The following is a 212,693-nucleotide window of genomic DNA, read 5'->3' as shown; positions in this document are numbered from 1 at the left end:
CCGCGCACCCCCCGCCCGAAGCAGCCGCCCGCCCCGCCCTCGTCCGCGTGGATCGCAGGCGTCCGCGGCTCGGGCTTCACGCTGCTGGTGATGGGGATCATGATCCTGGCGGTGGTCGTGCTCGCCCCGAGCATCAAGAACTTCGTCGAGCAGCGCGCCGAGATCGCCGAGCTGCAGCGCTCGGTCGACGCGGCCAAGACCCAGGCGCAGAACCTCGACGAGCAGCGCACCCGCTGGTCCGACCCGGCGTTCATCCGTGCGCAGGCCCGCGAGCGGCTGTACTTCGTGATGCCCGGCGAGGTGAGCTACCTCGTGCTCGACGACGTGACGCTCGCCCAGCAGGCGCAGCAGCCCGCGAGCGACACGGTGCAGGAGACCCCGAGCGACTGGGCCGGCTCCCTGCTGTCCTCGATCGCGGTCTCGGGCCTCGGCGAGCCGACCGCCGACGAGCTGACACCGACTCCGTAGCTCCCGCCCGACCCCGTCGCTCCCGCCCGGCCCCGCGTACACTGGAGCGTCCTCCCGGCCGTCCGTCCTCTGGAGCCCCCGTGACCACGCCCCCCTTCGATCCGCCGTCCGAGCGCGACATCGCGGTCGTCTCCGCCCAGCTGGGCCGTCCCGCCCGGGACGTCGTCGGGATCAGCGCACGCTGCGTCTGCGGCGACCCGACGGTGGTCTCCACGAGCCCCCGCCTGTCCGACGGCACGCCGTTCCCCACCTTCTACTACCTGACCCACCCCGCCGCGACGGCCGCGATCTCGCAGCTCGAGGCCACCCAGGTCATGGTCGAGTACAACGCGATGCTCGCCGAGGACGAGGAGCTGCGCGAGGCGTACGCCGCTGCGCACCGGGCGTTCCTGGCCGACCGCGAGAGCGTCGGCTCCGTCCCCGAGATCGCGGGCATCTCCTCCGGGGGCATGCCCTCGCGGGTGAAGTGCCTCCACGCCCTCGCCGCGCACGCCCTCGCGGCGGGCCCCGGCGTCAATCCGATCGGCGATCTGGCCCTGGCCCGCGCCGACTGGTCTCCCGAGCGCTGCGCCTGCAGGCCGCTCGACGCGTAGCCGCTCCTACCGGAGCCACGGAGGCGCCACCACCGGCGCGCTCTTCGCTAAGCTGATTCCCAGTCGGGGTCAGTGCTGCCCACCGCATCGAGAGCGGGCACTTCGCATTGCGTGAGGGTGTTCGCATTGTCCATCCCTCTTGGAGAGTCAACCGTGCCCAGAATCCTGATCGTCGGAGGCGGCTACGCCGGCTTCTACACCGCGTGGAAGCTCGAGAAGCAGCTCCGCCCGCACGAGGCAGAGGTCACGATCGTCGACCCGCTGCCCTACATGGCGTACCTGCCCTTCCTCCCCGAGGTCGCCGCGGGGTCGATCGAGCCGCGCCACGCGATCGTCTCGCTCCGCCGCCACCTCAAGAAGACCGCGATCCTCGCCGCCAAGGTGACGAAGATCGACCACGCGAACCGCACCGCGACGATCACCCCGACCGTGGGCGAGCCCTACGAGTTCGAGTACGACCAGATCGTCGTCACCGCCGGCTCCGTCTCGCGCACCTTCCCGATCCCGGGCGTCGCCGACAACGCGATCGGCCTGAAGACGATCGAGGAGGCGACCGCGATCCGCGACCGCATGCTCACGAACTTCGACAAGGCCGCGTCGCTCCCCGCCGGCCCCGAGCGCTCGCGCCTGCTGACCGTCACGGTCGTCGGCGGCGGGTTCGCGGGCATCGAGGTCTTCGCCGAGCTGCGCTCCTTCGCGAGCGCGCTGCTCAAGCGCTACCCCGAGATCGACTTCGAGGAGACGCAGTTCCACCTCATCGAGGCGATGGGCCGGATCATGCCCGAGGTCGCCCTCGAGACGAGCCACTGGGTGCTGAAGAACCTCGACCAGCGCGGCGCCACCGTGCACCTCGACACGCAGCTCAAGTCGGCCGAGAACGGCGTCATCCAGCTGTCGACGGGCGAGAGCTTCGAGTCGGACCTCATCATCTGGACCGCGGGCGTCATGGCGAACCCGTCGATCAAGAACTCCGACCTGCCCATCGAGGAGCGCGGCCGCCTGCGCGTGCGCGCCGACCTCCGCGTCGGCCACGACGACGTGCTCGTCGAGGGCGCCTGGGGGGCCGGCGACGCGACGGCCGTCCCCGACCTCACCGGCGGCGGCGTCGGCGGCTTCTGCGTGCCGAACGCCCAGCACGCCGTCCGCCAGGGCAAGCTCATGGCCAAGAACATCACCGCGGTGCTCCGCGGCGAGGAGCCGGTCGACTACGTGCACAAGAACCTCGGCGCGGTCGCGGGCCTGGGCATCGGCATCGGCGTGTTCCAGTCCGGCAAGATCGCCGTGAAGGGCTTCCCCGCCTGGGTGATGCACCGCGGCTACCACGGTCTCGCCATGCCCTCGTGGGAGCGCAAGTTCCGCGTGGTCTGGGGCTGGTGGAACAACCTCTGGCTCGGCCGCGACATCGCCTCGATCGAGGCCCGCGAGTACCCCCGCGGCTCCTTCGAGACCTACGCGTCGCGTCCGCGTCCGGCGGCCCCGGCCGCCGAGGCTCCGGCCGCGCAGGCCCCGGCGCAGATCCCCGGCCAGGCCGGTGCTCCGGTCCCGGTCGGCGGCGAGCCCGCCAAGTCCTGACACCGCCGCCGGGAGGGTCGCTCCTCCCGGTGGTCGCCCCCATAGCCCAATCGGCAGAGGCAGACGACTTAAAATCGTCTCAGTCTGGGTTCGAGTCCCAGTGGGGGCACTCCGTCCGACGTGCCGCTCTCTAGGCGGCGCGGGCGTGCGCGCTGCGTCGAGCGGGCTCGAGCAGCCCGGCCTCGAGGGCCTGGGTGATCTCGCCCGGGGTGCAGTCGGCGCAGAGCACGACGAGCTCCTCCTCGGTGTCGCGGCCGCCGGAGCGGTCGAGGACGACGGCGTCGGTTCCGCAGAGTGCGCATTCGATCATGCGGGTACCGTACGTCCGACCTCCGACATGCGCGCGGCAGCGCCCCGGCGCGTCCCGCCCGGATCCGGCAGGGCGCCGGGCGCGCCTCCGGACCGGTCGTCCGTGCGGCCGGAGGAGCCCGGTGTTCGGGAATCGGACGAGGATCCCGCGCGCCCGCGCCGCCTCGCCTAGAGTCGTCACCGGGCGGTTCCGCGCCCGGGCGCCCGCGTCCGGATGCGAGCCGCCCGGTCCACGGCGGGCGCCGGAACGGTCCCGCTTCTCGTGCCCGCGGGCACCGTCATGCACCGCCCGGCGACGGGCGGCCGGGAGGCCCCCATGGGGAAGCTGCTCTACGGAGCCTCGGGAGTCGAGATCGAGTTCGACGACCGCACGCTCACGCACGTCCAGATCGTCATCGCCAACAAGCTGCGCCGCCGCGAGAGCTTCTTCTTCTCCTGGCGGGACGACCCCGCGGTCGGCGACGGCCGCTCGAGCATCTGGCTCGACCCCTCCGTGCCCCTCTACTTCAAGTACTTCGGCGGTCGGGTCCCCTCGATCAACCGCACCTGGATCGACCTGCTGACCGTCTCTGCGAACTCGTCCGGCGGGCTGCAGCTCGTGCAGGAGCCGGACGCCGCCCCCACCCCGCCGCCGAAGGGCGAGCAGGGCGCCTGACCCCCACCCGCCACGCCCCGGAGAAGAGCCCCATGCAGCGCGACGTCTCGGCCCACCTGACCCTCGACGTCGCGGCTCCGGCCGCCCTCGTCCTCTCGATCGCGGTGGCCGACGCGTACGGGGCGGAGGAGTCGCTGACGCTCACCGTCGACGGCCGCCCGCTCCCCGCTCGCGAGGTGATCGACCAGCACGGCACCCGGCTGCACGTGCTCGACGCGCCGGTCGGCCACCTCGTCGTGGACTACTCCGCGCGCGTCCTGGGACGCCTCGCTCCGCTCGAGGGCGACGAGGTGGACCGGCTGCGGTACCTGCGGCCGAGCCGCTACGCCGAGTCGGACGTGCTGTGGGCGACGGCCCGGGCCGAGTTCGCCGGCCTGGCCGGGGCGGACCTCCTGCACGCGGTGAGCTCCTGGGTCGGCACGCGGCTGGCGTACGTCCCCGGCTCGAGCCTTCCGACGGACGGGGCCGAGCGGACGCTGCTCGCCCGCCGCGGCGTCTGCCGCGACTTCGCGCACCTCGTCGTCGCCCTCCTCCGGGCGCTGGACGTGCCCGCCCGACTGGCGGCCGTGTACGCGCCGGGACTGCAGCCGATGGACTTCCACGCGGTTGCCGAGGCCTGGATCGAGGGGGAGTGGCGGGCGGTCGACGCGACGACGCTCGCGCCGCGGTCGAGCCTCGTGCGGATCGCGACGGGACGCGATGCGGCCGACACCGCGTTCCTCGGCGTCTACGGCGGCATCGCGACGCTGCGCGAGCTGACCGTCGGCGCCGTGGCCGACGTGCTGCCGGGCGACGACCTCGACCGGCCCGTCTCGATCGGCTGAGCGGGCGGCCGAGGCCGGCTACTCCGACTCGACGAAGCGCCGCCAGGCCCAGATCGACGTGCACACCGCGCTGAAGGCGACGACGGCGAAGAGCACCGGACCCGCTCCGCCGTCGGTCGACCAGGACGCGATGGTCGGGGTGAGCAGCACGAACAGCACGGTCGTCGCGAGGAGCGTGAGCCCGAGCCAGAGCAGCGGGGACCAGCGCAGGATGCTGCGGCCGGCGGGGCGCCCGACCGGGAACAGCAGCACCACGCTCGAGCCGACCGAGATCAGCGTGGTCGCGCTGAGCACCTCCGCGGCGAGCACGGAGCCGAACGAGCCGTCGGGCGGGACCACGGCGGAGGCGCCCCAGGCGAGTCCGGCGAGACCCAGCAGCGAGACGACGCGGACGGTGGAGAGCTTCGCGCGGTCGACGGCGGACGCGCCCTCGGGGAGGACGAGGCCGATCACCACGCCGAAGAGGAGCGCCGGGTCCAGTCCCGCGAAGCGCGAGACGAGAGCGGCCGCCGCGACCAGGAGCAGCGCGCGCGGAGCGGCGACGACGCCGATCCCGCTGACGCCGATCCGCCGGCCGACCAGCGCGGGGACGGCGGCGGCGACCGCGTTGACCACGGCGACGGCCACGATGACGGCGATCAGCAGGCGCAGGTAGGCGGGCTGGCCGTCGACGCGTCCCGAGAGCAGGACGAGGCCGGCTGCGCAGCCGATCATCCCGACGACCATCAGGCGCGGCGAGGCGGGACCGGTGTCCGGCTTGTCGTCGTACTCGACGGCGGCGCGGTTCCGGCCCGTGAGGTGCCAGCTGCGCTCGGCGCGGGGCGCGCGCCCGGCCGCGGCGAGGCGGGCCGGCACGACGACCAGGGCGAGCGAGAGCAGAGCGAGGGCGAGGGAGCGCATCCAGTCGGCCATCGAGACGACGGGCGATCCGGCGGACAGCGCGGTGGTCATCCCGGTCGCCGCGCTCCAGCCGCCCGGCTCGGATCCGGCGTCGGGGGCGGGCTGCGGCGGCACGTCACCGCCGTCCAGGTCGGGAGCCGGGACCGGCGCTGCGGTGGGCTCGGCGGTCGGCTCGTCCTCGGGCGCGGGCGCGGTCTCCCCGGGGCGGACGGGCGACGGGGACGCAGTCGGCGCCGCACTGCTCGGAGCGGGAGACGCGGCGGCCCCGGGCGCGGTGGGCGCGGCTCCGGGGGCGGCCGGCGTCGTCGCGCTGGGCGTGCCGGTGGGAGCGGTCGTCGCCGCCGCGAAGGTCACGTCGATCCAGGGGCTCGGCGGACTGTAGTTGCCGGCGCTGTCCCCGGCGATGGCGGAGACCCTGTGCGCGCCCGCCGTGATCGTGCCGCCGGTGCAGCTCCAGGCGCCTCCGCTGACCGCCGCGTCGCAGGTGTTGACCCGGTCGACGTACACGTAGGCGCGGGTGCCGTCCACGCCCGTCCCGGAGTAGGACGCGCCGCTGAGCGGCAGGGCGGTCCCGTCCGACGGCGAGGTGAGGGCGGGGGCGGCAGGAGCAGCGGTGTCGACCACGAGGGTCACCGGCGCGCTGGCCGGCGAGGCGGCGCTGCCGGCGAAGGAGGCGGTCTGCGTCGCGGTGACGCGGTAGCTGCCCGGCGCCGGAGTGGGGGCGAGCTGGCAGAACCACGCGCCGCCGGAGTCGGCGGTGGCCAGGCACGCGGCGCCGCCGTTCGAGACCGCGGCGACGCTCGCGCCGGGGTAGGCCGTGCCGCGGACCGAGCCCGCGGAGGTCGCCGAGCCGTCGACCGACTCGATGACGGGGGCGCTGAGGACGGCGATCGGGACGGCGGCCGAGGTGGTCCCGCCGCCGGCGAGGAGCTCCACCGCGACCAGGGTCGCCGGCCCGTCGTCGAGGGAGACGGCGCAGCTCCAGCCGCCGTCGGGGCCCGCGGTGGTGATGCAGAGGGGGTCGCCGCCGCCGCGGAGCCCGATCTGCACCTGGTCCCCGGCCGTCGCCGTGCCGGTGACCGTCGTCGCTCCCGTGCTGAGGACCGCGCCGGAGGCGGGAGCGGTGATCGCGAGAGCGGCGGCCTGCGCGGCCGGCGCGGCCAGGCCGGAGACGGAGGCGACGGCCGCGAGGAGCACCAGCAGCAGGGCGGCCGTGCGCCGCGGGGATCGGCGGAGTCGGGGCACCGGCACGACCGGTGAACCCCCCGGTACTGCCACGTCGACGCCCGATTTCACGATGCGTCCATTGCACGGGGGCAGGGGGGAGCTGTCAAGCGCGCCGCACCACTGTTCCCGGATGTACACCATCCGGAGGAGGCGTCTCAGCCGGTCGGGGGAGTCGGGGAGATCCGGGAGAGCGCTTCCGCGAGAATATACCCGTCGATCAGATCCGGAGGACAGTGGAATGCGCGAAGACGAGGCCCGCGGGCGCGATCGGCGGGAGGTGCGCGTCGAGGCCGCGCGCTTCGACGATCCGCGCGAGCTGGGCGCACTCCTGCCGCCGGGGCTGCGCATCGGACTGGCGCAGAGCGCCTTCCAGACGGAGGGCTCCCTCGAGACGGGCGGCCGGGGCCGGTCGGTGTGGGACGACTTCGCGCTGCGACGGGGGACGATCGCCGAGGAGGCCACTCCCGAGATCGCGACGGACTTCCTCCTGCGCTGGCGCGAGGACCTCGCGCTGCTGGTCGATCTCGGCGTCGACGAGCTCCGGCTATCGGTCTCCTGGCCCCGGCTGCAGCCCGACGGACGCGGGCCGATCGACCGCGGAGGGCTCGGCTTCTACGATCGCCTGCTCGACGGGCTCGCCGAGACGGGGATCCGGGTCGCGCTGACCCTGCACCACCGCGACACCCCGTCGGCGCTCAGCGGCGGCTGGATGAACCGCGACACCGCGTTCCGCTTCGGCGATCTCGCCTTCGAGCTCGGCGGGCGGTTCGGCGACCGGGTCGCCGACTGGATCACCCTCGACCAGCCGTCGACGGTGATGCTCGAGGGCTACGCGCTCGCGCGGCAGGCGCCGGGCGCCGGCCGGCTGTTCAGCGCCCTGCCGGCGCTGCACCACCAGCTCCTCGGGCACGGCGTGGCGCTGGAGGCGCTGCGAGCGGCGGAGGTGACCGGGAGGATCGGCCTCGTCGACGCGCTCGCGCCGGTCGAGCCCGCCTCCGACGACGACCGGGACCGCGCCTTCGCCTCCCTGGCGGACATCCTGCGGAACCGCCTGGTGGCCGACGCCGTGCTGACCGGGTCCTACCCGGTCGGACCGGAGGAGCTGCCGCCGTTCCTCGGCGCCCTCGCGCAGGCGGATCCGGTCGACCTCGCGCGCATCTCGGCTCCGCTCGACTTCTACGCGGTCGCGCCGCTGCCGCCGCTGCGGATCGTGTCGGGCCGCGACCCGGCGCTGCCGACCGGGGTGGGCGCTCCTCCCGCGCTCCCCTTCCACACGGCGCCCTGGCCGGAGCTGGACCGCACGGGCGACGGGTCGCCGGTCGCACCCTGGGCGGTGGTCTCGGTGCTGCGGTCCCTCATGGAGCGCTACGGCGACGCCCTGCCGCCGCTGGTGGTGACCGCGCTCGGCGCGAGCTACCCCGACGAGCCCGATCGCGAGGGTGCGGTCGTCGACACGGAGCGGATCCGCTGGCTCGGGGCGCACCTGGCCGCTCTCGCCGAGGCCGTCCACGACGGACTGCCGGTGGAGGCCGTGCAGCTCTGGACCCTGGTCGACGCGTTCGAGTGGCAGCACGGCTACAGCCGCCCGCACGGGCTCGTGGCCGTCGACACGCGCAGCCGGGACCGCGTGCCCAAGGCGTCGTTCGACTGGCTCCGGCGCGTCCTCGACGCCCGCTCCTGACGCGGGGGCGTGCGAGACTGCCGCCGTGCGCAGCATCCTCGCCCTCGCCTCCGTCCTCCACGCCGACCCCGCCCCGGTGCTCGCCGCCCTCGCGGACGTCCTCGCCGCCGACGGCGCGTACGAGCGGCGGGGGAGCGGGCTCGAGCGCCGGCTCCCCGTGCTCGGCGTCGAGCAGTGGCGGGTCCTGGCGGACGAGGAGGGGGCCCGGGTCGAGTGCGAGCTGGTCGCCGCACCCGCCTCGTCGGCGCTCGCCGGGGTCCTCCTCCGGCGACGGATCCGCGAGGCGCCGGACCGGTTCCGTGTGGTCGTGACCGCGGTCGCCGACGCGGTGGAGTGACGCTCCGGGGACGCCCGCGCGGGTCCGCTCCGCCGCCCGCTCTCCGCTCCGCCCGCCGCCCCGCCCACCGGACAGCTCGGAGGAGCCAGAGGCAGATGGCAGGAACAGGGATGAACAAGGGTCGAGGGGCGCGCGGCAGTGACGACGAGATCGTCTACCGCCGCCACGCGAACGGACGCGGCATGGTCGCTCCCGGATCGCGCGTCTCGGCGACCGCGTACGTGGAGACCGGCGCCTACGTGGAGCCCGGCGCGACCGTGGGCGAGCGCGCCTGGATCGGCGCGGGCAGCTGGGTCGACCGCGACGCCATGATCGGGCACAGCGCCTTCATCGGCGCGAACGTGCACGTCGGGCCCGAGGCGATCATCGGACCGGGGGCGCGGATCGGGAGCTACTCCCGCATCGGACGCTCGGCCGTGATCGCGACCGGCGCCCGCATCGACCGCGACACCGTGGTGCCCGACGGCGCCCGGAAGGGCATCGACGAGGCGAGCGAGAGCGGCCGCCGCGCGGCCTGACCCCCACGACCCTGTTCCGCCGGCTCCCCGGAGCGGCGGAATAGGGTCGTTCCATGTTCGAACTCCACCACCTCAGCGCCCAGGAGCAGTGGGACTGGCTGCAGCGCGGAGAGGTCACGCCTCTCGAGCTCGCCGATCACTACCTCGCCCGGATCGAGCGCTGGAACGGGGAGCTGGGCGCCTTCGCCACGGTGACCGCCGATCGGGCGCGGGAGCGGGCATCAGCGCTCGGCACCGGGCCCGGAACCGCTCCGCTCTGGGGCCTGCCGAGCGGCGACAAGGACCTCTGGCGGCGCGCGGGCGTGCGGACCGCATTCGGATCCCGGCTGCGCGAGCACCACGTGCCCACCGCCTCCGACGAGATCGTCGAGGTGCTCGACGCGGCGGGAGCGGTCAGCCTCGGCAAGACCGCGGCGCCCGAGTTCGGGATGCCCTCCTACACCGAGACGCGCATCGGCCCGCCCGCCGTCACGCCCTGGGACACCCGCCTCGGGGCCGGCGGATCCAGCGGAGGAGCGGCGGTCGCCGTCGCCGCGGGACTGCTGCCGTTCGCCCCCGCCTCGGACGGCGGCGGGTCCATCCGCATCCCCGCCGCGGCCTGCGGCCTGGTGGGACTGAAGCCCTCCCGCGGACGCGTCGCCGCGCTCTCCGGCATCGGCGGGGTCGGCGGCCTGACGGTCGCCGGGCCGATCACCCGCTCGGTCGCCGACGCGGGCCTCCTGCTCGAGGGCATGCTGGAGCGGACGAACGGCCGCCTTCCGCAGCGCTGGTCGCTCGGCGCGCCCGGTGACGGCGACGGCTCGTTCCTCGGCGCCGCGGTGCGCGGAGAGGGGCGCTTCCAGATCGGCGTGCTGACGGACTCGCCCTGGGACGAGGAGTACGAGATCGCTCTCGCTCCGGAGGCGCGCGCCGCGCTGGACGAGGGGATCGCCGCGCTGGCCGCCCTCGGCCACGGGCTCGAGGAGGCGTCGCTGCCCCCGAGCGCCCCGTACCCCGCCGCGTTCCGGACGCTGTGGCAGAGCGGCGCCGCGACCCTGCCCGTCGAGGGCGCGGACCTCGATCTGCTGGAGCCGCTGACCCGCTGGCTGGTGGAGGAGGGACGCCGGCGCTCCGCCCGCGAGATCGTCGAGGCGGCGTCCTGGCTCTCGGGCTACGAGCGCGCGGTGATCGCGGCGTTCTCCGGCGTCGACGCGGTCCTGACGCCGTCGCTGGCGATGACGCCGCGTCCCGTCGGCTGGTACGACCTCGAGGATCCCGAGCGCAATTTCGAGCAGCAGTGCCTCTACACGCCGTACACGTCCTTCGTGAACGTGAGCGGCCTCCCCGCGATCACCCTTCCGCTGAGCACCACGGAGGAGGGCCTGCCGATGGGAGTCCAGCTGATCGGGCGACCCGGCGGCGAGGCGACGCTGCTGGCGATCGGCGCGCAGCTCGAGCGGCGGGCGCGCTGGCAGAGGCGGCACCCGCCGCAGTGGTGACGGGGGAGGCTGCAGTGGTGACGGGTCCGGGCGCGGCCGCACGGCGGATGGTCAGGGTCCGGCTCTGGTCACTGAGGTAAGCCTTGCCTATACTCGAACACGATGTGCATGTTCGAGGACCGCGACGGCTCCGCGCCGGTCGACGTGAAGCAGTTCCTGATCGCGGGCGACGAGACCGTCGTGCCGTGGATCCAGAGCATCCTCGACGCCCTCCCCGCGAACGCCCGCGGCCAGGTCTTCGTCGAGGTCGACGACGCGCGCGGACTGCCGCCGCTCGCCGCCCCCGGACGGGTCTGCGTCACCTGGCTCGGCCGCTCCGAGCGCTCGGGCGCCCCCGGCACCGGTGAGCGATGCTCCCGCGGAGTCGCACTCGACCGCGCGGTCCGGGCCTGGGTCGGCGAGATGTCGGTCGTCGACGGCGACTACCCGTGGGCCGACGACCGCCACGACTTCTGCGCCTGGATCGGCGGGGCCGGCCCCGTCGTCGCCGAGCTCGCCGCCGACGTCGAGGCGCGCCTGCGCACCTCCGCCGAGCACGCCGCGCGCTGACCGTCCGCCGGGCGTCCCGGCTGAGTGTTAGGCAAGGCTTACCTTCTGTGCGAGACTGAGGCGATGCCTCCGACGACCGCCGCCCCCGCCCGACCGGCCTACCGGCCGTACCTCGCGACCGTCGCCGCAGCGACCCGGATCGCCCCGCACTTCATCCGCGTGACCCTCACCGGCACCGGCCTCGACCACGTCGGCTGCACCGGCCCCGACCAGCGCATCAAGCTCGTCGTCCCCACCGCCGCCTCCGACGCCCCCGCCTTCCTCGCCTCCGTCTCGGACCCCGACGGACCCGACGGACTCGACCCCGACTGGTACGGCCGCTGGCGACAGCTCCCCGACGAGCTCCGGAACCCGCTCCGCACCTACACCATCCGCGCCGTCCGCCCCGAGGACGCCGAGGTCGACATCGACTTCGCCGCCCACGGCGACACCGGACCGGCCTCCGCCTGGGTTGAGAGCGCCCGCGCCGGTGACCAGATCGTCATCATCGCGCCCGACACGCGCTCCGACCTCCCCGGCGGCGGAGTCGAGTTCCACCCCGGCGCCGCCACCTCCCTCCTCCTCGCCGGCGACGAGACGGCCGTCCCCGCCATCGCCGCGATCCTCGAGAGCCTCCACGACGACGCCACCGGAGCCGCGTTCCTCGAGGTCCCCACCGCCCACGACCGCCTCCCGCTCCGCCACCCCGCCGGCGTCCACGTCACCTGGATCGTCCGCGCCGACGCGGCAGCCCCCGGAGCGGCCCTCGGCGACGCGGTCCGCGCCTGGGCCACCCGCTTCCTCACCGCCCACCACCGCGGCGTCGACGTCAGCGACATCGACGTCGACCACGAGATGCTCTGGGAGGTCCCCGACGAGAGCACCGACCCCGGCCTCTACGCCTGGATCGCCGGAGAAGCCGGCGCCGTGAAGCTGATCCGCCGCTGCCTCGTCACCGAGCTCGGACTCGACCGGAAGCGCGTGGCGTTCATGGGGTACTGGCGCCTCGGCCGCCAAGAGTCCAACTGACCCGGAGCGCCGCAGGGCGACGTTCTGCGGCGTTGTCGTCGGGCGCGATACCGCCGGTATCGCTTCCTCCTCCGCCTTGCAGAACGACGCCCTGCGACGCTCCGGGCGCTGCTCGTAGGGGTGCGGCGCGCCGGGGGCGCGGCCGCGGGGGACGGCGCGCCAGGGGTGCGACCGCGGAGGACGATGCTGATCGAGTGGACCTCTCAGAGGGCGTCTCGAGATCCACTCCCGACGGACTTCGCGCGTGATCGAGCGGTCCTCGGGTGCCTGGCGAGTCGGGCGACCGCGCCCGGACATGCTGATCGGGCAGCCCTCGGAGAGGGAGTTTCGAGATCCACGCCCGACCGATTTCGCGGCTGATCGAGCAGCTCGCGGGCACAGACCGAGTCGGGCGACCGCGCACAGACCTGCTGATCGGGCAGCCCTCGGAGAGGGCGTGTCGAGATCCTCCCGACGAGCGCGCCGGGTGCTCCGCGCCGCCCCCGCGTCGAGTCGGCGGCGGCGGCGGCGGGGAGCGGCAGCGGGCTACAGGGTGGGGGAGACGCCCACGAGGCGGCTGGAGAGGGTCCAGAGGTCGTGGGCGAGAGCGCGGTCTCGGGCCTGGGGGTTCAGGGAGCCGTGCGGTGTCAGCTGGTCGAAGTAGGTGCCGCTGGCGGCACCGACGTCGGGCTCGGAGGCGAGGGTGATCAGCGGTACCGCACCCGCCTCGGCGGAGATGCCGAAGGAGCCGACCGAGAGGCTCGTCATCAGCTTCATCATCGTGCTGTCGGCACCGAAGCTCGTCGAGACGACGCCCGGGTGGAACGAGTACGCGTCGACCGACGTCGTCAGCAGACGCTCCGCCAGCTCGCGGATGAAGAGGATCGTCACCAGCTTCGACGTGCCGTACGCCCGCCAGCCGCCGAGCCACGGACCCCGGCGGTTGTCGAGGTCGTCGAGCCTCAGGCGACCGAAGCGGTTCGCGAGGCTCGCCGTGGAGACGACGCGGACGCCGGCCCGCTCCGTCGAGGTCTCGATCATCCGCGGGAGCAGGAGCCGCGTGAGCAGGAACGGCGCGAGGTGGTTGCTCTGGATCGTCCGCTCGTGGCCGTCGACCGTCTCGGCGCGGTGGGAGACGAGCCCGCCCGCGTTGTTCGCCAGCACGTCGATCCGCTCGTAGCGCTCGAGGAGGCCGTCGGCCAGGGCGCGGACGTCGTCGAGCCGGTCGAAGTCGGCCAGGAACGCGTCCCCTCCCACGTCGGCGGCGACCGCGCGGGTGCGCTCGGGGTTCCGCCCGACCACGGCCACGCGGGCACCGGCGGACGCTAGCGCTCCCGCCGCGACCCGGCCGATGCCGGAACTGGCTCCGGTGAGGACGACGACGCGCCCTGTCATGTCAGTGACCACGGAGATATCCGCCCTTCTCGAGACCGGCTTCGATCTCGAATCGATTGCGCAGCGGATCGCGACCCGCCACCGTGTACGCGAACGGGAACCACATCCCGTAGAGCCGCCACTGCTCCTTGTGCACGGCCTCGTGCTCGAGGACGCTGTCGGAGACGTTGGTGCCCGTGAGGTAGCTCGTGCCGACGCAGGACCCTCCGCGGCCGAACGCCCAGGAGGGCAGACCGGTGAAGACGACGAGGCCGTGGCTGCGCCGGATCGGGCCCGTGCTCCACAGCGCGCCCCAGGCGAGTCCGACCGCGCACGCGAAGAGGTAGCCGGGCCGGGTGATCGCCGGATCCAGGGCCACCGTCGCGACGGCTCGACGGAGCGCGCTCACGCGCTGTCGCGTCCGTAGGTCTCGAGCAGCCGCAGCCAGACCTCGCTGATCGTCGGATAGGAGGGGACCGCGTGCCAGAGGCGCGAGAGCGGCACCTCGCCGACGACGGCGATCGTCGCGGAGTGGATCAGCTCGCCGACCTCCTTGCCGACGAAGGTGACGCCGAGGACGACCTTCCGGTCCTCGTCCACGACCATCCTCGCGGTGCCCGTGTAGCCGTCGGCGGCGAGGGCGGCGCCGGCGACCGAGCCGATCTCGTAGTCGACGACGCGGGTGCGGTAGCCGGCCTTCTCGGCGGCCGCGGCGGTGAGGCCGACCGACGCGACCTCGGGGTCGGTGAAGACGACCTGCGGTACGGCCTCGTGGTCCGCGGTCGCGACGTGCGCTCCCCAGGGGGCGTCGTGGACCTCGGCACCGGTGGCGCGCGCGACGATCACGTCGCCGGCCGCACGGGCCTGGTACTTGCCCTGGTGCGTGAGCAGTGCGCGGTGGTTCACGTCGCCGACCCCGTAGAGCCACGGACGCCCGCCGCCGAGGGGAGCACCGTCGCCGCCCAGCACGAGCATCGTGTCGTCGACCGTCAGCGAGGAGCCGGGCTCGAGGCCCACCGTCTCGAGGCCGACGTCGCGGGTGTGCGGGGCGCGGCCGGTCGCGGCGAGCACCTGGTCGGCCTCGATGACGTCGCCGCCCTCGAGCGTCACCGCCACGGTGCCGTCGGACCGGCGCTCGACCGAGACGGGCGAGTCGCCGAGGCGCAGGTCGACGCCGAGCTCCTGGAGCGCCGAGCCGACGAGCTCGCCGGCGAAGGGCTCGAACGGCGCGAGGAGTCCGCTGCGGGCGACGAGCGTGACGGAGGAGCCCATGCCGGCGTAGGCGGTCGCCATCTCGGTCGCGACGACTCCGCCGCCGATGACGACGAGGCGCGGCGGCACCTCCTCGGCCGAGGTGGCCTCGCGGCTCGTCCAGGGGGATGCCGCGCGCAGGCCAGGGATGTCGGGGACGACGGCGGTGGTGCCGGTCGCGACGGCGACGGCGGAGCGGGCGCGGAGCACGCGCACCTCGCCGTCGGGTCCGGTCACGGTCACCTCGCGCTCGCCGCTCAGGCGGCCGTGCCCGCGGACGAGCTCGATGCCGGCGCCCTCGAGCCACTGCACCTGGCCGTGGTCGTCGAAGTGGCTGGTGAAGGAGTCGCGGCGGGCCAGGAGCGCGGGCACGTCGACTCCTCCGCTCACCGCCTGCGCCGCGCCGGGGAGATCACGGGCGGCGCGGAGCGCCATCGGCGGCCGCAGCAGCGCCTTCGAGGGCATGCACGCCCAGTAGGAGCACTCGCCCCCGACGAGCTCGCTCTCGACGACGGCCGCGGTGAGGCCGCCCTGGACCGCGCGGTCCGCGAGGTTCTCGCCCACCGGCCCTGCTCCGATGACGATGACGTCGAACTCGTCCGTCGTGCTGCTCATGCTGTCTCCCTGGGGTTCTCGGAGGCGTCGAGCCCCGTCGTCGGTGGGTGCCCGGCGCTCAATGCGCCGGCACGATCTCGGCCCGCCAGCCGTCGTAGCGGCCGCCGTGGCTCTCGACCGCCTCGATCACCTGGCGGAGGAACGCGGTGGTCGACTCCTCGTCGACCGCGGCGTGGTGGCTCGCGACGAGGACCTGCCTCAGCCTCAGCCGCGAGATCGCGATCTGGAAGCCGGAGGCCACGAGGACGCGCCCGGCCCGTCGTGCGGTGCTGCGGCGGGAGAAGACGGCGAAGTGGTCGACCTCGCGCAGCTCCCACACCTGGTCGCCGTAGCGGAGCCGGATCTCGAGCTGCTGCGCGGCGCGCTCCTGCTGCGCCTCGAGGGAGGAGCCGCCGGGCGCCGTGACGGTGGTGCTCTCGTCGCTCATCGTCCGGTGAACTCCGCCGTCGTGCGCTGGAGGAAGGCCTCGGTGCCGATGCGCGCATCCTCGGACGCCGCGAGACGCGCGAGCGCCCCGGGGAGCGCGGCCGCGGCCTCGGCGTCGGACGCGGCGACCGCGAGCCGGGCACTGGCCAGGGCGGCCTGCACGGCGAGCGGCGCCTGCGCGGCGATCCGGGCGGCCAGAGCCCAGGCCGCCTCGGCGACCGTCCCGTCGGGGACGACCTGCTGCACGAGGCCGATGCGGTGGGCCTCCTCGGCGTCGAAGAGGTCGCCGGTGAGGATCCAGCGCATCGCGTCGCCCCAGCCGACGGCGCGGGGGAAGCGCAGCGTCGCTCCGCCGAAGGGCAGGATGCCGCGGGCGACCTCGATCTGGCCGAAGCGGGTGGACCGCTCGGCGAGGACGACGTCGCTCGCGAGCGCGAGCTCGATGCCGAGCGTGAGGCAGGTGCCCTGGAGGCCGATGACCACCGGCTTGCTCACGGGGCGGGTGCGCAGGCCCCAGGGGTCGAGACCGCCCTCGGGCACGAAGTCGAGGCCGTCGGAGCCCAGGCGGGGCCCGATGTCGGCGAGGTCGAGCCCGGCCGTGAAGTGCCCGCCCTCGGCGAGGACGACGCCGGCGCGCAGCTCCGGGTCGCGGTCGAGCTCGCCGTACGCGGACGCCAGCTCCGCGAGCAGCCGCAGATCGGCGGCGTTGCGCTTCTCGGGCCGGTCCAGCACGATCGCGAGCACGGTCCCGCGCCGCTCGGTGCGCACGCGCGGTCTCTCGTCGCTCATCGTTCCTCCGCTCGGTCGCGTCCGACCATCTTGCCGGGTGCCGCCGACACGCGCTCGGGCTTGCGCGCCGATGGCAGGGCTCTCTCAGGCCCCGCGGGACAGAGCGCCGAGGAGGCGGAGGATCGTGGGCAGGTCGTCCTCGGCCGCGGTCGGCGACGACGGGGCGAACGAGGTGACGCCGGCGCCCGCGAGCGGGAAGCGGGACCGGAGGGCGTCGAGGCTCGCGACGAGGCGCGAGGCGGGAACGCCGAAGGGCACCGGGTCGAACAGCCCGGCGAGATCGGCGGGGTCGAGCACGTCCAGATCGAGGTGCACGTAGACGGAGGCGGCACCGGTCGCCTCGACCGCCGCGACGAGCGACTCCGGGTCGAGGGCGTCCGCGGGCAGCACCGCGGCGCCCCGCTCGACCAGCCGCTCGAGCTCGCCGTCGTCGGCGGAGCGGACACCTCCGAGGACGACGCGCTCGTCGGCCACCCGCTCCTCGGCGCCCGCGCTCAGGAGGCCGACGCCGCGTCCCAGCGCGGCCGAGAGGACCATGCCGCAGAAGGCGCCGCTGGGGGAGGACTCGGGAGTGTGCGCGTCCGGGTGGGCGTCGAGCCAGACCAGCGCGACCGGGCCCGGTGCCGAGCGCACGGCGTGCCCGATCGCCGCGAACTCGACGCCGCAGTCGCCGCCGATCGTGATCACGGGACCGGTGCGGCCCGAGAGGGCCTCGCGCACCCGCTCGGCGACGGTGGCGACCGAGGCGTAGCGGCGGATGCCGGTGTCCTGGGCGTCGCCCGCCTCGGCGGGGATGTCGAGGGTCGTGGTGGCGGAGGAGGGCAGATCGCCCCGGATCGCCTCGGCTCCGTCGACGAGGCGCATCGCGCGCGTCGACGCCGAGCCCTGCCACTGGGGGACGACGAGGAAGGAGGCCATGTCCCTCACTATGGCACGCGCGCCGGCGCCGGGTGCCTGCGTGCTCAGGCCGCGGGCAGGCCTCCGGGGACGGCTGCTGGGCGGAGCGACGGGGGTGCGCCGTCGAGGTCGACCAGGGCCTCGTCGAGCGCGGAGCGGGCGCGGTCGGCGGCGGCGCGGGCCTCGTCCAGAGCGCCGGCCGGATCGCCTGCCGCACGGCGCACCGCGGTGTCCAGCTGCCCGAGCGTCTCCTCCGCGAGGATCCGGGGTGCCGCGGTGATGCGCTCGCCGTGCACGGCGGCCAGGAGCAGCACCGACTCGGCGCCGAGCCGGGCCGCGGTGCGCGCCGCCTCGAACAGCAGGAGCTGGCGCTCGGCCTGGGCGCGCGGCTCGCGGTACCCGGAGACGACGGCGTCCAGAGCGGAGTCGGCGTCGAGCAGCAGGACCAGCAGCGCGGCCGGATCGTGGCGGGCGCCGGCCGACCGGGCGTCGTCGGCGTCGAGGAGGAGCGACCGTGCCGCGGCGCACGCGACGGCCACGTCGGCGGCGGAGGCGAGCTGCCCCGAGGTGCGCAGGTCGGAGAGGGTGGCGGCCCGCTCCAGGTCGTCCCGCACGGAGCGCTCGACGCCGCTCAGCTGCACCTCGGCGCGGGTCACGAGCCCGACCAGCGAGTCGACCGCGTCGAGCAGGGCGTCGGGATCGGGGGAGCCGCCGGCGGCGACGTGCTCGACGGCCTCGCGCAGCGGTCGGACCCGGCGCTCGGGAGTGGTCCCGGCGAGGACGGAGACCTCGGAGCGCGCCTGCTGCACGCGCTCCGGGAGGGACGGGCTCGGCGAGGTCACTCCGTGATCGTACGGCCGGAGTGTGACACCGCGTGACACGGCGGTTCGACCGGCGGCGGCGGCGTGCCCAGGATGGAGTCATGACCCGCTCGCTCGCCATCGTCGAGGTCGCCCGCGTGCGACCGGGCCGCGAGGAGTACCACGCCTACGTGCAGATCCTGAACGGCCGCATCCTCGCCCTCGCGCACGAGCGCGGCTGGCGGGCGGAGCGCTTCGCCGCCGAGGAGCTGGGCACGGAGGAGCTGCTGGCGCGCACGGCGGGGGCGGACGCCCTCGTCCTCGCGGGCGGCGAGGACATCGCTCCCGAGCAGTACGGCGCCGACCGCGGCTACCCAGCCGAGGGCCCCCACGCGGAGCGCGCGGATGCCGCCCAGATCGCGCTGGTGCACCGGGCACTGGCCCGCCGGACCCCGCTGCTGGGCATCTGCCGCGGCCTGCAGATCGTCAACGTCGCGCTCGGCGGCACGCTGGTGCAGGACCTGGGTCCGGAGGCGGAGCACGTCAACGCGGCGGCCCCCGCTCACCAGCGCATGCACCGGCACGAGGTCGGGCTCGCTGCGGGCTCCGTGCTCGGCGGGCTCTTCGGGTCCGAGGCGCTCGCGGTGCAGAGCGCGCACCACCAGGCGGTCGACCTGCTCGCTCCGGGGCTGCGGGTCGTCGCCCGGGCGGAGGACGGCGTGATCGAGGCCGTCGAGCACGTCGCGGCCCCCCTCGTGGGCGTGCAGTGGCACCCCGAGGACCCGGACGCTCCCGCCGGTCAGCTGGCGACGCTGCTCGACGGGCTGGCGCTCGCCGCCGCCCGCGGGGAGTTCGCGCTGCCCCTCGCCGCCTGAGCGGCCGGGGCTCCCCGTGGGCGACCGGGCTCAGCGGGCCAGTCGGGCCATCCACGCCTCGATGTCGTCGGCCGAGCGCGGGATGCCGGCCGAGAGGTTCTCGGCGCCGTCGGCGGTGACGAGCACGTCGTCCTCGATCCGGACGCCGATGCCGCGTAGCTCCTCCGGGACCGTGAGGTCGTCGGGCTGGAAGTAGAGGCCGGGCTCGATCGTGAAGACCATGCCCTCCTCGACCAGTCCGTCGAGGTACATCTCGCGCCGTGCCCGGGCGCAGTCGTGCACGTCGAGCCCGAGGTGGTGGCTGGTGCCGTGGACCATGTAGCGGCGGTGCTGCTGGTTGTCGGCCTCGAGCGCCTCCTCGGCGCTGACCGGCAGCAGGCCCCACTCGGCGGTGCGTCGCGCGATGACGGCCATCGCCGCGGCGTGAACCTCGCGGAAGCGGATGCCGGGTCGGACGATCGCGAACGCGGCGTCGGCCGCCTCCCGCACCGTCTCGTGAACCTGGCGCTGGGCGTCCGTGTAGCGGCCGTCCACCGGGAAGGTGCGCGTGATGTCGGCGGTGTAGTAGCTGTCCTGCTCGACGCCGGCGTCCAGCAGCACCAGCTGGCCGGGGCGCACCGGCCCGTCGTTGCGCGTCCAGTGCAGGATGCAGGCGTGGGGGCCCGCCGCGGCGATGGTGTCGTAGCCGACCGCGTTGCCGTCGGCGCGCGCGCGTCCGTTGAAGACGCCCTCGATCAGGCGCTCGCCCTTCTCGTGGGCGATGATGCGCGGCAGGTCGGAGAGGACGTCCTCGAAGCCGCGGCCCGTCGCGTCGACGGCGGCGCGCAGCTCGCGGATCTCGTAGGCGTCCTTGACCAGGCGGAGCTCGGCGATGTCGCGCTCGAGCGCCGCGTCGCGGTCCGCCCGCTCGTCGGCCTCGACCGCGTCGAGACGGCCGGTCACCGCCGGGTCCGCCTCGCGCAGCACGGCGAGGGGGACGCCGTCGTGCGCGTCGAGGACCGCGTCGAGCTCGGCGATCCCGCGGGTGGCGAGGCCGAGATCGCTCGCGACCTGCGCGAGCGACGGGCGCGGCCCGATCCAGAACTCGCCGATCTCGGGGTTGGCGTAGAACTCGTCGGAGTCGCGGCCCGCGCGCTCGCGGAAGTAGAGCGTCGCGCTGTGGCCGGACGCGGCGGGCTCGAGGACGAGGACCGCGCCGGGCTCGGAGTCGGAGCCCCAGCCGGTGAGCCAGGTGAAGGCCGAGTGCGCACGGAAGGGGTAGTCGGTGTCGTTCGCGCGCTGCTTGAGGCGGCCCGCCGGGACGACGATGCGCACGCCGGTGTGCAGCGCGGAGAGGCGCTCGCGGCGGGAGGCGGCGAAGGACGCCTGCTCGCGCGGAGCAGGCAGCGGCTCCTCCCGCTCGGCCCAGCCGGACGCGATGAAGTCGCGGAAGCGGTCGGAGGCGGGGGTCGTCGAGCGGTTCGCGGTGGCGCGGGGGCGCGGGGCGGCGGCGGGGTCGGGCGTCTGAGCGGCGGTCCGCTCCTCCGTGTTCGTCATGACTCCCATTGTCCTCCTCCGCACGGCCGCGGGGGCCGCCACGGGCCGGGCGGGGGAGGAGGACGGGGAGTCGGCGCCGGGGAGGAGCGTCAGGACGCGTCCTTCACCATCCCGCGGACCGAGAGCTGGACGACCAGCGGCCGGTGGTCGCTCCCGGCGTCGTCGCGGTCGTCGACGACCTGGTAGCCCGAGACCTCCCAGCGTCCGGAGAAGAGGACGTGGTCGATCGGGGCGCCGAGCGCGGGCGGGACCGAGGACGGCCAGGTGCCCAGGGCGGCGCCGCCCGCGACGGTCCCCGCGTCGCGGCAGCCGCCCAGCGCGGCCGAGCCCGGCAGCCCGGTCCAGTGGTCGACCGTGGAGTTCAGATCGCCGAGGACCACGACGTCCTCCTCCGCGGAGCAGAGCGCGGAGACCGAGAGCAGATCGCTCCGCCACTCCGCGAGGCGCGAGGGGATCGGCGCCATGGTGTGCACCGCGGCGAGGACGGGGCGCTCGGGAGTGTCGGGGCGTGCGACGAGGGACGGTGTCGATCCGGTGACGACCGCGGCGGTGTCGACGCTGTAGCCGCCGAGCGAGGGGGAGAGCAGCAGGGCCGCCCCGTCGTCGGCGCCCGACCCGGCGTAGTGGAGGGTCATCGACATCCCCTGGGCGCTGAGCGCGTTCACGACGTCCTGCGCGTGCGTCTGCGAGACCTCGAGGAGGGCGATGCCGTCGACCGCGCTCTCCCGGGCGAGCGAGGCGATCGTGTCGACGGGCACGCCGTCGTGCAGCACGTTCCAGGTCGCGAGGCGCACGTCGGCGAGGCGGTGGGCGCGCGGAGCGGCGGAGTCGTAGCCCCGCGCTCCCTGCACTCCCGCGAGCACGAGCGCGAAGACGACGCCGAGCGCCGCGAGGGCCAGCGCGAGGCGCCTGACCGGAGCGACGAGGACCGCGATCACGACCAGGACAGCGGCGAGCCCGACGGCCGCCGCGCCCGTCGCGAGCCGGAACGGCACCAGCTGGGCGAAGGGGGCCTCCCGGGCGATCCCGAAGAAGCCGGGCGCCGCGACCACCAGCAGAGCGATCGCCACGATCACCGCCACCGCGGTCTTCACCAGTCTCGTCCCCATCGCCGCCCAGGCTACTAGGGCATCGGAGGGCTCGCAGGCGGCGCGTCTACGATGAGCGCATGCATGTCGACGGGGGCCGTTACGACCTCCACACCCACTCCGTCGTCTCCGACGGCACCGAGGCTCCGGCCGTCCTGGTGCGGGCCGCGGCCGCGGCCGGGCTCGCCGGAGTGGCGCTCACCGACCACGACACGACCGGCGGCTGGGCCGAGGCGCTCGCCGCGGCCGAGGAGGCGGGCATCGACCTGCTGCCCGGCATGGAGCTCTCCTCCCGCGTCGGCTGGGCCAGCGTCCACGTCCTCGCGTACCTCGTCGATCCGGCGGATCCGGGGCTCGTGGCCGAGACCGCGCGCATCCGCTCGGCCCGCACGCACCGCGCGGAGGCGATCGTCACCGCGATCGCGGCCGACTACGACCTCACCTGGGACGACGTCCTCGCCCAGACCAGCCCGGGCACGACCATCGGGCGTCCGCACATCGCCGACGCGCTCGTCGCCCGCGGCCTGGCCACCGACCGCTCCGCGGCCTTCGCGGGGATCCTCGACTGGCGCGGCGGCTACTACCGCCCGCACTACGCGCCCGACCCGGTCGACGCCGTGCGCCTGGTCCGCGCGGCGGGCGGGGTCCCGGTCATCGCGCACCCGGCCGCGAGCGCCCGCGGGATCGCGGTCGAGTCGATCCTCCCGCAGCTCGTCGACGCCGGCCTGTTCGGCCTCGAGGTCGAGCACCGCGAGAACACGGCCGACGGCAAGCGCCGCCTGCGCGAGCTCGCCGAGCAGTACTCGCTCGTCACCACGGGCTCGAGCGACTACCACGGCACGGGCAAGCCCAACCGCCTGGGCGAGAACACGACCGCGCGCGCGACCGTCGACGCGATCCGCTCCTCCGCCCGCTGAGTCGCGGAGAGCCGCTGACAGGCGGAGAGCCGCCGGATCACCGTGACCGCTGAGGGGCGGAGAGCCGCTGAGTCGCGTGGGGACACCGCTGAGTCGCGGGAGAGCCGCTGAGACGCCGGGAGCCCGCCCTCCCGCGACGGATCGCGGGGGGACGGGCTCGGGGCGCGGAGGCTCAGGCCTGCGCGTCGGGGCGCGGCGAGCGGCGGCGCGACCGGGTGCGGCGGCGCGGCTCGCTGTTGCCGTCGTGGTGCTCCTTGCTCTCGCTCGAGGGAGCGGGGCCGGTCTGCTGCGGAGCGGTCGAGTCGGCGGAGTCGGAGCGGGTGCGGCGACGCGGCGGCCGGTCGCCCCGCTCGGAGCGCTCGCCGCGGTCGGAGCGCTCGCCCCGGTCCGGGCGCGCGTCGGCCTTGGCCTCGGCGGGGATCGGGGTCGGCTTCAGCCGTCCCTTGGTCCCCGCGGGGATGTCGAGGTCGGTGTAGAGGTGCGGCGACGACGAGTAGGTCTCGACCGGGTCGGGCTGGCCGAACTCCAGCGCCCGGTTGATGAGGGCCCACTTGTGCAGGTCCTCCCAGTCGACGAAGGTCACCGCGATGCCGGTCTTGCCCGCGCGCCCGGTGCGGCCGACGCGGTGCAGGTAGGTCTGGTCGTCGTCCGGGATCGTGTGGTTGATCACGTGGGTGACGTCGTTCACGTCGATGCCGCGCGCGGCGACGTCGGTGGCGATCAGGATGTCCTTCTTGCCGGCCTTGAACGCCGCCATCGCGCGCTCGCGCTGCTCCTGGTTGAGGTCTCCGTGCACGGCCGCCGCGTTGAAGCCGCGGTCGTTGAGCTCCTCGACGATGCGGGCCGCGGCGCGCTTCGTGCGGGTGAAGATGACGGTCTTGCCGCGGCCCTCGGACTGCAGGATGCGCGCGATGACCTCGTCCTTGTCGAGCGAGTGCGCCCGGTAGACGATGTGCTTGATGTTCGCCTGCGTGATGCCCTCGTCGGGGTCGGTCGCGCGGATGTGGATGGGCTTGTTCATGAAGCGGCGGGCGAGCGCGACGATCGCGCCCGGCATCGTCGCCGAGAAGAGCATGGTGTGGCGGGTGGGCGGCGTCTGCGCGAACAGCTTCTCGATGTCCGAGAGGAAGCCCAGGTCGAGCATCTTGTCGGCCTCGTCGAGGACCATCACCTGCACGTTGGCGAGCGAGAGCAGGCGCTGCCCGGCGAGGTCCAGGAGGCGGCCGGGGGTGCCGACGACGATCTGCGCGCCGGCCTTCAGCTGCTCGATCTGGCCCTCGTAGGCCTTGCCGCCGTAGATCGAGACGATCTTGGTCGGCCGGTTGGAGGCGGCCAGCTCGATGTCCTCGGTGACCTGCACGGCGAGCTCGCGGGTCGGGACGACGATGAGCGCCTTGACGCCCGGCTCCGGGTCGGTGCCGAGGGCCTGGATGAGGGGGAGGCCGAAGCCGAAGGTCTTGCCGGTGCCGGTCTTGGCCTGGCCGATGATGTCCTGCTTCTGCAGGGCCAGGGGGATCGTCTGCTCCTGGATGGGGAACGGCTCGAGGATGCCCTTGGCGGCGAGTGCGGCGACGATGTCGTCGTCGATGTTCAGATCGGAGAAAGTCACGGAGTGAAGCGCCTGTCGTGTCGAACGGTCTACGCCCCTGTACGACTCCGGGCGCAGGGTCACCGATCCAGCGCCGGTGACATCCCGGCGAGTCTACTGCTCCCGGCCCCGCCGGCCCCGGAACCCCGCTCCTCCGGCGCCCTATGCTGAGGAAATGGCTGCCTGGTTCCGACGTCGACGTCCCCTGCTCGAGGTGCCCCGCCTGACGCCCCGCGGGGAGTCGAGCCAGAAGCGCGACCGCGTCGACCTCGCCGACCTCACCCCCGAGGTGCTGCCCTACCTCGGCCAGGTCGCCTACCTCCAGCTCGCGGTGTTCGAGGTGCTGGCGCGCGCCGTCGCCGAGACCGACGACCTCGCGGACAAGGAGGCCATCTCCTCCGCCGCCGGCACGGCGCTCGCGAAGCACCACGCGGTCGTCGCCGAGCTGCGCCGCCGCGACGTGGAGCCCGGCGAGGCCATGACTCCGTTCCGCCCCGCGATCGACACCTTCGAGCGGCTCACCCGCGGTGCGGACCTCCACGAGACGCTGCTCTCGGCGTACATCACGGCGGGCCTGCTCGACGACTTCTTCATCCGCCTCACCGGCGGGCTGCCCACCGACGTGGGGCCGCGCATCGCGCAGACACTCGGCGCGGACACGGGCGTCGACGGCGTGATCGCGATCCTCCGCCGCGAGATCGCCGCGGACGAGCGCCTGGGCTCGCGCCTGGCCGTCTGGGGCCGCCGCCTGGTGGGCGACACCCTCCTCGTGGCGCGCTCCGCGCTGATGGGGTCGGGCAACCACGACTCCGACGAGTCGCGGATCGAGCCGGTGTTCACCGAGCTCATCGCCTCGCACACGCGCCGGATGGACGCGCTGGGGCTCACGGCCTGACGGTTCCCGGCGTCGCACTGCGCCGGAATCCGGAACGACGGAGGCGCGGAAGTCCGAGGACTCCCGCGCCTCCGGCTCGGATCAGGGGGCGACGCGTCCCGAGAGCATCGCCTGCAGGGAGGCCTCGTCGCGGCGGGCGCGGCTGCGCCCGAGCGAGAGGCCGACCGGGACGACGACCACGGCGGTCGCGACGAGGGACAGGACCCAGATCAGGCCGCCGTCCCACCGCAGGCCCGCCCAGGTCAGTGCGACCCAGACGACTGCGGCGACGAGGCCGCCGATCGCCGGGACCAGCACGGAGCCGTGCAGGTGCCGGTGCGGCAGCCCGTAGCGCGCGGCGAGACCGATCAGGACCCCGAACAGGGTGATGAAGAGGAGCTCCACGACGTGTCCGCCCGGGACGCTCTAGGCGACGAAGCCGACGCGGCGCGACTCCTCGGAGCCGACCTCGACGAAGGCGATGGTGGCGGTCGGGACGATGTAGATCTTGCCCTTCTCGTCGCGGAGGCGGAGGACGGCGGTGCCGGCCTCGAGAGCGGTGGTCACCGTCTTCTCGACCTCGGTCACGGACATCGACGACTCGAAGTTGAGCTCGCGCGGGGTGTTGACCATTCCAATACGGATTTCCACCAGCAGTGCCTTTCGGGAGGGGACGAGGGTGTCAGGATACGGGACCGCGCTCGGACGACCGCGCCGGTTTCGCGGTGAGCGGAGCGGGCGGCCGGGGCTCCCGGCGGGGACGGGCGGGAGTGTCGGACCCGGTGGCTACCGTGGTCGTGTGACCGCTCCCGCGACCCCCGCTCCCTCCACCGCAGCCTCCGTCGGCGAGGCGCTCCCGGGCGAGCCCGCGGTCGTGCTGGACGACTCCCAGCGCGCGGTGCTCGCGCTGCCCGAGGGCCGCAGCGCCGCCGTGCTCGGGGCGCCGGGGACGGGCAAGACCACGACGGTCGTCGAGCTGGTCGCCGAGCGCGTCCTCGAGCGGGGGTACCCGCCCGAGTCGGTCGTGGTGCTCGCGGCCAGCCGCACCGCCGCCACCGCCCTGCGCGACGTGCTCGCCCTGCGGCTGGGAGTGCCGACCCGGGGCCCGCTCGCCCGGACCGCGACCTCGCTCGCGTTCGAGGCGGTCACCTCCTCCGCCAAGGAGCGCGGCCTCGAGCGGCCGACCCTCCTGACCGGCGGCGAGCAGGACGCCCTCCTCTCGGAGCTCGTCGAGGGCCACCTCGAGGAGGGGACCGGCCCGCGGTGGCCGGAGGAGTTCAGCCCCGAGGTGCTGCGGCTGCGGACCTTCCGGACCGAGCTCCGCGAGTTCGGGATGCGGGCGACCGAGCACGGGCTCGACTCGGACGCGATCCGCGCCCTCGGGGTCGACGCCGAGCGAGGGGAGTGGAGCGCGGCGGCCGACGTGCTCGACGAGCTGCGCGAGGTGGTCGAGTGGATGGCGCCCCAGGCGGGCACCCGTCTGGACGCGGCGGAGTTCGCGGCCTACGCGGCCGAGGCGATCCGCGCCGGCGAGGGCGGCGAGCGGATCGACGCGCTGCGCCTCGTCGTCGTCGACGACCTCCAGGAGGCGAGCGAGTCGACGCTCGTGCTGCTGCGGGCGCTGACGGAGCGCGGGGTGACCGTGATCGCGCTGGGCGATCCGGACGTGGCGACCAGCGCCTACCGCGGCGCGGCCTCCGACACGCTCGGCCGGTTCGCCGCGAGCATCGGCGCGTCCGACGTCGAGACGCTGGTGCTCGCGCGCGTGCACCGCCACTCGGCCGCGCTGCGGGCGGTCGTGTCGGCGGCCACCGAGCGGATCGGCACCGCGGCGGCCGGCCGGCAGCGGGCGGCGGTCGCGGCTCCGGCCCCCGACGCGGGCCCGGCACCCGTCCTGGTGCTGCACGCCCCGACGGCGGCGCGCGAGGCGGCGACGGTGGCGCGGCTGCTGCGCGAGCGGCGGCTGCGCGACGGAGTGCCGTGGCGGCGGATGGCGGTCGTCGTCCGCTCCGGAGCCGCGGTCCAGCCGCTGGTGAAGGCGCTCGCGGTGGCGGAGGTGCCGACCCGCTCCGTGCTCGCCGGACGGGCGCTGCGCGACGATCACGCGGCCCGGGCGCTGCTCGTGCTGGTCGGCGTCGCGATCGGCGAGCGGCCCCTCGATGCGGAGCTCGCGGCGGAGCTGCTGCTCGGCCCTTTCGGCGGGGTCGACCGGCTGGGGCTGCGCAGGCTCCGGCTCGCGCTCCGGGCGGAGGAGCTGGCCGGCGGCGGCATCCGCGCGAGCGACCCGCTGCTGGTCGAGGCCCTCGCCGCGCCCGGCCGATTCGCGACCATCGACTCCGCTCCCGCCCGGCAGGCCGAGCGGCTGGCCGTGACGATCGACCGGGTCCGCCGCCTGCACGAGGAGGGGGGCTCGATCGAGGAGCTCCTGTGGTCGGCGTGGGAGTCCAGCCGCGTCGCGTCCTCCTGGCGCGAGCTCGCCCTCGGCACCGGCCTGACCGCCGCCGAGGCCAACCGCAACCTCGACGGCGTGGTCGCCCTCTTCAGCGCCGCGCGCCGGTTCGTGGAGCGGGCGACCGGGCACTCCGCGATCGGCTTCGTCACCGAGATCCTCGAGGCGGAGGTGCCCGAGGACACTCTCGCTCCGCGCTCCGTCGAGGACGCGGTCCTCATCGGCACGCCCTCCTCCGTCGTCGGCCTCGAGTTCGACGTCGTGGTGGTGGCGCGGCTGCAGGACGGCGTCTGGCCCAACCTCCGCCAGCGCGGCTCGCTGCTCGATCCGGACGGCCTGCTGCGGCACGCCCGCGGCGAGGGCGGACTGCCGCTCGACGCCCGCAAGGCCACTCTCGACGACGAGCTCCGGATGTTCGCCCTGGCCGCCTCCCGCGCCCGGCGGCAGCTGGTGCTCAGCGCCGTCGCGGGCGAGGACGAGACGCCCTCCCTCTTCTTCCGGCTCACTCCGCCGGACGCGCCGCGGCTCGATCCGGCCTCCGCGGTGCCGCTCACGCTGCGCGGGGCGGTGGCGGCGCTGCGCCGGACCGCCACCACACCGGACTCGACCGAGGCTCCCGCCGCCATCCGAGGGCTCAGCGCCCTGGCGCTCGCGGAGGTCCCCGGCGCCGACCCCTCCTCCTGGTCCGGGGTGCTCGAGCCCTCGACCACGGAGCCGCTCTTCGACGTCGGCGACCCCGAGCGTCCCGTCTCCGTCTCGCCGAGCCGCCTCGAGGCCTTCGAGCGGTCCCCTCTGGACTGGTTCGTCGACGCCGTCTCCGGCTCCACGACGAGCACGGCGATGGGCGTCGGCACCCTCGTGCACTGGGTCCTCGAGAACGCCGAGCGGCCCGATCCGCAGGAGCTGTGGGCGGCTCTCGAGTCGCGGTGGCCCGAGCTGGTCTTCGAGTCGCCCTGGCTGGGGGAGCGGCAGAAGCGCGTCACACGGCGGCTGATCGACGGCCTCGCGGGCTATCTCGCCGACTTCGAGCGCGGGGGAGGCGTGGTGCTCGGCCGCGAGCAGCAGTTCGAGCTCGACGTCCCGCCCGCCCGGGTGCGCGGCTCGATCGACCGCGTCGAGCGCGCGGCCGACGGCTCCGTCACGATCGTCGATCTCAAGACGGGCCGCAGCACTCCCCGCAAGGACGACATCGCCGAGCACGCGCAGCTGGGCAGCTACCAGCTCGCCGTCGCCGAAGGCGCGATCGAGGCGGCCGACCCGGCCGACGGGGGAGGCGCGAAGCTGCTCTTCGTGGCGACGGGCGTGCGCGGGAAGCCGTACCGAGAGGTGGTCCAGGAGCGCTTCGGCGAGGAGGAGCTGGAGCGGCTGCGCGAGCGCGTCCGCGCCGCGGCCCTGGGCATGGCGGCGGCGGGCTTCTCGGGCCTGCTCGACGCGACCCCGTTCTCGCCCGGCGACGCCCTGCGGTACCGCATCCACGCGGTGCCCGAGGTCCCGGGGGACGGACTCCTGGCGATCGACGAGGTCGACGAGACAGAGGACCTGGAGGACTCCGAGGAGCCGGGTCCCGATGCGCCGGCCGATCCTTCCGGCCCCGCCGACCCCGACTCCTCCGCCGTCCTCGAGGAGGAGCTGCCGTGATCGACGCCCTGACCATCGCCGAGCGCCTCGACCTGCGCCCGCCCACCGCCGAGCAGCGCGCCGTCATCGAGGCGCCGCTCGAGCCTGCCCTGGTGGTCGCCGGTGCCGGCAGCGGCAAGACCGAGACGATGGCGAACCGCGTCCTCTGGCTCCTCGCGAACGGCCACGCGGCGCCGTCGGAGGTGCTCGGCCTCACCTTCACCCGCAAGGCGGCGGCCGAGCTCGGCGAGCGCATCGGGCGGAGGATCGACCAGCTCGGCGCGGCGGGCCTGCTCCCGCTCGCGCCCGGGCAGTCGGCGCCCGACCCGTTCGAGGCCGCCACCGTCTCGACCTACAACGCCTTCGCGAACACGATCTTCCGCGACAACGCGGCCCTGATCGGCCGCGAGGGGGATGCGACCGTGCTCTCCGAGGCCTCCGCCTGGCATCTCGCGCGGGGAGTCGTGGCCGACACGGCCGATCCGCGCATCCTCGAGGTGGAGGCGGGCATCGACCGGCTGACCGACCTCGTCGTCTCGCTCGCGCACGACCTCGCCGACAACCTCGCCGATCCGGCCGCGGTCGCCGCGTTCGCCGAGGACTTCCTCCGCCTGGGCGAGCTGCCGCGCGGAGGCAGCGGCTCGGGGCTCTACCGCGAGCTCGAGAAGGCGCTGCAGGCCGTGGGCGCGCTGCCGGTGCTGACGGCGCTCGCCGAGCGCTTCCAGGAGGCGAAGGCCGAGCGCGGCTTCGTCGAGTTCTCGGACCAGGTGGCCCTCGCGCTGCGGATCGTCGACCGGGTGCCGCGGATCGTGGACGAGCACCGCGCGAGGTACCGGGTGGTGCTCCTCGACGAGTACCAGGACACCTCCGTGCTGCAGACCCGCCTCCTCTCGCGGCTCTTCGCCGGGCAGGGAGTGATGGCCGTGGGCGACCCGCACCAGTCGATCTACGGCTGGCGCGGTGCGAGCGCCGAGGGGCTCGGCCGCTTCGGCACCGATTTCGGGGGAGCGGGCCGCTTCTCCCTCAGCACGAGCTGGCGCAACGGCCGCCGCGTGCTGACCGCCGCGAACGCGATCGTGGAGCCGCTGTCGGCGGGGAGCGCGGTCGCGGTCGACACGCTGAGCGCGGGTCCTCAGGCCTCCGAGCACCCGGTCGAGCTCACCTTCCCCGAGACGATCGAGGAGGAGGCGGACGACGTCGCCGCCTGGTTCGCCGGGCGGCTGCGCGAGAACGCCGAGCCGCCGTCGGCCGCGGTGCTCTTCCGGGTGCGCGCGCACATGGACCGCTTCGCCGCCGCGCTGGCGAAGCACGGCGTCCGGTACCACATCCTCGGCATCGGGGGCCTGCTGCGGCAGCCCGAGATCGCCGACCTCGTCGCCGCGCTCACCGTCGTCGAGGATCCGGCCGCCGGCAGCGAGCTCGTCCGCCTCCTGGCCGGCGCCCGCTGGCGTCTGGGCGTCCGCGACCTCAAGGCGCTGCGCGACCTCGCCTCGTGGCTCGCGGCGCGCGACCACGCGCACCGGCTGCTCCCGGAGGAGGTGCGCGAGCGGATGCGCGCGTCCGTCACCGAGGGCGAGGGCGGCTCGATCGTCGAGGCCCTCGACTTCATCGCGGCGCGCCGCCCCGGCGACGACGGGCGGATCGACCACTCCGCGCTCGGCGGGTTCAGCGCCGAGGGCCTGCGGCGCCTGCACGAGGCGGGCACCCTGTTCGCCCGGCTGCGCGCCCGGGCCGGGCTCGACCTCCTCGACTTCGTCACCCTGGTCGAGCAGGAGCTGGGCCTGGACATCGAGGTCGAGGCGAACGAGTCGCGCGGGGACGGCCGCGCCAACCTCGAGGCCTTCCGGGAGGCGGTGGCCGGGTACCTGCAGACGGACGACCGCGGCGCCGGCACCGGCTCCTCCCTCCGCGGATTCCTCCGCTGGCTCGTCCTCGCGGACAAGCGCGACGGCCTGGCCCCGCGACCGGAGGACCCGGAGCCGGGGACGGTGCAGCTGCTGACGATCCACGGCTCCAAGGGTCTGGAGTGGGACCTCGTCGCCGTCCCGCGGATGGTCGACGGCGAGCTCCCCGGCACGCCGGTCGAGGGCTTCCGCGGGTGGGTCAGACTGGGCGCGATGCCCTACGCGTTCCGCGGCGACGCCGCCGAGCTCCCCGATCTCGCCTGGCGCGGCTGCAGCACGCAGAAGGAGGTCGTCGACGCGATCGGAGCGTTCGGCGACACCCTCCGCGAGCGCAACGAGGCGGAGGAGCGGCGTCTCGCCTACGTGGCCGTCACGCGGGCGCGTCACCACCTCCTGCTCAGCGGCTCGTGGTGGGCCGGCCAGGCCAAGCCGCGCGGACCGGGCGTCTTCCTCCGCGACCTCGAGGAGGCCGGCACGATCCCGCCGCTGCCGACCGAGCCCGCGAACGAGGAGAACCCGCTCGAGCGGGCCCCGCGCACGTTCCGCTGGCCCCACGATCCGCTCGGCTCCCGCGGCGACCGGGTCCGCGCCGCCGCCGCCCGGGTCCGCAGCGCCGAGCCCGCTCTGCTCGGAGCGCGCGGCGACGACATCCGCCTGCTGCTCGCCGAGCGGGCGGTGCGGCTGGCCGGGGGCGAGCGCACGCCGCTGCCCACCCGCATCCCCGCCTCCCGGTTCAAGGACATCGTCAGCACTCCGGACGAGGTCGCCGCGCAGCTGCGCCGGCCGATGCCGGAGCGCCCCTACCGGCAGACCCGGCTCGGCACGACCTTCCACTCCTGGGTCGAGAACCGCTTCGGCGTCCAGGGCGGGGCGGAGGCGGTCGACACCTTCCCCGACGAGCTCGACGACGCCGGCCCCGCGTCCGTCGAGCAGGAGCGGCTCGACGCCCTGATCGCCACGTTCGAGCGCTCGGAGTGGGCCGACCGGCGCCCGGAGGCGGTCGAGATCGAGATCCACCTCCAGCTCGCCGGCCACGTCGTCGTCTGCAAGCTCGACGCGGTGTACCCGACGGAGGACGGCGTGCAGATCGTCGACTGGAAGACCGGGCGGGCGCCGAAGGACGCCGCCGACCTCGAGCTCAAGCAGTTCCAGCTCGCGCTGTACCGGCTCGCCTACTCGCGCTGGCGGGGAGTGCCGCTCGAGAGCGTCGACGCCGTGTTCTACTTCGTCGCCGATGACCTCGTGCTGCGGCCCGAGCGGTTCTACTCCGAGCGCGAGCTCGCGGAGTCGCTCTCCTCGGCGACGGGAGCGAGCCCGCGGCCGTGAGCGGAGGAGCCCGTGCGGGCTCCCGGCGTGCGGTTGAGCAGCTCCTCGACCTCCGAGACCTCCAGCACCGGGCCGGTGTCGGTCGAGAGGGGCGCGGAGAGGTCGCCCAGCACGCTGTCGACCAGCGTGTCCAGCATGGCGACCGCGTCGTCCACGATGGCGGAGTCGTCGGTCTCGGTGCCGTGCAGCAGCCAGCGGGCGAGCTCGAGCTCGGCGTAGAGCTGAGCGCGCTGGCGGATCGTGCGGTCCACTGCTCCCGCGCGCATCCGGGAGTAGGCGGAGAGCGCCGTCTCGGAGCCCGGGGCGCTCAGCAGCCAGTGCAGGTCGCGGGCCGGGTCGCCGACCCGCAGCGCCGCCCAGCCGAGCACGGCCGCGACGACGTCGCCCGAGCGGAGGAAGGAGTCGGCGGTCATCGAGCCGTTCACCACGGTCGGGTCGAACTGCCAGAGCGCCTCGTCGGAGGAGGCCGACTCCCAGCGCGCGACGAGCGCCGCCGGGACGTGGCCGGTGTCGGCCGCGCGCTCGATCACCGCGACCGTCTCGTTCACGCTGTCGCGCGCGGTCGCGATCGGCAGGCCCGCCTCCTGGACGAAGGACACCGGGAGCGAGTGGATCGCCCCGATGGCCCGGCCGATCGAGTCCGCGAGCCCGCTCTGCGCGGCCACGTCGTCGATGAGGACGCGATCTCCCTCGAGGTACTCGTAGACGACCGCGCGGGTGCCGTCGAACGGCGTCTGACCCACGCTCTCCTGCAGATCGAAGGGCAGGCGGCTGCGGATGCCGGCGGTCAGCGCCCGGAGCGCGACGAGGTCGCCGAGCTGCTCCTGCTCCGCGAGCGCGGACGTGGGCACGCGCACGACGAGGCGGGCGCCCTCGCGCGTCGTCAGCAGGGCGGAGTCGAAGTCGCCGTGCGTCGAGGAGGTGAAGGGGCGCGCGGAGCGGACGTCGAGGCCCTCGACGGCCGAGGTGGCCAGCGCGGCTAGAGTGAGATGGGATCTGGCCATGGTTTCCAGGGTAGGCGGCTCGTGCCCGGCCGGCCCGCCGCCACGCGCTGTCCCGCCGATGCCGTCGAAGGCCCGCGACAGCGGTCCTCGCGGCCCCCGTCACGAAATGAGCCCCGGATGTCACTGCCCTTCGCCGATCGCCTCCCGCTCTCGCGACAGGCGGCCGACCGCGACGGCGTCGGACGCTCGCGGCCCGCGCTCTTCGACGAGCTGCTCGCCGATCCCGCCACCCGCGTGCTCGTCCTGCACCACGACCGGACCCTGGTCGAGGCCGACCGCCTCCTCCTGCGCCGCCCGGAGGACGTGACCGCCGGCACCCTCCGGATCTACCTCGGCCGCACGCTCGCCGAGGCCCCCGGCGAGCCGGTCGGAACCCCCGTCATCGCGACCGTCCTCACCGACGCGGCCGCCGCCGAGCTCGAGCCCGACGAGGAGCGGTGGAGCGGCCTGCGCCCGATCGCCGAGCGCCTGAGCGACCGCGACGCGGGCCTGTTCACCGAGGCTCTCGCCATCGCGAACTGGCACGCCTCGCACGGCTACTCGCCCCGCAACGGCGACCCGACCGTCGTCGAGCAGGGCGGCTGGGTCCGCCGCTCGCCCACCGACGGCAGCCAGGTCTTCCCGCGCACGGATCCGGCGATCATCGTCTGCGTCCTCGACGCGGACGACCGCCTCCTCCTCGGCTCGAACGCGATGTGGGGCACCGGCCGCTTCTCCCTGCTCGCCGGCTTCGTCGAGCCGGGCGAGTCGCTCGAGGCCGCCGTGATCCGCGAGATCGGCGAGGAGTCGGGCATGCGCGTCGTCGACCCGCAGTACCTCGGCTCGCAGCCCTGGCCCTTCCCCGCCTCCCTCATGGTCGGCTTCATCGCCCGCCTCGCCGAGGACCAGTCCCCGGAGGATCTGCTCCCGGACGGCGAGGAGATCGTCGAGCTGCGCTGGTTCACCCGGCAGCAGCTGCACGACTCGCTCGAGTCCGTGCTGCTGCCCGGCCGCTCGTCCATCGCCCGCGCGATGATCGAGGACTGGTACGGAGGCGAGCTGGAGAACGGCCCGATCGCGTGACCCTGCTCGACGGTCTCGACGAGGGGCAGCGCGAGGCGGCGGAGGCGCTGCTGGGGCCGGTCTGCGTGCTCGCGGGAGCGGGCACCGGCAAGACCCGGACGATCACGCACCGCATCGCGCACGGAGTGGCGACCGGCGTCTACACGCCCGGCCGCGTCATGGCCCTGACCTTCACCAGCCGCGCCGCGGCCGAGCTGCGCTCGCGCCTGCGGGTGCTCGGCGCCGGCGGTGTCCAGGCCCGCACCTTCCACGCCGCCGCCCTCTCGCAGCTCGGCTACTTCTGGCCGCAGCTGGTGGGGGGCACGATGCCCCAGCTGCTCGACGGCAAGGCCCGCCTGCTCGGGCACGCGGCCGAGCGGCTCCGCCTGAAGCTCGACACGGCGACGCTCCGCGACCTCTCGGCCGAGATCGAGTGGCGGAAGGTGTCCGCCCTCTCCCTCGAGCAGTACGCCGTCGCCGCCCGCACGCGCCCCCTGCCCGGACGGCTCACCCTGGAGCAGACGGTCGCGCTCGTGGACGAGTACGAGGGGCTGAAGGACCAGCGCCGCCAGATCGACTTCGAGGACGTCCTGCTCGTGACCGCCGGGATGCTCGAGTCCGAGCCCGCGATGGCGATGCAGGTGCGCGAGCAGTACCGCTTCTTCGTCGTCGACGAGTACCAGGACGTCTCGCCGCTGCAGCAGCGGCTCCTGGAGCTCTGGCTCGGCGACCGGAGCGACCTCTGCGTCGTCGGCGACGCCAGCCAGACCATCTACTCCTTCGCGGGTGCGCGGGCCGACTACCTCCTCGACTTCCCGTCCCGCTGGCCGGCCGCCACCGTGGTGCGCCTGGAGGAGAACTACCGCTCGGCCGTGCCGATCGTGCAGACCGCGAACCGCCTCATGCGGGGCAGGCCCGGCGCCCTCTCGCTCCACGCCGTCGCCGCCGCCGAGGCGCCGGAGCCCGCGATCGACGCCTACCCGGACGACATCGCGGAGGCGCGCGGGATCGCGGCGCGGGTCGCGGCCGACATCGAGGCGGGGGTGCGACCCTCCGACATCGCGGTCCTCTTCCGCACCAACAGCCAGTCGGCGGTCATCGAGCACGCCCTGCACGAGCGTGGAGTGAGCGCGCACATGCGCGGCGGCAAGCGCTTCTTCGACCTGCCCGAGGTGAAGCAGGCCGTGATGCAGCTGCGCGCGGCGTCCGTGTCGATCAGCGGCGAGCCGCTGTTCAAGTCGGTGAGCGACGTCCTCCGCTCGCTCGGCTGGAGCGCCGAGCCCCCGTCGGCGCCCGGTGCGGTGCGCGACCGGTGGGAGTCGTTGGACACGCTGGCCCGCCTCGTCGACGAGGCCCCTGCCGGATGGACCTTCCGCCAGTTCACCGACGACCTGATCGCACGCCAGCAGGTGCACCACGAGCCGGACCGCGGCGCGGTCACCCTCGCCACGCTGCACTCGGCGAAGGGCCTCGAGTGGGAGTCGGTGCACCTGATGGGGCTCGCCGAGGGCCTGCTGCCGATCTCGTACGCCGCCGGCCTCGAGGCGATCGACGAGGAGCGGCGCCTCCTCTACGTCGGCATCACCCGGGCCCGCCGGCGCCTGCGCCTCTCGTGGGCGCGCTCGACGGTCGGCCGCGTCACGCGGAGGGAGCCGTCGCGCTTCCTCGAAGAGCTCGGCACGCGCACTCGGGGTGCGGCTCCCGCTCCCGCACGGTGAACGATCCGGAGGCGTCGCTGTAGACCCGCTCGGCCGCGCGCAATCCTCGCCAGCCCGCGAGCAGCCACCGCAGCACGGCGTCGGCGGCCGCCACGGCGATCGCGGCGCTCGCGAGCGGCGTGCGGGTGGGGGCCGTGCGGCCGAGCACCTGGATCACGAGGCGCGCGCGATCCGGGTCGAGGTCCATCCGGTCCCGCTCGGCGCAGTGCAGGCACGGTCCGGAACCCGGCTCGACAAGGGGTCCGAGGCGCACCGATTCGTCGCCGAACACCACCGCCAGGTGCGGCACATCGGCCGCGAGCCAGTGCGCGGCGCGGGCGGGGGCGACCGCGAAGTCGGCGATCAGCACGGCGAGGTCCGGCGTCCCGTCGTCGGCGACCAGCGAGCAGCCCTCGCTCCGGAGCAGCGTGCGCAGTGCGTCCGGTGCCGCGCCCGTCCCCTCGACGACGACCCGCGGTGCCGGGGGAGGGCCGCCGGGCTCGACGCTGCGCAGCAGGACCGGCCGGAGCGCCTCGAGCACCTCGTCGACCCGCGCCTCGCTCGCTCCGGCGCGCGCCGCGATCAGGCGGACGGTGCCGGCGCTGGTGCCCACGCGGAGGGCGTCGAGCAGCAGCTCCTCCGGGTAGCCGACGCCGTCCAGGACCGCGTGCGGCCGGTCGAGGCCGAGCTGCACCGCGGTCGCGGAGCGCCAGAGCAGGGGGAGTCGGGGATCGAGCCGGAGCACCATCCGGCGATCATGGCCGAGACCGGCCCGGCGCCGCGCGAGTTGTCCACAGGCGGGCGCCGGACGGGGGGTCAGACGGGGCGGTCGCCCGTGGGGGAGGAGCCGCGGTCGTCGTCGTCCGGCGAGCCGGCGTCGTCGGTCGTGTCCGGAGCGTCTCCGGAGGCGCCGTCGCCCTCGCGCGGCATCGTGCCGTTCAGCAGGTCCTCCAGCGCGCGATCCATCTCGTCGGGCTCCGGGGTCTCGCCGCGGGCCTCGGCCGTGAGCCGGGCGACGAGCGCGCTCGGGTCGTCCAGGTCCTCCGAGCCGGGGAGCAGGTCGGGGTGCGACCAGAGGGAGTCGCGGGCCTCGGGCCCGACGGCGTCGGTCACGGCCTGCCACATCGCGGCGGCCTCGCGGAGGCGGCGCGGGCGCAGCTCCAGGCCGACGAGGGTCGCGAAGGCGGATTCGGCCGGGCCGCCGGAGGCGCGGCGGCGGCGGACCGTCTCGGCGATCGCCCCGGCGCTGGGCAGGCGGGTGGTCGCCGCCGCGGTGACGACGTCGACCCATCCCTCGATGAGGGCGAGGACGGTCTCGAGGCGGCCGTGCGCGGCGAGCTGCTCCTCCGTCTTCGGCGGGATGAGCGCGCCGGAGGTCATCGCGTCGCGGAGCTCCTCGGGGTTCGACGGGTCGAAGCCCTCGGCCAGCTCCTCGAGGCGGGTGGTGTCGATGCTGATCCCGCGCGCGAAGTCGGTGATCTGCGAGATGAGGGCGAGACGGAGCCACTTGCCGTGCCGGAAGAGGCGGGCGTGCGCGAGCTCGCGGACCGCCAGGTACAGCTGCACCTGGTCCAGCGGGATGTCGAGGCCCTCGCCGAACGCGGCGACGTTCTGCGGCAGGATCGCCGCGTCGTTCTCCTCCAGCAGCGGGATGCCGATGTCGCCGCCCGAGACGACCTCGGCGGCGAGCTGCCCGACGACCTGGCCCAGCTGCAGGGCGAACAGGGTGCCGCCGATCCCGCGCATCATGCCCTCGGCACCGGCGATCATCGCCTGCATCTCCTCCGGGGCCTGCTCGCGGAGCACGCGGGTCAGCGCGTCCGAGATGCTCAGCGCCACCGGCTCGGCGAGCTGGGTCCAGACCGGCATCGTCAGGGAGATCCACTCGAGGCGGCTGATCGAGCGCGGCGTGCGGCTCAGCTCGGAGACGTACGCGACCTCGTCGAGCCAGAGCGCGGCGACGCCGAAGGCCGCGTCGATCGGAGCCCGCACGGAGTCGGACACCGGCGCGGACTCGGCGCGCGCGAGCTGCTTCGCCTGCTCGAGCGAGAGCGTCCAGTTGACGCCGCCGTCGCCGTTCTGCTGCATCGCGCTCTGCAGCTGCGAGAGCAGGTTCTGCAGGGCCACCGGGTCGTTCGGCAGTCCCGCCGCTCCGGCGAGCTGCGAGGGGTCGACCGGGCCGTTCCCCGAGAGGAACTGCCGCAGCATCTCCCGGAACTCGTCCTCGGAGCCGCCGCCCGCTCGGTCCGCACTGTCGCCATCGGCCATCGGGATCAGCCCTCCGTCGCTCACGTGAATCCGGTCGCCGCACCGCCTCCGCGGCCCTGCACAGGGCGCCGGTTCCGGCGCGACTCCCAGTCGTGCAAGCTACGTTAGCCCGAGCGCCCGGGGCCTCGGCGTGCAGAGCACCGCTCGGGCCCAGCCCGCTTCCGCCCGCCGCGAACATCCCGGCGGAGCCGCTCCACCCGTTGCCAGAAAGGCCCCCGTGTCGCTGTTCTCCGACGACCCGCGCCCCTCCTCCTCCCCGCGCCGCCCGTGGGTCGGACCGGTCGTCCTCCTCTCGGGTGTCGCCGTCGTGGTCGGTCTGGGCGTCGCGCCCGCCCCCTACGTGATCGAGCAGCCCGGCCCCGTGTTCGACACCCTGGGCAGCAGCAAGGACGTGCCCCTCATCTCGATCCCGGACCGCACCACCTACCCCACGGCCGGCACGCTCGACATGCTCACCGTGTCGGTCGTCGGCAACCCGCAGAGCCTGCCCACCTGGGTCGAGGTCGCGAGCGCCTGGTTCGACAGGACCAAGGCGGTCGTCCCGGTCGACGCGATCTTCCCTCCCTCCTCCACGGTCGAGGAGCGCGACGAGGCGAACCAGGCCGAGATGACCGACTCCCAGCAGGAGGCGATCGCCGCCGCGCTCACCGAGCTCGGCTACCCCGTCGAGCAGCGCGTCTCGGTCGTGCAGGTGCCCGAGGGCTCCCCGGCCGAGGGCGTCCTGGAGGCGGGGGACGAGATCCTCGCGGTCGCGGGCACCCCGGTCGCCGACGCGACCGCCCTGCGTGCGACCCTGCAGACCCTGGGCACCGGCTCCCCGGTGCAGGTCAGCATCGAGCGCGAGGGCGCCCGTCAGGAGGTGGAGGTCACGCCGCGCGACTCGAACGGCGCCGCCGTCATCGGCGTCCTCCCCGGAGCGGCCTTCGACTTCCCGTTCGAGGTCGACATCCAGCTGGACGACGTGGGCGGGCCGAGCGCGGGCATGATGTTCGCCCTCGGGATCATCGACAAGCTCACCGAGGGCGAGCTCAACGGCGGGCGGAGCGTCGCCGGGACCGGCACGATCGACGCGGCCGGCGAGGTCGGCGCCATCGGCGGGATCCGCCAGAAGCTCTACGGGGCGGAGGGCGCCGGAGCCGAGTACTTCCTCGCCCCCGCGACCAACTGCAACGAGGTCGTCGGCCACGTCCCCGACGGGCTCGACGTGCTCGCGGTCTCGACCCTCGACGACGCCCTCGCCGCACTGAAGGGCATCGCCGCGGGCGACACCTCCGGGCTGCCGGACTGCAGCACCGCCGCTCCCCTCGACTGATCCCGCCCGCCGACCCCGGGTCGACGCCCAGGTGAGCCGGACAGCCGTCGCATAGCATGGGTGGCCTCCCCTCACATCTCGACAGCAAGAGGCCCTCACGTGAGTTCCACAGCAACCGAAACCCCGCCGCGGAAGAGACGGAGCGTCCTCGCCGTCACTGTCGTGGTGGTGGCCGTCCTGGTGGTGGCGTTCTTCGTCTTCGCCGGTCTGTACACCGACATCCTCTGGTACGACCAGCTCGGCTTCCTCTCCGTGCTCACGACGCAGTGGGCGGCGGCGGGCGGTCTCTTCGTCATCGGCTTCGTCGCCATGGCGGTGCCGGTGTTCATCAGCCTGATGCTGGCGTACCGCCTCCGGCCGGTCTACGCGAAGCTCAACTCGCAGATCGACCGCTACCAGCAGGTCGTGGAGCCGCTGCGGCGCCTGGCCACCTTCGGGATCCCCGCGGTGCTCGGCCTCTTCGCCGGCGTCTCCTCCGCCACCCGCTGGCAGACGAGCCTCACCTTCTGGAACCGCACGCCCTCGGGCACCACGGATCCGCAGTTCGGCCTCGACACGTCGTTCTACCTCTTCGAGCTGCCCTTCTACCAGAGCATCGTCGGCTTCGCGTCGGCGGTCCTGCTGATCTCGGCGTTCGCGACCCTCGCCACCGGCTACCTCTACGGAGCGATCCGGGTGAACGGCCGCGAGATCCGCATCTCGAAGGCCTCGCGCATCCAGCTGGCGGTCATCGCCGCCCTCTACCTCGCCGTGCAGGCGGTCAGCCTCTGGCTCGACCAGTACGCGACGCTCGCGCAGCAGGGGCCCCGCATCACCGGCGCCACCTACTCCACCGTCAACGCGACGATCCCGGGCCTGCAGATCCTGGCCGGCATCGCGGCGCTGGTCGCGATCCTCTTCGTCGTCACCGCCTTCATCGGCCGCTGGCGCTTCCCGGTCATCGGCACCGCGCTGCTGATCGTGTCGAGCCTGCTCGTCGGCTCCCTCTACCCGTGGATCGTGCAGAAGTTCCAGGTCGAGCCCAACGAGCGCACGCTCGAGCAGCCCTTCATCCAGAACAACATCGACATGACGCGCCAGGCCTACGGCGTCAGCGACGTCGACGTCATCCCCTACGACGCGACCACCGACGCGGAGCCGGGCGCCCTGCGCTCGGACGCCGAGACCACCGCGAACATCCGCATCCTCGACCCCGCCGTCGTCACCGACGCGTTCTCGCAGCTGCAGCAGTTCCGCCAGTACTACAAGTTCGGCGACACGCAGAACGCGCTCGACGTCGACCGCTACTCCATCGACGGATCGACGCAGGACGCCGTGGTCGGCGTCCGCGAGCTGAACCTCAACGGCCTCGGCACCAACCAGACCTGGTACAACCAGACGCTGGTCTACACCCACGGCTACGGCCTGGTCGCCGCGTACGGCAACCAGCGATCGGCCGACGGCGAGCCGGTGTTCATCGAGTCCGGCGTCCCGACGACGGGCGACCTCGGCGACTACGAGCCGCGGATCTACTTCGGCGAGAACTCCCCGCCGTACTCGATCGTGGGCGGCAACGACTCGCGCGACATCGAGCTCGACTACCCCTCGGGCACCGACGGCGCGCAGCAGACCTACACGACCTTCGACGGCGAGGGCGGCCCCGCTCTCGACAACGTCTTCAAGAAGCTCGTCTACGCGATCAAGTTCCAGTCCGAGCAGATCTTCCTCTCGGACGGTGTGAACGACGACTCGCAGATCCTCTACGACCGCGATCCCGTGCAGCGCGTCCAGAAGGTCGCGCCGTACCTCAAGCTCGACTCCGACGCCTACCCGACCGTCGTCGACGGCCGCGTGAAGTGGGTCGTCGACGGGTACACCACCTCGGCCGACTACCCGTACTCGGAGGTGCAGAGCCTCTCGCAGGCGATCGCCGACACGAACACGCAGCAGCAGTTCCCGACCGACGACGTCAACTACATCCGCAACTCGGTGAAGGCGACCGTCGACGCGTACGACGGCAGCGTCACGCTCTACGCGTGGGACACCGAGGACCCGATCCTGCAGACCTGGCAGAAGATCTTCCCGACCACGGTGAAGCCCGTGAGCGACATGTCGGGCGAGCTGCTCAGCCACGTCCGGTACCCGGAGGACCTCTTCAAGGTCCAGCGCGCGGTCCTCGGCACCTACCACGTGACCGACGCGGGCTCCTTCTACTCCCGCGAGGACGCCTGGGCGACGCCGAACGACCCGACCAGCGGAGCCGCGACCACGGCCGCCGCGACCGGCACCAGCCTGCAGCCGCCGTACTACCTGACGCTGCAGACGCCGGACCAGGACGTGCCGTCGTACTCGCTCTACTCGACGTACATCCCGGCGAGCGTCCAGGGCGCGCAGGCCAGCCGCAACGTGCTGACCGGCTACCTCGTGGCCGACTCCGACGCCGGCTCGACGGCGGGCTCCGTGGCCGACGGCTACGGCACGCTCCGCCTGCTCGAGCTGCCGAAGGACGACACTGTGCCCGGCCCCGGCCAGGTGCAGAACGCGTTCACCACCGACCCGACGGTCGCGAACGAGCTGAACATCCTCTCCCGCGGCGACACCACCGTCACGAGGGGCAACCTGCTCACGCTGCCGGTCGGCGGCGGCCTGCTCTACGTCCAGCCGATCTACGTGCGCTCCAACGGAGACACGAGTTTCCCGCTCCTGCAGAAGGTGCTGGTCGCGTTCGGTGACGACATCGCCTTCGAGGACACCCTCGACGCGGCCCTCGACAGCCTCTTCGGCGGCGACTCGGGAGCCGACGCGGGCGACACCGGCACGCCGACGACTCCGGACGCCGGCACCGGCACCTCGGGCGGCGACACCGGAGGCGACGCGGGCGGCACGACCGGCGGCACCGGCTCCACGCCGGCCACGGGCGACCAGACGGCGCTGCAGCAGGCGCTGAACGACGCGCGGGACGCCCTCACGGCTCGCGAGAACGCCCTCAAGGCGGGCGACCTCACCGCCTTCGCGGCGGCGGACGAGCAGCTGACCGAGGCGCTCTCGCGGGCGCTGCAGGCCGAGGGCGGCCAGTAGCCCGCATGGTGCAGGTCGACCGCGGCGAGCACCTCCGCTCGGGGGAGTGGCTCGAGCTGAACCGCACGTACTGGGAGGAGCGCACCGGCGAGGGTGCGCTCCACCCGGAGCTCGTCACCGCGGCGCTCCTCGACCCCGGTCCGAGGATCCTCCAGCTCGGCTCGGGCGACGGGCTCGACGCGCTCGAGCTCGCCGAGCGCGGCGCCCGCGTGGTGGGCGTCGACTTCTCGATGCCCACCGTGCGCCGAGCACGCGCCGCCGCCGCGGACAGGGACCTCGCCGGCTCCGCCCGCTTCGTCTGCGCGAACCTCTACGAGCTGCGGCACATGCTGCCGGAGCCCGACTCGTTCGACGTCGTGCTCTGCAGCGCCGGCGTCGTCTCGTGGCTCCCCGACCTGGAGGAGTGGGCGCGGCTGGTGGAGTGGTTCGTCGCCCCCGGCGGAGCGGTGCTCGTCGCCCCGTCGTCGTCCGCTCCCGTCGGCGCCGACGTCCGCACCTGGTCGCGCACCTCGTCCGAGCTCGCAGCCGCCCTGACGGCGGTCGGGCTGAGCGTGGACGAGAGCGCCGTGCTGCGCGCCGCCAAGCCCGCCTGAGACCGGAGCCCGCTCCCACCGCCGCGTCGATTTGCATCGGCGCCGGAACGCGTGTAATGTCTCTTCTTGTGCCGCGGGGTGGAGCAGTTCGGTAGCTCGCTGGGCTCATAACCCAGAGGTCGTAGGTTCAAATCCTGCCCCCGCAACAAGAAAGCGAAAGCCGGTCCTGAGAAGGGCCGGCTTTCGTCGTTAACACGGGTCGCGGACGTGCTTCCCGCGGCTGACAGTGCGCGGGCCGAGACCTCAGTCGCCCTCGATCACGCTCAGCACGTTGCCCGCCGGATCGCGGAACCAGCAGATCGTCGGCCCGTGGCCGCGCATCACTCCGTCCGCATCGGTCGGCAGCGACGGGTCGTCGTAGATCGCCGTGGTGACGCCTGCCGCGTGCAGCTCGGCGACCGCCGCGTCGACGTCCTCCACCGAGAAGTTCAGGATCGTGAACGACGCCGGCTCGTGGTCCGGCTTCGGGTACGCGATCGCGCGGCCTCCGCCCGGCAGCCGGATGTCGAGGATCCCCATCGAGTTCAGCTCGACCTCGAGCCCGAGCACTCCGCCGTAGAAGGCCCGCGCCGCCTCCACGTCGTCCACGCTGAAGCCGCTGAAGGCCCTCTCGCTCCGGATCATCGCCGTCCTCCGTCCCGCGGCCGCACCGTCGCGACCGCTCCGCTCCGGACGCTACTCCGGTCGCCCGTCCGCGTGACCGTCGGATCCGCCGGCGGCGCCGCCGACCGCGAGCCGGGCTCGCGCGACCCGCATCCGCGGACCGGCCTCCCGACGCTCCGCGCCGACGCGTGTGCCGGACCGGCCCGCACGTTAGGCTCGACCCCGATGCGAGGGGTGCTGCTGTGAGGGACGAACGCGGAGACGACGGCTCGGACGAGGGGCTCGGCGACCGCCCGACCCGGCGGAGCCCGCGGCAGGCGCCGCACGCGCTGCCCGCGGCACGCGTCGCCACTCCGGTCCTCACGCCCGTCCGCCCCGTGCGGCGCCGCCGGGGCCGTGTCTTCCGTGCGACCGTCAGCACGGTCGCCCTCGCCGCCATCGCGGGCCTCGTGGCGGTCTCCGCGCTCCCCGCCTACTCCTTCGACCCGGCACCCGATTCGCAGGCCGCCGTCGAGGCCGCCGCCCGCGTGCAGGCGCTCGGCAACCAGAAGCTCACCGTCGCGCCGACCGCGGTCCAGGAGCAGGTCATCCGCGACTCCTTCACCGCACCGACCCAGGCCCAGCTCGACGAGGCGGCCGCCCAGGCGCGCGCGCTCGCCGCCGCCGAGCAGGCCGCCCGCGACGCCGAGACCGCCCGCCTCGCCCAGGAGGCGCAGGCCGCGGCAGGCACGACCGGCGCGGACGGCGCCGCCGCGGGCAGCGGCGGCACCAGCACCTCGGTCACGCCCCGCGAGGAGGGCGACGACTACCCCTGGCGCGACCAGCTCACCGACGACCAGGGCGGCGGCCTCTCGCCGCTGCGGTACTACTACCGAGAGTGCGTCGACTTCGTCGCCTGGCGGATCAACCGCGACCAGGGCTCGACGAGCGCACCCTTCAAGTGGACCTGGGGCAACATGACCCCGGGCGGAGGCAGCGCCTACGCGTGGGCCGGCCAGTGGGCCTCCCACGGCTGGGTGACCAGCAGCACGCCCGTCCCCGGCGCGGTCGCCTGGTTCACCGGCAACCACGTCGCGTACGTGCAGGCCGTCAACTCCGACGGCACGGTCTCGCTCGAGGAATACAACTGGGGCAACGACCACGCGTACCACAAGCGCACCATCCCGGCCTCCCAGGTCGCCCTCTTCCTCTACCCGCCGAGCTGATGACCGGCGCCGTCGGCATGGCCGTGGCGCAGTTCGCCCCCTCGACGGACCGGGAGGCGAACATCGCGACGATCGGGCGCCTGGCCCGGATCGCCGCCGAGCGCGGCGCGAGCCTGGTGGTGCTGCCGGAGTACAGCTCCGCCTTCACCGATCCGCTCGGGCCCGAGCTGGTCGCGGCGGGCGAGGCGCTCGACGGCCCGTTCGTCACGGCTCTCGCGGCGCTCGCGCGCGAGCTCCGGATCCACCTCGTGGCGGGCATGGTCGAGGCGGTGGACGGGCGCCGCATCGCGAACACGCTCGTCGCGCTCGACCCCGAGGGCGCGCTCGTGGCCCGCTACCGCAAGCTGCACCTGTACGACGCCTTCGGCCAGACCGAGTCGGAGTGGGTCGCCGCGGGGGAGATCGCCGCACCCGAGACGTTCGAGGTCGGCGGCCTCGTCGTCGGGCTGCAGACCTGCTACGACCTGCGCTTCCCGGAGGTCAGCCGCTGGCTGGTCGACGCCGGGGTCGACGTCATCGCGGCACCGGCCGAGTGGGTGCGCGGCCCGCTCAAGGAGGCGCACTGGCGGACGCTGGTCACCGCCCGCGCGCTCGAGAACACGGTGTACCTCGTCGCAGCCGACCAGACCCCGCCGATCGGGGTCGGCACGAGCATGATCGTCGATCCGATGGGCGTCGAGACCGTCACCCTCGGCGAGGTCGAGGATGTCGCCGTCGCCTGGGTCTCGCGCGAGCGGATCGACGCGGCGCGCGCGAAGAACCCCGCTCTGGCGCTGCGGCGCTTCCGGGTGCTGCCGCTCTGACCGCCGCCCCCGGCCCGACGGCGCCGGGCATCCGACCGAATCCGCTGAGGCCGGCTCCTCAGCGCGCCATGCGGGCGAGGCCCGCGACCGCGGTCTCCAGCACCTCGAACCGCTTGCAGAAGGCGAAGCGGACGAGCGAGCGGTAGGGAGCGGCGTCCTCGGGGCGGCAGAACGCCGACACGGGCACCGCCACCACTCCCGCGAGATCCGGGAGCGCCCGGCAGAGCGCGACCCCGTCGTCGTAGCCGAGCGGTGCCGCGTCCGCGACGACGAAGTAGCCGCCCGAGGAGGGCGCGACGCCGAAGCCCGCAGCAGCCAGGCCCGCCGACAGCAGGTCCTTCTTGGCCGCAAGAGTCTGCGCCGCGCCGGTGAAGAAGGCGTCCGGGAGCCCGAGCCCGAGGGCGACGGCCCCCTGGAACGGCGAGCCGCTGACGTAGGTGAGGAACTGCTTCACGGCGAGGACGGCCGTGATCAGCTCGCGCGGGCCCGTCACCCAGCCGATCTTCCAGCCCGTGGTGCTGAAGGTCTTGCCCGCCGAGGAGACGGACAGCGTCCGCTCGAAGGCTCCGGGAAGGGAGGCCAGCGGGACGTGCGGGGTGTCGAAGCGCAGGTGCTCGTAGACCTCGTCCGTCAGGATCACGGCGTCGTGCCGCTCGGCGAGCCGCACGATCAGCTCGCGGGTCTCGGCCGGGAGGACGGCACCGGTCGGGTTGTGCGGGTCGTTCACCAGGATGACGCGCGTGCGGTCGCTCACCGCGGCCGTCAGCTCGTCGTGGTCGACCGCGAAGGAGGGGCCGCGCAGGAGCACGGTGCGATGCACCCCTCCGGCGAGGGCGATCAGGGCTCCGTAGGCGTCGTAGTGGGGAGTGAAGGCGACGACCTCGTCGCCCGGCTCGAGCAGGGCCAGCAGAGCCGCGGCCAGGGCCTCGGTGGCGCCCGTGGTGACGAGGACCTCGCCGTCGGGGTCGAGGGAGATCCCGGAGAAGCGCAGCCGGTGCGCGGCGATCGCCTCGCGCAGGACGGGGAAGCCGGGACCCGGCGGATACTGGTTGAGCCCGGACGCGATGGCGTCGCGCGCGGCGTCGAGGATCTCGCGCGGGCCGTCCTCGTCCGGGAAGCCCTGGCCGAGGTTCACCGCTCCGGTGCGCAGGGCGAGCGCGCTCATCTCGCTGAAGACGGTGGCGGCGACTTCGCCACCTGGGCCGAGGAGGCCGGCGCCCGCCGCGGCGCGGGACCAGGATCCGGGAATGCTCACGTGCCCAGTGTGCCCGCTCGAGCAGTCCGGCCGGTTTCATTTCCCGCTCGCAGGCTCGTCATAAGAAACCCCCAGGTACGATCGCCAAGCTATCCCCGCTTGGAAGGAGCAGCACCCATGACCGAGAGTCACGAGGGTCCTCGTCAGCCGGAGGAACCCACCACGCCGACGGAGTCCGGCGCCCGAGAGGCGACCGAGCGCACCCCCGGCGAGAGCTCCGGAGCGTCGTCCTCGACCACCGGGCCCACCGAGCCGATCCACCGGGGCGGAGCGCACCGCGAGAGCGAGAACCCGACCGTCCCCTACCCCTCCTCCTCGGCCACCCAGCCGCCGTACACACCGAACGCGACGGCCGGCAACGAGGCGCAGCCCGTCTCCCAGCCGGCCCGCTACGGGCAGTACGCGCCGCCCGCGGCGAACACCCTGCACGGCTCCGAGGAGCCGCCCTCCTCGAGCCCCTTCGGCCCGGGCGCCGAGTACACCCCCGCCCCCACCGCCACGAAGCGCCGAGCCGGAGTGGGCGTCGTCGCGGCGCTCGCCATCGGCGCGGTCGTGGGCGGAGTCGCGGGAGCCGGCGTGTTCGGCCTCTGGTCCGCCTCCAACGGCGGCGGGACCCGCGTGGTCTCCGCCGGCGGCTCGCAGACGATCACGGTCAACAACGCCGAGGACGCGACGACCGCCACCGCGGTCGCCGCCAAGGCCACTCCGAGCGTCGTCACCATCGCGGTGAGCGGCAGCTCGTCCGCCGGCACCGGCTCCGGCATCGTGCTCTCGAAGGACGGCTACGTCCTGACCAACACCCACGTGGTCACCCTCGACGGCGAGATCGCGAACGGCACCGTCTCGGTCACGACCAGCGACGGCCGGATCTTCGACGCGACCGTCGTCGGCACCGACCCGACCCTCGACCTCGCCGTCATCAAGCTGACCGGCGCGACCGACCTCAGCCCGATGACGTTCGCGGACTCCACCAAGATCAACGTCGGCGACACGGCGGTCGCCATCGGCGCCCCGCTCGGCCTCTCCGGAACCGTGACCGACGGCATCGTCAGCGCGCTCAACCGCAGCATCCAGGTCGCCTCCTCGGCGGCTCCGGACGACTCGGGCGACAGCTCGAGCGGCGGCACCGAGAGCCCGTTCAACTTCGACATCCCGGGCCAGCAGGCGCCGACCCAGGCGAAGAGCACCATCTCGCTGCCCGTCATCCAGACCGACGCGGCGATCAACCCGGGCAACTCCGGCGGCGCGCTGCTCGACAGCGACGGCGAGCTGATCGGCGTGAACGTCGCGATCGCGAGCGCCGGCCAGTCCTCCTCGAGCGGCCAGTCCGGCAACATCGGAGTCGGCTTCGCGATCCCCAGCGCGATCGCCGAGCGCATCGCGAAGGAGATCATCGCGAACGGCTCCGCCTCGCACGGCCTGCTCGGCGCGAGCGTCTCCGACTCGACCGCGGACGTCCTCGGCGCCCGCATCGAGGAGGTCTCCGGAGGCGGTGCCGCGCAGGCGGCCGGTCTCGCCAAGGGCGACATCATCACCGCGATCGACAGCACTCCGATCACGAGCGCGTCCGACCTCACCGCGCAGGTCCGCGCGCAGGCCGCGAACGCCGCGGTCGAGCTGACCTACGTCCGCAACGGCCAGAGCTACCAGGCGAAGGCGACGCTCGGCCAGATGGCCGCCGGCTGACCCTCCGCCGCCGCGCACAGCCCCTCGAGGATCCGTCCCCGGGGGGCTGTGCTCCGCCACCGCGCACAGCCCCTCGAGGATCCGTCCCCGGGGGGCTGTGCTCCGCCGCCGCGCACAGCCCCTCGAGGATCCGTCCCCGGGGGGCTGTTCCGCGTCCGGGCCGGTCCCGGGGCGGGGCGGTCCCCGCTGGTAGGATGGTGGATCCCTGCGCCCGCGCTCCTCCCGCACGAACTGGACCCATGCAGCACGAGATCCCGGAAGACGACCTCTCCGACCTGCCCGGCGTCTCCTACGTCATGCCCGTCCTCAACGAGGTCGCCCACGTGCGCGCCGCGGTCGACTCGCTGCTGCACCAGGACTACACCGGCCCCTTCGACGTCGTCCTCGCCGTCGCCCCGAGCATCGACGGCACGGAGCAGCTCGTCGCCGAGCTGAGCGCGGCCGACCCGCGGATCCGCGTCGTGCCGAACGAGGTCGGCTCCACTCCTGCGGGCCTCAACGCCGCGATCCGCGCCTCGCGCCACCCGGTCGTCGTCCGGGTCGACGCGCACTCCGTCCTGCCGCCCGAGTACGCGCGCACGGCGGTCGAGGCGCTGCAGCGCTCCGGAGCGGCGAACGTCGGCGGAGTGATGGCGGCGGAGGGCCTCACCCCGTTCCAGCGCGCGGTCGCCCGGGCCTACGGCTCCCGCATCGGGCTGGGCGGCACGCCCCACCACGTGGGAGGCGAGGAGGGCCCGGCCGACACGGTGTACCTCGGCGTCTTCCGCCGCTCCGCCCTCGAGCGCGCCGGCCTGTTCGACGAGCGCTTCAAGCGCGGGCAGGACTGGGAGCTGAACCGGCGGCTGCGCGAGCGCGGCGAGGTCGTCTGGTTCACTCCGCGCCTCACCGTCACCTACCGGCCGCGGCCCTCGATGCGCGCGCTGCTCCGGCAGTTCCTCTCGACCGGGATGTGGCGGGGCGAGCTCACCCGGATGTTCCCGGCCTCGCGGTCGCTGCGCTACTTCGCTCCGCCCGTGCTCGTCGCCATGCTCGCGATCGGGCTGCTCGTCGGGCTGGCGGGAGTCGTCCAGGCGCTCGCCGGAGCCGCGCCCTGGCTCCTGCTCGGGTTCGCGGTGCCCGCCGCCTACCTCCTCCTGGTGGCGGCGGCCACTCTCGTGGTCGCGCGGCCGGACGGCGCGCGTGCGATGCTGTGGTTCGCCGTGGTCATCCCGGCGGTCCACGTGGCCTGGGGGACCGGCTTCGTGCTCGGCTTCGCCGGGCTGACCAGCAACATCTCCGCCCACCGCCACCAGCCGCGGTCCGACTCGCCGAGGGGCGCATGACCACGACGACGAGACCCCGCTCCATCGCCGAGCTGCGCGCCGTCGCGCAGCCCCCGGAGGTGCGCGGGCGCCGCAACGCCGAGCACTGGACGGCGTCGCTCTACCTGCGCCGCTTCTCGCCCTACCTGACCTGGCTGCTGCTGAAGACCTCGATCTCGGCGAACGGCGTCACCGGGCTGATGATCCTGGTCGGCTGGAGCGCGGCGGCAGCCCTCCTGATCCCGGGGATCGCCGGAGCGGCGCTGGCGCTGCTCCTCGGCCAGCTGCAGATGCTGGTGGACTGCTGCGACGGCGAGGTCGCGCGCTGGCGCCGCACGTCCTCGCCGGCGGGCGTGTTCCTCGACAAGGTCGGGCACTACACGACCGAGGCGCTGATCCCGATCGCGCTCGGGCTGCGGGCGGCGGGCGTCCCGTTCGAGGCGCCGGCTGACTTCCTCTGGACCACGATCGGCTTCGCCCTGGCCCTGGTGATCGTCCTCAACAAGGCGCTCAACGACATGGTGCACGTGGCGCGCGCGAACGCCGGTCTCACGAAGCTGGCGGACACGAAGGGTGAGGCTGTGCCGTCCTCGTCCGGGCTGGCGGGGCTTCGCCGCGCGGCCCGCTTCCTGCCCTTCCACCGCCTCTACCACTCCGTCGAGCTGACGATGCTGGCCTTCGCGACCGCCCTCGTGGGCCTCGTCGTCGGAGCGGGCACGGCCGACCGGGTCCTCGTCGGGGCGCTGCTGCCGCTCGCCCTCCTCGCCCTGGTCGGCCACTTCGTCGCGATCATGGCGTCCAAGCGTGTCCGCTCCTGAGCCGCGGGTCGGCGTCGTCGTCCTGACGCAGGGGACCCGGCCCGACGACCTCGCCGCGGGGCTGGCCGGCGTCTTCGCGCAGGAGGGCGTCGAGCTGGACGTCGTCTGCGTCGGCAACGGCTGGGAGCCGGACGGCCTGCCCGAGGGAGTGCGCGCCCTGGCGCTGCCCGAGAACCTCGGCATCCCGGCGGGCCGGAACGCCGGAGTCGACGCCGTCGCGGGGGAGTACCTCTTCTTCCTCGACGACGACGCCCGGATCCCGTCTCCCCGCTTCCTCGTCGACGCTATCGCGCTGCTCGCCTCGAACCGCCGCATCGGCCTGGTGCAGCCCCGCGTCGACAGCACGGACGGCACGCCGAGCCCGCGGCGCTGGATCCCGCGGATCCTCAAGGGCGACCCCCGCCGCTCCGGCCCCGTCTTCTCGGTCTGGGAGGGAGCGGTCGTGCTGCGGCGCGACGTGTTCGCCCGGACGGGCGGCTGGGCGGCTCCGTTCTTCTACGCCCACGAGGGCATCGAGCTGGCCTGGCGGGTCTGGGACACGGGTCGCACCGCCTGGTACGCGGGAGAGCTCGTCGCCCAGCACCCGGTCATCCAGCCGACCCGTCACGCCGACTACTACCGGCTGAACGCGCGCAACCGCGTCTGGCTCGCCCGCCGCAATCTCGCCGCACCTCTGGCGCTCGTCTACGTGGGGTCCTGGACCGCGATCCAGTGCCTCCGCTGGCGGCGCGACCCGGCCGCCCTGCGCGCCTGGTTCGCCGGCTGGCGGGAGGGATGGCGCTCGGATCCGGGCGGCCGGCGCGTCCTCTCGGCCCGCACGGTGCTCCGGATGGCGTTCGCCGGGCGTCCGCCGATCGTCTAGCATCGGGGAATCCGCCCCCGCCGGGGCCCCCGAAAGGACGACGGTGTTCGATTCGACCCAGCTCTCCCCGCCCGAGCGCGCCGAGGCGGAGGCGACCCCTGCCGGACCGGACCTCCTGACGGCGGTCCGCGAGCGCCTCGGCGCCGTCGACGACGAGTTCTCCGGCCGCCTCGACGAGCACCTCCCGCGCCTGGTCGATCTGCTCGCCACGGTGTACGCCGGCCGCGACGACCTCGAGGACCAGCTGGTCGCGATCGTCGAGCTCGCCGCCGCCTCCTGGGAGGAGCGGCCCGAGGAGCTCCGCGCGCTCGACCGCGCCCGCGAGCAGCACCCGACCTGGTTCCTCTCGAACAAGGCTCTGGGCGGGGTCTGCTACGTCGACCGCTATGCGGGCGACCTCGAGGGGCTGCGCGCCGAGATCCCGTACCTCCGCGAGATCGGCCTGAACTACCTGCACCTGATGCCGCTTTTCGATGCGCCCGAGGGCGAGTCGGACGGGGGCTACGCGGTCTCGAGCTACCGGCGCGTGCGGCCGGACCTCGGCGACATGGAGCAGCTCCGCGGGCTGGCCTCCGAGCTGCGTGAGCAGGGCATCGCACTCGTGGTCGACTTCGTCTTCAACCACACCTCGAACGAGCACGAGTGGGCGCAGCGCGCGCTCGCCGGCGAGCAGCGCTTCGAGGACTACTACTGGATCTACCCGGACCGGGAGCAGCCCGACGCCTTCGAGCGCACGACGCGCGAGATCTTCCCGGACGACCATCCCGGCTCCTTCGTTCAGCTGGAGGACGGGCGCTGGGTCTGGGCCACGTTCCACCGCTACCAGTGGGACCTCAACTACTCCAACCCCGAGGTGTTCCGGGCGATGGCGGGAGAGATGCTCTTCCTCGCCAATCAGGGCGTCGACGCCCTGAGGATGGACGCGGTCGCGTTCATCTGGAAGGAGCTCGGCACCACCTGCGAGTCGCAGCCGCAGGCGCACCTCCTGCTGCGCGCGTTCAACGAGGTCTGCCGCCTGGCCGCTCCGGCGCTGCTGTTCAAGTCCGAGGCGATCGTGCACCCCGACGAGGTGATCGAGTACATCGACGTCGAGGAGTGCCAGCTCTCGTACAACCCGCTGCAGATGGCGCTCACCTGGGAGGCGCTCGCCACCCGCGACGTCCGTCTCCTCTCGCAGGCCCTCGAGCGCCGGCACGCCCTCCCCGAGGGCACGGCCTGGGTCAACTACGTGCGCGGGCACGACGACATCGGCTGGACCTTCGCCGACGAGGACGCCGCCGAGCTCGGGATCGACGCGGCCGGCCACCGCCGCTTCCTCAACGACTTCTACACCGACCGGTTCGACGGCACGTTCGCCCGCGGAGTGCCGTTCCAGGAAAACCCGCGCACCGGCGACCGCCGCGTCTCGGGCACCACCGCGTCCCTCGCCGGAGTGGAGGCGGGTGACCCGTACGGGATCGACCGCGTGCTTCTCGCGCACTCGATCGCCCTGAGCACCGGGGGGCTGCCGCTGCTCTACCTCGGCGACGAGGTCGGCCAGCTCAACGACCACGGCTACCTCGACGACCCGACGACGGCCGGCGACTCGCGCTGGGTGAACCGGCCCCGCCGCCCCGCGGAGCGCTACGACGAGCGCGAGGTCCCGGGGACGGCCGCGAGCGAGGTCTTCGGCGGGCTGCTGCACCTCATCGCCGTGCGCAAGGCCGTGCCGATGTTCGCGGGCACCGAGCTGAGCGTCTTCGACCCGGTCAACGACCACGTGCTCGGCTACCAGCGCCCCGGCGACGGGGAGTCGGTGCTCGTGCTCGCGAACGTGTCGGACGAGGTCCAGGAGGTCGCGGCCGAGCGGTTCGTCGGGTTCGCCGCGGAGGCGGTCGACCTGGTCACCGAGATCGCGGTCGACCTGCGCGAGGGCTTCCGTCTCGCTCCGCTGCAGTTCGTCTGGCTGAGGGTGACCCCGGCCTGATCGGACCGTGCGAGGCCCCCGGCGCGGGGGCCGTCGCCGGTACCCTGGGGCGGATGACTCCCGCTCCCCGTGCCCTGATCGCCCGCCTCCGCACCGACGCGCGACTCGCGCGCAAGGTGGGCGGCGAGCTGCTCGCGGCTCGCCGGGCCCGCCACGCGGTGACCCGGCTGCTCGCGGAGCGCGGGCCGCTGCCCGAGGGCCGGTTCGAGATCGGCGTCTACTTCGCCGACGGCGACATCAACCTGTACCAGCTGCGGCAGTGGTACCGGCCGCTGGCCGAGCTGGCGGAGACGCACCCGGTCGTGCTGCTCAGCCGCAACGCCGGCGCCGCGGAGGTGCTGCTGCGCGAGAGCCCGGTCCCGGTCGCCTACGTCCGCTCCGTCGCCGACCTCGAGAGCACCATCGCGAGCCAGCCGCTGCGGATCGTGCTCTACGTCAACCAGAACGCCCGCAACTTCCAGATGATGCGCTACGGGCGCCGCTGGCACGTCTTCGTCAATCACGGCGAGAGCGACAAGATGTACATGACGACGAACCAGTTCAAGGCGTACGACTACAGCATGATCGCCGGGGACGCCGCCCTCGCCCGGCTGCGCCGCGTGCTCTGGGACTACGACTTCGACAGGCGCGCCCTCGCCATCGGCCGTCCTCAGGCGGACCACTTCGCCGGCGCCGTGCCGTTCACGCCCGACGAGCGCCGCGTGGTGCTCTACGCGCCGACCTGGGAGGGCGACCGCCCCGCCGCGGGCTACGGCTCGATCCGGAGCCACGGCACGGCCCTCGTGCGCGGGCTCCTGGCCGACCCGCGGTTCCGGCTCGTCTACCGCCCGCATCCCCGCAGCGGCGCGGTCGACTCCGACTACGCCGCGGCCGACCGGGCGATCGTCGCGATGATCGCCGCCGCCAACGCGGCCGATCCGCGCGCCGGTCACGTGCACGACACCGGTGCCGAGCTCGGCTGGCAGCTCGCCGCCGCCGACCTCGCGATCCTCGACGTGTCGGCGATGGTCTACGACCGGCTGGCCACGGGGCGCCCGCTGCTGGTCACCCGGCCCGTCAGCGCCGAGGCCGAGGTCGACGAGAGCGGCTACCTCGGCGACGCGGAGTGGCTGCACGCCGAGGACGCCTCCGCGATCATCGCGCGGATCGACAGCGCCGAGCACGATCCGGAGTCGGTCGAGCGGCTGGAGCGCTGGGTGCACCGCTACTTCGGCGACACGTCGCCCGGAGCGGCCACGCGGCGCTTCCACGAGGCGATCGAGCACCTGCTCACCGAGTGGGAGCGGCACGCCGCTCTGCACCGGGGCGACGGCGCGGTCGACGACCACGATCCGGAGGGCTGAGCGGGCGGGAGCACCGCTCGAACGGCCGCGTCAAGGGTGGGCCGGTCGCCGGGCGGCCTCCCGGTGCCCCGCTACGCTCGTCCCATGATGACCCCGCGCGCCTTCGCCCGCTCCCGCCGGCGCCGGTCGGCACCCGCCCAGCCCGCGGTCGAGCCGGACATCGTGGTCTCCGCCGACCCGGAGAAGCCGGTCTTCACGATCCGCTCCTTCCGCATCGGCCTGTTCGGCGCGCTCGGCGTGCTGGTGGCGCTCGTCCTGGGCGGCCTCGTCGTGCAGCTGGGCACGGTGCTGACCTACATCTTCGTGGCGCTGTTCTTCGCGCTCGGCCTCGATCCGCTGGTCTCCTGGCTCGAGAGCAAGCGCCTGCCGAGGCCGCTGGCGATCACGGCGGTCTTCGCCGCGGTGGTGCTGATCTTCGCCGGCCTGCTGGTCTACATCATCCCGATCCTGGTCGAGCAGCTGACGATGTTCGTCACGAGCGCCCCGCAGATCGTCACCGACATCGCCTCGCAGCAGTGGGTGCTCGACCTCGAGCAGCAGCTGCGCGGCGTGATCGACATCGACGAGCTGATCGAGAGCGTCCAGAGCTTCATCGGCAACCCCAACAATCTGCTCTCGCTCGGCGGCGGACTGATCGCGGTCGGGACCGGGATCGCCAGCGGCGTGACCGGCGCCGTCATCGTGCTGATCCTGACGCTGTACTTCCTCGCGTCGCTGCGCTCGATGAAGGCCGTCGCCTACCGCTTCGCCCCCGCCTCGCACCGCGCGAAGGCGCACGAGGTCGGTGACGAGATCACCGGCGCCGTGGGCCGCTACGTGGTCGGCCAGGTCTCGCTCGCCGGCGTGAACGGCGTGCTCACGTTCGTCCTGCTGCTCTCGATCGGCGCCCCGGTGCCGGCGCTGCTGGCCTGCGTCGCGTTCCTCGGCTCCCTGATCCCGCTGGTCGGCACGCTCTCGGGCGCCGTGATCATCTCGCTCGCCTGCCTCCTGGCCTCGCCGCTGACCGCGCTGGTCGCCGCGATCTACTACCTCGTCTACATGCAGGTCGAGGCGTACCTCCTCAGCCCCCGCATCATGAACAAGGCCGTCTCGGTCCCCGGTGCGGTCGTCGTGATCGCGGCGGTCGCGGGCGGCACCATCGCGGGCGTGCTCGGCGCCCTGGTCGCGATCCCGGTGGCGGCCTCGGTGATCATCGTCGTGCAGAAGGTCGTCTTCCCCCGTCAGGACGCCAAGTAGCGGTCCGCACCGCGACGGCCGGTCCGCTCAGCGCCAGAGCGGCACCGCGCCGTCGACCGCGGCGCTGAAGCGGCGGACCGACTGCGGGATCGCGACGCCCTCCTCCGCCGGCACCGGCGCGAGCGTGCGGGTGACCAGCGGCACGACGCCCGCCCAGACCCCGGCCGCCGGCTCGTCGCCCGCTCCGTGCGCGCGCACCTTCAGGCTCGCCTCGGCCAGGGGGAGGCGCAGCACCAGCGTCGCCGCGATCTCGCGGGCGGTGCTCGGCCGCACCTCCTCGTCACGCCCCGGGAGGAGGCGTGCCACCAGCAGGTCGAGGGCTCGCTCCTTCTCCTCTCCCTCCAGCGCCTCGGCCCGGCCGATCACCATCGCCGAGCGGTAGTTCATCGAGCTGTCGAAGGTGGAGCGGGCGACGACCAGTCCGTCGACCAGTGTGACCGAGGCGGTGAGGAGCGAGTGCCGCGCCGCCTCCCGCAGCAGTCCTCCGCCGCTCGACCCGTGCAGCAGGAGGGAGTCGCCGTCGCGGGCGAAGAGGATCGGCAGCACGATCGCGGCGCCGTCCCGCACGACGGCGACGTGGGCGACGAGCGCCTCGTCGAGCAGGGCGTGCAGCTCGGCGGGATCGGTGCGCTGGCGGTCGCGGAGACGGGAGACGCGGGTGCGATCGGTGACGGGGAGACTGTCCATGTCGGAATCGTCCCGCGCCGACTGGATCTGCCAGGATGCCACTGGAGCGCGATCGGAGTGGTCCAGAGCGGAGCGGTCGATGGCGTCGGGCGATCTGGAGATCCCGCTCCTCCTCGGGCCGTCGCCGCGCGGCTCGGTCCGCGCCGGGCTCGCCGAGGCGCTGCGCCAGGCGGTGCTGGACGGGCGCTACCGGGCGGGCGATCCGATCCCGTCGAGCCGCGTGCTCGCCGAGCGGCTCGGCGTCTCGCGGGGCTCCGTCGTCGCCGCGGTGGACCAGCTGGTGGGGGAGGGCTATCTCGTCGCCCACCCGCGCGCGGCGGTGACGGTCGCCTCCGACGGACTGCTGGCGCCGGCGCCGCAGGAGCCGCGGCCGGAGTCCCGGGAGACCGTCGTCCCGCCCGCCGCGGCGGACCTGAGGCCGGGCCGGCCGGACACCCGCGCCCTCGACACCCCGGAGTGGCGGGCCGCCTGGCGCCTGGCGCTCGTCTCGCCGCCCTCGGCGCCTCCTCGGGGTTCCGGGGACCCGGCCCTGCGGGAGCAGATCGCCGAGCAGCTGCGCCGGTCCCGCGGCGTCGACGTGCAGGCGTCGGACGTAGTGGTGACCAGTGGCACCGCGGGCGCCGTCGCGCTCCTGGCCCGCGCAGCCTCGGCCTCGCTCGGACGCGAGGTGCGCGTCGCCGTCGAGGACCCCGGCTACCCGGCCGTCCGGCGCCGCCTGCGCGCCGACGGGCACGAGGTCGTCGGCGTCCCTGTGCGCGGCGACGGCATCGACCTCGACGCTCTCGCGAGCTCCGGCGCGGACGTGGTCGTCGTCACTCCGTCGCACCAGTACCCGACCGGCGGCAGGCTCGCCCTCGCCGAGCGCCTGGAGCTGGTGCGCCGCGCGTCGGCCGGCCCCCTGCTCGTGGTGGAGGACGACTACGACAGCGAGTTCCGCTACGTCGGCGCCCCGCTGCCCGCGCTCGCCTCGCTCGACTCCGGCGGCGGAGTCGCCCATGTCGGGTCGTTCTCGAAGACCGTCTCGCCGTGGCTCCGCATCGCCTACCTGGCCGTTCCGCGGGCGTCCTGGCTCCGCGGGGCGCTGGCCGGCCTCGACGACGAGAAGGACGCCTCCGCCTCGGGTCCGACGCAGGCGGCGCTCGCGCAGTTCATGGCGAGCGGGGCGTTCCGGAGGCATCTCACGCGCTCGAGACGGCGCTACGCCCACCGCCGTGAGCTGGTCCACGCATTCGCGGAGGCGGTGCCCTGGGGGCGCGCGAGCGGACTCGACGGGGGTCTGCACGTCGTCCTCTCCCTGCCCGCGCCTCTGGACGCGCGCGCCGTCGCGGCCGCGCTGCTCCGGGAGGGACTGCTCGTCGCCACTCTGCACGAGTACGCCCTGTCGGGACGGGCCGCGACCGAGGCGCTGGTCCTCGGCTACGGCCATGTCGGCGACCTCGAGCTCGCTGCGGCGCTGGACCTCGTCGACCGGACCGTCCGCGCGCTCGCCGCCGGGGCCGTCCGTGGTATCCCTGGAGGATGACCCGCGACTCCGCCCTGCACATCACCGACGATCCCGACGCCGACGCGCTGCTCAGCCGCGACCCGCTGGCGCTGCTGATCGGGATGCTCCTCGACCAGCAGGTCGCGATGGAGACGGCCTTCTCCGGGCCCCGCAAGATCGAGGAGCGCCTCGAGGCGGAGGGCGCCTCGTTCGACGCCGCGTCGATCGCGGGCTTCGACGAGGACGCGTTCTCGGAGCTCTGCCGGACTCCGCCCGCGATCCACCGCTACCCGGCGAGCATGGCGGGGCGCGTGCAGGTCCTCTGCCGCGCTCTGGTCGACGACTGGGACGGCGACGCCGCGGCCGTCTGGACGCGGGACGAGCCCGACGGCCGCACGGTCCTCGCGCGTCTGAAGGCGCTGCCCGGTTTCGGCGAGCAGAAGGCGCGGATCTTCCTCGCCCTGCTCGGCAAGCAGCGCGGATTCTCGGGGGAGGGCTGGCGCGCGGCCGCGGGCGCCTACGGAGAGGAGGGCGCCTTCCGCTCGGTCGCCGACATCGTCTCGCCGGAGTCGCTGACGAAGGTCCGCGCCACCAAGCAGGCCGCGAAGGCCGCCGCCAAGGCGGAGAAGTAGGGCCGGGGGCGGCGGCCGGATGGATCGAGCGCTCGACGACGGTCCCGGTCGCCGTCTCCGCAGTCGCAGGCCGAGCAACCCGACCCGATGATCCCCGCCGCCACCGCCCGGCTGCGCTTCCGCGAGATGACCGCCGAGGACCTCCCCGACATGGCGGACCTGCTCGGCGACCCGGTCGTGATGCGGTACTACCCCGCGCCGAAGGACCGCGAGCAGGCGGCCGCCTGGATCGAGTGGAACCGGCGCAACTACCGCGAGCACGGCTTCGGGCTGTGGATCGTCGAGACCCTCGACGGCGAGTTCGTCGGCGACTGCGGGTTGACCTGGCAGCGCGTCGACGGCGGGATCGAGCTCGAGGTCGGCTACCACGTGCGGGCCGGTCTGCACGGCCGCGGCTACGCCACCGAGGCGGCTGCGGCCTGCCGCGACCTCGCGCTCGCCCACCGCCTCGCGGGACGACTCGTGGCGCTCGTGCACCCGGACAACGCCGCCTCGAGGCGCGTCGCCGAGAAGACCGGCCTCCGCGTGATCGCCGAGGACCGCGACGGCGGCGGACTCGTCCGCACCGTGCTCGGGATGCCGCTCGTCGGGCCCGGGCGCCGGCCTCGGGAACGCTGACCGAACGCCTCCGACGGCTCCGGACCACCGCGCGCGGAGCAGGCCCTGGGCTGGAGCAGATCCTGAGCTAGAGCCGGTCCTCCAGCGCCGCGATCAGCGCCGCGCGGTCCTCACGGAGGATCGAGGCCCCGCCCCCCGGCACGGTCCGCACCTCGACGCCGCGGCCGGCGAGGACGCCGCCCAGCGAGCCGTGGCCCAGCGGGTCCTCCGGCATCACGGCGAGCGTCGCCACGGGGAACGTCTCGGGGGCCTCGGCCGCACCCCGTGCCGTCAGCCCGACGGCGGAGTCCTGCTCCCAGAGCGCGTGGGCCGACACGTCGAGCTCGATCTGCTCGTCCGTCCAGATCGGGTGGCGGTGGCGGAGGGAGTCGGCGTCGCCCTTCTCGACGTGCGCGACCGAGCCGCCGCGGTGGAGCGCGCCCGCCAGTCCGCGGGCGTCCGAGAACGCGGGGTCGAGCAGGAAGAGCCGGTCGGCGCCGTACTCGGGGGCGAGCCGGGCGGCGACGACGGCGCCGAGGCCGTGGCCGATGACGAGGTCGGGGGTCTGCAGCACCGAGGCGCGGACGTCCGACGCCCAGCGCTCCGGCGAGTACACGGGCGATGCCGGCGAGCCGCCGTGACCGGCGAGATCGGGGGCCACCACGCGGTAGCCGTGCTCGTGCAGCGTCGGGACCAGGGCGTACCAGATCCGTGAGTCGGAGCCGAGGCCGTGGAGGAGGAGCGCGGTGCGCTCGCCCGTTCCGCTGTAGTCGCGGACGAACAGCGCCAGCGGCTCGGCCGGCGCGGCGGCCAGCGCCTTCCGCTCGGCGCGGGTCGGCTCGAGCACGAGGGTGTTGCCGAACGCCTGCGGTGCCGGCCCGAACGCGTCGCGCGCGCTCTGGATCACCTTGCGGCCCAGCATCGCGTTGCCGACGCCGCCCAGTGCCGCTCCGATCCCGAACGGCATCGCCCGGCCGACCAGGCCCGCGCCCTGCTGGGCGAGGAAGTGCTTGGCGAAGGACTTCTTCGCGCGGTCCGCCAGCTCGCCCACGAGGAAGGACGGCAGGCCCTTCGTGACCACGGAGCCCCAGTACTGGTTGAGGCCGCTGCCCCCGCCGACGGCCTGCCCGGCCACCTGGCGCACCATCTCGCTGCCGGAGGAGCCCATCATCAGCGTGAGCACGAGGGCCCGCGCGCGGTCCGGGTCCTCGAGCGGGATCCCGTGCACCTCCGTCACCGACTGCGCGAAGAGCGCGCTCGCCTCCAGGAACCCTGCGGCTCCCGCGCCGGAGAGAGCCACCGAGGCGGCCGTGCCGATGCCGGGGACGACGGCGGTCGCCCCGATCGCCGCGCCTCCCGCGGCCACGCTCGAGAGGTACTGCCGCTCGAGCGACGTGATGATCTGCTCCGGAGTCGCCCCGGGACGCCGGCGCCGCAGCAGGCGGATGTTCGCCAGCACGGCCGGGCGCTGCACCGCGAGGAGCCGGTCGAGCAGCTTCGCCAGCTGCGCGTTCTCGGAGCCGTCGGCCTGCTCCACCTCGCCGGCCCTCTCCACGGCGCGCTCGCGCTTGCGGTCCTTCTGGGCCATGTCGTGCACTCCTGCGTCCTCGGGCGCCGCGTGCGGGAGGGGTCAGTCGTCGGAGACGGTGCCCTGGACGGGCGGGCCCTCGGCCGGCGCCGTGCTGCTCCGCGGTGTCGGCGCGTAGTCCTCAGCGTAACGCGCGAGCACCTCCTCGATCGGCGCGTCCAGCACCAGGCGGCCCTTGTCCAGGTAGAGGCCGCGCGTGCAGAAGCGGCGGAGGTCGCGCTCGTTGTGCGAGACGAAGAAGAGGGTGCGGCCGGAGGCGAGCAGCTCCTCGATCCGCGCGTAGCACTTCTCGCGGAACGCCCTGTCGCCGACCGCGAGCACCTCGTCCACCAGGATGATCGGCTCCTCGAGCCGCGACACGACGGAGAAGGCGATGCGCACCTTCATCCCGCTCGAGAGGTGCTTGTAGGGGGTGTCGAGGAAGTCGCCGATCTCGGCGAATTCGATGATCGAGTCGAAGCGCGCGTCGACCTCGCGCTTGGACATCCCGTGGAGACCCGCGGTCAGGTAGACGTTCTCGCGGACGCTCAGGTCGGCCACGAAGCCGCCGGTGATCTCGATGAGCGGAGCGACGCCCCCGCGCACCTCCACCGCGCCCTCGTCCGGCAGCACCACGCCGGCGACGAGCTTGAGCAGCGTCGACTTGCCCTGACCGTTCCGGCCGACGACACCGATCGCCTCGCCCGCCCGCACCTGCACGTCGAGCCCGCGGAGCGCCCAGAACTCGCCGGGCCGCGAGCGGCGGGAGCGGCCGGCGAAGAGGTCCTTGAAGGAGCGGCGGCCCCGCCGGTTGCGGCGGAAGCGGATCCCGAGGCCGCGGCACTCGATGACCACCGGGGCGTCGGCCATCACAGCTCCTTCAGCACCGCGCGCTCGGAGCGGCGGAAGACGACGAGGCCCAGCGCCAGCACGAGCACCGAGATGCCCGCGGAGGCGAGGATGAGCGGGACGTCGAGCTCGCTCTCGAAGAACGCGGAGCGGTAGAGGGCGAAGATCCCGCTGAGCGGGTTGAGCGCCGCGAGCGGCCGGATCTGCTCCGGCAGGTTGGCCGTGGAGTAGATGATCGGCGACGCGTAGAAGAGGAACCGGAGCACGAGCTTCACGGCCCGCTCCAGATCGCGGAAGAACACCACGAGCGGGGCCACCAGCAGACCCACGCCGAGCGTGAGCACCGCCTGCAGCAGGATCGCCACGGGGAACAGCAGCGCCGCCCAGGTCAGGTGCGCGCCGGCGATCACGGCGAAGAGCACCAGCACCGGCAGGCTCGCCACGAACTCGATGCCCTTCGAGAGCACGATCCGCCCGACCCAGATGGTCCGCGGGATCGACGTCGACCGCACCAGCTTCGCCTCGCGGAGGAACGCGCGGGTCGCGTCGGAGGTCGCCTGGTTGAACCACATCCACGGCAGCAGGCCTGCGAGCAGGAAGACGATGTACGGGTCCTCGCCGACGGTCCGCTGGAAGACGACGGTGAAGACGAAGAAGTAGATGCCCGACATCACGAGCGGGTCGAGAACCGACCAGACGTAGCCGAGCGCGCTCGTGGCGTACCGGACGGTGAGGTCGCGCCTGGTGAGCAGCCAGAGGGAGTGGCGGTAGCGCCAGGCCCGGGAGCGCCGGTGGCGCAGGGCCGTCTCGGTCGCGAGGGTGTCGGCCGTGCTCACTGCGCGACTCCTCCCGTCGGCTCCGCTCGAGCCGGGGGAGGAGCCGGGAGCGTCAGACGAAGAGGTTCGCGCGCTCGAGGTCCTCGGCGAAGTCCACCTCGACGGCGTAGAGGTCGGAGATGTCCATCGGCTCGACGAGCAGGCGGTCCTGCTCGATCGCCAACTCTATGCCACGCTCGAAGTAGTCCTGGGCGTCGACCCGGGCGAGCTGGCGCACCAGCGCGGCCTTGTCGGAGGCGGACACGTAGTTGATCCCGACCGCCTCGCCGAGGCCGCCGCGCACCGTCTTGGAGAGCTCCTGGATGAAGCCCTCGGCGCTCGTCGTGTACTTGACCTCCTCGTCCGACACCTTCGAGGTGTTGACGGTGACGAAGGAGACGTCCTTCGCGATCAGCGCGGCCGCCCGGTCGAGGATGCGCGGGTCGAAGACGACGTCGCCGTTCATCCAGAGCACGCCGCCCTGCCCGCTCGCCTGCAGCGCGCGGAGGAGGCTCTTGGAGGTGTTGGTCTGGTCGTACTGCTCGTTGTAGACGAACGTCGCCGAGGGGAAGGCCTCGATGATGTGCTCGAGCTTGTAGCCGACGACGATGCTCACCGGGATCCTGGTGCCGAAGGCGTGGTGGATGTTGTCGAACTGCTGCTGCATGATCGTGCGCCCGTCGCTGAGCGGCGTGAGCGGCTTGGGGAGGGAGCGGCCGAGCCGGCTGCCCATCCCTGCGGCGAGGATGACGACGGTGGCGGGGCTGCTGCTCGTCGAACCTGTGTGCATCATCGTGTGTTCTCCTCGAATTAACCGCTGCGTCTCGATCTGATCGACTCCTCGGGTAGAGACCTAGTGTACAGTTCACGCCCCCCGGGGCCAGGGTGGTTGACCTCTCGCCGTGTCGCCGGGTGTCGGCGCGGGCGCCGGGGGCCTGCGGGCGAGTTGGTACCGTAGCCGGATGACGTCCGTGACGAACGCCGAGCCCGCTGAGGGTGCCGCGGATCCGGACGGCGCCTCGCCCGTCGTCTTCGAGCTGCACCAGCTGACCCGGACCTTCGGGAGGACGGTGGCGGTCGACCGCATCGACCTGGCCGTCCGCGCGGGGACCTTCTACGGGATCATCGGCCCGAACGGCGCGGGCAAGACCACCACGCTCTCGATGATGACGGGCCTCCTGCGACCCGACACCGGCCGCGTCCTCGTGCACGGCGTCGACGTCTGGAAGGACCCGTCGGCCGCGAAGCCGCTGATCGGGGTCCTGCCCGACCGCCTCCGGCTGTTCGACCGGCTCACCGGCGCCCAGTTCCTCGCCTACTCCGCCGCGCTGCGCGGCATCGACCTCGCCACGGCGAAGCAGCGCACGGTCGAGCTGGCCGAGGCGCTCGGCCTCTCCGACGCGCTGGAGCGCCTGATCTCGGACTACTCCGCGGGGATGGCGAAGAAGGTCGCCCTCGCGGCGGCGATGATCCACGCCCCGCGCGTGCTGGTCCTCGACGAGCCGTTCGAGTCGGTGGACCCGGTCTCCTCGGCCGCCGTGATCACCGTGCTGCGCCGCTTCGTCGAGGGCGGCGGCACCGTCGTCCTCTCCAGCCACGGGCTCGACTTCATCGAGCGCGTCTGCGACGACGTGGCCGTGATCGTCGGCGGGCGCGTGCTCGCCTCCGGGACGGTCGCGGAGGTCGCCGGCACCGCGACGCTGGAGGAGCGCTTCCTCGAGCTCGCGGGCGGCAAGCAGATCGCCGAGGGGCTGCAGTGGCTGCACGACTTCTCCGGCTGAGGGTCGACGTCCTCCTGGGCGCGTTCCGCTCCGGGCCCGCACGCTCGGCCGGCGCCGTCCTGGGCGTGCTCGTGGTCGTCGCGGTGACGGCCCTGCTGATGGCGGCGATCGGCGCTCTGCGCTCCTCGGACGCGGCGGCGGGCGCTCTCGTGACCGCCGGCGGCCTCGTCTCCGTCGGCTTCCTGGTGCTGCCCTTCCTGCTCGGTCCGCTCGACCCGATGGATCCGCGCGCGTTCCGCCTCTTCGGCCTTTCGCCGCTCCGCCTCGCCGGGGCGCTCGCCCTGGCCGGCCTCGTCTCGGTCCCCACGCTCGCCCTGCTGGTGGTCGGGCTCGCGAGCGCGCCGCTCGTCCCGGGCGCAGGCGCCTTCGCCGTGGTCGGCCCGCTCCTCGCGGTGGCGACGGCCTCGCTGTTCGCGCGGATCGGCCTCGCCGCCTCCGCCGCCCTCGTCCCCTCCCGGACCGCCCGCGAGCTGCTGGCCGTCCTCGGCCTGGTGCTGATGCTCGGCGGTCCCGCCGCCCTCGGTGCCGCCGCGCTGGTCGACACGGGGGACACCCCGGTGCTCGAGCGCTGGGGTGCGGCGATGGGGGCCACTCCGTTCGGTGCGGCGTGGATGATCGCCCCGGCCGCCCGGACCGGCGACGCGCTCGGCCCGCTCCTGCTGGCCCTGGCGACGCTCGTCGCAGCGGGCGCGCTCTGGTGGCTCGTCGTCCGCCTGCTGACGGAGCGGCCCGAGCGCACGCACCGGCCGCCGCGCGGCCTCCGGCTGGGCTGGTTCGACGTCCTCGGCTCGACCCGGACCGGCGCGATCGCGGCGCGCAGCATCACCTACTGGCTCCGGGATCCGCGCTACCAGGCGTCGCTCGTCGCCGTGCCGGTGCTGCCGGTCGCGGCCCTGCTGCTGCTCGCGGTCGTCGGCGTCCCCTTCCCGCTGCTCTCGCTGCTCCCGGTCCCGCTGATCGCGCTGTTCCTCGGCTGGTTCCTGCACAACGACGTCGCCTACGACGGATCGGCGTTCTGGCTCCACGTGGCCGCGGGCGTCCGCGGCTGGTCGGACCGGCTCGGCCGCGCCTTCCCGACCCTCCTGCTCGGCGTGCCGGTCGTCGTGCTCGGCTCGCTGATCAGCAGCGCGACCTCGGGGCTCCCCGATGCGCTGCCCGTCGTGCTCGCGGTGAACACCTGCCTTCTGCTCGTCCCCGCCGGCGTCGCCAGCGCCGTCTCGGCACGGCTCGCCTATCCGGCTCCGCGCCCGGGCGACAGCGCGTTCACGCAGCCCCAGGCCCCCGGAGCCAGTGGCGCCGGTTCGCAGTCCCTCGCGTTCGGCCTGGGGCTGCTCCTCTCGGCTCCGGCCGTGGTGCTCGGCGTCCGGGCCCTGTTCGTCGACCCGGAGGCGGCGGGCGACGCCGTGCTCGTCGGCTTCGGCAGCGCCGTGGTCGTCTTCGCCCTCGGCGTGCTCCTCGGCGGCCGGCTGTTCGAGCGCCGCGCGACCGAGCTGGTCGCGTTCACCAGCCGCTACTAGCGCCGCCCGATCCGGAGCGCACGGCCGCGGGCCCGGGCTCCGCGCGTAGGATCGTCGGCATGATTCCGCGCGTCCAGAACAGCAGCACCGACCCCCTCGAGGGAGGCGGAGGAACCGCCACGCTCGACCGCGAGCTCGAGGAGCTCCTCAACCAGGAGTCCATCGAGCCGGGCGACCACGAGCGCTTCTCCCACTACGTGCCGAAGGACAAGATCCTCGAGAGCGCCATCACCGGCAAGCCGGTCCGCGCGCTCTGCGGCAAGAAGTGGCTCCCGGGCCGCGACCCGGAGAAGTTCCCGGTGTGCCCGGCCTGCAAGGAGATCTACGCGAAGATGAAGTGAGCGCCCGCCCGCTCACTCGTAGCGGGTCGGGATGACGGGCTCGCCGCGGCCGAGCCGGAGCGCGTCGATCGGCAGCTCGAGGACCGCGTTGGCGTGGTGCGCGCGGGCTGCCGCCACTCCCTCGATGCCGAGGTGCTCGGGACGGATCGTCCCGTCCTCGATCAGGGGGACGAGCAGCGCCCGCTCGCCCTCGCCGACGGCGCCCTCGGGGCCGGCGCCCACGTGCACGACCTCGGCCTCGGCGATCCCGTCGTCGGAGAGCAGACGGCCGGCGGCCTTTCGCCCGCCGATCGACGCCTTCGAGACCGACTTCTTCGCCACCGCGACCCACTCGCCCGCGTCGTCCTCGTGCGCGACCAGCTTGTAGACCATGCCCGCCGTCGGGTGGCCCGAGCCCGTCGCCACCGAGGTGCCGACGCCGTAGGAGTCGACCGGTGAGGCCGCGAGCGCGGCGATCCCGTACTCGTCGAGGTCGTTGGTGACGGTGATGCGCGTGCCGGTCGCGCCGAGCGCGTCCAGCTGCTGCCGGACGGCGGCCACCTGCTGGGGGAGGTCGCCGGAGTCGATGCGCACAGCGCCGAGGCCGGTGCCGGCGACGCGGACCGCCAGGTCGACGGCGGCTGTCACGTCGTAGGTGTCCACCAGGAGGGTCGTGCCGGGGCCGAGCGCGGCGACCTGCGCGCGGAACGCCTCTTCCTCCGAGTCGTGGAGGAGGGTGAAGGAGTGCGCGGAGGTGCCCATCGTGGGCACGCCGAAGCTGCGGCCCGCCTCCAGGTTCGAGGAGGCGCCGAATCCGGCGATGTAGGCGGCGCGAGCGGCCGCGACGGCGGACCGCTCACCGGCGCGGCGCGAGCCCATCTCGGCGAGCGGTCGCCCGTCGGCGGCCGAGACCATCCGCGCGGCGGCGCTCGCCACGGCGCTGTCGTGGTTGAGGACGCTGAGCACCAGGGTCTCCAGCAGCACGCCGTCGGCGAAGGGCGCCTCGACGATGAGCACGGGGGAGCCCGGGAGGTAGACCTCGCCCTCGCGGTAGCCCCAGACGTCGCCCCGGAAGCGGTAGTCGGCGAGCCAGTCCAGCGTGCGGGAGTCGACCACGCGGTTCTCGCGGAGCCAGGACAGCTCGTCGTCGCCGAAGCGGAACCGCGAGATGAGCTCGAGGAGCCGGCCGGTGCCCGCGAGCACGCCGTAGCGGCGTCCCGGCGGGAGGCTCCGGGCGAACACCTCGAACATGCAGCGGCGGTCGGCGGTGCCGCTGCCGAGGGCGCCCTCGACCATCGTGAGCTCGTACCGGTCGGTGAGGAAGGCCGTGGAGTCCATCCGCTCAGTGTTCCACGGCCGCCCCCGCGCGGCCCAGGCGCGGGTGCCGGGGCTTGCGCACGCCGCCGGGCCCGGGAACGGCGTGCGGCCGGGACCGGGCCGCAGGGCGCGGGTAGGCTGTTCCTCCGTGACGGACGCACCGCTGGGCATCTTCGACTCCGGGGTCGGCGGGCTCACCGTCGCCCGCTCCGTGATCGACCAGCTGCAGAACGAGTCGATCGTCTACCTCGGCGACACCGCGCACTCGCCCTACGGTCCCAAGCCGCTCGCCGACGTCCGCGCCTACGCCCTCGACACCCTCGACACGCTGGTCGACCAGGGCGCCAAGCTGCTCGTCATCGCCTGCAACACCGCCTCGGCCGCGATGATGCGCGACGCCCGCGAGCGCTACACGCTCGGCCGCGGCATCCCGGTGATCGAGGTCATCCAGCCCGCCGTCCGCAGCGCTGTCCGCGACACCCGCAACCGCCGCGTCGGGGTGATCGGCACGGTCGGGACGATCCGCTCCCGCGCCTACGACGACGCCTTCGTCGCCGCGCCCGACCTGCAGCTGTTCACCGCTGCCTGCCCGCGCTTCGTCGAGTTCGTCGAGGCGGGCGTCACCTGGAGCGACGAGCTGCTCGCGGTGGCGGAGGAGTACCTCGCGCCGCTCAAGGCCGCGGGGGTCGACACGCTCGTCCTCGGCTGCACGCACTACCCGCTGCTGCGCGGTGCCATCGCCTACGTGATGGGGCCGGACGTCCGCCTCGTCTCGAGCGCCGAGGAGACCGCGCTCGACGTCTACCGGACCCTCGTGGCGCACGGCCTGCAGCGCACCTCCGCCGCTCCTCCGACCTACCGGTGGGAGGAGACGGGCTCGAGCGACTTCGTCCGCCTCGCCCGCCGCTTCCTCGGTCCGGAGGTCTCGAGCGTCGACCTCGTCGAGACCGGCACCATCAACCTGCGCGAGCTCGACCGGGCCGCGCTCCCGCACGATCGAGGGAGACCCGAGTGACCGACAGCACCGCATCGAAGGCCGCGCGCAAGGACGGGCGGGCGCCCGACGAGCTGCGCACCGTGACGATCGAGCGCGGCTGGAGCACCCAGGCCGAGGGCTCCGCGCTCGTCTCGTTCGGGAACACCAGGGTGCTCTGCACCGCCTCCTTCACGAACGGCGTGCCGCGCTGGCTGCAGGGCAAGGGCAAGGGCTGGGTCACCGCCGAGTACGCGATGCTGCCCCGATCCACCAACTCCCGCATGGACCGCGAGTCGGTCAAGGGGAAGGTCGGCGGGCGCACGCATGAGATCTCGCGGCTGATCGGCCGAAGCCTGCGCGCGGTGGTCGACACGAAGGCGCTCGGCGAGAACACCCTCGTGATCGACTGCGACGTCCTCCAGGCCGACGGCGGCACCCGCACCGCGGCGATCACCGGCGCCTACGTGGCGATGGCCGACGCGATCGAGTGGGCGCGCGGCAAGAAGTACGTGGGGCAGAAGGCGCAGCCGCTGATCGACAGCCTCTCGGCGGTGTCCGTCGGCATCATCGACGGCGTGCCGATGCTCGACCTGGCCTACGTCGAGGACGTGCGCGCCGAGACCGACATGAACGTCGTCGTCACCGGACGCGGCCTGTTCGTCGAGGTGCAGGGCACCGCCGAGGGGGCCCCGTTCGACCGCCGCGAGCTCGACGCCCTGCTCGACCTCGCGGTCGCCGGTGCCTCCGACCTCGCCCGCATCCAGGCCGAAGCGCTCGCCGCGGAGCCCGGAGCGTGAGCCTGGACCTCGTCCTCGCCACGCACAACGCGGGCAAGGTGGAGGAGTTCCGCGCCATGCTGGCCGGCGCGCTCCCCGGAGTCGGCGTCCGCGCCTACGACGGACCCGAGCCCGTCGAGGACGGCGTGAGCTTCGCCGAGAACGCGCTGATCAAAGCGCGCGCGGCGGCGGCGCACACGGGCCTCGTGGCGCTCGCGGACGACTCCGGGATCTGCGTCGACGTCCTCGGCGGCGCGCCGGGCATCTTCTCGGCCCGCTGGTCGGGACGCGCGCACGACGCGACGGCCAACCTCGAGCTCCTCCTGGCGCAGCTGCACGACGTGAAGGCGGAGTACCGCGGTGCGCACTTCAGCTGCACCATCGCCCTCGTGGTACCGGACTCCGTGCTCCCCGGCGGGCAGGAGACCGTGGTCGAGGGCCGTTGGGACGGCGCGATCGCGACGGCGCCGCGGGGTGGGAACGGCCACGGCTACGACCCGGTGTTCGTCCCCGAGGCCGGGGCGCTCACGGCGGCCGAGCTCGCTCCCGAGCAGAAGAACGCCCGGAGCCACCGCGCCCGCGCCTTCACCGCGTTGCGCGCCGAGCTCGCCGCTCTGTCCGCCCGGCTCTGACCCCGGCGGGATGCCGCTCCGGTGCACGCCTGTCGGCGTGCCGCGTGCCGGAGTGGCGTCCCCCGGAGGCGGAAGTCAGGACTTCGGGTGCTTGTCGTCCAGGGTGTCGGCGTCGAGCACGTAGGCGGCCGACTCGGTCGAGTCGGTCTCGGGGTCGGCGGCGAGCTTCGCCTTGCGCTGCTGCTGGAAGAAGTGGAACAGCGTCGGCACCAGCGCGAGCACGACCGCGCCGATCAGGATCACGTCGATGTAGTGCGAGACGAAGTCGGCGACCGGCGGGATGAAGGCGAGCAGCCATCCGATCAGGGTGACCCCGCTGCCCCAGATCAGGGCGCCGATGAGGTTGTAGAGGCTGTACTTGCGGTAGTTCATGTGAGCCACGCCGGCCGCGATCGGCGCGAAGGTGCGGACGATCGGCACGAAGCGGGCGAGGATCACGGCGAGGCCGCCGAAGCGCTCGAAGAACGCGTTGGTCCGCTTCACGTTCTCGATGCTGAAGAAGCCGGACTCCTTGCGCTCGAAGATGCGCGGGCCGGCCTTGTGCCCGATCAGGTAGCCGACCTCGCCGCCGACGAAGGCCGAGAACCCGACGGCCAGGCAGATGAGCCAGATCGGGACGCCGAGGCCGCCGTTCGACGCGTTCTCGTGCGCCAGCAGGCCCGTGATGATCAGCAGAGTGTCGCCCGGGAAGAGGAAGCCGATCAGCAGTCCGGTCTCGGCGAACACGATGAGGCAGACCACGAGCACGCCCCAGGGGCCGAACGAGGTCAGGATCGTCTCCGGATCGAGCCAGGGGACGAGGGCGGCGTGGTTCAACGGATCTCCAGTCGACGGGGGCCGGTGGCCGGTCGGCGGTCACGCGAGCGCGCTCAGCGTACCGGCCGATCCCGTGCGGAAGGAGGGACTCGAACCCTCACGCCTCTCGGCACAGGAACCTAAATCCTGCGTGTCTGCCATTCCACCACTCCCGCGTGCGGGCTCCAGTGTAGAGAGGAGGGCCCCGCGCCTCAGCCGCGGGAGGCCGCCCGGGGGAGGTACCGCGGGATCCAGCGGGCGAGCGCCCCCGCTCCGCCCAGACCGAGCACCCCCATCACGACGGCGGCGAAGGGGAGGGAGACGAGGGCGGTGAGCGCCGACACGACGATCGGGGCGGCGGCGTTGCCCGCGTCACCGGTGAAGCGGAACGCGCCGAGGAACGGGGCCGGATCGGCCGGGGGCGCGAGATCGGCGCCGATGGTCATCAGGATGCCGGAGCCGATGCCGTTCGCGGCCGCGAGCACGCAGGCCACGGCGACGAACCAGGGCACCGGATCGAGGGCGAGCACCGAGGCGGCGAGGGCGAGGTGGCCGAGCCCGAGGCCGATCATCGAGGGGATCGCGGTGGCACCCCGGCCGAAGCGGTCCATCAGCTGGCCGCCGGCGTAGAAGAGGGCGAAGTCGAGCGCGCCGGCGATGCCGATGATGATCGCGGTGTCGGTCTCGGCGAGCCCGATGCTCACCGCCCAGAGGGGGAGGATCAGCGTCCGGCTCGCCCGCAGCGCCCCGATCACGGCGGCGCCGGTCCCCATCCGAGCGAGGACCCCGCGGTGCTCGCGCAGCGTCCCGAGCAGCGACTGCGGCGACTCCGGGACGGTCGCCGACGCCTCCGCGGCGACCACGTCCTCCGGAGCGGCGCGGTCGGCCGCGGCCTGCGCCCGCCGCAGCACCGTCGCGGGGTCGGGCACGAGCAGCAGGACCACGACCGCCGCCACGCAGCAGACGATGTGCACCCAGAAGACGGACTCGACGGAGCCGGTGAGGTGCACCACCCCGGCCGCCAGGAACGGGCCGATCAGCCAGCCGGCGCGGAACGCCCCGGCGAGGGCGCTGAGCGCGCGGGCGCGGTGCGTGATCGGGACGAACGACGTCATGAACGCGTGCCGCGCCAGCGCGAAGACCGCGGTCGCGAGGCCGATCACGAAGACGCCGATCGTCAGCCCGACCCACGACGTCGAGAGCAGGCACACCACGAGCCCGAGGATCGACGCGGCCGAGGCTCCGAGCATCGCGCCGCGCTCGCCGATCCGGGAGACGATCCAGCCGCTGGGGATGTCGCCCGCCAGCTCGCCGATCATGATCATCCCCGCCACGAGGCCCGCCAGGGCCAGCGTCGCGCCGAGGTCGCCGGCCGCGGCCGGCAGGAGGGGGATGATCGCCCCCTCGCCGATGGAGAAGAGGAGGGTGGGGAGGAAGGTCGACAGCAGCAGCGGCCCGACGGGGAAGGGGCGCGGAGCGGTGCTGGTCACCGTCCCCAGGGTACGCCCGGGCCGGAGGGCGGCCCCCGGCCCCCGGTAGTCTGGACGCACCATGCTGGACAACGACTTCACCGAGCAGATCACTGCTCTCCGCTCCACCTTCGCCGACATCCGCGCCGTCATCGACGTGGACGGTCTCCGCTCGAAGATCGCCGAGCTCAGCGAGCAGGCCGGCGCCCCCGACCTGTGGGACGACACGGCCAACGCGCAGAAGGTGACCAGCGCCCTCAGCCACCGCCAGTCCGAGCTCGCGCGGATCACCGCGATCGACCGGCGCCTGGACGACCTCGAGGTGCTCGTCGAGATGGCGAACGAGGCCGAGGACGCCGAGTCCGAGCAGGAGGCGATCGCCGAGCTCTCCTCCCTCCAGAAGGTCATGGGCGAGCTCGAGGTGCAGACCCTGCTCGACGGCGAGTACGACGACCGCCCCGCCGTGGTCACCATCCGCGCGGGAGCGGGCGGCGTCGACGCCTCCGACTTCGCCGAGATGCTCATGCGCATGTACCTCCGCTGGGCCGAGAAGCACAAGTACGCGGCGACCGTCATGGACGCCAGCTACGCGGAGGAGGCGGGCATCAAGTCGGCCACCTTCCAGATCGACGCCCCCTACGCCTTCGGCACGCTCTCGGTCGAGGCCGGAACCCACCGCCTCGTGCGGATGAGCCCCTTCGGCGCCGCGGGCAAGCGCCAGACCTCCTTCGCCGCGGTCGAGGTCATCCCGCTGATGGAGGAGGCCGGGGCGATCGAGATCCCGGACAACGACATCCGCGTGGACGTCTTCCGCTCCTCCGGCCCCGGCGGCCAGTCGGTGAACACCACCGACTCCGCGGTGCGCCTCACCCACCTGCCCACCGGCACCGTCGTGTCGATGCAGAACGAGAAGAGCCAGATCCAGAACCGCGCCGCGGCGATGCGCGTGCTCCAGTCGCGGCTCCTGCTGCTGCAGAAGGAGCAGGAGGCGGCCACCAAGAAGGAGCTCGCCGGCACCATCACCGCGAGCTGGGGCGACCAGATGCGCAGCTACGTCCTCGCTCCGTACCAGATGGTGAAGGACCTGCGCACCGACCACGAGGTCGGCAACCCCTCGCACGTGTTCGACGGCGATCTGGACGGCTTCATCGCCGCCGGGATCCGCTGGCGGAAGTCCTCCTAGCGCGGCTCGGGCGCGTCCCCACCGACGCGCCGCGCGCCCCCTCGGCGGACTCTTCGGGATCGTCGCTTACCCTCGTACCGACATGATTCGCTTCGACAACGTCTCCAAGCAGTATCGGGGCGGCACGAGACCCGCCCTCAACGCCATCGATCTCGAGATCCTCCGGGGCGAGTTCGTCTTCCTCGTCGGCGCCTCCGGCTCCGGCAAGTCGAGCTGCCTCCGCCTGATCCTCAAGGAGGAGCGCCCCTCCTCCGGGTCGATCCACGTGCTCGGGCAGAACCTCGGCAAGATCTCGAGCCGCAAGGTCCCGTACTTCCGCCGCAACATGGGCGTGGTGTTCCAGGACTTCCGGCTGCTGCCGAACAAGTCCGTCTTCGACAACGTCGCGTTCAGCCTCCAGGTGATCGGCAAGTCGAAGGGCTACATCCAGGAGGCCGTCCCGGACACGCTCAAGATGGTGGGCCTCGCGGGCAAGGCGTCGCGCCTGCCCCACGAGCTCTCCGGCGGCGAGCAGCAGCGCGTGGCGATCGCCCGTGCCGTCGTCAACAAGCCGGCCGTCCTGCTGGCCGACGAGCCCACGGGCAACCTCGACCCGACCACGAGCGCCGGCATCATGGCGCTGCTCGAGCGGATCAACGCGGGCGGCACGACCGTGATCATGGCGACCCACGAGGCCGGCATCGTCGACCAGATGAAGCGCCGCGTCATCGAGCTCTCGGCAGGCAGCATCGTCCGCGACGAGAGCCAGGGCGGCTACGGCCAGACCGAGAGCATCACCGTCGTCCACGACGGCGTCGTGGTCGTGGCGGCCGACGACCACGCGGTCGCCGAGCAGCCCGCGCCCCCGGCGATCATCGACAGCGAGCTCGCGCCCGCCGAGGTCCCCGAGATCGACCTGCGCCAGGAGGCCCCGGCCCCGCCGCCCGAGCCGGCCCGCCTCTCGCAGACCGCCGCCCAGCCCCGCGTCCCCGAGGGCCGCCGCTCCGCCGCCGTCGAGCCGGAGCGCGAGCCGGAGCCGGCCGCCGAGCCCGCCGCCGCCCCGCGCGTCGTCGAGCTGCAGAGCCAGACCGGTCCGATCTTCCTCCCCGCCGACACCGGCGCCCTGCCCGAGGAGTCGCTCGCCGCGCGCCTCGGCCTCCGCGCCCACGCGGGCGAGGGCGACGAGACCGGCGACGACCAGCAGAACGTAGGACCCGTCAAGTGAGATTCGCACTGATCTGGTCGGAGGTCGCCAGCGGCCTCCGGCGCAACGTCTCCATGGTCGTCTCGGTGATCCTGGTGACCTTCATCTCCCTCACCTTCGTCGGCACGGCGATCCTGCTCCAGATGCAGATCGGCCAGATGAAGAACTTCTGGTACGACAAGGCGCAGGTCGCGGTGTACATGTGCACCGCCACCTCCGGCGGCTCGAACTGCAGCGGCTCCGACGCCACCGCCGAGCAGATCGACGCGGTGCAGGGCCAGCTCGAGGGCGCCACGCTCGCGCCGTACATCGACCGCTCCTACTTCGAGGACCACGACCAGGCCTACGCGAACTTCCAGGAGCAGTTCGCGGGCAACCCGGTCGCCGAGTACGTCACTCCCGACCTGCTCAACCAGACCTTCTGGATCAACCTGAAGGACCCGACCCAGTCGGACGTCATCGTGGAGAGCCTGTCGAGCGTCTCGGGAGTCGAGAGCGTCACCGACCAGCGGCAGTACCTCGACCAGATCTTCTCGATCCTCAACGCGGCGAGCTACACGGCCATCGGCATCGCCGTCCTGATGCTCGTCGCGGCCGTGCTGCTCATCGCCACCACGATCCGCCTCTCGGCGTTCTCGCGGAGACGGGAGCTGGGCATCATGCGGCTCGTGGGGGCCTCGAACAGGTTCATCCAGACCCCGTTCATCCTCGAGGGGGTCTTCGCCGCGCTGGTCGGCTCGATCCTCGCGGGAGTCGCGGTGGTCGCCATCGTGCAGGTCTTCGTGCAGGGGTTCCTGGCGTACCGGATCCCGCTGACCTCCTTCGTGGGACTCGACGACGCTCTGATCGTCGTGCCGATCCTGATCGTGGTCGGCATCGTCCTGGCCGCCGTCTCGGCCAACGTCGCGATCGCGCGGTACCTGCGGGTCTGATCCCGGACCGGACGTATACTGGTGGGCTGTCCCGTTCGGGGCGGCCCACCGGTGCATCGCCCCGACGATGCCCGCCCCCTTCATCCGCTCGCGACCCGAGGAGCAGCCGTGCCCAGAGAACAGGGACAGAAGGTCGTCGCGACCAACCGCAAGGCGCGCCACGACTACCTCATCGAGGACACCTACGAGGCGGGCCTCGTGCTCACCGGCACCGAGGTGAAGTCCCTCCGGGCCGGCCGCGCCTCGCTGGTCGACGGCTACGCCTTCGTCGACGGGGGAGAGGCGTGGCTCGACGCCGTCCACATCAACGAGTGGGCGCAGGGCACCTGGACGAACCACCCGCCGCGCCGCAAACGCAAGCTGCTGCTGCACAAGGCGCAGATCCTCAAGATCCACAACAAGGTGAAGGAGGGCGGGTACACGCTGATCCCGCTCTCGCTGTACTTCAGCGACGGCAAGGCCAAGGTCGAGCTGGCCGTGGCCAAGGGCAAGAAGGACTACGACAAGCGCCAGGTCCTCCGAGAGCGCCAGGACCGCCGCGAGGCGGACCGCGCGATGTCGACCCGCCGCCGCCTCGGCGAGTAGGCTCCGGCGGGCATTGTCCGACGGGTGCCGCGCAAGCCTCTTCTTCACGCCCCGTGCTTTGGGAGACTGGGGCGCGTGACCTCCCCCGAGAACAGCGCCCCCGCCGCCCTGAGCGCTGCCGACGAGAAGACGCGGTGGCGCGCTTTCGCGGTGAGCGTCGGAGTCGCGGCCATCACGATCCTCGACCTCTCGAAGGTCAACGTCGGCCTGCCGTCGATCGAGCGCTCGCTCGGAGCGGATGCGAGCCAGCTGCAGCTGATCGTCGCGGGCTACGCGCTCGCCTTCGGACTGGCGCTCGTGCCGGCCGGCCGGCTGGGCGACATCCGCTCGCGCCGCCTGCTGTTCCTCATCGGGCTGACCGCGTTCACGGTGACGAGCCTGCTCTGCGCGCTCGCGCCGTCGATCGAGCTGCTCGTCGTCGCGCGCTTCCTGCAGGGCGTCGCCGCGGGCATCCAGATGCCCCAGGTCCTCGGGCTGGTGCAGCAGATGTTCACCGGCGCCGAGCGGGCCCGGGCCTTCGGGGTCTTCGGCGCGACCATCGGCCTGTCGACCGCCTTCGGCCCGACCCTCGGCGGCCTCCTGATCGCGATCGGCGGCGAGCAGGACGGCTGGCGCCTGCTGTTCTGGATGAACATCCCGCTGGGCGTCGCCGCGCTGGTCTTCGCCTGGAAGCTCATCCCGAAGAAGCGCTCGCGGCCCGAGGGAGACCGGTCCCTCGACCCGGTCGGCCTGCTCCTGCTGGCGGTCGCGATCTTCGCGTTCATGCTGCCGTTCCTGCTGACCACGGGCTCCTCCTCGGACTCGCCCTACCGCTGGTTCTGGCTGGTGCTCGCCGCGGCCGCCGCCGCCGTCTTCGTGCGCTGGGAGGCGCACTACGCCGCGTCGGGGCGGACGCCCGTCATCGACTTCCGCATCTTCCGGACCAGCTCCTACCGCAACGGCATCCTGGTCGCGACCTCCTACTTCGCCGCGATCCCGGCGACCTTCCTCCTCACCACGCTCTTCCTCCAGCAGGGGCTCGGCCTCGAGCCGGTGTTCGCCGGCATGGTGAGCATCCCGTTCGCGCTGACCTCGGCGGTGACCGCCTGGTACGGCGGCAAGCTCGTGCAGCGCTACGGCCGCGCACTGGTGGTGCTCGGCATCGTGCTCGTGGTCATCGGCTTCACGCTCGTGCTGCTCGCCGCCGAGCTCCTCCCGGCCGAGACCGCGGCTTACGGCATGGGTGCCGCGATGCTCGTCGCCGGGGCCGGCGGCGGCTTCGTCGTGTCGCCGAACCAGACGCTCACCCTCGCCGAGATCCCGCCGGCGCAGGGCGGCGTGGCGGGCTCCGTGGGCCAGCTCGGCCAGCGCGTGGGCACCGCGGTCGGCACCGCCTGCGCCTCCGCCGTCTTCTTCGCGACGCTGGCGAGCGAGCAGGGGATGGCGGAGGGGCTGGACCGCTACCACGACGCCTTCCGCAACGGCTACTTCGTCACCCTCGGGCTGATCGCGCTCGCGCTCGTGCTGGGTCTGCTCGATCTGCGCCGCCGCCGGGTGACCGCCCGCGGAGCTGAGGTAGACTAGGACTCGTAACTCCACAGTGTGCGACGAACGACCCACTCCAGCGGCCTCCGGGCCGTCGAGTGCTCGCGGGGATGATCGGTTTCGACATTGCCTGCGAAACTGCGAGAAGCGGGTCGAGGATCCAGGGTCATCTCGTCAACGATCCCTGGAAAACACAGGTGCCGAACAGAAGCGCACCGACTTCGCTCTCGCTGCCTAAGCCAGAGTAGATAGTCCGTCAGCCCGTGGGTGCGTCCTCGCCCCGGATCCTGGCGTCATCTAGAGGACTTGCTGCGTCGTTACGCCTGAGGGCGACGCGGGACTTGCACTCGGGCTGGGCCCGTCGACCGATGCGCCGATGGTAACGGTCGGGGCCGAGCAGAACGCTCTCATCGGCTACACCCGTAGAAGGCGCAGAATCACAGCGATGGACGGGGGTTCGATTCCCCCCATCTCCACCACCGGTCGTCGTCGCACACTGGGAGCTCCGCTCCGCCGCCCTCACGACGGTCGCACGTCGAGCTGTCTGATCCGCCCGTAGAGGGTGAGCATCGCCAGCCGGTCGTCGTCGTCGTGCGCCGGGCCGGCGAGAGCCTGCGGCGGGGCCCAGTCCCGGTAGAGCACGCCCGGCGCCAGCACGGCGACGGCGGTGCCGGCCGGGTAGTGGGCGCTGCGGTCCACCGGCAGCTCGGCGAACGCGTCGGGCAGGAGCCGGTGCAGCACCTCCAGCAGAGGACGGAGGCGTACTGCTCGCGCCTCGTGCACGGAGAGGGTCACGGCGTTCATCGCGGCGAGCGCGGCCACCAGGTGCTCGGCGGCGGCGTCGTCGTCGCACCGCTCGGTGACCAGCAGCGAGACCACCCCGCGCGGCTTCAGCCAGCCGAGCGTGGCGGCCTCGGCGTCGCCGTCCACCGAGACGACGCGGTCGGAGGCGTGGGCGTAGTCGTGCAGGAGCCGCGACCAGACGTCGCCCGGGCCGGGCCCGTCGACCTGCGCGACCGCCTCCGCCGCGGCGAGCAGGGAGCTCTGCCGGTGGAGCCTCGGGAACAGGCTGTCCGCCGGTCCCCAGTGCTGCTCGGCCGTGCGCGAGCGCTCGGGGGGTTCCTGGTCGTGACGGTCCTGCATGTCGACTCCTGAGCCGCCGGTCTCCGCGCCCCCTCGCGCCTGCCGGTCGTCCCTTCACCCTGCGCTCCGACGGAGCACGTGTCAATGAGCCGAACGGGGGTCGATCGGAGCCGTGGTCAGCGAGCGGAGCCGAAGAGGCTGCCGGTGGTGGAGTCGTCGGCCGGATCGAGGACCGCGCAGACGATCGTGCGGTCCCCGTGGCGCCAGCCGACCTCGGAGGGGACGAGCGAGCGGTACTCGAGGGCGGAGTCGCCGTAGGCGATCCCCATCACGGCGCCGAACTCCGGCTCGCAGCCCGCCTCGGCCTGGGCGAGCAGCGTGTTGCGGCTGGTGTAGCGGTCTCCGGGCTGCGCGAACGTGTGGAAGACCTCCAGTGCGTGCTCCTCGGCGCACGGGACGACGTCCACGTCGGCGATGCGGTCGTCGCCCGGGTCGGCCAGGCAGTCGCCGCGCCGCAGCGAGAACACGTCGGTGACGCCGGCGGTCGCCACCGTGCCGCCCTCGTCACGCACGGCCTCCGGGCCGTCCGGCCCGACGACGGAGGAGCAGCCCGAGAGGAGCAGGAGGAGCGCCGCCGAGGCGAGCGCGGCCGTCCGGCTCCTCATCGCGGCGCCACGATCGCGAGCACCTCGTCGTGCAGCAGGCCGTTGGTGGCGACGGCGCTGCCGTGCCACGGCCCGTCCTCCCCGTCGGCGGAGGTGAAGCGGCCGCCCGCCTCCTGCACGATCGGCACCAGGGCGGCCAGGTCGTAGGGCTTCACGTCGAACTCGCCCGCACCGTCGAGGAGGCCCTCGGCGACGAGCATGTAGGGCCACGCGTCCCCGTACGCCCGGTCGCGCCAGACGGCGCCGGCGAGCTCGAGCAGCTGCGGGAGACGGCCCGCGCCCTTCCACTGCTGGATGCTGTTGTAGCTGAAGGTCGCCGAGGCGAGCGTGTCGATCCCCGAGACGCGCAGCGGTCGCGGCTCGGCCCCGGCCTCCAGCTCGACGGCCCAGGCGCCGGAGCCCTCGGCCGCCCACCAGCGCGTGCCGAGAGCGGGAGCGGAGACGACTCCGACGACGGGGACGCCGTCGACCGCGAGCGCGATCAGGGTCGCCCAGATCGGGACGCCGCGGAGGAAGTGGGCGGTGCCGTCGATCGGGTCGAGGATCCACTGCCGCGAGGCCTCGCCCGAGGTGCCGAACTCCTCGCCGAGGATCGCGTCGTCCGGACGCTCGGCGGCGAGCAGCGCGCGGATCGCCTCCTCGACGGCGCGGTCGGCGTCGGTGACCGGGGTGCGGTCGAGCTTCGTGTCCACGACGAGGTCGAGCGCGCCGAACCGCTCCCGCGAGATCGCATCGGCCGCGTCCGCCAGGCGGAGGGCGAGTCGGAGGTCGTCGTCGAAGCTCTGGTCACTGCTCTGCGGGGTCACGCGACCACGATACCGGTGGGTCCCGCGGAGCCCCCGATCGCTGCCGCGGGCGTTCCGTCGCACTCGATTTGACGAGACGGGGGGAGACGCTGGTAATGTGATCCCTCGGTTCGGCACGCACGATCAGCCGGCCGGAACGCACCTCTAGCTCAATCGGCAGAGCAACTGACTCTTAATCAGTGGGTTCTCGGTTCAAGTCCGAGGGGGTGCACCACCAGCCCCGCACCTCCTCGTGAGGTGTGGGGCTTCGTCGTTCCCGGTCCGTGTCCGTTCCCGACCTCCTCCGAGCGCCCGCAGGGGGAGCGCCGGCCCGTGCTCACTCGCTGGAGGGTGCGGCGGTCGACGGGTCGAGCAGCGGCAGGACTCCGCGGAAGCCGACGCTCGTGGAGCCGATCCCGATGTCGAGCGCGTCCGAGGCCTGGCCCTGGTCGTCTGCGGCGGCGGTCAGGCTCAGGGTGATGCCCGTCCGCGTGAAGGCCCGGGCGACGGTGCTCCAGAAGAGGTCGACGTCTCCGTCCGCCGACGTTGACAGGCGCCTGAGCATCCGCACGGTGTCCGGCGCAGAATGCGGACCGACCCCCGTTCGCGTGGCAGGATCTCCGTTCGCTTCCGTTTCCCCTCCAGAAAGGACCGATGTGCCCGAAGACGTCCTCCCCGTGATCGGCTCGATCGCGCTCGCCGTGGTGATCGCGGTCGTGATCGCCGTGGTCGCGACCGCCGTCGTCGCCCTCGTGCTGCGCTCGGTCGGCAAGCGCAAGACCTGGGCGCGCCTGCTGATCCGGCGTCTGCGCATCCCGTTCCGCGTGCTTCTGATGACCATCGCGGTCTGGGCCGCGCTCGCCGCCACCGTGACGGGCGACCCCTGGCCGGGTCTCGTGCAGCGGGTGTTCCAGATCGCCACGATCGGCGCGGCGGCGTGGGTGATCGGCTCCCTGTTCGTGTTCCTCGAGGATCTGGGCGCCGAGCGCTACCGGACCGACACGGCCGACAACCGCCGGGCACGCCGCCTCCGCACGCAGATGACGATCATCCGGAGGGTCGCCGTGGCGGCCGTCGTGGTCATCGCGATCGGCGCCTCGCTGCTGACCTTCCCCGAGGCCCGCACGGCCGGTGCGAGCCTCCTGGCCTCGGCCGGCGTGCTCTCGATCGTGGCGGGCCTGGCCGCGCAGTCGAGCCTCACGAACATCTTCGCCGGGATGCAGCTCGCCTTCAGTGACGCCATCCGCCTGGACGACGTGGTGATCGTCGAGACCGAGTGGGGGCGGATCGAGGAGATCACGCTGACCTACGTCGTCGTCCACCTCTGGGACGACCGCCGCCTGGTGCTGCCCACGAACTACTTCACGACCCAGCCGTTCCAGAACTGGACCCGCACCGGGTCCGAGCTGCTCGGCGCCGTCGAGCTCGACCTGGACTGGCGGGTGAGCCCCGAGCAGATGCGCGAGGAGCTGCACCGCATGCTCGAGGAGACCGACCTCTGGGACCGGCGCACCAGTGTCCTGCAGGTGACCGACGCGACGGGCGGCTTCGTCCGGATCCGGGTGCTCGTCACCGCGAAGGACGCGCCGACGCTCTTCGACCTGCGCTGCTACGTGCGCGAGCGGCTCGTCTCGTGGCTGCACGAGAACGACCCCGTCGCCCTGCCGCGTCAGCGCGTCGAGATGGAGCGGGAGCCCGCTCCCGCCGCGACCCCGCGCCGGCACGGGTCCTCCGCCCCGGACAACCTGTTCTCGGGCGACGAGCGCTCGAACGAGCGGGGGGCGATGTTCACGGGTCTCATCGACCTGCGGGACACCCCGAAGCGGGAGCTGCCGCCGCGGGAGTGACTCCTGCGAGGACGCCGCTCGCACGGCCGCACCCGGGGTGCGCGCGGCGAGCGGCGTCCCGCAGGGCGGTCAGCGGTTCACGGAGCTCATGTCGGCGTAGCGGTCGCCGACGGGGGCCTCGAGCGAGCCGAGGACGTCGAGCTGCTCCGCGGTCAGCACGAGGGCGTCCGCGGCGGCGTTCTCCTCGATGCGCGAGACGCGCTTGGTGCCCGGGATCGGAGCGATGTCCTCGCCCTGGGCGAGCAGCCAGGCGAGCGCCACCTGCGCGGCGGTCGCGTCCGCCTCTGCCGCCACACGGTCGACGGCCTCCACGATGCGGAGGTTCGCCTCCAGCGCTCCGTCGGCGAAGCGGGGGTTGTCGCGGCGGAAGTCGTCGCTGCCCAGCTCGGCGACCGAGCGGATGCTGCCCGTGAGGAAGCCGCGGCCCAGCGGCGAGTACGGGACGAAGCCGATGCCGAGCTCGCGGAGGACCAGCAGCACCTCCGCCTCGGGGTCGCGGGTCCAGAGCGAGTACTCGGACTGCACAGCGGTGACCGGGTGCACGGCGTGAGCGCGCCGGATCGTCGAGGGCGCCGCCTCCGAGAGGCCGTAGCCGCGGAGCTTGCCCTCCTGGATCAGCTCCGCGAAGGCCCCGGCGGTCTCCTCGACCGGGACGCCCGGGTCCATGCGGTGCTGGTAGTAGAGGTCGATGCGGTCGGTGCCGAGGCGCGCGAGCGAGCCCTCGACGGCGAGCCGCAGGTTCTCCGGGGAGCCGTCGAGTCCGCGGCCCCCGTCGCCGCGGTGGCGGATCATGCCGAACTTGCTCGCCAGCACGACCTCGTCGCGGCGGCCTGCCAGCGCTCGGCCGAGCAGCTCCTCGTTGGTGTACGGGCCGTAGATCTCGGCGGTGTCGAGGAACGTGACGCCCAGATCGAGGGCGCGGTGCACGGTGCGGATCGACTCCGCGTCGTCGGTGCCGGCGCCGGTGTAGAACGCCGACATGCCCATCGCGCCGAGACCGAGGCGCGAGACCTCGAGGGCGGCGACGTCGGATCCGAGGGTGATCGTCTTCATCAGTGGGTGGTCCTCTCCTGGTACGCCGCGATCTTGATGTCGATCGCGGCGAGGCTGGCGTGTGTCCGGGCGAGCTGCGCCTCGACCTCCTCGCGGTGCGTCCGGAGCAGCGCGAGGCGCTCCGGCTCCGTGGCGGGCCCGATCCGGAGGAGCCGGGCGTACTCGCGGATCCGCGCGATCGGCATCCCGGTCGCGCGGAGCTTGGTGAGGAAGTCGACCCAGCCGACGTCGGCCGGCCGGTAGCGGCGGTGCTGCGACGAGGCGCGCTCGACCGGGTCGAGCATGAGCCCGGCGCGCTCGTAGTAGCGCAGGGTGTGCACGGTGAGACCGGTGACGGCGGCGACCTGCGAGATCGACAGCGCCTCCGGCTCGGCCGGGGCGGCGGTGGCGGTGGACATGGCGTCAACCTACGACTTCGAGTGCGCTCGAGGTCAAGCGGGAGCGGGCGACTCAGCCGACCTCGCGGCTGAAGCCCAGGAGGGCCTCGGCGATGCGGGCGTCCGCCTCCTCGTGGCTGATGGTCGCCTCGCCGTCGCCCGCCTGCGGCCCGTACCAGCCGAAGTCGGCGTGGTTGGCGCCGTCGATCTCGACGAGGTCGGCGGAGGAGGGCAGCCGGACGCTCGCGTCGGCGACCTTCTCCGGCGTGCTGAGCCCGTCCTCCGATCCGCTGACACTGAGGATGGGGAGCCCGGAGCCCGAGAGGTCGTTCGCGCAGTAGCTGCCGAGCAGCACCAGGCCCGCCACCGCCGGGTCCTCGGCCCACTGGCAGGCCTTCACGCCGCCGAGGGAGTGGCCGCCGACGAGCCAGCGGTCGACGCCCTCGGCCTGGCTGGTGAAGGTGTCGAGGGAGCGGAGGTCAAAGAAGGCCAGGTGCAGGATCGGCCGCGTGATCACGACGGTCGCCCCGGCGTCGACCAGCGGAGCCAGGGTCGCCTCGTAGGAGGAGGCGTCGACCTTCGCTCCGGGGATGAAGACCAGGCCCGTGCCGGCCAGCTCGCCGGTCGAGGTCGGCGTCATCACGAGCGCGTCGTCCGTGCGCTCGACCGCGATCGCCGGATCGGCGCGCACACGGGCGAGGGCGTCCTCGTCGGGGCCGCTGACGATCGAGCTCCAGGTGAGGAAGCCGAGGACCGCGACTCCGAGGACTCCGCCGATGCTCGCGAGAACGACGCGGCGGCGCCTCATCGGGCTGCCGCGATCGCGTCGGCCGCCTGCACCAGGGCGAGGTGGGAGAGGGCCTGGGGAGTGTTCCCCGCGTGCCGGCGGCCCTCGACGTCGTACTCCTCCGAGAGGAGGCCCACGTCGTTGCAGAGCCCGACGAGCCGGTCCATCAGGGTCCGCGCGTCGTCGATCCGGCCGGAGTCGGCGTACTGCCGGACGAGCCAGAAGGAGCAGGCGAGGAACGGGTGCTCGCCGCCCGCGAGGCCGTCGACCGAGGACTCGGTCCGGTAGCGGTGCAGCAGGCCGTCCTGCAGGAGCACGCGCTCCAGCTCGGCGACGGTGCCCAGCATCCGCGGGTCGTCGGCGGGGACGAAGCCGACCATCGGCAGCACGAGGAGCGACGCGTCGACCTCGGGCGAGCCGTAGGACTGCACGAAGTGGCCGCGCTCGGCGTCGAAGCCCTGGGCCTCGATCTCGGCGCGCACCTCGTCGCGGAGGCGCTCCCAGGTCTCTGCCGGACCGGGCAGGCCGTTCTCGCGCACGGCGCGGACGCCCCGATCGAGCGCGGCCCAGATCATGACCCGCGAGTGCGTGAAGTGCCGCGGCTCGCCCCGGATCTCCCAGATGCCGTTGTCCGGCCGCTGCCAGTTGGTCTCGACGAAGCCCAGGAGTGCGCGCTGGAGCGGCCAGGAGAACTCCGTCTCGTCCACTCCGGCCACGCGGGCCTCGTGCAGAGCGACCATCACCTCGCCGATCACGTCCGCCTGGTACTGGTCGACGGCGGCGTTCCCGATCCGCACGGGGGAGGCGCCGTCGTAGCCGGGCAGGCTCGGCATCTCCCGCTCGGGCAGGTCGCGCTCGCCGGCGAGGCCGTACATGATCTGCACGTCCTCCGGCGCGCCCGCGACCGCGCGGAGCAGCCAGGCCCGCCACTTCTGCGCCTCCTGCTCGAACCCGTGCGCGAGCAGGGCCTGCAGGGTGAGCGAGGCGTCGCGGAGCCAGACGTAGCGGTAGTCCCAGTTGCGGGCGCCGCCGAACTGCTCCGGGAGCGAGGTGGTCGCCGCCGCGACGATGCCGCCGGTCTCGTCGTCGGTGAGGGCGCGGAGCGTCAGCAGCGAGCGGACGACGGCGTCGCGGTGCGGGCCGTCGTAGTCGATCGCCGACGCCCACTCGGACCACCAGGAGAGCGTGCGCTCCAGCGCGCGGTCGACGTCGAGGCGCTTCGGCGCCCGCTGGTGCGAGGGGAACCACGCCATCGAGAGGTCGACGACCGCGTCCGCGTCGACGTCGAACTCCGCCGCGTGGGCGTGGTCGACGGCCTTCAGCCGCACTCCGCGTACCACGACCGCATCGGGCCCGGCGACGGCGACGAGCAGCGGATCCTCGTCCGTCCCCTCCTGCCGCACCCACGGCACGGTGCGGGCGTAGTCGAAGCGGATGCGCAGCTCCTGCCGCATCCGGACGGTCCCCGACACTCCGCGCACCCGGCGCACCAGCTCGGCGCGCTCGTCGCGCAGCGGCATCACGTCGACCACCTCGACGACGCCGGTGGGCGTCGTCCACCGGGTGACCAGCGCGAGCGTGTCGCCGAGGTAGTGGCGCTCGCTCGTCGCCTCCCCGTCCACCGGCCGGAGCGACCAGCGCCCCTGGTCGTCGCCGCCGAGGAGGGCGCCGAAGACGGAGGCGGAGTCGAAGCGCGGCAGGCACAGCCAGTCGATCCCCCCGTCGCGGGAGACGAGAGCGGCCGTGCGGCAGTCGGAGAGGACGGCGTAGTCCTCGATCGGGGAGACCATGCGGCGATCCTCTCAGGTGCGGCTGTGGCCTCCCAGTCAAGGCGGAGCGGGGCTCTTCAGCGCCGCCGTAGGGTGAGCCGCATGGCACAGACCGTCTCGACCTTGCTCATCCTCGGAGCGACGGGGGACCTGTCCTCGCGGCTCCTCCTCCCCGCCGTCGGCCAGCTGCTGACCCGCGAGACCGACCGGCGGGTCCACCTCGTCGGCGCGGGACGCGAGGACTGGACCCAGGAGCACTGGCACGAGGTGCTGACCGCCTCCTTCGCCACCGTCGAGGCGCAGGGCGAGGGCGTGGACGCGCTCACCTCCGGCACGCGCTACCAGCAGGTCGACGTCACCGATCCGGAGGCGCTCGCCGCACTGCTCGCGAGCTGCGCCGGTCCGGTGGCGGTCTACTTCGCCCTCCCGCCGGCGATCGCGGCGAAGGCCTGCGAGGCGCTCGCCGCCCACGACCTGCCGGAGGGCACCGTGCTGGCGCTGGAGAAGCCGTTCGGGACCGACGAGGCGAGCGCGCACGCCCTCAACCAGCGCCTCGCCGCGCTGGTCCCCGAGGACCGCATCCACCGCGTCGACCACTTCCTCGGCCGCGCGACCGTGATGAACGTGCTCGGCCTGCGCTTCGCCAACCGGATCCTCGAGCCGCTGTGGTCGGCCGAGCACATCGAGAGCGTCGAGATCGTCTACGACGAGCAGCTGGCCCTCGAGGGGCGGGCGAGCTACTACGACGGCGCGGGCGCGCTGACCGACATGATCCAGAGCCACCTGCTGCAGGTCCTCGCGGTGATCGCGATGGAGCCGCCGTCCTCGCTCGACGCGGCCGACCTCCGGGACGCGAAGTCGATCGTCCTGCGCGCCACCCGCCTGCACGGCGACGACCCCGCCGCGAGCTCGCGCCGCGCCCGCTACACAGCGGGGACGATCGACGGACGCGAGCTGCCCGCCTACGCGGACGAGAAGGGCGTGGACCCCGCTCGCCGGACCGAGACGCTGGCCGAGCTGGTCGTCGAGATCGACACCTGGCGCTGGGCCGGCGTGCCGTTCACCCTCCGCTCCGGCAAGGCGCTCGGGGAGCGGCGACGCGAAGTGGTCATCCGCTTCAAGCCGGTGCCGCACCTGCCCCGCGGCTTCGTGGGCACCGAGGCGCCGTCCGTGCTGCGGCTGTTCCTCGCGCCCGACCAGATGTCGCTCGAGCTGAACATCAACGGCCCCGGCGACCCGTACACGCTCGAGCGCGCCTCGCTGGAGGCGACCTTCGGCGCGGGCGAGCTGCTGGCGTACGGCGAGGTCATCTCGGGGATCCTCGACGACGACCCGTCGCTCTCGGTTCGCGGGGACGCCGCCGAGGAGTGCTGGCGCATCGTGCAGCCCGCGATCGACGCCTGGCACGCGGACCGGGTGCCGCTCGACGAGTACCCGGCGGGCAGCGAGGGACCCGGGAGCTGGCCGACGCTCTGACGGGCGGCCGGGGGAGGGGCGGCCGCGGGGGATCTCGAGACGGCGGCCGCGCCGCCTCCTCGATCAGCGGGAAGGGCGACGTCGCTCGTCGGGTCGGCCGGAGGGCGAGCCCGCCGGCCGACCGCTCGGGTCAGGAGCGGGTCGCGACGGGGGTGTCGACGGCGACGTCGGCGGGGGCCGGCTCCGCCCAGACGGCGATCGGCTTCGGCTCCCAGGTGAGGGCGGCCGGCTCCACCGGGGGAGTGGAGGCGCGCATCACGGGGATCGCCTCGGTGACCGGGGACGACGTCCGCTCGGCGCCGGCGCGGAGCTGCTCCTCCTGGATGGCGGCGGAGAGCTCGTGGGCGAGGGAGCGCGCGAGCATCCCGTGGAAGATCGGGTCGCGGTCGTCGTGGCTGCGGCGCGTGACGACCCAGGCGCCCTCGGATCCGACGAAGGCCGCGAGCCGCTCGTGGACGACGGCGAAGAGCTCGTCCTGCGTGAGGACGGGGGCCGCCTCGACGACCTCGGGGGCCGCCTTGCGACGCCTCAGACGAAACCTCATGACGAACCCCGTTTCCCGTGCCGGCAGCGACTGGGAACAGTGTCGCCGCCACCGGGTCGGGAGACCGGCTGACACGCCGCCCCGCGGGGAGGCGGCGCGTCAGGAGGGCCTAGCGGTCGCGCTTCTTGCCGCGCTCCTCCTTGACGATCTCCTTCGAGTCGTAGGACACGGAGCCCAGGGCGACGGTGACCGAGATGGCCCAGCTGACCCACTGGAGGGCCAGGCGCCAGTCGCGCGGGCCCTTGCGCGTGGTCTGCAGGATCGACCAGCCGCCGACGATCGCGCTGATGACGCTGGAGTTGAGGATGAACTTGCGCATGCGTGTGCCTCCCGTGTTCACCCCGACGCTAGCGGGTGCGAAAGCTCTCAGAGGAACGCTTGACAGCACCGAGGGGTTGTCCCGCTACGGTGGACCGCCGCCGGGACCCGAATCCTCGAGCCGGGGCACGCCGAGGAGAACGGGAACGACATGCGCACGGCTGTGATCGGGGCGGTGCTGCTCGTCGTCGGGGCGGTGGCCGTCGTCACGGGGGTCCTCCCGATGGACGCGCTGGGCGAGCTGGTCGAGCGGACGGCGCCGATCCTCGGCTTCGTGGTCGCGGTGACCGTGGTCGCCGAGCTGGCCTCCGAGGCCGGCGTCTTCACCGTGGTCGCCGAGCGCTCCGCCGAGTGGGGCCGCGGGCGGACCGCGGTGCTCTGGCTGCTGGTGGTGGCGATGGCCGTCGTCAGCACGGTGTTCCTCTCGCTCGACACGACCGCCGTGCTCCTGACCCCGGTCGTGGTCCTGCTCGCGGCGCACGTGCGCGTCCCGCCCCTGCCGTTCGCGATGGCCACGGTCTGGCTGGCGAACTGCGCCTCCCTCCTCCTCCCCGTCTCGAACCTCACCAACCTGCTCGCGCAGCGGCGCCTGGGGGTCGAGGGCCCCTTCGCCTTCGCCGCGCTGACCGCCGTCCCCGCGCTCGTCGCGGCCGTCGTGCCCGTGCTGATCCTCGCGATCCGCTACCGGCGCGAGCTGGCCGGGCGCTACACCCCGGGGGAGCGGACGCCGGTGGAGGACCGGGTGCTGCTCGTCGGCGCGGGGATCGTCGTGGCGCTGCTCCTGCCGGCGCTCGTCTCGGGCCTCGAGGTGTGGATCCCGGCGACGGTCGCCGCGGTCGCGCTGATCGTCCTCTTCGCGGTGCGCCGTCCCGCGGCGCTCACGCCCGCCCTCCTGCCGTGGCAGCTCGTCGTGTTCGCGTCGGGCCTCTTCGTGGCGATGGAGGCGGCGCACCAGCTCGGGCTGGGCGCGGCGCTCGCCGTGGTCGCGGGGGAGGGGAGCGGGACGCTCGACCTGCTGCGCCTCGCCGGCTCCGGCGCGGTCGCCTCCAACCTGGTCGACAACCTGCCCGCCTACCTCGCCCTCGAGCCCGTCGCGGCGGATCCGCTCCGCCTGGTCGCCCTGCTGATCGGCGTGAACGCCGGACCGCTGATCACCCCGTGGGCCTCGCTCGCCACCCTGCTCTGGCACCAGAGGCTGACCGCGCTGGGCGTGCACGTCTCGTGGCGCCAGTACGCGCTCCTCGGACTCGTCGCGGTCGTCCCGACGGTGGGCGGAGCGACGCTCGCCCTCGCCCTCGTGCAGGGCTGATCCCCCGTCCCCCGAGCGGGGCCGGCTGATAGCCTCGACGGGCACGACGACGGCTCGACCGACGAAAAGGGACCACCATTCCTCCGCACTCCGCCTCCGCCTCCTCCGCCGCTGACAGGACCGACGCCGGGACCTCGGGAGGGACCGAGCGCAACGCGTTCGTGGTCGTCTCGAACCGCCTCCCCGTGGACCGCGTCGTGGCCGAGGACGGCACCGCCTCCTGGAAGACCTCGCCCGGCGGGCTGGTCACCGCGCTCGAGCCCGTGATGCGCGCGAACGAGGGCGCCTGGGTCGGCTGGCCCGGCGTGGCCGATGAGGAGGTCGCGCCGTTCGTCGACAACGGCGTGCAGATCGTCCCCGTCGCCCTCAGCGCGCAGGAGCTCGAGGACTACTACGAGGGCTTCTCGAACGACACGCTGTGGCCGCTCTACCACGACGTGATCGCGCCCCCGACCTACCACCGCGACTGGTGGGACGCCTACGTGCGCGTCAACCAGCGCTTCGCCGAGGCGGCCGCGGCCGTGACGGAGGAGGACGGCGTGGTCTGGGTGCAGGACTACCAGCTCCAGCTCGTGCCGAAGATGCTGCGGGAGCTCCGCCCCGACGTCACGATCGGCTTCTTCAACCACATCCCGTTCCCGCCCTACGGGATCTTCGCGCAGCTCCCGTGGCGCCGGCAGATCGTCGAGGGCCTGCTCGGCGCCGACGTGATCGGCTTCCAGCGCCAGGGCGACGCGGGCAGCTTCCTGCGCGCGGTCCGGCGCCTGCTCGGCTACGACACCCGCAGCACGGTCGTCGAGGTCCCGGTCGAGGAGGAGGCCGTCGGCGGCACCCGCCGCGTCAACCGCTCGCGGCGCGGGGCGAGCGTGCGCCCGGTCGTCGCCCGGCACTTCCCGATCTCGATCGACTCCGCGTCGTTCGAGGCGATGGCGCGCACCCCCGAGATCCAGGCCCGCGCCGCCGAGATCCGCGCCGAGCTGGGCAACCCCGCGACGATCATGCTCGGCGTCGACCGGCTCGACTACACCAAGGGGATCGGCCACCGCCTGAAGGCCTTCGGCGAGCTCCTGGCGGACGGCCGCCTCACCTCCGAGGACGCGGTGCTGGTGCAGGTCGCGAGCCCGAGCCGCGAGCGCGTGGACACCTACCGGCAGCTGCGCGACGACATCGAGCTGCAGGTCGGCCGGATCAACGGCGACTACAGCACGCTCGGGCACCCGGCGATCAGCTACCTCCACCACGGCTACCCGCGCGAGGAGATGGTGGCGCTCTACCTCGCCGCCGACGTCATGCTCGTCACGGCGCTGCGCGACGGGATGAACCTCGTCGCGAAGGAGTACGTCGCCTCCCGCTTCGACAACGACGGCGTGCTCGTGCTAAGCGAGTTCGCCGGAGCGGCCGACGAGCTCAAGCAGGCCGTGCAGGTGAACCCGCACGACATCTCGGGGCTGAAGGACGCGATGGAGGCCTCGGCGCGGATGCCGCGCGTCGAGCGCACCCGGCGCATGCGCGCGCTCCGTCGCCGCGTGCTCGAGAACGACGTGGCGCGCTGGTCCGAGTCGTTCCTCTCCGCTCTCGCGGAGCACGCGGCCGGCCAGCAGCTCGACGTGCGGCCCGCCGCCCGCGGGCAGGAGGCGCCGCACGGCCAGGAGGCCGAGCACCGCGACGACGCGGCCCACGGACAGGCGGCCGAGCTCGAGCGGGAGGCCGCCGACGACCGCGAGCTCGACGGCGGCGCGCGATGAGCGAGGGAGTGCCCGAGCGGCTCGCGGCGGCGCTGCGGGAGCTCGCCGCGACCGAACGGCTCCTGGTGGCCCTCGACTTCGACGGCACCCTCGCGCCCGAGGTCGACGACCCCGCCCGCGCGCGGGCGCTCCCCGAGGCGCGCGAGGCCGTGCTGCGGCTCCTCGCCCTCCCCGGCACCCGGGTCGCGCTGGTCTCCGGCCGGGCGCTCGGGAGCCTGGAGGAGGTCTCGCAGCTGCCGGACGAGGCGCTGCTGGTCGGCTCCCACGGCATCGAGATCCGCCTCGACCCCGAGGAGGACGCGGTCCGGCTCGACGACGACGAGCTCGAGAAGGTGGGAGTGCTCGAGGACGTCCTGAAGGGCATCGCCCGCGGGATCGACAACGTCTGGATCGAGGACAAGCCCGCCGGCTTCGCCCTGCACACCCGCCTCGCGACCGAGCGCCACAGCCGCGTCGCCCACGTCGTCGCCCTCTCCGAGGCGCGCGCCGAGGTGCAGGGGGTCACCGTCCGCGAGGGCAAGAACGTCCTGGAGTTCTCGGTCCGCTCGACCACCAAGGGCGAGGCCGTGCAGCACCTCCGCCGCTACACCGGCGCGACCGCCGTGCTCTACGCGGGCGACGACGTGACGGACGAGGACGCCTTCGCGGTCCTCGGCTCCGGCGACGTCGGCATCAAGAGCGGCGAGGGCACCACCGCGGCCTCCTACCGGGTCCGCGGTCCCGAGCAGGTCGCGCACGCACTCCGGCTGCTCGCCGACCTGCGCGCGGAGTAGCAGCTCCCTCCCGGCGGTCAGCGCCGGCGGGTCCCGGATCGCCGACTCGCCGAGGACGGCCGTCCGCCGACGCGGGGAGCAGCCGTTCGCGGCGGGTCGGAGATCCGCGGGGACGTCCGCATCCGGTGCCGCTGCCGGAGGCCGGGGCCGGGACGGGTGCGCGGGCCGGTCCGGGTCCGCCCGGCGAGCAGGGGCACCGCGCGCGAGGCGGTAGCCTCATCGCATGCCGGAAATCGATTGGAAGCCCCGCTCGCGCACCGTCACGGACGGCATCGAGGCCACGACGTCGCGCGGGATGCTGCGGGCGGTCGGGATGGGCGATGACGACTGGGAGAAGCCCCAGATCGGCATCGCGTCCTCGTGGAACGAGATCACCCCCTGCAACCTCTCGCTCGAGCGCCTCGCGCGCTCCGCGAAGGAGGGCGTGCACTCCGGCGGCGGCTACCCGCTCCAGTTCGGCACCATCTCCGTCTCGGACGGCATCTCGATGGGCCACGAGGGCATGCACTTCTCGCTCGTCTCCCGCGAGGTCATCGCCGACTCCGTCGAGACCGTGATGATGGCCGAGCGCCTGGACGGCACCGTCATGCTGGCCGGCTGCGACAAGTCGCTGCCCGGCATGCTGATGGCCGCGGCCCGCCTCGACCTCGCCGCGGTGTTCGTCTACGCCGGCTCGATCGCTCCGGGCTGGGTCAAGCTCTCGGACGGCACGGAGAAGGACATCACGATCATCGACTCCTTCGAGGCCGTCGGCGGCGTCAAGGCCGGGATCATGTCCGAGGAGGACGCCAAGCGCATCGAGTGCGCCTTCGCCCCGGGCGAGGGCTCCTGCGGCGGCATGTACACCGCCAACACCATGGCCAGCGTCGCCGAGGCGCTCGGCATGAGCCTGCCCGGCTCCGCCTCGCCCGCCGCGGCCGACCGCCGCCGCGACTACTTCGCCCGCAAGTCCGGCGAGGCCGTCGTCGAGCTGCTGCGCAACGGCACCACGGCCCGCGACATCCTCACCAAGGAGGCGTTCGAGAACGCGATCGCGGTGGCGATGGCCTTCGGCGGGTCGACCAACGTCATCCTGCACCTGCTCGCGATCGCCAACGAGGCCGAGGTCGACCTCACGATCGACGACTTCAACCGCATCGGCGACACGATCCCGCACATCGGCGACCTCAAGCCCTTCGGCAAGTACGTCATGAACGACGTCGACCGCCACGGCGGCGTCCCGGCCGTGATGAAGGCGCTCCTGGACGCCGGGCTGCTCCACGGCGACTGCCTGACGGTCACCGGGAGGACGGTCGCCGAGAACCTCGCCGCGATGGACATCGCACCGCTGGACGGCGAGGTCATCCGCACCCTCGACAACCCGATCCACGCGACCGGCGGGCTCACCATCCTCAAGGGCTCGCTCGCCCCCGAGGGCGCGGTCGTCAAGACCGCCGGCTTCGACGCCTCCGTCTTCGAGGGTCCGGCCCGCGTGTTCGAGCGCGAGCGCGCCGCGATGGACGCTCTGACCGAGGGCCGGATCGAGAAGGGCGACGTGGTGGTCATCCGCTACGAGGGCCCCAAGGGCGGCCCCGGCATGCGCGAGATGCTGGCCATCACCGCCGCCATCAAGGGGGCCGGGCTCGGAAAAGATGTACTACTGTTGACGGACGGACGATTCTCAGGCGGCACAACCGGCCTGTGCATCGGCCACATAGCTCCCGAATCGGTGGACGCAGGTCCCATCGCATTCGTTCGCGACGGAGACCCGATTCGGGTCGACATCGCCGCTCGCTCGATCGACCTACTCGTCGACGAGTCCGAGCTCGCCGCCCGCCGAGAAGGCTGGGCCCCTCTCCCTCCGCGCTACACCCGCGGTGTCCTCGCCAAGTACGCCAAGCTCGTCCGCTCGGCAGCCGAGGGCGCCGTCACCGGGTGACCCGGCCCGCTCCGGCCGGCCGCGCACTCGCGTTCCCGGGCACTCGCCTCCGGCTCTGCCCGCCGCCGCACCACCTCCTGAAGGAATCGACACCCGCATGACTCCGGATCCGTCCGCCGTGCAGCCCGCACCGACGCCCCAGCCACCCCGACCCGCCCACGCTCCCGGGGCCGCCCCCGCGGCCGAGGTCCTCACCGGAGCGCAGGCGGTCGTCCGCTCGCTCGAGATGCTCGGGATCGAGGACGTCTTCGGCCTGCCCGGCGGCGCGATCCTCCCGGTCTACGACCCGCTGATGGACTCCTCGAAGATCCGGCACATCCTGGTCCGCCACGAGCAGGGCGCCGGCCACGCCGCCGAGGGCTACGCCTCGGCGACCGGCAAGCTCGGCGTCTGCATCGCGACCTCGGGCCCCGGAGCGACCAACCTGGTCACCGCGATCGCGGACGCCTACATGGACTCGGTTCCGATGCTCGCGATCACCGGCCAGGTGTTCTCGACGCTCATGGGGACCGACGCGTTCCAGGAGGCGGACATCGTCGGCATCACGATGCCGATCACGAAGCACTCCATCCTCGTGACGCGCCCCGAGGACATCCCCTCGGCCCTCGCCTCCGCCGCGCTGATCGCCACCACCGGCCGCCCCGGCCCCGTGCTGGTCGACATCACGAAGGACGCGCAGCAGGACCAGGCGCCGTTCCTCTGGCCGCCGAAGATCGACCTGCCCGGCTACCGCCCGGTCACGAAGGCCCACGGCAAGCAGATCCAGGCCGCGGCCCAGCTGCTGGTCGAGTCGAGGAAGCCGGTGCTCTACGTGGGCGGCGGCATCATCCGCGCCCGCGCGGCCGCCGAGCTGAAGGCCTTCGCCGAGGCCTGCGGCGCCCCCGTGGTGACCACGCTGATGGCGCGCGGAGCGTTCCCGGACTCGCACGAGCAGCACCTGGGCATGCCCGGCATGCACGGCACCGTCCCCGCGGTGCTCGCGCTGCAGGAGGCGGACCTGATCCTCGCGCTGGGCTCGCGCTTCGACGACCGCGTGACCGGCAAAGCGGCGCTCTTCGCGCCCCACGCCAAGGTCGTGCACGTCGACATCGACCCGGCCGAGATCTCCAAGATCCGCACCGCCGACGTGCCGATCGTGGGCGACCTGAAGGACGTCCTCCCGGACCTCACCGACGCGTTCGCCAAGGCCTCCGCCGACGGCCGCGCCGACACCTCCGAGTGGTGGAGCTACCTCAAGGGCCTGCAGACGGAGTTCCCGCTCGGCTACACCGAGCCGAACGACGGCCTGCTCTCGCCGCAGTACGTCATCAAGCGCATCGGCGAGATCACCGGCCCCGAGGGCGTCTTCGCCTCCGGCGTCGGCCAGCACCAGATGTGGGCGGCGCAGTTCATCAAGTACGAGCGCCCCAACTCGTGGCTGAACTCCGGCGGCGCCGGCACCATGGGCTACTCCGTGCCCGCGGCGATGGGCGCCAAGGTCGGCGAGCCCGAGCGCACCGTGTGGGCGATCGACGGCGACGGCTGCTTCCAGATGACCAATCAGGAGCTCGCCACCTGCACGATCAACGACATCCCGATCAAGGTCGCGGTGATCAACAACTCCTCGCTCGGCATGGTGCGCCAGTGGCAGACCCTGTTCTACGAGGGCCGCTACTCCAACACCGACCTCAACACGGGTCACGACACCGTCCGGGTGCCCGACTTCGTGAAGCTCGCCGACGCCTACGGCGCGCTCGGCATCCGCGTCACGAAGCCGGAGGAGATCGACGACGCCATCCGCCTCGCCATCGCCACCAACGACCGGCCCGTGGTGATCGACTTCGTCGTCAGCCGCGACTCCATGGTCTGGCCGATGGTCCCGCAGGGCGTCTCCAACAGCTACGTCCAGTACGCCCGAGACCACAGCCCGACCTGGGACGACGAGGAGTAGACCCGCATGACGCACCACGTTCTCTCCCTGCTCGTCGAGGACAAGCCGGGACTGCTCACCCGTGTCGCCGGGCTGTTCGCCCGCCGCGGCTTCAACATCGAGTCGCTGGCGGTCGGTCCGACCGAGCTGGCCGGGCTCTCGCGCATCACGGTCGCCGTGGACGTCGAGGACCTGCCGCTCGAGCAGGTCACGAAGCAGCTCAACAAGCTCGTCAACGTGATCAAGATCGTCGAGCTCGACACCGACCAGTCGGTCCAGCGCGAGCACCTGCTCGTCAAGGTCCGCGTCGACAACGTCACGCGCTCGCAGGTGCTCGAGGCCGTCACGCTCTTCCGCGCCCGCGTGGTCGACGTCGCGACCGACGCCCTGGTGATCGAGGTCACCGGCGACACCGGCAAGACCAACGCGTTCCTGCGGGTGATCGAGCCCTACGGCATCAAGGAGATCGCGCAGTCGGGCCTGCTCGCCATCGGGCGCGGCTCCAAGTCGATCACCGAGCGCGTCTTCAAGAACTGACCGCGAACTCTCCACTACAGAAAAGGACTCACCACGTGACCGAGCTCATCTACGACGCCGACGCCGACCTCTCCATCATCCAGTCCAAGAAGGTCGCGATCGTCGGCTACGGCTCGCAGGGCCACGCGCACGCGCAGAACCTCCGCGACTCCGGCGTCCAGGTCGTCATCGCGCTGAAGGAGGGGTCGAAGTCGACCGCCAAGGCCGAGGACGACGGCTTCGAGGTCAAGAGCGTCGCCGACGCCGCGGCCTGGGCCGACCTGATCATGATCCTCGCGCCGGACCAGCACCAGCGCGCGATCTACAGCGAGCAGATCGCCTCCGCGCTGACCGAGGGCAAGACCCTCGCCTTCGCGCACGGCTTCAACATCCGCTTCGGCTACATCGAGGCGCCCGCGGGCGTCGACGTCATCCTCATCGCGCCGAAGGCCCCCGGCCACACCGTGCGCCGCGAGTTCGTCGCCGGCCGCGGCATCCCGGACATCATCGCCGTCGAGAACGACGCGACCGGCACCGCATGGGAGACCGCGAAGTCCTACGCGAAGGCCATCGGCGGCACCCGCGCCGGCGTCATCAAGACCACCTTCACCGAGGAGACCGAGACCGACCTGTTCGGCGAGCAGGCCGTGCTCTGCGGCGGCACCTCGCAGCTCGTCCAGTACGGCTTCGAGACCCTCGTCGAGGCCGGCTACCAGCCCGAGATCGCCTACTTCGAGGTGCTGCACGAGCTCAAGCTCATCGTCGACCTCATGTGGGAGGGCGGCATCGCCAAGCAGCGCTGGAGCGTCTCCGACACCGCCGAGTACGGCGACTACGTCTCCGGCCCGCGCGTCATCGACCCGCGCGTGAAGGAGAACATGAAGGCCGTCCTCGGCGACATCCAGAGCGGCGCCTTCGCGAAGCGCTTCATCGGCGACCAGGACGCGGGCGGACCCGAGTTCCAGGAGCTGCGCGCCAAGGGCGAGAAGCACCCGATCGAGGAGACCGGCCGCGAGCTGCGCAAGCTCTTCGCCTGGAAGCAGACCGACGAGGACTACACCGACGGCAGCGTCGCGCGCTAGTCGCACCGCGTCGACCGGGGGAGCCCCGGTCCGACGAGGGACCCGTCCACCGGGATCCCCTCGCCGGGCCGGGGCTCCTCCGCGTCCGGGGCGCGCCTACCGCTCGAGCTCGCGGACGAGACGGCGGAGACCGCCCTTCGGCGGGACGAGGACGGGGTCCGGCCACCGGGGCGAGAGGTGGTCGCCGAGCGTCACCCGGCGCAGCTTGCGGCCGACGAGGGGGAGGACCCAGTCGGCCGCCCAGCGGCGCTGCTCGCGCAGCCGTGCGCGGAGGCGGAGCGGCTCGGGAGCGTCCCAGGGCCCGGTCGAGATCGTGTGCGGCACGCCGAGCGCGTCGAGCACGCGGCCGGCCAGGACGCGGTGGCCGCGCTTGGAGAGGTGCATCCGGTCGGGCGACCAGAGCACGGGGGAGTGGAACTCCCGCATCGCCCAGTAGTCGACGAGGATCGCGCCCCGCTCGCGGGCGATCCGGCGGACGGCGCTGTTGTAGAGGTGGTTGCGGCGCAGGAACATCCGCGGGGCGGGCAGTCCCGGGATGTCGACGCCGGTGAAGAGCACGAGGGAGGCGCCGGTGGTCGCGAGCGCGTCGACGAGCGCCTCGTAGCGGGTGATCAGATCGACGGTGTCGGTGCCGAGGTCGAGGATGTCGTTGCCGCCGGCGTACAGCGTGATCAGGGTGGGGCGGAGCGCGAGGCCGGGCGCGAGCTGGTCCTCGGTGATCTGGGCGAGGCGCTTCGAGCGGACGGCGAGGTTCGCGTACTCCCAGCCCGGCTCGGCCTTCGCCAGGCGCTCGGCGACGCGGTCGGCCCAGCCGCGCACCCCGTTCGGCAGGCGCGGGTGCGGGTCGCCGACCCCCTCCGTGAAGGAGTCGCCGAGGGCGACGAAGCGGCGGCGGCGGTCGTCCATCCGCTCAGCCTCGCCCCCGGGGGAGGACGCGGGGTGTCCGCCGGGTGTCGGGGAGGCGGCGGCGGGCTCCGAGCCTCCTGCGAGGTGCGCGCGGCTAGGGTGTTGCGGTGATCGAAGGTGGACCGGGCCGCTCCCCGGAGGACGACGACGCGGCGAACCCGCCGGCAGACCGCGGGCCGGACGCCCGCCCGGAGGACGACGCGGACGACGAGGCCCTGGAGTGGGCGGGCGAGGGCGCGGACCCGACGCTCGCCGCGGGGACGGCGCGCGTGCGCCGGACGCCCCGCACGGTCGCGGGGGCGGGCCCGGCGGACGACGGCTCGGACGACGACGACTCCGAGGACGAGGACCCCGACGACGAGGCCGCGTCCTCGTCCGCTCTGCTGATCGCCGCGGGCATCGCGGCCGGCCTCTACCTCCTGTACGCCATCGCCTGGGCGATCACGGCGACGCGGCAGTCGCCGGTCGCCGCGGCCGGCTTCGCGGGCGATGCGCTCGGCGGCGCCCTCTACTCGTTCGGGCTCTGGCTGGCGGTCCTGGCGCCGCCGGTGTGGTTCGCCGTGGTGCTCCTCGCCACCCGCGACTCCCAGGTGCGCACCCGCGTGCTCTGGCTGGTCGCCGGACTCGTCCTCCTCGCTCCGCTGCCGTTCCTCAAGGGGGCCTGATGACCGACTCGACCCGGGCCACCCTCGGCGGGACCGGCCGGCGCGACCGGCCCGGCCGTCGCCTGGCCGCTTCCGTCCTCGTCGCCGTGGTGTTCGCGCTCTTCTTCGCCTGGGACGTCTGGGAGGCGGTCGGCAACCTGATCGGCCTGCGCAGCTACGCGGCCTCCCTCGGCACCGACCTGGATCCGACGGGCTGGGCGGTGCTCCTGCTCGGCCTGGTGCTGCCGGTCGCCTGCTTCGTCGCCGCCGTCCTGCTCGGCCGCCGCCGGGGGCTCCCGGCGCGCGTCGGACTGCTCGCGGCGGCCCTCTGCCTCTCGGCGGCGCTCTCGCTCGACGTGCAGCTCGTCCTCGGCGTCGAGAGCCTGGTCTCGCTGAGCTGACCGGCGGCGTCACACGGCGCGGGGCGCGCGCACCCCTCCGCTACAGTGTCGGGGGGCTGCCGACGCCCCCGCCTCGGTGCCCGCTCCGTCCCCTCTCCGAAGGAAGCGCCTCTCGTGACAAAGCCGGTCGTCCTGATCGCCGAAGAACTCTCGCCCGCCACCGTGGACGCGCTCGGTCCCGACTTCGAGATCCGCTCCGTGGACGGCACCGACCGCCCGGCGCTGCTCGAGGCCCTCGCCACGGCGCACGCGATCCTCGTGCGCTCCGCGACGCAGGTCGACGCGGAGGCGATCGCCGCGGCCCCCTCGCTCCAGGTGATCGCCCGCGCCGGTGTGGGTCTGGACAACGTCGACATCACCGCCGCGACCGCCGCGGGGGTCATGGTCGTGAACGCACCGACCTCGAACATCATCTCGGCCGCCGAGCTCACCGTCGGCCACATCCTGAGCCTCGCCCGCCACATCCCCGCCGCCCACAGCGCGCTCGCGCAGGGCCTCTGGAAGCGCTCGAAGTACACGGGCGTCGAGCTCTACGAGAAGACCGTCGGCATCATCGGCCTCGGCCGCATCGGCGCGCTGATCACCGCGCGCCTGCAGGCCTTCGGCGTGAACGTCGTCGCCTACGACCCCTACGTGACCAGCGCCCGCGCGCAGCAGCTCGGCGTCACGCTCCTCTCCCTGGAGGAGCTGCTGGCCGAGAGCGACTTCATCACGATCCACATGCCGAGGACCCCCGAGACGACGGGCATGATCTCGGACGATCAGCTGGCGCTGATGAAGCCGTCGGCGTTCATCGTGAACGTGGCCCGCGGCGGCCTCATCGACGAGGACGCGCTGCACCGCGCGCTCGTCGCGAAGACCATCGCCGGCGCCGGACTCGACGTGTTCGTGAAGGAGCCGCCGACCGGATCGCCGCTGCTCGCCCTCGAGAACGTGGTCGTCACTCCGCACCTCGGGGCCTCGACCGACGAGGCGCAGGAGAAGGCCGGCGTCTCGGTCGCCCGCTCGGTGCGCCTCGCGCTCTCGGGCGAGCTCGTGCCGGACGCCGTGAACGTCGCCGGCGGCGTGATCGACGAGTACGTGCGCCCCGGCATCCCGCTGGTCGAGAAGCTCGGCCAGGTCTTCTCGGGCCTCGCGGACTCGCCGGTCACCTCCATCGACGTCGAGGTGCGCGGCGAGCTCGCCGGCTACGACGTGAAGGTCCTCAAGCTGGCGGCTCTCAAGGGCGTGTTCACCAACGTGGTCTCGGAGACGGTGTCCTACGTCAACGCGCCGGTGCTCGCGGAGCAGCGCGGTATCGAGGTGCGCCTGATCACCGAGCCGGTCTCGGACGAGTACCGCAACGTGATCACGCTGCGCGGCGCGCTCTCGGACGGCTCGCAGATCTCGGTCTCGGGCACGCTGACCGGCACCAAGCAGGTCGAGAAGATCGTCGCGATCAACGGCTACGACGTCGAGGTCCCCCTCGCGAAGCACCTCGTCGTCATGAGCTACGTCGACCGCCCCGGGATCGTCGCGGTCTACGGCCGCGAGTTCGGCGACGCCGCGGTCAACATCGCGGGCATGCAGATCGCGCGCACCGAGGCGGGCGGCAAGGCGCTCTCGGTGATCACCATCGACTCTCCCGCCCCCGACGGCCTGCTCGAGAAGGTCCGCGTCGCGATCGACGCCGACCTCATGCAGGAGATCGACATCACCGAGCAGTGAGCACGCGGCGGTTCGCTCAGGTCGACGTCTTCGGCGCCGCGCCGTTCCGGGGCAACCCGGTGGCGGTCGTCGTCGACGGCGACGGCGTGGGCGACGCCGCGATGGCGGAGTTCGCGCGCTGGACGAACCTGTCCGAGACGACCTTCCTCCTCCGCCCGAGCGACCCCGCGGCCGACTACCGGCTGCGGATCTTCACGCCGGGCGGGGAGCTGCCCTTCGCCGGGCACCCGACCCTCGGGAGCGCGCACGCCTGGCTCGCGGCCGGAGGGACGGCCCGCGCGGCGGGGGAGCTCGTGCAGGAGTGCGCCGCGGGTCTCGTCCGACTGCGGGTGACGGAGGAGGGCATCGCCTTCGCCGCCCCGCCCCGCCGGCGGACCGGACCGGTCGACGAGGCGACGCTCGAGCGGGTGGCCGCGGCTCTGCGGATCCCGCGCGCGGAGATCCTCGATCACGAGTGGGTCGACAACGGTCCCGGCTGGCTGGCCGTGCGGCTCGCGTCGGCGGAGCAGGTCCTCGCGCTGCGGCCGGACCAGGCTCTCCTCGCCGGGCTCTCCGTCGGCGTCGTGGGCGAGCATCCGGCGGGAGGCGAGTGCGCGGTCGAGGTGCGGGCGTTCATCCCCGACGCCGGTGTGTCCGAGGACCCGGTGACGGGGAGCCTCAACGCGGGGATCGCCCAGTGGCTGATCGGCAGCGGCGTGCTGCCCGAGCGCTACACGGCCGCCCAGGGGGCGGCGCTGGGCCGAGCCGGGCGCGTGCGCGTCGAGAGCACGGACGGCGCGATCTGGATCGGCGGCGCGACGGTGACCCTGATCGACGGGGTCGTCGAGCTGTAGCGGGTCCGCCGGGGGCGGCGCGGCTCAGCTCCCGAGGAGGCGCTGGACGACCGCGAGGACGTCCTCGGCCTCGCCGCGCGACGGCGAGCCCGTGGGGAGCAGGGCGGAGTTGTAGTAGAGCCCGTCGCTCATCAGGACGATCGCCCGGGCGACGAGCGGGTCGCCCACGGCGTCGGCGACCACCTCGTTCCAGCTGTCGTGGATCCGCGCGAGGCCCCCGCTGGCGCGCTCGTCGTGCCCCTGCGCGATGCGCGACACGGCGAGGATCGTGCGGTCGAAGGCCGAGTCGGCGGCGAAGGAGGTGCGCAGCAGGTAGGCGACCACGCCCTCGGGAGCGGCGAGGCTCTGCGCGACGTCCGCCTCCCGCCGCGCGTCGAGGCGCTGCAGGAGCCCGTCGACGAGGGCGTCCTTCGAGGGGAAGTGGTAGAGCAGCCCGCCCTTGGAGACTCCGGCCTCGCGGGCGACGGCGTCGAGGGTCGCGGCGCGCTCGCCCTGCTCGATGAGGAGCTGCTCGAACGCGTCGAGGACGCGGTCGCGGGCGGGGGCAGGAGGCACGGCGACCATCCTACGGCGGATCAGTGGCGACTGTACCGGCCGGACGGTATACTCTCTCCGTTCTCCTCTGAAAGGTCGTCCCCGTGTCCGCGCGCACCGCTCCCGTCTCCACCCACGACACCGCCGGCGCCGCCGACAGGGTCGGGCGACGCGCCTGGGTGGCGCTCGCGGTGCTGATGCTCCCGGTGCTGCTGGTCTCGGTCGACAACACGGTGCTGAACTTCGCGCTCCCCTCGATCGCCGAGGATCTGGGCCCCTCCGGCACCGAGCTGCTGTGGATCGTCGACGCCTACCCGCTGGTGCTCGCGGGCCTGCTGGTGGCGATGGGCAGCCTCGGCGACCGCGTCGGGCGGCGGCGCCTCCTGCTGGTCGGCGCGGTCGGCTTCGCCGCCGTCTCGGTCGTGGCCGCGTTCGCTCCCACCGCCGCGGCGCTCATCGGCGCCCGCGCGGCACTGGGCTTCTTCGGCGCGATGCTGATGCCCTCGACGCTCTCGCTCCTGCGCAGCGTCTTCCCCGACCGCGACCAGCGCCGCCTCGCGATCGCGATCTGGGCGACCGGCTTCGCCGTGGGCTCGGGCATCGGCCCGCTGGTCGGCGGCGTGCTGCTCGAGCACTTCCCCTGGGGGTCGGTGTTCCTGCTCGCGGTGCCCGTGCTGCTCCCGCTGGTCGTCCTGGTGCCGATCCTGGTGCCGGAGTCGCGCGACCCGCAGCCCGGCCCGGTCGACGTGGTCAGCATCCTGCTGTCGCTGGCGACCATGGCGCCGGTCGTCTACGCGGTGAAGTCCTTCGCCGAGCACGGGATCGACGCGGTCGGCGTCGCGGCGCTCGTCGTGGGCGTCGTCTCGGGAGTTCTGTTCGTCCGCCGCCAGCAGCGCCGGGCCTCGCCGATGCTCGATCTCTCGCTCTTCCGCCGCGGCTCGTTCAGTGCGGCGATCGTGGTCAACCTCCTCAGCGTCACCGCGCTGGTCGGCGGGCTCTTCTTCCTCTCGCAGCACCTGCAGCTCGTGGTCGGGCTCTCGCCCCTGGAGGCGGGCCTCGTGCTCGTGCCGGGCCTCGCCGTGATGATCCTGGCCGGGCTCGGCGTGGTGCCGATCGCGCGCCGCGTCGCTCCGCGCCTCGTCGTCCCGGCCGGACTGCTGGTCTCGGCCGTCGGGTACATCCTGCTGGCCCTCGGCAGCGGGGCGCCCGGAGGAGCGTCCGCGCTCACCGTCGCCGTCGCCTTCGCGTTCCTCGGCCTGGGCATCGGTGCGGCCGAGACGGTGTCGAACGAGCTGATCCTGGCCAACGCGCCCGCCGACAAGGCCGGTGCGGCCTCCGCCGTCTCCGAGACCGCCTACGAGCTCGGTGCCGTCCTCGGCACCGCGACGCTCGGCACGGTCCTCACCGCCGTGTACCGCGGGGGAGTCGTGCTGCCCGAGGGCCTCGACGCCGCGCAGGCGCAGCGGGCCGGGGAGACCCTCGGCGGCGCCGTCTCGGTCGCCGGCGAGCTGCCCGCCGACTCCGCCGCGAGCCTCGTCGCGTCGGCGAGCGCGGCGTTCGACTCGGGCGTCGGCTGGTCGGCCTGGCTCGGTGTCGTCCTCGTGCTGGCCGCCGCCGCGGTCGGCGCCTGGCGCCTCCGCCGGAGCTGACGCTCCTCCTCTCCTCCCGAGGGAGGCCGCCCGGGACGCGCAGCGACTCCCGGGCGGCCCCTCGCCCGCCCGGCGGGGCGCGTGCCCCGGACCGCGGCGCGGGCGGGCCGCGAGTACGCTGGGGGGACTCCGACCCCGTACGCCTGAGGACCGCCATGCCCCGCACCGTGAAGCTCGCCGTCATCCCCGGAGACGGGATCGGGCCCGAGGTGACCGCCGAGGCCGTCAAGGTCCTCGACGCCGTCACCGCCGACTCCGACCTGGTGCTCGAGACGACCACCTTCTCGCTCGGCGCCGCCCGCTACCTCGAGACCGGCGACGTCCTCACCGACGAGGACCTCGCGGCGATCGCGGGGCACGACGCGATCCTCCTGGGCGCCGTCGGCGGAGCACCGGGCGACCCGCGCCTCCGAGACGCGAACATCGAGCGCGGGCTGCTCCTGCGGCTGCGCTTCGAGCTCGACCACTACGTCAACCTGCGGCCCACCCGTCTCTACGCGGGCGTCGCCTCGCCGCTCGCGGCTCCCGGCGAGGTCGACTTCGTGGTCGTCCGCGAGGGCACGGAGGGGCCCTACGTCGGCACCGGCGGCTCGATCCGGCAGGGCACCCCGCACGAGGTCGCCAACGAGGTGTCGGTCAACACCGCCTACGGCGTCGAGCGCGTCGTCCGCCACGCGTTCGAGCTCGCCCGCACGCGCCGCTCCCGGCTGACGCTCGTCCACAAGACGAACGTCCTCGTCTTCTCCGGCTCGCTCTGGAAGCGGATCGTCGACGAGGTGGGGGCCGCCTTCGAGGACGTGGCCGTCGACTACCTCCACGTGGACGCCGCCACGATCTTCCTCGTGACCGACCCTGCTAGGTTCGACGTCATCGTCACCGACAACCTCTTCGGCGACATCCTGACCGATCTGGCCGGCGCGATCAGCGGCGGCATCGGACTCGCGGCCTCGGGCAACATCAACCCCGACGGCGCGTTCCCCAGCATGTTCGAGCCGGTCCACGGATCCGCGCCCGACATCGCCGGACGGCAGCTCGCCGACCCGACCGCCGCGATCCTCTCGGCCGCGATGCTGCTGGACCACCTCGGCCGGAGCGACGAGGCCGCCCGCGTCACCGCGGCCGTGACCGCCGACATCGAGTCGCGCGACGGCACCCCGCGCTCCACGGCCGCGATCGGCGACTCCGTCGTCGCCCGCCTCCGCTGATCCCCCGCAGAAGGACACCACCACGATGAGCACCGACTCCGCCCCCGCCGACCTCGCGTTCGAGGTGACCGCCGCCCCCGCGCCCCGCTCCGCCGAGGAGCGCGCCCGGATCCTCGCGAACCCCGGCTTCGGCATGCACTTCACCGACCACATGGTCGGCCTCCGCTGGACCCGCGCGGACGGCTGGCACAGCGCCCGCGTCGAGCCCTACGGCCCGCTCGCGCTCGACCCCGCCGCCGCCGTCCTGCACTACGCGCAGGAGATCTTCGAGGGGATGAAGGCCTACCGCCACGAGGACGGCTCCGTCTGGACCTTCCGCCCGGAGGCGAACGCGCGCCGCCTGCAGCGCTCGGCCCGCCGTCTCGCGCTGCCGGAGCTCCCGACGGACCTCTTCGTCGAGTCGCTGCGGCAGCTGATCGCGGTCGACGGCGACTGGGTCCCCTCGGAACCGGAGACCAGCCTCTACCTGCGCCCGTTCATGTTCGCGCAGGAGGCGTTCCTCGGCGTGCGCGCGGCCGAGGACGTCGGCTACTACGTGATCGCCAGCCCCGCCGGCGCCTACTTCTCGGGCGGCGTCGCCCCCGTGTCGATCTGGCTCTCCACCTCCTACGCCCGGGCGGGCAAGGGCGGCACGGGAGCGGCGAAGACGGGTGGCAACTACGCCTCCTCCCTCCTCCCGCAGCAGGAGGCCTACAGCCACGGCTGCGCGCAGGTCCTCTTCCTCGACTCGCAGGAGTCGCAGTGGATCGAGGAGCTGGGCGGCATGAACGTGGTGCTGGTGAAGAAGGACGGCACGCTGGTCACTCCGGAATCGGACTCGATCCTCGAGGGCATCACGCGCGACAGCGTCCTGCAGCTCGCCGAGGACCGCGGCCACCGCGTCGAGCGGCGCCGCGTGAGCATCGACGAGTGGCGCGACGGAGTGGCCTCCGGCGACGTGGTCGAGGTGTTCGCCTGCGGGACCGCCGCCGTGATCACCCCGATCGCCGAGCTCAAGGGCGAGGGCTTCTCCGTCGGCCGCGAGGGCGCGCCCGCCGGGGAGCTCACGATGTCGCTCCGCGAGGAGCTGACCGGCATCCAGTACGGACGCCGCGAGGACACGCACGGATGGATGACGAGGCTGGACGCATGAAGATCGCACGATTCGCCACGCAGCGCGACGGGGACAACGGGGGAGCGATCCACTTCGGGATCGTGGACGAGGACGACCTGGTCGTGCTCGCCGGCGACCCGATGTTCGCCGGGTTCGACACCACGGGGGAGCGCATCCCGATCGCGGAGGCGAAGCTCCTCGCGCCGGTGATCCCGCGCTCCAAGGTCGTCGGCATCGGGAAGAACTACGCCGACCACGCGGCCGAGATGGGCGGCGACGCCCCGGCGGAGCCGCTGGTGTTCCTCAAGCCGAACACGTCGGTCATCGGCCCGGACGAGGCGATCGTCCTCCCCGAGGACAGCCAGCAGGTGGAGTTCGAGGGCGAGCTGGCGATCGTGATCGGCGCCGTGGCCCGCAACGTCCGCGCGGAGGACTACGAGGACGTGGTCTTCGGGTACACGATCGCCAACGACGTCACCGCGCGCGACCTCCAGCGCTCCGACGGCCAGTGGGCGCGGGCGAAGGGCTACGACACATTCTGCCCGCTCGGTCCGGTCATCGAGACCGAGTTCGTCTGGAACGAGAGCGCGATCGAGACGCGCGTCAACGGGCGCGTGCAGCAGTCGGGCAGCACCGGCGACATGATCCACGGGGTGCCCGAGCTCGTGGCCTACGTCTCGCGCATCTTCACGCTGCTCCCCGGGGACGTGATCCTCACCGGGACGCCCGCCGGCGTCGGGCCGATCGCGAACGGCGACACCGTCGCGGTGGACGTCGAGGGCATCGGCACGCTGTTCAACCCGGTGGTCGTCCGGCGCTGAGCCCGGGCCCTCCTCCGCGGAGGGACGAGCGCCTCCGGCCCGCAAGGATCCTCGGATCCGGCGGGCCGGACGCGTCCGAGCGGGACGTCAGTCGGCGCTCGCCGGGTCGCTGCCGACCGCGCCCTCGGTCTCGTCCGGCAGGTCGGCGTCGCCGGAGACGGTGTCCCCTCCGCTGTCGCCGTCGGTCACGGCGTCCGTGACACCGCGGTCGATCGCGGTGCCCCCGGGAGCGGCCCCCGCGGCGGAGGCGTCGGCCGCGTCCTCGCCGGGCAGCACCGTCTGCGCGCCGCCGGTGTTCGGGACGGCGTCGCCGCCGGATCCGGGAAGGTCCTCGTTCACGTTCTGGTCGGCCATGTCGGCTCCTCTCGTCGGGGCTCCAGCCCAGCACGCGACGGGCCCCTCCGCAGGACGTTGACAGCGCGGGGGCGAGGGGGCAGAGGCGGGCCGCGAGGCCGGGCGACGCGCCTTCACCGTGCTCCCCGGCGCTGTCAAGCGGACTGCCTCCGGGGCCGTCTGGTCGTAGCGTCGAGCTATGAACTCCTCCCGCACCGACTCTGTCAGCCGCATCGCTCGGGAGGACTTCGGCTGGTCGTCGCTGCTCCCCGGTCAGCGCGAGGCGATCGAGTCGGCGGCCTCCGGGCGCGACACGCTGCTGGTGCTGGCGACGGGCGGCGGCAAGTCCGCGGTCTACCAGATCGCCGGAGCCGAGCGCGGCGGCGTCGTCCTGGTCGTCTCCCCGCTCGTCGCCCTGCAGGCCGACCAGCTCGCCGCGATCGAGGCGGCTCCGGCGGCCCCGCCCGCCGTCGCGATCAACTCCTCCCAGGGCGCCGCGGCCGTCGCCCGCGCCTGGGACCGGATCGACGAGGGCGGCCCGCTCTACGTGCTCCTGGCGCCCGAGCAGCTCGCCAAGCCCGAGAACGTGGCGCGTCTGGCGGCCGCGGGGGTGTCGCTCCTGGTCGTCGACGAGGCGCACTGCGTCTCCTCCTGGGGCCACGACTTCCGCCCCGACTACCTCCGCCTGGCCGATGTGCGCGGCGAGCTCGGTGATCCGCCGGTGCTGGCGATGACCGCCACCGCCTCCGGGCCGGTGCGCGACGAGATCATCGAGCGCCTCCGCATGACCGACCCCGAGATCCAGGTGCACGGCGTCGACCGTCCGGAGATCCGGCTGGTGGTGCACCGCCACGAGAGCGAGAACGAGAAGCGCGCCGCCGTGGTCGAGGAGGCCCGCAGCTGGACGGCTCCGGGCCTGGTCTACGTCGCCACCCGCAAGGAGACGGAGGCCTACGCGGCCGACATCGCGGCGGAGGGGCGCCGGGTCGCGGCGTACCACGCCGGGCTCAAGGTGTCCGAGCGCAAGGTCGTGCACGAGCAGTGGCGCGCCGGCGAGCTCGACGTCGTCGTCGCGACCTCGGCCTTCGGGATGGGCATCGACCGGGCCGACGTCCGCTTCGTGCTGCACGCGACGACCACCGAGTCGCTCGACGCGTACTACCAGGAGATCGGCCGCGCGGGCCGCGACGGCGAGCCGGCCACGGGCGCGCTGCACTACCGCGCCGAGGACCTGGGTCTCCGCCGCTTCTTCGCCAAGCGCTCGGTCGACAAGGCCGCGCTGCGCGTGATCTGGGCGGCCGTCTCGGAGCAGCCGGGGCTCGACTCCGCGGCTCTCGCGAAGGAGCTGGGGAAGCCGGCCCGCACGATCGCCCGGATCGTCAACGATCTCGCGGACGCGGGGCTGGTGGAGACCGGGTCCGGTCTGCGCGCCACGCGCGAGGCCTCGGGCGACGAGGCCGTGCACGCGGTGAAGGAGGCTCTGGCCTCCCGCGAGCGGATCGCGGAGTCGCGCCTGTCGATGATGCGCGCCTACGCGGAGACCAGCCAGTGCCGCCGCCGAGTCCTGCTGGACTACTTCGGCGTGGAGTCGGCCGAGTGGTGCGGCAACTGCGACGGCTGCGAGCGGCACGAGGCGAGCGGCGAGACCGTCGAGGCGCCCGTGGACGCCCCTCTGAGCGTCGACGAGTCGGTGGAGCACCGCGAGTGGGGCGCCGGCACCGTGATGAGCGTGGAGGCCGACCGGGCGACGATCTTCTTCGAGTCCGAGGGCTACAAGGTGCTGTCGTTCCAGGCGCTCGAGTCCGGCGTCCTGCGCGAGCGCGAGCACGCCTCCGCCTGACCCCGGCTCTCCGCGCCGGCCGGTCGCCGGTCGCGGGACGCCGCTCCGGTACGGCAGGCACGGCGTGCCGTGCACCGGAGCGGCGTCCCGCGGAGGGGGTCAGACCTTCGAGACGGCCGAGCTCACGTCGGTGGGCTTCTCGTAGTCGCCGTCCGGGATCGCACGGAGGGCCTCGAGGACGTCGCCGTCCGCGCCCTCCTTCTCCGCGGTCTCGACGATCGTGTCCTTCGAGGCGGGGTAGTCGATGCCCGAGAGGTACTTCTGGATCTGGATCGGGTTGGGTGCGTCCATCGTGCTGTCCTTTCGTCGCCTTGCTGAGTGTTACGAGTGCTCTTCGGCGAAGAGCCGGTCGAAGGCGTCGACGCGCCGGTCGGTGACCGTCGTGGGCGTCTCGAGGTGCACGGCGCCGCTGGGCACGAGGCCCGCGCCGCCGAAGCGCTCCATGACGCGCCACTGCGCGGCGACGTCCTCACCGCTGTGCTCCGGGGGCAGCTGCTCCCAGAAGTCGAAGCCGCCGACGGCCAGGAGGGCGTCGCGGCGGTAGAGGACGCACGCGCCCAGCCAGGCGACCCGGTACGCGCGCCAGGCGCCCTCCGGGACGTCGAGGCGGGCGGCGACGTGCGTGAGATTCGCCGCGTTGTGCAGCGGCCAGCGCTCGAACTCAGGGGTTCCGCGCCGCACCCGCTCGGGCTCCACGCGCTCCTCCCAGGTCTCGAACGACTCGGTCTCGTGCGGGCGCACGTCCTCGAGGTAGGACAGGCCCTGCACCGCGGAGCCGACGAAGCCGCAGTCGAGGCGCTCGAGGGCCTCGTGCAGCCGCGAGAGCGTGCCCGGCTCGAGCCACACGTCGTCGTCGAGGAAGAGGACGGCCGGGGCGGTGGCGAGGGAGAGGAGGTAGTGCCTCTGCTCCGCGAGCCCGCGCCGGGGCAGGTGCCGGCGCACCACCGGAGCCCGGCCCTGCGCCTCCAGCACGCGCAGCATCGCGAGGATCGTCGGGTCGCTCTCGGCGACCGCGTTGTCGGACTGGTCGCTCACGATCACGCGGAAGGGCGGGTCGTCCTGGGCGGCGAGTCCGGCGAGCGTGGCGGCGAGCTCGGCACGGCGGCCGACCGTCGGCACCAGTACGTCGATCAGCGGCTGCCGGGGAGCCTCCGGGACCCCCCAGCGCCCGGACCACCGGCGGCTGGTCACGGCGCGGTCGATCGGATGCGCTGGACCATCTCGGTCGTGGAGTGCTCCGAGACGTAGCCGACCGTGGTGACGACGCCCCCGTAGGAGCGGACGACGGCCGCCTCCGCGAGCATGTCGGGGTTGTAGTCCCCGCCCTTCACGTAGACGTCGGGCTGCACGCGCTCGAGCAGCGGGATGGGGGTGTCTCCGCCGAAGAGAGTCACGTAGTCGACGCAGCCCAGCTCGGCGATCACACCCGCGCGGTCGCCCTCCGGGTTGATCGGCCGTCCCTCGCCCTTCAGCCGCCGGACGGAGTCGTCGTCGTTCACCGCGACCACGAGCACGTCGCCGAGCTCGCGGGCCTGGCGGAGGTAGGCGGTGTGGCCGCGGTGCAGGACGTCGAAGCAGCCGTTGGTGAACACCACGCGGCGACCGCGGCGCGACTGCTCCGCGAGGACCTCGACGAGGGCGTCCTCGCCGAGCACGACGGCGCCGGGAGCGGCGAGGGAGGCGAGCAGGTCGTCGCCCGAGCAGACGGAGGTACCGGGGCGCTGCACGACCACGTCGGCGGCGGCCTGCGCCAGATCGACGGCGGTGGCCAGGGAGCGGCCGGCGGCGAGGGCGAGGGTGGCGGTCGCGGCGAAGGTGTCGCCGGCACCGGATGCCTGCTTCTCCTCCGCAGGCTGAGCGAAGGTGCGGCTGACCGTGCCGTCGGCGTCGAGGGCGGTGGAGCCGTCCCGGTCGAGGGTGACCACGACGTGCCGGGCGCCCGAGCGGGCGCGCAGGTCGTCCGCCGCGTCGCGCACGGCGGCGGCCCGCTCCGTCCCGCGGCCGAGGGAACCGCCGAGCAGCCGCTCCGCCTCCTTGGCGTTCGGGGTGACGAGGTCCGGCCGGGCGAAGGCCCAGTCGGCGAGCTCGTGCGCGTCGATCACGAGGAGGCCGGGGCGCCCGACGGCGAGCAGGCGCTCGACGGCCTCGCGGAGGATCCCCGAGCCGTAGTCGCAGACCAGGACGGCGTCGGCGCCCGCGGCGGCCTCGGCGGCGGCACCGGCGAGCAGGGCCAGCTCGTCGTCGGCCGGGCGGTGCGGGCCGGAGTCGACGCGCAGCATCACGCTGTCGCCGCCGACCACGCGGGTCTTGATCGTCGTCGCGGCGCCGGTGCGGACGACCCGGGAGGTGTCCAGGCCGGCCCGCTCGAGCGCGCGCACGAGCCGGTCGCCCTCGGAGTCGCGACCGGCCACGCCGACCGTGCGGACGACGGCGCCCAGCGCGCGCAGGTTGGCGGCGGTGTTGGCGGCCCCGCCCGCGACGTCGACGACGTCCTCGAGCCGCAGGACCGGCGCGGGCGCCTCCCGCGTGACGCGCTCCGCCTCGCCGAGCCACCAGGAGTCGAGGATGAGGTCCCCGATCACGGCGACGACGGGCGGGCGCTCGTGGACGTGCGCCAGGAGGGCGCTCGCCCGCTGGAGCGCCGAGCCCTCGAGGCTCATCGCGCGCCTCCCGGCAGGACGGGCAGGCCGAAGTGCACGACCGTGGTGGTGGTCATCTCGTCGAGCAGCTCCGGGCCGTAGCCGAAGCCGGAGCCGGATGCTCCGCGGGGCTGGGCGCTGCCGCCCGGCGCTCCTCCGAAGACGCCGTTGACCTTGACGGTGCCGACCGGCAGCGTCGCCGCGGCGCGGTGCGCGTGCTCCATGTCGGCGGTGAGGATCGAGGCGGCCAGGCCGTAGGGGCTCGCGGCGGCCAGGTCCAGGCCCTCGTCGAAGGAGTCGACGACGCGGATCGGCGCGACGGGCCCGAAGGTCTCCTCCGTCATCACCAGCATCGACTCGGTGCAGTCGGCCAGGACGGTCGCGGGGTAGAAGGTGCCGTCCCCGGGAGTGCCGCCGGTGAGGGCGCGCGCGCCGCTGCCGAGCGCCTCCGTGACGTGCTCGTGGACGGCGTCGCGCATGCGGGCGTCGACGAGGCGGGGGAGAGGGCCCGCGCTCCAGCGGTCGGCCTCGGCGACCAGCGCCGCCGTGAACGCCTCGGCGATGTCGCGGTGCACGTAGATCCGCTCGACGGAGGTGCAGATCTGGCCGGCGTTGGCGAAGGCGCCCAGCGCGGCCTGCTCGGCGGCCCAGACCGGGTCGACGTCGCGGTCGACGACGAGCGCGTCGTTGCCGCCGTTCTCGAGGATCACGTGCGCGCCGGTGACGGCGGCGACCCGGGCGAGCGCGCGGCCGGTGGCGGTCGAGCCGACGTGGGCGAGGACATCGACGCCCTCGGTGCGCGCCAGCTCGTCGCCGACCGCCCCGTCGCCCTCGACCAGGGTCAGCACGCCCTCGGGCAGCGCCTCGGCGAGGATGCTCGTGAAGAGGGCGCCCGTGCCCGGGCTGCGCTCGCTCGGCTTGTGCACGACGACGTCCCCGGAGACGATCGCGGCGCCCAGGAGGCCCGCGGCGACGGCGACCGGGTCGTTCCACGGAGTGAGGGCGAGCACGACACCGCGCGGGTGCGGCAGGGCGAGATCGACGTTGAGGGCCCCTCCGCGCAGGCTCCTCCCGCGGTGCAGCGGGCCGAGCTCGGCGTACTGGAGCAGCGTGTCGACACCGGCGCGGACGCCGCCCAGGGCGTCGCCGGCGGGCTTGCCCGTCTCCTGCGTGTTGAGGTCGGCGAGCTCCTGCTCGCGCTCGGCCACGCGGTGGGCGGCGGCACGGAGCAGGGCGCCGCGCTCGGCGGGCGCGGTGGCGGCCCACGCGGGGAACGCGGTCCGCGCGCGGCGGACGGCGTCGGCGGCGGTCGTGGCGGGGGTCGTGATGTCGATGGTCACGGTCACCTCTCGGTCGGGGGCGCCCGCGGAGTGGCGGACGCATCCGTCCGGTACCCGGGTGGTGCGCGCCTAGACACGCCGCCTCCGGAATCCGCCCCCGGATCGGCGACGGGCTCGCCCCCGATCCGGTTTCGGATCGGCCCCGGCGGGGAAGTGGAGGAGTGCACCGTCCCCGGAGCGGCGCCCGCGCGCCCTCCGCACCTGAGAGGAACCCGTCGTGGTCGCCATCGCCCCCCTCCGAGAGCCTTTCGCCGGAGTCGAGAGGATCGCCGTCCTGCGCGGCGGCGGACTCGGCGACCTGCTGTTCGCGCTGCCCGCCGTCGACGCGCTCGCGGGCGCGTACCCCGGCGCCGAGATCACCCTGCTCGGGACGCCTGCGCACCGGGTCCTGCTTTCGGGCGTCGAGTCGCCGATCGCCGACGTCGAGATCCTGCCGGTGGCGCAGGGCGTCCGTGACGGCGAAGGGGAGGACCCCCGCGTCGTCGAGGACTTCACCGAGCGGATGCGCGCCCGCCGCTTCGACCTGGCCGTGCAGCTGCACGGCGGCGGGCGCTACTCCAATCCGTTCCTCCGGCGGCTCGGAGCGCGCCACACGATCGGCTCGCGCACCGACGACGCCGCGGAGCTCGAGCGGACGATCCCCTACGTCTACTACCAGCACGAGATGCTGCGGGCGCTCGAGATCGTCGGGCTGGCCGGGGCCGGAGCCGTCCGCCTGGAGCCCGTCCTGCCGGTCGACCCGGAGCGCCGCGACCGCCTGGCCGCGGCCCTGCCCGCGGGCGGCCCGCTCGTGCTGATCCACCCCGGAGCGACCGATGTCCGCCGCCGCTGGCCGAGTGCGTCGTTCGCCGAGGTGGCGACCGCTCTCCTCGCCGACGGGGCGCGAGTGCTGGTGGTGGGAGACGCCTCCGATGTGCCCGCCGCCGACGAGATCGTCGCCGGAGCGCCGGGAGCGGTCTCCTGGGCGGGCGTCGTGGACCTCCCGGACCTCGCTCCGCTGCTCTCGCTCGCCGACCTCGTGCTCGGCAACGACTCCGGCCCCCGCCACCTCGCCGCCGCGGTCGGTGCTCCGACGGTCGGCATCTTCTGGGTGGGCAACGCGATCAACGCGCAGCCCCTCGGACGGCAGCGCCACCGGGTGCAGCTGAGCTGGACCACCCGCTGCCCGGTCTGCGGCATCGACGTGACGCAGGTGGGCTGGACCGCTCCGCGCTGCGAGCACGAGCTCACCTTCGTCGACGACGTGCCGGTCGACCGCGTGCTCGAGGACGTCCGCGGAGTGCTCGCCTCCACCCGCTGAACCGCGAGATGCCACCTGTGGTGCTCGACATCGGCGTGTCGGCGTCACAGGTGGCATCTCGCAGCAGGGGGGATCCCGGGGTCCGCGTCAGCGGATCACGGCCAGGACGGCTCCTCCTCGTGCGTGATGACGAGCTCGCGGACCTCGCAGCCGCGCGGCTGGCCGAGGACGAACATGACGGCGTTCGCCACGTTCTCCGGGTCGTTCAGCAGCGCGTCCGGGCCCGGCTTGTACTGCTCGTCGCGGTCGTCGAAGAAGCGCGTCTTCATGCCCGACGGGATCAGCGTGGTCACTCCGATCTCGCCCTTGGTCTCGGCCGCGAGCGCGCGGGTGAAGCCGAGCACGCCGAACTTCGAGGCGCAGTACGCGGTCGCGTCCGAGACGGCCTTGATCGCGAGCGAGGAGGCGACGGTGACGACGCGGCCGTGGGTCTCGGTGAGGAAGGGCAGCGCCGCCCGGACGACGGCCGCGGTGCCGAGGAGGTTGACGGAGATGACGCGCTCCCACTCCTCCGGCTCCACATCGACGAGGCGGCCGCAGCGGTCGATGCCGGCCGCGGTCACGACGGCGTCGAGCCCGCCGTGCTCGCGGGCGATCTCGACGACCGCCTTCTCGGCCTCGCGGGTCTTCGCGACGTCGACCTGGTAGGCGGCGACGCCCTCCTTCACCGACGAGACGTCGCGGTCGAGCACGATCGGGGTGCCGCCGGCGGCGGTGACCGCGGCGGCGACGGCCGCACCGAGCCCGGAGGCTCCTCCGGTGATCAGGACGCGGCCGATGGGGGTGGGAGTGGTGCTCATGGTTTCCTTCCGGGGGTGGTCTGCGGGCCTCGTGGGCCGCGGGTCAGCCGACGCGCGCGAGCGCGGCGGCGAGATGGGTGGTCGAGCGGCCCGGGTGGTACGGCACGGTCAGGACCCGGCCGCCCCACTCCGCCACCGTCGCCGTCTCGGGGAGGGACTCGGCGGAGTAGTCGCCGCCCTTCACCCAGACGTCGGGGCGGATGCGGCGCAGCGCCTCGTCCGGCGTGTCCTCGCCGAAGACCAGCACGGCGTCGACGCACTCGAGCGCGAGCAGCAGGTCGACGCGGTCGTCCTCGGGGATGATCGGCCGCGCCGCGCCCTTGAGGCGCCGGACGGAGTCGTCCGAGTTGAGGCAGACGATCAGGCAGTCGCCGAGAGCCCGTGCTGCGGAGAGGGTGCGGGCATGGCCGGCGTGGAGCAGGTCGAAGCAGCCGCCCGTCGCGACCACCGTTCCTCCTGCCGCGCGGACGGACTCGGCGACGCGCAGGGCGTCCACCCCGCCGCCGTGGAGGGGTGCGGGGTCGGCGGGAGCGGAGAGGGAGGCGACCCCTCCCGCGAGGAGGTAGGCGCCGGCTGCGGCGACCGCCGCCTGCACCGCCTCCGACGTGCTCGCACCCTCGGCGAGGGCGACGGCGGCGGAGGCGGCGAACCGGTCGCCCGCGCCGCACGGGTCGGTGGGCGGCACGGCGACGGCCGGTGCGACGACCGGGACGCCGGCGCCGCGGGAGCGCAGCAGGGCGCCGGAGGATCCCATCGTCACGGTGACCGCACCGCAGCCCCAGCGCTCGAGGAGGGTGGTCGCGGCGGACTCGGCGCGCGTCACTCCGCGGCCGACGGCTCCCGAGAAGGCGGTGGCCTCGGCCAGGTTCGGGGTGGCGAGGGAGGTGGCGGCGACCGGCTGGGAGCCCCGCGGGTGCGGATCCCACACCAGCGGCACGGTGAGCGCGTCGAGCGCCGTGCGGAGCGACGGCTCCTCGGTCAGGCGGCGGCCGTAGTCGGCGACGATCACGGCGTCGGCGTCGGCGAGCGCGGCGAGCATCGCGTCGGTGACGCCGGGGACGGGCGGCGTCTCGCAGCCGCGGTCGATCCGCACGACGGCCTGGCCGGAGGCGGCGACGCGGGTCTTCACCGGCGTCGGCGCTCCCGAGGGCCCGGCGACCAGGCGGACGCCGGACAGCTCGGCGCGCAGCTCCGCCACGTCCGGATCCGAGTCCTCGGCGAGCGCGGTCACCAGCGTCACCTCGTGCCCGTCGCGGGCGAGCATCCGGGCGACGAGCCCGGCACCGCCGGCGCGGGCGCTGCGGGCCGACACGTCGACCACGGGGACGGGGGCGTCCGGGCTCAGCCGCTCGGCGGGTCCGGAGAGGTCGACGTCGAGCATCACGTCGCCGACGACGACGAGGCGCAGGCGGCTCACGAGGCGGCCGCCGTCCGCGCGCGGATCCGGTGCTCGAAGGCCCGGCAGAGCGCGTGCACGAGCACCAGCTGCGCCTCCTGCACGTTGGAGCCGTGGCCCTCGAGGGCGATCGCCTCGTCGCAGAGCTCGGTGAGCGGGTTCGGCCCCTCGCCGGTCAGTGCCCACGACCGGGCGCCCGCCGCACGGGCGGCCTCCGCGGCGTGGAGGAGGTTCGCGCTGCGTCCGCTGGTGGAGAGCAGGACCACGACGTCGCCCGCCCGGGCGTGCGCGGTGACCTGGCGCGAGAACACGTGGTCGAAGCCGTAGTCGTTGCCGATCGCGGTCAGGCTCGACGTCTCGGCGTGCAGCGAGATGGCGGAGAAGGGGACGCGGTCGCCGTCGAAGCGGCCGACGAGCTCGGCGGTGAGGTGCTGCGCCTCCGCCGCGGAGCCGCCGTTGCCCGCGGCGAGCAGGCGCGCGCCGGAGTGCAGGCGGTCGGCGAGCTCGACGCCCCAGGCGGCGATCCTGTCGGAGTGGCGCTCCAGCTGCGCGACCGCGTCGAGCGCGCGCGCCACGTGGTCGTCGACGAGGCGCCGGGCGGCGTCGGCCGGGGTGTCCAGAACGGTGTCGATGGTCGCGGTGTCGATGGTCATCGTCGCGGAGCCGCCTTCCGGGTGGTGGGGGATGAGGGTGCGCTCGTGGCGCCGGTGAGGAGCGACTCGTCGCCGAGGCCGGCGAGGGTCGTGACGTAGGCGCGCTCGGTGTCGGCGGCGACGCGGTCCCAGGAGTAGCGGGACTCGACGCGCTCGCGGCCGGCGGCCCCGTAGGCGCGGGCGCGGTCGGGGTCCTCCAGCAGCGAGCCGAGGGCGGCGGCCAGGGCGACCGGATCGCGCGGAGGCACGTGGACCCCGGTGACGTCCTCGACCACGGTGTCGATCAGGCCGCCCACGGAGGAGGCGACGACCGGCACGCCGCAGGCCATCGCCTCGAGCGGAGTGATGCCGAACGGCTCGTACCAGGGCGCGCAGACCACGACGTCGGCCGAGCGGAGCATCGCGGGCATCTCGGTCTGCGAGAGCTGGCCGACGAAGTCGACACGGTCCGCGACGCCGAGGCTCTCGGCCACGCCGTGCAGCCGCTGGTACTCGGGGTCCGCCGTCAGCGCGTCGCCGGAGCCGGAGCCCCCGACCACGACGAGCTCGGCGTCGTGGCCGGCCGCGACCAGGTGCGCGAGCGCCTCGATCGCGATGCCCATGCCCTTGCGCGGCACCAGGCGTCCGATGGTCATCAGCCGCGAGCGCTCGCTGCGGGGCGCGACCGGGCCCTCGACCGAGAACCGGTCGATGTCGACTCCGCAGGGCACCACCGAGATGCGCGAGGTCGGCACGCCGAGCCCCTTGAGCTCGAAAGCCTCGTCCGAGCAGGTGGCGACGACGCCGTCGGCCTTCTGACCCACTCCGGGCTCGAGCCAGGCGCGCTCCTCGGGGCTGGTGTCGAGCGCGCCCTGCTGGCGGCGCTTGACCACGCCCAGCGCGTGGAAGGTGTGGAGGACGGGCACGCGCCGACCCGTGGCTCGCTCCACCCGCTCGGAGGCGTCGAGCGCGGCGACCCCGGACATCCAGAAGTGGCTGTGCACGAGGTCCGGCCGCTCCTGCAGCCACTCCTCGGCGAGGTCGACGGCGAAGTCGCCCATGAAGGGCAGCAGCTCGTCCTTGGACACCCGGCGCGGCGGTCCGGCGTCGATGTGCACGACCTCGACTCCCGAGGTGAAGGGCACGCGCCGGGGGAGGGAGGGGTCGTCGCGGCGGGTGTAGACGACGACGCGGTGGCCGCGGCGGGCGAGCGCGTCGGCGAGCGCCGCCACGTGGACGTTCTGGCCGCCGGCGTCGACGCCGCCGAGGGTCGCCAGCGGGCTCGCGTGCTCCGAGACCATGGCGATCGTCAGCGCGGGCGCGGCGGAGAGGTGCTGCTTCATCGGGTGCTCCCTTCCAGAGCGGGCTCCGGCGACCGGCGTCCGGGGAGGTCGGCGAGGACCTCGTCCCAGTCGCGGTGGAACCGGGCGAGGCCGTAGCGCGCGAGCGCGGCCTCGCGGGCGACGGCGCCGGCGCGGGCGGCGCGGTCCGGGTCCTCGACGAGCGCCCGGGCCGAGGCGACGAGGGCGTCGAGGTCGTTCGAGACTGCTCCGGCCTCGGGCGGGACGGCGCGCCCCGCCTCCGTCACGTCGAGCGCGACGACGGGCATCCCGAGGTGCATCGCCTCCAGCAGCGCGAGGCCGAGGGAGGTCCAGCGGAACGGGTGCAGGTAGACCCGGCGGCGGGCCAGGGCCGCGTGCATCGCCTGCGTGCGGACGTCGCCGAGGACCGTCACGTCCTCCAGGCCCGGCAGCTCGGCGAGCCGGTCGGTCTTCATCCCGAAGACGTCCAGCGGAGCGACGGCGCCGAAGCGGGGGAGCAGGTCGGTCCCCGCGACCCGGCCCCGGCGGACGGGCTCGTTGACGACCACGCCGAAGTGCGGCAGCTCGCCGGTGTAGAGGGGGCCCGGGTCGTGGATCCCGTGCTCGATCACCGTCGTCCGCGTCGATCCGGTGTCCCACATCAGGGCGTTGAAGTGGGTGACGTGGACGATCAGCAGGTCGTCGCGGTCGGCGAGCGGGTGGCGGTTGTCCGGCACGTCCCCGCGGGGGGTGTTGTGCTCCACGTAGACGGCGGGCACGTCGCGGCCGAGGCGTCGCCCGAGCAGGCGCTCGGCCTCGGCGAGCTCCTCGGGCCTCTGAAGGAGGACCGCGTCGACGTCGGCGTCGTGCAGCTCCTCGGGCGCGATCTCGACGGCGCTCGGCCAGTCGCGGCCGCCGGTGCCCAGGCCCCAGCCGTCGCGGGCCGGAGTCGTGGGGAGCAGGTAGGTGTGGGCGCCGCGGACGAAGGCGTCCGCCCAGCCGCCGTGCACGTGCCAGAGCAGGATCCTCATGCGATGGCCTCTCTCGGGGAAGTCGTGGGTCGGAGTCGGAGGGCGGCGGCGACCGCCTCCTCGGCGCTCACCCCCGCGAGGCAGGGATGGCCGGGGACGGGGCACACGCGGGCGCGCGAGCCGGCGCAGGGCGCCTCCTGGTCGCCGAGCAGCGCGACCGGGACGCCGTAGGGCGCCCAGCGCACGGCCGGGACGACCGGCGCGAAGAGGCTGACCACGGGGGTGCCGACCGCGGCGGCGAGGTGCGCGGGGCCGGTGTTGCCGCAGATCACGACCTCGGCGCCGGCCAGCACCTCGGCGGCGCCGGGGAAGTCCGTCGCCCCGCCGAGGTCGATGCCGCGGGAGCCCGCGACCTCGGCCGTGAGGGAGCGCTCGCCCGGGCCGCCGGTGACGACGACGGCGAGGCCCGCGTCCGCCAGCAGCTCGACGGCGCGGGCCGCGTTCGCCGCGGGCCAGGCGCGGGCGGGGACGGCTGCCCCGGGGTGCACGACCGCGTAGGGGCCGATCCCCTCGAGAGCGGCGGGCAGCACGCCCTCGCGGCGCACGCGGAGCCGTCCGTCGTCGCCGGCGGGCAGCGCGAAGCCGGCCGCCGCCGCGATCGCGAGCGCGCGCTCCGGCTCCGGCTGGTCCTCCTCGAGGGTCTCGCCCGGGACGAGGCGCACATCGAGCAGGGCGCCCGCGAAGTCGACCGAGGCGCCCGTGATGCGGGCGACACCGGCGAGGCGGAGAAGCAGGGCCAGCGGAAGCGGCGACTGGTGGAAGGAGGTGAGGATCACGGCCTCGTCCGGCGCGAACTCCTCGACGATCGCGCGCAGCTCGTCGACGAGCTCGGAGTCGACGGGGCGGGAGGCGTCGCCGATCCACGGGCACCACCAGGTGCGGACGGAGGAGGGACCCGGCAGCAGCGCGGCCGCGGGCGCTCCCTGCGGACCGCTCAACAGCAGCACCTCGGCGTCGGCCGCGATCGCGCGGACGGCGGGTCCGCACAGCAGGACGTCTCCCGCGCTGTCCAGGCGGGCGACGAGCACGCGGCGCCTCACTCGGCGTCCTCGTCGGGCTGCATCGCGAGCAGCAGCTCGACCGCCTCGAGGAGCGTCGCCGCCTGCAGCGGAGCGGCGTCCACCTCCTCGGCGCGGGTGATCGGAGTCGGCACCAGCACTCCACGGGCGCCGGCCGCGGCGGCGGCGCCGACGTCGGCCCCGATGTCGCCGATCACGGCGAGGGAGCGGGCCGGCAGTCCCAGCTGCTCGGCGGCGCCGAGCACCATGCCGGGCCGGGGCTTCCGGCAGGAGCAGCCGTCCTCCGGGCCGTGGGGGCAGAGCATCCACACGTCGAAGCCGCCGAAGAGCTCGTCCACGCGCCGGTTCACCGCGTCGGCCTGGCCGCGGTCGATGATCCCGCGGGCGATCCCGGACTGGTTGGTGACCACGCCCACGGCCAACCCCGCCTCGCGCGCCCGCTCGACCGCGGCGAGGGCGGTGGGCATCGGGGAGACCTGCGCCGGGTCGCCGTTGTAGGGCACGTCGACCACGAGCGTCGCATCGCGGTCGAAGAGGATCCCCCGCAGGCGCGGGGCCCTCGCGCGCTCGTCGGCGCTCCGGGAGGAGGAGTCGTTCACCTTCTCCTCGTACCCCTCGACCGGGGATGTAAACCCCCTTCCGGAGAAGTCGGTCCGTCCGGGCGCGTCGCTCGCATCTGCGGGCGGCGCGTCTGAGGTGCGCGCAGCGGGGTACGGGGACTCCGACAGGAAGGAGGCGCCGTGCGCGCTCTCACCGCCCCGGACGGGACTCCGGAGATCCTCGCGCTGCGCGCCCTCAAGCTCGGCGACCTGCTCGTCGCCGTCCCGGCGCTCAAGGCCCTGCGCCGCGGCTTCCCGGATCACCGGCTGATCATGGCGACCACGCCCTGGCTCGAGCCGATCGTCGACCTCGTCGAGGGCCTGGACGCGCTCGTGCCCACCCTCCGCGGACTCGACGACCCGCTGCCGATGGCCGCCGGCCGGGTCGAGCTCGGCGTGAACCTCCACGGCAACGGCCCGGAGTCGCGGCTGCGGCTGCGCGAGATCGCGCCCGAGCGCACGCTCGAGTTCCGCGTCCCGGCGCTGGACCCGGGCGCGGGCCCGAAGGACCCGCGGCCGCTCTGGATCGACGGCGAGCTGGAGCGCGCCCGCTGGGCCCGCCTGGTGAACTCGATCGGTCTCGACGCCGACCCCGAGGACGTCGCGATCGCCGTCCCCGAGGAGCCCGCCTCGGCCCCCGGAGCCGCCGTCGTGCACATCGGGGCCTTCTACGGCTCTCGCGAGTGGCCGGAGGAGCGCTTCGCCGCGGTGGCGCGCGCCCTCACCGCCGAGGGGCACCGCGTCGTCTACACCGGAGGCGCGAACGAGGCCGACCGCGCCCGCCGCGTCGCCGAGCTCGCCGGCACGGGCGAGGTGCTGGCGGGGGAGCTCACGCTCAGCGGGTTCGCCGCGGTCGTCGCGGCCGCCGAGGTCGTGGTGACCGTCGACACCGGGGCCGCGCACCTCGCCTCCGCGTACGGCGTCCCCTCGGTCGTGATCTTCGGTCCGGCCCCGCCCGAGGCCTGGGGCCCTCCGGCCTCGGGTCCGCACGTCGTGCTGACCGACGCCTCCCTCCGCCGCGGCGACGTCTTCTCCGCCGAGCCGGACCCGGCGCTGCTCGCGGTCCAGGTCGACGACGTCCTCGCCGCCCTCGCGTCGCTCCCGTCGCGTGCCGAGGCCCACCTCAGGCGGACTTCAGCCGCGTCGCCGGTCGGACCGGAGTGACCGTGGCCACGCGGGCCCGGGGAGCGCGCGGCTGATGGCTGCGCGAGGGGGCGCCGAGCCTGTCGGCGAGCTGCGCGAGGATCCGCCGCTGCAGGCGCGAGACCTGCATCTGTGTCGTTCCCAGCGCGTCGGCGATCTGCTGCTGGGTGCGCTCCTCGACGAAGCGCATCCGCAGGAGCTCGCGCTGGCCCTCCTCGAGCTCGGCGAGGGCCTCGGCGAGCCCGTGCCGCCGGTCGATCTCGAGCAGCCGCTCGTCCTCGCCGCCGAGGGTGTCGCCCAGGCCGACGCCCCCCTCGCCCACGGTCTCGTCGAGGGAGAGCGGATGCCCCGCGAGGCGCGCGTCGGCCACCTCCGTCGCGTCCACTCCGAGGCGGCGGGCGATCTCCTGGTCGGTGGGGTGACGGCCGAGCTCCTGCGCGAGCTCGTCGGCGACGACGGCGGAGCGGCGGTGCAGCTCCTGCACGCCGCGCGGCGGCCGGATCATCCAGCCGAGGTCGCGGAGGTGGCGCTTGAGCTCGCCGGTGATCGTGGGGACGGCGAAAGCGGCGAAGCTGTCGCCGCGCTCGGGAGTGAAGCGGCGGGCGGCCTTCACGAGGCCCACGTAGGCGACCTGGCGCAGATCCGCCCAGTCGCCTCCGCTCCGGGAGACCCGGCGGGCCATGGCCTCGGCCAGGCCCAGGTGGTCGAGCACGATGCGCTCGCGGATGCGCGCGCCCTCGGCGGCCTCGGCGCTCACCGCCGCCTGGAAGAGCGAGAGCGTGCGGGCGTCCTTCTCCTCCCGCGCCGCCTCGGTGAGGACGCTCGGACGGTCGGTGCGGGTGTCGAGATCGATCGTGCTCATCAGTGCTCCTTCCGGGCACGCTCGCGCGGAGGCCCGGCGCGGCCTGCGGTGCGGCGCTCAGGCCCTCTCGACGAGAGGCCCGAGGTCAGCGCACCACTGCTCCTGCCCGCTCCGGGAGTCCGTTGACTCGGAGCAGTGCTGTCCGGTAGAAGCACTGCCCGCGAGGCGGGTCCGTGCCCGCGGTCGAGGCGCTGCCACCCCCGCGATCCCGGGCGCCGCACCGCCTCCCGCCGGTAGGATCGGCCTCGTATGTCTGAGCTCACCCCGCCCCTGGAAAGCGCGCCGGACGCGCACCCGTTCACGACCGCGACCGGGAGCGACGTCCGCGTCCGCTTCTGCCCGTCGCCGACCGGGACCCCGCACGTCGGCCTCATCCGCACCGCCCTGTTCAACTGGGCGTACGCCCGCCACACCGGCGGCACGTTCGTCTTCCGCATCGAGGACACGGACGCCGCCCGCGACAGCGAGGAGAGCGTGGAGCAGATCCTCGACGCGCTGCGCTGGCTGAAGCTCGACTGGGACGAGGGCGTCGGAGTCGGCGGCCCGCACGGCCCGTACCGGCAGTCCGAGCGCACCGATGTCTACCTCGACGTGATCGCGCGCCTGACGGCCTCGGGGCACCTCTACGAGAGCTACTCCACGGCCGAGGAGATCGATGCGCGCAACGAGGCGGCCGGCCGCGCGAAGCAGCACGGGTACGACAACCACGACCGCGACCTCACCGAGGAGCAGCGCGCCGCCTTCCGCGCCGAGGGCCGCGCCCCGGCGCTGCGTCTGCGCGTGCCGGACGCCGACCTGTCCTTCGACGACCTGGTCCGCGGCCCGATCACGTTCCCCGCGGGCTCCTTCAGCGACTTCGTCGTGGTGCGCCCCAACGGCCAGCCGCTCTACACGCTGGTGAACCCGGTCGACGACGCGATCATGCAGATCACCCACGTGCTGCGCGGCGAGGACATCCTCCCCTCGACCGCCCGGCAGATCGCGCTGTACCACGCGCTGATCGACATCGGAGTGACGACCTTCGTCCCGCGCTTCGGGCACCTCCCCTACGTGATGGGCGACGGCAGCAAGAAGCTCTCCAAGCGCGACCCGTCCTCGAACCTCTTCCACCACCGCGACCGCGGCTTCATCCCGGAGGGCCTGGTCAACTACCTCGCCCTGCTCGGCTGGTCGCTCACGCACGACCGCGACGTCTTCTCGATCGACGAGATGGTCGCCGCCTTCGACGTCGCCGACGTGAACCCGAATCCGGCCCGCTTCGACCTCAAGAAGGCCGAGTCGATCAACGGCGACCACATCCGCCTCCTGGCCGTCGACGACTTCACCGAGCGGACGATCCCGTACCTCGTGGCGGCCGGAGTGCTCGCGGGCGAGCCGACCGCCGAGCAGCGCGCCGTGCTCGACGCCGCCGCGCCCCTCGTGCAGGAGCGGATCGGCCTGCTCGGGGAGGCCCCCGTCATGCTCGGGTTCCTCTTCACCGCGTCCGACGCGCTCGAGTACGACGAGGACGCGCTGAAGGGCCTGCCCGCGAACGCCGGCGAGGTGCTCGCCGCCTCGATCGGCGCCCTCGAGCTCGTCCCCGCGTCCGAGTGGCTGACGGCCTCGATCCAGGAGGCGCTCGCCTCCGCGCTGATCGAGGGCCTCGGCCTCAAGCCCCGCATCGCCTACGGACCGCTGCGCACCGCGGTCTCCGGACGCCGCGTCTCGCCGCCGCTGTTCGAATCGATGGAGATCCTCGGCAAGCAGGAGTCGATCGCCCGCCTCGACCGCCTGGGCGCTCACCTCGGCGCCTCCCGGCAGGCCTGACCGTGGCGGAGACGGTCGGCGGACGCTACGACGTCGTCGTGATCGGCGGGGGCCCCGCCGGGCTCTCCACCGCGCTCAACCTCGTCCGGGCGCGCCGGAGCGTGCTGCTGCTCGACAGCAACCGCCCGCGGAACGCCGCGACCCTGCACTCGCACGGGTTCCTCACCCGCGACGGCATCTCGCCGCTCGAGCTGCGCCGCCTCGGCCGCGAGGAGTTCGAGCGCTACGAGGCCGCCGAGGTGCACAACGCCCTCGTCACATCGGTCGAGCGCTCCGGCGGCGAGTTCGTGGTCGGCGCGCGCGGCGTGCGCGGCAGCGCGGACCGCTCCGTCGTCGCCACCGCCGTCGTGGTCGCCGCGGGGCTCCTCGAGACGCCGCCCGCGCTCCCGAGCCTGCGCGCCTACTACGGCACCGCCGTGCACAGCTGCATGGAGTGCGACGGCTACGAGAAGGCGGGGGAGGCGCTCGCCCTGATCGGCGAGACCGACGACCTCGCGGAGCGGGCCATGCTCCTCTCGCAGTGGTCGACCGACCTGATCGTCTTCACCAACGGCGTCGGGACGGTGAGCGACGCCGACGAGTCGCTGCTCGCCTCCATCGGCATCCGGGTCGACCGGCGCCCGGTCGCCGACCTCGCCGGGGAGCGCGCCGAGATGACCGGCGTCCGCCTCGTCGACGGCGACGTCGTGCCGCGCACCGGCGCGTTCGTCCGCCCAGTCTGGACGCCCGCGCTGGACTACCTGGACGCGGCCGGCCCCGACCGCGACGCCGACGGCTTCCTCCGCGTCGACGCCGGTGGCCGCACGTCCGTCCCCGGCCTCTACGCCGCCGGCGAAGTCACCCCTCCCGGCCCGCAGCAGCTGATCGTCGCCGCCGGATCGGGCGCCCAGGTCGCCTCCGCGATCAACCGCGACCTCGTCCGCGCCCGCCTCGGCGAGGCCGCCCCGGAGTCCGAGGGCAGCGTCGTCCGCGGCTCGATTTGAGCGGGATGCCCGCGTAGGGTACTGTCGTCTCTCGGCGCTCGGGTCTCGATCCGGTCGCCGCCTGGTCCCGGGATCACCTCCGGATGGCCATTGGGGTATGGTGTAATTGGCAACACGGCTGATTCTGGTTCAGTTGTTCTTGGTTCGAGTCCAGGTACCCCAGCACTGATCTCCTCCGTGGCACTCCGCGCGACGCCCTCGTTCGTGGCGTCCTCGTCCGGGCCCGCCCCCTCGCGAACCGCTCTCGGCGGCGTCCGCAGTATCCCCCCTCCGGCCGACGCGGCCGTCCGAGGCGCTGTGACACGATGGAACCTGTACGTCTCTCAGGTACCCGCGTCGCGCGGGTCGGACGAAAGGTCGCCCGCCCATGGAACCGGATCTCCTCTGGATCGTCCTCGCCGGAGTCGCCGTCGGCGCACTCCTGCTGGTCGCCCTCATCGGCTTCTTCCTCTTCCGCGCCTGGTACCAGGTGCCGCAGGCCGACGAGGCGATCGTGATCGTCGGGAAGAAGCAGAAGGGCGAGGACGGCCTCACCTCGAACATGACCGTCATCACCGGCGGCGGCGCGTTCGTGAACAAGCTGACCCAGCGGTCCGATCGCATCTCGCTGCGCTCCCGCCAGATCAAGATGGAGCCGGTCGCGCAGACCAAGAACGGCGTGACCATCCACCTCGCGGGCGTCGCCCTGGTCAAGATCGGGTCCACGGCCGACCAGGTCCGCGCCGCCGCCGAGCGCTTCGCGTCGCAGGACCAGTCCATCGACGTCTTCACGACCGAGCAGCTCGAGGGCGCCCTCCGCGGCGTCGTCGCGAAGCTCAGCGTCGAGGAGGTCATGCAGGACCGGCAGAAGCTGGGAGACGAGATCGCCGAGGGCATCAAGGGCGACCTGCTCGCCCAGGGCCTCGTGCTCGACTCCTTCGCGATCCAGGGCGTCACCGACCGCAACGGCTACATCGAGGCGCTCGGAGCGCAGGAGATCGAGCGCGTCCGCCGCGAGGCCGACGTCGCGCGGATCAACGCGGCCCGCGAGGTCAAGGCTCGCCAGCTGGCCACGGACGAGGCGAACCTGATCGAGCAGACCGCCTACGACAAGAACACCGCCGCCGCGAAGTCCGAGGTCGGCCGCGCCAACGCCGAGGCCGAGCAGGCCGAGAACCTGGCCCGCGCCGAGCGCGAGCAGGCCGTCCTCGTGCAGCGCGCCGAGAACCGGCAGGCCGAGCTCGACGCCGACGTCAAGCGCGTCGCGGACGCCGAGAAGTACCGCCGTCAGACCGAGGCCGACGCCGACGCCTACGGACGCGAGAAGAAGGCCGAGACGGACCGCCAGGTCGCGCAGCAGGTCTCGGACGCCGAGGCGTACGCCGTCCAGCGCCAGGCGGAGGCGCGCCAGGCGTCCGCCGCCGCCGAGGCCGCCGCCGTGAGCGCCCGCGCCGAGGCCGAGGCCCACGCACTGCGGGCCAAGGCGGGCGCCGAGGCCGAGGCGCTGCGCGCGAACGCGACCGCCGAGGCGGAGGCCATCCGCGCGAAGGGAGAGGCGAGCGCGGCGGCCATCGCGGCCGAGGCGGAGGCGCTCCGCGAGAACCAGGAGGCGATCCTGGGTCGCGAGCTCATCGGGCAGCTGCCCTCGCTCATGGCCGAGTTCGCGAAGGGCTACCAGAACGTCGGCTCGGTGACGCTGATCGGCGGCGACACCGCCGGCACCCACATCGCGCGCGAGCAGGCGGCGGGTCTCGCCGCGACGTTCGACAGCGTCAGGTCGGCGACCGGCGTCGACCTCGGCGCGATCCTCCAGGGCCAGGCCTTCGGCCGGGGGATGGCGACCGGCGGCACCGTCGTTCCGACCGGCGCGTCGGTGGCGACCGGATCGGGTGACGCCCCGCGTCCGTCCGGCACCGGCGACCCGACCGCCGTCGCCTCCACGAGCTGACCGCAGGGTCCCGCTGATTTCCGGCGGTTCCACCACCGCCGCCGTGCTCGTCGGTGGGCGCCCGTCGGCGTCCGCCCTCGAGCACGGCGTGCGGCGTTCTGCGCGACCGGGTCGTGCCCCTGCCCGGCGTCGAGCGGCCCCGCTCAGACCAGCGGCTTGCGCATCTACAGGGACGTCGTCTCGTAGCCGAGCGACTCGTACAGAGCCCGCGCGGCGGTGTTGAAGCCGAACACGTTCAGCGCGAGGGCGGAGCCGCCCTGGGAGCGGACGTGCGACTCCGCGAGCAGCATCGCCGCCCGGCCGAGGCCGCGGCCGCGCTCGGCGGCGTCGATCTGCACGTCCCGGACGTACCCGACGCCCTCGAGTCCGCTCGGGTGCGGGCCGAGCCAGAGCGACCCGACCGCGCGGCCGTCCTCTGAGACGAGGAGCACGTCGTGCCCGGCGGCGGGGGAGCCGCCCGGGAAGTACTTCTCGTACGAGGCGTCGGCGTTGCGGGTCGCGGCCGCCTCGTCGTCGCCCGCCCGCATCCGGTCCTCGATGTACGCCGAGCGCTGGACCCGCATCCAGGCGGCGAGAGCGGCGGCGGGCATCCGCGCGAGCGTGACGGTCATAGCCTCACGATCCCACTCCTCACCGCCCCCCGCGATCGATCCGCCGCGGACGGCCCGCAGGGGATCCGCGGACGGGCCGCTCGCGACGGATCGCCGCCGGCCCGGATCAGTCCGGGGTCCGCTCCGCGTGCTTCCGCTTCCCCAGGCGGGTGGCGAGGAACAGCAGCGTCCCCACGACCACGTAGCCCGCTGTCGCCAGCCAGACCACGCCCGTCTGCTGCGTCAGCAGCACCACGCTCGCGATGGTCGCGAGCACCGGCACCACCCGCGGCACGGAGTAGTGGGCGTGGTCGACGCGGTCCTTCTTCAGCACCAGCACCGACACGTTCGCCGCGATGAACACCAGCAGGAGCAGCAGCACCGTCGTCTCGGCGAGCGTGCCGACGTCGCCGATCAGGCTGAGCAGCATCGTCACTCCGCCGACGACCACGATCGACACCCACGGCGTGCGGCGGCCCGGGAGCACCTTGCCGAAGGCGCTCGGCAGCAGCCCGGAGGTGGCGAGCCCGAAGCCGACCCGCGACGCCATCACCATGAACAGCAGAGCGCCGTTCGCGATGGCGACGAGCGCGATCAGGCCGAACAGCCACGGCGGCACCGCCACTCCGCTCGCCGCGACCACGTCCAGCAGGGGACCGCTGGAGGCCGCGAGCTCGTCGTTCGGCAGCACGATCACGGCGCCGAGCGCGATCAGGAGGTAGACCACGGCGGCGGTGATCAGCGCACCGAAGAGGGCCCGCGGGTAGACCTTCGAGGGGTTCCGCACCTCCTCGGCCATGTTCGCCGCGGCCTCGAAGCCGAGGAACGAGAAGAAGGCGACGATCGAGGCGGCGAACGCCCCCTGCAGCGGAGCGACGTCGGGGTTGAACTCGAGCACGCGGGAGGCGTCGCCGTCGCCGGCGCCGAAGAAGACCGCGGCGCAGACGATGACGATGACCAGTCCGCTCACCTCGATCACCGAGGCGACCAGGTTCGCGGTCAGCGACTCCTTCACCCCGCGCAGGTTCACCAGGGTGAGGATCGCGATGAAGACGATCGCGGTCGGGATCGGCGGCACGTCCAGCAGAGCCCCGAGGTAGTCGCCCGCGAACGCGTTCGCCAGGGAGGCCGCCGTCGTGATGCCGGACGCCATCATCAGGAAGCCGATCAGGAACGAGAGGTACGGCTTCCCGAACGCGCGGTCCACGTAGCGCGCCGCCCCTCCGGCGTGCGGGTACTTGGTGATCAGCTCGGCGTACGTGCCCGCGGTGAGCAGGGCGACGACCAGCGCGATCAGCAGCGGCAGCCAGATCACGCCGCCCACGTCCTCCGCCATCGTGCCGACCAGGGTGTAGATGCCGGCTCCGAGCGTGTCGCCCACGATGAAGGCGAACAGCAGCGGTCCGGTGATCACCCGCTTGAGCGACGCCTTCCCGGGAGCGGTCTCGGCGGTGTCCGTCGTGTCGGTCATCCGGACACTCCACCGAAGCGAGGGGGCCGAGCGCAAGCCTCGCTGCCCGATCGCTGCGAGATTTCTCATCATCGCGGCCCGTGTGGCAGGGGCCCGGGCGGCGAGGCCTCCCACCGCGCGCTGATCCCGGGACTCGGGCGATCGGCCGCACCAGAGGGAGCGGACCCGGTGCGCACAGGGTGAACAGGGGGCGACCGCGCGTGCCGCCGTGCGCCCGCACTGGGTAGGCTGGAGCGCTTCGTCGTGAGTGGAGCGGTCGCGGAGGAATCATGGGCAAGAAGCGCAACCAGGGACGATCCGGAGGCGGTCAGGGCGGGTCCGGCGGTCAGGGCGGCGGCCGCACGGCCGAGACCGCGCTGATGGTGCGGTTCCGCAGCTGGTACCGCTCGCACCTCGCCGAGGTGGGCATGCAGCACGAGCACCTCGAGGCCGACGAGGCCGTCGAGGTGCTGACCGACCTCTTCGCGATGACCCGCGACCTGCGCCCGCGCGGCTCCTTCGCCCAGCCCGACGCCGAGCTGCTCGAGGCCGTCTTCGACCAGATCGAGGCCGACCTGTCGGGGGACGAGAGCGAGGCCGACCTCGACGACACCCTCTTCACCGTCGCCGAGGTCGTCGAGCACTTCCTCGACTTCCTCACCGACGAGGACCTCTGGACCGGCACCGACGAGGAGCTGGACGAGTGCCAGGCCGTCCTCGACGAGGTCCTCGACCTCGCCGGCTCCTTCGTCGAGGCCGTCCTCGACGACCTCGACGAGCTCGACGAGGTCCCGGCCGAGGAGCAGCTCTCCGCCGTCCGCGCCACCGCTCTGGTGCACGCGGCCGACGTCGTGGTCGAGCACCTCGCCGCCGACGACGGCGCGACCCTCACCGAGCGCGCCGCCCGCGAGATCGCGGTCGAGGCGGGCATCTCCTCCGCGGGATCCACCCCGAGCGACGACTCCGTCCGCATCCCGGTCTCGGCCTGGTGGGACGCGCTGGTCGGCTCCGCGGTGCTCGAGCAGGAGGGATCCGCCGCAGGTCTCGGCGAGGCCGCCGTGCTCTGGCGCAGCTCCGACGCGCACGAGGCCGCCGCCGAGCGCATCGCCTACGTCGCCCGCTTCCTCGAGCAGTGGATCCTCAGCGCCCAGACCGCGCTGGCGGCCGCCGACACCGAGGACGGCGCCTTCTCCCCGGAGGAGCGCGCGGTCACCACCACCGACGCCGTGCTGGTCCGCATCGCGGTAGCCTGCCGGGCCGAGATCCACCCGGGCCTGGTCGTCGGCGAGCTGGTCGACGAGCTGGCAGCCGACTCCGGAGTCTCGCTCGACGAGGCCCTCGACGAGCGCGAGCGCATGGTCGGCACGGCCGAGCGGATGCTCGACGACACCGCCGAGCTCGGGCTGCTGCTGCACTCGCCCGAGTTCGGCTACGCCGTGCCGGAGGGCCTGGCGCCCGTCCTCGCCTCCGTCGTCCGCGCGACGGTCGTCCTCCTCGGCGAGCGCGAGGCCACCCGCCTCGAGATCCTCGACGAGGCGACCCAGGACACGGCGACGGCCTACGCGCTCCACGTCGCCCTGCTCGGGACCAAGCCCGTCGTCTGGCGACGCCTCGAGCTCTCCTCCGAGTCGTCGCTGCGCGATCTGCACCTCGCGCTCCAGCTCTCGCTGGGCTGGACCGACGCACAGCCGCACTACTTCAGCGTGGGCGTGCCCGATGAGGAGCAGGCTCCGATCGGCTCGCCGTCCGACGCGGAGGAGTTCGGCGCCGACCTCGTGGACGAGGCGGGCGTCGCGCTCGCCGAGGTGCTCGAGCAGGAGCAGGACGAGCTCTTCTACGTCTACGACCTCGAGGACGAGTGGCGCCACGTGATCCGCCTGGAGTCGATCGCGCCGCTGTCGTCGGCTCTGCCGCGCTGCACGGGCGCGCGCGGCGCGGCTCCGCTCGACGTGCCGGGAGGCCCCGCGGCCTGGGCCGACACGGTGCGGGCGGCGACGGACCCGTCCTCGGCCGACCACGCGGAGGCGCTCGAGGCTCTCGGCCTCGCCGCCGGAGCATCGTTCGATCCGGCCGCGGTGGACGTCGACGGCATCAACCGCTCGCTCGGACTCCTGCGCTCCGCCGTCTGACGCCCCGCCGGAGGGCGTCATCGGAGGAGGCCCCCGCTCCCGCTCACCGCGGGCGGCGGGGGCCTCCTCCGGTGCGGGGCGTCACGGGGTGAGCAGCAGCTTGCCGATGTGGCCGGAGGAGAGCATCACGTCGTGCGCCCGCTCGGCCTCGGCGAGCGGGACCACCTCGTCCACCACCGGGCGCACCGTCCCGGCGGCGACCAGCGGCCAGACCTCTGCGCGCACCCGCGCGACGATCGCGCGCCGCTCCTCGAGGGGCCGGGCGCGGAGGGTCGTGGCGTGCACCGCCCCGCGCTTGCGCATCAGGACCCCGAGGTCGAGCGAGCCCAGCGCGCCGGACTGGTTGCCGATGAACACCACGCGCCCGCCCACGGCCAGCGCCTCCAGGTCGCGGGCCAGGTAGTCGCCGCCGACGGGGTCGAGGATCACGTCGACGCCGCGCCCGCCGGTCGCCTCGCGGATCCGCTCGACGAAGTCCTCCTCGCGGTAGTCGATCAGGACGTCGGCCCCGAGCGCGCGGCACGCCTCGAGCTTGCGGGGGCTGCCGGCCGTGACGGCGACGCGGGCGCCGAGGGCGGCGGCGACCTGGATGCCCGTGGTCCCGATCCCGCTCCCGCCTCCGTGGAGGAGGACGGTGTCGCCGGATCCGAGCCCGGCCACCATCACGAGGTTCGACCAGACGGTGGACGTCGTCTCCGGGAGGGCGGCGGCCGAGACGAGGCCGACGCCGTCCGGCACCGGCAGCACCAGGCCCGCGTCGACCGCGACGTACTCCGCGTAGCCGCCGCCGGAGAGCAGCGCGCAGACCTCGTCGCCCTCCGAGAACCCGGTCGCGTCCTCGCCGAGCGCGACGACCGTGCCGGACACCTCCATCCCGAGGATCTCGGAGGCGCCGGGCGGCGGCGGGTAGACCCCGCCGCGCTGGCCGAGGTCGGCGCGGTTGACGCCGGCGGCCGCCACGCGGACGAGGACCTCGCCGGGTCCGGGGGAGGGCGTCGGCACCTCCTCCAGCACGAGTCGGGAGTCGGGGCCGGGGTTCTCGATGCGGATCGCCTGCATGAGGGGGATGCTACGCCGCGGGCCTCGGCGCTCGCGGTGCTCCCGCCCGGCGCGAGGCCTGCTCAGCGCTGCTCCGCCAGGAACGCCAGCACCGCGTCCTTGAAGCCCCGCGCGGGCACGGTGCTGGTGTGGTCGCGGCCGGGGACGCTCACGAACCGCGCCCCCGCCTCCGCCGCCAGCAGCTCTCCGCCGGGAGCGATCGGATCCGCGCCGCCGGTCACGAGCAGCGTCGGCAGGCCGGGGTGCCGCCCGTGCTCCGGGTGCGCCCCGCCGCGGACGCCGTCGGCCACCGCCACCAGTGCCGCGAGGTCGTTGCCCTGCACGCCCTCCGCCATGCCGATGAAGGCGCGGGTGAAGCCGTCGTCGATCTCGCCGCCGGAGGCGACGCGGGCCCGGGCCGCCTCCGCGTCGAAGGAGCGGAGGGGCTCGCCCACCGTCAGCCCGCCGAGGCTCAGCGATGCGAGCCGCTCCGGGTGCTCGAGCCCCAGCACCCAGCTCATCCGGGCGCCGAGGGAGTAGCCGAGGACGTGGGGCGCGTCGAGGTCGTAGGAGTCGAGCACCCGCACCAGGTCGGCCACCATGGCGTCCACGCTGTAGGAGTCGGAGTGGTGCGGCTTCTCGCTCGCGCCGTGCCCGCGCTGGTCGAGCGCGACGACGCGGTACCCGGCCCGGTGCAGCGTCCGCAGCCAGCCCGACGTCTCCCAGTTGAGCACGGCGTGGGAGGCGAAGCCGTGCACGGCGAGGACGGTCGGGGCGCTCTCCTCGCCGACGGAGTAGGTGGCCAGCCGCACTCCGTCGTCGGCCACGACGTACACGGGCGGAGGGAAGGCGATCACTCCACCACCCTGCCCGCCGCCGCGGGGTCGAGGGGGCACCGCGCCGCGGACACGCCGGGCGGAGTCCCGGGAGCGGGGAGCCGTGCGGACCGGGGTGCCCCGACGGTCAGCGCGGCGGACGGGTGGAGCGGGCGAAGGGCACGGCGATCCAGAGGCGCACGGTGCGTCCCCGGCCGGACCGGATCCCGAGGACGACGCACAGCACGAGGTTGAGCACGGCCAGCGCGAGGATCGCCGAGATCGTCGCGAGCGGCCAGTCGGCGCCGAGCGAGTCGCGCACCGACACCAGCGCGAGGTGCAGCGGGACCAGCATCAGCTGGAGCGCGAGGTAGGTGAGCTGCCAGTTGACGGCGACCAGCCCGTTCCGGTCGCTGAGGGTGCCGATCCGCCGCCGCGACCCCCACACCATCACGGTCGCCGTGAGGGAGATCACGGGGGAGATCACCACGAAGCCGGCGAGCGCCGAGAGCCCGGCGAACCAGACGGCCCGGGCGCCCTTGCGGTCCCGGGTGCGGTGCCGCAGCTCGTCGTCGTCCATCGTCGCCGCCTCCTCGCGCCGGGACCAGTCTCGCACCCGCCCCCGCCTCGAGGCGGGGGATCGCCCCCGAGTTCCGGGGGTTCCCCGGATGGGGCGGGTCCGGGCGCGTCCGTAGCGTGGAGGCATCGCCGGAGCACACCGGCAGCACCGCCGGCCCGCCCGGCGGCACCGCATCCCGCCGGGCGACCGGCACCCGAGAAGGAGCACACCGTGACCACCGACGACCGCACCGCCCGCCTCTCCACCCCCGCCGACGAGCAGCCGACCGTGGACCTGGGCGCGACCGCCGTCCTCACCGAGGAGCGGCCGTCCGCCGGGGAGCGCCCCGCCGCCGAGGAGTCCGCCTCCTCGCAGCAGGCCCGCGCCCCCTACGGCACCCCCGCCGTCCCGCCCGCGGCGCTCGCCCCGGCGCCCTCGACCCCGTTCTCGCTCACCAGCCTGATCCTCGGCGTCACCTCCGTCTTCTTCGGACTGACCGTGATCGCTCCGGCCGCGGGCCTCGTCTTCGGCATCCTGGGCCTGCGGAGGGAGCCGACCGGCCGCACGCTCTCGATCTGGGGCATCGTGCTCAACTCCGTCATGCTCGGCCTCGTCCTGCTCTTCGCGATCGCCGTGCTCGTCGTGGTCGTGCTCGTGCCGCTCGCGGCCCTCGCGTCGGGCAGCGACTACCGCTGATCCGCCGCTTCCCGCGTCCCGCGCCTCCTGTCCGCTCCGGCGGCGGGAGGCGCGGTCGTTCCGCGCCCGTCGACCGGACGCTCCGCGCCCGCGTCCGCCGCCGCCCCGCGCCCCGGCGATAGGCTGGCCGCGCAGTTCGCGAGCCCCCTGCACCCTCCGGGGCCGCACGACGACAGCAACGGAGCTGGACGTGACCCTCGCACCGAGCACCCTCCCCGACCGCGACCCGGAAGGCAGAGCCCTGGACGACACCGAGACCCCCGCCACGCGCACCGAGAGCGACTCCCTCGGCTCGATGGAGATACCCGCCGAGGCCTACTGGGGCATCCACACGGCGCGGGCCCTCGACAACTTCCCGATCTCGAAGCGCCCCATCTCGATCTACCCCGATCTCGTCCGGTCCCTCGCCACGGTCAAGCTCGCGGCCGCCCGGGCGAACACCGAGCTCGGCAGTCTCGCCCCCGCCAAGGCCGAGCTGATCGAGGCCGCGTGCCGCCGCATCATCGACGGCGAGTTCCACGACCAGTTCGTGGTCGGGGTGATCCAGGGCGGCGCCGGCACCTCGACGAACATGAACGCGAACGAGGTCGTCGCCAACGTCGCACTCGAGATCGGCGGCTTCGAGCGGGGCGACTACGCCCACCTGCACCCGCTCGACGACGTCAACCGCAGCCAGTCCACCAACGACGTCTACCCGACCGCGATCAAGATCGCGATGACCTGGTCGCTGCGCCGCCTGCTCGACGAGCTGGCGCTGCTGCGCGAGTCGTTCTCCCGCAAGGCGGTCGAGTTCGGCAGCGTCCTGAAGGTCGGCCGCACGCAGCTGCAGGACGCGGTGCCGATGACGCTCGGCCAGGAGTTCCACGGCTTCGCGACGACCCTCGGCGAGGACCACGCCCGTCTCTCCGAGACCATCTGGCTGCTCGCCGAGGTCAACATCGGAGCCACCGCGATCGGCACCGGCATCACCGCCGATCCACGCTACGGCGCGGCCGCTGTCCGCCACCTCAACGAGATCACCGACCTCGACCTCGAGATGGCGCAGGACCTCGTCGAGGCGACGAGCGACACCGGCGTCTTCATGTCGTTCTCGAGCGCGCTCAAGCGCTCCGCGATCAAGCTGTCCAAGATCTGCAACGACCTGCGGCTCCTCTCCTCGGGCCCGCAGGCCGGCTTCGGCGAGATCAACCTGCCTCCGCGCCAGGCGGGATCGAGCATCATGCCCGGCAAGGTGAACCCGGTCATCCCCGAGGTGGTCAACCAGGTCGCCTACTCGGTGGCCGGGGCCGACGTCACGGTCACGATGGCGGCCGAGGCGGGTCAGCTCCAGCTCAACGCCTTCGAGCCGGTGATCGCGCACTCGCTGCTGCAGAGCATCACCTGGATGACGCAGGCCTGCAGGACGCTCCGCGAGAACTGCATCGACGGCATCACCGCGAACGTCGACCGGCTCGAGGCCATGGTCGCCTCCTCGGTCGGCGTCGTGACGGCGCTCACCCCGAGCATCGGCTACACCGCGTCCGCCGCCCTCGCGAAGGCCGCCCTCGCGACCGGCCGCAACATCGCCGACCTCGTGGTCGAGGCGGGGCTGATGTCCCGCGAGGAGGTCATGCGGCTGATCTCGCCGGCGCGGCTCTCGGGCATCGAGGCGATGACCGCGGCGCTCCCGATCATCGACCCCGCGCCGGAGGCGTGACCGCGGCCGCGAGGCGCGCCCCGGCGTAGCTGCGCCAGGGCGCCCAGCGGCGCCCGGCCTCGGCCAGCGCGCGCTCGCCCGCGGGCAGGCCGAGCGCCGCCGCGCCCCGCCGGAGCGCGGGATCCCCGGTGAGCAGGACGTCGGGATCTCCGGTCGCCCGCTGCGCCACCTCGGCCGCCGTGGCCGCGTCGATCCCGGGGACCGCCAGCAGCTGCTCGGCGAGCTCCTCCCGGTCGGCGTCGAGCCGCAGGGCTCCCTCGGCGAGCAGCGTGCAGGTCCGCACCAGCACGTCGGCGGATCCGCGGAGCACGTCGGCGGCGTGCTCGGCGATCACCGCGGGGGAGGGGAAGGCGCGTGCGATCGATCCGCTCGCCACGGACTCCGGGAGCGTCGCGCCGAGCGCTGCGACCAGCCGTGCGGCCTCCCGCCGGCCGAGCAGCGCGCGCACCAGCGTCTCGGCCGGATCGACGGAGCCGGGCACGCGGACACCGGGGCGGGCGGCGACGCTCGGAGCGAGTGCGGGATCGGCCGCGAGGGCCTCGTCCACGGCCCGGGCGTCCGCGTCCAGGTCGAGAACCCGCCTCACCCGGGCGACCAGCGGCCCGACGTCGGCGACGGAGACGAGCGTCGCGCTGCAGCGGACGCTCTCCCCGTCCGCCGCCAGCCGCACCAGTGCCGCGCCCCCGGGCAGGACGAGCGAGCGCGCGTAGCCGCCGGGGGACGCCTCCTCGATGCCCGGGAGCGCGGCGCCGCCGAGCACGTCGAGCACCCCGGGATCGAACGGAGCCCGCACTGCCAGCCGGAGCTCCAGCGTGGTCGCGCCGTCGTGGACGCTCGCCTCGGAGCGCGTGCCGCGGGCCGAGGCGCGCAGGGCCGTCGGGGTCCGCTCGTACACCTCCGCCAGGGTCGCGTTGAACTGCCGGATGCTCGTGAAGCCGGCGGCGAAGGCGACGTCGGACACGGGCAGGTCGGTGCTCGTGAGCAGGAGCCGGGCGGTCTGGGCGCGCTGGGCGCGCGCGAGCGCCAGCGGAGGCGCGCCCAGCTCCTCGCGCAGGATGCGGCCGAGGTGGCGCGCGCCGTAGCCGAGCCGGGCGGCCAGCCCCTCGACCCCCTCGCGGTCGACCACTCCGTCGGCGATCAAACGCATGGCGCGCGCCGCCGTGTCGTCGCGCAGGTTCCACTCGGGGGAGCCGGGGACGGCGTCCGGCAGGCAGCGCTTGCAGGCGCGGAGCCCCGCCTCGTGCGCGGCGGCGGCCGTCGGGTAGAAGCGCACGTTCGCGCGCCGCGGCGTGATGGCGGGGCAGCTCGGACGGCAGTAGATGCCGGTGGAGTGCACGCCGGTCAGGAACCGCCCGTCGAACCGGGAGTCGCGGGAGGCGACGGCGCGGTAGCGCTCCTCGAAGAGCGGATCGGAGTCGGGCACGCCTCGAGCCTCGCACGCGGCGACGTCGAGCAGGAGCGGGAATCGGACACGGGCGTCCGCACCCCGGCCCTCCTCCACGCGCTCGGCGCGTGTCAACCGCCGACAGCGCACCCCGCCCGTGCCCTACTGTCGGCCCCATGAGCGCCTATCCGCCGCCCGCACCGCCCGCCACCGCCCGCCCCTCCGTCGTGCCGACCGTGCTCGGCTCGATCGGCGTGGCGCTCCTCGGGATCCTGCTGCTGCTCGTGCTCGCCTACGTGGTTCTCGGACTCGGCGTCAGCGCCGCGGGGATCTGCGCGGTCATCGCCCTCGTCCCGCTGACCGTGGTTCTGCTGGGCGTCCGCTGGGTCGACCGGTGGGAGCCGGAGCCAGCGCTGGGCCTGTGGTTCGCGTTCCTCTGGGGCGCGGCCGGGTCCGTCGCGATCGCGCTCCTGGTCGACCTCGGCGTGCAGATCGCCGTCTACGCGTCCGGGCAGCAGCCGAGCGGATCCGACTTCGTCGGCGCCGTGATCCAGGCGCCGCTGGTCGAGGAGACGGCCAAGGGGATCGGCGTCCTGCTCGTCCTGCTGATCTGGCGCCGGACCTTCGACGGACCCGTCGACGGCATCGTCTACGCGGCCGTCGTCGCCTCCGGGTTCGCCTTCGTCGAGAACATCCTCTACTTCGGCAGCGCGCTCGTGGAGGGCGGTCTCGGCTCGCTCGCCGTGACCTTCTTCCTCCGCGGGGTGCTCTCGCCCTTCGCGCACGTGCTCTTCACCGCCTGCACGGGCGCGGCCCTCGGCTTCGCCTCGAACCGGCCCGCCGTCGCGCGGCTGCCCATCGCTCTGCTCGGGCTGGCGCTCGCCGCGTTCCTGCACGCGCTCTGGAACGGCTCGTCGTTCCTGGTGTCCGACTGGTTCGGCTTCTACGGCGTGGTCCAGGTGCCGCTGTTCGCGGTCGCCGTGGTCGTCGTGGTGCTGCTGCGCCGGCAGGAGCGGCGCGTGACGCTCCAGCGGCTCGACGACTACGCCGTCGCCGGCTGGCTCTCGCCGGCCGAGGTGCGGATGATCGGCACCGCGGAGGGGCGCCGCACCGCCGCCCGCTGGGCCCGGAGCGCGGGAGGGGACCGGCCGCGGGCGATGCGGGACTTCCTCCGCTCGGCGACGAGGCTCGCGCACCACCGGCAGCACCTGCTGCTGGGCCGCGGCGGACGCACCGGAGCGGTCGACGAGCAGGTCCTGCTCGACGAGCTCGTCGCCCGCCGGGCGGTGCTCACCCGCTGAGCCGGGGCCGCCCCCGCTCAGCCCCGGCGCGCTAGGCGGAGGCGCTGCGCACGCGGCGCTCGCCGGCCGTCACGGGCACGCCGAGCCGGTTCTGCGCGGGCGGCAGCGGGCAGTTGTAGTGGGGCGAGAAGCCGCACGGCGGGATGTAGGCCCGGTTGAAGTCCAGGAGCACCGGACCGGGGGTGCCCGCGTCGGCCGCGCCGCCGATCCGCTGCACGACGAGGAAGCGGCCGACGGGGTAGCTCGCGAGCTCCGGGTCGTCGCTGCGGTTGGTCGGATCGCCGAACGGGACGAGGAGCGTGCCGCCGTCGTCGAACGCCGCGACCGTGTACTCGCGGGCGCGCCCGTCGTCCACGAGCGAGAAGGTGATGTCGCCGGGCACGACGAGCTCGCGGGTGGCGCCGTTGTCGCGCAGGTGCTCGAACGGGACCGTGCGGTCCTCGGCGACCGGCTCGAACCACGCCTCGAGCACCCAGGCGGCGTCGAACGGGAAGGTCTCGATGGCGTCGAAGGAGCGGATGCCGTCGGAGGCCGCGTCCCAGACGCGGTAGCCGTACTCGGGCTCGCCGGTGTCGAGGTTCTCGCGGCGCATCCGCGTCAGGGTCGCCGAGGGGCCGTAGCCGGCCAGCGCCTGCTCGTCGTCGACGCTCTCGCCGGGCTCGAGCCAGCGCGTCTCGACGAGGGCGAGATCGCCCCGGGGTCCGGTGACGCGCTCGACGCGTCGGGCGAGCCACGACTCCCAGCCGGCGCGTGCCGACTCCGTGAGGTCGATCGAGGCGCGGGAGGGGGCGGTGACGCTGCTGCTCGGAGTGGCCATGGGGCGTGCAACGCGGGGCCGTCCGGTTCTCTTCCCGGTCGATGACCGGACGGAGGACGGACACCCGCGAGAAAGAGCTCGACGCCCTGCGGCAGCGGCAGGGCCGGCTGCTCGGACGGGGCGTCGAGCTCTTCGTGAGAGAGAGGATGCTCCTCCGCGGCGCCGAGCGCAAGAGGCATCCGGATCCCGCTGTCGGGACGGGCCGCTTCGGATCGCTCGGTAGACTGGACCGCCTGTTTTCCCGCGGCCCCCGGAGCGCATCCCGCGCCTCCCGGCCCGCGGCGGCGGACCCTCGGAAGGCGGACGATGACGGACGGCAGCACTGTGCAGGCCACCGAGCTCTCTCGGGAGCGCGACTACGTGGCGGCGCTCTACGCCCGCCTCGACGAGCTGATCGCCCAGGCCCGCGAGGCTCTGGACACGGTCCGCATCGAGAGCGTCGGCGGCAACCACCAGAGCCGCTCCGAGCGCGACGCCTACGCGCGGCTCTACGAGGATCGCATCCGCTCGCTCACCGGCGCCGACGACCGGCTCGCCTTCGGCCGGCTGACGCTCGCGGACGCCGACGCCGAGCACCGCTACATCGGCCGGATCGGCCTGCGCGACGAGGAGCAGGACACGCTGCTGCTCGACTGGCGCGCCCCGCAGTCGGCCGCGTTCTACCAGGCCACCGCCGCCCGGCCGATGGGGACGCGCGCCCGGCGCCACCTCACCACTCGGGGCCGCGAGGTCCTCCGCTTCGAGGACGAGGTCTTCGACGAGGAGCTGCTGCGCGAGGGCACCGTGCTGCAGGGCGAGGGCGCGCTCATGGCGGCCCTCGGTGCGCAGCGCACCGGCCGGATGCACGACATCGTCGCGACCATCCAGAGCGAGCAGGACCGCATCATCCGGTCCGAGCTGCGCGGCGTGCTCGTCGTGCAGGGCGGGCCGGGCACCGGCAAGACCGCGGTCGCCCTGCACCGGGCCGCCTACCTCCTCTACTCCTACCGCGACCGCATCGCCTCCTCCGGCGTGCTCGTGGTCGGCCCCTCACGCTCCTTCCTCCGCTACATCGAGGCGGTGCTGCCCTCGCTCGGCGAGACGGGTGTCGTCCTCTCGACGCTCGGCCAGCTCTACCCGGGCCTCGACCTCGTCGAGGAGGACGTGCCCGCGGTCGCCCGCGTGAAGGGCTCGGCGCGGATGGCGGAGCTGCTCAAGCGCGCGGTCCGCTCCCGCCAGACCGTCCCGGCCGAGACCCAGGTGCTCGACGTCAACGGCGAGAAGCTCCGTCTGGAGCCGCAGGACGTGGAGCGCGCGATCACCCGCGCGCGCGACACCCGCAAGCCGCACAACGAGGCGCGCGTCTCCTTCGTCAAGACGCTGCTCTCGCAGCTCACCCGCCAGCTCGCCGATCAGCTGCGGAGCCACGGCAGCACGGTCGACGAGGCCGACGAGGCGGTGCTGCGCGAGGACGTGCGGACCGCCCACGACGTCCGCGTCGCTCTCAACACCGCGTGGATCCCGCTGACCCCCGAGAAGCTGCTGCAGGACCTCTACGCCCGTCCGAACTGGTTCGCGACCCTCACGCCGCGCTGGACCGCCGCGCAGCGCTCCCTCCTCCGCCGAGACCGCGACGCTCCGTTCACGGTCTCCGACGTACCGCTGCTCGACGAGGCCGCGGAGCTGCTCGGCGCGTACGACGACCACGCCGACGCCTCGAAGAAGGCCGAGAAGGAGCAGCGCAAGCGCGACGTCGAGAACGCGGAGGCCGCCATCCGCAACATGGGCGTCGACGGCCTCGTCAACGCCAAGGACCTCGCGGCCGGCTTCGCCGAGCGCTCGGTGCTCGGCACCACCGCCGAGCGGGCCGCGGCCGACCGCACCTGGACCTACGGGCACGTCGTGGTCGACGAGGCGCAGGAGCTCTCGCCGATGCAGTGGCGGGTGCTGCTGCGCCGCTGCCCGATGCGCTCGTTCACGATCGTGGGCGACGTCGCGCAGGCGTCCGGCGCCTCCGCCGCCTCGAGCTGGGACGCCGCCCTCCGCGACACCTTCGGCCGCCAGGGCCGGGGAGTCGAGGCGGCGCCGTGGCGCCTGGAGGAGCTGACGGTCAACTACCGCACGCCCGCGCAGATCGTCGCCTTCGCCGAGCGGACGGCGCGCGAGAACGGGCTGGAGATCACGCCGGGGGAGGCCGTGCGCTCCACCGAGTGGCCGGTGCGGACGATCCGCGATCGCGGCGACGCGAGCCTCTCGGAGCGCGTGCTGGCGGCCGTCGTCGACGACCGGGCGATCGAGGCGGAGGGGACGCTCGCGGTCATCGCGCCCGACGACGACCTCGCCGCGATCGCCGAGCGCCTCGAGGAGCGGTTCGGCCGGGAGGTGGGCCGCGGAGCGACCGGGCTCGACCGCGCGATCGCCGTGCTGTCGACGAACGACGCCAAGGGGCTCGAGTTCGACTCCGTGATCATCGCCCGGCCTCGCCTCATCGCGCAGACCGGCGAGCGCGGCGCCGCATCGCTCTACGTCGCGATGACCCGGCCGACGCAGCGCCTCACGCTCGTGGAGTGAGTGCTCGCAGCCCGCTCCCAGACTCCGCTCCCGCGCGCCGTAGGATCGAGGCATGAGCAGCGAGAACCTGACCAAGCCCGAGGTCGACGCCCCTGAGGGCCCGGCCCCCGACACCCTCGTCGTCGAGGACATCGTCGTCGGCGACGGCGCCGAGGCGCAGCCCGGCTCGACCGTCGAGGTCCACTACCTCGGCGTCGAGTACGACACCGGCGAGGAGTTCGACTCCTCCTGGAGCCGCGACCAGTCGATCAACTTCCCCCTCAACAACCTCATCCGCGCCTGGCAGCAGGGCATCCCGGGGATGAAGGTCGGCGGCCGCCGCAAGCTGATCTGCCCGCCCGCGCTGGCGTACGGCCCGGCCGGCGGAGGGCACCCGCTCTCCGGCAAGACCCTGATCTTCGTGATCGACCTGCTCGGCACCAAGTAGCTCCGAGCACACGACGAAGGCGCAGCTCCTAACGGGGCTGCGCCTTCTTCACGCGGTCGACCAGCTCGCGCCAGGCTCCGTCGAGCTCGGTCTCGCCGAGGCGGACGTGGTGCGTCTGCACGCGGATCTCGTAGACGAAGCGGTCGGCCCGGCCGGGGGACTCGCCGTCGGCGGCGTCCCAGGGGAGCGAGCCGAGCAGGTCGCGCCACGCGCCCTCGTCGGGCTGCTGCTCGACGTCGACCCGCCACACCCGGCGGAGGCCGGCGAATCCGCCGCTGCGCGACACGATGACGTCCATGCGCGCGATGCTACCCGCCTCCGCCCTCGATCGGACCGGCTCAGGCGGACAGGGTCACGCCGACCGTCGTCCAGCCGGTGCGCACGGCGGCCTCGACCTCGGAGCCGGATCCGTAGCGCTCGGCGGCGGCCTGCACGGTGAGCGCGGCGAACGCCTCGAAGTCGGCCGTCGCGGTGAGGACGCCCCCGGTCAGCACGTCGTACCAGACCTGCCCAGCGCGCTCCCACGCCTTCCCGCCGAGGGTCGTCGCCGCCACGGCGAACGCGCGGTTGGGAATCCCCGAGTTGATGTGCACTCCGCCGTTGTCGTCGTCGGTCTCGACGTAGTCGGCCATCGAGCCCGGCTGCGGGTCGGAGCCGAGGACGTCGTCGTCGTAGGCGGTGCCGGGGGCGATCATCGACCGCAGGGCCGTGCCCTGCACCTCGTCGGTGAAGAGCCCCTCGCCGATCAGCCAGCTCGCCTCGTCGGCGCTCTGGCCTGCGCCGTACTGCTCCAGCAGGGCTCCGAACACGTCCGAGACCGACTCGTTGAGCGCTCCGGACTGGCCGCGGTAGACGAGGTTCGCCGTGTACTCGGTGATGCCGTGGGCGAGCTCGTGGCCGATCACGCTCTGCGAGACGGTGAAGCGGCGGAACACCTGGCCGTCCCCGTCGCCGAAGACCATCCGCGAGCCGTCCCAGAAGGCGTTGTCGTAGTCGTCGCCGAAGTGCACGGTCGCGTCGAGCGGCAGCCAGGCGTCGTCGATCGAGTCGCGGCCGTACGCACCCTGCAGGAAGGCCGACATCGCGCCGAGGCCGTCGTACGCCTCGTCGACGGCCGCGTCCCCCGTGGCCGCCTCGCCCTCGCGGCGGACGACCGTGCCGGGCAGGGTCTCCTCGGTCCGCGCGTCCGCGATGGTGCGCTGGAGCGACTGCACGCGGGTGCGCGGCGAGGACGTCGCGGTGGCGGTCGGCGCCCCGCGGTCGGGCGCGGGCTCTCCGGGCCGGACGCGCCGGAACGGCACGTCCTGCTCGAGCGAGCGGCTCGCGGCCCGCGCGGCCCGGGCGAAGGCCGGATCGTCGAGGCGGGCGATGCGGACGAGGAGGTACGGCGGCACGACGGTTCGTCTCATGCCCCGATCCTGGCACCGACGTCCGACACGGTCCCGGGCTCGCCCGGCGGGCCCGCATGCGGTAGCACCGAGCGGTAGCGTGAGCGCGACGAGCGGTTTCCAGCGATCCGGGGCCAGGCCCCGAGGACGACGAGGGCGGACATGGGCATCATCACGCGGGGCTTCTTCGGCAAGAGGGAGGCGGACCCGGACCTCCCGCCGGGCCAGCACCTCGAGAACGGCTTCCCCGTCCTCTCGATCGGGCCCACCCCGAACATCCACGAGTGGGCCTTCTCCATCGACGGCGGCCCCGCGGGCGTCCGCCGCTGGAACCGGGAGGAGTTCGACGCGCTTCCGCACGAGGACGTGCACACCGACATCCACTGCGTGACCCGGTGGTCGAAGCTCGGCACCAGCTGGCGCGGCGTCTCGGTCGACACTCTGCTGGAGGGCCTGGAGACGGACGCCGGCTTCGTCATGGCGCAGAGCTTCGGCGGCTACACGACGAACCTCCCGCTCGCCGAGATCCGCGGCGGGAGGGCCTGGGTCGTCACCGAGTTCGAGGGGAAGCCCCTCGCGGCCGAGCACGGCGGCCCCGCCCGGCTCCTGGTGCCGCACCTCTACTTCTGGAAGAGCGCGAAGTGGGTCCGGACGCTCCGCCTGATGCCCGGCGACGAGCCCGGCTTCTGGGAGCAGAACGGCTACCACATGCACGGGGACCCCTGGAAAGAGGAGCGCTACTGGTGATGTGGACGGAGGCGGTGGCCGAGTCGGTCGCGCCGCTCACGCCCACGTCGCGCCTCCTGGTGCTCCGCGTGCCCGGGTGGCCGGGCCACCTGGCGGGGCAGCACCTCGACGTGCGCCTCACCGCGCCCGACGGCTACCAGGCGAGCCGCTCCTACTCGATCGGCGCCCCGGCCGACGGGGAGCGGGTCGAGCTCGCGGTCGAGAGGCTGGACGACGGGGAGGTCTCCCCGTACCTGGTCGACGGACTCGAAGCGGGCGACCGGCTCGAGATCCGCGGTCCGATCGGCGGCTGGTTCGTCTGGCGCCCCGAGCAGGCGGAGCCGGTGCAGCTGATCGCGGGCGGGAGCGGCGTGGTGCCGCTGATGGCGATGGCGCGCGAGCACGCCCGGTCCGGGAGCGCGGCGCGGATGCAGCTGCTCTACTCGGTCCGCTCGCCCGTCTTCGCCTACTACCGCGAGGAGCTGGCGGCGCTCGCCGAGCGGCCGGCCGCGACGGGCGGAGTCGCGGTGGACCACGTCTTCACCCGGGTGGCGCCGGCGGGAGCGGCGCGTCCGGCCGGCCGCGTCACTCCGGAGCTGCTCGCCGAGGCGGCTCTGCCGGCCCCGCTCGAGCCGACCGTCTACGTGTGCGGCCCGACCTCGTTCGTCGAGGCCGTCGCCACCGCCCTGGTCGAGCAGGGCCACGCGCCCGAGCGCGTCCGCACCGAGCGCTTCGGCGGCGCCTGACGCCTTTCCCCGCGAGGCGCCGCGCCCCGGCGGCGCCCCGGGGGGAGGGATCACTCGAAGGAGACGGTGCGGTTCTCGCCGATGTCGGGCTGTCCGCCGGTGACGGCGGCCTTGAGGACCTTGAACAGCACCACCGGACGCGGCTCGTCGGTCGCCCACAGCTCGACGGTCTCGGCCTCGACGCGGATCAGCGCGACGGTCGGGTCGTCCTTGCCGTCGGGGAACCAGCCGGCGACGGCCGGGGACCACAGCTCGTCCACCTTCGCCGGGTCGTGCACGACAGTCGCCGAGCCGGCCACCGACAGGTAGCCCTTCTTCGACTCGAACGCGACGTTGACGCTCGGGTTCGCGCGGATGTCGTCGACCTTGGGCGACGGGTCCTGCGTGAAGAACCACAGTTCGCCGTCGAAGTCGATGTCCTGGGCCTTGAGCGGACGGCTGACGAGCTGCCCGGTGGCGTTGACGGTGGTGAGGAGCCCGATCCCGGCGCTCTTCACCATCTCGGTGATCTGCTCGCGGTCGTCGGAGTCGGCGGGAGTGATGTCGGTGTCGGTCATGGTGCCGACGCTACGCGGACCGTGCGCCGCCGCAAGGGGTGGCGACGCCTCCCCGCGCGTGTCTAGCGTCGAGGCATGGACACCGAATCGACGTACACCGCCATCCTCGACAGCGGAGCGGAGCAGGAGAGCATCCGCCTCGAGATGATCGACGGCTCCCCGCAGCGCTCCTTCACCCGCCTGGCCGACATCGACGGCGAGGAGGTCGAGGTGGTCTGGGAGCTGGAGCCCGACGACGACGGCTTCCACGTCTACCGCCCGGTGCGGGTCGAGGGCCGCGACGACGACAGCGGACTGGTCTCGGACGACCGGCTGACCGACGGCGGCGGCGCCGACGCGGCCTCCGGAGACTGATCCCCGGCGCGCCCGTCCGCCGGCCTGAGCCGAGCGGGCGGGCGCGCTGTCCCGTCCGCCTCGAGGGAGACGCCCCTCCGCTCAGGCCGTCGGGTGCAGGGCGTCGTACGCGCGGAACCCCGGCCGCAGGCGCAGCACCGCGGCGAGGATCGCGATGATCGCGAGCCCGCCCGCGAGCGGCGGCAGCCAGAGCAGCGCGAGCGAGGCGAGCAGTCCCGTGTAGAGGTCGCCGACCCGCGGGCCGCCCGTCACCACGACGATGAACACGCCCTGGAGACGACCCCTCATGTTGTCGGGGACCGCGGTCTGCAGCATCGTCTGCCGGAAGATCGAGCTGACGTTGTCCGAGGCGCCCGCGCCGGCCAGGGCGACCGCCGCCAGCGCGATGAGCACCGCGTTCGGCGCCGACGCGTCGTGCTGCACGAGCGCGGCACCGAGCAGGACCGCGCCGAACGCGACGACGAACGCTCCGTACACCTGGATCGAGCGGCCGATCGCGAGGCCCTGCCGGCGGACCCCGGTGAGCCGGCCGGAGAAGACGCCGCTGATCAGCGCCCCGATCGCGAACGCGGCCGTGAGGGCGCCCACCGTCACCGCGCCTCCGCCGAGCAGCACGGCGGCGGCCGCCGGGAAGACCACGCGCGGCTGTCCGAAGGTCATGGCCACGATGTCGACCAGGAAGGACATCCGGATGTTCGGGGCGCCCTTCAGGAAGCCCAGGCCGTAGCGGAGGGACTCCAGCCCCGGCCGCTGCCGCTCGCCCTCGGGCACGAGCGCCGGCAGCCCCGCGATGCCGAGGAACGCGGCGAGGAACAGCACGACGTCGATCGTGTACGTGATCGCGAAGCCGGAGGAGGCGACCAGCACGCCGGCGAGGGCGGGCCCCACGGTCACCTCGACTCCGCTCGCGATGCCGCCCAGCGCGGCGGCGGCGGGGACCAGCTCGGTGCGGAGCAGCCGCGGAGCCAGCGTCATCCGGGTGGTCACGATCACCGTCGTCGCCACCGCGTTCACGGCGGTGAGCGCGTAGAGGGAGAGCGGGGTCTCGGCGCCGAGCCAGGCGAGGGCCGCGATCCCCGCGGTCGAGCCCCAGGCCACGACCGCGGCGAGCAGGAGCACCAGGCGGCGGTCGAACGCGTCGGCGAGCATCCCGCCGTAGAGGCCGGCGATCACGGTCGGGACCAGCGCCACCACGCCGACCAGCGCGACCGCGAGGGTCGATCCGGTGAGCTCGTAGATGTGCAGGCCGACCGCGACGATCGTCATCTGGCCGCCGATGCCCGAGATCACGTTGCCGGCCCAGAGCCGGGCGAAGGCCGGGGACTCGCGGAGGGGGGAGACGTCGAGGACGTGGCTGCGCCGGGGGGCGCGGGGGGTCTGGCTCACTCGCTCCATTCTGCTGACTCCGCCGCCCCGGCGGGCCGCGTCGCGCCGATCCGGGGGCTCAGGGGTCATCCCCTAGGGTGAGAGGCATGAGCACGTCATCCGACGGCGCGCCCGGGCGTCAGGGTCCTCCTGCCCCGCGAGCAGCCGGAGCCGCCCCCTCGCGACGCTCGATCCGCACCGCCGCCGAGGCGGGCGCGCGTCGCGCGGCGGCCGCCACGGGCGGTCGGCGCAGCTCCACGGGCGGCGTCCGCGCCGGAGCCGCTCGGACCGGTGCCACGGGCTCGGGAGCCCGCGGGTTCCTCCGTCGCTACGGAGCCGGGATCGTCTCGGTCCTCCTGGCCGTCCTCGCCGTCCCGCTGTCGTTCTTCGTCTGGTACGCCCTGATCTCGCTCGGCGCCTACCCGGGCGACCAGGCCGTCAGCGACCTGCTGGTCGGCGTGCTCTACACCGCGCTCGTGCACGCGGTCCTGCTCGCCGGGATCCTGCTCGCCGTCTCCACCCTCCGCGCCCGGCGTCGCGAGAAGCGCCCGCCCATCGCCGGCTGGATCGGCGTGGTCCTCAACGTCCTCGTGCTCGTCTACTGGCAGCTGCTGGTCTCGCCGTGGCTCGTCGTGCTCTGGAACCGGGCCACCGGCTCCTGATACCGCCCTCCCTCTGGTAGAGTCGTCCGGTTGCCGTTCGACGGCCGCGGATCAAGAGAGCCCACGCATCAGGCGCCGGGCACCGCGCAACGAGAGAGAGGGGATCCCATATATGGCACTCGAAGCAGATGTCAAGAAGGCGATCATCGAAGAGTACGCGACCCACCCCGGTGACACCGGATCCCCCGAGGTGCAGGTGGCCGTCCTGACCAAGCGGATCAAGGACCTCACCGAGCACCTCAAGGAGCACAAGCACGACCACCACTCGCGTCGTGGTCTGCTGCTGCTCGTGGGTCAGCGTCGTCGACTCCTCGGCTACCTGTCGGATGTGGACATCAACCGCTACCGCTCGCTGATCGAGCGTCTCGGTCTGCGCCGCTAGCTCCTCCCGGAGCAGGGCGCGGTCTCGATGACACCGCGAACTTCTTGCCGAACGGGCCGTCCTCCTCGCGGAGGGCGGCCCGTTCCGCGTTCCCGGGCGGACGAGGCGCGCGGCGCCGGTCAGGGCAGGGGAGCGGGGCGGTCGACTCCGCCCCACGAGTAGCCGCTCGAGGCCGAGAACCAGTCGGCCGCGGCCCGCTGGAGCGCCGTGTCCTCCTCGGGGCGGCCGGGAGCCTCCACGGCGTCGACGAGCCCGGGCAGGGCGATCCGCCAGGCCGCCGCGCTGCGCTGGGCGCGGGCCCAGTCGCGCGCGCACACCGGGTCCTCGGCCGCCGCGGCGAGAGCCCGCGGCGAGGTCACCCGCCAGCCGGTGTCCGACTCCGCGACCACGACCGCGCAGGTGAGCGCGGCGCCGCGGATGATGCTGTCGGGACCGGCGGAGGGGCCGATCGCCTGATCCTGAGCCGCGACCACCGCGGTGAGCGCGAGCTGCAGCCGGGTCGAGGGCTCGTCGGGCCGCGGTCGGATCCTCCCGTCGCCGGCCGAGACCGAGGCCGCCGATCCGGGTGCGAGGAGCAGCCCGGAGGAGGACTGCGACGCGTGCAGGCTCAGCAGCCCCGTCACTCCGTCCGTCCCGCTCGTCACGCCCCGCACCGAGGAGTCGCCGAGACTCCAGACGACGGGGGTGCGGTTGTGGATCGTGAGGCGCCGGTGGTCCTCGTCGAGGCAGGCCACGAGGTGGCCGGCCGGCACGCCCGCTCCGCCCTCGAAGGCGGACGAGGCGGCCAGCAGCTCCCGGGCGTCGTCGCACTGGGCGGGGGCGTCGGAGGCGGCGGCGGCCTGGTCGGCGACCGGCGCCCGGGGGGCGAGGGAGCCCTGCACGCCCGCGACCGCCGCCGTGGTGAGCGCCGCGGCGGCGAGGAGGAGGACCACGCCGCGCCTGCCCATCCTCCGCACCTCCTGGTCGGAGGCTAGCCCGGCGCGGGCGCTCGGGCCAGCGCTGCGAGGGGCTCGCGAAGTGTCCGGCAGAAATTCTTTCGAAGAATCTCAGACCGGGTGCATCCGAGGAGGCGCCTCGGCCGGAAGTAGTGGTGAAGGCCCTTCTCGACCACCCCCCGACCCCACGCGGGTCCCATCGTGAAAGAGGAACACCGTGACCACCTCCCGCTTCTCCCGCAGCCTGCTCGCCGGTGCCTGCATCGGAACCCTGGCCGTCGTCGGCATCGCCGCCACGCCCGCCGCCGCCGCCGACGCCGACTCGGCCGACCTCTCGGTCCTGCACGCCGTCCCCGACACCCCGGTCGACGTCTACGTCGACGGCAAGCTGACGCTCGACGACTTCACCCCCGGCTCGCTCGCCGGCCCGCTCGACCTCCCCACCGGCACCTACAAGGTCGCCATCACGGCCTCCACCGCCGCGGACGCCAGCGCCCCCGTGATCGGCCCGATCGACATCAGCCTCGAGGCGGGGAAGAGCTACACCGTCGCGGCGCACCTCAAGCCGGACAACACCCCCACGGCGACCCTCTTCACCAATGACATCTCGAAGACCGCCGCGGGCGAGGGCCGGCTCACGGTCCGCCACATCGCCGCCGCTCCGGCCGTGGACATCCTCGCCGGAGGGTCGCCCGTCCTGACGAACGTGACGAACCCGAACGAGGGAGTGCTGAACCTCGCCCCGGCCACGATCTCGACCGTGGTCGCCGCGACCGGGACCACCGCGCCGGTCATCGGCCCGGCCGACGTGCAGGTCCAGGAGGGCGTGAACACGATCGTCTACGCCTGGGGCAGCCTGGAGAAGGGCAACCTCGCTCTCGCGACGCAGACCATCGACGGACTGCACTCCTCGCCGTCGGGCGTCCCCGCCGGTGAGGCCGGCCTCGCGGCGGACAACCGCCCCGACGCCGCCGCGGGCTGGTGGGGCGGAGCACTGCTCGCCGCCCTCGCCGCCGCCGGCGCCGTGCTGATCGGCCGCCGCACCGCCGCCTCGCGTCGCTGACCCGAGGATCCGACCGCCGGGTCGGCCGTGCTGGAGCGCGGCCGTCCCGGCACCCCCGACCACGACCCAGGAGGACGCCATGAGCCGGAGCCCCTTCCCTCTGCGCGTCCTCGCCGTGGTCGGGCTGATCGTGGCCGGTGCCGGTCTCGCCGGATGCGCGGCGCAGGAGTCCCGGGTGGAGCCCGCTCCCGCCGCCGTCTCCTCGGCGCCCCAGCAGCCGGTGCCGGCCACGGTCCCCTCCTCGCCCGCGGCGGCCCTGCCGGAAGCGGTGCCGTCCGTCCCGGTGGCGGACGCCCGGCTCGGCGCGACCCCCGCCCCCACCGCGCTCGCTCCCGAGCGGCTCGTCGTCGACGGGCTCCCCGTCGACATGGCCGTCGAGCCGGTCGGAGTCGCGGACGACGGCACGATGGAGCTCGTGCCCGACACGCAGGTCGCCGGCTGGTACCGCTTCGGCGCCGGCCTCGACGAGCCGGAGGGCACGGTCGTGATCGCCGCGCACGTCGACTCCCTCGCCTACGGCCTCGGGCCGTTCGTCGAGCTGAAGAAGGCGGTCCCGGGCCAGACCGTGACCCTCACCGGCGCGGACGGCGCGGAGCGCGCGTACACCGTCTCGACGGTGGAGACCACGGAGAAGACCACGGTCGACCTCTCGGCCGTGTTCGCCGCCGACGGACCGCCGCGGCTGGTCCTGATCACCTGCGGCGGCGACTTCGACTACGACACCCGCCACTACCTCAGCAACGTGGTGGTCACGGCCGTCCCGGCCGGCTGATCCGCCCGCCCGAGCCTCAGCGACGTACGATGAGCCTCGCAGCGCCGCACGCCCCCGGGCGGCAGCGCTCCCCGCAGCCCTGGAGGGACCCCCTGATCGAGACCATCGAGCCCGCCGACGGCGCCGAGGCCGACAGCGCTCTCGTGGCCCGGCTCGGCCGCCGCTTCGCCGCAGGGGAGGAGGCGGCGCTCGCCGAGGCGTACTCGCGCTGGTCGCCGCTGGTCTTCACGCTGGCGCTGCGCTCGCTGGGCGACCGCGGCGACGCGGAGGACGTGGTGCAGCGCGTCTTCGTCTCGGCCTGGACCTCGCGCTCGGGCTTCGACCCCGGACGGGCGGCTCTCGGAGCCTGGCTGGTGGGGATCTCCCGGAGGAGGATCGCGGACGCGCACGAGGCGCGGGCGCGCGAGCGGAGGCTCACCGAGGCCCTCGTCGCCGTCACGCCGGTCGAGGAGGGGGAGGCCCCCGTCGACCTCGAGGCGCGGATCCTGATCGCCGACGAGCTGGCCCGCCTGGATCCCGTCCCCCGGCGGGTGATCGGCCTCGCCTTCTACGAGGACCTCACCCACACCGAGATCGCCGAGCGCACCGGCCTGCCGCTCGGTACCGTCAAGAGCCACATCCGCCGCAGCCTCGACCGGCTCCGCTCCCGCCTGGAGGTGAGCAGCACATGACCCACCTCGATCCCGACGAGCTCGCCCTGCTCGCCCTCGGCGAGCACTCGAGCGACGCCGAGCAGGCCCACCTGCGCGACTGCCCCGACTGCGCCCGGCAGCTGGTCGAGCTCGGCCACGCCGCGGGCCTGGGCCGTGCGAGCCGTGCTGTCGAGCTGGAGGCGCCGCCCGCGATCGTCTGGGACCGCATCCGCGAGGAGCTCGCCCTCGGCGACCTCGGGCCCGGCGCCCTGCCGTCGTCGGCCGCTGCCGTGCCGCCTCCGCTCGCCCTTCCCCGGGGACGGCACCGTCCCGCGCGCCGCCGCCGGCCCCGCGCTCTGAGCGCCGTGCTGGCCGCTCTCGGCGCGCTCGTCATCGGGGTCGCGGGCGGAGCCTGGTGGCAGGCCTCGCGGAGCGACGACACCGCCGCCGTCGTGGCGCGCGCTGATCTCGCCGCTCTCCCCGACTGGCAGGGAGCGAGCGGAACCGCCGAGCTGGAGGACGCCGACGGCACCCGCCGCCTGCACGTGCACCTCGATGCGCAGAGCGCGGACGACTCGTACCGGGAGGTCTGGCTCCTCGCCGCCGACGCCTCCGGGCTGGTCGGGCTCGGCGTGCTCGACGGGACCGACGGCGTCTTCGCCGTGCCCGACGACGTCGACCTCGCCGAGTACCCGCTCGTGGACGTCTCCCAGGAGCCGTTCGACGACGACCCGGAGCACTCCGGCGACTCGATCGTCCGCGGCCCCCTGCGCGAGGGTTGAGGCCTAGGCCGACCGCTCCGCCAGCACGGCCGTGAGCGCCTGCACCGCGGCGGAGGGGCGCGGCGCCGTGCAGACCGAGAGCTCCCAGACCAGCCCCGGCCAGTCGAGCGCGAGGGCCGTGACGCCCTCCAGCGGCTCGACGCCCGCGCGCGGCACGATCGCCGGCCCCAGCCCCGCCTGCACGAAGCGGGGGATCCCCGGCAGATCGGCGACCTCGGTGGCCACCCGGCGCGACGCCCCGGCCTCGCGGAAGGCGAGGTCGACGGCGACCCTGTTGCCGAAGCCGGCGGGCGTGTCCACGAAGGTGAGCCCGTCGAGGTCCTGCGGGGAGGGCGGTCCCGCCGCGGCGAGCGGATGCGCGCTCTCCACCAGCAGGACGTAGTCGCTGCGCACCAGCCGCGTCACCGCCAGGCCCCGCAGCTGCGTCGCCGGCAGTGCCAGCAGAGCGGCGTCGAGCAGGCCGCGGCGCAGGTCCTCGGCGAGACCGGTGGAGCCGGTGGTCGAGGTGCGCAGGAGCAGGTCCACCAGCGGGTGCCGAGTGCGGAAGACGCCGAGCGCGCCGGGCAGGTCGACGAGGTCGAGGGCGGAGAAGGTGCCCACCCGCACCCGCCCGCGGAGCCCCGCCGCGTCGTCGGCCGCGAGCGAGCGCATCCGGTCGAGGCTGTCGATCGCCGATCGGGCCGAGGGCAGGAGCGCCTCGCCGACCGCGGTGAGCGCCACCCGCCGGGTCGAGCGGGCGAACAGCGGCGAGCCGAGCTCCTGCTCGAGCGAGCGGATGCTCGCCGAGAGGGTCGACTGCACGACGAACAGGCGCGCGGCCGCCCGGGTGAAGCTGAGCTCCTCGGCGACGGCGACGAAGGCGGCGAGCTGGCGGTCGTCCATCCGCCCATTATCCAGCAGGGACGATCAATCCAACCGAGATCCTCCGTTGGACACGGATGATGGGGCGGAGCACTGTGGACACCGTGACCACCACCGAGCGCTCCCTCCCGTCCGTCCACCGCCGCGAGCTCCCGCACCGCCACGGCTTCTGGGTGATCGCCGTCGCCTTCCTCACGGTGATGGCGTTCTCGACCGTGCCGACACCGCTCTACGCGATCTACCAGCAGCGCGACGGGTTCCCGGCCTTCGTCGTCACCGTGGTCTTCGCCGCGTACGCGGTCGGAGTCGTGGCGAGCCTCTTCCTCGCCGGGCACGTCAGCGACTGGCTCGGCCGCCGCCGGATCCTGCTCGCGTCGATCCTCGTCGAGGTCCTGGCGGCCGCCGTGTTCCTGCTCTGGCCGGACGTGCCCGGGCTGATCCTCGCCCGCCTGCTGACCGGGCTCGGCGTCGGCGCGCTCACCGCGACGGCCACCGCCCACCTCTCGGAGCTGCGCGCCGTCGCCCGCCCGGAGGAGGGCCCCGGCACCTCCCGCGCCGTCTCCGCCCTCGTCAACATGGGCGGGCTGGCGCTCGGCCCGCTCGTCGGCGGGGTGTTCGCCGTGACGGTGCGCGAGCCCCTGGTCGTCCCGTACGCCGTGTTCCTCGTCCTCCTGGTCGTCCTCGGGATCGGCGTCGCGCTCGTCCCCGAGACGGTCGAGCGGCGCGAGGTCCTCCCGGCCTACCGTCCGCAGCGCCTGGCCGTGCCGGCCGCCTCCCGCGGCGTCTTCCTCTCGGCCGCGGTCGGCGCGTTCGCCGGGTTCGCCGTGCTCGGCCTCTTCACCTCGCTGGCGCCGACCTTCCTCGCCGGGCGCTTCGGCGAGACCTCCCACCTCGAGGCGGGCGCGGTCTCCTTCGGGGTCTTCGCCGCCGGAGCCGTCGCGCAGCTGGTCTCGATCCGGCTGTCCTCGCGGACGGCGCTCCGCCTCGCGGCCGTGGCGCTGACGGCCGGGCTGCTGCTGGTCGCGACCGGCGCCGTGATCGTCTCGGTGTCCGCCTTCATCGTCGGCGGGGTGCTCGCGGGAGCGGGCGTGGGCCTGCTCTTCCGCCTGGCGCTCGGAGTCGCCGGCTCGCTCGCCACCGACGAGACCCGCGGCGAGGTGCTCGCGGCCGTGTTCCTCGCCGCCTACCTCGGCCTCGCGGTGCCGGTCCTGGCGATCGGTGCCGCGCTCGCGCTCCTGCCGGCCGTCCCGGTCCTGCTCGGCTTCGTCGCCGTCGTGCTCGTCCTGGTGCTCGCGGCGATCGCCCGGATGCGGCGCACCGCCTGACGCGAGCGGGGGAGGGGCCGCGCGCTGGACAATGGAGGCATGAAGCTCTTCCCGTTCGGACGCGGCGACGCGAACCCCCTCCCCTCCGACGACCGCGGCTCGGGCAAGCTCGACGACTACGACTACGAGCTGCGCCCGAAGTCGCGGCGCGGTGACACCCTCCTCCGCCTCGCCGACTCCCGGCCGCACCAGGACGAGATCGCGCGGGTGCTCGCCCTCGGCGAGGACGAGGTCACGGCCGTGATCCCGCGCCGCACCGCGGAGGAGGAGCGCGTGGACGCTCCGATGCCGGTCCGCCTGTTCGCGGCCCAGCGCCCCTCGGGGCTCGTCGGCCAGGTGCCGCGCGGTCTCGAGAACGTGGTCGAGGCCGCCCTCGCCCGGCTCTCGGAGGCGGGGAGGTCGCCCCGCGTGCCGGCCCGCATCGTGACGGTGAGGGGCGGGCTGCGCGTCGAGCTGCTGATGCACGAGACGCGGGGCTGACGGGCGGAGGGCCCGCCGGGTCGGCGCGGTCCATGGAGGAACCGCACCGCGGCTGATAGCATGAACCGGTTCCGAATCCGAAAGCGACCGCCGGTCGACCCAGGATTCGAGCCACGGAGCAGGCCGGCAGGAAGCTGGTCCTCGGTGGTGGAGTCCCGGACAGCGGCAGCGTGCGACAGAGCACGGGCCGCCGCGGCACGAGTCGCAGGCGGCACGTCCCGCTCGCGGCACAGGTCGCGACAGCCCGGAGCTCTTCTACTGGTGGCCAGCACGAACGCCCTCCACACGACGGCACGGCGCGAAGCCCTGCCGTGGGATCGTCTCGATTCCTGACCGGACCGCTGCTCCGACGAACGCCGGCGCCCAGAAGGGGCGCCGCTGCAGACGTTAAGGAGACAGACCTCTTGGAAGGTCCTGAAATCACATTCGCCGAAGCCGTTCTCGACAACGGCTCGTACGGCACCCGCACCGTCCGCTTCGAGACCGGCCGCCTCGCGCAGCAGGCTCAGGGCGCCGTCGCCGCCTACCTCGACGAGGACACCATGCTCCTCTCGGCCACGTCGGCCTCGAAGAACCCGAAGGACAACTTCGACTTCTTCCCGCTGACCGTCGACGTCGAGGAGCGCTCCTACGCCGCCGGCAAGATCCCCGGCTCGTTCTTCCGCCGCGAGGGCCGCCCCTCCACCGAGGCGATCCTGGTCTGCCGTCTGATCGACCGGCCGCTGCGCCCCTCGTTCGTCGAGGGCCTGCGCAACGAGGTCCAGATCGTCATCACGGTCCTCAGCATCGCGCCGGACGAGTTCTACGACGCCCTCGCGATCAACGCCGCGAGCGCGTCCACGCAGATCTCCGGCCTGCCGTTCTCCGGGCCGGTCGCCGGCGTCCGCCTGGCGCTCATGTCCGACGGCTCCGGCAACGACCAGTGGGTCGCCTTCCCCAAGGCCTCCCAGCTGGAGAACGCCGTCTTCGACCTCACCGTCGCGGGCCGCGTCGTCACCAACGAGGACGGCTCCTCGGACGTCGCCATCATGATGGTCGAGGCCGAGGCCACGGAGTCCTCCTGGAACCTCATCAAGGCGGGTGCGACCAAGCCCAGCGAGGACGTCGTCGCCGAGGGCCTCGAGGCCGCCAAGCCCTTCCTCCGCGCACTCGTCGAGGCGCAGGCGAAGCTCGCCGCCGAGACCGCGAAGCCGGTCAAGGACTACCCGGTGTTCCTGCCCTACGCGCAGGAGACCTACGACAACGTCGCCGAGCTCAGCTACGACGAGCTCGTCCGCGTGTACCAGATCGCCGACAAGGTCGAGCGGCAGGACGCCGACGACGCCCTCAAGGCGCGCGTCAAGGAGCAGATCGCCGAGCGCATCGCCTCGGGTCAGCTGTCGGCCGAGGCCTACAACCAGGTCGGAGCGGCGTACAAGTCCGTCACGAAGGTGGTCGTCCGCGGCCGCATCCTCCGCGACGGCGTGCGCATCGACGGACGCGGCCTCGCCGACATCCGCCCGCTCGACGCCGAGGTGCAGGTCATCCCGCGCGTCCACGGCTCGGCCATCTTCCAGCGCGGCGAGACCCAGATCCTGGGCGTCACCACGCTGAACATGCTCAAGATGGAGCAGCAGATCGACTCGCTGTCGCCCGTCACCAAGAAGCGGTACCTGCACCACTACAACTTCCCGCCCTACTCGACCGGTGAGACCGGCCGAGTCGGATCGCCGAAGCGTCGCGAGATCGGGCACGGCTTCCTCGCCGAGCGCGCCCTCGTGCCGGTGCTGCCGAGCCGCGAGGAGTTCCCCTACGCGATCCGCCAGGTCTCCGAGGCGCTGAGCTCCAACGGCTCGACCTCGATGGGCTCGGTCTGCGCGTCGACCCTGTCGCTCCTCAACGCCGGAGTGCCGCTGCGCGCGCCGGTCGCGGGCATCGCGATGGGCCTCGTGTCCGACGTCGTCGACGGCCAGACCCGCTACGCGGCGCTGACCGACATCCTGGGCGCCGAGGACGCGCTCGGCGACATGGACTTCAAGGTCGCCGGAACCGCCGAGTTCGTCACGGCCATCCAGCTCGACACGAAGCTCGACGGCATCCCGTCGTCGGTGCTCGACGCCGCGCTCAAGCAGGCCAAGGACGCCCGCACCACGATCCTCGCGGTGCTCACGGCGGCCATCGACCAGCCCGACGAGATGGCCCCGACCGCGCCCCGCGTGATCTCGGTGCAGATCCCCGTCGACAAGATCGGCGAGCTGATCGGCCCCAAGGGCAAGACGATCAACGCGATCCAGGACGAGACCGGCGCCGACATCTCCATCGAGGAGGACGGCACCGTCTACATCGGAGCCGTCGACGGTCCGTCGGCCGAGGCCGCGCGTGCGCAGGTCAACGCCATCGCGAATCCGACCAACCCCGAGGTCGGCGAGCAGTTCCTCGGAACCGTCGTCAAGCTCGCGACCTTCGGCGCGTTCGTCTCGCTCCTCCCCGGCAAGGACGGACTGCTGCACATCAGCGAGGTCCGCAAGCTCGCCGGCGGCAAGCGCGTCGAGAACGTCGAGGACGTCCTCGGAGTCGGCCAGAAGCTGCTCGTCCAGATCACCAAGATCGACGACCGCGGCAAGCTGTCCCTCGCGCCCGTCGTGGCCGAGGAGGCCGAGGCCGAGGCTCCCGCCGAGAGCTGATCCCTCCTGCACGACCGTGACGCCCGTCCCACTCCGGTGGGGCGGGCGTCCGTCGTCGGCGGGGGCATGGGGTACGGTGGCGGGACCGCGCCGCACCGCCCCGACCGGAGGACTCCGTGACCGACCCGACGCCCCTGGCCACCGAGCCGGAGACGCCCCTCCTCTCACGCACCCTGGGTCGGACCGGCCTCCCCGTGCATCCGCTCGCCCTCGACGGCTCCGTCTTCGGCTGGGCCGCCGGGATCGACGACACCACCGAGGTGCTCGACGCGTTCGGCCGTCTCGGCGGCACCCTGATCTCGACCGCGGACCACTACGCGACCGGTCGGAGCGAGTACATGATCGGCCGCTGGCTCGAGCAGAGCGGGCTGCGCGAGCGGATGCTGGTCGCGACGAAGGTCGGCCGGCACCCGGACGCGCCGGGCCTCGCCCCGGAGGACGTCCGCATCGCGATCGAGGGGAGCCTCGAGCGGCTCGGCACCCGGATCGACCTGCTCTCGTTCGACAGCGAGGACCCCGGGATCCCCATCGCCGACAGCCTGGCGGCGGTCGCGCCGTTCCTGGCGGACGGCTCGGTCGGCGCCCTGGGTGCCGCGCACTTCAGCGGAGCGGCGATCACGGCGCTGCACGAGACGGCGACCGCGTTCGCGCTGCCGTCGCTCTCGGCCGTCGTGTCGGAGTACAGCCTGATGGAGCGCCGGACCTACGAGACCGACGTCGCCCCCGAGGTGGTGCGGCTCGAGCTCGGCACCCTCGCGCGGCTGCCCCTGGCGAGCGGCTACCTCACCGGCGCCCTGCGCAGCCGCACGGACGAGCCGGAGTCGGCCCTGTTCGAGGCGGGCCTGGACTACGTCGGCCGCCACGGCTCCCGCGTGCTCGCTGCCCTCGACGAGATCGCCGGCGCCCACGGCACGGAGCCCGGCGTGGTCGCGCTCGCCTGGGTGCTCTCGCACCAGGAGGTCTCGGCGGCGATCGTCCGGGCCCGGAACGCCGCGGAGCTCGAGTCGCTGTTCGCGGCGGCCGCGCTCCCACTGACCCGGAGCGATATCGCCCAGCTGGACCGCGTCTCCGCCTGAGGCTCTCGCCCGCTGGTCCGCCGCCGCCGGGCGCCGCGCCCCGCGCCGGGCTCGGAGCGGGGCGCGGCGAGGTTCAGCGGCGCAGGATGCGCGCCTCCCACGGGCCGAGCGTCGACCCGGTCGCACCGGCGACGTTGCCGAGGACCGTCTCGGCAGCCGCCCACTCCTCGAGCAGCGGCACGTCGATCGGCTCGCCGGACACGTTCCCGACGACGAGCAGCTCGCCCGGTCCGGTGCGCGTGAAGGCGAAGAGCGCGGGGTGCTCGGGCTCCAGCAGCGCGAAGCGGCCCAGCTGCACCGTCTCATCGGCGTGCCGCAGCGCGATCAGCGCCCGGTAGTACTCGAAGACCGACCGCTCGGCGGCCCGGTCAGCGGCGACGTTCACCTCGGCGGCGTTGGGGTTGACCGCGATCCACGGCTCGCCGGTCGTGAAGCCGGCCTGGAGGCTGTCGTCCCACTGCACCGGCGTGCGGGCGTTGTCGCGGCTCTGCGCGCGCAGCCCGGCGAGCACGGTCGCCGGGTCCTCGCCGCGCTCGTCGACGGCCTCGGCCCAGTAGTTCAGGGACTCGACGTCGCGGAAGTCCTCGATGCCGGCGAACGGGACGTTCGTCATCCCGATCTCGTCGCCCTGGTAGATGTACGGCGTGCCGCGCTGGAGGTGGAGGAGCGTCGCCCAGAGGGTCGCGGACTCGTAGCGGTGCGCGCCGTCGTCCCCGAAGCGCGAGACGAGACGCGGCTGGTCGTGGTTGCCGAGGTACAGGCTGTTCCAGCCGCGCTCGGCCAGGCCGTCCTGCCAGCGCGCGAGGTTGGCCTTCAAGGCGACCAGGTCCAGCGGCACCGGGTGGAACTTGTCGACTCCGTGGTCGATGCCGACGTGCTCGAACTGGAAGACCATGTCGAGCTCACGCCGCTCGGGATCGGTCACCAGCACCGCCTCCTCGAGGGTGACCCCGGGCATCTCGCCGACGGTGAGGAAGGAGCCCTCGCGGTGCGCGAACACGGCCTCGTGCATCTCGCGGAGGTACTCGTGGAGCCGCGGACCCACCCCTCCGACGATGCCCGCGCCGCCCTGCTCGCCGTCGACGGCTCCGACGTCCTTCGAGACGAGGTTGATCACGTCCATCCGGAAGCCGTCCACTCCGCGGTCGAGCCAGCGGTTCATCATCGCGTGCACCGCGTGCCGCACCTCGGGGTTCTCCCAGTTGAGGTCCGGCTGCTGCACCGCGAAGAGGTGGAGGAAGTACTCGTCCGTCGCCGGGTCGAGCGTCCAGGCCGGGCCGGAGAAGTAGGAGCGCCAGCCGTTCGGCTCGGCGACGTCGAGGCCGGCGCCGGCGGCCGCCTCGAGCTCGCGGCCGGGCTCGGCCGAGCGGCGCCCGCGGCGCCACCAGTACCAGTCGCGCTTCGGGTCCTCCTGCGAGGAGCGGGACTCGACGAACCAGGCGTGCTCGTCGCTCGTGTGGTTGACCACGAGGTCCATCACGATGCGGATGCCGCGCTCGTGGGCCTCCGCGAGGAGCAGGTCGAACTCCTCCAGCGTCCCGAACCGCGGGTCGATGTCCTCGTAGTCCGAGATGTCGTAGCCGTTGTCGTGCTGCGGCGACGGGTAGACCGGCGAGAGCCAGATCACGTCGACCCCCAGGTCGGCGAGGTGGTCGAGCTTCGAGCGGATGCCGCCCAGGTCGCCGATGCCGTCGCCGTTCGAGTCCGCGAACGAGCGCGGGTAGATCTGGTAGACGACGGCGCTCGTCCACCAGGGCGCGGACGTCTCCCGCTCGGGGGAGTCGGAGGTCGGGGCGGCGGTCTCGGAGGGGGTCGGGGCGGCGGAGTCCATGGTCGCGAATCTAGCCCGGACGGCCGACACGGAGGGGCCCGCCGCACCGCTGCCCGGCGCGAGTCGACCCCGCCGGCGGCGCCCGTGTAACGATCTGGTGAACCGTGCGCGACCCGGCGGAGTGGCGGCTCCGGCGCTCGGATACTCTCTCCCCTGGCGGGACCCGAGCCGCCGCAGGGAGAGTGGTGGCGTGCCCAGGGACAGGACCGGCGCCGTCGTGCGGGCTCCCCGTCACAGTGCCGTCCCGCTCCCGCCCGCGGCGTCCCGCGCAGCCTCCTCGAGCGGCGTCCTCGCCGAGACCGGCCCCGTCGAGCCGACCGCCGTCGCACCCTCGCACCGTCGGCCGATGGGCGACTCCGGCCACGACCTCTTCCCCTTCGTGCTCGACGCGGCGGCCCTCGGCCGCGACGACGGTGCCGCGCTGCTCGAGCGCTACGCGGCGTGGGGCGGCAACGGCGTCGTCGTCACCGACTCGAGCCTCGCGGAGGGCGTCGGCGGCTGGCCCGCCGGACACCGCGACCGGGACCGCTTCCTCCTGATCGGCCGCTTCGCCGCTCCGGTCGGCGCCCCCGCGACGCCACGTGCGCTGGTGGACGGTGTCGAGGGGGCGCTGCGCCGCCTCCGCACCGATCGCCTCGACGTGCTGGCGGTCCGCCCCGACGGGGCCGGGCGCCTCGACGAGCTCCTCAGCGCTGTCGACGTGCTGCTGGCGCGCGGGCTGGTGCGGTCGGTGGTCGCCTCCGGGTTCTCCCCGGAGGAGCTGTTCGAGGCGCGCGTCCTGGCCGCCCACGGGCTGCCCCGCCTCGCCGGCGCGGAGGTCCGCTGGAACCTGCTCGAGCGGCCCGGCTCGGAGGGCGATCTCGGCCTCGTCGCCGCCGGCCAGGGACTCGCCCTGCTCGCGACCGTCCCCCTCGCCCACGGGTTCCTCCGCGGCGCCGAGCGCACCCGCCGCGAGCTCGGCCGCCTGCCCGACGGGGCACTCGCCGCCGCCCACCTCGGGCGCCGCGGACGCCGGGTCCTCGCCGTCCTCGACGCGATCGGTGCCGAGCTCTCGGCCGCTCCCGCCGCCGTCGCCCTGGCCTGGCTGCTCGGCCGGCCGCGGCTGACCGCCGCGACGGTCGCCCCGCGCTCACCCGCCGACGTGGACGCGCTGGTGCGCGCGGTCTCGCTCGAGCTCGACCCCGGACACCTGGCCGCGCTGGAGCGCGCGCGCCGCTGACCGCGCCCGTCCGCGACGCCCCCTGCACCTCTCCCGCCACGGCGCGACAGCCCGGCTCGGGCCGCCGTCGCGGTGGCCTAGGGTGGGCACGATGAATCACGGAGTCGCACTGCCCCTCGACCAGCCGGAGACGTCAGTCCGGGCCGCAGGCGGATCCACGGTCCGCCGCTCCGTCCTCCCGAGCGGTGTCCGCATCCTCAGCGAATCGGTGCCCGGCGCCCGCAGCGCCACGATCGGCTTCTGGGTCGCCGCGGGTTCTCGCGACGAGCGGCCCGGCCGCCCCGCGACCGCGGGCGAACCCGCCGTGCCCTCCAACGTCGGCTCGACGCACTTCCTCGAGCACCTGCTGTTCAAGGGCACGCAGAAGCGGTCCGCCCTCGACATCGCCGTGTCCTTCGACTCCGTGGGCGGGGAGCACAACGCTCTCACCGCCAAGGAGTACACCTGCTACTACGCCAAGATCCAGGACCGCGACCTCCCGATGGCGGTCGAGGTGATCGCCGACATGGTGACCTCGAGCCTGATCGATCCGGACGAGTTCGAGACCGAGCGCGGGGTCATCCTCGAGGAGCTGGCGATGGCGGACGACGATCCGGCCGACGTGGCGGGCGAGAAGCTGTTCGAGGCCGTGTTCGGCGACCACCCGCTGGGCCGCCCGATCGGGGGCACCGCCGCGACCATCGGCGAGGCCACCCGGGACGCGGTCTGGGCGCACTACCGCGCCGCCTACCGCCCGCGAGACGTGGTGATCACCGTCGCCGGCGCCGTCGACCACGAGGCGCTCGTCGCGCTGCTCCAGCGGGTCCTCGTCGCCGACGGCTGGGACCTCGGCACGGCGGCCCCGCCCGTCGAGCGGCGCGTCGGCGGCCGTGCGTCCTACACCCGCGGCAGCGCCCTGTCGGTGGTGCACCGCCCCACCGAGCAGGCGAACCTGCTGGTCGGCTTCCCCGGTCTCGCCGCGGGCGACGAGCGGCGGATGACGATGGGCGTCCTCAACTCGATCCTCGGCGGCGGCATGTCCTCGCGGCTGTTCCAGGAGGTGCGCGAGAAGCGCGGCCTGGCCTACTCCGTCTACTCCTTCGCCCCGTCCTACTCGGACGCGGGCCTCTTCGGGCTCTACGCCGCGTGCACCCCGGCGAAGACGGGGACGGTCGCCGAGCTCCTGCTCACCGAGTTCCACCGCCTCGCCGAGGACGGCGTCACCGACGACGAGCTCGCCCGCGCCCGCGGCCAGCTCTCGGGAGCGGCGGCGCTCGCGCTGGAGGACTCCGACACCCGGATGTCGCGCCTCGGACGCGCCGAGCTGACCTTCGGCGAGTTCGTCGACCTCGACGAGAGCCTGCGCCGACTCGCCCTCGTCGGCGCGGAGGACGTCCAGGCACTCGCGGCAGACTTGGCCCGGGGGCCGTCGTCGATCTCGGCCGTCGGCGCGGTCGACGAGTCGGCCTTCGCCGGGATCGCCGGGATCGAGAGCGCCTCCGCGATCTGATCCGATCGTCGAACGCCCGCTGACCGCGCACCGCCGCGCCGCACCAGGGAGGACCCCGTGTCCCACTACATCTACCTCGTCCGCCACGGCGAGCAGCAGGACGCCGAGCACGGCATGCCGGACGGCCCGCTCTCGGCCCGTGGTGAGCGCCAGGCGAGGCTCATCGCCGAGCGGCTCGGCGGAGTCCCCTTCACCGGAGCGTGGCACTCGCCGCTGCGCCGGGCCGAGGAGACGGCCGCGCGCTTCCAGACGCTTCTGCCGAGCCTGCCGCTCCAGCCGTCCTCGCTGCTGTTCGACTGCATCCCCTCGGGGCCGACCCCGGACATGCCCAAGGCGTTCGAGCCCTTCTTCGGCAGCGTCACCGCGGCCGAGATCGAGGCGGGGCACGCGCAGATGCAAGACGCGGTGGCCGAGTTCCTGGCGCCGTCGCGCGAGGACCGCCACGACCTCCTCATCACCCACAACTTCGTGATCGGCTGGTTCGTTCGCCACGTGTTCGACGCTCCCGACTGGCGGTGGCTGGGCCTCAACCAGGCCAACTGCGGGCTGACGATCATCCGCGTCCGCTCCCGCAAGCCGCCGGTGCTCGTCGTGCACAACGACCTCTCGCACCTGCCCGTGGAGCTGCGCACCGGCCTGCCCGAGGCCCAGCCGTACTGAGCCGCGGGCTACGCTGAGTCGGTGACTACCTCCGTCGCCGTGGTCGGCGCGTCCGGCCGACTCGGCTCGTTCACCTGCTCGCTCATCGAGGCGTCGAGCGAGTTCTCGCTCGTCGCGCGGCTCGGCTCGCGGAGCGATCCCGCCGAGATGCTCGCGGCCGACGTCGTCGTCGACATGACCGTGCCGGCCGTCAGCCAGCAGATCGTCGACTTCGCCGTGGCCAACGGGAGGAAGGTGCTCGTCGGCACCTCCGGCTGGACCGGCGACCGGATCGCGGCCCTCCGGCGCAGCGTCGCCGAGCAGCCGGAGGCCGGCGTCGTGATCATCCCCAACTTCTCGCTGGGCTCGGTGCTCGCGACCGCGCTGGCCACCGTGGCCGCGCGCTTCTTCGACGCCGCCGAGATCGTCGAGACCCACGGCGCCCGCAAGGTCGACTCGCCCTCCGGGACCGCGGTCCGCACGGCCGAGCTGCTGCTGCGCGCCCGGGCCGAGCTCGGTCCGGTGCAGGCTCCGCACACCGACCAGCGGGCCCGCGGCCAGCAGGTCGCGAGCGTCCCGGTCCACAGCCTCCGCCTGCCCGGAGTGGAGGCGCGCCAGGAGGTCGTCTTCGGCGGCACCGGCGAGACGGTCACCATCCGGCACGACACCACCTCGCAGGCGTCCTACGAGCAGGGCGTCCTGCGCGCTCTCGACGCGGTCCGGACGACCACGGGCGTGGTGGTGGGCCTCGACGCGCTGATCGACCTGCGCGCCGCCTTCGACGCCGCGCCTCTCGCCGAGCGGCCGGTCGACGAGCAGCCCGTCATCGACCGGGCTCCGTCCGGCCAGGCCGCCGCAGCGACGAGCACCCCGTGAGGACCCGCATCGGCGTCGTCCTGATGGCGGTCCTGCTCGCCCTCTACCTGTTCGTCTGCCTGCAGTACTCCGTCGTCGCCTTCGCCGCGGCGACGGTGCCCGGCATCGTGATGGGCGTCGGCCTGCTGATCCTCGGCGCCGTCGGCGTCTGGGGGCTCGTGCGCGAGCTGCTGTTCGGGCTCCGCGCCGAGAAGCTGGCCCGTCGGCTGGAGGGCGAGAACGCGCTGCCGCAGGAGGTCCTCGACTCGCGGGCCAGCGGGCGTCCGCTCCGGGAGGAGGCGGACGCGCTGTTCCCGCGGTACGCGGAGGAGGTCGACGCGCAGCCCGGGAGCTGGCGTGCCTGGTACCGCCTCGGCCTCGCCTACGACGCCAGTGGCGACCGCAAGCGCGCCCGGGGCGCCATCCGCCGGGCCATCGCGCTGGAGCACGAGGCTCCGGCCTGACCGCTCGGCCGCGACCCGAGCGCGGCTCTCCGGCGAGTACCGCTCAGGCGGCCCGGATCAGGCGAGCACCCACTCCAGCGCCTCGCCGACCGTGCGGTGGCGGAACTCGAAGCCGTCGTCGAGCAGCCGCTGGGGGACCAGGCGCTGACTCGAGAGCAGGAGCTCGTGCCCGGCGTCGCGCAGCGCGAGCTCGATGATCTTCTCGGGGACGGCCAGCTTGAACGGGCGGTGCAGCTGCTCGGCGAGGGTGCGCATCACGTCGTTCGCGGTCGCCGGCACCGGTCCGGCGAGGTTCACCGGGCCCGAGAGCGAGGACGTGAGCAGGTGGCGGATCGCCGCGGCCTCGTCGTAGAGGCTGATCCAGGGCCAGGCCTGGTTGCCGCTGCCGAGGGGTCCGCTGAGGCCGAGCTTCGTCAGGGGCAGGAGCGGCTTGAGCGCGCCGCCGTCGCCGAGGACGAGCCCGGTGCGAGCGGTGACCACCCGCGTGGCCTCGGGCGCGAGGTGGGCGGCCTTCTCCCAGCGGTCGACGACGTCGGCGAGGAACCCGTCGCCGCGCGAGGACTGCTCGGTGAGCTCCTCGCCCGGGCGGTCTCCGTAGTAGCCGACCGCGGAGGCGTTGATCAGCGTCGTCGGCGGGGTCGAGGACATCCGCATCGCGTCGGTGAGGGTCTGCGTGGACTGGATCCGCGAGTCGAGGATCTCCCGCTTGTAGGACGCGGTCCACGGCAGGCGGCTGATCGAGGCGCCGGAGAGGTTGATCACGGCGTCGACGCGGTCGAGCACGCTGAAGTCGAGCATGTGCGAGGTGGGCGCCCAGTGGAACTCGTCCGGGCTCGACGGCGCGTGGCGCACCAGGCGCAGGATCTCGTGCCCCTCGGCGCGCAGCTGGCGGGTCAGCTCGGAGCCGATCATCCCGCTGGCGCCCGAGATCAGGACGCGGAGCCGGGGAGCGGACGCATTCGGCCGGGCCGAGGGCAGCTCGGACGGCGTCGACACGTGCTCGCCCGGCGTGCGCGCGGCGCGTCGCGGCGAGCCGGAGTCCGTGGTCCCGTCGTGGTCGGAGTGCCGTGCGGATGAGTCGCTCATGGTGCCTCCCGGAGCCGGTCGCGGGCCGCCCGCGAAGCGGACCCAGCCTAGAGCCTCACGCCCGGGAGCCGGCCGAGCGCGTCGCGGGAGCAGCGCTCGCCCGGAGGAGGCGGGAACCGGGGGAGAGGCTGCCGAGAGGAAGAGGGCACGAGGCCGGTGGTCTAGGCTTCGATGCCGTGACCGAGCAGACGAGCCCACGCCCCGAGCCGACGAGCAGCGGATCCGACGAGAACGCGCCCGTCTTCCGCAGCGATGTCGTCGTCGAGCTGGTCCGCGCGAGCGCCCACGACTCCGACGTGCTGTTCGCGGCCCGCGTCTCGACCCAGGGCGAGAAGACGCTCGCCGAGGCGCTCGACGGCGAGGAGTCCGACGCCGAGCTGCAGCGCAAGCGCGACCGCGGCCTGATCAACTACCTCATGCGCGACCGCCACGGCTCGCCGTTCGAGCACAACTCGATGACCTTCTACGTGCAGGCGCCGATCTTCGTCTTCCGCGAGTTCATGCGGCACCGCATCGCCTCCTACAACGAGGAGTCGGGCCGCTACCGCGAGCTCCGTCCGGTCTTCTACGTGCCCGGCCCCCGCCGCAACCTCGTGCAGGTCGGCAAGCCCGGCGCCTACTCCTTCGAGCCGGGCACCCCCGAGCAGGCCGAGCTCGTCGCCGAGGAGACGCGCCGCGTCAGCACGCAGGCCTACGAGTCGTACCGGCGGATGCTCGGCGAGGGCGTCGCCCGCGAGGTCGCCCGGATCGTCCTCCCGCTGAACATCTACTCGTCGATGTACGTCACGCTCAACGCCCGCTCGCTGATGAACTTCCTCTCCCTGCGCACCAAGCGCGAGGACTCGACGTTCCCCTCCTTCCCGCAGCGCGAGATCGAGATGGCGGCCGAGCAGATGGAGACGCACTTCCAGGAGCTGATGCCCCTCACGGCCGCCGCCTTCACAGCGAACGGCCGCGTCGCCCCGTAGCCCGCCGCCCGGCGAGGACGAGCGGGCCGTCCCGCCCGATCCGCCTGCTGCCGTCCGCGCGGGCGGCTCCGGGAACCTCCTCCCGGCGGCGCGGCGGCGACCCGCTACCCTGGCAGCGTGTCAACTCCGGAGAATCCCTTCGGCCAGGTCCTGGTCGCCCTGGTCACCCCGTTCACCGCCGACGGCGAGGTCGACTGGCCCGGTGTCGAGAAGCACATCGACGACTGCATCGCAGCGGGCGCGGACGGCATCGTGGTCACCGGGACCACGGGCGAGACCAGCACCCTGACCGACCCGGAGAAGATCCGCCTCGTCGAGGTCGGCCGCTCGGTCGCCGGGGGCCGCGCGAAGATCATCACGGGAGGCGGCTCGAACGAGACCGCCCACGCCATGCAGCTCGCCCGTCAGAGCGAGAAGGCCGGCGCCGACGGCAACATGATCGTCACCCCGTACTACAACAAGCCCACGCAGGCGGGCGTGCTCACCCACTTCCGGATGATCGCGGATGCGACGGACCTGCCGGTGATCCTCTACGACATCCCCGGCCGCACCGGCGTGCCGATCCGCTACGAGACGATCCTGCGGGCGGCCAAGCACCCGAACATCCTGGCCGTGAAGGACGCGAAGGGCGATCTCTCCGAGGTCAGCCGCGTGCTCAACCAGACCGACCTGATGTACTTCTGCGGCGACGACGCGAACGTGCTCCCCGAGCTCGCCATCGGCGCCACGGGGCTCATCGGCGTCACCGCGAACATCGCCGCCGCGCCGTACCGCACGATCGTCGACGCGGTGAACGCGGGCGACCTCCACGCGGCCACCCGCGCGCACCAGCAGCTCGAGCCGCTCGTGCGCGCCGTGATGACGCACGTCCCCGGGACCGTCGCCGCGAAGTACATCCTGCACGGCCTCGGCCGCATCTCCTCGCCGCGCGTGCGGCTGCCCCTGGTCGGCCCGGAGGAGTCGGAGGCGGCGCTCATCGAGGACGAGCTCGGCCTGGTCCGCGACATCCCGGGCGTCGACTTCCGCAACTTCCGGCCCGACCGCAACGCCGCGGCCGGCGGCGCCCTCCCGAAGGTCGCCGGCACCACCCGCTGAGCCCGAGCGGCACGTCCCGAGAAAGCACCGCTGGAGAAGGAGGGCGCATGCCCGGTCCCGTGATCATCCCCGCCCCGCTCGCTCCGGGAACGCTCCGGATCATCCCCCTCGGCGGCCTCGGCGAGATCGGCCGCAACATGACCGTCTTCGAGATCGACGGCAGGCTCCTGGTCGTCGACTGCGGCGTGCTCTTCCCGGAGGAGGACCAGCCGGGCGTCGACCTGATCCTCCCGGACTTCACGCCCATCCGGGACAGGCTCGACGACATCGTCGGAGTGGTCCTCACCCACGGCCACGAGGACCACATCGGCGCCGTCCCCTACCTGCTCCGCCTGAAGCGCGACATCCCGCTGATCGGGTCCACCCTCACGCTCGCCCTCGTCGAGGCGAAGCTCAAGGAGCACCGGATCACGCCGTACACGCTCACGGTGAAGGAGGGCGACGTCGAGAACCTCGGGCCCTTCGAGCTCGAGTTCGTCGCCGTGAACCACTCGATCCCGGACGCGCTGGCCGTGTCGATCGTCACCGACGCCGGCTCGGTGCTGCACACCGGCGACTTCAAGATGGACCAGCTGCCGCTCGACGGCCGGATCACCGACCTGCGCGCCTTCGCCCGCCTCGGCGAGGAGGGCGTCGACCTGTTCATGGTCGACTCCACCAACGCCGACGTCCCCGGCTTCACGCCGAGCGAGCGCGACATCGGCCCGGTCATCGAGAGCGTCATGGCCAGGGCGACCCGCCGCGTCATCGTCGCGAGCTTCTCCAGCCACGTGCACCGGGTGCAGCAGGTGCTCGACGCGGCCCACGCCACGGGCCGCCGCGTGGCGCTGCTCGGCCGCTCCATGGTCCGCAACATGCGCATCGCCGCGGATCTCGGCTACCTGCACGTCCCTCCGGGAGTCCTGGTCGACATGAAGAAGTCGGGCGACGTCCCCGAGGACAGGATCGTCTACATGTCCACCGGGTCGCAGGGCGAGCCGATGGCCGTCCTCAGCCGGATGGCCAACCTCGATCACCAGATCGAGCCGGGGGAGGGCGACACCGTGATCCTCGCCTCCAGCCTCATCCCCGGCAACGAGAACGCGGTGTACCGGGTCATCAACGGGCTCACGCGGCTCGGAGCGACCGTCGTGCACAAGGGCAACGCGAAGGTGCACGTGTCCGGGCACGCCGCGGCCGGCGAGCTCCTCTACTGCTACAACATCCTCAAGCCGCTGAACGTGATGCCGGTGCACGGCGAGTACCGGCACCTGGTCGCGAACGCGCAGCTCGCGCGTGAGACCGGGATCGCGGAGGAGAACACGATCATCGCCGAGGACGGCACCGTGATCGACCTGCTCGACGGCAGGGCGACCGTCGTCGGACGGCTCGACCTGGGGTTCGTCTACGTCGACGGATCGTCGGTGGGCGAGATCACCGACGCCGACCTCAAGGACCGGCGGATCCTCGGCGAGGAGGGCTTCATCTCGATCATCGTGGTGGTCGAGGCGGGCACGGGGCGGATCGTCGTCGGCCCCGAGATCCACGCGAAGGGCTTCGCGGAGGACGACAGCGTCTTCGACGAGGTCAAGCCGCGGATCGCGGCCGCGCTCGAGGAGGCGGTGCGGAACGGGGCGAGCGATCAGCACGCGCTCTCGCAGGCCGTCCGTCGCGTCGTCGGCCGCTGGGTCAACACCTCCTACCGCCGCCGGCCCATGATCGTGCCGCTCGTCATCGAGGCCTGAGCCTCCCGGCCGGCGGCGGATCGGCGCCTGCCGTCGCGGCGCGGGTCACCGGCCCTGACGGGGGCGGCGGGTACGGTGGCCTCATGGCGACCAGTACCAAGACGACCTCGCGCGGGCGCGGCAGCGCGACTCCGCGCTCCGGCGCGCCGCGATCCGGCCGGGGCTCGGGCAAGGCGGCCGCTGAAACGAAGACGGTGGCCTTCGAGTCCGCCCCGCGCACCAACCCCGCCGTGCGGCTCTGGATGGCGCTGGCCCACCTCGCGGGCGGCGCCGCCCGCGCCCTCGGTCCCGAGCGGCTGGCGAAGGAGGAGCGCCGCGACGGCGTCCCCTTCCTGCTGCTGCTGCTGGCCGTCGCGGGCGCGGTGGTCGAGTGGTTCCTCGCGACCGACCCGGTCGCCCTGGTGCTCGACGCGTGGAGCTTCGGCGGCTTCTTCGGCCGTGTCGCCTACGTGCTGCCGGTCGTCCTTCTCCTCTTCTCCCTCTGGCTCTTCCGGCACCCCCGGTCCGTCGACGACAACGGGCGGATCGGCGTGGGCGTCATCACGCTGCTCGTCGCCTCCGCCGGCATCTGCCACGCGCACCTCGGCCTGCCGCAGCCCGGCCAGGGAATCGAGACCATGGCGGCCGCGGGAGGCGTCCTCGGCTGGCTGGTGGGCGCCCCGCTCGCGGCGATCGCCACCGTCCCCGGCGCGACCGTGCTGCTGTCGCTCGTGATCCTGCTGTCGCTGTTCATCATCACCAAGACCCCGCCGAACCGCATCGGCGCGCGCTCGCGGGAGCTCTACGGCTACCTCTTCGGCGCCCCCGTGCTCGACGACGAGGAGCGCGCCCGCCTCAAGGCCGAGCGGGCCGCCGCCAAGGCCGCGGCGAAGGCGGAGGCCGAGCAGGAGGAGGACGCGCAGCAGGACGGCGGAGAGCTGCCCTGGTGGCGGCGCACCGAGTCCGGGCGCGAGGACGAGCCGACCGTGCAGACCGAGCTCCCGATCGACTCCTTCACCGAGGTGCTCGAGGGCGCCGCGCCCGCCCGCGGCCGCGCGAAGGGCTTCGACACCGCGCTCGAGGAGCGCGACGACGAGGCCCACCCGCCGACCCGCTCCTACGCCACCGAGGTGCTGGCCGAGGCCGAGACCGCCGAGGCGGCGCTCGCCCGCTTCGAGCAGACGGGCGCTCCCCGCGGCGCGACCGGCGTGGTCGACGACGACGCGACCGAGGTCATCCGGCTCGACCGCCTCGACGTGGCGCCCGCCGTCCCGGTCCCGCCCGTCATCGAGACCGGCCCGATCGCGCCCCTCGCCGAGGAGGACCCGACCGCCGGGTTCGACTCCTCGTTCGAGGACGACGCGCCGTACCGCCTCCCCTCGGCGGCCGCCCTCTCGACGGGCACGCCCTCCAAGGCGCGCTCGGCGGCCAACGACGAGATGGTCCGCGCCATCACCGAGGTGCTGCAGCAGTTCAACGTGGACGCGACGGTCACCGGCTTCTCCCGCGGCCCGACCGTCACCCGCTACGAGATCGAGCTCGGCCCCGGCGTCAAGGTCGAGCGCGTCACCGCGCTCAGCAAGAACCTCTCCTACGCCGTCGCCAGCAACGAGGTCCGGATCCTCTCCCCGATCCCGGGCAAGAGCGCGATCGGCGTCGAGATCCCCAACACGGACCGCGAGATCGTCTCCCTGGGCGACGTCCTCCGCTCGCCGGCCTCGACGACGTCCACGCACCCGATGACCATCGGCGTCGGCAAGGACGTCGAGGGCGGCTACGTCGTGGCGAACCTCGCCAAGATGCCGCACCTCCTGGTCGCCGGCTCCACCGGCTCCGGCAAGTCCAGCTTCGTCAACTCGATGATCACGAGCCTGCTGATGCGCGCGCGCCCGCAGGACGTGCGGATGGTCCTGATCGACCCCAAGCGCGTGGAGCTCACCATCTACGGCGGAGTGCCGCACCTGATCACTCCGATCATCACGAACCCCAAGAAGGCCGCCGAGGCGCTGCAGTGGGTCGTGAAGGAGATGGACATGCGCTACGACGACCTGGCGTCGTTCGGGTTCCGTCACATCGACGACTTCAACGCGGCCGTCCGCGCGGACGAGATCAAGCTCCCGGCGGGCAGCAGCCGCGTCCTCAAGCCGTACCCGTACCTCCTCGTGGTGGTCGACGAGCTCGCCGACCTGATGATGGTCGCCCCGCGCGACGTCGAGGACTCGATCGTGCGGATCACCCAGCTCGCGCGCGCCTCGGGCATCCACCTCGTGCTGGCCACGCAGCGGCCGAGCGTCGACGTGGTGACCGGCCTCATCAAGGCGAACGTGCCCAGCCGCCTCGCCTTCGCGGTGACCAGCGTGACCGACTCGCGGGTCATCCTCGACCAGCCGGGAGCCGACAAGCTCATCGGGCAGGGCGACGGCCTCTTCCTCCCCATGGGCACCAACAAGCCGATGCGCGTCCAGGGCGCCTGGGTCCGCGAGGACGAGATCGCGAAGGTCGTCGAGCACGTCACCCGTCAGGCGCAGCCCGAGTACCGCCAGGACATCACCGTGCAGGCGCAGCGCAAGGAGATCGACTCCGACATCGGGGACGACCTCGAGCTGCTGGTCGCGGCGGCCGAGCTCGTCGTCAGCACGCAGTTCGGCTCGACCTCGATGCTGCAGCGCAAGCTCCGCGTCGGCTTCGCCAAGGCCGGCCGACTGATGGACCTGCTCGAGTCGCGCGAGGTCGTCGGCCCCTCCGAGGGGTCGAAGGCCCGCGACGTGCTGGTCACCGCCGAGCAGCTGCCGGGCGTCCTCGCGCGGATGCGCGGCGAGGACCCGGGCGAGGGGCCGGCCGCGCCGTCCTCGGTCGCCCCGGACCCGTACGCGGATCCGCTGGCCGAGCCGACGGGGCCCGCCGCCACCGACTACCACGACGACGACGAGGGGTCCGGCGAGGACGCCTGGACGCTGACGGGACGCGAGTGACCGTCCCGGTCGCCCGCACTGCGAGGAACGGCGGAGCACGATGACCCACCCCACCGCGCCGGCTCCGGCCGCGTCGGGCAACTGGAACCTGCCGAACGCGATCACGGTCGTCCGGATCCTGCTGGCGCCCGTCTTCTTCTGGCTCCTGCTGGCCGACGGGGGGCAGGACGGCGGGATCCGGATCGCCGCGGCGCTCCTCTTCATCGTCGCGATCGCCACGGACGGCATCGACGGGCACATCGCCCGGAGCCGGGGCCTCGTGACCGATCTCGGCAAGCTCCTGGATCCGATCGCCGACAAGGTGCTCACCGGCGCGGCGCTCGTCGGGCTCTCGATCCTCGCGGAGCTGCCGTGGTGGGTGACGATCGTCATCCTCGTGCGCGAGATCGGCATCACCGTGTTCCGGATGGCCGTGCTCTCGGACCGGGTGATCCCGGCGTCGCGGGGCGGCAAGCTCAAGACGATCGTGCAGTCGATCGCGATCTCCCTCGCTCTGCTGCCGCTCTGGGCCGTCCTCGGCGAGTGGGTCCACTGGCTGAACGGCATCACGATGACGGCCGCGGTGGTGCTCACGGTCGCCACCGGGATCGACTACCTCGCCGACGCCGCCCGCCAGAGCCGGGCCGCCCGGTCGACGCGGTGACGGCCGCGCAGCTGATCGCCGAGCTCCGGCGGCGGGGTGTCGACCTCGCCGTCGCGGAGTCCCTTACCGGCGGCGCGCTCAGCTCCGCCCTCGTGGAGGTGCCCGGCGCCTCCGCCGTGTACCGCGGGGGAGTGGTGAGCTACGCCACCGACCTCAAGGACCGGCTCCTCGGGGTCGACGCGCGCGTCCTCGGCGAGCGGGGTCCCGTCGATCCCGGAGTCGCCGTGCAGATGGCGCGCGGAGCGTCCTCGCGGCTCGCAGCCGACGGGCGTCCGACGCTCGGCCTGGCGACCACGGGGGTCGCCGGTCCGGATCCGCAGGGGGACGCGGCCGTCGGCACCGTCTTCGTGGCGGCCGTCCTCGGCGAGGACGAGCTCGTCCGTGAGCACCGGTTCGACGGCGACCGCGCCGCGATCCGCGCCGCCTCGGTCGACGCGGCCCTCGCCCTCGGTGCGGAGCTGATCGCCCGCGGCGCATGAGGCGGATACCCAGCGAGGGCCCTCCGGGAATCGGAATGCGCCGCATTGCGGCCCGGTTACAACTGGTGTCGCTCACACGCAAAGTCCAGTCATCCGGTATTAGAGTCGACACCATACGAACCGGGTAGTGAACAGCTATCCGGTTCTCTCGTCCCAGCCCCCCGATCACCCGCTCCGGAATCTCCGGCGCTCGTGCTCGCGGTGCAGGTGCACGACATGCGGTTGACGTGGAGAAGGAGGGTCCAGTGGTTCTAGTTCGTCAGGAGATCGGCGATGTCCTCAGGGACTTTCGCCTGCAGAAAGGTCGTACGCTCCGTCAGGTGGCGAGCAAGGCGAGCGTTGCGCTCGGCTACCTGAGCGAGGTCGAACGCGGTCAGAAGGAGGCCTCCTCGGAGATCCTCGCCTCTGTCGCCGACGCCCTCGACACCCCCATCTCGGTGATCATGCGCGAGGTCGGCGATCGTCTCGCCGTCATCGAGGGCATCGACACCATCCCCGACACCATCCCGGCCGACATGGTCGCCGGCTTCGACGCGGACCTCGTCACGCAGTAGTCGGCCCCCCGTCCCCTCCACTCACCGCACCCGTTCCACGCGAAGGGCGCCCAGGCTCCGGCCGGGCGCCCTTCGGCGTTCCCGGGGGAGTGCGGCCTCCGGGCAGCGGCTACCGTGGACGCATGCGCTTGAGCGAGTTCCGGCAGCTGGTGGACGACGAGTTCGGCGGCGCCTACGCCCGTGTCCTCGTCTCGGACCTCGTGCTGACCGAGCTCGGGGGCCGCACCGCCGAGCGCGCCCTCGCGGACGGAGCGGAGCCGCGCGAGGTCTGGCTCGCCCTCTGCCGCGCCAACGACGTCCCGGAGGCCCGGTGGCACGGCGTGGATCCGCGGAAGCGCCACCGCTGACGCTCCCGTCGCCGAAGCCGTGTTCGACACGCCGACGGCTCGTGCTCGAATCCGTGTTCGAACGGGTCTAGGCTCCTCCACAGAAGCAGGAACGGCCCCGTCTCCACGGAGTCGCTCTCGCTCGGCCCCGATGTCGGTGGTCGGGCGTACCGTCGGAGACACCTGAACGGACCTGCTTCACCGCCTTGTCGCAGCCGGCCGGCACTGTCACTCCGACAGCCACCGGCATGTCGCGACAGCCTGTAGGCGACACCACCACGAACACGAGAGCGAGACGGCCATGCCCAGTTCCTCCGACCGCGAGAAGTCCCTCGAGACCGCACTCGCCCAGATCGACCGCCAGTTCGGCAAGGGCGCCGTCATGCGCCTCGGAAGCGACGACCGCGCTCCCGTCGAGGTGATCCAGACCGGTTCGATCGCGCTCGACGTCGCGCTCGGGATCGGCGGGCTCCCCCGCGGCCGTATCGTCGAGATCTACGGCCCCGAGTCCTCCGGAAAGACCACCCTCACGCTGCACGCGATCGCGAACGCGCAGCGCAACGGCGGCATCGCCGCCTTCATCGACGCGGAGCACGCGCTCGACCCCGAGTACGCCAAGAAGCTCGGCGTCGACATCGACTCCCTCCTCGTGTCGCAGCCCGACACCGGAGAGCAGGCGCTCGAGATCGCCGACATGCTCGTGCGCTCGGGCTCGATCGACCTCATCGTGATCGACTCCGTCGCGGCCCTCGTGCCGCGTGCCGAGATCGAGGGCGAGATGGGCGACTCCCACGTCGGCCTGCAGGCCCGCCTCATGTCCCAGGCGCTGCGCAAGCTGACCGGCGGACTGAACACCACGAACACCACGATGATCTTCATCAACCAGCTGCGCGAGAAGATCGGCGTCTTCTTCGGAAGCCCCGAGACCACGGCGGGCGGCAAGGCGCTCAAGTTCTACGCGTCGGTCCGCCTCGACATCCGCCGCATCGAGACGCTGAAGGACGGCACCGACGCGGTCGGCAACCGCACCCGCGTCAAGGTCGTGAAGAACAAGATGGCCCCGCCCTTCAAGCAGGCCGAGTTCGACATCCTCTACGGCGTCGGCATCTCCCGCGAGGGCAGCCTGATCGACTTCGGCGTCGAGCACGAGATCGTCCGCAAGTCGGGCGCCTGGTACACCTACGACGGCGACCAGCTCGGTCAGGGCAAGGAGAAGGCGCGCCAGTTCCTCATCGACAATCCCGATGTGGCCGCCGAGATCGAGAAGCGCATTCTGGTCAAGCTCGGCGTGATCGTCGACCCGAACGCGGCCGTCGAGGCCGCGCCGGTCGCGATCGAGACCAAGCAGCCCGTGCGCAAGGGCGCCTAGCCCGTGGCGGAGAAGGCCGCGGAGGGGGCGAAGGGCCGCCCCGTGGCCTTCCTGCCCTGGGTCGACCGGGGTGCGGCGGGCGACGACGGCTGGGCTCCGGCGGCGCCGGACGCCGACGGGGCCGGGTCGCTTCCGGATCCGTCCGGAGCCGGAACGCCGCGTACCAGTGCTCCCGGGGCGGCCGCAGGCGGGTCGGAAGGCTCCGCCGTCGGGGGCGCCGCGTCTCCGGCCTCCGAGCGGATCGCCGAGCTCTCGGCTCATGTCGCCCGGCGCGCGCCGGCGTTCGTCGAGGACGCGGACGACGAGGACGCGGACGACGAGGACGACGACGACGCGATCGAGATCCCGGAGGAGATCGATCCCGAGCAGGTCGCGGATCGGATCGTACGGGGGCTCTCCCGCAAGAGCCTCTCGGTCGCCGAGGTCGAGGCGCGCCTCTACACGGAGGGCGTCGCCGAGAAGGACGCCCTCGAGATCCTCGAGCGCTTCACGCGCTTCGGCTACCTCGACGACCTCCGCATGGCGGAGCAGCTGGTCGTCTCGCTCCGTGACCGCAAGAAGCTCGGCCGCTCCTCCATCCAGCAGGAGCTGCGCGCGCGGAAGATCGACCCCGAGGCGATCGCGTCAGCGCTCGACGAGCTGGACGGCGACGACGAGTACCGCACGGCGCTCGAGCTCGCGCGCAAGCGCCTGCCGAGCCTGCGCTCGCTCTCCGACGAGGTCGCCGAGCGCCGGCTCACGGGATTCCTCGCGCGCCGCGGCTACGCCGGCGGACTCGTGCAGCGCGTCGTCCGCGAGACGATCCGCAAGCCGGGGTCGAGCGTCCGCTTCCGCTGACACGGCGGGCCGAGGGCGGTCCGACCGGAGCGTAGAATCCCACACCATGAGCACGCTCGGTACCGCCCCGTCGCCCGTCGCCGAGACCCGGCCGAGGACCTACGAGGTCCGTACGTTCGGGTGCCAGATGAACGTGCACGACTCCGAGCGGCTGAGCGGTTCGCTCGAGGCGGCCGGCTACGTGTCCGCCGATGGAGCCGAGGCCGACGTCGTCGTGATCAACACCTGCGCGGTGCGCGAGAACGCCGACAACAAGCTCTACGGCAACCTCGGCCACCTCGCGTCGGTGAAGCGCCGACACGAGGGGATGCAGATCGCGGTCGGCGGCTGTCTAGCGCAGAAGGACAAGAACGTCATCCTCGACCGCGCCCCGTGGGTCGACGTGGTCTTCGGCACGCACAACATGGGCGCCCTCCCTAGCCTGCTCGAGCGCGCCCGCCACAACGACGAGGCGCAGCTCGAGATCCTCGAATCGCTCGATGTCTTCCCCTCCACGCTCCCCACGAAGCGCGACTCGACCTACAGCGGCTGGGTCTCGATCTCGGTCGGCTGCAACAACACCTGCACCTTCTGCATCGTCCCCTCGCTCCGCGGCAAGGAGAAGGACCGGCGTCCCGGCGACGTGCTCGCCGAGATCCAGGCGCTCGTGGACGACGGCGCGATCGAGGTCACCCTTCTCGGCCAGAACGTGAACTCCTACGGCGTCGAGTTCGGCGATCGCCAGGCGTTCTCGAAGCTGCTCCGCGCGGCGGGCACCATCGACGGGCTCGAGCGGATCCGCTTCACGAGCCCCCATCCCGCGGCCTTCACCGACGACGTGATCGACGCCATGGCCGAGACGCCGGCGGTGATGCCGCAGCTGCACATGCCGCTCCAGTCCGGCTCCGACCGCGTCCTCAAGGCGATGCGCCGCTCCTACCGCTCCGAGAAGTTCCTCGGGATCCTCGACCGGGTCCGCGATCGCATCCCGCACGCGGCGATCAGCACCGACATCATCGTGGGCTTCCCCGGCGAGACGGAGGCCGACTTCCAGGAGACCCTGCGGGTGGTCGAGGCGGCCCGCTTCGCCTCCGCCTTCACCTTCCAGTACTCCATCCGGCCCGGCACCCCGGCCGCGACGCTGCCCGACCAGATCCCCAAGGCGGTCGTCCAGGAGCGTTACGAGCGGCTCGTCGCCCTGCAGGACGCGATCAGCGAGCAGGAGAACCGCGCAGTCGTCGGCCGAGAGGTCGAGGTCCTCGTCGCGACCGGCGAGGGCCGTCGCGACACGGAGACGCACCGGCTGAGCGGACGCGCCGAGGACAGCCGTCTGGTGCACTTCGACGTGCCCGAGGGCTCCGAGCAGCCGCGTCCCGGAGACGTGGTCTCCGTCCGGGTCACCCGTGCCGCCCCCTTCTACCTCCTGGCGGATTCGCCCGACGGCGCGCCGCTCCGCATCCGCCGCACCCGCGCGGGCGACGCCTGGGACCGGGCGCAGACCGAGTCCTGCGGAGTTCCGGCCGCCCCGGGCGCGAGCGGGGCGCCCCGGGTCTCGCTGGGCCTGCCGTCGCTGCGCGTGCGCGACGCCGGCACGCTGACGACGCCGATCTACGACGCCCTCGATGGCGAGCGCTGAGACCGGAGCCCCCGATACCGCGCCGGAGCTCATCGCGGTCGTCGGCGCGACCGGCACGGGCAAGTCCGACCTCTCGCTCGAGCTCGCCGAGGCGATCCGGCAGGACGGCGGCGCCGCTGAGATCGTGAACGCCGACGCGATGCAGCTCTACCGCGGGATGGACATCGGCACCGCGAAGCTGCCCGCCGACGAGCGTCGGGGCGTCCCGCACCACCTGCTCGACGTCCTCGACGTGACGGAGGAGGCGTCGGTCGCCCGCTACCAGAGCGAGGCGCGGCGGGTGATCGAGAGCGTGCTGGCGCGCGGGGCGACGCCGATCCTGGTCGGGGGCTCCGGTCTGTACGTCTCCAGCGTCGTCTTCGAGTTCTCGTTCGCGGGCACCGACCCGACCGTCCGGCGCCGGCTCGAGGAGACCGCCGAGCGGGAGGGCCTGGGCGCCCTCGTCGAGCGGTTGCGCCGGATCGACGCCGGAGTGGCCGAGCGGATCGGTCCGCACAACGCCCGGCGCATCGTCCGCGCGCTCGAGATCGCGGAGCTCACCGGCGGGAGCACGCACAGCGCGCTGATGTCCGACGAGCCGGTTCCGTGGCGCCCCGCCTCGATCCTGTTCCTCGAGGCTCCGCGGGAGGAGCTGGTGCAGCGCCTCGACCGGCGGGTGGAGCGGATGTGGGCGGCCGGGATGCTCGACGAGGTCGAGCGGCTCGTCCCCCTCGGCCTGGAGCGCGGCGTCACCGCCGGGCGGGCCATCGGGTACGCCCAGGCGCTCGCCCAGCGTGCCGGCGTCCTCCGCGAGGAGGAGGCGATCGCGGCGACGCAGGCGCTCACGCGCCGCTACGCACGTCGGCAGAACAGCTGGTTCCGGCGCTACGCCGGCGCCCACCGGCTCCCGTACGACGCGCCGGACCTGGTGTCGCGGGCGCACGCCGCCGCCCAGGCCGCCGCTCCCGCTCCTCGCTAGGCTGTGCGCCATGACGATCGAGCTGCACTTCACCAAGGGCCAGGGCACCGGCAACGACTTCGTGCTCTTCAGCGACCCGGACGGTGAGGTCGACCTCTCGCCCGCGCAGATCGCGATGATCTGCGACCGCCACTTCGGCGTCGGCGCCGACGGCGTCATCCGTGCCGTCCGCTCCCGTGCGATCCCGGAGGGCGCCGCGGCCCTGGCCGAGGAGAGCGAGGCGGAGTGGTTCATGGACTACCGCAACGCCGACGGCTCGCTCGCCGAGATGTGCGGCAACGGCATCCGCGTCTACGCCGCGTTCCTGCTCGCGGGCGGCCTCGCGACGCTCGAGCCCGGCGACACCCTGCCGATCGGCACCCGCGCCGGCGTCCGCGACGTCACCCGCAGCGGTGCCGGGTTCCAGGTCGACCTCGGCCGCTGGGAGCTGGCGGGCGGCGAGCCCCTGGTGCGGGCGAAGGAGCTCAAGGTCGCGCGCCCCGGTCTCGGGATCGACCTCGGCAATCCGCACGTGGTCGTCGCCCTCAGCAACGACGAGGAGCTCGACTCCGCCGACCTCTCCTACATCCCGCAGCTCGACCCGGAGCCCGAGGACGGCGCGAACGTCGAGTTCGTGGTTCCCGGCGAGCCCCTGGTCCACGACGGCATCGGGCGGATCCGGATGCGCGTGCACGAGCGCGGCAGCGGCGAGACCCTGAGCTGCGGCACGGGTGCCGCGGCGGCGGCACTGGCGGTGCGCTACTGGGCGGGAGCGCGCGCTCCGCAGGCCTGGCGCGTGGAGGTCCCGGGCGGCACGCTCGGCGTGACGATGTTCGCGGCGGAGGAGGGCGAGCACGTCGGGCTCTCCGGCCCGGCCGACCTCGTCTTCACCGGGACGATCCGGATCGACTGAGGACCCGGTCAGGCCAGGCGGGTCGTCCGCAGCACGCGGAAGCCCTTCGCCGAGGAGACGCGCTCCACGTCGAGCCGCCCGGCGAACGCGGCGCCCAGCCAGGTCTGGAGCGAGTCTGAGCCGAGGTTGCGCTGCACGACGAGCCAGGCGTCCGCGCCCTCCTCGAGCCGCGGCAGCCAGCGTTCGAGCAGGAGGTGCAGCTCCTCCTTGCCGATGCGGATCGGCGGGTTCGACCACACGGTGCGGAAGCGGACGTCGTCGGGAACATCCTCGGGCAGCACGGCGTTGACATTGAGGACGCCGAGTTCCTCGCAGTTGCGACGGACCAGCTCGAGCGCCCGCTGGTTGACGTCGACCGCCCACACCCGGGCGGCGGGGGAGGCGAGGGCGAGCGCGAGGGCGATCGGGCCCCAGCCGCAGCCGAGGTCCAGCAGGTCCCCGTCAGCGGGGGCGTCGGGCACCGCGTCCAGCAGGACGCGTGTGCCGAGATCGACGTGACCGGGGCTGAACACCCCTCCTGCCGTCGTGACCTCGAGGTCGCGGCCGGCCAGGCGGGCCTGGATCCTGCGGGGCCGGAGGTCGCCGTCGGGAGTACTCGAGAAGTAGTGCTCGGCGGCCATGAGAAGTGAACCTATCAAGACCTGAGGAGTTAGTGTTATCCGGATGACGGAAGACCTGAACGAGACCGACACGACCGAGGCCGTGGACGTCGTCTCGAGGGTCCTGGCGAACGCGCAGTCGCGTTCGGCGGGGTACTCGCGCTTCGTCGCGGGTGGAGCCCAGGCGCTGCAGAGCGCCGGCCACGAGGGCGAGAACAGCGACGGCGAGCAGTTCGACCGCGACGACCGGCAGGCGCTGCGACGCGTCGCCGGCCTCTCGACCGAGCTCGAGGACGTCACGGAGGTCGAGTACCGCCAGCTGCGCCTGGAGAACGTCGTGCTCATCGGCGTGTACTCGCAGAATTCGCTGGAGGACGCGGAGAACTCGCTGCACGAGCTCGCCGCGCTCGCGGAGACGGCGGGAGCGACGGTCCTCGACGGCCTGCTCCAGCGCCGCCCGCACCCCGATCCGAGCACCTACCTCGGCAAGGGCAAGGCCCAGGAGCTCGCGGGGCTCGTCGCGGCCCTCGGCGCGGACACGGTCGTCGCCGACACCGAGCTCGCACCGAGCCAGCGGCGTGCGCTGGAGGACGTGGTGAAGGTCAAGGTGATCGACCGCACCGCGGTGATCCTCGACATCTTCAGCCAGCACGCGAAGAGCCGTGAGGGCAAGGCGCAGGTCGAGCTCGCGCAGCTCGAGTACCTGCTCCCGCGACTGCGCGGCTGGGGCGAGTCCATGTCCCGCCAGGCCGGCGGCCAGGTGGGCGCGGGAGCCGGAATGGGCTCGCGCGGTCCGGGTGAGACGAAGATCGAGCTCGATCGTCGCCGCATCCACACCCGCATGGCGCGCCTGCGCAAGCAGATCACGGCGATGAAGCCCGCCCGCGAGGCCAAGCGCGCGAACCGCAAGCGCAACGCCGTCCCCTCGGTGGCGATCGCGGGGTACACGAACGCCGGCAAGTCGAGCCTGCTGAACCGGATGACGCACGCGGGCGTCCTCGTCGAGAACTCGCTCTTCGCGACCCTCGACGCCACCGTCCGCAAGGCCCAGACGAAGGACGGGCGCCTCTACACGCTCGCCGACACGGTCGGCTTCGTGCGAGCGCTTCCGCACCAGCTCGTCGAGGCCTTCCGGTCGACGCTCGAGGAGGTCGCGGACTCCGATGTGATCGTCCACGTCGTGGACGCCTCCCACCCCGATCCGGCCGGGCAGATCGCCACCGTGCGCGACGTGATCGGCGAGGTGGGCGCCCGCACCATCCCCGAGATCATCGCCTTCAACAAGGCCGATCTGGTGGACGAGGGCACGCGGCTGGTGCTGCGCGGTCTCGCTCCCGACGCGGTCTTCGTGTCGGCGCGCAGCGGCGAGGGCATCGACGAGCTGGAGGCGCGGATCGCCGAGATCCTGCCCGAGCCGGACGTCGAGATCGACCTGCTCGTGCCGTACGACCGGGGCGACGTGATCTCGCATCTGCACCGCAGCGGCCGGATCCTGTCGACGCAGTACGTCGAGGGCGGCACCCACGTGGTCGCCCTCGTGCACGCCGATCTGGCGGGCTCGCTCACCGAGTTCGCGGTTCCGCGCGCGGCCGTCCAGGCCTGATCGCCACCACCCGAGCGCCCGTCTCCCCGTCAGGGAGGCGGGCGCTCGGCGCATCCGGGAGGGGGTGCGGCGACCCGCACCGCCGACCGGCGGCGGCCGGAGGGTTCGGCGACGGGGTTTCGGCGGCCCTCCTCCGCCTTCCCGTGACCGCGACGGAGGGGCGCGCGCCCCGATCGCCGGTGCCCGTCGAACGCAGGAGGGGCCCGGCCGGCTGCACGCCGGTCGGGCCCCTCCTGCGTTCCCGGTGTCAGACCGAGCGGAGGACCGCCACGATCTTCCCGAGCACCTCGGCCTCGTCGCCGAGGATCGGCTCGAAGTTGGAGTTGCGGGGCAGCAGCCAGGTGTGGCCGTCGCGCTGGCGCAGCACCTTGACGGTGGCCTCGCCGTCGAGCATGGCCGCTACGATCTCGCCGTTCTCGGCGGTGCGCTGCGAGCGGACCACGACCCAGTCGCCGTCGCAGATCGCGGCGTCGATCATCGACTCGCCGACGACCTTGAGCATGAAGAGCTCGCCCTTGCCGACGAGCTGCCGGGGAAGCGGGAACACCTCGTCGATCTGCTGGTCGGCCATGATCGGCACACCCGCCGCGATCCGGCCGACGAGGGGGACCATCGCCGCGTCGCCGACCGTCGCGGTCGACTCGAACGACCCGTCGTCCTCCGTCGAGCTGGGGACGTCGATGAGGATCTCGAGGGCGCGGGGCCGGTTCGGGTCGCGGCGCAGGTAGCCGCTGAGCTCGAGCTGGTTGAGCTGGTGGGTGACGCTCGACAGCGAGGCGAGGCCGACCGCGTCGCCGATCTCCCGCATGCTCGGCGGGTAGCCGCGGCTCGACACCGAGCGCTGGATCGCGTCGAGGATCGCGAGCTGCTTGGCGCTCAGGCTCTTCCGGCGCCGGCCCGCGGCCGCCTTCGTCTTGGCGGCCGGGGTCCCGGCCCTCTGCGCGTCGCTCACGATGCTCCCTCTTCCCGGTGCGCACGCCGCGTGCGCGCCCGCCCGGTCGCGACCCGACAAGGAATGTCGGTGGTCGCTGCTGTACTACGACCAGGCTCTCGAAACTGTATCCGCCGGAACTCCCGACTCGGAACATTCGTTCGAGTGTGTCGCGCGCGAGTCCGCCCGCGGATCAGCCGGACGGTCCCTTGACCGCTCCGTCGTTCGAAGATATGTTCGGTACAGGCGTTCGGGGCGGCCCTCCCGGCCGAGGGCCTCTCCGAATCCCTGTTGAAAGGAGCGATCCCATGACCGCACAGCTCACCTCCCGCCCGCTGCAGCGCTCGTCCGCGGCCCGGCCCGTCGAGGTCCTGCCGTCCGCTTCCGAGCCGATGAACGCGTTCGGCGAGGCGCGGATCGTCCGCACCCGTCTCCGCCTCACGCGCCGCGGCCGCGCCGTGGTGGCCGCTCTGGGAGCCCTGCCGATCGTCGCGGGCGCCTTCGCCTTCGGGCTCAACGGCGGTGGAGCGGTCGCGTCGAGCGACGCCGCTGTGGTCGAGTTCCAGTACGTCACCGTCCACGCGGGCGAGTCGCTCTGGTCGCTCGCCGAGGAGCTCGCCCCGCAGGCGGACCCGCGCGACGTGGTCGACGACATCCTCTCCCTCAACCAGCTCTCGAGCGCGGGCGTCGAGCCCGGGCAGCGCCTCGCCGTCCCGGCCGAGTACGACACCGCTCGCTGAGCCGGGCTGCCCGGTCGTCCGCGTCGGGCGCTTCGCTACCATTCCCTGGTGACGACTCTCGACGACCTGCCCCTCCGCGACGACCTCCGAGGCAAGCACCCGTACGGCGCACCCCAGGCGGTCGTGCCCGTCGCCCTCAACGTCAACGAGAACACCCACCCGGTCCCGGACGACGTGATCGCCGACATCGTCGGGCGGGTCTCGGAGGCGCTGCGCACCGTCAACCGGTACCCCGACCGCGAGTTCCGAGAGCTGCGCGACTCCCTCGCCGGCTACCTCGGTCACGGGCTCACCGCGGACGGCGTGTGGGCTGCGAACGGATCGAACGAGGTGCTCCAGCACGTCCTTCAGGCGTTCGGCGGTCCCGGGCGCTCGCTGCTGGGGTTCGCGCCCACCTACTCGATGTACTCGATCCTCGCGTCGGGGAGCGGAACGGAGTGGATCCCCGCTCCGCGCGAGGCGGAGTTCGAGATCGGAGCCGAGTACGCCGCGGAGCAGGTGCGCCGGGCCCGGCCCGACATCGTCTTCCTCTGCGCGCCGAACAACCCGACCGGGACGCCGCTCGACCTCGCCGTGATCGAGGCGGTCTACGACGCGACCGACGGCATCGTCGTCGTCGACGAGGCGTACGCCGAGTTCGCCGGCAGGGGCGCGCCCACTGCGCTGAGCCTCCTCCCCGGGCGACCGCGCCTGCTCGTGTCCCGCACCATGAGCAAGGCCTTCGCCTTCGCCGGCGTCCGGCTGGGCTACCTCGCCGCCGACCCCGCGGTGATCGACGCGCTCCGCCTCGTCCGCCTCCCGTACCACCTGTCGGCCCTCACCCAGGCCGCCGCGACCGCCGCCCTCGCTCACGCCGACGAGATGCTCGCCATGGTCGGCGAGATCATCGTGCAGCGCGACCGGATGATCGACGGCCTGCGCGCCCTCGGCTACCGCCCGTACGCGACCGGCAGCAACTTCGTCCTCTTCGGCGGTGTCGCGGATCCGGCCGCCGTGTTCGAGGGCCTGCTCGCCCGCGGCGTCCTCATCCGCGACGTCGGCATCCCGAACCACCTCCGTGTCAGCGCCGGCACCGAGGAGGAGACGACCGCGTTCCTCGAGGCGCTCGCCTCCCTCCCCGCACCGTCGGCCGACCCCGCGGTGGCGCTCTCGCGCGAGTGAGCTCCGCCCGGGGGCGGCGACGCGGCGCGAATAGACTGGGAGGCATGACCTCCCCGAGCGCCGCACCCGGGCGCACCGCCTCCCTCAGCCGTGCCACCAGCGAGTCGAGCATCGAGCTCTCCCTCGACCTCGACGGCACGGGCGTCGCCGATCTCGAGACCGGCGTGCCCTTCTTCGACCACCTGCTGACGGCGTTCGCGAAGCACTCGCTCACGGACCTGCACGTCCGGGCCCGCGGCGACATCGAGATCGACATCCACCACACCGCGGAGGACATCGGCATCGTGCTCGGCACGGCCATCCGTCAGGCGCTCGGCGACAAGGCCGGGATCTCCCGCTTCGGCGACGCGCTCGTCCCCCTCGACGAGGCGCTCGTGCAGGCCGTCGTCGACATCTCGGGGCGCCCCTACCTCGTGCACACCGGCGAGCCGGAGGGCTTCGCGCTGCACCTGATCGGCGGCCACTTCACCGGGTCGATGGTGCGCCACGTCTTCGAGGCGATCGCGTTCAACGCCGGCCTCACCGTGCACGTCACGGTGCTCGGCGGCAGGGACCCGCACCACATCGCCGAAGCGGAGTTCAAGGCGTTCGCCCGCGCCTTCCGTCAGGCCAAGGCCCTCGACCCGCTCGTCTCCGGCGTGCCGTCGACGAAGGGCGCGCTGTGAGCTCGGCCCGCCCCTCCGTCGTGGTCTACGACTACGGCTCGGGGAACGTGCACTCCGCCGTCAAGGCGCTCGAGCTCGCCGGGGCCGACGTCGAGCTGACGGGGGACCGGCAGCGGGCGCTGGAGGCGGACGGCCTCCTCGTGCCCGGCGTCGGCGCCTTCGACGCCGTGATGTCGGCACTGACCCGCGCCCGCGGCGGCGAGATCATCGAGAAGCGCCTCGCCGGCGGGCGCCCCGTGCTGGGCATCTGCGTCGGGATGCAGGTGCTCTTCGAGCGCGGCGTCGAGCGCGGGGTCGAGAGCGAGGGCCTGGGCGAGTGGCCGGGGACGGTCGACCTCCTCCCGGCCGAGGTCGTCCCGCACATGGGCTGGAACACCGTCTCCGCTCCCGAGGGCTCGGTGCTCTTCGACGGCATCGCCGAGGAGCGCTTCTACTTCGTGCACTCCTACGGCGCCCGCGAGTGGTCGCTCGACGTGATGCCCCCGTTCCCGCGTCCCGCGGTCACCTGGGCCGATCACGGAGGCCCCTTCATCGCCGCGGTCGAGAACGGGCCGCTCTCGGCCACGCAGTTCCACCCCGAGAAGTCGGGGGCCGCCGGGCTCCGGCTGCTGGCCAATTGGCTGCGCACCCTCCGCACGAACTAGGATCGGCCGGTGGTCGGCGCCTCCAGGGGCCGGCACCGGCTCCGAGACTGAGGATGACGATGAGCGAGTTCACCAAGGCCCCGGGCCTGGTCCTCCTGCCCGCGATCGACGTGGCGGGCGGCAGGGCCGTGCGGCTCACGCAGGGCGAGGCCGGGACCGAGACCAACTACGGCGACCCGATCGACGCCGCGGGCGACTGGGCCGACCAGGGCGCGGAGTGGATCCACCTCGTCGACCTCGACGCCGCCTTCGGCCGCGGCGACAACCACGGCATCATGAAGAAGGTCATCCGGCAGGTGAAGGGCGTCAACGTCGAGCTCTCCGGCGGGATCCGCGACGACCGCAGCCTCGAGTCCGCGCTGAGCGCCGGCGCGAAGCGCATCAACCTCGGAACCGCGGCGCTCGAGAACCCCGAGTGGGCCGCGAGCGTCATCGCGCAGTACGGCGACCAGATCGCCGTCGGGCTCGACGTCCGGGGCACCACGCTCGCCGCGCGCGGCTGGACCAAGGAGGGCGGCGACCTCTGGCAGGTCCTCGACCGCCTGGAGGAGGCCGGCTGCACCCGCTACGTCGTCACCGACGTCACGAAGGACGGCACGCTCAAGGGCCCGAACCTCGAGCTCCTCGAGCAGGTCATGGCCCGCACCCACCGCCCCGTGATCGCCTCGGGCGGCATCTCGAACCTCGACGACATCGCCGCTCTGCGCGACCTCGTGCCCCAGGGGCTCGAGGGCGCGATCGTCGGCAAGGCGCTGTACGCGGGCGCGTTCACGCTCGCGGAGGCCCTGGATGTCGCATCCGAGTGAGCCCCGCCCGCTCCCGGCGCATCTGACCGACTCGGCCGGCACCCCCTGGGCGGGCCGGCACTTCGAGCCGAGCGCAGCACCGGAGGACGACGGAAGCGCCCCGGAGGCGCTGGTCGCAGCGCTCGAGTCCTTCGCCGGTGGCACTCGCGGCCCGGAGGCCGTGGTCGACGCGATACGCACGTCCCGCCTGCTCATCCCGCTGGTCGCCCGCCTCGGCGAGGAGGCCGAGGGGGTCGGGGGACTCCGGGCGGACAAGACGCAGGAGCTCGCGATCGTCACGGTCGCCGGACCCGACGGCCGCACGGTGCTCCCCGTCTTCAGCGGCGTCGAGAGCATGCGCCGATGGGACCCGGCCGCCCGTCCCGTCCCGGTCGACGGGCGCCGCGCGGCCCTGGCGGCCGTCGCGGAGGGCACCGAGGTGATGGTCCTCGACCCCGCGTCCGAGCGGGAGTTCGCGGTTCGGCGCCCGGCGCTCTGGGCGATCGCGGAGGGCGGCGACTGGCGGCCGGCCCCCGCCGATGCGGAGGTGCTCCGGGCTCTGCGCGCGGCTGCGGAGGGGGAGCGGGCGGTCGCCTCGCTCGAGGTGCGCGCGGGAGACCCGGAGCAGCGCCTCGCGGGCCCCGAGCTCGTGGTGGTCCTGAGCCTGCGCCCGGGGCTCGATCAGGACGCGCTCGGCGCCCTCGTCGCGCGCCTGGGGAAGCGGTGGGCGGCCGACGAGACCGTCGCGCAGCGCGTCGACTCGATGACGCTGCAGCTCGCCGCCGCCCGCTGACTTCCGATCAGGTGACCGGGCCGGTCCACTTCTCGCCCGGGCCCTTGCCGATCGGGTCGGCGATGGGGGAAGCCTCACGGAACGCGAGCTGGAGGGTGCGGAGGCCGTCGCGCAGGCTCCGGGCGTGCATGTCGCTGATGTCGGGCGCCCCGGCCGTGACCAGGCCCGCGAGCGCGTTGATGAGCTTGCGCGCCTCGTCGAGGTCGACCTGCGCTCCGGGCTCGTCGGCGAGCCCGCACTTGACCGCGGCCGCGCTCATCAGGTGCACGGCCGCGGTGGTGATGATCTCCACCGCCGGGACCTCCGCGATGTCGCGGGCGGCCTCCACGTCGGAGGCCCCGCCGTCCTCGCCGAATCGTCGCGTGTAGTCGTCGTCGTACTGGGCCATGGGTCCTTCGTTCATCGTGCGTGGTGGAGGGGCGCGGCCGCCGGAGCAGAGGATCGAGGGGCGGCCGGATCTGCTCTGTCGGGCGGGCCGCCGGTCTGCTATGGTTGTCCGGGCTCCGAGGCATGTCCTCGGTTCGAAAGTGGAGATTCTCCCACCCGCGCTTGACCGCTTCACAAGGTTACCGGGTCAGAAGCACTCCGCCCCCGAGGGTCGTCAGACCACCGGAGGCAGGGCTGCGGCTCTCGAGGTCCGCCTCGGGAACCGCGTCACAGGGTGCGAGCGCCGTGCTGCAGGCACGACGTGGACGGGACGATCACCTCTCTCGGGTGCGCTGGAGAAGACTCCGGCAGCGCAGCTGCACTCACCGAGATCAGAGGAGAAACGCAATCAGCGATCCCCGTACCAACGACCGTATCCGCGTCCCCGAGGTCCGCCTCGTGGGTCCCGCAGGAGAACAGGTCGGCGTCGTCAAGATCGAGGTCGCCCTGCGACTCGCGCAGGACGCAGACCTGGACCTGGTCGAGGTCGCCCCCAACTCCAAGCCGCCCGTGGCCAAGATCATGGACTACGGGAAGTTCAAGTACGAGCAGGCTCAGAAGCTCAAGGAAGCCCGTCGCAACCAGGCGAACACGATCCTCAAAGAGGTCCGTTTCCGCCTGAAGATCGACAAGCACGACTACGAGACCAAGCGCAAGCGCGCCGAGGGCTTCCTGAAGGCCGGCGACAAGGTCAAGGCGATGATCCTCTTCCGCGGTCGCGAGCAGTCGCGCCCCGAGATGGGCGTCCGTCTGCTCCAGCGCTTCGCGGAGGACGTCGCCGAGTTCGGCCAGGTCGAGTCCACCCCGACCATCGACGGTCGCAACATGGTGATGGTCATCGGCCCGCTGAAGAACAAGTCCGAGGCGAAGGCCGAGGCCAATGCGGTCCGCGCCGCTCGTCGCGAGGCCAACACCCCCGAGGACACGGCCGAGGCCGAGTCCGTCTAGTACTTCGCCGCCCCGGCCTCGGGGCCGGTGGACGCCCCGCTCGCGGGGCACCGGTTTCGCCCCGCCGAGCGCGGAGTGACGTTCACAAGGAGAGAACATGCCCAAGATGAAGACCCACTCGGGTGCCAAGAAGCGCTTCAAGGTGACCGGCTCCGGCAAGGTCATGAAGCAGCAGGCCGGCATGCGTCACAACCTGGAGTCCAAGTCCAGCGTTCGCACCCGCCGCCTCAACCAGGACCAGGTCCTCGCCCCGCAGGACGCCAAGGTCGCCAAGAAGCTTCTCGGTCTGTAGCCCACCGCCGGCGCAGCCCGCTGCGCCGCGTGGTCGCTACTCAGCCGACACGGATCGATAGGAAGAAACAGCAATGGCAAGAGTGAAGAGGGCCGTCAACGCCCACAAGAAGCGTCGCGTCATCCTCGAGCGCGCCTCGGGCTACCGCGGCCAGCGGTCGCGCCTCTACCGCAAGGCGAAGGAGCAGGTCACCCACTCCCTCGTCTACTCGTACCGCGACCGCCGCGCCAAGAAGGGCGAGTTCCGTCGTCTCTGGATCCAGCGCATCAACGCCGCGTCCCGCGCGAACGGCCTGACCTACAACCGCTTCATCCAGGGCCTCGCCCTGGCCGGCGTCCAGGTCGACCGCCGCATCCTCGCGGACCTCGCGATCACCGAGCCGGCCACGTTCGCCTCGCTCGTCGCGACCGCGAAGAGCGCGCTGCCCGCCGACACCTCGGCGCCCAAGGCCGCAGCGTAGTCAGCACGGCTTCCCGGAGGGGGTCGCGACCGAGAGGTCGCGGCCCCCTCCGTCGTCCGCAGGCCCTTCCGCGCCGTGTCTGCGGGGGCGGCGATCACCGCGCCGATAGGCTCGCCGCATGCTCGACAACCCCCGCTCTCCCCGTGTCCGCTCCGTGGCGAAGCTCACCCGCCGCCCGGCCCGGCTCGAGACGGGGCTCTTCCTCCTCGAGGGCCCGCAGGCACTCTCCGAGGCGCTGCAGTACCGCCCGGAGCTGATCGTCGAGTCGTTCGCGACTCCGACCGCTCTGGAGCGCCACCCCGAGATCGTCGCCGCCGCCGCCGAGGCGGAGGTGGAGATCGAGTACGTGACCGAGGACGTCCTCGACGCGATGGCCGACACCGTCACTCCGCAGGGCTTCGTCGCGGTCTGCCGTCAGTTCCCCACGTCGCTCAAGGACGTCGTCGCCTCCGAGCCGCGCCTCGTGGCGGTGCTCGAGGAGGTCCGCGATCCGGGCAACCTCGGCACGATCATCCGTGCCGCCGACGCCGCCGGCGCCGACGCGGTCGTGCTGTCCGGCCGCTCGGTCGACCTCTACAATCCCAAGGTCGTGCGCTCCACGACCGGCTCGCTCTTCCACCTCCCGGTCGCGGTCGGCGCCGACCTCACCGACGTGCTGGGCCGGCTCCGCGGCGTGGGCCTCCGCTCCGTCGCGGCCGACGTGAAGGGGGAGGACCTGCTCGACGTCCGCGCACGCGGGGACCTCGCCCAGCCGACCGTCTGGGTCTTCGGCAACGAGGCGCGCGGCCTCGAGGACGAGTCGCTCGCCCTCGTCGACGGAGTGGTCGCGGTGCCCATCTACGGGGCGGCGGAGTCGCTCAACCTCGCGACCGCGGCCTCCGTCTGCCTGTACGAGAGCGCCTTCGCGCTGCGTTCCTGAGAGGAACCGGGCCGAGGGTGCCGCGAACCTGGAGAACAGGGCGCGTTGTTACCCTTCGGTTAAGAATTCCCTCATGATTTGACCGGCCCATCCCCGTGTGCTTCTCTGACGGCATGGTCACAGCCCCGCAAGACGAGCGCGCCGCCGCTCCCGCCGGTGAACCCCTCGTCGTCCTCTCCGGGGTGCAGAAGCACTACGGCGACTTCCAGGCTCTGAAGGACATCGATCTGACGGTGCACCGGGGCGAGGTCGTCGTGGTCCTCGGCCCCTCCGGATCCGGCAAGTCGACGCTCTGCCGCACGGTCAACCGGCTCGAGACGATCTCGGGCGGCACCATCACCATCGACGGGCAGAAGCTCCCGGAGGAGGGCAAGGGCCTCGCCGCGCTCCGCGCCGACGTCGGGATGGTCTTCCAGTCGTTCAACCTCTTCGCGCACAAGACGATCCTCGAGAACGTCACCCTCGGCCCGATCAAGGTCCGCGGGCTCTCCCGCAAGGACGCGGAGGCCCAGGCCACGGCGCTGCTCGACCGGGTCGGCGTCGGCCACCAGGCCGCCAAGACCCCGGCCCAGCTCTCCGGCGGGCAGCAGCAGCGCGTCGCGATCGCGCGGGCGCTGGCGATGAAGCCCAAGGTGATGCTGTTCGACGAGCCGACCTCGGCGCTCGACCCCGAGATGATCAACGAGGTCCTGGACGTGATGGTCGGGCTCGCCAAGGACGGGATGACGATGATCGTCGTCACCCACGAGATGGGCTTCGCCCGGAAGGCCGCCGACCGCGTCGTGTTCATGGCCGACGGCGAGATCCTCGAGGACACCGACCCGGAGTCGTTCTTCACCGCGCCCCGCACCGACCGGGCCAAGGACTTCCTCTCCAAGCTCATCACGCACTAGAAGCGCGATCCGCAGCCACCAGGCAGGTCGGACCCGTGACCCGGGAGCCGACCCGACATCGCCCGCTCCGGCGGGCCGAACCCCAGGAAGGACGATCATGCGCACCAGGCTCATGTTCATGACCGCGGGACTCGCAGCAGCGACCCTCGCCCTCGCCGGCTGCTCCGGCGACTCCGGAACCGCCGGCGGCGGCGCCGGTGGAGGCTCCGAGGGAGGGACCTCCGCGTACGAGGTCGCCTCCGACGTGACCCTCGAGGGCAGCCCGACCTTCGACGCGATGACCGCGGACGGCAAGGTCGTCATCGGCGTCAAGGAGGATCAGCCCGGGCTGGGCTACCTCGACGCGGCGACCGGCGAGCGCTCCGGGTTCGACATCGAGATCGCGAAGTGGACCGCCGCCTCGCTCGGCTTCGCGGCCGACGCCATCGAGTTCAAGGCGATCCCGTCCGCCAACCGCGAAGCGTCGATCGTGAACGGCGACATCGACTACTACGTCGGCACCTACTCGATCACCGACAAGCGCAAGGAGCAGGTCGGCTTCGCCGGACCCTACTTCGAGACCGGCCAGCAGCTGCTCGTCGCGGCCGACAACGACACGATCACCGGACCGGACGACCTCACCGCCGACACCACCGTGTGCTCGGCCACCGGCTCCACCCCGATCCAGAACATCCGCACCAACTACCCCGAGGTGAAGACCGAGGAGTTCGACACGTACTCGCAGTGCGTGGACGCGCTCGCCGACGGCACCGTCGACGCCGTCACCACCGACGGCGCGATCCTGATCGGCTACGCCGCTCAGCGGCCCGACGAGCTCAAGGTCGTCGGCGAGCCCTTCAGCACCGAGCTGTACGGCATCGGCCTGCCCAAGGACGACGACGCCCTGCGCCACTTCGTCAACGGCATGCTGACCGACGGCGGCGAGACCTGGAGCGCCATCTACGACGAGACGCTCGGCCAGTCCGGCACGACCGTCACCCAGCCGGCGGTGAACGACTACTAGGAGGCGCCCCGGGCGGCCCGACCGCCGCCCGGGGGTCCCCTCTCCTCGACCACCACCACCGCTCCGACAGAAGGGCCAGCCGCATGGATGTCCTGTTGAACAACCTCGACGTCTACGTCCCGGCCTTCGGCAACACCCTGATCCTCTTCAGCGTCTCGCTCGTGTTCGCCCTGCTGATCGGCACGGTGGTCGGCGCGATGCGCGTCTCGCCCGTCCCGATCGCCCGCGCGGTCGGCACGGTGTACGTGAACACCATCCGGAACACCCCGCTCACGCTGGTGATGTTCTTCTTCGCCTTCGGCTACCCCAAGCTCGACCTGCCGCAGGTGGACTACACGAACCTGGCGATCTGCGCCCTCAGCCTCTACACCGCGACCTACATCGCGGAGGTGCTGCGCTCGGGCATCAACACCGTGCCGATCGGCCAGGCCGAGGCCGCCCGCGCGATCGGCCTCGACTTCGGCCTCACGATGACGCAGGTCGTCCTGCCCCAGGCCTTCCGCTCCGTGATCCCGCCGCTCATGAGCGTCCTGATCGCGCTGCTGAAGAACACCACCGTCGCCGCCGGCTTCTCGGTCGCGGAGGCGGGCACCATCGTCCGCGTCCTCAACGAGCGCGGCGAGAACAGCCTCATCGTCGTCCTCTGGGTGGCCCTGGTCTTCGTGGTCCTGGTCACCCTGCTCTCGCTCGTCCAACGTCAGCTCGAGAAGAAGTGGAGGGTCGCCCGATGAGCTCCGTCCTCTTCGACAACCCCGGCCCCCGGGCCGTCGTGCGCAACCGCGTCATCGGCGTCGTCGTCGTCCTGCTGATCGCGGCGTTCCTCGGCTTCGTGGTCTGGCGCTTCGCGGAGTCCGGCCAGTTCGACGCCTCCAAGTGGCGCGCGTTCGGCTACCCGCTGGTCTGGCAGAGCATCGGCGGCGCCCTCGGCCGCACGCTCGCGGCCTTCGCCACGGCGGGCGTCGCCAGCCTCGTCCTCGGCCTCCTCCTGGCGATCGGCCGGCTCTCGGACCGGCGCTGGATCAACGTCCCCGTCACGCTCTTCATCGAGCTGTTCCGGGCGATCCCCGTCCTGATCCTGATGATGCTGATGTACTACGGCCTGCCGTTCGCTGGCCTCAAGCTCAGCCCCTACCTCGCCGTCGTCATCGCCCTGACCCTCTACAACGGCTCCGTCTTCTCCGAGATCTTCCGCGCCGGCATCGAAGCCCTCCCGCGAGGACAGAAGGAGGCGGGCTACGCGATCGGCCTGCGCAAGTCCGGCGTGATGCGGCTCATCCTGTTCCCCCAGGCGATCCGCTCGATGCTGCCCGTGATCATCGCCCAGCTCGTCGTCGCCCTCAAGGACACGGCGCTCGGCTCGATCATCACCTACAACGAGCTGCTGTACTACGCGCGCTACCTGGGCAACCAGTCGAGCCTCGACAGCCCGATCATCCCGGCGGCGATCGTCATCGGAGCGATCTACATCGGCATCTGCCTCCTCCTCTCGGGGCTGGCGAAGTGGATCGAGATCCGCACGAAGAGCGGCGGACGCGGCGGCCGCACCATCGGCGGCCACCCCGCAGCCCGCGCGCAGACGGACACGCAGCTGATCGCTGTGCAGGACTGAACTGTGAGGATCGACCGAGGGCGATCCTCACCGCGGTCGGCTTCCTGACGGGGTCGGGTTCCGCAGAGCGTCCTGCGTCCGGCTAGGAGGAATCGCTCGCACGCGATTCCTCCGTTCGCCTCGAGGGTCCGGCGATCGCTCAGCGCATCGAGCGGTGGTGCTCCGCTCCGGCGTCGTCGACGCGGAGGCGGTGGTGATCGGGGAGTCGCGATCGATCCGGGCGTCTTCTCGTCCTCCCGTCCGGCGGTGCCCCCCCTCCTGCCGGTCGAGCAGCCTCCGACCCCGGCGTAGCGAGAACCCGCCCCTGCTGGTCGAGCAGCGCCGGCGGCGAGGCTTCGAGGGCCGTCGGCGCAGACGGTGGCCTGGCCGCGGGCGAGCGCGACGAGCACCGCGCGCGGGCGGCGGGAGGGGGCGGAGGCCCTCGCCTACACTGGGGGATCGTGTCAGACAGCAACCCGATCACCGATGAGGCCGTCTCCGCGGCGGTCGCCGACGCCCTCGCCGCCATCGGCGCGGCGGGCGACTCCGCCGCTCTGAAGTCCGCCCGAGCCGCCCACCTCGGCGAGGGGTCCGCCCTCGCCCGCCTCAACGCGCGGATGCGCTCCGTCCCGCCCGAGCACAAGGCGGCGTCCGGCAAGCTCGTCGGCGGTGCCCGCAAGCAGGTGGGCGACGCCTACGCCGCCCGCGAGGCCGAGCTCGTCGAGGCCGAGGACGCGGCCGCGCTCGAGGCCGAGCGCGTGGACGTCACCGCCGGTGCCAGCTTCGTGCGCCGCGGCGCCCGCCACCCCCTCTCGCTGCTCCAGGAGTCGATCGCCGACGTGTTCGTCGGGATGGGCTGGGAGATCGCGGAGGGGCCGGAGCTCGAGAACGAGTGGTTCAACTTCGACGCCCTGAACTTCGACGAGGACCACCCGGCCCGAGCCATGCAGGACACCTTCTTCGTCGACCCCGTCGACTCGCACCTGGTGCTGCGCACGCACACCTCGCCGGTGCAGATCCGCTCGATGCTCGAGCGCCCGCTGCCGCTCTACGTGATCGCTCCCGGACGGGTGTACCGCACCGACGAGCTCGACGCGACGCACACGCCCGTGTTCACGCAGTTCGAGGGCCTCGCCGTCGACCGCGGCCTGACCATGGCGCACCTGCGCGGCACCCTCGAGCACGTCGCGCGGATCCTCTTCGGCGACGACGCGCGCATCCGCCTGCGCCCGAACTACTTCCCCTTCACCGAGCCCAGCGCCGAGCTGGACGTCTGGCACCCGACCTTCGTCGGCGGTGCCCGCTGGATCGAGTGGGGCGGCTGCGGCATGGTGAATCCGAACGTGCTGCGCGCGGCCGGGATCGACCCGGAGGAGTACTCCGGGTTCGCCTTCGGCATGGGGATCGAGCGGACCCTGATGTTCCGCAACGACGTGAAGGACATGCGCGACATGGTCGAGGGCGACGTCCGCTTCAGCGAGCAGTACGGGATGGTGATCTGATGCGCATCCCGCTGAGCTGGCTGGGGGAGTACGTCGACCTCGAGCAGGACGTCACGACGGAGTCCGTGCACGCGGCCCTGGTGTCGGTCGGCCTGGAGGAGGAGGACGTCCACCGCTTCGAGGTGACCGGCCCCGTCGTCGTCGGCGAGGTGCTCGACCTCGCTCCGGAGCCGCAGAAGAACGGCAAGACCATCAACTGGTGCCACGTCCGCGTGGCTCCGGAGGGCGGGCGGGCCGCCGACGGCGGAGAGGACGTCCGCGGCATCGTCTGCGGAGCCCACAACTTCACGGCCGGCGACAAGGTCGTCGTGTCCCTGCCGGGTGCGGTCCTGCCCGGGCCGTTCCCGATCTCCGCGCGGAAGACCTACGGGCACGTGTCCGACGGGATGATCGCCTCGAGCCGCGAGCTCGGCCTCGGGGACGACCACGAGGGCATCCTCCGCCTCGCCTCGCTCGGGCTCGACCCGGAGCCGGGCACGGACGCCGTCGCGCTCCTCGGTCTCGACGACGCCGCGGTCGAGGTCAACGTGACGCCCGACCGCGGCTACGCCTTCTCGATCCGCGGCATCGCCCGCGAGTACGCCCACGCCACCGGAGCCGCCTTCCGCGACCCCGCTCGGGCGCTCCCTCCGCACGAGCGCACGGAGACGGCGCCCGTCTTCCCCGTGTCCGTGGCCGACGAGGCGCCGATCCGCGGCCGTGTCGGCGCCTCCGTGTTCGTCACGCGCGTCGTCCGGGGCGTCGACGTCTCGCGACCGACGCCGCCGTGGATGCTCGCGCGACTGCGCCTGGCCGGCGTCCGCTCGATCTCGCTCGTCGTGGACATCACCAACTACGTGATGTTCGAGCTGGGCCAGCCGCTGCACGGCTACGACCTGGCGACCCTGCAGGGCGGCATCGTGGTGCGGCGCGCCGCGCCGGGGGAGACCCTCGAGACGCTCGACGGCCAGACCCGGCGCCTGCACGCGGAGGACCTCGTCATCGCCGACGACGGCGGGGCGATCGGCCTCGCCGGAGTGATGGGGGGCGCGCGCACCGAGATCTCGGACGCCACGTCCGACGTCCTGCTCGAGGCGGCGAACTTCGACCCGGTCTCGATCGCCCGGACGGCTCGCCGGCACAAGCTGCCGAGCGAGGCGTCGCGGCGCTTCGAGCGCGGCGTCGACCCCGAGGTGGCCTCGGTCGCCGCGGCCCGGGCGGTGCAGCTGCTGGTGGAGCTCGCCGGCGGCACGGCGGACGAGCTCGGCTCGGTCCTGGCCGACCCGCGCACGGCGGAGCCGGTCGAGCTGCCGGACGGCTACGTCGCAGGCCTCATCGGGGTGGAGTACACCCCGGAGGAGATCCGCGGCGCGCTCGTCGAGATCGGCGCTTCCGTCGAGGCCGGCGGAGCGGGCCTGCTGGTGACTCCGCCGAGCTGGCGCCCGGACCTCGTCGACCGCGCCTCGCTCGCGGAGGAGGTCGCCCGCATCACCGGGTACGACCGCATCCCGGCGATCCTGCCCGTCGCCCCTCCCGGCCGCGGTCTGACCCCGGGCCAGAGGCTGCGCCGCACCCTCGCCCAGGCGCTCGCCGCCGCGGGTCTGACCGAGGTGCTCTCGTACCCGTTCCTCTCGCGCTCGATCAACGACCGGCTCGGCTCGGTCGACGGGGAGCCGCAGGAGCAGATCACGCTCGCGAACCCGCTCGACGCGACCGCGGGCCAGCTGCGCATCTCGCTGCTGCCGGGTCTCGTGCAGGTCGCGGCCCGCAACCGCTCGCGCGGCCTGACGGATCTCGCGGTCTACGAGCTCGGCTCCGTCTTCCTCCCGGCCGCCGGCGGCCCGTTCGGCTCGGGGGCGCTCCCTGCGGGCGGGGCGCGTCCGTCCGCGGAGGTCGAGGCCGAGCTGAACGCGGGCATCCCACCGCAGCCGCGGCACCTCGCGGCGCTGCTCACGGGCGCCGCCGTCGTGCGCCAGCCCGGTGTCGCCGGCCGTGACGTCGACTGGCGCGACGCCCTCGACGTGGTCCGCGAGGTCTCCGCGGCGACCGGCACCGAGCTGGTGCTGCGCCAGGGGGCACATGCAGCGCTGCACCCGGGCCGCACCGCCGAGGTCGTTCTCGACGGCGCGGTCATCGGGCACGCGGGGGAGCTGCTCCCGGCGCTCGCCGAGGAGCTCGACCTCCCGCGCCGCGTCGCCGTGGTCGAGCTCGACCTGGAGCCGCTGATCGCGCGGGCCGGGAGGGTCGTCGTGGCCCGTCCGGTGGGCGCGCTGCCCGCCGCGACCCAGGACCTCTCGCTCGTCGTCCCGGTCGGCACCGCGGCCGCCGAGGTGCGCGCCGCCGTCGCCGAGGGGGCGGGCGAGCTGCTCGAGGCGATCCGCCTGGTCGACGACTACCGCGGCACCGGGCTCTCCGAGGGGACGAAGTCGCTGACCTTCGCGCTGCGCTTCCGCGCGCCGGACCGCACGCTCACTGCGGCCGAGGCGACGGCCGCGAAGGAGAACGGCGTGGCCGTGGCGGCGGAGCGCTTCGGCGCCCGACTCCGCGAGTGAGGCCGGGGGTCCCGTCCGGTTCGGCCGGGCGGGGCCCCGCACCCGCACCGGCTAGGCTCTCGGGCATGACTTTCTCCGTGGCGGTGGCCGGTGCGAGCGGCTACGCGGGCGGCGAGCTGCTGCGACTGCTCGCCGACCACCCCGAGTTCGAGGTGCGCACGGTGACGGCGCACGCCAACGCGGGTCAGCCCCTCGTCGCCGTGCACCCGCACCTCCGCTCGCTCCGCGACCTCGTCCTCGTCGACACGACGACCGGGAACCTCGCCGGGCACGACGTCGTCTTCCTCGCCCTCCCGCACGGGAAGTCGGGCGAGATCACCGCGACCCTCCCCGAGGACGTCCTCGTCGTCGACTGCGGCGCCGACCACCGGTTGACCGACCCGCAGGACTGGGCCGACTTCTACGGGGGCGACTTCGCCGGGGCCTGGCCCTACGGGCTCCCGGAGCTGCTGATCGGCGGCGGCGGACGCAAGCAGCGCGAGGCGCTCGCCGGAGTGCGGCGCATCGCCGTCCCCGGCTGCAACGTCACGGCGATCACGCTCGGCCTGGCCCCCGGCCTGCACGCTGGAGTGATCGAGTCGTCGGACCTCGTCGCGGTCCTCGCCGTCGGCCCCTCGGGTGCGGGCAAGAGCCTGCGGACCGACCTCCTCGCCAGCGAGCTCCTCGGCTCCGCGCACGCCTACGGCCTCGGCGGAGTGCACCGCCACAATCCCGAGATCCGGCAGAACCTCCTGCTCGCCGGAGCCGGATCCGTCTCGATCTCGTTCACCCCGGTCCTCGTGCCGATGTCCCGGGGCATCCTGGCGACCTCGACCGCGCGCCTCGCCCCCGGCGTCTCGGCGCAGGACGTGCGCGCCGCGTGGGAGACCGCCTACGGCGACGAGACCTTCGTCCAGCTGCTCCCGGAGGGCTCCTTCCCCCGGACGGCCGACGTGGTGGGGGCGAACACCGCTCTGATCGGACTCGCCGTGGACGAGAGGGCCCGCCGCGTCGTGGTCGTCTCGGCCATCGACAACCTGGTGAAGGGCACCGCGGGCGCGGCCGTCCAGTCCACCAACATCGCCCTGGGACTCCCGGAGTCCCTCGGCCTGAGCGTGAACGGAGTCGCGCCGTGAGCGTCACCGCAGCAGCAGGGTTCCGGGCGGCCGGAGTCGTCGCCGGGCTGAAGTCGACCGGAGCGCGCGACGTCGCGCTCGTGCAGAACCTCGGCCCGCTGCAGAGCGCCGCCGCGGTCTTCACGAGCAACCGCTGCAAGGCGAACCCCGTCCTCTGGAGCGAGCAGGTGATGCGCGACGGCGTCGTCTCGGCGATCGTCCTCAACTCCGGCGGCGCCAACTGCTACACGGGTGCTCAGGGCTTCCAGGTCACCCACCGCACCGCGGAGCTCGTGGGCGAGAGCCTCGAGGTGTCCGCCGGCGACGTGCTGGTGTGCTCCACCGGGCTGATCGGCGACCAGCTCGACCTCGCGAAGCTCACCACCGGCGTGACCGGCGCCTCCGCCGAGCTCGCCGGGGGACCCGAGGCGGGCGAGGCGGCCGCCCGCGCGATCATGACCACCGACACGGTCCCGAAGCAGGCGGTGGTCCGCTCCGAGCAGGGCTGGAGCATCGGCGGCATGGCCAAGGGCGCCGGGATGCTCGCGCCGGGTCTGGCGACGATGCTGGTCGTGATCACGACCGACGCGGCCCTCGAGTCCGCCGCTCTCGACACCGCCCTGCGGGCCGCGACCCGCGTCACCTTCGACCGCCTCGACTCGGACGGCTGCATGTCGACGAACGACACCGTCGCACTGCTCGCGAGCGGCGCCAGCGGCGTCGAGGCCGACGCCGACGAGTTCACCGCGGCCCTGACCGCGGTCTGCCGCGACCTCACCCTGCAGCTGCAGGCGGATGCGGAGGGCGCCGACCACGACGTCGCGATCCGCGTGCTGAACGCCGCGAGCGAGGACGAGGCCGTGGTCGTCGCCCGCGCCGTCTCCCGCAGCAACCTGTTCAAGGCAGCGATCTTCGGCAAGGACCCCAACTGGGGTCGCGTCCTCGCCGCCGTGGGCACGACCGATGCGCAGTTCGACCCGTACGGCATCGACGTGGCGATGAACGGGGTGCAGGTCTGCCTCGCGGGCGAGCCGCACGAGAGCCGCGACCTCGTCGACCTCGCCCCTCGGCAGGTCGCCGTCGACATCGACCTGCACGCCGGCGACGCGACGGCCACGATCTGGACCAACGACCTCACGCACGACTACGTGCACGAGAACTCCGCGTACTCGAGCTGAGGCGGCCATGAGCGACGACACCACCCTCTCGGCCGAGAGCCGCGCCGAGCGCGAGGCCGCACCCGGGAAGGCCGCGACGCTCATCGAGTCGCTGCCCTGGCTGCAGAGCTTCCACGGGCGGACGATGGTGATCAAGTTCGGCGGCAACGCGATGGTGTCGGAGGAGCTGCAGCGCTCCTTCGCCCAGGACATGGTCTACCTGCGATACGCCGGGATCCGCCCCGTGGTCGTCCACGGCGGCGGGCCCCAGATCTCGCGGATGCTCGACCGGCTCGGGATCGAGAGCGAGTTCCGGGGCGGCTACCGGGTCACGAGCCCCGAGGCGATGGAGGTGGTGCGGATGGTGCTCACCGGCAGCATCAGCCGCGACATCGTCCGCCGGATCAACGAGCACGGCCCCCTCGCCGCCGGCATCTCCGGTGAGGACGCGGGCCTCTTCGTCGGCCGCCGCCGCGGTGTCGTGATCGACGGCGAGGAGCATGATCTCGGACTCGTCGGAGACGTGATCGCTGTGGACCCCGCCGCCGTCCTCGCTCAGCTCGAGGCCGGCCGGATCCCGGTCGTGTCCTCGATCGCCCCCGATTCGGACGACCCCACGCAGTCGCTGAACGTCAACGCCGACGCCGCCGCCGCCGCGCTGGCCGTCGCGCTCGGCGCCGAGAAGCTCGTCGTCCTCACCGACGTGGCCGGCCTCTACTCCGACTGGCCCGACCGCGAGTCGCTCGTCTCGCACATCCGCTCGGACGACCTCGCGGCTCTGCTGCCCTCGCTCGAATCGGGCATGATCCCCAAGATGACCGCCTGCCTCGACGCCGTGCGCGGGGGAGTGCCCAAGGCCGCCATCATCGACGGCCGCATCCCGCACTCGATCCTGCTCGAGGTGTTCACCTCGGAGGGCATCGGCACCGAGGTCGTCGCCTCGCTCGACCCCCGTGACCGGGAGCGAATGTCGGGCCGCTGATCCTCAGCGGCCCCGGCTCCGAGCGCCCGTCCCGTCCGGGACGCGCGCACCGTCGGCCCTCGCGGCCGGACCGCTCCGATCGAAAGGCCACCATGTCCACCCCCACGACCGCGTCCCGCACCGGCTCGGCGCGCGACCGCTACTCCGCCGCGATGATGCAGACCTTCGCGCCGCCGCTCGCCGTGCTCGAGCGCGGCGAGGGCTGCCGGGTCTGGGACGTCGACGGGCGGGAGTACCTCGACTTCCTCGGCGGCATCGCGGTCAACTCGCTCGGCCATGCGCATCCCGTGTTCGTCGAGGCCGTGACGCGCCAGGCCGGTGCGCTCGCCCACGTCTCCAACTACTTCGCGACCGCCCCGCAGATCGAGCTGGCCGAGACCCTGCGCCGCCTCACCGGGGCCGGGGAGACGGGCCGCGTCTACTTCGCCAACTCGGGCACCGAGGCCAACGAGGCGGCCTTCAAGCTGGCGCGGCTGAACGCGGCCGGCGGCCGGCACCGCGTCCTGGCGCTGCAGAACGCGTTCCACGGGCGGACGATGGGCGCGCTCGCGCTGACCGGCAAGGCGGCCATGCGCGCGCCGTTCGAGCCGATGCCGGGAGGGGTCGAGCACCTCGAGGCGAGCATCGAGGCCCTCGAGGCGGCTCTCGACGAGTCCGTCGCCGCGCTGATCGTCGAGCCCATCCAGGGGGAGGCGGGGGTCATCCCGCTGCCGGCCGGCTACCTCGAGCGCGCGCGTGAGCTCACCCGCGAGCACGGCGCGCTGCTCATCGTCGACGAGATCCAGACCGGGGTCGGGCGGACCGGACGCTGGTTCGCGTACCAGGAGGCGGGGATCCTGCCCGACGCCGTCACCCTGGCCAAGGGGCTCGGCGGAGGCTTCCCCGTCGGAGCGCTGGTGACCTTCGGCGAGGCGTCCGACCTCCTGCAGAAGGGCCACCACGGCAGCACCTTCGGCGGCAATCCGCTCGCGACCGCCGTGGCCGGAGCCGTGCTCGCCGAGATCGAGCGCGCCGACCTTCTCGGCAACGCGCGGGAGCGCGGGGCGCAGATCGTCGACGCGCTGACCGCTCTCGACTCGCCCCTGATCGGAGGGGTCCGCGGTGCGGGCCTCCTCCTGGGCATCGCCCTGACCCGGCCGGTCGCCGCCGAGCTCGCCGCCGCCTGCCTCGACGCCGGCCTGATCGTGAACGCGGCGAACGACTCGAGCATCCGGCTCGCGCCTCCGCTCGTGGTGACCGCCGCCGACGTCGCCGAGTTCGCCGAGCGCTTCGGCCGCGCACTGCAGACCCTCTGACCCCGTACCTCCACCGAAAGCGACCAGCACCGTGACCCGCCACTTCCTCCGCGACGACGACATCACTCCCGCCGAGCAGGCCGAGATCCTCGACCTCGCCCTCGAGCTCAAGCGCGACCGCTTCTCCCGGAAGCCCCTCGCCGGGCCGCAGACCGTCGCCGTGATCTTCGACAAGTCCTCCACGCGCACCCGTGTCTCCTTCGCGGTCGGCATCGCCGATCTCGGCGGAAGCCCCCTGATCATCTCGACCGCGAGCAGCCAGCTCGGCGGCAAGGAGACCGCCTCCGACACGGCGCGGGTCCTGGAGCGCCAGGTCGCCGCCATCGTGTGGCGCACCTACGCGCAGTCGGGCCTGGAGGAGATGGCGCGCAGCACGCGCGTGCCGGTCGTCAACGCGCTCTCGGACGAGTTCCACCCGTGCCAGCTCCTCGCCGACCTGCTGACCATCCGCGAGCACCGCGGTCGCCTCGCCGGCCTCACGCTCACGTTCTTCGGCGACGGAGCGAGCAACATGGCGCACTCGTACCTCCTGGCGGGGGCCACGGCCGGCATGCACGTCCGCATCGTCTCCCCGGAGTCGTACTCGCCGGACGCGGCGGTCCTGGCCGATGCGCAGCGCATCGCCGCGACCACCGGCGGATCGGCGATCACCACGACCGACCCCGACGAGGGCGCGGCCGGCTCCGACATCGTGATCACGGACACGTGGGTGTCGATGGGCAAGGAGGACGAGAAGGCGGCGCGCGTCGCGACCTTCGGCGCCTACCGGGTCGACGCGGCCACGATGACCGCCGCCGCTCCCGATGCGTTGTTCCTGCACTGCCTGCCCGCGGACCGCGGCTACGAGGTGACCGCCGACGTGATCGACGGCCCGCAGAGCGTGATCTGGGACGAGGCGGAGAACCGCCTGCACGCGCAGAAGGCCCTGCTCGTGTGGCTCCTGGAGCGCGCCGGCACCGCCGACGCCGCTCAGTAGACTCGACAGCCGAACCCGAGGAGAACCATGACGGAACGACCCTCCGCCCGCGCGGGCGAGGCCGGAGCCCTGTGGGGCGGCCGCTTCGCCGGCGGCCCCTCGCCCGAGCTCGCCGCGCTCTCGAGGTCGACCCACTTCGACTGGCAGCTCGCCCCCTACGACCTCGCCGGCTCGCGCGCCCACGCCCGGGCGCTCGCCGGAGCGGGCTACCTCGACGATGCCGAGCTCACCGCGATGCTCGCGGCGCTCGACCGGCTCGAGGCTGCCGTCGCCGACGGGAGCTTCGCCGCCGACGAGTCCGACGAGGACGTGCACGGCGCCCTCGAGCGCGGCCTGATGCTCGAAGCCGGTCCCGAGCTCGGCGGCAAGCTCCGCGCGGGGCGCTCGCGCAACGACCAGATCGCCACCTTCGTCCGGATGTACCTCCGCGACCACGCGGCGCTCGTCTCGGAGCTGGTGGTGCAGCTCATCGACGCCCTCGCCGCACAGGCGTCGGCGCACCCGACGGCGATCATGCCCGGGCGCACCCACCTCCAGCACGCTCAGCCCGTGCTCCTCGCGCACCATCTGCTCGCCCACGGCTGGGCGCTGCTGCGCGATCTGGAGCGCCTGCGGGACTGGGCCGTCCGGGCGGACGTCTCGCCCTACGGCTCGGGCGCCCTCGCCGGCTCGACCCTCGGCCTGGACGCCGAGGCGGTCGCCCGCGATCTCGGCTTCGCGTCGAGCGTGCCGAACTCGATCGACGGAACGGCCAGCCGCGACCTCGTCGCCGAGTTCGCCTTCGTCGCCGCCATGATCGGGATCGACGTCTCGCGCATCGCGGAGGAGGTCATCCTCTGGAACACGCGGGAGTTCGCCTTCGTCACGCTCGACGACGGCTACTCGACCGGGTCCTCGATCATGCCGCAGAAGAAGAACCCCGACATCGCCGAGCTCGCCCGGGGGAAGTCCGGCCGCTTGATCGGCAACCTCACCGGGCTGCTCGCGACCCTCAAGGCGCTGCCGCTCGCCTACAACCGCGACCTGCAGGAGGACAAGGAGCCGGTCTTCGACTCGGTGACGACCCTCGAGGTGCTGCTGCCCGCGTTCAGCGGCATGATCGCGACCCTCACCTTCCACACCGACCGGATGGCGGAGCTCGCGCCCCAGGGCTTCTCCCTCGCGACCGACGTGGCCGAGTGGCTCGTGAAGAAGCACGTGCCCTTCCGGGACGCCCACGAGATCACCGGTGAGCTGGTCAAGCTGGCGGAGTCGCAGGGGAGGGGGCTCGAGGATCTCGACGACGCCGCGCTCGCCTCGGTGTCGCCGCTGCTCACTCCAGACGTGCGGTCCGTCCTCAGCATCGAGGGATCGGTGGCGAGCCGGGACGGTGTCGGCGGCACGGCTCCCGACCGCGTCGCGGAGCAGCTCGCCCGGCTGACCGAGCGCGTCCGGGTCGTGCGCGGATCCCTCCGAGGGGAACGCCCGTGACTCTTCGAGGAGCGCCGGGCGACGACGGACGTCCGCCGCTGCGCCCCTGGCAGCAGCGGACTCTGGTGCTCGTCGCCGCAGTCGTCATCGTCGCGGTGATCGTGATCACCCTCGTGTCGGGCCAGAGCTTCTTCTGAGCGCCGACCTCCCCGATCTCTCGCGCTCGGCCCTCGAGGTGGCACCGGAGCTGCTCGGCCGCGTCCTCCTGCACCGCACGCCGGAGGGCGTGGTCGGCGTCCGGCTGACCGAGGTCGAGGTGTACCTCGGAACCGGTGAGGATCCGGGCTCGCACGCGCACCGCGGACCGACACCCCGGACGGCTCCCATGTTCGGTCCGCCCGGGTCCGTGTACGCGTACTTCACGTACGGGATGCACACCTGCGTGAACATCGTCTGCTCCCCGGTGGGCACGGCGTCGGCGGTGCTGCTGCGCGCCGGCGAGGTCGTGTCGGGAGAGGTGCTCGCGATGACCCGGCGCGGACCCGTTCGCAGCCGGGATCTGGCCCGCGGACCCGCACGGCTGGCGAAGGCCCTCGGAGTCCGTCTCAGCGAGTCGGGCGACCCGCTCGAGGCGGCGTTCGAGCTGCTGCCGGGGGAGAGGCCGTCCTCCGTGGCGGCGGGCCCGCGCACCGGCGTCTCGGGCCCGGGCGGCGGGGACGACTTCCCGTGGCGTTTCAGCATCCCGGGCGACCCCACCGTCTCGCCTTACCGGAGAGCAGTGCCCCGGCGGCGGCCCGGAGCTCAGCCCGCGAGGTAGAGCCGCGCGAGCACGCCGAGAGCCGCCGACCAGGCGAGGCTCGCCAGCGTGCCGATGATGAACCGCTCGCGCGCCTCCGGGGAGGCGAGCTCGCTGAAGCGGCCGACGCCCTTGATCGCCACCACGACCGCGATCCCCTCGGGGAGACCGCTCATCAGTGCGCCGGCCGTCGCGATCCGCTCGAGGACCCCGATCGTCGTCCCGCCGCGGAGCACCTCGATCGGCTGGCCGATCGCCGAGGGCGCGCTCCCGGCGGCGGGGCGGGAGGTTCCGGCGACCATGATGCCGCCGTGGCTGCCGCTGCGGGAGTCGGCCGTCGCGAGCCGGAGGGTGAGCAGCACGACCGGCCCGCCGCCCGCGATCGCCAGCGCGAAGGCCAGCACCGCCACCAGGACGGAGTGGATCGGGGGCGCGGACGGTCCGGCGACCGCCGTGAGCAGGAAGGCGGCGGCCGCCGCCACGAGGGGGATCCAGGCGAGCTGCGGACGGCGAAGGCGCACGGCGAGCACCGCACCGGCGAGTCCGGCGAGCAGCACGAGCACCACGCCCGTCCACGAGGCGGACTGCAGCGCGGAGGCGAGGAGCAGGGCGGGGGATCCGGGGGGTGCCGTCATCGGGGTGTCCTCTCGTCGGTGGGGTCGAGCGTACGGTCGACCACTGTCAGCAGGCGCGCGAGCGCGTCACGGGCGGGAGCGTCGACTCGAGCACTCGCCGCGCGGACCCGGAGGCTGACCGCCTGCGGGCTGACGGCGAGGCGCTCGGCCGCATCCTTCTGGGAGAGGCCGCTCTCGAGCAGGTCGACGATCTGCCAGCCGGCCTCGGAGCGCGCGTCGCGCAGCAGGAGGAGCGGATCGATCAGCGCCTGGACGTCCGCCGGTGCCGGCGCCGCCGTTCCCGGTGCGTCCGGATCGAGGGAGAAGCGCGTCGGCCGGCCCTTCGCCGCCTCGACCGCCCGGCGCGCCGCGAAGTACGCCTCCCCGGTCGCCGCTCTCGTGGTCGCGGGGAGTGGCCGGTCGACGGGGCCGATCCCGAGGCCGATGCTCCAGTGGCCGGTCCGGTGCAGCTCGAGCACGAGCGCGACGACGGCATCGGCCCGGTCGAGCACGCACTGGAACTCGTCGCCCGCCGTCCGCTCCGGGGGCAGGACGAACGACGCCCGACCGTCGTCGATCAGGCTCGCGATCGCCTGGTCCACGCGGTCGTGGTCGTGCCTGCTGTCGCGCTGATCCGCGGTGATGACGAACATCGGACCTCCTCGATCAAGTATCGGCACTTGATCGCCCGGGATCAAGCCTGTGCGCTTGACTCCCGGAGACCGGCTCCGTCCCGCCGCGGTAGCCTGGTCGGGTGATCGACCAGCACCTCCCCGGGTCCGCGACGAGCCCGCAGCTCGACCCCGCCTTCGACTCCGTGTGGGACGAGCTGGTCTGGCGAGGCTCGGTGCACGTGTCGACCGATGCGGGAGCGTTGCGCGAGCTGCTGTCGGGGGAGCCGATCACCTACTACTGCGGGTTCGACCCGACCGCGCCCAGCCTCCACCTCGGGAACCTGGTGCAGCTGATCGTCATGCGCCGGCTCCAGCTGGCCGGGCATCGGCCGCTCGGGCTCGTCGGCGGCTCGACCGGGCTGATCGGGGATCCGCGTCCGACGGCCGAGCGGACGCTGAACTCGCGCGAGACGGTGACGGCGTGGGTCGAGCGCCTCCAGGCGCAGGTGTCCCGGTTCGTTCCCGCGGGCGGCGACAACGGGCTGCGTCTGGTCAACAACCTCGACTGGACCGCTCCGCTGTCGGCGATCGACTTCCTGCGGGAGATCGGGAAGCACTTCCGCGTGGGGACGATGCTCAAGAAGGACGCGGTCAGCGCCCGCCTCAACTCCGATGCGGGGATCAGCTACACCGAGTTCAGCTACCAGATCCTGCAGGGACTCGACTACCTGGAGCTCTACCGGCAGTACGGGTGCGTCCTGCAGACCGGCGGCAGCGACCAGTGGGGCAACCTGACGAGCGGGACCGACCTGATCCACCGCACGGAGGGCGTGTCGGTCCACGCGATCGGCACACCCCTGGTGATGAACTCCGACGGCACCAAGTTCGGCAAGAGCGAGGGCAACGCCGTCTGGCTCGACTCCGAGCTCACGAGCCCGTACGCGTTCTACCAGTTCTGGGTCAACACGGACGACCGTGACGTCGCCGACCGCCTGCGGATCTTCACCTTCCTGCCGCGCACGGAGATCGAGCGCCTGGAGAAGGCCGCTGCCGACGAGCCGTTCCGCCGGGAGGCGCAGCGCGCGCTCGCCTGGGAGGTCACGTCGCTGGTGCACGGAGCGGAGGCGACGCGCTCGGTGATCGACGCCTCGGCCGCGCTCTTCGGCAAGGGCTCGCTCGAGGGGATCGACCCGGTCATCCTCCGCGGCGCGCTCGAGGCGGTGCCCTCGATGGAGGCGACCCCGGAGACGCCGGCGCTGCAGGCGTTCGTCGAGACCGGACTCGTCGCCAGCACGGGGGAGGCGCGGCGGGCTCTCGCCCAGGGTGGGCTCTCGGTGAACAACACCGCCCTCCCGTCCGAGACCGTCACGCTCGGCGAGCTCCCGTTGATCGACGGGATCGCCGTCCTCCGTCGCGGCAAGAAGAGCTTCGCCGGGGCCTTCGTCCGCTGACCGCGTGCCCGCTGTCCTCGAGCGGACGCGGGCGATGACGGCGTCGGCGGTCTCATCAACACGGTGTCCCGTGTCGCGTGTCCCGTGTCCCGTGTCCGGTGTCCGGTGTCCGGTGTCCGGTGTCCGGTAGCCGGTAGCCGGTAGCCGGTAGCCGGTAGCCGGTAGCCGGTAGCCGGTAGCCGGTGTCCGGTAGCCGGTGTCCGGTAGCCGGTGTCGGGTACCGAGTCGGACACTCAGCGACGCACGGCCCCTGAATCGCGACACGCCCGGGACGCAGGCGATTTGCCGCTCGGCCGAGGCCCGACGTAATGTAACTCCTCGTCACCCCAAAGGAGCGGCAAGCGGGAGTCAGGCGCAGAGCGTCGAGACCAGCTGGCCCACCTCAAGCGGGGACCATCCCCTCGCTCCCAGGCCTGTTAGAGATTCGTCTCTTGAAGACTGCGGGATCGCGAGCGTAAGATGCAAAGCCTCCACGGGACACGGTCCCGGCTTCGTTGCAAGGCCTCACGGCCGAGCCTGGTGCAGCGGTGCGATCCTCGATCGTGCAGCGAACACCACGAAGAAGCCGGACTTGACACGGCCTGCGGATGTGCTAAGTTAGTCGAGTTGCCACGGAGGCGATCGGGACTTCGGTTCTGGCAATCCTAACCGGTCTCGGCAAGCAAGACAAATCGAGTGGCTCACGCCCTCGTACAGCAAACTTCGATCACTTCCGTTGTGAAGCACCGTTCTGGTGTGGAGGCGGGATGTGTCCGATTCTTGAGAACTCAACAGCGTGCACTATGTTCAATGCCAATTTTATACCCCGGCCT

The 212,693-nt window shown here is 73.4% G+C and carries 202 protein-coding genes, 5 tRNA genes and 1 other RNA gene; 135 read left to right on the top strand and 73 right to left on the bottom strand.

What is annotated here, in order from left to right; genetic code table 11:
- From C5D50_RS14945 to C5D50_RS14930, 4 genes are all read left to right on the top strand, one after another.
- Nucleotides 1–468, top strand: a 468-nt coding sequence (locus C5D50_RS14945; RefSeq protein ID WP_104289027.1) for a septum formation initiator family protein, incomplete at its 5' end; no start/stop codon positions are given.
- Nucleotides 469–548: 80 nt separating this feature from the next.
- Nucleotides 549–1,061 carry a DUF501 domain-containing protein gene (locus C5D50_RS14940; protein ID WP_104227430.1) on the top strand — a complete coding sequence of 171 codons (513 nt, stop codon included), beginning with the start codon at nt 549–551 and terminating at the stop codon, nt 1,059–1,061.
- Nucleotides 1,062–1,214: 153 nt separating this feature from the next.
- Nucleotides 1,215–2,633, top strand: a complete 1,419-nt coding sequence (locus C5D50_RS14935) for an NAD(P)/FAD-dependent oxidoreductase (RefSeq protein WP_104225019.1) — start codon at nt 1,215–1,217, stop codon at nt 2,631–2,633.
- 35 nt (nt 2,634–2,668) lie between these two features.
- Nucleotides 2,669–2,742, top strand: a tRNA-Leu gene (locus C5D50_RS14930).
- 21 nt (nt 2,743–2,763) lie between these two features.
- On the opposite strand, the gene C5D50_RS14925 is transcribed toward C5D50_RS14930, so the two are convergent.
- Nucleotides 2,764–2,943 carry a hypothetical protein gene (locus tag C5D50_RS14925; protein ID WP_104225020.1) on the bottom strand — a complete coding sequence of 60 codons (180 nt, stop codon included), beginning with the start codon at nt 2,941–2,943 and terminating at the stop codon, nt 2,764–2,766.
- Between the two features lie 315 nt (nt 2,944–3,258).
- On the opposite strand from C5D50_RS14925, the gene C5D50_RS14920 reads away from it, so the two are divergent.
- Complete coding sequence (locus C5D50_RS14920; RefSeq protein ID WP_068211888.1) at nt 3,259–3,597, top strand: ATP-dependent DNA ligase; 339 nt, start codon at nt 3,259–3,261, stop codon at nt 3,595–3,597.
- 32 nt (nt 3,598–3,629) lie between these two features.
- Nucleotides 3,630–4,421: a transglutaminase family protein gene (locus C5D50_RS14915; RefSeq protein ID WP_104283852.1), complete on the top strand. Its 792-nt coding sequence runs from the start codon at nt 3,630–3,632 to the stop codon at nt 4,419–4,421.
- A gap of 18 nt (nt 4,422–4,439) precedes the next feature.
- Here the strand turns inward: C5D50_RS14915 and C5D50_RS16385 are convergent, their stop codons facing one another.
- Nucleotides 4,440–6,566, bottom strand: a complete 2,127-nt coding sequence (locus tag C5D50_RS16385; protein ID WP_181137357.1) for a hypothetical protein — start codon at nt 6,564–6,566, stop codon at nt 4,440–4,442.
- A 220-nt stretch (nt 6,567–6,786) separates the two neighbouring features.
- Here C5D50_RS16385 and C5D50_RS14910 point away from each other — a divergent pair, with 220 nt between their 5' ends.
- The 6 genes from C5D50_RS14910 (at nt 6,787) to C5D50_RS14885 (ending at nt 12,119) form a co-directional block, all read left to right on the top strand.
- Nucleotides 6,787–8,229: a glycoside hydrolase family 1 protein gene (locus tag C5D50_RS14910; protein ID WP_181137356.1), complete on the top strand. Its 1,443-nt coding sequence runs from the start codon at nt 6,787–6,789 to the stop codon at nt 8,227–8,229.
- Nucleotides 8,230–8,254: 25 nt separating this feature from the next.
- Nucleotides 8,255–8,566 (top strand): hypothetical protein, encoded by a 312-nt coding sequence (locus tag C5D50_RS14905; RefSeq protein WP_104283850.1) that lies wholly within the window; start codon nt 8,255–8,257, stop codon nt 8,564–8,566.
- Between the two features lie 110 nt (nt 8,567–8,676).
- Complete coding sequence (locus tag C5D50_RS14900) at nt 8,677–9,084, top strand: transferase (protein ID WP_104334124.1); 408 nt, start codon at nt 8,677–8,679, stop codon at nt 9,082–9,084.
- Nucleotides 9,085–9,137: 53 nt separating this feature from the next.
- Nucleotides 9,138–10,562, top strand: coding sequence for an amidase (locus tag C5D50_RS14895; RefSeq protein ID WP_104250108.1), 1,425 nt, complete (start codon nt 9,138–9,140; stop codon nt 10,560–10,562).
- A 102-nt stretch (nt 10,563–10,664) separates the two neighbouring features.
- Nucleotides 10,665–11,111: an SIP domain-containing protein gene (locus C5D50_RS14890; RefSeq protein WP_104283849.1), complete on the top strand. Its 447-nt coding sequence runs from the start codon at nt 10,665–10,667 to the stop codon at nt 11,109–11,111.
- A gap of 63 nt (nt 11,112–11,174) precedes the next feature.
- On the top strand, nt 11,175–12,119 hold the full coding sequence (locus C5D50_RS14885; protein ID WP_104289026.1) for a siderophore-interacting protein: 945 nt from the start codon (nt 11,175–11,177) through the stop codon (nt 12,117–12,119).
- A 525-nt stretch (nt 12,120–12,644) separates the two neighbouring features.
- Here the strand turns inward: C5D50_RS14885 and C5D50_RS14880 are convergent.
- The 7 genes from C5D50_RS14880 to C5D50_RS14850 all read right to left on the bottom strand — a co-directional run bounded on the left by C5D50_RS14880 (nt 12,645) and on the right by C5D50_RS14850 (nt 18,292).
- Nucleotides 12,645–13,505, bottom strand: coding sequence for an SDR family NAD(P)-dependent oxidoreductase (locus C5D50_RS14880; RefSeq protein ID WP_258069640.1), 861 nt, complete (start codon nt 13,503–13,505; stop codon nt 12,645–12,647).
- On the bottom strand, nt 13,495–13,881 hold the full coding sequence (locus tag C5D50_RS14875; protein ID WP_104227423.1) for a Fe-S oxidoreductase: 387 nt from the start codon (nt 13,879–13,881) through the stop codon (nt 13,495–13,497). Before C5D50_RS14875 ends, C5D50_RS14880 begins: the two co-directional genes overlap by 11 nt.
- Entirely contained in the window at nt 13,878–15,338 is a 1,461-nt protein-coding gene (locus C5D50_RS14870; RefSeq protein ID WP_104225031.1) for an NAD(P)/FAD-dependent oxidoreductase, read from the bottom strand. The genes C5D50_RS14875 and C5D50_RS14870 overlap by 4 nt, the downstream gene beginning before the upstream one ends.
- A gap of 58 nt (nt 15,339–15,396) precedes the next feature.
- Entirely contained in the window at nt 15,397–15,765 is a 369-nt protein-coding gene (locus C5D50_RS14865; RefSeq protein WP_104225032.1) for a ribonuclease E inhibitor RraB, read from the bottom strand.
- Nucleotides 15,762–16,553: a crotonase/enoyl-CoA hydratase family protein gene (locus C5D50_RS14860; RefSeq protein ID WP_104256199.1), complete on the bottom strand. Its 792-nt coding sequence runs from the start codon at nt 16,551–16,553 to the stop codon at nt 15,762–15,764. The genes C5D50_RS14865 and C5D50_RS14860 overlap by 4 nt, the downstream gene beginning before the upstream one ends.
- 84 nt (nt 16,554–16,637) lie before the next feature.
- Nucleotides 16,638–17,471: an arginase family protein gene (locus C5D50_RS14855; protein WP_104248221.1), complete on the bottom strand. Its 834-nt coding sequence runs from the start codon at nt 17,469–17,471 to the stop codon at nt 16,638–16,640.
- A 44-nt stretch (nt 17,472–17,515) separates the two neighbouring features.
- Nucleotides 17,516–18,292: a hypothetical protein gene (locus tag C5D50_RS14850; RefSeq protein WP_104283847.1), complete on the bottom strand. Its 777-nt coding sequence runs from the start codon at nt 18,290–18,292 to the stop codon at nt 17,516–17,518.
- Between the two features lie 80 nt (nt 18,293–18,372).
- Here C5D50_RS14850 and C5D50_RS14845 point away from each other — a divergent pair, with 80 nt between their 5' ends.
- The gene (locus C5D50_RS14845; protein WP_104225036.1) at nt 18,373–19,125 is read left to right on the top strand and encodes a gamma-glutamyl-gamma-aminobutyrate hydrolase family protein; all 753 of its coding nucleotides are present in this window, start codon (nt 18,373–18,375) and stop codon (nt 19,123–19,125) included.
- A 30-nt stretch (nt 19,126–19,155) separates the two neighbouring features.
- Here C5D50_RS14845 and C5D50_RS14840 read toward each other — a convergent pair whose 3' ends face one another.
- Nucleotides 19,156–20,661: an aminopeptidase P family protein gene (locus tag C5D50_RS14840; RefSeq protein ID WP_258069639.1), complete on the bottom strand. Its 1,506-nt coding sequence runs from the start codon at nt 20,659–20,661 to the stop codon at nt 19,156–19,158.
- 89 nt (nt 20,662–20,750) lie between these two features.
- Nucleotides 20,751–21,770, bottom strand: coding sequence for an endonuclease/exonuclease/phosphatase family protein (locus C5D50_RS14835; RefSeq protein ID WP_104256196.1), 1,020 nt, complete (start codon nt 21,768–21,770; stop codon nt 20,751–20,753).
- A gap of 59 nt (nt 21,771–21,829) precedes the next feature.
- Here C5D50_RS14835 and C5D50_RS14830 point away from each other — a divergent pair, with 59 nt between their 5' ends.
- On the top strand, nt 21,830–22,666 hold the full coding sequence (locus tag C5D50_RS14830) for a PHP domain-containing protein (RefSeq protein ID WP_104224845.1): 837 nt from the start codon (nt 21,830–21,832) through the stop codon (nt 22,664–22,666).
- A 172-nt stretch (nt 22,667–22,838) separates the two neighbouring features.
- Here C5D50_RS14830 and C5D50_RS14825 read toward each other — a convergent pair whose 3' ends face one another.
- Complete coding sequence (locus tag C5D50_RS14825; RefSeq protein ID WP_104224844.1) at nt 22,839–24,275, bottom strand: DEAD/DEAH box helicase; 1,437 nt, start codon at nt 24,273–24,275, stop codon at nt 22,839–22,841.
- 154 nt (nt 24,276–24,429) lie between these two features.
- On the opposite strand from C5D50_RS14825, the gene C5D50_RS14820 reads away from it, so the two are divergent.
- Nucleotides 24,430–25,149 (top strand): ferritin-like fold-containing protein, encoded by a 720-nt coding sequence (locus tag C5D50_RS14820; RefSeq protein ID WP_104224843.1) that lies wholly within the window; start codon nt 24,430–24,432, stop codon nt 25,147–25,149.
- An 81-nt stretch (nt 25,150–25,230) separates the two neighbouring features.
- Here the strand turns inward: C5D50_RS14820 and C5D50_RS14815 are convergent, their stop codons facing one another.
- Both C5D50_RS14815 and C5D50_RS14810 read right to left on the bottom strand, forming a co-directional pair.
- Nucleotides 25,231–25,533: a hypothetical protein gene (locus C5D50_RS14815; RefSeq protein ID WP_104283842.1), complete on the bottom strand. Its 303-nt coding sequence runs from the start codon at nt 25,531–25,533 to the stop codon at nt 25,231–25,233.
- 21 nt (nt 25,534–25,554) lie between these two features.
- Nucleotides 25,555–25,779 (bottom strand): DUF3107 domain-containing protein, encoded by a 225-nt coding sequence (locus tag C5D50_RS14810; RefSeq protein ID WP_104224841.1) that lies wholly within the window; start codon nt 25,777–25,779, stop codon nt 25,555–25,557.
- Between the two features lie 148 nt (nt 25,780–25,927).
- Here C5D50_RS14810 and C5D50_RS14805 point away from each other — a divergent pair, with 148 nt between their 5' ends.
- Entirely contained in the window at nt 25,928–29,215 is a 3,288-nt protein-coding gene (locus C5D50_RS14805; protein WP_104283841.1) for an ATP-dependent DNA helicase, read from the top strand.
- Nucleotides 29,212–32,424, top strand: coding sequence for an ATP-dependent DNA helicase (locus tag C5D50_RS14800; RefSeq protein WP_104283840.1), 3,213 nt, complete (start codon nt 29,212–29,214; stop codon nt 32,422–32,424). The genes C5D50_RS14805 and C5D50_RS14800 overlap by 4 nt, the downstream gene beginning before the upstream one ends.
- Here the strand turns inward: C5D50_RS14800 and C5D50_RS14795 are convergent.
- Nucleotides 32,361–33,428 carry a phosphotransferase gene (locus tag C5D50_RS14795; RefSeq protein ID WP_104247824.1) on the bottom strand — a complete coding sequence of 356 codons (1,068 nt, stop codon included), beginning with the start codon at nt 33,426–33,428 and terminating at the stop codon, nt 32,361–32,363. The two genes, C5D50_RS14800 and C5D50_RS14795, sit on opposite strands and share 64 nt — an antisense overlap.
- Nucleotides 33,429–33,545: 117 nt before the next feature.
- On the opposite strand from C5D50_RS14795, the gene nudC reads away from it, so the two are divergent.
- Both nudC and C5D50_RS14785 read left to right on the top strand, forming a co-directional pair.
- Nucleotides 33,546–34,490 carry an NAD(+) diphosphatase gene (gene nudC / locus C5D50_RS14790; protein WP_104262666.1) on the top strand — a complete coding sequence of 315 codons (945 nt, stop codon included), beginning with the start codon at nt 33,546–33,548 and terminating at the stop codon, nt 34,488–34,490.
- Complete coding sequence (locus tag C5D50_RS14785) at nt 34,487–36,187, top strand: ATP-dependent helicase (RefSeq protein WP_104224836.1); 1,701 nt, start codon at nt 34,487–34,489, stop codon at nt 36,185–36,187. Before nudC ends, C5D50_RS14785 begins: the two co-directional genes overlap by 4 nt.
- On the opposite strand, the gene C5D50_RS14780 is transcribed toward C5D50_RS14785, so the two are convergent.
- Both C5D50_RS14780 and C5D50_RS14775 read right to left on the bottom strand, forming a co-directional pair.
- A complete protein-coding gene (locus tag C5D50_RS14780; RefSeq protein WP_104283839.1) occupies nt 36,108–36,914 on the bottom strand; it encodes a hypothetical protein in 807 nt (268 codons plus the stop codon). The genes C5D50_RS14785 and C5D50_RS14780 overlap by 80 nt on opposite strands.
- Before the next feature lie 68 nt (nt 36,915–36,982).
- Nucleotides 36,983–38,434 (bottom strand): zinc-dependent metalloprotease, encoded by a 1,452-nt coding sequence (locus tag C5D50_RS14775; RefSeq protein ID WP_104238192.1) that lies wholly within the window; start codon nt 38,432–38,434, stop codon nt 36,983–36,985.
- Nucleotides 38,435–38,651: 217 nt separating this feature from the next.
- On the opposite strand from C5D50_RS14775, the gene C5D50_RS14770 reads away from it, so the two are divergent.
- The 4 genes from C5D50_RS14770 (at nt 38,652) to C5D50_RS14755 (ending at nt 43,542) form a co-directional block, all read left to right on the top strand.
- Nucleotides 38,652–39,746, top strand: coding sequence for a PDZ domain-containing protein (locus C5D50_RS14770; protein ID WP_104283838.1), 1,095 nt, complete (start codon nt 38,652–38,654; stop codon nt 39,744–39,746).
- Between the two features lie 99 nt (nt 39,747–39,845).
- Nucleotides 39,846–42,803 carry a UPF0182 family protein gene (locus tag C5D50_RS14765; RefSeq protein WP_181027225.1) on the top strand — a complete coding sequence of 986 codons (2,958 nt, stop codon included), beginning with the start codon at nt 39,846–39,848 and terminating at the stop codon, nt 42,801–42,803.
- A gap of 5 nt (nt 42,804–42,808) precedes the next feature.
- Nucleotides 42,809–43,396 carry a bifunctional 2-polyprenyl-6-hydroxyphenol methylase/3-demethylubiquinol 3-O-methyltransferase UbiG gene (locus tag C5D50_RS14760; RefSeq protein WP_104283837.1) on the top strand — a complete coding sequence of 196 codons (588 nt, stop codon included), beginning with the start codon at nt 42,809–42,811 and terminating at the stop codon, nt 43,394–43,396.
- A 72-nt stretch (nt 43,397–43,468) separates the two neighbouring features.
- Nucleotides 43,469–43,542 (top strand) — tRNA-Met (locus C5D50_RS14755).
- A 97-nt stretch (nt 43,543–43,639) separates the two neighbouring features.
- Here the strand turns inward: C5D50_RS14755 and C5D50_RS14750 are convergent.
- Nucleotides 43,640–44,020 (bottom strand): VOC family protein, encoded by a 381-nt coding sequence (locus C5D50_RS14750; protein WP_104283836.1) that lies wholly within the window; start codon nt 44,018–44,020, stop codon nt 43,640–43,642.
- A gap of 221 nt (nt 44,021–44,241) precedes the next feature.
- Between C5D50_RS14750 and C5D50_RS14745 the strand changes: the two genes are divergently transcribed.
- The gene (locus C5D50_RS14745; protein WP_181137355.1) at nt 44,242–45,204 is read left to right on the top strand and encodes a CHAP domain-containing protein; all 963 of its coding nucleotides are present in this window, start codon (nt 44,242–44,244) and stop codon (nt 45,202–45,204) included.
- Complete coding sequence (locus C5D50_RS14740) at nt 45,204–46,007, top strand: carbon-nitrogen hydrolase family protein (RefSeq protein ID WP_104247828.1); 804 nt, start codon at nt 45,204–45,206, stop codon at nt 46,005–46,007. Before C5D50_RS14745 ends, C5D50_RS14740 begins: the two co-directional genes overlap by 1 nt.
- Before the next feature lie 58 nt (nt 46,008–46,065).
- On the opposite strand, the gene C5D50_RS14735 is transcribed toward C5D50_RS14740, so the two are convergent.
- A complete protein-coding gene (locus tag C5D50_RS14735; protein ID WP_104283833.1) occupies nt 46,066–47,262 on the bottom strand; it encodes an aminotransferase class I/II-fold pyridoxal phosphate-dependent enzyme in 1,197 nt (398 codons plus the stop codon).
- Between the two features lie 117 nt (nt 47,263–47,379).
- On the opposite strand from C5D50_RS14735, the gene C5D50_RS14730 reads away from it, so the two are divergent.
- The 7 genes from C5D50_RS14730 (at nt 47,380) to C5D50_RS14700 (ending at nt 56,474) form a co-directional block, all read left to right on the top strand.
- Complete coding sequence (locus C5D50_RS14730) at nt 47,380–48,948, top strand: S1C family serine protease (RefSeq protein ID WP_104247830.1); 1,569 nt, start codon at nt 47,380–47,382, stop codon at nt 48,946–48,948.
- Nucleotides 48,949–49,187: 239 nt separating this feature from the next.
- Nucleotides 49,188–50,270, top strand: coding sequence for a glycosyltransferase family 2 protein (locus C5D50_RS14725; protein WP_181027226.1), 1,083 nt, complete (start codon nt 49,188–49,190; stop codon nt 50,268–50,270).
- A complete protein-coding gene (locus tag C5D50_RS14720; RefSeq protein WP_104223579.1) occupies nt 50,267–51,067 on the top strand; it encodes a CDP-alcohol phosphatidyltransferase family protein in 801 nt (266 codons plus the stop codon). Before C5D50_RS14725 ends, C5D50_RS14720 begins: the two co-directional genes overlap by 4 nt.
- On the top strand, nt 51,054–51,929 hold the full coding sequence (locus C5D50_RS14715) for a glycosyltransferase family 2 protein (protein WP_104283832.1): 876 nt from the start codon (nt 51,054–51,056) through the stop codon (nt 51,927–51,929). The genes C5D50_RS14720 and C5D50_RS14715 overlap by 14 nt, the downstream gene beginning before the upstream one ends.
- 115 nt (nt 51,930–52,044) lie before the next feature.
- Nucleotides 52,045–53,895 carry an amylosucrase gene (locus tag C5D50_RS14710; RefSeq protein ID WP_104283845.1) on the top strand — a complete coding sequence of 617 codons (1,851 nt, stop codon included), beginning with the start codon at nt 52,045–52,047 and terminating at the stop codon, nt 53,893–53,895.
- A 53-nt stretch (nt 53,896–53,948) separates the two neighbouring features.
- On the top strand, nt 53,949–55,238 hold the full coding sequence (locus tag C5D50_RS14705) for a hypothetical protein (RefSeq protein WP_244229610.1): 1,290 nt from the start codon (nt 53,949–53,951) through the stop codon (nt 55,236–55,238).
- An 84-nt stretch (nt 55,239–55,322) separates the two neighbouring features.
- Nucleotides 55,323–56,474 (top strand): AI-2E family transporter, encoded by a 1,152-nt coding sequence (locus C5D50_RS14700; RefSeq protein WP_258068664.1) that lies wholly within the window; start codon nt 55,323–55,325, stop codon nt 56,472–56,474.
- Nucleotides 56,475–56,501: 27 nt separating this feature from the next.
- On the opposite strand, the gene C5D50_RS14695 is transcribed toward C5D50_RS14700, so the two are convergent.
- Entirely contained in the window at nt 56,502–57,161 is a 660-nt protein-coding gene (locus tag C5D50_RS14695) for a pyridoxamine 5'-phosphate oxidase family protein (protein WP_104283831.1), read from the bottom strand.
- Nucleotides 57,162–57,240: 79 nt separating this feature from the next.
- Here C5D50_RS14695 and C5D50_RS14690 point away from each other — a divergent pair, with 79 nt between their 5' ends.
- The 3 genes from C5D50_RS14690 (at nt 57,241) to C5D50_RS14680 (ending at nt 59,894) form a co-directional block, all read left to right on the top strand.
- The gene (locus C5D50_RS14690) at nt 57,241–58,683 is read left to right on the top strand and encodes a PLP-dependent aminotransferase family protein (protein WP_181137354.1); all 1,443 of its coding nucleotides are present in this window, start codon (nt 57,241–57,243) and stop codon (nt 58,681–58,683) included.
- Nucleotides 58,680–59,276, top strand: a complete 597-nt coding sequence (locus C5D50_RS14685) for an HhH-GPD-type base excision DNA repair protein (protein ID WP_104283829.1) — start codon at nt 58,680–58,682, stop codon at nt 59,274–59,276. Before C5D50_RS14690 ends, C5D50_RS14685 begins: the two co-directional genes overlap by 4 nt.
- An 87-nt stretch (nt 59,277–59,363) precedes the next feature.
- Nucleotides 59,364–59,894, top strand: a complete 531-nt coding sequence (locus C5D50_RS14680) for a GNAT family N-acetyltransferase (RefSeq protein WP_104226961.1) — start codon at nt 59,364–59,366, stop codon at nt 59,892–59,894.
- A gap of 67 nt (nt 59,895–59,961) precedes the next feature.
- Here the strand turns inward: C5D50_RS14680 and C5D50_RS14675 are convergent, their stop codons facing one another.
- Genes C5D50_RS14675 through C5D50_RS14660 form a run of 4 tightly spaced genes read right to left on the bottom strand, consistent with a single transcriptional unit; the run spans nt 59,962 to nt 63,894 of the window.
- Nucleotides 59,962–61,461, bottom strand: a complete 1,500-nt coding sequence (locus tag C5D50_RS14675; protein WP_104283828.1) for an alpha/beta hydrolase family protein — start codon at nt 61,459–61,461, stop codon at nt 59,962–59,964.
- A gap of 42 nt (nt 61,462–61,503) precedes the next feature.
- Nucleotides 61,504–62,310, bottom strand: coding sequence for an ABC transporter ATP-binding protein (locus C5D50_RS14670; protein WP_104223571.1), 807 nt, complete (start codon nt 62,308–62,310; stop codon nt 61,504–61,506).
- Nucleotides 62,310–63,125: an ABC transporter permease gene (locus C5D50_RS14665; protein WP_374953048.1), complete on the bottom strand. Its 816-nt coding sequence runs from the start codon at nt 63,123–63,125 to the stop codon at nt 62,310–62,312. Before C5D50_RS14665 ends, C5D50_RS14670 begins: the two co-directional genes overlap by 1 nt.
- 52 nt (nt 63,126–63,177) lie before the next feature.
- On the bottom strand, nt 63,178–63,894 hold the full coding sequence (locus C5D50_RS14660) for an NTP transferase domain-containing protein (protein WP_104283843.1): 717 nt from the start codon (nt 63,892–63,894) through the stop codon (nt 63,178–63,180).
- A gap of 172 nt (nt 63,895–64,066) precedes the next feature.
- Here C5D50_RS14660 and C5D50_RS14655 point away from each other — a divergent pair, with 172 nt between their 5' ends.
- Genes C5D50_RS14655 through C5D50_RS14645 form a run of 3 tightly spaced genes read left to right on the top strand, consistent with a single transcriptional unit; the run spans nt 64,067 to nt 66,743 of the window.
- The gene (locus C5D50_RS14655) at nt 64,067–64,885 is read left to right on the top strand and encodes an ABC transporter ATP-binding protein (protein ID WP_104223570.1); all 819 of its coding nucleotides are present in this window, start codon (nt 64,067–64,069) and stop codon (nt 64,883–64,885) included.
- Complete coding sequence (locus C5D50_RS14650; RefSeq protein ID WP_104283827.1) at nt 64,861–66,402, top strand: ABC transporter permease; 1,542 nt, start codon at nt 64,861–64,863, stop codon at nt 66,400–66,402. The genes C5D50_RS14655 and C5D50_RS14650 overlap by 25 nt, the downstream gene beginning before the upstream one ends.
- A gap of 59 nt (nt 66,403–66,461) precedes the next feature.
- Entirely contained in the window at nt 66,462–66,743 is a 282-nt protein-coding gene (locus tag C5D50_RS14645) for a DUF3039 domain-containing protein (RefSeq protein ID WP_104223568.1), read from the top strand.
- A 12-nt stretch (nt 66,744–66,755) separates the two neighbouring features.
- Here C5D50_RS14645 and C5D50_RS14640 read toward each other — a convergent pair whose 3' ends face one another.
- On the bottom strand, nt 66,756–68,060 hold the full coding sequence (locus C5D50_RS14640; RefSeq protein WP_104262681.1) for a nicotinate phosphoribosyltransferase: 1,305 nt from the start codon (nt 68,058–68,060) through the stop codon (nt 66,756–66,758).
- Nucleotides 68,061–68,187: 127 nt separating this feature from the next.
- Here C5D50_RS14640 and murI point away from each other — a divergent pair, with 127 nt between their 5' ends.
- The 3 genes from murI to rdgB are packed head-to-tail and all read left to right on the top strand — an operon-like array spanning nt 68,188 to nt 70,423.
- Nucleotides 68,188–69,054 carry a glutamate racemase gene (gene murI / locus C5D50_RS14635; protein WP_104223566.1) on the top strand — a complete coding sequence of 289 codons (867 nt, stop codon included), beginning with the start codon at nt 68,188–68,190 and terminating at the stop codon, nt 69,052–69,054.
- Entirely contained in the window at nt 69,051–69,812 is a 762-nt protein-coding gene (gene rph / locus C5D50_RS14630) for a ribonuclease PH (protein WP_104233199.1), read from the top strand. Before murI ends, rph begins: the two co-directional genes overlap by 4 nt.
- Entirely contained in the window at nt 69,809–70,423 is a 615-nt protein-coding gene (gene rdgB / locus C5D50_RS14625) for an RdgB/HAM1 family non-canonical purine NTP pyrophosphatase (protein ID WP_104283826.1), read from the top strand. The genes rph and rdgB overlap by 4 nt, the downstream gene beginning before the upstream one ends.
- 75 nt (nt 70,424–70,498) lie before the next feature.
- Here the strand turns inward: rdgB and C5D50_RS14620 are convergent, their stop codons facing one another.
- The 3 genes from C5D50_RS14620 to C5D50_RS14610 form a co-directional block, all read right to left on the bottom strand.
- Nucleotides 70,499–71,239 (bottom strand): DedA family protein, encoded by a 741-nt coding sequence (locus C5D50_RS14620; RefSeq protein ID WP_104238166.1) that lies wholly within the window; start codon nt 71,237–71,239, stop codon nt 70,499–70,501.
- Between the two features lie 74 nt (nt 71,240–71,313).
- Nucleotides 71,314–71,394 (bottom strand) — tRNA-Leu (locus C5D50_RS14615).
- A gap of 36 nt (nt 71,395–71,430) precedes the next feature.
- Nucleotides 71,431–72,708, bottom strand: coding sequence for an MFS transporter (locus tag C5D50_RS14610; RefSeq protein WP_244230655.1), 1,278 nt, complete (start codon nt 72,706–72,708; stop codon nt 71,431–71,433).
- A gap of 61 nt (nt 72,709–72,769) precedes the next feature.
- Here C5D50_RS14610 and prfB point away from each other — a divergent pair, with 61 nt between their 5' ends.
- From prfB to ssrA, 6 genes are all read left to right on the top strand, one after another.
- Complete coding sequence (gene prfB / locus C5D50_RS14605; RefSeq protein WP_104226967.1) at nt 72,770–73,870, top strand: peptide chain release factor 2; 1,101 nt, start codon at nt 72,770–72,772, stop codon at nt 73,868–73,870.
- Between the two features lie 82 nt (nt 73,871–73,952).
- Entirely contained in the window at nt 73,953–75,074 is a 1,122-nt protein-coding gene (gene ftsE / locus C5D50_RS14600; protein ID WP_104233202.1) for a cell division ATP-binding protein FtsE, read from the top strand.
- Entirely contained in the window at nt 75,071–75,985 is a 915-nt protein-coding gene (gene ftsX, locus C5D50_RS14595) for a permease-like cell division protein FtsX (RefSeq protein ID WP_104223559.1), read from the top strand. The genes ftsE and ftsX overlap by 4 nt, the downstream gene beginning before the upstream one ends.
- A gap of 108 nt (nt 75,986–76,093) precedes the next feature.
- Entirely contained in the window at nt 76,094–76,570 is a 477-nt protein-coding gene (gene smpB / locus C5D50_RS14590; RefSeq protein WP_104223558.1) for an SsrA-binding protein SmpB, read from the top strand.
- 75 nt (nt 76,571–76,645) lie between these two features.
- On the top strand, nt 76,646–78,133 hold the full coding sequence (locus C5D50_RS14585) for an MFS transporter (RefSeq protein ID WP_104223557.1): 1,488 nt from the start codon (nt 76,646–76,648) through the stop codon (nt 78,131–78,133).
- Between the two features lie 67 nt (nt 78,134–78,200).
- Nucleotides 78,201–78,573: a transfer-messenger RNA gene (gene ssrA, locus C5D50_RS14580) on the top strand.
- Nucleotides 78,574–78,613: 40 nt separating this feature from the next.
- Here the strand turns inward: ssrA and C5D50_RS14575 are convergent.
- The 3 genes from C5D50_RS14575 to C5D50_RS14565 all read right to left on the bottom strand — a co-directional run bounded on the left by C5D50_RS14575 (nt 78,614) and on the right by C5D50_RS14565 (nt 80,648).
- Nucleotides 78,614–79,237: a hypothetical protein gene (locus C5D50_RS14575; RefSeq protein WP_104250136.1), complete on the bottom strand. Its 624-nt coding sequence runs from the start codon at nt 79,235–79,237 to the stop codon at nt 78,614–78,616.
- Between the two features lie 116 nt (nt 79,238–79,353).
- Nucleotides 79,354–79,842 carry a septum formation family protein gene (locus tag C5D50_RS14570; protein WP_104238162.1) on the bottom strand — a complete coding sequence of 163 codons (489 nt, stop codon included), beginning with the start codon at nt 79,840–79,842 and terminating at the stop codon, nt 79,354–79,356.
- A complete protein-coding gene (locus C5D50_RS14565; protein ID WP_104233205.1) occupies nt 79,839–80,648 on the bottom strand; it encodes an inositol monophosphatase family protein in 810 nt (269 codons plus the stop codon). The genes C5D50_RS14570 and C5D50_RS14565 overlap by 4 nt, the downstream gene beginning before the upstream one ends.
- Nucleotides 80,649–80,786: 138 nt before the next feature.
- On the opposite strand from C5D50_RS14565, the gene C5D50_RS14560 reads away from it, so the two are divergent.
- Nucleotides 80,787–80,862 (top strand) — tRNA-Lys (locus tag C5D50_RS14560).
- A gap of 102 nt (nt 80,863–80,964) precedes the next feature.
- On the opposite strand, the gene C5D50_RS16625 is transcribed toward C5D50_RS14560, so the two are convergent.
- Complete coding sequence (locus C5D50_RS16625; protein WP_181137358.1) at nt 80,965–81,192, bottom strand: hypothetical protein; 228 nt, start codon at nt 81,190–81,192, stop codon at nt 80,965–80,967.
- Between the two features lie 91 nt (nt 81,193–81,283).
- Between C5D50_RS16625 and C5D50_RS14555 the strand changes: the two genes are divergently transcribed.
- A complete protein-coding gene (locus C5D50_RS14555; RefSeq protein ID WP_258069638.1) occupies nt 81,284–82,474 on the top strand; it encodes a mechanosensitive ion channel family protein in 1,191 nt (396 codons plus the stop codon).
- A gap of 69 nt (nt 82,475–82,543) precedes the next feature.
- On the opposite strand, the gene C5D50_RS14550 is transcribed toward C5D50_RS14555, so the two are convergent.
- The 4 genes from C5D50_RS14550 to C5D50_RS14535 are packed head-to-tail and all read right to left on the bottom strand — an operon-like array spanning nt 82,544 to nt 86,481.
- Nucleotides 82,544–83,527 carry an aldo/keto reductase gene (locus C5D50_RS14550; protein ID WP_104283821.1) on the bottom strand — a complete coding sequence of 328 codons (984 nt, stop codon included), beginning with the start codon at nt 83,525–83,527 and terminating at the stop codon, nt 82,544–82,546.
- On the bottom strand, nt 83,527–83,925 hold the full coding sequence (locus C5D50_RS14545) for a MerR family transcriptional regulator (RefSeq protein WP_104283820.1): 399 nt from the start codon (nt 83,923–83,925) through the stop codon (nt 83,527–83,529). The genes C5D50_RS14550 and C5D50_RS14545 overlap by 1 nt, the downstream gene beginning before the upstream one ends.
- 52 nt (nt 83,926–83,977) lie before the next feature.
- A complete protein-coding gene (locus C5D50_RS14540; RefSeq protein ID WP_104283819.1) occupies nt 83,978–84,712 on the bottom strand; it encodes an alpha/beta hydrolase in 735 nt (244 codons plus the stop codon).
- A complete protein-coding gene (locus tag C5D50_RS14535) occupies nt 84,709–86,481 on the bottom strand; it encodes a glycoside hydrolase family 15 protein (RefSeq protein ID WP_104283818.1) in 1,773 nt (590 codons plus the stop codon). The genes C5D50_RS14540 and C5D50_RS14535 overlap by 4 nt, the downstream gene beginning before the upstream one ends.
- Before the next feature lie 81 nt (nt 86,482–86,562).
- On the opposite strand from C5D50_RS14535, the gene C5D50_RS14530 reads away from it, so the two are divergent.
- A complete protein-coding gene (locus C5D50_RS14530) occupies nt 86,563–87,936 on the top strand; it encodes a glucose-6-phosphate dehydrogenase (protein WP_181065465.1) in 1,374 nt (457 codons plus the stop codon).
- Between the two features lie 130 nt (nt 87,937–88,066).
- On the opposite strand, the gene C5D50_RS14525 is transcribed toward C5D50_RS14530, so the two are convergent.
- Both C5D50_RS14525 and C5D50_RS14520 read right to left on the bottom strand, forming a co-directional pair.
- On the bottom strand, nt 88,067–88,480 hold the full coding sequence (locus tag C5D50_RS14525; RefSeq protein WP_104233213.1) for a hypothetical protein: 414 nt from the start codon (nt 88,478–88,480) through the stop codon (nt 88,067–88,069).
- Between the two features lie 109 nt (nt 88,481–88,589).
- Entirely contained in the window at nt 88,590–88,799 is a 210-nt protein-coding gene (locus tag C5D50_RS14520) for a hypothetical protein (RefSeq protein ID WP_104223546.1), read from the bottom strand.
- 150 nt (nt 88,800–88,949) lie between these two features.
- Between C5D50_RS14520 and C5D50_RS14515 the strand changes: the two genes are divergently transcribed.
- From C5D50_RS14515 to ilvC, 7 genes are all read left to right on the top strand, one after another.
- Complete coding sequence (locus C5D50_RS14515; RefSeq protein WP_104233214.1) at nt 88,950–90,107, top strand: SLC13 family permease; 1,158 nt, start codon at nt 88,950–88,952, stop codon at nt 90,105–90,107.
- Between the two features lie 161 nt (nt 90,108–90,268).
- Complete coding sequence (locus C5D50_RS14510) at nt 90,269–91,852, top strand: trehalose-6-phosphate synthase (RefSeq protein ID WP_104250140.1); 1,584 nt, start codon at nt 90,269–90,271, stop codon at nt 91,850–91,852.
- A complete protein-coding gene (gene otsB, locus C5D50_RS14505; protein ID WP_104262689.1) occupies nt 91,849–92,625 on the top strand; it encodes a trehalose-phosphatase in 777 nt (258 codons plus the stop codon). Before C5D50_RS14510 ends, otsB begins: the two co-directional genes overlap by 4 nt.
- A 223-nt stretch (nt 92,626–92,848) precedes the next feature.
- Complete coding sequence (gene ilvD, locus C5D50_RS14500) at nt 92,849–94,543, top strand: dihydroxy-acid dehydratase (RefSeq protein ID WP_104233215.1); 1,695 nt, start codon at nt 92,849–92,851, stop codon at nt 94,541–94,543.
- 97 nt (nt 94,544–94,640) lie between these two features.
- Nucleotides 94,641–96,473 (top strand): acetolactate synthase large subunit, encoded by a 1,833-nt coding sequence (locus tag C5D50_RS14495; RefSeq protein WP_104283817.1) that lies wholly within the window; start codon nt 94,641–94,643, stop codon nt 96,471–96,473.
- Between the two features lie 6 nt (nt 96,474–96,479).
- Nucleotides 96,480–96,989, top strand: coding sequence for an acetolactate synthase small subunit (gene ilvN / locus C5D50_RS14490; RefSeq protein ID WP_104223540.1), 510 nt, complete (start codon nt 96,480–96,482; stop codon nt 96,987–96,989).
- 35 nt (nt 96,990–97,024) lie between these two features.
- Nucleotides 97,025–98,050: a ketol-acid reductoisomerase gene (gene ilvC / locus C5D50_RS14485; protein ID WP_104223539.1), complete on the top strand. Its 1,026-nt coding sequence runs from the start codon at nt 97,025–97,027 to the stop codon at nt 98,048–98,050.
- 96 nt (nt 98,051–98,146) lie between these two features.
- Here the strand turns inward: ilvC and C5D50_RS14480 are convergent, their stop codons facing one another.
- Nucleotides 98,147–98,956, bottom strand: a complete 810-nt coding sequence (locus C5D50_RS14480) for an SGNH/GDSL hydrolase family protein (protein WP_104283816.1) — start codon at nt 98,954–98,956, stop codon at nt 98,147–98,149.
- A 107-nt stretch (nt 98,957–99,063) separates the two neighbouring features.
- On the opposite strand from C5D50_RS14480, the gene C5D50_RS14475 reads away from it, so the two are divergent.
- From C5D50_RS14475 to C5D50_RS14460, 4 genes are all read left to right on the top strand, one after another.
- A complete protein-coding gene (locus C5D50_RS14475; RefSeq protein ID WP_104283815.1) occupies nt 99,064–99,621 on the top strand; it encodes a hypothetical protein in 558 nt (185 codons plus the stop codon).
- Nucleotides 99,621–100,001, top strand: a complete 381-nt coding sequence (locus C5D50_RS14470; RefSeq protein WP_104223536.1) for a hypothetical protein — start codon at nt 99,621–99,623, stop codon at nt 99,999–100,001. Before C5D50_RS14475 ends, C5D50_RS14470 begins: the two co-directional genes overlap by 1 nt.
- Nucleotides 100,002–100,115: 114 nt before the next feature.
- Nucleotides 100,116–101,708: a phosphoglycerate dehydrogenase gene (serA, locus tag C5D50_RS14465; protein ID WP_104223535.1), complete on the top strand. Its 1,593-nt coding sequence runs from the start codon at nt 100,116–100,118 to the stop codon at nt 101,706–101,708.
- Complete coding sequence (locus tag C5D50_RS14460) at nt 101,705–102,541, top strand: PhzF family phenazine biosynthesis protein (RefSeq protein ID WP_104283814.1); 837 nt, start codon at nt 101,705–101,707, stop codon at nt 102,539–102,541. Before serA ends, C5D50_RS14460 begins: the two co-directional genes overlap by 4 nt.
- 24 nt (nt 102,542–102,565) lie before the next feature.
- On the opposite strand, the gene C5D50_RS14455 is transcribed toward C5D50_RS14460, so the two are convergent.
- Nucleotides 102,566–103,105 carry a TetR/AcrR family transcriptional regulator gene (locus C5D50_RS14455; RefSeq protein WP_104239274.1) on the bottom strand — a complete coding sequence of 180 codons (540 nt, stop codon included), beginning with the start codon at nt 103,103–103,105 and terminating at the stop codon, nt 102,566–102,568.
- 74 nt (nt 103,106–103,179) lie between these two features.
- Between C5D50_RS14455 and C5D50_RS14450 the strand changes: the two genes are divergently transcribed.
- The 4 genes from C5D50_RS14450 to C5D50_RS14435 all read left to right on the top strand — a co-directional run bounded on the left by C5D50_RS14450 (nt 103,180) and on the right by C5D50_RS14435 (nt 107,843).
- Entirely contained in the window at nt 103,180–104,724 is a 1,545-nt protein-coding gene (locus C5D50_RS14450) for an MFS transporter (protein WP_258059394.1), read from the top strand.
- Between the two features lie 155 nt (nt 104,725–104,879).
- The gene (locus C5D50_RS14445; RefSeq protein ID WP_104257252.1) at nt 104,880–105,929 is read left to right on the top strand and encodes a 3-isopropylmalate dehydrogenase; all 1,050 of its coding nucleotides are present in this window, start codon (nt 104,880–104,882) and stop codon (nt 105,927–105,929) included.
- A gap of 25 nt (nt 105,930–105,954) precedes the next feature.
- The gene (locus C5D50_RS14440; RefSeq protein ID WP_104239273.1) at nt 105,955–107,061 is read left to right on the top strand and encodes a branched-chain amino acid aminotransferase; all 1,107 of its coding nucleotides are present in this window, start codon (nt 105,955–105,957) and stop codon (nt 107,059–107,061) included.
- The gene (locus C5D50_RS14435; protein ID WP_104233223.1) at nt 107,058–107,843 is read left to right on the top strand and encodes a fumarylacetoacetate hydrolase family protein; all 786 of its coding nucleotides are present in this window, start codon (nt 107,058–107,060) and stop codon (nt 107,841–107,843) included. The genes C5D50_RS14440 and C5D50_RS14435 overlap by 4 nt, the downstream gene beginning before the upstream one ends.
- An 87-nt stretch (nt 107,844–107,930) precedes the next feature.
- Here the strand turns inward: C5D50_RS14435 and C5D50_RS14430 are convergent, their stop codons facing one another.
- Nucleotides 107,931–108,197, bottom strand: coding sequence for a hypothetical protein (locus tag C5D50_RS14430; protein WP_104226254.1), 267 nt, complete (start codon nt 108,195–108,197; stop codon nt 107,931–107,933).
- Between the two features lie 178 nt (nt 108,198–108,375).
- Between C5D50_RS14430 and C5D50_RS14425 the strand changes: the two genes are divergently transcribed.
- Complete coding sequence (locus tag C5D50_RS14425; protein ID WP_104239270.1) at nt 108,376–110,016, top strand: RecQ family ATP-dependent DNA helicase; 1,641 nt, start codon at nt 108,376–108,378, stop codon at nt 110,014–110,016.
- 99 nt (nt 110,017–110,115) lie between these two features.
- On the opposite strand, the gene C5D50_RS14420 is transcribed toward C5D50_RS14425, so the two are convergent.
- From C5D50_RS14420 to C5D50_RS14405, 4 genes are read right to left on the bottom strand one after another with little or no spacing between them, the layout of a single operon-like run.
- Nucleotides 110,116–110,307, bottom strand: a complete 192-nt coding sequence (locus C5D50_RS14420) for a DUF2795 domain-containing protein (protein ID WP_104223528.1) — start codon at nt 110,305–110,307, stop codon at nt 110,116–110,118.
- 30 nt (nt 110,308–110,337) lie between these two features.
- A complete protein-coding gene (locus tag C5D50_RS14415; protein ID WP_219814725.1) occupies nt 110,338–111,207 on the bottom strand; it encodes a glycosyltransferase family A protein in 870 nt (289 codons plus the stop codon).
- Complete coding sequence (rfaE2, locus tag C5D50_RS14410) at nt 111,204–112,676, bottom strand: D-glycero-beta-D-manno-heptose 1-phosphate adenylyltransferase (RefSeq protein ID WP_104256011.1); 1,473 nt, start codon at nt 112,674–112,676, stop codon at nt 111,204–111,206. The genes C5D50_RS14415 and rfaE2 overlap by 4 nt, the downstream gene beginning before the upstream one ends.
- Nucleotides 112,673–113,995: an aldehyde dehydrogenase gene (locus C5D50_RS14405; protein ID WP_258063235.1), complete on the bottom strand. Its 1,323-nt coding sequence runs from the start codon at nt 113,993–113,995 to the stop codon at nt 112,673–112,675. The genes rfaE2 and C5D50_RS14405 overlap by 4 nt, the downstream gene beginning before the upstream one ends.
- Nucleotides 113,996–114,212: 217 nt before the next feature.
- On the opposite strand from C5D50_RS14405, the gene C5D50_RS14400 reads away from it, so the two are divergent.
- Nucleotides 114,213–115,295 (top strand): glycosyltransferase family 9 protein, encoded by a 1,083-nt coding sequence (locus C5D50_RS14400; protein ID WP_104283813.1) that lies wholly within the window; start codon nt 114,213–114,215, stop codon nt 115,293–115,295.
- Nucleotides 115,296–115,390: 95 nt separating this feature from the next.
- On the opposite strand, the gene C5D50_RS14395 is transcribed toward C5D50_RS14400, so the two are convergent.
- Genes C5D50_RS14395 through C5D50_RS16620 form a run of 7 tightly spaced genes read right to left on the bottom strand, consistent with a single transcriptional unit; the run spans nt 115,391 to nt 122,073 of the window.
- Nucleotides 115,391–116,095, bottom strand: a complete 705-nt coding sequence (locus C5D50_RS14395) for an SDR family oxidoreductase (protein ID WP_104250150.1) — start codon at nt 116,093–116,095, stop codon at nt 115,391–115,393.
- 43 nt (nt 116,096–116,138) lie between these two features.
- Nucleotides 116,139–117,503 (bottom strand): PfkB family carbohydrate kinase, encoded by a 1,365-nt coding sequence (locus tag C5D50_RS14390; protein WP_104239116.1) that lies wholly within the window; start codon nt 117,501–117,503, stop codon nt 116,139–116,141.
- A gap of 5 nt (nt 117,504–117,508) precedes the next feature.
- Nucleotides 117,509–118,144 (bottom strand): SIS domain-containing protein, encoded by a 636-nt coding sequence (locus C5D50_RS14385; protein WP_104223523.1) that lies wholly within the window; start codon nt 118,142–118,144, stop codon nt 117,509–117,511.
- The gene (locus tag C5D50_RS14380) at nt 118,141–119,436 is read right to left on the bottom strand and encodes a glycosyltransferase (protein ID WP_104283822.1); all 1,296 of its coding nucleotides are present in this window, start codon (nt 119,434–119,436) and stop codon (nt 118,141–118,143) included. Before C5D50_RS14380 ends, C5D50_RS14385 begins: the two co-directional genes overlap by 4 nt.
- 26 nt (nt 119,437–119,462) lie before the next feature.
- Nucleotides 119,463–120,455 carry a glycosyltransferase gene (locus C5D50_RS14375; RefSeq protein WP_104233231.1) on the bottom strand — a complete coding sequence of 331 codons (993 nt, stop codon included), beginning with the start codon at nt 120,453–120,455 and terminating at the stop codon, nt 119,463–119,465.
- A complete protein-coding gene (locus tag C5D50_RS14370) occupies nt 120,452–121,495 on the bottom strand; it encodes a glycosyltransferase family 9 protein (RefSeq protein ID WP_219814724.1) in 1,044 nt (347 codons plus the stop codon). Before C5D50_RS14370 ends, C5D50_RS14375 begins: the two co-directional genes overlap by 4 nt.
- Complete coding sequence (locus C5D50_RS16620) at nt 121,492–122,073, bottom strand: HAD-IIIA family hydrolase (protein ID WP_104226264.1); 582 nt, start codon at nt 122,071–122,073, stop codon at nt 121,492–121,494. The genes C5D50_RS14370 and C5D50_RS16620 overlap by 4 nt, the downstream gene beginning before the upstream one ends.
- 141 nt (nt 122,074–122,214) lie before the next feature.
- Here C5D50_RS16620 and C5D50_RS14365 point away from each other — a divergent pair, with 141 nt between their 5' ends.
- Nucleotides 122,215–123,237: a glycosyltransferase family 9 protein gene (locus C5D50_RS14365; protein WP_104283812.1), complete on the top strand. Its 1,023-nt coding sequence runs from the start codon at nt 122,215–122,217 to the stop codon at nt 123,235–123,237.
- On the opposite strand, the gene C5D50_RS14360 is transcribed toward C5D50_RS14365, so the two are convergent.
- On the bottom strand, nt 123,197–124,078 hold the full coding sequence (locus tag C5D50_RS14360) for a sigma-70 family RNA polymerase sigma factor (protein WP_104283811.1): 882 nt from the start codon (nt 124,076–124,078) through the stop codon (nt 123,197–123,199). The genes C5D50_RS14365 and C5D50_RS14360 overlap by 41 nt on opposite strands.
- 249 nt (nt 124,079–124,327) lie before the next feature.
- On the opposite strand from C5D50_RS14360, the gene gltX reads away from it, so the two are divergent.
- The 4 genes from gltX (at nt 124,328) to C5D50_RS14340 (ending at nt 128,794) form a co-directional block, all read left to right on the top strand.
- Nucleotides 124,328–125,884: a glutamate--tRNA ligase gene (gltX, locus tag C5D50_RS14355; protein WP_104283810.1), complete on the top strand. Its 1,557-nt coding sequence runs from the start codon at nt 124,328–124,330 to the stop codon at nt 125,882–125,884.
- Between the two features lie 2 nt (nt 125,885–125,886).
- Nucleotides 125,887–126,867: an NAD(P)/FAD-dependent oxidoreductase gene (locus C5D50_RS14350; protein WP_104276156.1), complete on the top strand. Its 981-nt coding sequence runs from the start codon at nt 125,887–125,889 to the stop codon at nt 126,865–126,867.
- 91 nt (nt 126,868–126,958) lie between these two features.
- Nucleotides 126,959–127,030, top strand: a tRNA-Gln gene (locus C5D50_RS14345).
- A gap of 204 nt (nt 127,031–127,234) precedes the next feature.
- Complete coding sequence (locus tag C5D50_RS14340) at nt 127,235–128,794, top strand: SPFH domain-containing protein (protein WP_104283809.1); 1,560 nt, start codon at nt 127,235–127,237, stop codon at nt 128,792–128,794.
- 164 nt (nt 128,795–128,958) lie between these two features.
- Here C5D50_RS14340 and C5D50_RS14335 read toward each other — a convergent pair whose 3' ends face one another.
- Both C5D50_RS14335 and C5D50_RS14330 read right to left on the bottom strand, forming a co-directional pair.
- Nucleotides 128,959–129,405: an N-acetyltransferase gene (locus C5D50_RS14335; protein ID WP_104283808.1), complete on the bottom strand. Its 447-nt coding sequence runs from the start codon at nt 129,403–129,405 to the stop codon at nt 128,959–128,961.
- A 106-nt stretch (nt 129,406–129,511) separates the two neighbouring features.
- Complete coding sequence (locus tag C5D50_RS14330; RefSeq protein ID WP_104283807.1) at nt 129,512–130,855, bottom strand: APC family permease; 1,344 nt, start codon at nt 130,853–130,855, stop codon at nt 129,512–129,514.
- Between the two features lie 269 nt (nt 130,856–131,124).
- Between C5D50_RS14330 and C5D50_RS14325 the strand changes: the two genes are divergently transcribed.
- Complete coding sequence (locus C5D50_RS14325; protein WP_104283806.1) at nt 131,125–132,963, top strand: plasmid pRiA4b ORF-3 family protein; 1,839 nt, start codon at nt 131,125–131,127, stop codon at nt 132,961–132,963.
- 81 nt (nt 132,964–133,044) lie between these two features.
- On the opposite strand, the gene C5D50_RS14320 is transcribed toward C5D50_RS14325, so the two are convergent.
- The 3 genes from C5D50_RS14320 to C5D50_RS14310 all read right to left on the bottom strand — a co-directional run bounded on the left by C5D50_RS14320 (nt 133,045) and on the right by C5D50_RS14310 (nt 135,432).
- Complete coding sequence (locus tag C5D50_RS14320; protein WP_104283805.1) at nt 133,045–134,022, bottom strand: NAD(P)H-quinone oxidoreductase; 978 nt, start codon at nt 134,020–134,022, stop codon at nt 133,045–133,047.
- Between the two features lie 62 nt (nt 134,023–134,084).
- Nucleotides 134,085–134,858, bottom strand: coding sequence for an alpha/beta fold hydrolase (locus tag C5D50_RS14315; protein WP_181027173.1), 774 nt, complete (start codon nt 134,856–134,858; stop codon nt 134,085–134,087).
- A 106-nt stretch (nt 134,859–134,964) separates the two neighbouring features.
- Nucleotides 134,965–135,432: a DUF4870 domain-containing protein gene (locus C5D50_RS14310; protein WP_181068014.1), complete on the bottom strand. Its 468-nt coding sequence runs from the start codon at nt 135,430–135,432 to the stop codon at nt 134,965–134,967.
- A 174-nt stretch (nt 135,433–135,606) separates the two neighbouring features.
- Here C5D50_RS14310 and C5D50_RS14305 point away from each other — a divergent pair, with 174 nt between their 5' ends.
- Both C5D50_RS14305 and C5D50_RS14300 read left to right on the top strand, forming a co-directional pair.
- Nucleotides 135,607–136,071 (top strand): DUF4190 domain-containing protein, encoded by a 465-nt coding sequence (locus C5D50_RS14305; protein WP_104226275.1) that lies wholly within the window; start codon nt 135,607–135,609, stop codon nt 136,069–136,071.
- 241 nt (nt 136,072–136,312) lie between these two features.
- The gene (locus C5D50_RS14300) at nt 136,313–137,767 is read left to right on the top strand and encodes an aspartate ammonia-lyase (protein ID WP_258066843.1); all 1,455 of its coding nucleotides are present in this window, start codon (nt 136,313–136,315) and stop codon (nt 137,765–137,767) included.
- Here the strand turns inward: C5D50_RS14300 and C5D50_RS14295 are convergent.
- Nucleotides 137,742–139,190 (bottom strand): DNA-3-methyladenine glycosylase 2 family protein, encoded by a 1,449-nt coding sequence (locus tag C5D50_RS14295; RefSeq protein WP_181137353.1) that lies wholly within the window; start codon nt 139,188–139,190, stop codon nt 137,742–137,744. The two genes, C5D50_RS14300 and C5D50_RS14295, sit on opposite strands and share 26 nt — an antisense overlap.
- A gap of 137 nt (nt 139,191–139,327) precedes the next feature.
- On the opposite strand from C5D50_RS14295, the gene C5D50_RS14290 reads away from it, so the two are divergent.
- Nucleotides 139,328–140,452, top strand: coding sequence for a PrsW family intramembrane metalloprotease (locus tag C5D50_RS14290; protein ID WP_104233243.1), 1,125 nt, complete (start codon nt 139,328–139,330; stop codon nt 140,450–140,452).
- Between the two features lie 31 nt (nt 140,453–140,483).
- Here the strand turns inward: C5D50_RS14290 and C5D50_RS14285 are convergent, their stop codons facing one another.
- Nucleotides 140,484–141,269: a DUF1684 domain-containing protein gene (locus C5D50_RS14285; RefSeq protein ID WP_104233244.1), complete on the bottom strand. Its 786-nt coding sequence runs from the start codon at nt 141,267–141,269 to the stop codon at nt 140,484–140,486.
- Between the two features lie 306 nt (nt 141,270–141,575).
- Between C5D50_RS14285 and C5D50_RS14280 the strand changes: the two genes are divergently transcribed.
- Both C5D50_RS14280 and C5D50_RS14275 read left to right on the top strand, forming a co-directional pair.
- Nucleotides 141,576–143,819, top strand: a complete 2,244-nt coding sequence (locus C5D50_RS14280) for a UvrD-helicase domain-containing protein (protein ID WP_104289024.1) — start codon at nt 141,576–141,578, stop codon at nt 143,817–143,819.
- A gap of 52 nt (nt 143,820–143,871) precedes the next feature.
- On the top strand, nt 143,872–144,246 hold the full coding sequence (locus tag C5D50_RS14275) for an FKBP-type peptidyl-prolyl cis-trans isomerase (RefSeq protein ID WP_104226280.1): 375 nt from the start codon (nt 143,872–143,874) through the stop codon (nt 144,244–144,246).
- A 28-nt stretch (nt 144,247–144,274) separates the two neighbouring features.
- On the opposite strand, the gene C5D50_RS14270 is transcribed toward C5D50_RS14275, so the two are convergent.
- Together C5D50_RS14270 and C5D50_RS14265 are read right to left on the bottom strand one after the other, a co-directional pair.
- Complete coding sequence (locus tag C5D50_RS14270; RefSeq protein ID WP_104283800.1) at nt 144,275–144,544, bottom strand: protealysin inhibitor emfourin; 270 nt, start codon at nt 144,542–144,544, stop codon at nt 144,275–144,277.
- Nucleotides 144,545–144,584: 40 nt separating this feature from the next.
- Complete coding sequence (locus C5D50_RS14265) at nt 144,585–145,655, bottom strand: M4 family metallopeptidase (protein WP_104224821.1); 1,071 nt, start codon at nt 145,653–145,655, stop codon at nt 144,585–144,587.
- Between the two features lie 141 nt (nt 145,656–145,796).
- Here C5D50_RS14265 and C5D50_RS14260 point away from each other — a divergent pair, with 141 nt between their 5' ends.
- Nucleotides 145,797–146,381, top strand: coding sequence for a molybdopterin-dependent oxidoreductase (locus tag C5D50_RS14260; protein WP_104224820.1), 585 nt, complete (start codon nt 145,797–145,799; stop codon nt 146,379–146,381).
- Nucleotides 146,381–147,106 (top strand): ferredoxin reductase, encoded by a 726-nt coding sequence (locus C5D50_RS14255; protein ID WP_104283799.1) that lies wholly within the window; start codon nt 146,381–146,383, stop codon nt 147,104–147,106. Before C5D50_RS14260 ends, C5D50_RS14255 begins: the two co-directional genes overlap by 1 nt.
- A gap of 50 nt (nt 147,107–147,156) precedes the next feature.
- Here C5D50_RS14255 and C5D50_RS14250 read toward each other — a convergent pair whose 3' ends face one another.
- Entirely contained in the window at nt 147,157–147,663 is a 507-nt protein-coding gene (locus tag C5D50_RS14250) for a pyridoxamine 5'-phosphate oxidase family protein (protein WP_104224818.1), read from the bottom strand.
- Nucleotides 147,664–147,738: 75 nt separating this feature from the next.
- On the opposite strand from C5D50_RS14250, the gene C5D50_RS14245 reads away from it, so the two are divergent.
- Nucleotides 147,739–148,017, top strand: a complete 279-nt coding sequence (locus tag C5D50_RS14245; protein WP_104224817.1) for a hypothetical protein — start codon at nt 147,739–147,741, stop codon at nt 148,015–148,017.
- Nucleotides 148,018–148,098: 81 nt separating this feature from the next.
- On the opposite strand, the gene C5D50_RS14240 is transcribed toward C5D50_RS14245, so the two are convergent.
- Nucleotides 148,099–149,403: an MFS transporter gene (locus C5D50_RS14240; RefSeq protein ID WP_258069468.1), complete on the bottom strand. Its 1,305-nt coding sequence runs from the start codon at nt 149,401–149,403 to the stop codon at nt 148,099–148,101.
- A gap of 86 nt (nt 149,404–149,489) precedes the next feature.
- On the opposite strand from C5D50_RS14240, the gene C5D50_RS14235 reads away from it, so the two are divergent.
- Together C5D50_RS14235 and rpsO are read left to right on the top strand one after the other, a co-directional pair.
- Complete coding sequence (locus tag C5D50_RS14235) at nt 149,490–150,044, top strand: hypothetical protein (RefSeq protein ID WP_104283797.1); 555 nt, start codon at nt 149,490–149,492, stop codon at nt 150,042–150,044.
- A 112-nt stretch (nt 150,045–150,156) separates the two neighbouring features.
- Nucleotides 150,157–150,426: a 30S ribosomal protein S15 gene (gene rpsO / locus C5D50_RS14230; RefSeq protein ID WP_068252328.1), complete on the top strand. Its 270-nt coding sequence runs from the start codon at nt 150,157–150,159 to the stop codon at nt 150,424–150,426.
- 119 nt (nt 150,427–150,545) lie between these two features.
- On the opposite strand, the gene C5D50_RS14225 is transcribed toward rpsO, so the two are convergent.
- Nucleotides 150,546–151,373: a hypothetical protein gene (locus C5D50_RS14225; RefSeq protein WP_104283796.1), complete on the bottom strand. Its 828-nt coding sequence runs from the start codon at nt 151,371–151,373 to the stop codon at nt 150,546–150,548.
- 205 nt (nt 151,374–151,578) lie between these two features.
- On the opposite strand from C5D50_RS14225, the gene C5D50_RS14220 reads away from it, so the two are divergent.
- The 4 genes from C5D50_RS14220 to C5D50_RS14205 all read left to right on the top strand — a co-directional run bounded on the left by C5D50_RS14220 (nt 151,579) and on the right by C5D50_RS14205 (nt 154,610).
- Nucleotides 151,579–152,424: a DUF4397 domain-containing protein gene (locus C5D50_RS14220; RefSeq protein WP_104224813.1), complete on the top strand. Its 846-nt coding sequence runs from the start codon at nt 151,579–151,581 to the stop codon at nt 152,422–152,424.
- A 79-nt stretch (nt 152,425–152,503) separates the two neighbouring features.
- Complete coding sequence (locus C5D50_RS14215) at nt 152,504–153,196, top strand: class F sortase (protein ID WP_104262705.1); 693 nt, start codon at nt 152,504–152,506, stop codon at nt 153,194–153,196.
- 29 nt (nt 153,197–153,225) lie between these two features.
- On the top strand, nt 153,226–153,867 hold the full coding sequence (locus C5D50_RS14210) for an RNA polymerase sigma factor (protein WP_104226288.1): 642 nt from the start codon (nt 153,226–153,228) through the stop codon (nt 153,865–153,867).
- Nucleotides 153,864–154,610 carry an anti-sigma factor gene (locus C5D50_RS14205; RefSeq protein WP_104247424.1) on the top strand — a complete coding sequence of 249 codons (747 nt, stop codon included), beginning with the start codon at nt 153,864–153,866 and terminating at the stop codon, nt 154,608–154,610. The genes C5D50_RS14210 and C5D50_RS14205 overlap by 4 nt, the downstream gene beginning before the upstream one ends.
- 3 nt (nt 154,611–154,613) lie before the next feature.
- Here C5D50_RS14205 and C5D50_RS14200 read toward each other — a convergent pair whose 3' ends face one another.
- On the bottom strand, nt 154,614–155,492 hold the full coding sequence (locus C5D50_RS14200; protein ID WP_104233255.1) for a LysR family transcriptional regulator: 879 nt from the start codon (nt 155,490–155,492) through the stop codon (nt 154,614–154,616).
- 83 nt (nt 155,493–155,575) lie between these two features.
- Between C5D50_RS14200 and C5D50_RS14195 the strand changes: the two genes are divergently transcribed.
- The 4 genes from C5D50_RS14195 to C5D50_RS14180 all read left to right on the top strand — a co-directional run bounded on the left by C5D50_RS14195 (nt 155,576) and on the right by C5D50_RS14180 (nt 161,015).
- The gene (locus tag C5D50_RS14195) at nt 155,576–156,796 is read left to right on the top strand and encodes an MFS transporter (RefSeq protein WP_258069636.1); all 1,221 of its coding nucleotides are present in this window, start codon (nt 155,576–155,578) and stop codon (nt 156,794–156,796) included.
- A gap of 39 nt (nt 156,797–156,835) precedes the next feature.
- On the top strand, nt 156,836–157,276 hold the full coding sequence (locus tag C5D50_RS14190; RefSeq protein ID WP_104226292.1) for a hypothetical protein: 441 nt from the start codon (nt 156,836–156,838) through the stop codon (nt 157,274–157,276).
- A 404-nt stretch (nt 157,277–157,680) separates the two neighbouring features.
- Nucleotides 157,681–159,939, top strand: coding sequence for a polyribonucleotide nucleotidyltransferase (locus C5D50_RS14185; RefSeq protein ID WP_104226293.1), 2,259 nt, complete (start codon nt 157,681–157,683; stop codon nt 159,937–159,939).
- Nucleotides 159,940–160,055: 116 nt separating this feature from the next.
- Entirely contained in the window at nt 160,056–161,015 is a 960-nt protein-coding gene (locus C5D50_RS14180; protein WP_104233259.1) for an aldo/keto reductase, read from the top strand.
- A 73-nt stretch (nt 161,016–161,088) separates the two neighbouring features.
- Here C5D50_RS14180 and C5D50_RS14175 read toward each other — a convergent pair whose 3' ends face one another.
- Nucleotides 161,089–162,846, bottom strand: a complete 1,758-nt coding sequence (locus tag C5D50_RS14175) for an alpha-glucosidase (RefSeq protein ID WP_104289023.1) — start codon at nt 162,844–162,846, stop codon at nt 161,089–161,091.
- 190 nt (nt 162,847–163,036) lie between these two features.
- Here C5D50_RS14175 and C5D50_RS14170 point away from each other — a divergent pair, with 190 nt between their 5' ends.
- From C5D50_RS14170 to C5D50_RS14150, 5 genes are all read left to right on the top strand, one after another.
- Entirely contained in the window at nt 163,037–164,065 is a 1,029-nt protein-coding gene (locus C5D50_RS14170; protein WP_146086937.1) for an aldo/keto reductase, read from the top strand.
- Nucleotides 164,066–164,156: 91 nt separating this feature from the next.
- A complete protein-coding gene (locus C5D50_RS14165) occupies nt 164,157–165,554 on the top strand; it encodes a pitrilysin family protein (protein ID WP_104283793.1) in 1,398 nt (465 codons plus the stop codon).
- Between the two features lie 57 nt (nt 165,555–165,611).
- Nucleotides 165,612–166,214, top strand: coding sequence for a histidine phosphatase family protein (locus C5D50_RS14160; RefSeq protein WP_104224462.1), 603 nt, complete (start codon nt 165,612–165,614; stop codon nt 166,212–166,214).
- 21 nt (nt 166,215–166,235) lie between these two features.
- Nucleotides 166,236–167,069, top strand: coding sequence for a 4-hydroxy-tetrahydrodipicolinate reductase (dapB, locus tag C5D50_RS14155; RefSeq protein WP_104233262.1), 834 nt, complete (start codon nt 166,236–166,238; stop codon nt 167,067–167,069).
- A complete protein-coding gene (locus C5D50_RS14150) occupies nt 167,066–167,512 on the top strand; it encodes a hypothetical protein (RefSeq protein WP_104283789.1) in 447 nt (148 codons plus the stop codon). Before dapB ends, C5D50_RS14150 begins: the two co-directional genes overlap by 4 nt.
- A gap of 57 nt (nt 167,513–167,569) precedes the next feature.
- Here the strand turns inward: C5D50_RS14150 and C5D50_RS14145 are convergent, their stop codons facing one another.
- A complete protein-coding gene (locus C5D50_RS14145; RefSeq protein ID WP_104226299.1) occupies nt 167,570–168,598 on the bottom strand; it encodes a TIGR01777 family oxidoreductase in 1,029 nt (342 codons plus the stop codon).
- Nucleotides 168,599–168,864: 266 nt separating this feature from the next.
- Here C5D50_RS14145 and thyX point away from each other — a divergent pair, with 266 nt between their 5' ends.
- The 13 genes from thyX (at nt 168,865) to dapF (ending at nt 183,009) form a co-directional block, all read left to right on the top strand.
- Nucleotides 168,865–169,566: an FAD-dependent thymidylate synthase gene (thyX, locus tag C5D50_RS14140; RefSeq protein WP_258069641.1), complete on the top strand. Its 702-nt coding sequence runs from the start codon at nt 168,865–168,867 to the stop codon at nt 169,564–169,566.
- Nucleotides 169,567–169,683: 117 nt separating this feature from the next.
- Nucleotides 169,684–170,661 carry a 4-hydroxy-tetrahydrodipicolinate synthase gene (gene dapA, locus C5D50_RS14135; RefSeq protein WP_104224469.1) on the top strand — a complete coding sequence of 326 codons (978 nt, stop codon included), beginning with the start codon at nt 169,684–169,686 and terminating at the stop codon, nt 170,659–170,661.
- Nucleotides 170,662–170,708: 47 nt separating this feature from the next.
- Nucleotides 170,709–172,385, top strand: coding sequence for a ribonuclease J (locus tag C5D50_RS14130; protein WP_104224470.1), 1,677 nt, complete (start codon nt 170,709–170,711; stop codon nt 172,383–172,385).
- A gap of 83 nt (nt 172,386–172,468) precedes the next feature.
- Nucleotides 172,469–175,336: a DNA translocase FtsK gene (locus C5D50_RS14125; protein WP_104247915.1), complete on the top strand. Its 2,868-nt coding sequence runs from the start codon at nt 172,469–172,471 to the stop codon at nt 175,334–175,336.
- A gap of 40 nt (nt 175,337–175,376) precedes the next feature.
- Entirely contained in the window at nt 175,377–175,979 is a 603-nt protein-coding gene (pgsA, locus tag C5D50_RS14120) for a CDP-diacylglycerol--glycerol-3-phosphate 3-phosphatidyltransferase (RefSeq protein WP_104226303.1), read from the top strand.
- The gene (locus C5D50_RS14115; RefSeq protein WP_104283787.1) at nt 175,976–176,458 is read left to right on the top strand and encodes a CinA family protein; all 483 of its coding nucleotides are present in this window, start codon (nt 175,976–175,978) and stop codon (nt 176,456–176,458) included. Before pgsA ends, C5D50_RS14115 begins: the two co-directional genes overlap by 4 nt.
- A 245-nt stretch (nt 176,459–176,703) precedes the next feature.
- Nucleotides 176,704–177,012, top strand: a complete 309-nt coding sequence (locus C5D50_RS14110) for a helix-turn-helix domain-containing protein (RefSeq protein ID WP_068207524.1) — start codon at nt 176,704–176,706, stop codon at nt 177,010–177,012.
- A gap of 122 nt (nt 177,013–177,134) precedes the next feature.
- Entirely contained in the window at nt 177,135–177,359 is a 225-nt protein-coding gene (locus tag C5D50_RS14105; protein ID WP_104224474.1) for a DUF3046 domain-containing protein, read from the top strand.
- A gap of 280 nt (nt 177,360–177,639) precedes the next feature.
- Entirely contained in the window at nt 177,640–178,707 is a 1,068-nt protein-coding gene (gene recA / locus C5D50_RS14100) for a recombinase RecA (protein ID WP_104224475.1), read from the top strand.
- A gap of 42 nt (nt 178,708–178,749) precedes the next feature.
- Nucleotides 178,750–179,544: a regulatory protein RecX gene (locus C5D50_RS14095; RefSeq protein ID WP_146086936.1), complete on the top strand. Its 795-nt coding sequence runs from the start codon at nt 178,750–178,752 to the stop codon at nt 179,542–179,544.
- Between the two features lie 46 nt (nt 179,545–179,590).
- A complete protein-coding gene (miaB, locus tag C5D50_RS14090) occupies nt 179,591–181,159 on the top strand; it encodes a tRNA (N6-isopentenyl adenosine(37)-C2)-methylthiotransferase MiaB (protein WP_104283785.1) in 1,569 nt (522 codons plus the stop codon).
- Nucleotides 181,146–182,117 (top strand): tRNA (adenosine(37)-N6)-dimethylallyltransferase MiaA, encoded by a 972-nt coding sequence (gene miaA / locus C5D50_RS14085; RefSeq protein ID WP_104283784.1) that lies wholly within the window; start codon nt 181,146–181,148, stop codon nt 182,115–182,117. Before miaB ends, miaA begins: the two co-directional genes overlap by 14 nt.
- 10 nt (nt 182,118–182,127) lie before the next feature.
- On the top strand, nt 182,128–183,009 hold the full coding sequence (dapF, locus tag C5D50_RS14080; protein ID WP_104283783.1) for a diaminopimelate epimerase: 882 nt from the start codon (nt 182,128–182,130) through the stop codon (nt 183,007–183,009).
- A gap of 8 nt (nt 183,010–183,017) precedes the next feature.
- On the opposite strand, the gene C5D50_RS14075 is transcribed toward dapF, so the two are convergent.
- Nucleotides 183,018–183,629 (bottom strand): class I SAM-dependent methyltransferase, encoded by a 612-nt coding sequence (locus C5D50_RS14075; RefSeq protein WP_104283782.1) that lies wholly within the window; start codon nt 183,627–183,629, stop codon nt 183,018–183,020.
- Between the two features lie 43 nt (nt 183,630–183,672).
- Here C5D50_RS14075 and hflX point away from each other — a divergent pair, with 43 nt between their 5' ends.
- The gene (gene hflX, locus C5D50_RS14070) at nt 183,673–185,211 is read left to right on the top strand and encodes a GTPase HflX (protein WP_104283781.1); all 1,539 of its coding nucleotides are present in this window, start codon (nt 183,673–183,675) and stop codon (nt 185,209–185,211) included.
- Between the two features lie 247 nt (nt 185,212–185,458).
- On the opposite strand, the gene lexA is transcribed toward hflX, so the two are convergent.
- Nucleotides 185,459–186,163, bottom strand: coding sequence for a transcriptional repressor LexA (gene lexA, locus C5D50_RS14065; RefSeq protein WP_104224482.1), 705 nt, complete (start codon nt 186,161–186,163; stop codon nt 185,459–185,461).
- Nucleotides 186,164–186,450: 287 nt separating this feature from the next.
- Between lexA and C5D50_RS14060 the strand changes: the two genes are divergently transcribed.
- Genes C5D50_RS14060 through C5D50_RS14035 form a run of 6 tightly spaced genes read left to right on the top strand, consistent with a single transcriptional unit; the run spans nt 186,451 to nt 190,930 of the window.
- A complete protein-coding gene (locus C5D50_RS14060) occupies nt 186,451–186,882 on the top strand; it encodes a LysM peptidoglycan-binding domain-containing protein (protein WP_308471100.1) in 432 nt (143 codons plus the stop codon).
- 45 nt (nt 186,883–186,927) lie between these two features.
- On the top strand, nt 186,928–188,043 hold the full coding sequence (locus tag C5D50_RS14055; protein WP_104255583.1) for a histidinol-phosphate transaminase: 1,116 nt from the start codon (nt 186,928–186,930) through the stop codon (nt 188,041–188,043).
- A gap of 44 nt (nt 188,044–188,087) precedes the next feature.
- Nucleotides 188,088–188,708: an imidazoleglycerol-phosphate dehydratase HisB gene (gene hisB, locus C5D50_RS14050; RefSeq protein ID WP_104233277.1), complete on the top strand. Its 621-nt coding sequence runs from the start codon at nt 188,088–188,090 to the stop codon at nt 188,706–188,708.
- Entirely contained in the window at nt 188,705–189,352 is a 648-nt protein-coding gene (hisH, locus tag C5D50_RS14045) for an imidazole glycerol phosphate synthase subunit HisH (RefSeq protein WP_104283780.1), read from the top strand. The genes hisB and hisH overlap by 4 nt, the downstream gene beginning before the upstream one ends.
- A 59-nt stretch (nt 189,353–189,411) precedes the next feature.
- Nucleotides 189,412–190,158 carry a bifunctional 1-(5-phosphoribosyl)-5-((5-phosphoribosylamino)methylideneamino)imidazole-4-carboxamide isomerase/phosphoribosylanthranilate isomerase PriA gene (priA, locus tag C5D50_RS14040; protein WP_104224506.1) on the top strand — a complete coding sequence of 249 codons (747 nt, stop codon included), beginning with the start codon at nt 189,412–189,414 and terminating at the stop codon, nt 190,156–190,158.
- A complete protein-coding gene (locus tag C5D50_RS14035) occupies nt 190,142–190,930 on the top strand; it encodes an SseB family protein (protein WP_104283779.1) in 789 nt (262 codons plus the stop codon). Before priA ends, C5D50_RS14035 begins: the two co-directional genes overlap by 17 nt.
- Nucleotides 190,931–190,937: 7 nt before the next feature.
- On the opposite strand, the gene C5D50_RS14030 is transcribed toward C5D50_RS14035, so the two are convergent.
- Nucleotides 190,938–191,318, bottom strand: a complete 381-nt coding sequence (locus C5D50_RS14030) for a DUF1844 domain-containing protein (protein ID WP_104313470.1) — start codon at nt 191,316–191,318, stop codon at nt 190,938–190,940.
- A gap of 437 nt (nt 191,319–191,755) precedes the next feature.
- Here C5D50_RS14030 and infC point away from each other — a divergent pair, with 437 nt between their 5' ends.
- From infC to C5D50_RS13945, 18 genes are all read left to right on the top strand, one after another.
- Nucleotides 191,756–192,304, top strand: coding sequence for a translation initiation factor IF-3 (infC, locus tag C5D50_RS14025; protein ID WP_374952931.1), 549 nt, complete (start codon nt 191,756–191,758; stop codon nt 192,302–192,304).
- A gap of 97 nt (nt 192,305–192,401) precedes the next feature.
- Complete coding sequence (rpmI, locus tag C5D50_RS14020; protein WP_055793295.1) at nt 192,402–192,596, top strand: 50S ribosomal protein L35; 195 nt, start codon at nt 192,402–192,404, stop codon at nt 192,594–192,596.
- 73 nt (nt 192,597–192,669) lie between these two features.
- Nucleotides 192,670–193,056 carry a 50S ribosomal protein L20 gene (gene rplT / locus C5D50_RS14015; RefSeq protein WP_104224487.1) on the top strand — a complete coding sequence of 129 codons (387 nt, stop codon included), beginning with the start codon at nt 192,670–192,672 and terminating at the stop codon, nt 193,054–193,056.
- Nucleotides 193,057–193,174: 118 nt separating this feature from the next.
- On the top strand, nt 193,175–193,975 hold the full coding sequence (locus tag C5D50_RS14010) for an RNA methyltransferase (protein ID WP_104283778.1): 801 nt from the start codon (nt 193,175–193,177) through the stop codon (nt 193,973–193,975).
- 113 nt (nt 193,976–194,088) lie between these two features.
- Nucleotides 194,089–194,868 (top strand): amino acid ABC transporter ATP-binding protein, encoded by a 780-nt coding sequence (locus tag C5D50_RS14005; protein WP_104224489.1) that lies wholly within the window; start codon nt 194,089–194,091, stop codon nt 194,866–194,868.
- A 97-nt stretch (nt 194,869–194,965) separates the two neighbouring features.
- The gene (locus C5D50_RS14000) at nt 194,966–195,871 is read left to right on the top strand and encodes a glutamate ABC transporter substrate-binding protein (protein ID WP_181073455.1); all 906 of its coding nucleotides are present in this window, start codon (nt 194,966–194,968) and stop codon (nt 195,869–195,871) included.
- 83 nt (nt 195,872–195,954) lie between these two features.
- Nucleotides 195,955–196,602: an amino acid ABC transporter permease gene (locus C5D50_RS13995; protein WP_104283777.1), complete on the top strand. Its 648-nt coding sequence runs from the start codon at nt 195,955–195,957 to the stop codon at nt 196,600–196,602.
- A complete protein-coding gene (locus C5D50_RS13990) occupies nt 196,599–197,480 on the top strand; it encodes an amino acid ABC transporter permease (protein ID WP_104224492.1) in 882 nt (293 codons plus the stop codon). Before C5D50_RS13995 ends, C5D50_RS13990 begins: the two co-directional genes overlap by 4 nt.
- A 440-nt stretch (nt 197,481–197,920) precedes the next feature.
- Nucleotides 197,921–198,961 carry a phenylalanine--tRNA ligase subunit alpha gene (pheS, locus tag C5D50_RS13985; protein ID WP_104272763.1) on the top strand — a complete coding sequence of 347 codons (1,041 nt, stop codon included), beginning with the start codon at nt 197,921–197,923 and terminating at the stop codon, nt 198,959–198,961.
- Nucleotides 198,961–201,492 (top strand): phenylalanine--tRNA ligase subunit beta, encoded by a 2,532-nt coding sequence (gene pheT / locus C5D50_RS13980; protein WP_104283776.1) that lies wholly within the window; start codon nt 198,961–198,963, stop codon nt 201,490–201,492. The genes pheS and pheT overlap by 1 nt, the downstream gene beginning before the upstream one ends.
- Before the next feature lie 65 nt (nt 201,493–201,557).
- Nucleotides 201,558–202,607, top strand: a complete 1,050-nt coding sequence (gene argC, locus C5D50_RS13975; RefSeq protein ID WP_104283775.1) for an N-acetyl-gamma-glutamyl-phosphate reductase — start codon at nt 201,558–201,560, stop codon at nt 202,605–202,607.
- The gene (gene argJ / locus C5D50_RS13970) at nt 202,604–203,764 is read left to right on the top strand and encodes a bifunctional glutamate N-acetyltransferase/amino-acid acetyltransferase ArgJ (protein ID WP_104283774.1); all 1,161 of its coding nucleotides are present in this window, start codon (nt 202,604–202,606) and stop codon (nt 203,762–203,764) included. Before argC ends, argJ begins: the two co-directional genes overlap by 4 nt.
- Nucleotides 203,765–203,771: 7 nt before the next feature.
- Nucleotides 203,772–204,725 carry an acetylglutamate kinase gene (gene argB, locus C5D50_RS13965; protein ID WP_104283773.1) on the top strand — a complete coding sequence of 318 codons (954 nt, stop codon included), beginning with the start codon at nt 203,772–203,774 and terminating at the stop codon, nt 204,723–204,725.
- Between the two features lie 92 nt (nt 204,726–204,817).
- Entirely contained in the window at nt 204,818–206,020 is a 1,203-nt protein-coding gene (locus C5D50_RS13960) for an acetylornithine transaminase (protein ID WP_104267106.1), read from the top strand.
- Between the two features lie 31 nt (nt 206,021–206,051).
- The gene (gene argF, locus C5D50_RS13955) at nt 206,052–206,996 is read left to right on the top strand and encodes an ornithine carbamoyltransferase (RefSeq protein WP_104224499.1); all 945 of its coding nucleotides are present in this window, start codon (nt 206,052–206,054) and stop codon (nt 206,994–206,996) included.
- A gap of 27 nt (nt 206,997–207,023) precedes the next feature.
- Nucleotides 207,024–208,466 carry an argininosuccinate lyase gene (argH, locus tag C5D50_RS13950; RefSeq protein WP_104283772.1) on the top strand — a complete coding sequence of 481 codons (1,443 nt, stop codon included), beginning with the start codon at nt 207,024–207,026 and terminating at the stop codon, nt 208,464–208,466.
- The gene (locus C5D50_RS16615; RefSeq protein WP_160034127.1) at nt 208,463–208,603 is read left to right on the top strand and encodes a hypothetical protein; all 141 of its coding nucleotides are present in this window, start codon (nt 208,463–208,465) and stop codon (nt 208,601–208,603) included. The genes argH and C5D50_RS16615 overlap by 4 nt, the downstream gene beginning before the upstream one ends.
- Complete coding sequence (locus C5D50_RS13945; protein ID WP_104283771.1) at nt 208,600–209,223, top strand: DNA-3-methyladenine glycosylase; 624 nt, start codon at nt 208,600–208,602, stop codon at nt 209,221–209,223. Before C5D50_RS16615 ends, C5D50_RS13945 begins: the two co-directional genes overlap by 4 nt.
- On the opposite strand, the gene C5D50_RS13940 is transcribed toward C5D50_RS13945, so the two are convergent.
- Both C5D50_RS13940 and C5D50_RS13935 read right to left on the bottom strand, forming a co-directional pair.
- On the bottom strand, nt 209,208–209,837 hold the full coding sequence (locus C5D50_RS13940) for a hypothetical protein (protein WP_258069634.1): 630 nt from the start codon (nt 209,835–209,837) through the stop codon (nt 209,208–209,210). The genes C5D50_RS13945 and C5D50_RS13940 overlap by 16 nt on opposite strands.
- Nucleotides 209,834–210,469: a DNA-binding protein gene (locus tag C5D50_RS13935; RefSeq protein ID WP_104255580.1), complete on the bottom strand. Its 636-nt coding sequence runs from the start codon at nt 210,467–210,469 to the stop codon at nt 209,834–209,836. Before C5D50_RS13935 ends, C5D50_RS13940 begins: the two co-directional genes overlap by 4 nt.
- A 101-nt stretch (nt 210,470–210,570) precedes the next feature.
- On the opposite strand from C5D50_RS13935, the gene tyrS reads away from it, so the two are divergent.
- Nucleotides 210,571–211,881, top strand: a complete 1,311-nt coding sequence (tyrS, locus tag C5D50_RS13930) for a tyrosine--tRNA ligase (protein WP_104250196.1) — start codon at nt 210,571–210,573, stop codon at nt 211,879–211,881.
- Nucleotides 211,882–212,693: the final 812 nt, after the last annotated feature.

The sequence above is a fragment of the Rathayibacter sp. RFBD1 genome, assembly GCF_002932915.1.
Classification (GTDB): Bacteria; Actinomycetota; Actinomycetes; order Actinomycetales; family Microbacteriaceae; genus Rathayibacter.
This window is presented reverse-complemented; position numbering and strand designations above follow the sequence as displayed.

Bases quoted from the DNA above. Each gene is read 5' to 3' on its own strand.
- C5D50_RS14865 (WP_104225032.1), bottom strand. From the start codon at position 15,765: ATGAGCGACGAGAGCACCACCGTCACGGCGCCCGGCGGCTCCTCCCTC.
- C5D50_RS14925 (WP_104225020.1), bottom strand. From the start codon at position 2,943: ATGATCGAATGCGCACTCTGCGGAACCGACGCCGTCGTCCTCGACCGC.
- C5D50_RS14285 (WP_104233244.1), bottom strand. From the start codon at position 141,269: ATGGCCACTCCGAGCAGCAGCGTCACCGCCCCCTCCCGCGCCTCGATC.
- hisB (WP_104233277.1), top strand. From the start codon at position 188,088: ATGACCTCCCCGAGCGCCGCACCCGGGCGCACCGCCTCCCTCAGCCGT.
- C5D50_RS14455 (WP_104239274.1), bottom strand. From the start codon at position 103,105: ATGGTCGCCGTGCCTCCTGCCCCCGCCCGCGACCGCGTCCTCGACGCG.
- C5D50_RS14920 (WP_068211888.1), top strand. From the start codon at position 3,259: ATGGGGAAGCTGCTCTACGGAGCCTCGGGAGTCGAGATCGAGTTCGAC.
- argB (WP_104283773.1), top strand. From the start codon at position 203,772: ATGAGCGACGACACCACCCTCTCGGCCGAGAGCCGCGCCGAGCGCGAG.
- C5D50_RS13935 (WP_104255580.1), bottom strand. From the start codon at position 210,469: ATGTTCGTCATCACCGCGGATCAGCGCGACAGCAGGCACGACCACGAC.
- C5D50_RS14075 (WP_104283782.1), bottom strand. From the start codon at position 183,629: ATGGCCGCCGAGCACTACTTCTCGAGTACTCCCGACGGCGACCTCCGG.
- C5D50_RS14245 (WP_104224817.1), top strand. From the start codon at position 147,739: ATGGACACCGAATCGACGTACACCGCCATCCTCGACAGCGGAGCGGAG.
- C5D50_RS14435 (WP_104233223.1), top strand. From the start codon at position 107,058: ATGAAGATCGCACGATTCGCCACGCAGCGCGACGGGGACAACGGGGGA.
- C5D50_RS14835 (WP_104256196.1), bottom strand. From the start codon at position 21,770: ATGGGGACGAGACTGGTGAAGACCGCGGTGGCGGTGATCGTGGCGATC.
- C5D50_RS14385 (WP_104223523.1), bottom strand. From the start codon at position 118,144: ATGACCATCGACACCGCGACCATCGACACCGTTCTGGACACCCCGGCC.
- C5D50_RS14360 (WP_104283811.1), bottom strand. From the start codon at position 124,078: ATGAGCACGATCGATCTCGACACCCGCACCGACCGTCCGAGCGTCCTC.
- argC (WP_104283775.1), top strand. From the start codon at position 201,558: ATGACTTTCTCCGTGGCGGTGGCCGGTGCGAGCGGCTACGCGGGCGGC.
- C5D50_RS14420 (WP_104223528.1), bottom strand. From the start codon at position 110,307: ATGGACGCACCCAACCCGATCCAGATCCAGAAGTACCTCTCGGGCATC.
- C5D50_RS14545 (WP_104283820.1), bottom strand. From the start codon at position 83,925: ATGTCCACCGCCACCGCCGCCCCGGCCGAGCCGGAGGCGCTGTCGATC.
- C5D50_RS14675 (WP_104283828.1), bottom strand. From the start codon at position 61,461: ATGGCCCAGAAGGACCGCAAGCGCGAGCGCGCCGTGGAGAGGGCCGGC.
- C5D50_RS14440 (WP_104239273.1), top strand. From the start codon at position 105,955: ATGAGCACCGACTCCGCCCCCGCCGACCTCGCGTTCGAGGTGACCGCC.
- C5D50_RS14375 (WP_104233231.1), bottom strand. From the start codon at position 120,455: ATGAGGATCCTGCTCTGGCACGTGCACGGCGGCTGGGCGGACGCCTTC.
- C5D50_RS14210 (WP_104226288.1), top strand. From the start codon at position 153,226: ATGAGCCTCGCAGCGCCGCACGCCCCCGGGCGGCAGCGCTCCCCGCAG.
- C5D50_RS14780 (WP_104283839.1), bottom strand. From the start codon at position 36,914: ATGGTGCTCCGGCTCGATCCCCGACTCCCCCTGCTCTGGCGCTCCGCG.
- C5D50_RS14145 (WP_104226299.1), bottom strand. From the start codon at position 168,598: ATGAGCGACTCATCCGCACGGCACTCCGACCACGACGGGACCACGGAC.
- C5D50_RS14445 (WP_104257252.1), top strand. From the start codon at position 104,880: ATGCCCCGCACCGTGAAGCTCGCCGTCATCCCCGGAGACGGGATCGGG.
- C5D50_RS14470 (WP_104223536.1), top strand. From the start codon at position 99,621: ATGACCGACTCGACCCGGGCCACCCTCGGCGGGACCGGCCGGCGCGAC.
- C5D50_RS14190 (WP_104226292.1), top strand. From the start codon at position 156,836: ATGAAGCTCTTCCCGTTCGGACGCGGCGACGCGAACCCCCTCCCCTCC.
- C5D50_RS14740 (WP_104247828.1), top strand. From the start codon at position 45,204: ATGACCGGCGCCGTCGGCATGGCCGTGGCGCAGTTCGCCCCCTCGACG.
- dapF (WP_104283783.1), top strand. From the start codon at position 182,128: ATGACGATCGAGCTGCACTTCACCAAGGGCCAGGGCACCGGCAACGAC.
- C5D50_RS14105 (WP_104224474.1), top strand. From the start codon at position 177,135: ATGCGCTTGAGCGAGTTCCGGCAGCTGGTGGACGACGAGTTCGGCGGC.
- rpsO (WP_068252328.1), top strand. From the start codon at position 150,157: ATGGCACTCGAAGCAGATGTCAAGAAGGCGATCATCGAAGAGTACGCG.
- C5D50_RS14035 (WP_104283779.1), top strand. From the start codon at position 190,142: ATGTCGCATCCGAGTGAGCCCCGCCCGCTCCCGGCGCATCTGACCGAC.
- ilvD (WP_104233215.1), top strand. From the start codon at position 92,849: ATGCCGGAAATCGATTGGAAGCCCCGCTCGCGCACCGTCACGGACGGC.
- nudC (WP_104262666.1), top strand. From the start codon at position 33,546: ATGTCACTGCCCTTCGCCGATCGCCTCCCGCTCTCGCGACAGGCGGCC.
- C5D50_RS14165 (WP_104283793.1), top strand. From the start codon at position 164,157: ATGAATCACGGAGTCGCACTGCCCCTCGACCAGCCGGAGACGTCAGTC.
- C5D50_RS14895 (WP_104250108.1), top strand. From the start codon at position 9,138: ATGTTCGAACTCCACCACCTCAGCGCCCAGGAGCAGTGGGACTGGCTG.
- C5D50_RS14480 (WP_104283816.1), bottom strand. From the start codon at position 98,956: ATGGACGACCGCCGCCGCCGCTTCGTCGCCCTCGGCGACTCCTTCACG.
- C5D50_RS14430 (WP_104226254.1), bottom strand. From the start codon at position 108,197: ATGGCCGACCAGAACGTGAACGAGGACCTTCCCGGATCCGGCGGCGAC.
- C5D50_RS13990 (WP_104224492.1), top strand. From the start codon at position 196,599: ATGAGCTCCGTCCTCTTCGACAACCCCGGCCCCCGGGCCGTCGTGCGC.
- C5D50_RS16625 (WP_181137358.1), bottom strand. From the start codon at position 81,192: ATGCTCAGGCGCCTGTCAACGTCGGCGGACGGAGACGTCGACCTCTTC.
- gltX (WP_104283810.1), top strand. From the start codon at position 124,328: ATGTCTGAGCTCACCCCGCCCCTGGAAAGCGCGCCGGACGCGCACCCG.
- C5D50_RS14030 (WP_104313470.1), bottom strand. From the start codon at position 191,318: ATGGCCCAGTACGACGACGACTACACGCGACGATTCGGCGAGGACGGC.
- miaA (WP_104283784.1), top strand. From the start codon at position 181,146: ATGGCGAGCGCTGAGACCGGAGCCCCCGATACCGCGCCGGAGCTCATC.
- C5D50_RS14270 (WP_104283800.1), bottom strand. From the start codon at position 144,544: ATGGACGTCATCGTGTCGCGCAGCGGCGGATTCGCCGGCCTCCGCCGG.
- hflX (WP_104283781.1), top strand. From the start codon at position 183,673: ATGACGGAAGACCTGAACGAGACCGACACGACCGAGGCCGTGGACGTC.
- C5D50_RS14775 (WP_104238192.1), bottom strand. From the start codon at position 38,434: ATGGCCGATGGCGACAGTGCGGACCGAGCGGGCGGCGGCTCCGAGGAC.
- C5D50_RS14280 (WP_104289024.1), top strand. From the start codon at position 141,576: ATGACGGACGGCAGCACTGTGCAGGCCACCGAGCTCTCTCGGGAGCGC.
- C5D50_RS14890 (WP_104283849.1), top strand. From the start codon at position 10,665: ATGTGCATGTTCGAGGACCGCGACGGCTCCGCGCCGGTCGACGTGAAG.
- ilvN (WP_104223540.1), top strand. From the start codon at position 96,480: ATGACGCACCACGTTCTCTCCCTGCTCGTCGAGGACAAGCCGGGACTG.
- C5D50_RS14705 (WP_244229610.1), top strand. From the start codon at position 53,949: ATGACTCCCGCTCCCCGTGCCCTGATCGCCCGCCTCCGCACCGACGCG.
- C5D50_RS14320 (WP_104283805.1), bottom strand. From the start codon at position 134,022: ATGCAGGCGATCCGCATCGAGAACCCCGGCCCCGACTCCCGACTCGTG.
- C5D50_RS14520 (WP_104223546.1), bottom strand. From the start codon at position 88,799: ATGCGCAAGTTCATCCTCAACTCCAGCGTCATCAGCGCGATCGTCGGC.
- C5D50_RS14495 (WP_104283817.1), top strand. From the start codon at position 94,641: ATGACTCCGGATCCGTCCGCCGTGCAGCCCGCACCGACGCCCCAGCCA.
- C5D50_RS14845 (WP_104225036.1), top strand. From the start codon at position 18,373: ATGACCCGCTCGCTCGCCATCGTCGAGGTCGCCCGCGTGCGACCGGGC.
- C5D50_RS14010 (WP_104283778.1), top strand. From the start codon at position 193,175: ATGCTCGACAACCCCCGCTCTCCCCGTGTCCGCTCCGTGGCGAAGCTC.
- C5D50_RS14325 (WP_104283806.1), top strand. From the start codon at position 131,125: ATGGGCAAGAAGCGCAACCAGGGACGATCCGGAGGCGGTCAGGGCGGG.
- rpmI (WP_055793295.1), top strand. From the start codon at position 192,402: ATGCCCAAGATGAAGACCCACTCGGGTGCCAAGAAGCGCTTCAAGGTG.
- C5D50_RS14730 (WP_104247830.1), top strand. From the start codon at position 47,380: ATGACCGAGAGTCACGAGGGTCCTCGTCAGCCGGAGGAACCCACCACG.
- C5D50_RS14660 (WP_104283843.1), bottom strand. From the start codon at position 63,894: ATGCACACAGGTTCGACGAGCAGCAGCCCCGCCACCGTCGTCATCCTC.
- C5D50_RS14575 (WP_104250136.1), bottom strand. From the start codon at position 79,237: ATGCAGGACCGTCACGACCAGGAACCCCCCGAGCGCTCGCGCACGGCC.
- C5D50_RS14670 (WP_104223571.1), bottom strand. From the start codon at position 62,310: ATGGCCGACGCCCCGGTGGTCATCGAGTGCCGCGGCCTCGGGATCCGC.
- ftsE (WP_104233202.1), top strand. From the start codon at position 73,953: ATGATTCGCTTCGACAACGTCTCCAAGCAGTATCGGGGCGGCACGAGA.
- C5D50_RS14855 (WP_104248221.1), bottom strand. From the start codon at position 17,471: ATGGCCTCCTTCCTCGTCGTCCCCCAGTGGCAGGGCTCGGCGTCGACG.
- C5D50_RS14645 (WP_104223568.1), top strand. From the start codon at position 66,462: ATGATTCCGCGCGTCCAGAACAGCAGCACCGACCCCCTCGAGGGAGGC.
- C5D50_RS14265 (WP_104224821.1), bottom strand. From the start codon at position 145,655: ATGAGACGAACCGTCGTGCCGCCGTACCTCCTCGTCCGCATCGCCCGC.
- C5D50_RS14550 (WP_104283821.1), bottom strand. From the start codon at position 83,527: ATGAAGACGATCACCCTCGGATCCGACGTCGCCGCCCTCGAGGTCTCG.
- C5D50_RS14005 (WP_104224489.1), top strand. From the start codon at position 194,089: ATGGTCACAGCCCCGCAAGACGAGCGCGCCGCCGCTCCCGCCGGTGAA.
- C5D50_RS14530 (WP_181065465.1), top strand. From the start codon at position 86,563: ATGGCACAGACCGTCTCGACCTTGCTCATCCTCGGAGCGACGGGGGAC.
- C5D50_RS14720 (WP_104223579.1), top strand. From the start codon at position 50,267: ATGACCACGACGACGAGACCCCGCTCCATCGCCGAGCTGCGCGCCGTC.
- C5D50_RS14215 (WP_104262705.1), top strand. From the start codon at position 152,504: ATGAGCCGGAGCCCCTTCCCTCTGCGCGTCCTCGCCGTGGTCGGGCTG.
- C5D50_RS14690 (WP_181137354.1), top strand. From the start codon at position 57,241: ATGGCGTCGGGCGATCTGGAGATCCCGCTCCTCCTCGGGCCGTCGCCG.
- rfaE2 (WP_104256011.1), bottom strand. From the start codon at position 112,676: ATGAGCCTCGAGGGCTCGGCGCTCCAGCGGGCGAGCGCCCTCCTGGCG.
- otsB (WP_104262689.1), top strand. From the start codon at position 91,849: ATGAGCGAGGGAGTGCCCGAGCGGCTCGCGGCGGCGCTGCGGGAGCTC.
- C5D50_RS14330 (WP_104283807.1), bottom strand. From the start codon at position 130,855: ATGACCGACACGACGGACACCGCCGAGACCGCTCCCGGGAAGGCGTCG.
- C5D50_RS14885 (WP_104289026.1), top strand. From the start codon at position 11,175: ATGCCTCCGACGACCGCCGCCCCCGCCCGACCGGCCTACCGGCCGTAC.
- C5D50_RS14840 (WP_258069639.1), bottom strand. From the start codon at position 20,661: ATGACGAACACGGAGGAGCGGACCGCCGCTCAGACGCCCGACCCCGCC.
- C5D50_RS14125 (WP_104247915.1), top strand. From the start codon at position 172,469: ATGGCGACCAGTACCAAGACGACCTCGCGCGGGCGCGGCAGCGCGACT.
- C5D50_RS14515 (WP_104233214.1), top strand. From the start codon at position 88,950: ATGCGCACGGCTGTGATCGGGGCGGTGCTGCTCGTCGTCGGGGCGGTG.
- C5D50_RS14760 (WP_104283837.1), top strand. From the start codon at position 42,809: ATGGTGCAGGTCGACCGCGGCGAGCACCTCCGCTCGGGGGAGTGGCTC.
- miaB (WP_104283785.1), top strand. From the start codon at position 179,591: ATGAGCACGCTCGGTACCGCCCCGTCGCCCGTCGCCGAGACCCGGCCG.
- C5D50_RS14250 (WP_104224818.1), bottom strand. From the start codon at position 147,663: ATGACCGACACCGACATCACTCCCGCCGACTCCGACGACCGCGAGCAG.
- pheT (WP_104283776.1), top strand. From the start codon at position 198,961: ATGCGCATCCCGCTGAGCTGGCTGGGGGAGTACGTCGACCTCGAGCAG.
- C5D50_RS14640 (WP_104262681.1), bottom strand. From the start codon at position 68,060: ATGGACTCCACGGCCTTCCTCACCGACCGGTACGAGCTCACGATGGTC.
- C5D50_RS14130 (WP_104224470.1), top strand. From the start codon at position 170,709: ATGCCCGGTCCCGTGATCATCCCCGCCCCGCTCGCTCCGGGAACGCTC.
- C5D50_RS14235 (WP_104283797.1), top strand. From the start codon at position 149,490: ATGAGCACGTCATCCGACGGCGCGCCCGGGCGTCAGGGTCCTCCTGCC.
- C5D50_RS14060 (WP_308471100.1), top strand. From the start codon at position 186,451: ATGACCGCACAGCTCACCTCCCGCCCGCTGCAGCGCTCGTCCGCGGCC.
- C5D50_RS14535 (WP_104283818.1), bottom strand. From the start codon at position 86,481: ATGGTCTCCCCGATCGAGGACTACGCCGTCCTCTCCGACTGCCGCACG.
- C5D50_RS14910 (WP_181137356.1), top strand. From the start codon at position 6,787: ATGCGCGAAGACGAGGCCCGCGGGCGCGATCGGCGGGAGGTGCGCGTC.
- C5D50_RS14830 (WP_104224845.1), top strand. From the start codon at position 21,830: ATGCATGTCGACGGGGGCCGTTACGACCTCCACACCCACTCCGTCGTC.
- C5D50_RS14725 (WP_181027226.1), top strand. From the start codon at position 49,188: ATGCAGCACGAGATCCCGGAAGACGACCTCTCCGACCTGCCCGGCGTC.
- C5D50_RS14395 (WP_104250150.1), bottom strand. From the start codon at position 116,095: ATGAGCACCACTCCCACCCCCATCGGCCGCGTCCTGATCACCGGAGGA.
- C5D50_RS14290 (WP_104233243.1), top strand. From the start codon at position 139,328: ATGAGCGCCTATCCGCCGCCCGCACCGCCCGCCACCGCCCGCCCCTCC.
- C5D50_RS14685 (WP_104283829.1), top strand. From the start codon at position 58,680: ATGACCCGCGACTCCGCCCTGCACATCACCGACGATCCCGACGCCGAC.
- argH (WP_104283772.1), top strand. From the start codon at position 207,024: ATGACGGAACGACCCTCCGCCCGCGCGGGCGAGGCCGGAGCCCTGTGG.
- C5D50_RS13940 (WP_258069634.1), bottom strand. From the start codon at position 209,837: ATGACGGCACCCCCCGGATCCCCCGCCCTGCTCCTCGCCTCCGCGCTG.
- C5D50_RS14425 (WP_104239270.1), top strand. From the start codon at position 108,376: ATGAACTCCTCCCGCACCGACTCTGTCAGCCGCATCGCTCGGGAGGAC.
- C5D50_RS14820 (WP_104224843.1), top strand. From the start codon at position 24,430: ATGGCTGCCTGGTTCCGACGTCGACGTCCCCTGCTCGAGGTGCCCCGC.
- C5D50_RS14000 (WP_181073455.1), top strand. From the start codon at position 194,966: ATGCGCACCAGGCTCATGTTCATGACCGCGGGACTCGCAGCAGCGACC.
- C5D50_RS14860 (WP_104256199.1), bottom strand. From the start codon at position 16,553: ATGAGCGACGAGAGACCGCGCGTGCGCACCGAGCGGCGCGGGACCGTG.
- C5D50_RS14255 (WP_104283799.1), top strand. From the start codon at position 146,381: ATGTGGACGGAGGCGGTGGCCGAGTCGGTCGCGCCGCTCACGCCCACG.
- recA (WP_104224475.1), top strand. From the start codon at position 177,640: ATGCCCAGTTCCTCCGACCGCGAGAAGTCCCTCGAGACCGCACTCGCC.
- C5D50_RS14205 (WP_104247424.1), top strand. From the start codon at position 153,864: ATGACCCACCTCGATCCCGACGAGCTCGCCCTGCTCGCCCTCGGCGAG.
- C5D50_RS14680 (WP_104226961.1), top strand. From the start codon at position 59,364: ATGATCCCCGCCGCCACCGCCCGGCTGCGCTTCCGCGAGATGACCGCC.
- C5D50_RS14795 (WP_104247824.1), bottom strand. From the start codon at position 33,428: ATGGCCAGATCCCATCTCACTCTAGCCGCGCTGGCCACCTCGGCCGTC.
- rplT (WP_104224487.1), top strand. From the start codon at position 192,670: ATGGCAAGAGTGAAGAGGGCCGTCAACGCCCACAAGAAGCGTCGCGTC.
- C5D50_RS14870 (WP_104225031.1), bottom strand. From the start codon at position 15,338: ATGAGCAGCACGACGGACGAGTTCGACGTCATCGTCATCGGAGCAGGG.
- pgsA (WP_104226303.1), top strand. From the start codon at position 175,377: ATGACCCACCCCACCGCGCCGGCTCCGGCCGCGTCGGGCAACTGGAAC.
- C5D50_RS14695 (WP_104283831.1), bottom strand. From the start codon at position 57,161: ATGGACAGTCTCCCCGTCACCGATCGCACCCGCGTCTCCCGTCTCCGC.
- C5D50_RS14200 (WP_104233255.1), bottom strand. From the start codon at position 155,492: ATGGACGACCGCCAGCTCGCCGCCTTCGTCGCCGTCGCCGAGGAGCTC.
- C5D50_RS14750 (WP_104283836.1), bottom strand. From the start codon at position 44,020: ATGATCCGGAGCGAGAGGGCCTTCAGCGGCTTCAGCGTGGACGACGTG.
- C5D50_RS14275 (WP_104226280.1), top strand. From the start codon at position 143,872: ATGAGCAGCGAGAACCTGACCAAGCCCGAGGTCGACGCCCCTGAGGGC.
- C5D50_RS13960 (WP_104267106.1), top strand. From the start codon at position 204,818: ATGTCCACCCCCACGACCGCGTCCCGCACCGGCTCGGCGCGCGACCGC.
- C5D50_RS14335 (WP_104283808.1), bottom strand. From the start codon at position 129,405: ATGACCGTCACGCTCGCGCGGATGCCCGCCGCCGCTCTCGCCGCCTGG.
- C5D50_RS14655 (WP_104223570.1), top strand. From the start codon at position 64,067: ATGACGTCCGTGACGAACGCCGAGCCCGCTGAGGGTGCCGCGGATCCG.
- C5D50_RS14225 (WP_104283796.1), bottom strand. From the start codon at position 151,373: ATGGGCAGGCGCGGCGTGGTCCTCCTCCTCGCCGCCGCGGCGCTCACC.
- C5D50_RS14915 (WP_104283852.1), top strand. From the start codon at position 3,630: ATGCAGCGCGACGTCTCGGCCCACCTGACCCTCGACGTCGCGGCTCCG.
- C5D50_RS14700 (WP_258068664.1), top strand. From the start codon at position 55,323: ATGATGACCCCGCGCGCCTTCGCCCGCTCCCGCCGGCGCCGGTCGGCA.
- C5D50_RS14540 (WP_104283819.1), bottom strand. From the start codon at position 84,712: ATGAGGCGCCGCCGCGTCGTTCTCGCGAGCATCGGCGGAGTCCTCGGA.
- C5D50_RS14260 (WP_104224820.1), top strand. From the start codon at position 145,797: ATGGGCATCATCACGCGGGGCTTCTTCGGCAAGAGGGAGGCGGACCCG.
- C5D50_RS14175 (WP_104289023.1), bottom strand. From the start codon at position 162,846: ATGGACTCCGCCGCCCCGACCCCCTCCGAGACCGCCGCCCCGACCTCC.
- C5D50_RS14570 (WP_104238162.1), bottom strand. From the start codon at position 79,842: ATGAGGAGCCGGACGGCCGCGCTCGCCTCGGCGGCGCTCCTCCTGCTC.
- C5D50_RS14340 (WP_104283809.1), top strand. From the start codon at position 127,235: ATGGAACCGGATCTCCTCTGGATCGTCCTCGCCGGAGTCGCCGTCGGC.
- C5D50_RS14900 (WP_104334124.1), top strand. From the start codon at position 8,677: ATGAACAAGGGTCGAGGGGCGCGCGGCAGTGACGACGAGATCGTCTAC.
- prfB (WP_104226967.1), top strand. From the start codon at position 72,770: ATGCTGGACAACGACTTCACCGAGCAGATCACTGCTCTCCGCTCCACC.
- C5D50_RS13995 (WP_104283777.1), top strand. From the start codon at position 195,955: ATGGATGTCCTGTTGAACAACCTCGACGTCTACGTCCCGGCCTTCGGC.
- C5D50_RS14525 (WP_104233213.1), bottom strand. From the start codon at position 88,480: ATGAGGTTTCGTCTGAGGCGTCGCAAGGCGGCCCCCGAGGTCGTCGAG.
- priA (WP_104224506.1), top strand. From the start codon at position 189,412: ATGAGCGAGTTCACCAAGGCCCCGGGCCTGGTCCTCCTGCCCGCGATC.